The sequence below is a fragment of the Pseudomonas linyingensis genome, assembly GCF_900109175.1.
Taxonomy (GTDB): domain Bacteria; phylum Pseudomonadota; class Gammaproteobacteria; order Pseudomonadales; family Pseudomonadaceae; genus Geopseudomonas; species Geopseudomonas linyingensis.
This window is the reverse complement of sequence record NZ_FNZE01000004.1, coordinates 1-207,807: the sequence shown is the minus strand read 5'-3', so window position 1 is coordinate 207,807 and position 207,807 is coordinate 1. Positions and strand designations below refer to the sequence as shown.

Sequence of the window (207,807 nt, the reverse complement as noted above, 5' to 3'; positions counted from 1 at the left end):
GAAGCCGAAGCCGAAGCCGAAGCCGAAGCCGAAGCCGAAGCCGAAGCCGCGCCCGAGACTGCCGCAAACGCTTGGCCGGAGTTGTTGCTCGACGCGCCGGATGCACCGTTGCAGGTCCCGTCGGCACCAGTCGCCGCTGCCACATTCAACACGCCGACCCCAGCGCCGCAGGCCCAGGGTTACGCGCCCCAGGCGGCGATGGCGGACAGCCTAGTGGCCGAGCGCGATCCCGAGCTGGTGGAGATCTTCCTCGAGGAAGGCTTCGACATCCTCGAGTCGGCAGGCGAGGCCCTGCAGCGCTGGCTCGAGGCCGGTGCCAAGGGGCCGGGCCTAGATGCCCTGCAGCGCGATCTGCACACCCTCAAGGGGGGCGCGCGGATGGCCGAGATCGGCGAAATCGGCGATCTGGCCCATGAACTGGAATATCTCTACGAAGGTCTTGGCGACGGCCGGCTACAGGCTGAAAACTCACTGTTCGGTGTGCTGCACGACTGCCACGATCGTCTGGCAATGATGCTCGAGGCCCTGCGCAGCGGTGACGCGCTGCCTGACGGTGCGCAGCAGATCGAGTTGATCCGTCGTTTCCGCCAGCAGGCTCAGCTCGGCACTGATGCCCGCCAGATTGAGGCCTTCGCTGCCACCGAGCCCGCCGCAGAGGCCGAGCCGGTTGCAGACATTGCAGAACAAGCACCGGCACCCACCGCGCCGTCGCAGGCTCCAGCGGCCGATCTGGAGCATCAGGGCGCCTACATGACCCCTGCGCTCAGCGATAGCGAAGTGCTGTCGATCTTCCTCGACGAGGCCGGCGACCAGCTGGAGGCCCTGGAAGGGGCGCTGGGGCGCTGGGAAAGCAGTGCTGCGGTACCGCTGGATGATCTGCGCAGTCTGCTGTACACCCTCAAGGGCGGAGCCCAGCTGGCGCGCCAGCAGCCGCTGGTGGAGTTGAGCCAGAGCCTGGAAGAGAGCCTGCTGGAAGCCGGCGACGAGAGTGCACGCAATGCCCTGCTGCCGGTGCTGCAGGCCGGCTACGAAGGACTGATGGCGGGCGTCGAGCAACTGCGCGCGCTGTTGCCGGCAACCGCGGCGCCCGCCGATGCCGGCCCGCTCAGCCTGGCGTCGACTCCGCGGGTGCAGGTCGAGCCGCTGGTGCAGCGCATCCTGCCGCTCTCGGCCGTGGCGCCGCACAAGGTGCTGCCGTTCGTCCAGCGTGCCCAGCAGATGGCCGCCGAGGCTGCCGCACAGCGTGCTCCGCAGGAGCTGGTCAAGGTGCCGGCCGAACTGCTCGAGGCGCTGGTCAACCTCGCCGGTGAGACCTCGATCTTCCGCGGCCGCATCGAGCAGCAGGTCAACGATACCGCGTTCACCCTCGGCGAGATGGAAGCGACCATCGAGCGGGTGCGCGACCAGCTGCGCCGTCTGGATATCGAGACCCAGGCGCAGATCCTCTCGCGCTACCAGGCGGTGAACGAACGCGCCGGCTACGAAGACTTCGACCTGCTGGAAATGGATCGCTACTCGCAGCTGCAGCAACTGTCGCGCGCGCTGTTCGAGTCTGCCTCCGACCTGCTCGACCTCAAGGAAACCCTGACCGCGCGCAACCGTGACGCGGAAACCCTGCTGCTGCAGCAGGCGCGGGTCAACACCGAGCTGCAGGAAGGTCTGATGCGCACCCGCATGGTGCCGTTCGACCGCCTGGTGCCGCGCCTGCGCCGCATCGTGCGCCAGGTCGCCGGTGAGCTGGGCAAGCAGGTCGAGCTGGTGGTGCAGAACGCCGAAGGCGAGATGGACCGCAGCGTGCTGGAAGGCATGGTGGCGCCGCTGGAGCACATGCTGCGCAATGCCGTCGACCACGGTATCGAAGCCATCGAGGCGCGGCGTGCCGCCGGCAAGCCGGATCTCGGCACCATCCGCCTGAGCCTGAGCCGCGAGGGCGGCGACATCCTGCTGACCCTGGCCGACGACGGTGCCGGGGTGAACATCGCGGCGGTGCGCAGGAAGGCCGTCGAGCGCGGCCTGATGGCTGCCGATGCCGGGTTGTCGGACTACGAGGTGCTGCAGTTCATCCTCGAGGCCGGCTTCTCCACGGCGGCCCAGGTCACCCAGATCTCCGGGCGTGGCGTCGGCATGGACGTGGTGGCCTCCGGGGTCAAGCAGTTGGGCGGCAGCGTCAGCATCGATTCGGTCAGCGGGCAGGGGACGCGCTTCCTGGTGCGTCTGCCGTTCACCGTGTCGGTCAACCGCGCGCTGATGGTGCTATCCGGCGAGGACCTCTACGCCATTCCGCTGAACACCGTCGAAGGTATCGTGCGCATCTCGCCGTTCGAGCTGGAAGGCTACTACCAGCCGGATGCGCCGCGCTTCGAGTATGCCGGTCAGCAGTACGAGGTGAAGTACCTTGGCGAGCTGCTCAACAACGGCCAGCGGCCCAAACTGACCGGGCAGAGCTTGCCGCTGCCGGTGGTGCTGGTGCGCTCCGCCGAATACGCCACGGCAGTGCAGGTGGACAGCCTGGCCGGTTCGCGCGAGATCGTAGTGAAGAGCCTCGGCGCGCAGTTCTCGGCGGTGCATGGCATCTCCGGCGCGACCATCCTCGGCGATGGCCGGGTGGTGGTGATTCTCGACCTGCTGGCCACTCTGCGTGCGCGCCAGGCCCAGCAGCTGCCGCGGCATGCCGGCTCCGCCCGTCCGGGTGCCGAGAGCGTCGACAAGCAGCGCCCGCCGCTGGTCATGGTGGTCGACGATTCGGTCACCGTGCGCAAGGTGACCACGCGCCTGCTGGAACGCAACGGCATGGACGTGGTGACCGCCAAGGACGGCATCGACGCCATCGCCCAGCTGCAGGAGGTGCTGCCGGACGTGATGCTGCTGGACATCGAGATGCCGCGCATGGACGGCTTCGAGGTGGCCACCCTGGTGCGTCACGACGAGCGCCTCAAGGATCTGCCGATCATCATGATCACTTCGCGAACCGGTGAGAAACACCGTGAACGTGCGCTGGCCATCGGCGTCAACCAGTACCTCGGCAAGCCCTATCAGGAAGCGTTGCTGCTGGAGCACATCAACCAGCAACTGGTGCAACGTCATGACTGAGCGCAGCAGCGGCCGCGTTGCGGTCATCGCCGATACTTCGCTGCAGCGCCATGTGCTGCAGCAGGCCCTGCTCGCCAACGGCTATCAGGTGCTGCTCAACAGTGACCCACAGCGCCTGGATGAGGAGCAGTTGCGGGCCTGCACGCCGGACCTGTGGCTGGTCGACCTGGCCCAGCTGGAGGACTCGCCGCTGATCGACCTGCTGCTCGATCAAGCCACGGCGCCGGTGCTGTTCGGCGAGGGGCAGGCCCCCGAGCGCAGCTCCGAACACTACCCGCGCTGGGAGCGGCGTCTGGTCGGCAAGCTCAAACGTCTGGTCGGCGATCCGGCCCGGGCGGTCGGCCCGAGCCTGGAGATGCTGCTCAACCAGGCCCAGCGTCCGGCCCGCCTCAATCTGCCGGACTCGCTGAGCAGTTCCGGGCTGGCGATTGGCCAGCCGGCCCGCGAGGTCTGGCTGCTGGCCGCTTCGCTGGGTGGTCCGGAGGCGGTCAAGGAGTTTCTCGATGCCCTGCCCGGCGGCCTGCCGCTGGGCCTGGTCTATGCCCAGCACATCGATGCCTCGTTCGAGCAGCGCCTGCCGCAGGCCGTCGGGCGCCACAGCCAGTGGCCGGTGAACCTGGCCCGCGATGGCGACTGGGTGCGTTGCGGCGAAGTGGTGGTGGCGCCGATCAGCCAGGAACTGGCGTTTGCCGAGGATGGGCGCATGCAGCTGCATGCCCGTCCCTGGCCGGAGCCCTACAGTCCGTCGATCGACCAGATGATGCTCAACCTCGCCCAGCAGTTCCCGTCCTGCTGCGGGGTCATCGCCTTCAGCGGCATGGGCAGCGACGGCAGTGCCGCCGCCGCCTACGTGCGTCGCCAGGGGGGGCTGATCTGGACCCAGCAGGCCGACAGTTGCGCCTGCCCGAGCATGCCCGACAGCCTGCGCGAGGGTGGCTACAGCAGTTTCAGCGCGTCGCCGCGCGAGCTGGCCGAAGCGCTGGTGGCGCGGTTGGCCGAGCAGTACGACCAGTGATCCGCGCCGCCGTTATCAGGAGTCAGCCATGAGCCAAGCCCCCGTTGCCGGCCAATCGCCGCAAACCCTCAACAGCCTGTTGCTGCCGCTGACCGACCGCAGCCTGCTGCTGCCCAGTGTGGCATTGGCCGAGCTGATCAACCAGCGCCCGGTCGAGCCGCGGCCCGGCACGCCCGACTGGTATCTGGGCGACATCGTCTGGCGCGACCTGCGTCTGCCGCTGCTGTCCTTTGAGACTGCCTCGAATGGCGCCGTGCCAGCGGCTCCCAGCGCGGGCGCCCGCGTCGCGGTGATCAACGCCATCGGTGGTCGGCCGCACCTGAAGTTCTACGCCCTGCTGGTGCAGGGCATCCCGCGCCCGCAGAAGCTCGACACTGGCCTGGCGCCGGCCGGTGCGCCGCTGGCGGCGCTCGAGCTGGACTCGGCGCTGGTCGAGGGTACTGTGGCGCGGATTCCCGACCTGGTGGCGCTGGAGCAGAAGCTGGCGGACATCGGCCTGATCTGAGCTGTGCCTACCGTCAACGAACAGGCCCGTGCAAGCGGGCCTGTTCGTTTGTGCGGACAGCGATCAGAAGTCGCCCCACAGCTGCTGGGCCACGCTGAGCGCCACCACCGGAGCGGTTTCGGTGCGTAGCACGCGCGGGCCGAGGCGGGCGGGGTGATAGCCGGCTTGCTGCGCCAGCTGCACCTCCGCATCGCTCAGTCCGCCTTCCGGGCCGATCAGGAAGGCCAGCGAGGCCGGGCGGGCATGGCTGGCTAGCGGTTCGGCGACCGGGTGCAGCACCAGCTTCAGGTCGGCGGCGGTCTGCGCCAGCCAGTCATCCAGGCCGAGCGATGGGTTGATCGTCGGCACCCGCGAGCGGCCGCACTGCTCGCAGGCGCTGATGGCGATCTGCCGCCAGTGGGCCAGGCGCTTGTCGGCGCGCTCGTCCTTCAGGCGCACTTCGCAGCGCTCGCTGACCAGCGGGGTGATCTCGGCCACGCCCAGTTCGGTGGCCTTCTGGATCGCCCAGTCCATGCGCTCGCCCCGCGACAGGCCCTGGCCCAGGTGGATGCGCAGCGGCGATTCGGTCTGGCCGGCGAACTGCTCGCGCAGCTCCACCTGCACACTTTTCTTGCCCACCTCGACCAGCTCGCCGACGAACTCCTGGCCGCTGCCGTCGAACAGCTGCACGGCATCGCCGACGGCGAGGCGCAGGACGCGGCCGATGTAGTGGGCCTGGGCTTCCGGCAGCGGGTGCTGGCCGAGGGAGAGGGGGAGGTCGACAAAGAAACGGGATAGGCGCATGGGACGTGTGTGGCAGGCAGCAAGGGGAAGGCGGCAAGCTTAACCGCTGATTGCGCACAGCAGTAGGGGGCCGGCGCATTGCGGCTGCGCAGCGGGCAGGCGGGTTGCGGATGAGGCCGAGACCCCCGCCACCCGCCCAGCCGCTGTGCGCTCAGCTGGGTAGCTATCCCGGATCGCGGAACTCGGCCGGCGCGCCGGCCGGCACCGCCACGCTGACCCGCGCGCGGGTGGCCAGGTCGATACCCTCGGTGGCCACCTCGGCGAGGAAGTCGATCTGCTCGGGGGTGATCACGTAGGGCGGCAGGAAATACACCACGCTGCCCAGCGGGCGCAGCAGGGCGCCGCGGCCCAGGGCATGCTGGTATACCGCCAGGCCGCGGCGCTGCTGCCACGGGTAGGCGGTCTTGCTGGCCTTGTCTTCGACCATCTCGATGGCCACGGCCATGCCGGTCTGGCGAACCTCGGCGACGTGCGGGTGGTCCTGCAGATGCGCGGTGGCGCTGGCCATGCGCGCGCTGAGGGCCTTGTTCCGCTCGATGACGTTGTCCTCGGCGAAGATGTCGAGGGTCGCCAGGGCGGCGGCGCAGGCCAGCGGGTTGCCGGTGTAGGTGTGCGAGTGGAGGAAGGCGCGCAGGGTTGCATAGTCGGCGTAGAACGCCTGGTAGACGGTGTCGGTAGTCAGCACCGCGGCCATCGGCAGGTAGCCGCCGGTCAGCGCTTTGGACAGGCAGAGGAAGTCCGGGGTGATACCGGCCTGCTCGCAGGCGAACAGCGTGCCGGTGCGGCCGAAGCCGACGGCGATCTCGTCGGCGATCAGATGCACGCCATGGCGGTCGCAGGCCTCGCGCAGCAAAGTGAGGTAGATGGGATGGTACATGCGCATGCCGCCGGCCCCCTGGATCAGCGGCTCGACGATCACCGCGGCGATCTCGCCGTGATGCTCGGCCAGGGTCTGCTCCATGTGGGCGAACATGGTCTGCGAATGCTCCTCCCAGCTGACCCCTTCGGGGCGGTGGTAGCAGTCCGGGCTGGGCACCTTGAAGGTGTCCAGCAGCAGCGGCTTGTAGGTGTCGGTGAACAGCGCCACGTCGCCCACCGACATGGCCGCGACGGTTTCGCCGTGATAGCTGTTGGTCAGGGTGACGAAGCGCTTCTTGCCCTCGTGGCCGCAGTTGCGCCAGTAGTGGAAGCTCATCTTCAGCGCCACCTCGATGCCCGAGGAGCCGTTGTCGGCGTAGAACACCCGGTCGAGCCCCGGCGGGGTGATCGCCACCAGGCGCTCGGACAGCTCGATCACCGGCTGATGGCTGAAGCCGGCGAGCATCACGTGCTCGAGCTGGTCGACCTGGGCCTTGATGCGGGCGCCGATGCGCGGATTGGCGTGGCCGAACACGTTGACCCACCAGGAGCTGACCGCATCGAGGTAGCGCTTGCCGTCGAAGTCCTCCAGCCAGACGCCTTCGCCGCGGCGGATCGGGATCAGTGGCAGCTGCTCGTGATCCTTCATCTGCGTGCAGGGGTGCCAGAGCACGGCAAGGTCGCGCTCCATCCATTGCTGGTTGCGGCTCATCGGCGGCGCTCCTCGGCTGGGTTGGGCAGGGCGCACAGTGTAGCCGCTGGCGCCCTGCGCTGGGCAGTCCGGGTCGTGTGCCGACGCTCCGAGGCCGGCTGGTGAGCCTGCTTAACAATCAACATTTTGAATTCTTATCACCGAGAATTTCCGCTTTAAATCGATGGGTTTGTTGTTAGTCTTGCCTCCACGGTTTTAACGGGAACTCTTCTCATGCACTGGCGCAATTCCGCCCGGCGTTACGGGCTGTTCAGCATTCTCCTGCACTGGGGCTCGGCCCTGGCAGTGTTCGGTCTGTTCGGCCTCGGCCTGTGGATGGTCGGCTTGGACTACTACAGCAGCTGGTATCGCCGCGCTCCCGACCTGCACAAGAGCATCGGTATCCTGCTGCTGCTCGCCACGCTGCTGCGCCTGCTCTGGCGCTTCGCCAGCCCGCCGCCGCCGGCGCTGTCCAGCTACAGCGCGCTGACCCGCAAGGGTGCCGCACTGATGCACGGCCTGCTGTACCTCGGCCTGTTCGCCCTGATGTTCTCCGGCTACCTGATCTCCACCGCCGACGGCCGTGGCATCGAGGTATTCGGCTGGTTCACGGTGCCGGCGACGCTGAGCGGCATCGATGGCCAGGAAGACATCGCCGGCGTCGTCCACCTGTGGCTGGCCTGGGGGCTGATCGGCATGGCTGCGCTGCACGCGCTGGCCGCGCTCAAACACCATTTCATCGACCGCGACGCGACCCTGAGCCAGATGCTCGGCCGCGAGCGCGACTGACCCTGCAACTGAAACGGAGTCCAAACATGCTGAAAAAATCCCTGCTGGTGCTGAGCCTCGGTTCCCTGCTGTTCGGTGCCCAGGCCATGGCCGCCGAATACAAGATCGACAAGGAAGGCCAGCATGCCTTCGTCAACTTCAAGATCAGCCACCTCGGCTACAGCTGGCTGTACGGCACCTTCAAGGACTTCGACGGTGCCTTCAGCTTCGACGCCGCCAAGCCGGAGGAGAGCAAGGTGCAGGTCGAGCTGAAGACCACCAGCGTCGACTCCAACCATGCCGAGCGCGACAAGCACCTGCGCAGCGCCGATTTCCTCAACGTCGCCAAGCACCCGACCGCGACCTTCGCCTCCACCGGCGTGAAGTCCACCGGCGAGGGCACCGCCGACATCAGCGGCAACCTGACCCTCAACGGCGTGACCAAGCCGGTGGTGATCGCCGCCAAGTTCATCGGCGAAGGCCAGGACCCGTGGGGCGGCTACCGCGCCGGCTTCGAGGGTAGCACCAAGCTCAAGCTGAAGGACTTCGCCATCCAGAAGGACCTCGGCCCGGCCTCCTCGGAAGTCGAGCTGATCATCTCGGTGGAAGGCGTGCGTCAGTAAGCTTCGCTGCGCCAGCCGAACGCCGCCTCTCGGGGCGGCGTTCGCGTTTCTGCTGGCTGGACGCCGCAGGGCGCCTTCTGCAGACTCGGTACCTGTCCTTGCCTGGATTGCCCGTGTGAACGACATCCTGCTCCGCTACCGCTTCCGCCTGCTGCTGGTCGCCAGTGTCCTGCTGACCCTGGTGATGGGCTGGCCCGCACCGCCGCTGTGGCTGGAGTGGGGCTGCCTGCTCGGCCTGGTGCTGGCCGGGATCAACACCCTGCGCCACAAGCGCCTGTTCCAGCAGCTGGCGTTGTGGATCGGAGGGGTCAACCTGCTGCTGCTTGGCCTCGACCAACTGATCGTGCTGCCGCAGGCGCTGAGCGATGGTCTGGGTCTGATCGCCTTCTATCTGCTGCTCTGCGCCACCCTGTTCCACCGGGTCACCGGCGAGCGGCCGGTGACCAAGGAGCTGCTCTACGGTCTGTGCGCGCTGTACCTGCAGCTGGGCATGGCCTTTGCTTTCGCCTTTCAGGTGGTCAGTGGTCTGGTGCCGGGAGCGTTCAACAGCGTCGACAAGCTGCTGCTGGATGATTTCGTCTACTACAGCCTGGCGACCCTGACCACGGTCGGCTATGGCGACATCCACGCCATTGCGCCGGCGGCACGCCTGCTGGCCGGCGCCGAGGCGGTGATGGGGGTGATGTTCATCGCCCTGCTGGTGGCGCGCAGCCTGGCGTTGATGCACGAGGAGGACGAGGAGGAGCTGTAGCCCTCGGCCACGCAGACAGCAAAACGCCGACCCTGGGGTCGGCGTTTTGCGTTGCGGCTGCTGCTTACTTGTTGCGGGTGAGCAGGGCCGGCTTCTCGCTGCGTGCGCGGTTTTCCTGCTCGAGCTGCTCGAGCTGCTCGGCGGTCGGCAGGCGGTCGCTGCGCGACGGCTTGTGGACGATTACCGGCTGGGTGTCGCGAGGGCTGCGCACGGCTGCCGGTTCGCGCAGGGCCGGCTCGCGCAGCAGGCTGTCGCGCGAGCGCTGGCCGATGTCACGTGGTGCACGGCTCTTGCCGCCGGTGTTGTTCTGCCGTCCGCCGCCCGGCTTGCCGGTATTGCTGCGCGGGGCTGCCGCGGCCGGGCGTGCGCCTCCTGCGGTGGCCGGCTTGCCGGCGCTGGCGCCAGTACCCGTAGCGGCGCCTGCCGGACGGCGGCCGCGGCTCTGGTTCTTGCCCTGGTAGGGGCTGACGTACTCGACGCTGTTGCCGAAGTTGTCGTACTCGTCGTCGAGGAAGGCTTCCGGGTCGCGGTCGGGACGGGTCGGCAGCGGCAGCTCACCGGGGGCCAGCTGGATGGCCGCCGGCTTGGGGCCGCGGCGCTCGCTGCGGCCCTGCTCCTGACCCTGGCCGCCACGACGATTGCGTGACTTGTCGCCAGTCTGCTCGGCGGCGCCGGCGCTGCGCGCGGGGCGCTCGCCGCGGGGCTTGCTGGCGCTCTGCTCGCTGCGTGCGGGCTGGGCGGCCTTGTCGCCCTTGGGCTTGTCGCTGCGTTCGGCGCGCGGACGCTCCTTGCGCTCGTTGGGCAGGTCCTTGCGACCACGGCCGTGGGCCGGGCGCGGCGGACGATCGTCGCTCTCGCTCGGGCCGCTGTCGACCACCTGGCTGGGGTCGAAGCCCAGCATGTCGCCTTCGGGAATGCGCTGCTTGGTCAGGCGCTCGATGGCCTTGAGCAGCTTGTCCTCGTCCGGGGAGACCAGCGAGACCGCCTCGCCGCTGCGCCCGGCACGGCCGGTACGACCGATGCGGTGGACGTAGTCTTCCTCGACGTTGGGCAGCTCGTAGTTGACCACGTGGGGCAGCTGGTCGATGTCCAGGCCACGGGCGGCGATGTCAGTCGCCACCAGGATGCGCACTTCATTGGCCTTGAAGTCGGCCAGTGCCTTGGTGCGCGCGTTCTGGCTCTTGTTGCCATGGATCGCGGCGGCCGGCAGGCCCTGCTTGCACAGGTACTCGGCCAGGCGGTTGGCGCCGTGCTTGGTGCGGGTGAACACCAGCACCTGCTCCCAGGCGCCGACGGTCACCAGGTGGGCGAGCAGGGCGCGCTTCTGGGTAGCGCCGATGCGGAACATGCGCTGCTCGATGCGCTCCACCGTGGTGTTCGGCGGGGTGACCTCGATGCGCTCGGGGTTGTGCAGCAGCTTGCCGGCCAGGTCGGTGATGTCCTTGGAGAAGGTCGCCGAGAACAGCAGGTTCTGCCGCTTGTTCGGCAGCTTGGCGAGCACCTTCTTCACGTCATGGATGAAACCCATGTCGAGCATGCGGTCGGCTTCGTCGAGGACGAGGATTTCCACGTGACCGAGGTCGATGGCCTTCTGGTTGGCCAGGTCGAGCAGACGGCCGGGGCAGGCGACCAGCACGTCGACGCCCTTGGATAGCGCCTGGACCTGCGGGTTCATGCCGACGCCACCGAAGATGCAGGCGCTTTTCAGCGGTACATCGCGGGCGTACAGCTTGAAGCTGTCGTGCACCTGGGCGGCCAGCTCGCGGGTCGGAGTCAGTACCAGTACGCGCGGCTGGCGCGGGGCATGGCGGTGTTCGCGGTCGGGATGGCCGCCCGGAAACAGCAGTTCGAGCACCGGCAGGGCGAAGCCGCCGGTCTTGCCGGTGCCAGTCTGCGCGGCGACCATCAGGTCGCGGCCCTGCAGGACGGCGGGAATGGCGCGTTGCTGCACCGGGGTCGGCTGGGTGTAGCCGGCGGCCTCGACGGCGCGAGCCAGGGCCTCGGAGAGACCGAGGGAAGTAAAGGACATGCGGGGTTCCTGTTTCATGTCGGCAACCCGCCGACTCGGGGGGGATCGGCCCGGCAGTTGGCCGGTGGATCCCGCGCGCATCATCATCGGCTGCGAACAGGGCGCAGGTCAGACCTGCGCCCCCGCCCGACGGCCACCGCCCTGCGCTGGGTGGTGGTCTGGACGGAGGTCCGTAGCATTGTGAGCCGTAAGGCTCGACCTCAGCGTGGCAGCTTGAGGTTGTTCCAGATCGCCAGGCTTGGTTCGGCCTGGTTCAGGGTGTAGAAGTGCAGGCCCGGGGCACCGCCGGCGAGGAGCTTCTCGCACATCTCGGTCACCACCTGTTCGCCGAAGGCCTGGATGCTCTCCAGGTCGTCGCCGTAGGCTTCCAGCTGCTTGCGAATCCAGCGCGGCAGCTCGGCGCCGCAGGCGTCGGAGAAGCGGGCCAGCTTGCTGTAGTTGGTGATCGGCATGATACCCGGGACGATCGGGATTTTGACACCCAGTTTGCGTACGCGTTCCACAAAATAGAAGTAGCAGTCGGCGTTGAAGAAGTACTGGGTGATCGCGCTGTCGGCACCGGCTTGGGCCTTGCGCACGAAGTTGAGCACATCATCCTCGAAACTGCGCGCCTGCGGGTGCACTTCCGGATAGGCGGCGACCTCGATGTGGAAGTGGTCGCCGGTTTCGCTGCGGATGAACTCCACCAGCTCGTTGGCGTAGCGCAGCTCGCCGCTGGCCATGCCCATGCCCGAAGGCAGGTCGCCGCGCAGGGCGACGATGCGCTTGATGCCGGCGTCCTTGTAGGTGTCGAGCAGCTGGCGCAGTTCGGTCTTGCTGTCGCCGACGCAGGACAGGTGCGGTGCGGTGGGCACCTTCACCACGCCGTCCAGCTGCAGCACGGTGTGCAGGGTGCGGTCGCGGGTCGAGCCACCGGCGCCGTAGGTGCAGGAGAAGAAGTCGGGGTTGTAGCCGGCCAACTGGCGGGCCACGGTCATGAGTTTTTCGTGCCCGGCTTCGGTCTTGGTGGGGAAGAACTCGAAGCTGTAGCGGCGTTCCTGGGACATAGATGAGGTCCTTGAGCGTAGGGTGGGCTGGCCGCAGCGCGGCGCAACCCGCCAGGGATGCCGGTGGCATCCCCATTGCCGGCCGGACGGCCGGTCGGTGGGTTGCGGCCTGCGGCCGAACCCACCCTACGGAGTCGTATCAGTAACGATAGCTGTCCGGCTTGAACGGGCCGGAGGCAGCGACGCCGATGTACTCGGCCTGCTTGGCGGTCAGGCGGGTGACCACGCCACCGAAGCCCTTGACCATTTCCAGCGCCACTTCCTCGTCGAGCTTCTTGGGCAGCAGTTCGACGCTGATGCGCGCGGCCTTGTCGGCGGCCGGCAGATCGGCGAAGCGCGCGCCGTACAGGTGGATCTGCGCCAGCACCTGATTGGCGAAGGAGCCGTCCATGATCCGGCTCGGGTGGCCGGTGGCGTTGCCCAGGTTCACCAGGCGGCCTTCGGACAGCAGGATCAGGTAGTCGTCGTTGTGCGGATCGAAACCGTCCTTGCCGGTGCGGTGGATCTTGTGCACCTGCGGCTTGACCTCTTCCCAGGCCCAGTTGGCGCGCATGAAGGCAGTGTCGATCTCGTTGTCGAAGTGGCCGATGTTGCACACCACGGCGCGCTTCTTCAGTGCCTTGAGCATGCCGGCGTCGCAGACGTTGACGTTGCCGGTGGTGGTGACGATCAGGTCGATCTTGCCCAGCAGCGCCTTGTCGATGCTCGCTTCGCTGCCGTCGTTGTCACCGTTCAGGTACGGGGAAACCAGCTCGAAGCCGTCCATGCACGCCTGCATGGCGCAGATCGGGTCGATCTCGCTGACCTTGACGATCATGCCTTCCTGGCGCAGCGACTGCGCCGAGCCCTTGCCCACGTCGCCGTAGCCGATCACCAGCGCCTGCTTGCCGGACAGCAGGTGGTCGGTGCCGCGCTTGATGGCGTCGTTGAGGCTGTGACGGCAGCCATACTTGTTGTCGTTCTTGCTCTTGGTCACCGCGTCGTTGACGTTGATCGCCGGGACTTTCAGGCTGCCGGCCTTGAGCATGTCGAGCAGGCGGTGCACGCCGGTGGTGGTTTCCTCGGTCACGCCGTGGATCTTGTCCAGCATCGCCGGGTAGCGCTCGTGGAGGATCTGGGTCAGGTCACCGCCGTCGTCCAGCACCATGTTGGCTTCCCACGGCTGGCCGTCCTTGAGGATGGTCTGCTCGATGCACCATTCGTACTCTTCCTCGGTCTCGCCCTTCCAGGCGAATACCGGGATGCCGGCGGCGGCGATGGCCGCGGCAGCCTGATCCTGGGTGGAGAAGATGTTGCAGGACGACCAGCGCACTTCGGCGCCGAGGGCGACCAGGGTCTCGATCAGCACCGCGGTCTGGATGGTCATGTGGATGCAGCCGAGGATCTTGGCGCCGGCCAGCGGCTGTTCGCTGGCGTACTTGCGGCGCAGGCCCATCAGGGCCGGCATCTCGGATTCGGCGATGATGATCTCGCGGCGGCCCCAGTCCGCCAGGGCAATGTCGGCAACCTTGTAATCGGCAAAAGCAGCGCTCATGCGTATCTCCATTCGTGATTGGCGAATGGGCGCCGTTGAAGTCAGGAACGGCTGCGTAGTGCATGCCGTGGCGACAGCCCGTCCGAGCCTGACAGGTGGCCGGTGCGACGACCGGCAATGACCTGCTGCAGCGCCCCTCGGACGGGAGGCGGGTGCGGCCGTGGGCCGCAAAGCCCGACGATTATAGCGGTGCGTGGCGCGGCGCCCAAGTTTTCCGTGCGCGCCGCGCCCGGCTGTGGCTGCGAGCGGCGTGCGGCAACCCGTCCCGCCCGGCGGACTTGGCCCGCGTCGGCGATGCGCGGATACTGTCGCGCGTTTCCGCCCCCGACCCGCGAGTTGCCATGATTGCCCGAACCCTGTTGTTGCTGACCCTGTGCGGCCTGACCCTGACTGCCTGCGACCGCGTCGACCCCAACTCGCCGCTGGGCCAGCGCAAGGCCCTGTTCAAGCAGATGCTCAATACCAGCGAGGATCTGGGCGGCATGCTGCGCGGGCGCATCGGCTTCGACGAGCAGCGCTTTGCCGAGGGCGCGGTCAAGCTCGACCAGCTGTCGCGCCAGCCCTGGCAGCACTTCCCGCAGGTGCGCGAGGAGAACAGCAGCGCCCGCGACGAGGTCTGGCAGCGTCAGGAGCGCTTCGACCAACTGGCCCGCGACCTCGAGGCGAGCACCGCCGCGCTGGTCGCCGCCAGCGCCCAGACGCCGCTCAAGACCGCCGCCCTGGCCGCGCCGGTCGACCGCGTGGAGAAGGCCTGCAAGGCCTGCCACGAGGAATTCCGCGTCTACTAAAATCCCGCCACGCCGGTGCTCTGCAGCTGGCGGCGCAGCGCACCCACCTCGGGGTGGGCGAAGAACGCCTGCAGCTGCCGGGCCTGACGCACGCTGGCGCCGGCGGCCTGCCAGTCCGCCTCGCTGCGCATCGCCAGGCTCTGCCAGTCGACGGCCAGCCGGGCATTGCCGCTGGACGGCAGGCCGAGCGCCCTGAGCCAGCGCTCGAACGGTCTCTGCCGGGCCGCCTGCAGGCTGCGCCACACCGTCGCCGCGCGCTGCGCGCCGAAGCCGGGCAGCGCGCCCAGCTGCGCCTCGTCCAGGCTCAGCCAGTCGAGCAGGCCGCGCAGCTGGCCGCTGTCCTGCAGCGTCTGCCAGGTGCCCGGGCCGATGCCGTCCAGCGCCAGTCCCTGGCGGCCGCTGAGCCAGACCAGGCGGGCATGGAACTGCCCGGCGCAACCGGCTTCCTGCGCCTGCCAGCAGCTCAGCGGGTGATGGCGCGCCGGGTCCGGTACGGCCAGCGCCGCACGTTCGTCCGTCTGCCAGACCACGCCATCCAGGCGCGGGATGGTGAGGCCGGCCAGGCGCACCGCGACCTGGTCGCCGGGGCGGATGTCCAGCGCCCGCCAGCGCGCCAGCGAGCCGACGCTGACCCGGGCGATGCGCCGGCCCTCCAGCCGCTGCGGCTCGAGATGCAGCAGCGGGGTGATCCGCCCGCGGCGGCCGATGCGGAACTCCACGGCGCGCACCGCAGCCAGCGCCTGCTCGGCCGGATACTTCCAGGCCACCGCCCAGTGCGGCGGCACCGCCTGCCAGCGCTCGGCCGGCGGCCGCTGACCGTGGCGGATGACCAGGCCGTCGCTGGCGAACGGCAACGGCTGGCGATACCAGTGCTCGCGCCAGCGGGCGATGTCGTCGGCATGGGCGACCGCATGGGTGAACTCCGGGCTGTCGAAACCCAGCCGGCGCAGACCGCCCAGGCGCTCGGCCATCTCCGCCGGGCCGTCCGGCCAGTCCCAGACGAACAGGCCGATGCGTCTGCCTTCCTCCGCGCTCAGCGTCTGACGGGCCAGCAGGCCTGCGACCTTGCCGCGCGCCCCAACGCCGCCGGCCTCGGCCTGCACGTGGCCGTGCAGGCGCCAGTACAGCTCGCCCTGCAGCACCTGGCGGCCGGGGCCGCTGGCCAGCGTGGCGGGAATGGCGGCGATCCGCCGGGCGTTGGCCGTCCAGTCCTGGCCGTGGCGGCCGTCGCCGCGGCTAATCGCCTGCGCCAGCACGCCATCCTGATAGACCAGGCTGACCGCCACGCCGTCGACCTTGGGCTGCACCCACAGGTCGCCTTGTCCGGCGATCCAGGCCTCCATGGCGGCGACATCGTCGAGCTTGGCCAGGCCGGTGTGCGCCACCGGATGTTCGACGGGACCGGCGGCCGCCGCCAGGGCATCCGGCACGCGGGCGGCGGTCGGAAAGCAGCGGCTCCACGCGGCGAGACGGGCGCGCGCCTGATCGTAGAGCGCGTCGTCGACCAGCGACTGGCCGTCGCGGTGATAGGCGCTGTCCCACCGGGTGATTTGGGTGGCGAGGGTGTGCAGTTCGCGCTCGGCACGCTCGGGCGACCAGTCCGGGCAGGCGTCGGCCAGGCAGGCGGTGCAGTGCAGCAGAAGGGGCAGGGCCAGGGCGGCGCCGTGCAGCGCGCGCAGGAGGCGGCGAGGCATTAGGTGAGCGTCCTTGCTCGAGGGAGACCGGAGCTTAGGGGGATTGCCGCGCTGGGCGCGTGATGGCCGTCACAGGCGTGGCAATTGCGCCGGCTGCCGGGATGCTTCGCGCAGGCAAAAAAAGACCCGGCAGAGCCGGGTCAAACGCCTTTCAAGCCAAAACGCACGCTGGAATCAGCTCATCCCCAGCCAGTTGGGCAGCGCCAGCGAGACCGCCGGGATGTAGGTGATGATCACCAGGAAACCGATCAGCATCATCAGCCACGGCATGGCGGCGCGGATCACCGCGCTGACCGGCATGCCAGTGACCGCCGAGGTGACGAACAGGTTGAGGCCGACCGGCGGGGTGATCAGGCCGATCTCCATGTTCACCACCATGATGATGCCGAGGTGGATCGGATCGATGCCCAGCTGCACGGCGATCGGGAACAGGATCGGCGCGAGGATCAGGATGATCGCCGAGGGCTCCATGAAGGCGCCGGCGACCAGCAGCACGATGTTCACCACCAGCAGGAACATCCACGGCGACAGGCCCATGTCGATCACCCAGGAGGTGATGGTCTGCGGGATCTGCTCGGTGGTCAGCACGTGGGCGAACAGCATGGCGTTGGCGATGATGAACATCAGCATGATGCTCAGCTTGCCCGACTCGAGGATCACCTTCGGGCACTCGCGCAGGCTCATGTCCTTGTAGACGAACAGGGCGACGAAGCCGGAGTACACCGCCGCCACGGCGGCCGCCTCGGTGGGGGTGAACATGCCCGAGTAGATGCCGCCGAGGATGATCACCATCAGCAGCAGGCCCCAGATCGCCTTGCGCGCGGCGGACAGCCACTCGCGCACGGAGGCGCGTGGCAGGGCCGGCAAGTTCTTCTTCACCGCGATGATGTAGATCGCCGTCATCAGCACCACGCCGAGCAGGATGCCCGGCACCACGCCGGCCATGAACAGCTTGCCGACCGAGGTCTCGGTGGCCGCGGCGTACACCACCATCACCACCGAGGGCGGGATGAGGATGCCCAGGGTGCCGGCGTTGCAGACGATGCCGGCGCCGAACGCCTGCGGGTAGCCGGAGCGCACCATCCCGGCGATGGCGATCGAGCCGACCGCGGCCACGGTGGCCGGCGAGGAGCCGGACAGGGCGGCGAACAGCATGCAGGCGAACACCGCGCCGATCGCCAGGCCGCCACGGATGTGGCCGACGCAGGCGTTGGCGAAGTCGATCAGCCGGCGCGCCACGCCGCCGGTGGTCATGAAGGCGCCGGCGAGCAGGAAGAACGGGATGGCCAGCAGGGTGTAGTGCTCGGAGGTCTCGAACAGCTTGATCGCCAGCGAGCGCACCGAGTCCGGGCTGAACAGCATGATGGTGACCGAGCCGGCCAGGCCGAGCGACACGGCGATCGGCACGCCGATGAACATCAGCACGAACAGGGCGAGGAACAGGAACAGGATGGTCATTTGTTCAGCTCCTCATGGTCGGTCAGCTTCATGACCTCGGCGGCCTCGTCGGCCAGGCCCAGGCCGGTCTGCTGGTTCTTGAGGATGCGCACGAAGATCTCCAGGAAGCGGATAAACACCATGGCGAAGCCGACCGGCACGATCAGGCCGATGTGCCACTGCTGGACGCCGAAGTGGCCGAGATCCTCGGCGCCGATGGCGGCGGTGAACAGGGTCTGCATCCACTCGAAGCTGCCCACCGCGAGCAGGCCGGCGTAGGCCAGGCAGGCGGTGCAGGCGATCAGGCCGATGACGCGCTGCACCGGCTTGCTGGCCAGCTTGACCAGTGCGTCGACGCCGATGTGGCCGGCGGTGCGCACGCCGTAGGCCAGGCCGAAGAAGATCAGCCAGGCGAACAGCGCCTTGGTCAGCGCGTTGCTCCAGGTCATCGCCTGGGCCAGATCGAGAATGGCGTCGCCGATGGCGAAGAAGAAGTCGCTGGCGCCCTCGAAGCGGTCGCCCAGGCTGTAGAACAGCGTGTACAGGTTGTTGAGGATGACGTAGACGAACGTCACCAGGGTCATGGCCGTCAGCAGAAAGACGATGAAGCCTTCCTCGAAACGATCCCAGACCAGGCGCAAGGCGTTCATGGCAGGTATCTCCGCTGGAAAGAGCGTCGGGGCGGGCGGCGGGCAGCTCTGTGGCTGTCGGCGGCGCCCGCCCCGCGGGCGAACCAATCGCTTGGCTGAAGCTTAGTCGGCAGCGTTGGCGGCTTCGGCGGCCTTGATCAGATCGGCGCCGATCTCGCCTTCGAACTTCTTCCACACCGGCTTCATCGCGTCACGCCACTTGGCGCGTTGCTCGTCGGTCAGGGTGATGATCTCGGTGGTCTTGGCGTCGAGGATGCGCTGCTTGTCGCCCTGGTTGAGGGCCTCGGCCTGCTTGTTCACCTCGACACTGACCTCGTCCATGATCTTGCGCAGCTCGCTACGCACGTCTTCCGGCAGGCCGTTCCAGAACTTGGAGTTGGTGATCACCATGTAGTCGAGCAGACCGTGGTTGGACTCGGTGATGTACTTCTGCACCTCGTGCATCTTCTGCGAGTAGATGTTCGAGTAGGGGTTCTCGGCGCCGTTGACCACGCCGGTCTGCAGGCCCTGGTAGACCTCGGCGAAGCTCATCTTGCGCGGGTTGGCGCGCACCGCCTTGAACTGCTCCTCGAGCACCTGCGAGGCCTGCACGCGGAACTTCAGGCCGCGGGCGTCCTTGGGCTCGTACAGCGGCTTGTTGGCCGACAGTTGCTTGAGGCCGTTGTGCCAGTAGCCCAGGCCGGTGATGCCCTTGTCTTCCATCGAGGTCAGCAGACCCTGGCCGGCGGGGCTGGCCTGGAAGCGGTCGACCGCGGCCATGTCGTCGAACAGGAACGGCAGGTCGAAGATCTGCACGCCCTTGGAGTAGTGCTCGAACTTGGCCAGCGACGGGGCAATGATGTGTACGTCGCCGAGCAGCAGCGCTTCCATTTCCTTGCCGTCACCGAACAGCGAGGAGTTCGGGTAGACCTCGACCTTGACCTTGCCGGCCAGGCGCTCCTCCGCGAGCTGCTTGAACAGCAGGGCACCCTGGCCCTTGGGGGTGTGCTCGGCCACCACGTGGGAGAACTTGATCACGATCGGCTCGGCGGCCTGGGCCAGGCCGGCGATGGTGAGCGAGAGGGCACAGGCGAGTGCCTTGGCAGTCAGCTTGAACATGCGGGTACATCCTCGTTGTTGTGATTGCGCTGCTTGAACGGCGTCACCCGGGCGTCGACCTGTCCGCAGCGGACGACCGGCGGAGGGGGGAAGCCGGCCTTGCGCTGCGGACAGGTCGAGCGCGGGATACCTTGAGCTTAGCAACCGCTATGCCAGCAGCCGGGAATGTGATGCGCCGCGCACCCGCAGGCGACCGCCAAGGCCTCTGGCGCGGGCCTTGCAGGGGTGGCTGCGACTTTGGTCTAGGGGCTGGTCGAGGTGGCATGGCGAACGCCGGAGAGGCGTTCGCGGCAGGCGGGCTGGCGGAATTCCGCCAGGTCAGTCGAGGTCGTCGTGCGGATTTCCGCCAGCCTCGCCGAGGCTCAGGCCGTGCTTGCGCAGCTTGTCGTGCAGGGTCTTGCGCGGCACGCCGAGCGCCTCGGCCAGGCTGCGCAACGAGCCGTGACCGCGGGCCAGCTCGGCGGCGATCAGGCTGCGCTCGAAGGCCTCGACCCGCGCCGCCAGGTTGTCGTCGCTCGGCAGCGCGATCATCGCTTCGCCAAGGCCCAGGTCGAGGCCCAGCGCGAAGCGTTCGGCGGCGTTCTGCAGTTCGCGCACGTTGCCCGGCCAGGCGTGGGTGAGCAGGGCGGCGCGCTGGCTGGCGTCCGCCTCGCGCAGCGGCAGGCCGTGCCGGCCGGCCGCCGCCTCGCTGAAGTGGCGGAACAGCAGCAGCACGTCGTCGCCGCGCTCGCGCAGCGGAGGGATGCGCAGCGGCGCGACGTTGAGCCGGTAGTACAGGTCGGCGCGGAAGCGGCCCTGGTCGGCGGCCAGGCGCAGGTCCTCCTTGGTCGCCGCGATCACCCGGATGTCCAGCGGGATCAGCTGGTTGGAGCCGAGGCGCTCGACCGCGCGTTCCTGCAACAGGCGCAGCAGCTTGACCTGCACGTCGAGGCTCATGCTCTCGATCTCGTCGAGGAACAGGGTGCCGCCGTTGGCGAACTCGAACTTGCCAATGCGCCGCTTGCTGGCGCCGGTGAAGGCGCCGGCCTCATGGCCGAACAGCTCGCTCTCCACCACCGACTCGGCCAGCGCGCCGGCGTTGATCGCCACGAACGGGCCGTCGCGGCGCGCCGACAGGTCGTGCAGGGCGCGCGCCACCACCTCCTTGCCGCTGCCGGTCTCGCCGAGGATCAGCACGTCGGCATTGGTGCGCGCCAGCGCGGCGACCTGCTGGCGCAGGCGCGCGATGCCCGGCGACAGGCCGATCAGGCGACCCTCCAGGGCGTCGCGGCCGGACAGGGTCTGGCGCAGCTGGCGGTTCTCCAGCACCAGGCGTCGCATGGCCAGGGCGCGACGCACGCCGTCGAGCAGGGTGTCGCTGGGGAAGGGCTTTTCCAGGAAATCCCAGGCGCCGGCGCGCATCGCCTGCACCGCCAGCGGCACGTCGCCGTGGCCGGTGATCAGGATCACCGGCAGCTCGCCATCGCGGTCGTGCACTTGGCCGAGCAGCTGCAGGCCGTCGAGGCCGGGCATGCGGATGTCGCTGACCACCACCCCCGGCCAGTCCGCCGGCAGGGCCACGGCCACGCCGCGGGCGTCGCCCAGCGCCTGCACGCGCAGACCGGCCAGATCGAGGGTCTGGCTCAGCGCCTGGCGCAGGTGCGGGTCGTCGTCGATCAGCAGCACTTCGGTTTCGGCGGCGACGATGGTCATGGGCAATCCTCCGGGGACTGGGTGCCGATGCCGGTGGCGGCCGGCAGCAGGTTGAGGGTGACCAGCGCGCCGCCTTGCGGGTGGTTGGCCAGCAGCAGCTCGCCGCCGAGGGCGTGGGTCAGCGTGTCGCAGATGGCCAGGCCGAGGCCGAGGCCGCGGGCGGTGGTCTTGGTGGTGAAGAACGGCTCGCGGGCGCGCGCCAGCGCCTCGGCGGTGAAGCCCGGGCCGTTGTCGCGCAGGCTCAGGCTGATGCGCCCGTCGGCGAGGGGCTGTGCGCTGATCCACAGGCGCCGCGGCGGCGCCTTCTCGCTCAGGGCGTCGAAGGCGTTGGCCAGCAGGTTGCCGAGCACTTGGCGCAGGCGCGTCTCGCCGGCCTGCACCCACAGGGTGGCCTCCGGCAGGTCGCGCAGCAGCTCCACCTGCAGGGCCCGGCGCTGGCTGGCCAGCAGGGCCAGGGCATCGTCCAGCGCCGGCTGCAGGGCCACGCTTTCCGGCGCCTTGCGGTCGCGGCGGGCGAAGGCCTTGAGATGACTGATGATCGAGGCCATGCGCGCGGTCAGCTCGCTGATCAGCCTGAGGTTGCCGCGGGCGTCGTCGACGCGGCCGTGGTCGAGCAGCACGCCGGCGTTGTCGGCGTAGCTGCGGATCGCCGCCAGCGGCTGGTTGAGTTCGTGGCTGATGCTCGCGCTCATGGTGCCCAGTGCGGAGAGCTTGCCGGCCTGGACCACTTCGTCCTGGGCGCGCACCAGCTCCTGCTGGGCCTGCTCGCGTTCGAGTACCTCCCGCTTGAGACGCTCGGTCAGCGCGACCAGGTCCTCGGTGCGCTCGGCGACGCGCTGCTCCAGCTCCTGGCGGGCGCGGGCGTCGAGGGCCAGGCGTTCGAGCAGGTGGCGGCGGCGCTGCAGCAGCACGGCGAGCAGCAGCAGGATCGCCAGCAGGGTCGCCGCGGCGATCGCCATCACGCTCTGCACCGGGCGCTCGACCAGGCTGCGCGGGGCGAGGATGCTCGCCGTCCAGCCGGTTTCGGCGAGCAGTTGGCTCTGCCGCAGCCAGTCCTGGTCGCTGAGTGCCAGCGGCTGCGGCTGCTGGGTCGGGTAGGGCAGGTTGGCGGCGATCTCGGCGCGCTCGGCGCCGCTCAGTTCGCGGGTGGCGCGAAAGCGCCACTCCGGGCGCGAGGTGAGGATCACCACGCCCTGGGCGTCGGTCACCAGCAGCTGCTCGGGGGTCGAGCCGAGCAGGGTCTCGGTGTGGTCGAGGTCGACCTTGACCACCAGCACGCCGAGTACTTCGTGGCCGTCGCGCACCGCGGTGGCGAAGTAGTAGCCGCGCTTGCCGGAGGTGGTGCCGAGGCCGAAGAACTGCGCGGGACGCCCGGCCAGCGCCTCGCGGAAGTACGGGCGGAAGGCGAAGTTGCGCCCGACGAAGGCGTCGTATTCGCTCCAGTTGGATGCCGCCAGGGTCAGGCCGGCCGGGTTCATCAGGTAGATCACGTCGGCGCCGCTCTGCCGGCGAACCCGCTCGAGCAGTTGGTTGGCGGCGTTGACGCTGTCGGCGTCCTCCGCCGCGCGCAGGGCGCCGCGCAGCGCCGGTAGGTCGCCCATGATGTGCGGCAGCGCCTCGTAGCGGCGCAGGGTGCCGCGCAGGTTGGCGACGTACAGCTCGAGGGTCTGCGCGCTCTGCTCGGCGACCCGTTCGCGGTAGTAACGCGTGGCCAGGTGCTCGATCGGCCACAGCAGCGAGGCCAGCAGCAGGGCGAGCAGGACCAGGGTGCGCCAGCGCGGGCGGCGGAACGGGTTGAGCGAGAAGGTCATGACGGCGGTCGGCAGGGAGTCTGCCGGCATTATGGGGCGCTCAGGCCGGGCCGGCCAGACAGGCCGCCAGCGCGCTGCGCCAGTCCGGCATCGCCACCCCCCAGTCGCGGGCCAGCGCGCTGCAGTCCAGGCGTGAGTCGGTCGGCCGCGCCACCGCGCTCGGATAGTCGGCGGCGGCGACCGGCAGCAGGCGCGCGCAGGTCTCGCCGTGGCCGCGCAGGTCGGCGGCGATCGCCTGGGCGAGGTCGTACCAGCTGGCGCCGCCGCTGCAGCTGGCGTGGTACAGCCCGGCCGGGCCGGGATTGCCGGCGGCGATGCGCGCCACCAGCGCCGTCGAGGCCGCGGCGAGGGCCGCACAGCTGGTCGGATTGCCGAGCTGGTCGGCGACCACGCGCACCTCGGCGCGCTCGCGCAGCAGGCGCTGCATGGTGAGCAGGAAGTTGTGGCCGTGGCGGCTGTACAGCCAGCTGCTACGCAGGATCAGGTGCGGCCCGCCGGCCGCAGCGATGGCCTGTTCGCCGCTCAGCTTGCTGTGCCCGTAGACATTCAGCGGTGCGCAGGCGTCGGTTTCCCGGTATGGCCGACCGAGGCGGCCGTCGAAGACGTAGTCGGTGGAGTAGTGCAGCAGCCAGGCGCCCAGCGCGGCGGCCTCCTCGGCCATCACGGCGGGAGCCTCGGCGTTGAGGGCGAAGGCTGCCGCCGGCTCGCGCTCGGCCTGCTCCACCGCGGTGTACGCCGCGGCGTTGACCACCAACTGCGGCCGCTCGCGACGCAGGCACTGGCGCAGCGCGGCCCGGTCGTGCAGGTCCAGCTCGGCGCGGGTCAGCGCCTGCAGATCGCCGCAACTGGCCAGCAGCGGGGCGAGGCTGTGGCCGAGCTGGCCGTGGGCGCCGAGCAGCAGGATCTTCATCAGTCGAATACCTCGGCGTCGTCCAGGTCCGCGCCCTGGGCGTCGCGGGGGGAGAGCAGCTGATGCCCGCGGTGGCGCACCAGCGCCGAGCCGATGAAACCGGCACCGCCGGTGAGCAGGATGCGCATGGAGTTGCTCCGCAGGTCATTTCCGGTAACGGCGCCGGGCTGGCCCCGCTACGCGCTGCGGGCGAAGATGGCCGCCCGAATCGCTCCGACAAGGATATCCGATGCCGCCGATCTCCGCCGTGGAGGCCCGATGCTGACCCTCGATCTCGGCCCGCTGGCGCTGCCGGTGCGCTCCTTGCTGTTGCTGCTGGCCTTCGCGCTCGCCTGGGGCTGCGGCTGGTGGGTGGGGCGGCGGCGCGCGACCGATCCCGAACCGGCGCTGTTCGCCATGCTGCTCGGCGGTCTCGTGCTGGCGCGGCTGGCCTTTGTCGCTCACTACGCCGGCGACTACGCGGCCGCGCCCTGGCAGACGCTGGACATCCGCGACGGCGGCTTCCTGCCGTTGCCCGGTCTGCTCGGCGCGCTGCTGGTCGGCCTCGGCTACGCCTGGCGTCGCCCGCTGCTGCGTCGTCCGCTGGCGCTCGGCCTGCTGGCCGGTGGCCTGCTCTGGGGCCTCGGCAGCTTTGCCCTGCAGCAGTTCGAGCGCGGCAGCCGCCTGCCCGAGCTGGTCCTCCACGACCTCGCCGGCCGCCCGGTGCAACTGGCCGGCCTGGTCGGCCAGCCGCTGGTGGTCAACCTGTGGGCCACGTGGTGCCCGCCGTGCCGGCGCGAGATGCCGGTGCTGCTGGCTGCTCGGCAGAGCGAGCCGGAGATGCGCTTCCTGTTGGTCAACCAGGGCGAAGGCGCCGCCGAGGTGGTGCGCTTTCTTGCCCACCAGGGCATGGACACTCACGACGTGCTGCTCGACGGCGCCAGCCGCCTCGGCCAGCACACCGGCTCGCGCACCCTGCCGACCACCCTGTTCTACGCCGCCGACGGCCAGTTGCGCCACCGCCACCTGGGCGAGCTGTCCACGGCGAGCCTGAAACATGCCCTGGAATTTGTGCGGGCCGAGCCGCGGAGTGATGCAAATCCCTGAGGATTCAGGCATTTCCGGGTTTACTCCGGCGCGCCAATCGCTATAATCCCGAGCCATTGCCGGTATAGCTCAGCTGGTAGAGCAACTGACTTGTAATCAGTAGGTCCCGGGTTCGACTCCTGGTGCCGGCACCATCAGACTTCAGACAAAGGCTCACCTTCGGGTGGGCCTTTGTCGTTTCTGGCCTCCCGCTTTCGGCCCAAGTACGAGCGGGTTTCGCCGCAGGAACGCACAAGGAGGTTGGATGTTCGCGGTAACGATCGTTCTGGTACTGCTGCTGGCGCTGGTGGCCAGCACCTTCGTCGCCCGGCTGCTGCCGTGGAAACTTCCCCTGCCGCTGCTGCAGATCCTCATCGGCGCCGGGCTGTCGGAGGTGATCGGCTTCGATATCGAGTTCGAGCCGCATCTGTTCCTGCTGCTGTTCATCCCGCCGCTGCTGTTCCTCGATGGCTGGCGCATCCCCAAGGGCGCGTTGTTCCAGAACTGGCGCCCGATCCTGACCATGGCCATCGGCCTGGTGGTGTTCACCGTGGCGGCGATGGGCTACTTCATCCACTGGCTGCTGCCGGCGGTGCCGCTGGCGGTGGCCTTCGCCCTGGCGGCGATCCTGTCGCCGACCGACCCGGTGGCGGTGGGGGCGATGACCGCCGACTCGCCGCTGCCCTCGCGACTGATGCACATCCTCGAAGGCGAGTCGCTGCTCAACGACGCCACCGGCCTGGTCTGCTTCAGCTTCGCCGTGGCCGCGGTGCTGACCGGCTCCTTCTCGCTGGCGCAGGCCTCGCTGAGCTTCGTGGTGGTCGCCGGCGGCGGTGTGCTCACCGGCCTGGGGGTGACCTGGGCGATCGGCCGGCTCAACCGGGTGCTGGTCGCGCGCGCCGGCGAGGAGCCGGGTATCCAGATCCTGATCAGCCTGCTGATCCCGTTCGCCGCCTACCTGGCCGGCGAGCACCTGCACGTGTCGGGCATCCTCGCCGCGGCGGTCGCCGGCGTCGCCATGCACTACGTCGAGCTGTCCGGCCCGGCGCTGGCGGTGACCCGCACCCAGCGCAGCGCGGTCTGGGACACCGTGCAGATCGCCCTCAACGGCGGCATCTTCCTGCTGCTGGGCGCCCAGTTGCCGACCATGATCGACGCGCTGCCGGCGGTGGCTGGCGGGATCGGCGCGGCGAGCCCGTGGCACCTGCTCGGCTACGCCGGCGCGCTGACCCTGGCGCTGGGTGCGCTGCGGTTCACCTGGGTATGGCTGTACCATTTCGTCGCCTCCGTCCCGGCCCGCCTGCGCGGCGAGCGTCACGTCATGCCGCACGTCCGCCTGCTGGCGATCAAGGCCACCGCGGGGGTGCGCGGGGCGATCACCCTGGCCGGCATCCTCACCCTGCCGCTGGCGCTGCAGGACAGCACGCCGTTCCCGGCGCGGGAGGCGGTGATCCTGCTGGCGATGGGGGTGATCATCTTCTCCCTGCTGATCGCCAGCGTCGGCCTGCCGCTGCTCACCCGCGGCCTGAAGGTGGATCTGCAGCACGCCGCCCACGAGGATGGCGAGGCGGTGGCGCGGATTTCCGCCACCGAGGCGGCGATGCGCCGGATCGAGGAGATCGTGGCGGAGGCCGCGGCCGCGAGCGGTGGTGCCTCCGCCTACGACGAGGCCGGCCTGCAGGTGCTCGACCTGTACCGCCGGCGGCTCGACTACGGCGATCACGGTGGCGAGGACCTGGACAGCCTGCTGGCGCTGATGCAGGCCGAGCGCGATCTGCGCCTGCAGGCGCTGGCGGCGGAGCGCGAGCAACTGTTCCGCCTGCGGCGCAGTCGCAGCATCGACTGCAATGTACTGCGCAAGCTGGTGCACGAGATCGACCTGCTGGAGATCAGCCTGAGCGATGCACCGGGGCACGGCTAGCTGTATTCCAGAGGGGGGCTGCACGTGCGGGCGGACTTTTCCCCGGATCTTCCGAGGGGCGCGCGACCAGGTGCCCCGTCCCTTTCCCGTTTCGTCAGCGGCCTTTTCGTCTCGGCGAGGCGAACTCAGGCTCCCGCCGTCATTGCCTGGTAGCGCGCCACCGCTTCCTCGAGATTGTTGAACACCCGCTCGGCACCCAGTGCCTGCCCCAGCGGTGAGTTCATCAGCATCGCCTGCACGACCGGATTCGGTCCGACTATCCAGAGCATCACGCCCTTCTCGCGCGGCCGCTGCTCCGCCTCGATGGGCATCTTGAGGGCGGTGTACTCCAGATCGAAGGCCGCGCAGAGGTCGAGCGCCACCACGCGTGCGCCGGTTTCGGCGACCAGCGGGCGGAACACGTTGCTGCCGGGCTTGCGGCCGAGCACGTGCACCGGGGATCGGAAACCTGGTGGGCGAGGGCCAGCTGCGAGACGATGATTGCCACCAGGAGGATGCCTCGTCTGCATGCCGCGTCGCCGTGCCGGGCGGCGTGGCGTGAATGTCCCGGCGATAAGGCGGAAAGGATGGCATTGCCTGGAGCCGCCGTCCGTCGCTGGGGCCCCCTGCCGATAGCTGGTTTATGCCTCGTCAGTCGCCACACAACGCCTATGCTTTTCAAACCGCGACAGTTCACGGTGGCGATGGGCCAGGCCCTGCGTTTCGCCCTGCTTTGCGCGCTCAGGAGAAGCGACATGTGTATCGATCGCCGTTTCAGCGCCGTCCTGCTCGCGGTGCTGGCCATGCTCGGCAGCCCCGACCAGGGCGCCCCTTTCGCCCAGGAGGCGCCGGGCACCCCGGCCGCCGCTCCGCCCGCAGCGCCGGCGCCGGCCGAGGCCGTGTTCCGCGACGAGGAACTCGACCAGATGATGGCGCCGATCGCCTTGTATCCCGACTCTCTGTTGGCCCAGGTACTGATGGCGGCGACCTACCCGGGCAACGTCGCCGACGCCGTGGCCTGGTCCAAGGCCCATCCGGACGCCAGCGGCGACGACGCCGTGCGCCAGGTGGCCGACCAGCCCTGGGATCCCAGCGTGCAGTCGTTGGTCGCCTTCCCGGCGCTGCTGGTCACCCTCGGCCAGGACCCGGCCTGGGTGCAGCGGGTCGGCGATGCCTTCCTCGCCCAGCCGAGCGACGTGATGGACTCGGTGCAGCGCCTGCGGCGCCAGGCGCAGGCCGCCGGCAACCTCGAGTCCAACGAGCAGCAGACGGTCACCGTGCAGAGTGCGGCAGAGGGGGGGGCCACCACCGTGGTGCAGGCGCCGCCGGCCGAGCAGACCATCATCATCGAGCCGGCCGACCCGCAGGTGATCTACGTGCCAAGCTACAACCCCAGCGTGGTCTACGGCAGCTGGCCGTATCCGTCCTACCCGCCGGCGTACTACCCGCCGCCGCCCGGCTACTACTTCGGCTCAGCGCTGGTCGCCGGCTTGGGCTTCGCCGCTGGCGTGGCGATCATCGACTCGATCTGGGGCGACTGCGACTGGGGGGGCGGCGACATCGACATCGACGTCAACAAGTACAACAACATCAACAGCAACCGGAAGATCGACGCCAGCCAGAGAAACTGGCAGCACAACGCGGTGAACCGCGACGGCGTGCCCTATCGGGACAGCGCCAGCCGCGAGCGCTACAGCCAGCGCCTGCCCGGCAGCGAGCAGCGCGAGGCCCTGCGTGGCCGCGAGCCAGCGCGCATGGCCGAGCGCGAGCGGGCCAGCCAGACCCTGAGCCAGCGCGGCATCCAGGCGCCGGCCACCAGCAACCGCGAGGCGCGCGAGCGGGCCCAGGTCGCCGACCGCGAGATGCGCAGCCAGGCCCAGCAGCGCGAGCGCGGGCAGGCCGCCGATCGGGGGGGGCGCAGCCAGCCGGAGCGGATCGGCCAGCGCAGCCAGGCCGGCGCCCAGCCGCGCCAGCGCACGCAGAACAGCACGCAGGCCCGCCAGCAGGCGCGCCAGCAGTACGCCAGTAGCCCAAGCACGCGTAACAACGCCTTCGCCGGCGCGCGCGAGCCGTCGCGCTCCAGCGCCGTCGCCAGCCGTGGCGAGACCAGCCGGGCCTCGGCCAGCCGGCCGCGGGCGGAGCGCGCCAGCCGCCCGGTGCAGCGCTCGGCACCCAGCAGACCTTCCCGCGGTGGCGGTGGCGGCGGCTTCCGGCGTTGAGACAAGGAGACTTCCCATGCATCCGCTCTTGCGTATCTGCCTGCCGGCGCTGCTGGCACTGTTGACCTGGGAGGCGCGCGCCCAGCAAGCCTTCGCTACCCCCACCGTTGCCGTCGATGCGCTGATCGCCGCGCTGGGCACCGAGCATGCCGATCCCCAGCGCATGGCCGCGCTGCTCGGCGACGACTGGCAAACCTACATCCCCACCGATGACATCGAGCGCAAGGATGTCGATGCCTTCCTCGCTCTCTACCGGGAGAAGCATGCGGTCCAGTCCGTCGGGCAGGGCCGGTCGCGCCTGGTGGTCGGCAACACGCCCTGGACCTTCCCCCTGCCGCTGGTCCAGGGCCAGGACGGCTGGAGTTTTGATGCCAAGGCCGGTGGCGAGGAGATCCGTGCGCGGCGCATCGGCCGCAACGAGCTGGCCACCATAGAGGCGGTGCGCGCCTACCACGACGCACAGATGGACTACGCCGAGGTCGACCACGACGGCGACGGGGTGCTCGAGTACGCGCAGAAGTTCATGAGCAGCGACGGCCAGTACGACGGGTTGTACTGGCCCGACGAGCCGGGCATCGAGGCGAGCCCGCTCGGCCCGCTGTTCGGCGACGAGCTGCCGGACGGCGAGTGGCACGGCTACCGCTACCGCATCCTCGACGCCCAGGGCCCATCGGCGCCGGGCGGCGCCTACGGCTACAAGCTCGGCGACAACATGAGCCGCGGCTTCGCCCTGATCGCCTGGCCGGCCGAGTACGCCGACAGCGGGGTAATGAGCTTCATGATCAGCCACGATGGCCAGGTGTTCGAGAAGGACATGGGGCCGGACAGCGAACAGCAGGCCGTGGCGATGCCCCGTTTCGACCCGGACAGCAGCTGGCGTGAGGTCGAGGAACCGGCGACGCCGTGAGCGCCGTGATCCCCGTGGTCGGCTAGAATCTCCGCCCCTCATTCCGACTCGCGCCTAGCCGTCCGCCGCCGGTTGTCGTTTCCGCCGAGATAACGCATGCCTGACCACGACCACGACCACGCGGCGCCGAACACCTCCCGCGCCGACTACCATCGCACCCACCAGGCCCGTGCGCAGGCCGAGGCCGAACGCCTGCTGGCCGCGCGCGGGCGCCTCGGCGTGCGCTGGCTGGCTTGGGTGGCGGGTGAGCTGTACGCGCTCAGCCCGCCGCAGTTCGCCAGCATGGTGCGCCGCGAGTTGCAGCGGTTGCAGGAGGGCGGCTAGTCGCCGCAGCCCTCGCACAGGTCGCGCAGCAGGCGCGCGTCGAGCAGGGCGTGGTGGGGGATGTCCTCGCTGGGCAGCTGGCCGAGCGGGTCGTCGACCTGGCGGCAGCCCCGCACGTTGGCCGGCAGGCCGAGCGGTTCGAGCAGGCCGAGCAGCAGCGGCCAGTCCCAGGCCAGCGCATCACCGACGACTTCCACCGCGCCGAGGCCGGCGAGGAAGGCATGCAGCGCCTGGCGAGCCTCGCGGCTGGGCAGGCCATGGCGCGCAAGGTCGAGCTGCGGCAGGACGTGCTCGTGGACGAACTCCGAGCAGTCGTCTGCGCACCAGCCGTCGCTGAGTTCGACATAGAACTCGGCGCCGCCGGCATCGACCAGGGCCAGGGAGATCAGCTGCCGGTCGAGGCTGAGCTGGGTGAATTCGGTGTCGAGGTAGATCGCGCGCATGGGGCTCCTCGTGGCGTCCGTGCAGAAAGGGGGAGAGCGGGGCGCTGCCCCTCATTCTGGATCGCGTCCGGCGCGCCCGCCACCCTCAGCGCATCAGCTCATCCACCAGCAGCCACAGCGCGGTGGCGGCCAGCAGGCCGGCCATGCCCAGGTTGAACAGGCGCAGCGCCCAGTCCTGCTGCAGCCAGTGGCGCAGGCGCTCGCCGCCCCATGCCCACACCGCGATGCACGGCAGGTTGACCAGCAGCGCCAGCAGCGCCATGGCCGCGGCGGCCGGCAGCTGGCCGCCCTGCGGCATGAACAGCACGCAGGCGTTGAGCACCATCACCCAGGCCTTGGGATTGATCCACTGGAACAGCGCGGCGGCGACGAAGCCCATCGGTCGTGCCGTCTCGCTGCGGCCCGGCGCGGCGGCGCGGGCCAGCTTCAGCGACAGCCACAGCAGGTAGGCGCAGCCGGCGGCGGCCAGCAGCGGGCGCACCTCGCCGAGCCAGTCGGCCACCGAAGCGAACAGCGCGGCGCACAGCAGCAGCTGCAGGGAGCAGCCGAAGGCGATGCCGAGCATGTGCGGCAGGGTGCGGCGGAAGCCGAAGTTCACCCCCGAGGTGGTGAGCATGATGTTGTTGGGGCCGGGGGTGATCGACATCACTCCCATGTAGCTGGCCAGGGCGAGGGCTTCGAACATGGCAGGCTCCTGCAGTTGATCCATGGCAGTCCATGCTAGGCAGTGGCGGCAAATGGTGACAGACTCACAAAACCACTTTTGTCATGGTTACAGATTGAATGGTTAGTCAACTGTCACCATCGCATGTCCATCCCGCTGTCACCGGTGAACCGCCATGAATGCACCCGTCCGCTACCGCCTGCTGGCCGACGAACTGGCCGCGGCCATCGACCGCGGCAGTCTGCCGGCCGGCGTCCGCCTGCCGTCGGTGCGGGCCTGTGCCGCCCAGCATGAGCTGAGCCTCAACACCGTCACCGCTGCCTACCGCCTGCTCGAGGATCGCGGCCTGATAGAGGCGCGCCCACAGTCCGGCTACTACGTGCGCAGCAGCCTGCCACCGCTGCAGCGGCCGCTGCGCGAGCGGCCGTCCGGGGTGCGCCCGGCGGGGGCGATGGACGACCTGATGGCGATGGTGCTGCAGAGCCAGCAGCGTGCCGACCATGTCGACCTGGCGCTGGCCTGCCCGCGCGGCGAGGCGTTCTATCCGGGCGCCAAGCTGGCGCGGCTGACCGCCAGCCTGCTGCGCCGCCAGCCGCAGCTGGTCGGTCGCTACGCCCTGCCGCCGGGCTCGCTGCGCCTGCGCGAGCAGATCGCCCGGCGCGCCGCGCTGCTCGGCATGACCCTGGCGGCCGACGACATCCTGCTCACCCACGGCGCCATGGAGGCGCTGCAGCTGGCGCTGCGCGCGGTGACCCGCGCCGGCGACACCGTGGGCGTGGAGTCGCCGAGCTACTTCAACCTCTACCCGCTCTTGGCCAGCCTCGGCCTCAAGGTGCTGGAGATCCCCACCCACCCGCAGCACGGCCTGGCGCTGGACGCGCTGGAGCTGCTGCTGGAGGAGAAGCGCCTGGCGGCCATCGTCGCCATGCCCACGGTGCACAACCCGCTGGGCTGCAGCATGCCGCTGGCGGCCAAGCAGCGCCTGGCCGAGCTGGTCAACCAGCACCGGGTGCCGCTCATCGAGGATGCCCTGTACGCCGAGCTGCAGTTCGCCGAACCGCTGCAGCCGACGGTCAAGGCCTTCGACCGCGACGGTTGGGTGATGACCTGCGCCAGCTACACCAAGACCCTGGCGCCGGACTACCGCATCGGCTGGCTGGAGGCCGGGCGCTTTCGCGACGCGGTGCGTCAGCTGAAGTTCAGCTCCAGCGTCGCCGAGTCGGTGCTGTTGGCCGAGACGGTCGGCCTGTTCCTCGAGAGCGGCGGCTACGATCACCACCTGCGTGCCCTGCGCCGGCGCTACGCGGCGCAGGTGGATGCGATGCGCGGGCTGATCGCCCGCCACTTCCCGGCCGGCACCCGCGCCACCCAGCCGGTGGGTGGTTTCCTGCTGTGGCTGGAGTTGCCGGAAACGGTGGACAGCCTCGAGCTGTTCCACGCCGCGCTGGCCGAGCGCATCGTCATCATTCCTGGCCAGCTGTATTCCAACGGCGCGCGGTTTCGCCACTGCCTGCGCCTGTCCTGCTGCCAGGAGCTGGACGAGCGGGTCAGCGCTGCGCTGCGCCGCCTCGGCGAGTTGGCCACGGCGCTGGCCGACACTGCGCCGCCACCCGCGGCCGGGGATTGAGCGGCGGGCGTGCGGGCGAGGGGGTTAGAGGCTGCCCTCGATGTCGCTGCAGACGCTACTCATCCTGAGGTATTCGAGGGTGCGCAGCTGGCCGGTGGAATCCTCGTAGCTCATCTGTGCCGACACCACGCGGCAGGGCGCGTACAGCTCGTCCGGTTCGGTGATGGCCACCACCTTGTCGATGTCCAGGGGCATGCCGTAGACGTATTCCTCCACCGGGGGCTCGGCCGCCAGGGCGATGCTCGAGCAGGCGGCCAGGGTCAGCAGGACGTATTTGATGTTCATGGGTACCTCAACGATCCGACAGAAAACCTCCCTACCCAGGCGAGCCAGCGGTCCCGTGCAGCTTACAGCGTCACGCCTTGGTCAAATTCTAGTCAGTTTGCGGATACGGAAAGGCCGCCGGCGTGGTCGGTGGCCAATCGATAGGAAGTAGCGGCAGGGCTACTGATTGCCGGATTTTCTGAGGGAGAGGCGTCAGCGCCTCAACTCGGCGGCGTCGCCCGCTTCGTCGGGGGCGGTGCGCCGTCCGGCGTGCCGAAGCGGCAGCGGGCCACTCGGTTGTCGAGCAGGTTGCTGCCGCGCGGCAGGCAGCGCTCGAGGTCCTTGGGCGCGGACGCTCTGGCCGGCGCTGTGGCTTTCTGGGCGGCTGTCGCTGGCGGTGCGCCGTCTGCGGTGCCGAAGCGGCAGCGCGCCACCCGGTTGTCGAGCAGGTTGCTGCCGCGCGGCAGACAGCTCGCCAGCTCTTTCGGGGCCGCGGCCTTGGCCGTTGGTGGCGCCGCCTTCGGCTTGGCGACCGGCGGAGGTGGTGGCGGGGCGGGCTCCGGCTCCGCCGCGCTGCCGGCCTGGGTTACCGGCGGCGCTTCGACGGTCGCTGGCGGCGGGCTCGGGCGCTCGCGCTGTAGGATCAGCGCCAGGGCCAGACCGAGGCCGAGCAACAGGGCGGGCAGGATGATCAGCTGTCGGGCGCGGCGAGGCGAGCCGGCGTGCAGCCGGTCGTCCTCGCGGTTCATGGCCGCACCTCGACGCTCGGAGGGAGAAGGGGGCGGGCCAGCCACGCTGGCCGGTCGGGGACGATGGACATGCAAACCTCGGCAAGCCGACAGGAAATATCCTTACCGGGCCCAGCCGACGATCCCCTGTACCGCCCAAGGCGCAAGGCCTCCTTGCAAGTCTAGCCAGTGCTCCTGAACACACGGCGCAGGTGGTCAACTCATGGGAAGTAGCGGCGGCGCTGCTGATAACCGTTGTTGCTGAGGCGTCAGGCAGCCTGGCTGACCCCCGGGAAGCGCGCGCGGAACTCCTCCGGCATCGGCGCCACCTTGCCTGCCTGGTAGTCGAAGAACACGAAGCCGTTCTTGGCCAGCGCCACCAGGGTGCCGTCGGCCGGACGGCTGACGCGGAAGGTGATGTCGCCGCCGTACTTGTTGAAGTCCATCACGCCGATCTCGAATAGCAGAACGTCGCGCTCGTGGGCCTCGGCCTTGTACAGGGTGGCGAGGTCGGTGACCACGATGCCGAAACCCTCGGCATTGCCGCCGCCGTCGATGCCGTGCTCAAACAGGAAGCGCGAGCGCGCCTCGGAGAGCATGGAGATCAGCGCGTCGTTGCCCAGATGCTGGCCGGCGTTGATGTCGGTGCTGCGCACGGTCATGCGCGTGGTGAAGCGGAAGGCATCTTCGGGCAGTTCGAGCTGCAGGCGGGCCATGGGCGATCCTCGCAGGAATGGGCGTGCGCCGAGTCTAATCGGCGCCGCCCGTCGCCGTCATGTCGGCACCCGCCACAGGTACCAGGCCGCCACCGTGCGCCACGGGCTGTACGCCGTGCCGATGCGCGCCAGCTCGCGCGGCGTCGGCAGCTGGTCCAGGCCCTTGAGGCGGCGATAGCCGCTGCGCACGCCGAAGTCGTCGACCGGCAGCACGTCGAGGCGCTCGAGGGTGAAGATCAGCAGCATCTCCACCGTCCAGCGGCCGATGCCGCGCAGGCTGACCAGACGCTCGATCAACGCCTCGTCGTCCAGCGCCGCGGCCTCCTCGCGATCCGGCACCAGGCCGCTCAGCGCGCCGGCGGCGATGCCCTGAAGGGTCTCCACCTTGCGCGCCGACAGGCCGGTGCCGCGCAGGGCGTCGAAGTCGCTGGCCAGCAGCTGCGCGGGGCTGGGGAAGGGCGTGTCCGGGTACAGGGCGAGCATCCGGGCGAGGATGCTCTCGGCCGCACGGGCGTGCAGCTGCTGGTAGGCCACCGCACGCACCAGCGCCTCGTACGGCTCGCGCGCCGGCCGGGGCTCCAGGGTGCAGGGGCCGACCTGGGCGACCAGGCGCGCCCAGTCGGCATCGAGCGCCGCCAGGTGGGCGCTGGCGGCGCGGTAGTCGGGGGTGGTGCTGCTCGGCATGGGCAAGTCATCCAGGAGGTGGGCAGCGGCGGCCGACGGCTGGCGGGATGCGGCCGCGGCCTGTCGCAGGTACAGTCATCTTTACCCAGAGATCCCGCGAAAGGAACGTCCGATGAGCAGCGCCCGCAAGATGCCCCCACCTGGCCGGCCGACCATGCCGATCCGCTTTGCCCTCGGCCAGTGTGCGCTGGGTGCGCTGCTGGTGGCGCACAGCGGGAGCGGGCTGTGCGCCATCCTCCTCGGCGACCGGCCCGAGGCGCTGCGCGACGAGCTCCGCCAGCGCTTCCCGCAGGCCGAGCTGATCGACGGCGCTGCCGACGCCGAACGCCTGTTGGCGCAGGTGGCCGGCTTCGTCGAGGCGCCGTGGATCGGTCTCGACCTGCCGCTGGACCTGCACGGCACCGCCTTCCAGCAGCGCGTCTGGCAGGCCCTGCGCGCCATCCCGGCCGGCAGCACGCTCAGCTACGCCGAACTGGCCGCACGCATCGGCGCGCCGAAAGCGGTGCGCGCGGTGGCCGGTGCCTGCGCGGCCAATGCCCTGGCGGTGGCGATCCCCTGCCACCGCGTGCTGCGCAGCGACGGTGGCCTGTCCGGCTACCGCTGGGGCGTGGCGCGCAAGCGCGCGCTGCTGGAGCGCGAGGGGCGGGAGTAACCGTTCACTCGCCCGCCGCCACGCTGCGCCGCCAGGTCGCCGGCGGCAGGCCGACCAGGCGCTTGAAGGCGCGCGAGAAGGCGGCTTCCGACTCGTAGCCGACCTCCTGGGCGATGGCGGCGACGGTGCGGTTGCTCTCGCGCAGCAGGCGCGAGCCGACCTGGATGCGCCACTGGGTGAGGTAGTGCATCGGCGGCTGGGCTAGGAACTGCAGGAAACGCTCGTGCAGCGCCGAGCGCGACAGGCCGACGGCATGGCTGAGTTCGTCCATGCTCCACGGGTGCGCGGGCGACTCGTGCAGCAGGGCCAGGGCGTGGCCGACGTAACGGTCGCGCAGGCCGGCCAGCCAGCCGGTGGCGTCCTCGGGCAGGCTGTCGAGGTAGCGCCGCGCGGTGTCGACGAACATCATCTCCGCCAGCCGCTCCAGCACCGCCTCGGCACCGGGGCCACGCTCTTCCGACTCGCGTGCCGCCTGGTCGATGACCCGGGTGATCCAGCCGCCGGCGCGCGCGGCCGGCAGGTGCAGCAGGCGCGGCAGGGCGGTGATCAGCGGGTTGAAGGGGCGCAGGTCGCAGCCGAGGAAGCCGCACACCAGCACGGTATCGGCCTCCTCGACGGGTAGCGGCGAGCCGGGCTCGCGCACGCCGTGGTGGAAGGCGATGGGCATCGGCTTGGGCAGGTGGCGGGTGGCGAACACCCATTCGGCGCCGATGCGCTGCGGCGCGAGGCCCGGGGCGCTGGAGATCACGTGGGCATCGCCGTGGGGGAACATCACGATGTCGCCGGTTTCCAGGCGTACCGGCGGCAGCCCGCTGACCGCTGCCCAGCCGCTGCCGCGGGCGACCAGGTGGAACTCCATGACGTGCTCGGCGCCGGGCAGCACAGCCGCGGCGATCTCCCGCGCCGGCGGGGCTTCGGCCGCCCAGTCATCCCAGTTGCTCACGTAGTAGAACACCGCGCCGCGCAGGCGCACGGCGCGCAGCAGATCCGACAGCGTATCCCGACTCATGGCCTGGCTCCCGGCCGGCGGCGCCGGCGTGCAGGGGGCAGCGTCCCTTCAAGGGCGCGCGCAATCGCGGACGCGCGGACAAGTTTCCCGGACGCCCAGTGAAGCACCGATCCGGCCGCGGCGGAACAATGGACTCGTCGGGATGCCCTCATCCCGCCCAGTCCACAGAGGAGAACGACCATGAACACAGCCACCGCAGGCTGCCCGGCCAGCGTCGTCGCAGTCAGCCCGCAAGCCGACCTCGCCGCCATCAAGGCCCGCCAGCAGGCCACCTGGGCCAGCGGCGACTTCGCCGTCATCGGCACCACCCTGCAGATCGTCGGCGAGTTGCTGGCCGAGGCCGTCGACCTGCGTGCCGGCGAGCGCGTGCTCGACGTGGCCGCCGGCAATGGCAACGCCACCCTGGCCGCGGCGCGCCGCTTCGCCGAGGTGACCTCGACCGACTACGTGCCGCACCTGCTCGACAAGGCCGCCGCCCGCGCCCGCGCCGAAGGCCTGGCGGTGGAGTTCCAGGTTGCCGATGCCGAGAACCTGCCGTTTGCCGATGGCAGCTTCGACGTGGCGCTGTCCACCTTCGGCGTGATGTTCGCCCCCGACCAGCCGCGCACAGCCGCCGAGCTGCTGCGCGTGGTGCGCCATGGCGGGCGCATCGGCCTGGCCAACTGGACCCCGGAGGGTTTCATCGGCGAGCTGTTCCGAGTGATCGGCGCCCATGTGCCGCCGCCGGCCGGCCTGCGCTCGCCGCTGCGCTGGGGCGACGAGGCCGCCCTGGTCGAACTGTTCGGCCCGCAGGCTGCGGACATTCGCTGCACGCGCAAGCTGTTCAACTTCCGCTATCGCTCCGCGGCGCACTGGATCGAGATCTTTCGAACCTACTACGGCCCCACCCACAAGGCCTTCGCCGCCCTCGACGCGGCCGGCCAGGCGGCGCTGCATGCCGACCTCGAGCGCCTGCTGGCGGCGCGCAACGTCGGCGGCGCCGACTCGCTGGTGGTGCCGGGGGAATATCTGGAGGTGGTGATTACCCGGAGGTAGGGGCAGAGCTGAGTGGCTTTGGGCTAGACCCGGAAGCCACTCACCGCCAGCGGCTCAGCCGTCCCGCCTACCAGCGCCGGTCGCTGTAGTAGTAATGGTCGCGGTGATGGCGGCGGTGGTGGTGGTCATGGCGATGGGCGCGGCGATAGCGCTCGTGGCGGTAGCGGGGGGCGTCGCGGTAGATCGGCGCGGGCCGGTAGTGGCGGTCGCGGTAGACCGGGCGCGGTTCGTAGTAGTACGCCGGCGCCCGATGGACTTCGACGTAGCGGTCGTGGCGGTAGTAGCCATCGCGGTCGGAGGCGTGCGCCGGGGACTGGATGAACAGCGCCACTCCGGCGAGCAGGGCGATGACGAGGACAAGACGCGAAAGCATGATCGGGGCTCCTAGGGTGCCGGTAGTGCCGGCCACTTCCTAGGACCACCGCGGCGGCGGAAATTTCAGTCCGGCGCTGTAAAACTTTGTGTCGGCGCGATCGCCGCGGTTGAGAGAGGACCGTGGCGTTGCGCCGGCGCCGATGGCTGGTCGCTGCTGCTTTCAGCCGACGATCACTGCCCCGGCGGCGCGCTGCACGCCAGCAGCTGCTGTTCGTCGGCCGCCAGGCGCGCCGGCAGGCGCTCGCGGAGGAACTCGACCCAGGTGCGGATTTTGGCGTCCAGGTACTGGCGCGACGGGTAGAGCGCGAAGACCCCCAGCGGATACAGGGTGTGCCCGGGCAGTACGCGCACCAGGCTGCCATCCAGCAGGCTGGGCAGCGCCGAGTACACCGGTAGCGCGCCGATGCCCATGCCGGCCCGCAGCGCCACGGCCATGGCGTCGACGGTGTTGACCTGGAAGTGGGTGTGCTCGACGGTGACCAGCTCCTCGCCGGCGGGGCCGTCGAGCAGCCACTGGTCGAGGCTCATCACCGGATAGACCAGGCGCAGGCAGCGGTGCTGGAGCAGGTCGCCGGGCCGGGCGGGGACGCCGTGCCTGGCGAGGTAGCCGGGCGCGGCGCACAGCACGCTGTAGGTGGTGCCCAACTGCTTGGAGATGAAGCCGGAGTCGGGCAGTTCGCGGGCGGTGATCACCGAGACGTCGTAGCCCTCGTCGAGGATGTCGGTAGTGCGGTTGGCCAGGGTCAGGTCGAAGCTGACCTCGGGGTAGGTCTCGCTGTAGTCGGCGGCCGCCTGGATCAGGTAGTGGTGGCCGATGCCGGTCATGGCGTGGACCTTGAGGTTGCCGGCCGGGCGCGCGTGGGCGTCGCTGGCCTCGGCCTCGGCTTCCTCGATGTAGCCGAGGATCTGCTGGCAGCGCAGCAGGTAGCGCTGGCCAGCCTCGGTCAGGGCGATGCGTCTTGTGGTGCGGTGCAGCAGGCGCGCGCGCAGGTGGGTTTCCAGGGTGGCGACGGCGCGCGAGATGTAGGAGGTGGTCAGATCCAGGCGCGCGGCGGCGGCGGTGAAGCTGCCGGTCTCCGCCACGCAGACGAAGGCACGCATGTTGAAGAGAATGTCCATGGGTCGCCTTTCGGGAGGGATGGGGGCGGGGCTGCGGGGACATCCTTGGTCGTGCGGCGGGGCCGACTGCATGGCGGCTCCCGGCGGCGCCGATTCTGTCACGAAGCCTGCCAGGGATTATGACCTGTCAGTACACAATCCATCATCCAATCGTGCGCTTATCCTCGCTTGCGGCGGGTCCTAGAATCGCCACTCCTCTCGGCCTCCCGCCGCCCTTCCAGGATCCGCTGCAGTGCCCGCCATCGTTCGGCCCGGTCTGTTTCTCGCCAGTCTGCTGGTTACCCTCTGTTCTTCCCTGTCCGGCTGCATCGCCAGCGGTGGCCTCGACCCGCAGGCGGAGCTGGCCGACAACGGCGAATTGCCCACCGACGCGGCCATTCGCCACGCCGCCCAGAGCGCCGAGTGGCCGCGCGCACAGTGGTGGCAGGCCTACGGAGATGCGCAGCTGAACGCCTGGGTCGAGCGCGCGCTGGCCGGCAGTCCCGGCCTGGCCATGGCGGCGGCGCGGGTGCGCCGGGCCCAGGCGCTGGCCGGGGTGGCCGCCGCGGCGCAGGCGCCGCAACTCGGCCTGCAGGCCAGCGTGCAGCGCAAGCGCTGGCCGGACGACAACTTCTACGGCCCCGGCCCGCTGGCGCGCACCAGCAGCTGGAACAACAGCGCCGCCTTCGGCCTGAGCTACGACCTCGACCTGTGGGGCCGCCTGCACAGCCAGCGTGAGCGCGCCTTGAGCCTGGCGCGGGTCGCCGCCACCGAGGAGCGCGCCGCGGCGCTGGAGCTGCAGGGCAGCGTGGTGCGCGTCTATATCCAGCTGGCCCGCCAGTACGCCGAGCGGGACATCGCCCGAGCCGAGCTCGAGCAGCGCGAGGAACTGCTGGCGCTGGCCCGCGAACGCCGGCGCATTGGCCTGGGCACCGAACTGGAGGTCGCCGCGGCCGAAGCGCCGCTGCCCGAGGCGCAGCGCCAGCTCGACCTGGCCGACGAGGCCATCGCCCTGACCGGCAACCAGCTGGCGGCGCTGGCCGGTGCCGGGCCGGGCGCCGCTGCTGAACTGCAGCGCCCGCAGCTGAGGCTGCACGCTGCGCCGCGCCTGCCCAGCCGCTTGCCGCTGGAGCTGCTCGGCCGGCGCCCGGACGTGGTCGCCAGCCGCTGGCAGGTGGCGGCTGCGGCGCGCGGCATCGAGGTGGCCAGGGCCGACTTCTATCCCAACATCGACCTGCTCGGCAGCCTCGGTTCGGCGGCGACCCAGGGTGGCGGGCTGGACTGGCTGCGCCACGACAAGCTGACCTGGGGGATCGGCCCGGCGCTCAGCCTGCCGATCTTCGACGGCGGCGCGCGGCGCAGCCGGCTGGGCGCCGAGGCGGCCGGCTACGACCTGGCGGTCGAGCAGTACAGGCAGACCCTGGTGCAGGCGCTGCAGGGCGTCTCCGACCTGCTGATTCGCCTGCATTCGCTGCACGAGCAGCAGGCTTTTGCCGCCAGTGCCTTGGCCACCGCCGAGCGGCGCGTGGCGCTGGCGCAGGAGGCCCACCAGCGCGGGCTGAGCGATGCCCGCGAGCTGCTCGTTGCGCAGGGCCGGGTGTTCGCCGCGCAGCGCCTGCAGCAACAGGTGCTCGCCGAGCAGCTGGCCGCCCAGGCCGGGCTGTGGGTGGCCCTCGGCGGCGGCGTGCTGGCGGCGGACAGCGCGCCGGCGGACGCCGAGCTGCAGGCGCGCGAGGTCCGCCTGCAGTTGCCGGGCCGGCCGTGAGGAGCGCGCCATGACCACTTCGAGCGTGCCCGCGCTGCCCGGCGCCTTGCGCCGCGGTCTGGACGAGTGGGCGCAGAGCGAGGGACCGATCTGGGCGTTCATCTTCAAGGCCCTGCTCGGCGCCTGCGTCGCCCTGTGGCTGGCCTACCGCCTGGAGCTGCCGCAGGCCGGCACGGTGCTGGCCACGGTGTTCATCGTCATGCAGCCGGAGAGCGGCCAGGTGCTGGCCAAGAGCTTCTACCGCATCCTCGGCACCCTGCTGGGCCTGGCGGTGACGGTGCCGCTGCTCGCCCTGTTCGCCCAGGAGCGGGTGCTGTTCTTGCTCTGCCTGGCGCTGTGGATCGGCCTGTGCACCGCCGGCGCGGCGCGCTACCGCGACTTTCGCGGCTACGGCTGCGTGCTGGCCGGCTACACCGCGGCGCTGATCGGCCTGCCGGCCATCGCCGACCCCGAAAGCGCCTTCATGCAGGCGCTGTGGCGGGTGCTGGAGATCAGCCTGGGCATCCTCTGCTCGGGGCTGGTCAGCGCGCTGATCCTGCCGCAGAACAGCAGCGCCAGCCTGCGTCGTCTGCTGGCCACGCGCTTTCGCGACTTCGCCGGGTTTGCCGCCGCGGCGCTGGGCGGCCAGCTCGACGTGGCGCGTCTGGAGCAGCTCAACGCGCGCTTCGCCGGCGAGGCGGTGGCGCTCGACAACTTGCGCAACGCCAGCGCCTTCGAGGACCCGTATTTCCGCATGCGCAGCGGCCGCCTGGGCCGCCTCAACCACGAGTTCATGGTGCTTTCCACCCGCTTCCACGGCCTGCACCAGCTGCTGCAGCGCCTGCAGGGCGAGGCCGGCGCGCAGGTGCGCGCGGCGCTGGAACCGTGCCTGGCCGGCGTCGGCGCGCTGCTGGCGCCGCTCGGCCAGCACCTGTGCAGCGAGGCCGACGCCGAGGTGCTGGCGCAGCGCCTGGAGGGCAGCCGGTGCGAGCTGATGGAGCAGATCCGCGCGGCCCGCCGGCAGCTGGTCGCGCTGCATCCGGGCGACCAGCAGCTGCTCGATTTCAACACCGCCGCCGAGCAGCTGTATCGCTTCACCGGCGACCTGCACGACTACGCGCTGACCCACGCCTCGCTGCTGGTCCACCGGCATGCCCGCGAGCAGTGGCAGGACAGCTTCACCCCGCGCGCCAACGGCCTGGCCGCGGCGGTGACCGGGATGCGCAGCGCGCTGCTGGTGCTCGGCCTCGGCGCCTTCTGGATCGCCACCGCCTGGCCCAGCGGCGGCACCTGCGTGCTCACCGCGGCGATGGTCGCCGGGCTGGTGGCCGGTGCGCCCAGCCCCCGCCAGCAGGCGCTCAAGCTGCTGATTGGCGCGCTGGGCAGCGCCGTGCTTGGCGGCCTGCTGCAGTTCTGGGTGCTGCCCTGGTTGGAAGGCTTCGCCCTGCTGTGCTGCGCCCTGGCGCCGGTGTTCGCCCTCGGCGCCTGGCTGCTGGCGCGCAGCGCCACCGCCGGCTACGGCACCGGCCTGATGCTGTGGTTCTGCATCATCGCCCTGCCGGCCAACCTGCCGCCCTACGACTTCCAGCGCCTGCTCAACGAATACCTGGCGGCGCTGCTGGCGATCGGCCTGACCACCCTGAGCCTGGCGCTGATCCTGCCGCCCGACCGGCCCTGGCTGTGGCGCCGGCTGGAACACGACCTGCGCATGCGCGTGGTGTTCGCCGTCAGCGGCCGGCTCAAGGGCCTGGTCGCCGGCTTCGAGAGCGGCACCCGCGACCTGCTGACCCAGGCCCAGGTCAGCGCAGTCGGCCGCCCTGAGGTGCAGCGCCGCCTGCTGCGCTGGATGTTCGCGGTGCTGGAGATCGGCCAGGCGGTGATCGAGCTGCGCCAGGAGCAGGCGCGCCTGCCGGCCGAGCCCTGCTACGCCGCGGGCATGCCCTGGCAGGCCGATATCCGCGCCCTCGGCCGCGCGCTGGTGCGCCTGTTCATCCAGCCCGACGCGGGCAACCGCCAGCGCGCCCTGGCCGCGGTCGAGCAGGCCATCGCCACCGTGCGGCAGACCCCGGAGAACCGCCCGCCGCAGTTCGACCGCTCGCCGCTGCGCCGGGTGCTCAGCCAGCTGCACTTCATCCGCAGCTCGCTGCTCGACCCCCATTCGCCGCTGGCCGCCGGGAGCGCCACTGATGCCCCGTGAGATCGCCCTGTTCGGCGTCTACCTGCCGAACCTGACCCTGCTGTTCGTCATCACCCTGGCCGTCGGCTGGGGCATCGACCGCCTGGTGGCGTGGAGCGGCCTGTACCGCCACGCCTGGCACCCGACCCTGCTGCGCGCCAGCCTGTTCACCTGCCTGTACGGCGTCCTGATGCTGTACGTCTACCACTGATTCCGCCGCGAACGAGCCTGGATATGCCCTGGAAAAGAGTCATCAGCGTCGTCTTCACCCTGCTGGTCTTCGCCGCCGCCGTGTTGCTGGTGCGCACCCTCTGGCTGCACTACATGGACTCGGCGTGGACCCGCGACGGCCGGGTGCGCGCCGAGGTGGTCAACATCGCGGCCGACGTCGCCGGCCTGGTGGTCGAGGTGGCGGTGCACGACAACCAGACGGTGAGCAAGGGCGACCTGCTGCTGCGCATCGACCCCGCGCACTACCGCACCGCCGTGCGCCAGGCCGAGGCGCGGGTGGCAGCGCGCCAGGCCGAACTGAAGATGCGCGAGGACAATGCGGCGCGGCGCGCCGACATCAGCGAGCGGGTGGTGTCGCGGGAGAGCCGCAGCGACGCCGGCCAGCTGGCCGCCGCCGCGCGCGCCGACCTGCTCGAGGCGCAGGCGCAGCTCGACGAGGCGCGCCTCAGGCTCAGGCGCACCGAGGTGCGCGCGCCGGTGGACGGCTACGTCACCAACCTCAACCTGTTCGTGGGCGACTTCGCCGAGCGCGGCGAGCCGGCGCTGGCGCTGGTCGACCGCCATTCCTTCTACGTCTACGGCTACTTCGAGGAAACCCGTCTGCCGCTGATCCGCGTCGGCGACAAGGCCGAGATGCGCCTGATGAGCGGCGAGCGGCTGAGCGGGCGGGTCGACAGCCTGGCGCGCGGCATCTACGACCGCGACAACCCGGAAAGCCGCGAGCTGACCGCCGACGTCAACCCGACCTTCAACTGGGTGCGCCTGGCCCAGCGCGTGCCGGTGCGCATCCACCTCGACGCACTGCCCGAGGGGCTGGAGCTGGCGGCGGGGATGACCTGCACGGTGATCATCACCCCGCCGAGCGGCGCGGCGCGGGCGGTGCCGCTGCGCTGGTAGGGCGCGCGGCCGGGCTCAGCGGCGGTGGTCGTGACGGTAGTAGTCGCGGTGGTAGGGGCGGCCGTAGGGGCGGTGGTGGTAATGGCGCGGGTAGTAGCGCGGCCCGTAGTAGTAGCGTGGGGCCGGGTAGTAATAGCGCGGTGGCGGGTAGTAGTAATGGGGCGGGTAGTACGCCGGCGGGCCGATCTGGATGCTCAGCGGCGGCGCGTCGATATGGACGCCGGGGACGCCGATGATGACTCGGGTATCGCCGGCCCTGGCTGGCATCGGCTCGAACAGGGCTAGACAGGTCAGCAGGCCGCTGGCGAGGACAAGGCGCGCGAACATGGTCGAAGCTCCTCAAGTGTCCGGGATTGCCGGTCACCTGATTCGACCGCGGCGCAGAGGGAAAGTCCTGCCGCGCCGATGGATGGTGCCGCGCCGGCGGGGGCCTCAGCCATCGGCCGGCGGGCCGGCCAGCGGCGCCGGGGTCGGCTCGATCCCCTGCTCGCGGGCGGCGTTCTCCTGGGCTGCCAGCGCGCGCTGGAAGCCGGCGCGGCTCTGCAGGCGCTGCCAGTAGGCGCGCACCGCTGGCGGGAACTGCGCCTCCAGCCCCTGGTAGGCGGCGAGCATCAGCGCGTAGCCGACCGAGATGTCGGCGGCGGTGAAGCGCCCGGCGCACAGGTGCTCGCCGTGCTGCAGGGCGGCGTCGACACCGCGCAGGCGGCCGAGGAACCAGCGGGTGTAGTCCTCGACCACCTGCGGCTGGCGGCGCTCCTGCGGCTCGAAGCGTCCGTAGCGCAGCAGTAGGGTCTGCGGGAAGGTCAGGGTGGCCTCGCCGAAGTGCAGCCAGTTCAGCCAGGCGCCGAAGTCCGCCTCGTCGACCGCGACGTTCAGCGGCGTCGGCCCGTGGCGGCGCGCCAGGTATTCGCAGATGGCAGCCGACTCGGTCATCAGCAGCTCGCCGTCGCGGAACGCCGGCACGGTGCCGAGCGGATTGATCTCCAGGTATTCGCGCGCCAGCGCCCGCGGCGGGAAGGGCAGCATCTTCAGCTGGTAGGCCAGGCCCAGCTCCTCCAGCATCCACAGCGGGCGGAAGGAGCGGGCGCTCAGGCAGTGATAGAGGGTGATCATCGTGGGCCTTCCGTGTACGGGGTGGGTTTTCCGTTCAGCCTTCCTGCTGGTAGCTGTCGATCACTTCCTGGGCGGCGCGGAAGGCCTCCATGGCCGCCGGCACGCCGGCGTACACCGCGCAGTGCAGCAGCGCCTCGCGGATTTCCTCCACAGTGCAGCCGTTGTTCAGCGCGCCGCGTACGTGGCCCTTGAGTTCCTGCGGGCATTTCAGCGCGGTGAGGGCGGCGAGGGTGATCAGGCTGCGGGTCTTGCGCGGCAGGCCCTCGCGGGTCCACACCCCGCCCCAGGCGTGGGCGTTGACGAACTCCTGCAGCGGCGCGGTGAACTCGGTGGCGTTGCCCAGGGCGCGGTCGACGAAGGCGTCGCCCATCACCTCGCGGCGGACCTTGAGGCCCTGCTCGTGGCTGTCGGTCATCGGGGATTTCCTGAAGAGAGAGTGCGCCTGCAGGCAGGCGCCGGGGAGGGTTACTCGGCGGCCGTTTTCTTGCTGGCGCTATCCGCGAGGGCCGTGCGGCAGCGCTCCTCGGCGGTATCCAGCTCCAGCTGCATCTGCTGGATGTCGAGGAGCTGCTGTTCCAGCTGCGCGCGGCGCTCGGCGATCATGCCGAGCATGATGTTGAGCTGCTTCTGGTTGCCGGTCTGCGGGTCGTACAGTTCGATCAGGGTCTTGCACTCGGCCAGCGACAGGCCGAGGCGCTTGCCGCGCAGGATCAGCTTGAGCGCCACCCGGTCCTTGGGGCTGTAGATGCGTTCCTGGCCGCGGCGCTGCGGCGTGAGCATGCCCTGCTCCTCGTAGAAGCGGATGGTGCGGGTGGTCACGTCCAGTTCCTGGGCGAGGTCGGAGATGCTGTAGGTCTGCTTCGCCATGGGGGATTCCAGATTCGTCGGCGTGCGCGCCCGGCGTCGTGTGGGCGCCGGGATCGGTGCGTTCATGAGTGTTCGATGGACAAGGCTACACCCTGGCCATCGCCGATGCACCGGGTCGCGCGGAACGACCGGAAGGAGGAAGGCGTGTGCGGCGCGGCTCGGGCGCCTGCGCCGCGAGCAGCAGGGAGGACGACGTCGGGCATATTGTTGTTCTCGTTGGGCGTCGTGGAGGGAGTAGAGGCAGTGGGGTAGGGTGGGAAACTCGCGCAGCGATTTCCCACCATCGCCAGGCGGACACGGCGGCGCCGTTGTCCACCCTGCCCGGGTTCAGCGCTGGATCGGGCAGCCGGTGGCGGCCTGCAGTTCGTCGAAGCTGACGCCTTCGGCCAGCTCGACCAGCTTCAGGCCCTGCTCGCTGACGTCCAGCACGGCGAGATCGGTGATGATCCGGTCGACCACGCCGACGCCGGTCAGCGGCAGCTCGCAGCGTTCGAGGATCTTGTGCGCGCCGCCCTTGGCGGTGTGCTCCATCAGCACCACCACGCGCTTGACGCCGGCGACCAGGTCCATGGCGCCGCCCATGCCCTTGACCATCTTGCCGGGGATCATCCAGTTGGCCAGGTCGCCCTGGGCCGACACCTGCATGGCGCCGAGGATCGACAGGTTGATGTGGCCGCCGCGGATCATCGCGAAGCTCGCCGCGCTGTCGAAGAAGCTGCTGCCGGGCAGGGTGGTGATGGTCTGCTTGCCGGCGTTGATCAGGTCCGGGTCGACCTCGTCCTCTCTCGGGAACGGGCCGATGCCGAGCAGGCCGTTCTCGCTCTGCAGCCAGACGTCCATGCCGTCTGGGATGTAGTTGGCCACCAGGGTCGGCAGGCCGATGCCGAGGTTGACGTAGAAGCCGTCCTGCAGCTCCTGGGCGGCGCGCTGCGCCATCTGTTCACGGGTCCAGGCCATGGTCAGGCGCTCCCTGTTTTTGAGTTGGAAAGCGTGCGTTGTTCGATGCGTTTCTCGGGGTTCGGGTTGACCACGATGCGTTGCACGTAGATGCCCGGCAGGTGGATCTGGTCGGCGTCCAGCGCACCGGTCTCGACCAGTTCCTCGACCTCGACCACGCAGACCTTGCCGGCCATCGCCGCCAGCGGGTTGAAGTTGCGCGCGGTCTTGTTGAACACGAGGTTGCCGGCCTGGTCGGCCTTCCAGGCCTTGACCAGCGCCACGTCGGCGCGCAGCGAGCGCTCCATCACGTACCACTCGCCGTCGAACTGGCGGGTTTCCTTGCCTTCGGCGACCAGGGTGCCGTAGCCGGTCTTGGTGAAGAACGCCGGGATGCCGGCACCGCCGGCGCGCAGCTTCTCGGCCAGGGTGCCCTGCGGGGTGAATTCCAGCTCCAGCTCGCCGGCCAGGTACTGGCGCTCGAACTCCTTGTTCTCGCCGACGTAGGAAGAAATCATCTTCCTGATCTGTCGGGTCTCCAGCAGCAGGCCGAGGCCGAAACCGTCGACGCCGGCGTTGTTGCTGATGGCAGTGAGGTTCTGGCGGCCGGAATCGCGCAGGGCGGCGATCAGCGCCTCGGGGATGCCGCACAGGCCGAAGCCGCCGACGGCGATGGTCATGCCGTCCTGCACCAGCCCGTCGAGGGCGGCGTGGGCGTTGGGGTAGAGCTTGTTCATGGGTGTGCCTCTCTTGTTGTTCCGTTCGTGGCGCCGGGTGTTGCTGCCGCTCTCTGTGGGAGGCCCGACCTCGGGGCGAAGCTCTGGTTGCCTGTGGCGGACCTGTGGTCCGCATCGCCGCGAGGTCGCGCCTCCTACAAAAAAGTGCGCTGCTAGGCGCTGCGCCAGGCGCGGGCCACGCGCGAGCCGTTGTCGCGGCCGAGCACGCTGCAGATGCGCTCGCCGGCCTGGATCAGCGCCTCCAGCTCGATGCCGGTGTGGATGCCCAGGCCGTCGAGCAGATACAGCACGTCCTCGCTGGCCACGTTGCCGCTGGCGCCCTTGGCGTAGGGGCAACCGCCGAGGCCGGCGACCGAGCTGTCGAACACGTGGATGCCTTCCAAGAGGCTGGCGTAGATGTTCGCCAGCGCCTGGCCGTAGGTGTCGTGGAAGTGCCCGGCCAGCTTGTCGCGCGGGATGTCGCGGCCGACCGTCTCGAACAGGGCGCGGGTCTTGCCGGCGGTGCCGGTGCCGATGGTGTCGCCCAGCGAGATCTCGTAGCAGCCCATGTCGAACAGCTGGTTGGCCACATGGGCCACCTGCTGTGCCGGGACCTCGCCCTCGTAGGGGCAGCCGAGCACGCAGGACACGTAGCCGCGCACGCGGACGCCCTGCTCGCGGGCGGCGTCCATCAGCGGCACGAAGCGCTGCAGGCTCTCGGCGATCGAGCAGTTGATGTTCTTCTGCGAGAAGGCCTCGCTGGCGGCGGCGAACACCGCCACCTCCTGCACGCCGGCGAGCATCGCCGCCTCGAAGCCCTGCAGGTTGGGGGTCAGCGCGGCGTAGGTGACGCCGGGCTTCTGCTGGATCTGCGCGAACACCTCGGCGGAGCCGGCCATCTGCGGCACCCACTTCGGCGACACGAAGCTGCCGACCTCGATGTATTCCAGGCCGGCGGCGGTCAGGTCGTCAACCAGGCGCACCTTGTCGGCCACGCTGATCGGCTGTTTCTCGTTCTGCAGTCCGTCGCGCGGGCCGACTTCGACCAGGCGGACGTGCTGGGGCAGGGGCATGATGTGTCCTCGAGGCATGTGCGTGGTGCTCCTGTGCGTGAATGGCAGGTCTCTACTGTAGGGGCGAATTCATTCGTCTTTGCACCATACATGGCGAATGAATTCTCCCCTACAGGGCTGGTTCCTGGATTCAGGCCTCCTCCAGCTCCACCAGTGCGGTGCCTTCGCTGACCATCTCGCCCTCGCTGCAGTACAGGCCCTTGACCACCCCGGCCTGCGGCGCGCGGATGCTGTGTTCCATCTTCATCGCCTCCAGCACCACCAGCGCGGTGCCGGCCTCGACGTGCTGGCCGGCTTCGACCAGCACGCGGACGATGCTGCCGTTCATCGGCGCGGTCAGCCCGCCGTGGTGGGCGTGGCTGGCCTCGGCCTCGGCGATCGGATCGACGCGCTGCACGCTGCGCAGTTCGCCGGCCCACTGCAGGTACAGGCTGTCGCCGCGGCGGATCGCCAGGTGCTGGCGGCGCAGGCCGTCCTGCTCGACCACCAGTTGCTCGTCGACCAGCTGCGCCCTGGGTGAGCTGCCCGCACGCAGCCGCACGCTCTGCTGGGCGTCGCCGCAACGCAGGGTCAGGTCGGTTTCCCCGGGCAGGCCGGCGCGCCAGCCGCTGCGCGCGCTCCACGGCGAGTGCGGGTCGTCGCCGCGCACGCGTTCGGCCTCGCTGTGCACGAAGGCCTCGCCGGCCAGTTGCCAGAACACCTCCGGCAGGGCGCCGACCGGTGGCAGCAGCTGCGCCTGGTGGCGCGGGATGAAGCCGGTATCCAGTTCGGCGGCGGCGAAGGCCGGGTGGGCCAGCACGCGGTGCAGGAAGGCCAGGTTGGTCTTCACCCCGCCCACGGCGGTCTCGGCGAGCATGGCCAGCAGGCGCTGGCGCGCCTCCTCGCGGTTCTCGCCCCAGGCGATCAGCTTGCCGAGCATCGGGTCGTAGAACGGCGACACCGTGTCGCCCTCGGCCACCCCACTGTCGACCCGGCGGCCCGGGCCGGCGGCCGGTTCGCGGTACAGCGCCAGGGTGCCGGTGGCCGGCAGGAAGTCGTTGTCCGGGTCCTCGGCGTACAGGCGCACCTCGATGGCGTGGCCGATCAGCGGCACCTCGTCCTGGCTGATCGGCAGCGCCTCGCCGCGGGCGACGCGGATCTGCCAGGCGACCAAGTCGAGGCCGGTGATCGCCTCGGTGACTGGATGTTCCACCTGCAGGCGGGTGTTCATCTCCATGAAGAAGAATTCGCCGCGCGCATCGAGGAGGAATTCCACGGTGCCGGCGCCGACGTAGCCGATGGCCTTGGCCGCCTTCACCGCTGCCTCGCCCATGGCGCGGCGCAATTCGGGGGACAGGCCGGGGGCCGGGGCTTCCTCGACCACCTTCTGGTGGCGGCGCTGGATCGAGCAGTCGCGTTCGTTGAGGTACAGGCAGTTGCCGTGGCTGTCGGCGAACACCTGGATCTCCACATGGCGCGGCTTGAGCACGTACTTCTCGACCAGCATGCGCGAGTCGCCGAACGAGGATTTCGCCTCGCGCTGCGCCGAGGCCAGCGCCTCGGCCAGCTCGCTTTCGCGCTCGACCACCTTCATGCCCTTGCCGCCGCCGCCGGCGGTGGCCTTGAGCAGCACCGGATAGCCAATCACCTCGGCGGCGGTGCGGAAAGTCTCGTAGTCCTGGGCCTCGCCGTGGTAGCCGGGCACCAGTGGCACGCCGGCGGTTTCCATCAGCGCTTTGGCCGCCGACTTGCTGCCCATGGCGTCGATGGCGCTGGCCGGCGGGCCGAGGAAGATCAGCCCGGCCGCCTCGATGGCGCGGGCGAAGCCGGCGTTCTCGGAGAGGAAGCCGTAGCCGGGGTGGATGGCCTGGGCGCCGCTGGCCTTGGCCGCGGCGATCAGCTTGTCGACCAGCAGGTAGCTGTCGGCCGGCTTGGCGCCGCCCAGATCGACGCGGATGTCGGCCTCGCGGGCGTGGCGGGCGTCGGCGTCGATGGCGCTGTGCACGGCCACGGTGGTCAGGCCGAGGGCCTTGGCGGTGCGCATCACCCGGCAGGCGATCTCGCCGCGGTTGGCCACCAGCAGGGTGTCGATGTGTCGGCTCATGGTTGGCTCTCCTGCCAGGCGGGGGTGCGTTTGTCGAGGAAGGCGTTGAGCCCTTCCTGGCCTTCGGCGCTGACGCGCAGGGTGGCGATGGCCTGTTCGGTGAACTGGCGCAGCTCGTCGTCGAGCTGCGCCGGGCCGACCTCGACCAGCAGGTGCTTGCAGGCCTTGAGCGCCTGCGGACTGTTCAGGCGCAGGTTGGCGACCCACTGCTCGAGCGCGGCGTCCAGCTCGCTGGCCGGATAGCACTCGGCGAGCAGGCCCAGTTCGCGGGCGCGCTGGCCGTCGAAGCGCTCGGCGGTGAGGGCGTAGCGGCGGGTGGCGCGCTCGCCGATGGCCTTGACCACGAACGGGCTGATCACCGCCGGGGCCAGGCCGATGCGCACTTCCGACAGGCAGAACAGCGCGTCGGTCGCGCCGATGGCCATGTCGCAGCAGGCGATCAGGCCCAGCGCGCCGCCGAAGGCCGCGCCCTGCACCACGGCCAGGGTCGGCTGCGGCAGGTGGTAGAGACGGTGCATCAGCTCGCCCAGTTCGTGAGCGTCATTGAGGTTGGCGGCGTAGTCGAGCTTGGCCGACTGCTGCATCCAGGCGAGATCCGCGCCGGCGGAGAAGTGCTTGCCGCGCCCGCGCAGGACCAGCAGGCGGATCGCCGGGTCGGCCTGCACCGCGGCCAGCGCGGCGTTCAGCTCGCGGATCACCTCGGCGTTGAAGGCGTTGTTCTTGTCGGCACGGTTCAGCCACAGGGTGGCGACGCCGTGCGGATCGCGTTCGAGTTGTACGGTGGTGAAGTCGGTCATGTCGGCTCCAGGGCATCTGTTGGCGCTCCCTCTCCCCGTGGGGAGAGGGTTGGGGTGAGGGGCGGCGGTGCCGGCTGCCCTCACCCCCGGCCCCTCTCCCGCTGGCGGGAGAGGGGAGCAGGGCTTACATGCGGAACACGCCGAAGCTGGTCGGCTCGATGGGCGCGTTGAGCGTGGCGGACAGCGCCAGGGCGAGCACCTCGCGGGTCTGCGCCGGGTCGATCACGCCGTCGTCCCACAGCCGCGCGCTGGAGTAGTACGGATGCCCCTGGCGCTCGTACTGCTCGAGGATCGGCTGGCGGATCGCCTCCTCTTCCTCGGCGGAGAACTGCTGGCCGCTGCGCTCGACCTGCTCGCGCTTGACCTGGGTGAGCACGCCGGCGGCCTGGGCGGCGCCCATCACGCCGATCCGCGCGTTCGGCCACATCCACAGGAAGCGCGGGTCGTAGGCGCGCCCGCACATGCCGTAGTTGCCGGCGCCGAAGCTGCCGCCGATGATCACGGTGAACTTCGGCACCTTGGCGCAGGCCACCGCGGTGACCAGCTTGGCGCCGTGCTTGGCGATGCCGCCGGCCTCGTACTTCTGGCCGACCATGAAGCCGGTGATGTTCTGCAGGAACAGCAGCGGGATGCCGCGCTGGCAGGCCAGCTCGATGAAGTGTGCGCCCTTCTGCGCCGCCTCGGCGAACAGGATGCCGTTGTTGGCGAGGATGGCGATCGGGTAGCCGTGCAGGCGGGCGAAGCCGCACACCAGTGTGGTGCCGAACAGCGCCTTGAACTCGTCGAATTCGCTGCCGTCGACCAGCCGGGAGATCACCTCGCGCACGTCGAACGGCTGCTTGGCGTCGGCCGGGATCACCCCGTACAGCTCATCAGCGGCGTACAGCGGCGCGCGTGGCGCGCTGGCCTGCACCTCGCCGAGCTTGCGCCAGTTGAGGTTGGCCACGCAGCGGCGGGCGATGGCCAGCGCGTGGGCGTCGTTCTCGGCGTAGTGGTCGGCAACCCCGGAGGTCTTGCAGTGCACGTCGGCGCCGCCCAGCTCCTCGGCGGTGACCACCTCGCCGGTGGCGGCCTTCACCAGCGGCGGGCCGGCGAGGAAGATGGTCGCCTGGTTGCGCACCATGATGGTCTCGTCGGCCATCGCCGGCACGTAGGCGCCGCCGGCGGTGCACGAGCCCATCACCACGGCGATCTGCGGGATGCCCTGGGCGCTCATGTTGGCCTGGTTGAAGAAGATCCGCCCGAAGTGCTCGCGGTCGGGGAACACCTCGTCCTGGCGCGGCAGGTTGGCGCCGCCGGAGTCGACCAGGTAGATGCACGGCAGGCGGTTCTGCTGGGCGATGCTCTGCGCGCGGAGGTGCTTTTTCACCGTCAGCGGGTAGTAGCTGCCGCCCTTCACGGTGGCGTCGTTGGCGACGATCATGCACTCGACGCCCTCGACCCGGCCGATGCCGGCGACCACGCCGGCGGCCGGCACGTCCTCGCCGTACACCTCGAAGGCGGCCAGCGCGGAGAGTTCGAGGAAGGCCGAGCCGGGGTCGAGCAGGGCATTGATGCGCTCGCGCACCAGCAGCTTGCCGCGGGCGGTGTGGCGCTGCTGGGCGGCGACGCCGCCGCCCTCGCTGATGCGGCCGAGCAGGGCGCGCAGGTTGTTGACCTGCTCGCGCATCGCCGCGCTGTTGGCGGCGAACTCCGGCGAACGGGTGTTGATCTGGGTGTGCAGGATGGCCATCGGGCGCTCCTCGGGCTGTTCGCTATCCCCCCTCTCCCGCGTGCGGGAGAGGGGCCGGGGGAGAGGGGGGCGTTGACTCAGCACCTCTCCCTGACCCTCTCCCCGGAGGGGAGAGGGGATGGTCCGCGCGGCTTCAGCGCGTCTCGTTGAACAGCTCGCGGCCGATCAGCATGCGGCGGATCTCGCTGGTGCCGGCGCCGATCTCGTAGAGCTTGGCGTCGCGCAGCAGACGCCCGGTGGGGAACTCGTTGATGTAGCCGTTGCCGCCGAGGATCTGGATCGCCTGCAGGGCCATCTGGGTGGCGTTCTCGGCCGTATAGAGGATCACCCCGGCGGCGTCCTTGCGGGTGGTCTCGCCGCGGTCGCAGGCCTGCGCCACGGTGTACAGGTAGGCCCGGCTAGCGTTGAGCTGGGTGTACATGTCGGCGACCTTGCCCTGGATGAACTGGAACTCGCCGATGCTCTGGCCGAACTGCTTGCGGTCGTGGATGTAGGGCACCACCACGTCCAGGCAGGACTGCATGATGCCGACCGGGCCACCGGCGAGCACCACGCGCTCGTAGTCGAGGCCGCTCATCAGCACCTTCACGCCGCCGTTGAGCTGGCCGAGGATGTTTTCCTCCGGCACCTCGACGTCGTCGAAGAACAGCTCGCAGGTGTTGGAGCCGCGCATGCCCAGCTTGTCGAACTTGTTGCCGCGGCTGAAGCCCTTCCAGTCGCGCTCGACGATGAACGCGGTGATGCCGTGCGCGCCCTTGTCGATGTCGGTCTTGGCGTAGATCACGTAGGTGTTGGCGTCCGGACCGTTGGTGATCCAGGTCTTGCTGCCGTTGAGGACGAAGCGGTCGCCCTTCTTGTCGGCGCGCAGCTTCATGGAGACCACGTCGGAACCGGCATTCGGCTCGCTCATCGCCAAGGCGCCGACGTGCTCGCCGCTGATCAGCTTGGGCAGGTATTTGGCCTTCTGCGCGGCAGTGCCGTTGCGGTTGATCTGGTTGACGCACAGGTTGGAGTGGGCGCCGTAGGACAGGCCGACCGACGCCGAGGCGCGGCTGATTTCCTCGATGGCCACCACGTGGGCCAGGTAGCCCATGCCGGCGCCGCCGTACTCCTCGGAAACGGTGATGCCCAGCAGGCCCATCTCACCGAATTTCTTCCACATGTCGGCGGGGAACAGGTTGTCGTGGTCGATGGCGGCGGCGCGCGGCGCCAGCTCGCTGGTCACGAAGGCACGCACCTGGTCGCGCAGCATGTCGACGGTTTCACCAAGGGCGAAGTTGAGGCTGGAGTACGTCATGGAACCACCTTTGTCTGTCTTGTAGTTGTGCGGTTTGCGGAGTAGTACGGTAGGTCGCTGCGCGAGTCCGGCCCCTGGAGCGCTGCTCCCGGAGCCCCCATTCCAGCTTAGCGTTCGGCTCTGCGGAGTGGGTTGTCAGTCGATCACCTTTACGTTAACGTAAACAAACCCTGCAGCAACGTCAACTCCTGACGGTTGCTGTGGAACAGCAAGACTCAGAAGCAGCAAACCTCATAACAAACATAAGACTGAGGCATTCCATGAATCTTCCGAGCTACACCTGCGGACCGCAGGAGAAACCGCTGCTGGCCATGACCATCGGTGCAGCCTTCGATCAGACGGTATCCCGCTTTGCCGAACGCGAAGCGCTGGTGGTGCGCGAGCAGGGCCTGCGTTACACCTGGGCCGAGCTGGCCGAAGCGGTCGACCGCTGCGCGCGGGCCTTCATCGCCATCGGCCTGCAGCCGGGCGAGCGTCTGGGCATCTGGTCGCCGAACCGCGCCGAGTGGTGCATCGCCCAGTTCGCCAGCGCCAAGGTCGGCGTGATCCTGGTCAACATCAATCCAGCCTACCGCCTCAACGAACTCGAGTACGCGCTCAAGCAGTCCGGCTGTCGCTGGCTGATCTGCGCCGACACCTTCAAGACCTCCGACTACCACGCCATGCTCGGCGAGCTGCTGCCGGAGCTGGCCACCAGCGCCACCGGCGCCCTGCACAGCCACATGCTGCCGGAGCTGCGCGGGGTGATCAGCCTCGGTCGACAGCCGGCCGACGGCATGCTCGGCTGGCAGCAGCTGCAGGCGCTGGCCGAGCAGGTCGGCCCCGAGCAGCTGCGCCAGTGCGGCGAGCAGCTGCAGTTCGACGAGCCGATCAACATCCAGTACACCTCCGGCACCACCGGCTTCCCCAAGGGCGCCACCCTCAGCCACTACAACATCCTCAACAACGGCTACATGGTCGGCGAGAGCCTCGGCCTCACCGAGCACGACCGCCTGGTCATCCCGGTGCCGCTGTACCACTGCTTCGGCATGGTGATGGGCAACCTCGGCTGCCTGACCCACGGCAGCACGATGATCTACCCGAGCGCCGCCTTCGAGCCGCTGGCCGCCCTGCAGGCGGTGGCCGAGGAGCGCGCCACCGCACTGTACGGCGTGCCGACCATGTTCATCGCCATGCTCGACCACCCCGAGCGCGCCGGCATGGACCTGTCCAGCCTGCGCACCGGGATCATGGCCGGCGCCACCTGCCCGATCGAGGTGATGAAGCGGGTGATCGCCGAGATGCACATGAGCGAGGTGCAGATCGCCTACGGGATGACCGAGACCAGCCCGGTGTCGACCCAGACCGGCCCTTCCGATGACCTGGAGCGCCGCGTCACCAGCGTCGGCCGCACCCAGCCGCACCTGGAGAGCAAGATCGTCGACGAGCACGGCCATGTCGTGCCACGCGGGCAGATCGGCGAGCTGTGCACCCGCGGCTACAGCGTGATGCTCGGCTACTGGAACAACCCGGAAGCGACCCGCGAGGCCATCGACGGCGCGCGCTGGATGCACACCGGCGACCTGGCGACCATGGACGAGGAGGGCTACGTCAAGATCGTCGGGCGCAACAAAGACATGATCATCCGCGGCGGCGAGAACGTGTATCCGCGCGAGATCGAGGAATTCCTCTTCACCCACGAGGCGGTGGCCGACGTGCAGGTGATCGGCGTGCCGGACAGCAAGTACGGCGAGGAGGTCGTCGCCTGGGTCAAGCTGCATCCTGGGCACACGGTCGAGGCCGAGGCGCTGCGCGAGTTCTGCAAGGGGCGCATCGCCCACTTCAAGATTCCGCGGCACATCAAGTTCGTCAACGAGTTCCCGATGACCATCAGCGGCAAGGTGCAGAAGTTCCGCATGCGCGAGGTCAGCGTGGCGGAGCTGGGGATTGGCCAGCACTGAAGCGGCGCGCAACGAGCGTTCCCGCACTGGGTGGGAACGCCGCACGGTGCCCGCGCAGGAGCGTGGGTGCCTTCAGGCATAAAATGAGGAGTCGTTCATGACCGCCCCGATCAGCCGTTTCCCCGTACCCGAATCGCTCGACGCCCTGCCGGCCGACCTGCGCGAGCGCATCCTTGCCGTGCAGGACCGCGCCGGCTTCATTCCCAACGTGTTCCTCATGCTGGCGCACCGCCCCGAGGAGTTCCGCCCCTTCTTCGCCTGGCACGACGCGCTGATGGAGCGTGAATCCGACAGCCTGACCCTGGCCGAGAAGGAAATGATCGTGGTCGCCACCAGCGCGCGCCACGGCTGCCTGTACTGCGTGGTGGCGCACGGTGCGGTGCTGCGCATCTACAGCAAGCAGCCGCACCTGGCCGACCAGCTGGCGATCAACCACCGCAGCGCCGCCATCGGCGAGCGCCAGCGGCTGATGATCGACTTCGCCATGCACCTCAGCTTCGACCACGGCGTGCTCGACGACGCCTGGCAGGCGCGCCTGGAAAGCGTCGGTTTCAGCCTCAACGACATCTGGGACATCGGCGCCGTGGCTGCCTTTTTCAGCCTGTCCAACCGCCTGGTGTCGCTGGCCGGCACCCCGCCGAACGACGAGTTCTACCTGATGGGCCGCGTTCCACGCGAACCGCGTACCTGATCACAATGCACTGCACTAAAGACGTACGAACGGTGCTTGCCGCGCGCGTCGGGATGCTGTTAACGTTTACGTAAAGGCCAGTGACGGCCAGCGCCATAACCAACAAAAACAATCAAGGTTAGAGGGCACCCCATGGCACCAGAGTTTGTGCTGGAAACACGCGGCCTGACCAAGGAGTTCCGCGGTTTCACCGCGGTCGATTCGGTCGACCTGCGCGTGCAGCAAGGTCACATCCACGCGCTGATCGGTCCCAACGGGGCCGGCAAGACCACCGTGTTCAACCTGCTCACCAAGTTCCTCACCCCGACCCGCGGGGAGATCCTCTACTTCGGCAAGCCGATCACCGCGATGAAGTCCAACGAGATCGCCCGTCTCGGCCTGGTGCGCTCGTTTCAGATATCCGCAGTGTTCGGCCACATGAGCGTGCGCGACAACGTGCGCGTGGCGCTGCAGCGCCAGCAGGGCAACTCCTTCCACTTCTGGAAATCGGCACGCTGCCTGGACGAGCTGAACGAGCGCGCCGACCAGCTGCTCGCCGAAGTCGACCTGCTTGGGTTCGCCGACACCTTGACCATCGAGCTGCCCTACGGCCGCAAGCGCGCCCTCGAACTGGCCACCACCCTGGCCCTGGATCCCAAGGTGCTGCTGCTCGACGAGCCGACCCAGGGCATGGGCCACGAGGACGTCGACATGGTGGTCGGCCTGGTGCGTCGCGCCGCGGTCGGTCGCACCGTGGTCATGGTCGAGCACAACCTCAGCGTGGTCAGCCGCCTGTGCGACCGCATCACCGTGCTGGCGCGCGGCGCGATCCTCGCCGAGGGCGATTACGCCGCGATGTCGGCCCACCCGCAGGTGCGCGAGGCCTATCTGGGCAGCGAAGCTGCCGCACTCGAGGAGGCCCACGCATGACCGGCCTGCACACCACCCCGGACTTCGAACAGCTGCGCATCAGCGACCTGCACGCCTTCTACGGCGAGTCGCACATCCTCCACGGCATCGACCTGCTGGTGCGCCGCGGCGAGCTGGTGACCCTGCTCGGTCGCAACGGCGCCGGGCGCACCACCACCCTGCGCGCGATCATGAACCTGGTCGGCCGGCGCACCGGTTCGATCATGATCAACGGCAACGAGACCATCGGCGTCGCCGCCCACCTGATCCCGCGCCTGGGCGTTGGCTATTGCCCGGAGGAGCGCGGCATCTTCGCCAGCCTCAACGTCGAGGAAAACCTGCTGCTGCCGCCCACCGTGCGCAGCGGCGGCATGGACCTCGACGAGATCTACGAGATGTTCCCCAACCTCTACGAGCGCCGCTTCAGCCAGGGCACCCGGCTGTCCGGTGGCGAGCAGCAGATGCTGGCCATGGCGCGCATCCTGCGTACCGGCGCCAACCTGCTGCTGCTCGACGAGATCACCGAGGGCCTCGCCCCGGTGATCGTGCAGAAGCTCGGCCAGGTGTTGCTCAAGCTCAAGGAAAAAGGCCTGACCATCGTCCTGGTCGAACAGAACTTCCGCTTCGCTGCGCCGCTGGCCGACCGTCACTACCTGATGGAGCACGGCCAGATCGTCGAGGAGATCGCCGCCGGCGAGCTGTCGGCGAAGCAGGAGCTGCTCAACACCGCTCTCGGCGTCTGAACCCCGTAATACCCCTCGCGATCCGCCTGGCGCCTTGGCGCCGGGGGCTCCCGTCGGTCTGCACGTCTGCATCTCTGTTCAACAAAAAACAATAACCATGCACAGTGGGTGAATAAATGAAAGCGTTCCAGAAGACTGCAAGTGCCATCCTCGCCTCCACCCTGATCGCCAGCGCCGCCCAGGCCGCGCAGATCAGCGACGACGAAATCCGCATCGGCTATCTCGCCGACATGTCCGGCACCTACCGCGACCTCGCCGGCCCGGGCGGCCTGGAGGCGCTGAAGATGGCGGCGGAGGATTTCGGCGGCACGGTCGACGGCAAGAAGATCGTCATCTTCAACGCCGACGACCTCAACAAGCCGGACGTCGGCGCCAACACCGTGCGTCAGTGGGTCGACGAGCGCAACGTCGACATGGTGACCGGTCTGGTCGCCTCCTCGGTGGTGCTGGCCGCTACCAAGGTGGTCGAGCAGGCCGACAAGCTGGCGCTGATCTCCGGCGCGGCGTCCTCGGGGATCACCAACGAGTTCTGCTCGCCCAACCACATCCACTGGACCTACGACACCTACGCGCTGGCCAACGGCACCGCCAAGGCCGTGCTCGGTGCGGGTGGCAAGAGCTGGTACATGCTGACCGCCGACTACGCCTTCGGCCATGCCATGGAAGCCGACATCACCAAGGTGGTGGAAGGCGGCGGCGGCAGCGTGGTCGGCAAGGTTCGCCACCCGTTCCCGAGCAGCGACTTCTCCTCCTACGTGCTGCAGGCCCAGGGTTCCGGTGCCGAGGTGATCGCCCTGGCCAACGCCGGTGCCGACACCGTCAACGCGCTGAAGACCGCCAGCCAGTTCGGCGTCACCCAGTCCGGGCAGAAGCTGGCCGGCATGGTGGTGTTCCTCAACGATATCCACGCCATGGGCCTGGATGTGACCCAGGGCCTGATGCTGACCACCGGCTGGTACTGGGACATGAACGACGAGACCCGTGCCTGGGCCAAGCGCTACCACGAGCGCGTCGGCAGCATGCCGACCATGGCTCAGGCGGGGGTGTACTCGGCCACCATGCACTACCTGAACGCGGTCAAGGCCACCGGCAGCGACGACACCACCACCGTGCGCGCCAAGATGGCGGCCACCCCGATCAACGACATGTTCGCCAAGGGCGGCCAGATTCGCGAGGACGGCCGCATGGTCCACGACATGTACCTGGTGCAGGTGAAGACCCCGGCCGAGTCCAAGGGCGAGTGGGACCTGTACAAGATCGTCAGCACCATCCCCGGCGAGCAGGCCTTCCGCCCGCTGGCCGAGAGCCAGTGCAAGCTGGTCAAGGATCAGGTGGCCAAGCACTGATCGACCGCCGGCTCCCGCGCGCCTGAGCGCGCGGGAGCGAGCCATCCACCCGGCCCGCGCGGCCGGGTGTCGCGGACTTCCTCTGGGTGGTGACTCATGACTCTCCTGTTCGGTATTCCCCTGAGCGTACTGCTCGGCCAGCTGCTGCTCGGCCTGATCAACGGCGCCTTCTATGCACTGCTCAGCCTGGGCCTGGCGATCATCTTCGGCCTGCTGCGCATCATCAACTTCGCCCATGGTGCCCAGTACATGCTCGGTGCCTTCGCCGCCTGGCTCGGCTTGAGCTATCTGGGCGTCAACTACTGGGTCGCGCTGCTGCTGGCGCCGCTGCTGGTCGGTGCCATCGGCATGGCCATCGAGCGCCACCTGCTGCGGCGCATCGCCGGCGAGGACCACCTCTACGGCCTGCTGCTGACCTTCGGCCTGGCGCTGATCGTCGAGGGCAGCTTCGTCAAGCTGTTCGGCGTGTCCGGCGCCTCCTACCCGATGCCCGAGCTGCTCAAGGGCGGCTACAACCTCGGCTTCATGTTCCTGCCCACCTACCGCGCCTGGGTGGTGGTGGCCGCGCTGGTGGTGTGCATCGCCACCTGGTACATGATCGAGCGCACCCGTCTGGGTTCCTACCTGCGCGCCGGCACCGAGAACCCCAAGCTGATGCAGGCCTTCGGCATCAACGTGCCGCTGCTGATCACCCTGACCTACGGCTACGGCGCCGCCCTGGCGGCCTTCGCCGGCGTGCTCGCCGCGCCGATCTATCCGGTCAGCCCGACCATGGGCGCCAACCTGCTGATCGTGGTGTTCGCCGTGGTGGTGATCGGCGGCATGGGTTCGATCATGGGCGCCATCGTCACCGGTCTGGCCATGGGCCTGATCGAGGGCCTGACCAAGGTGTTCTATCCGGAAGCGGCCAACACCGTGGTGTTCCTGGTGATGGTAATCGTGCTGCTGGTTCGTCCTGCGGGACTGTTCGGGAAGGAGGCATGAGCATGTCGAGTCTGGAAAACATTCAGGCGGCTGCGGCCGTGCACCCCAAGGTCGAACAGCAACGCCAGCGCGCGGCGCTGCTGCGCAAGCGCGGCTTCTACCTGGCGCTGCTCGGCGTCGCGCTGGTCGCCCCGCTGGCGGTGTACCCGGTGTTCCTGATGAAGCTGCTGTGCTTCGCGCTATTCGCCTGCGCCTTCAACCTGCTGCTGGGCTTCGCCGGACTGCTGTCGTTCGGCCACGCGGCGTTCCTCGCCAGCGGTGGCTACGTCACCGGCTACCTGCTCAGCCAGTACTCGGGGCTGTCCACCGAGCTGGGCATCCTCGCCGGCACGACGGCCTCCGGGCTGCTCGGGCTGGGCTTCGGCCTCTTGGCGATCCGCCGCCAGGGCATCTACTTCGCGATGATCACCCTGGCGCTGGCCCAGCTGGTGTTCTTCATGTTCGTGCAGGCGCCGTTCACCGGCGGCGAGAACGGTCTGCAGGGCGTGCCGCGCGGCCACCTGTTCGGTCTGTTCGACCTGTCGAGCAACCTGGCGATGTACTACTTCGTGCTGGCGGTGTTCGTGTTCGGCTTCGCGGTGATCCAGCGCACCATCCACTCGCCCTACGGCCAGGTGCTCAAGGCGATCCGCGACAACGAGCCGCGGGCCATCTCGCTGGGCTACAACGTCGACGCCCACAAGCTGCTGGCCTTCGTCATCTCGGCGACCCTCACCGGCCTGGCCGGGGCGACCAAGACCGTGGTGTTCCAGCTGGCCTCGCTGACCGACGCCCACTGGCACATGTCCGGCGAGGTGATCCTGATGACCCTGCTCGGCGGCGTCGGCACCGTGCTCGGCCCGCTGGTCGGTGCCGGGGTGGTGGTGACCCTGCAGAGCTACCTGTCCAACGGCCCGCTGGGCGACTGGGTGCATGTGATTCTCGGCGTGATCTTCGTGCTCTGCGTGCTGCTGTTCCGCGCCGGCATCGTCGGCTGGCTGCAGAAGCTGATCAGCCGCAACTTCAAGTGAGAAGAGGTAACCGATGAAGATCCTCGTGGCTGTGAAACGCGTGGTCGACTACAACGTCAAGGTCCGGGTCAAGGCCGACCAGAGCGGCGTCGAGCTGGCCAACGTCAAGATGGCGCTCAATCCGTTCTGCGAGATCGCCGTGGAAGAGGCGGTGCGCCTCAAGGAAAAGGGCATCGCCAGCGAGATCGTGGTGGTCTCGGTCGGCCCGGCGACCGCCCAGGAGCAGCTGCGCACCGCGCTGGCCCTCGGCGCCGACCGCGCCATCCTGGTCGAGTCCAGTGATGAGCTGAGTTCCCTGGCGGTGGCCAGGCTGCTCAAGGCGGTGGTCGACCGCGAGCAGCCGCAGCTGGTGATCCTCGGCAAGCAGGCCATCGACAGCGACAACAACCAGACCGGGCAGATGCTCGCCGCGCTCTGCGGCTTCGCCCAGGGCACCTTCGCCTCCAAGGTGGAAGTGGCCGGCGACAGCGTCAACGTCACCCGCGAGATCGACGGCGGCCTGCAGACCGTGGCCCTCAAGCTGCCGGCCATCGTCACCACCGACCTGCGCCTCAACGAGCCGCGCTACGCCTCCCTGCCCAACATCATGAAGGCCAAGAAGAAGCCGCTCGACCTGCTCACTCCCGCGGCGCTGGGTGTGTCCACCGCCTCGACGCTGAAGACCCTCAAGGTCGAGGCGCCGGCCGCGCGCAGCGCCGGGATCAAGGTCAAGTCGGTGGCCGAACTGGTCGAGAAACTGAAGAACGAAGCGAAGGTGATCTGATGGCCATTCTCGTCATTGCCGAACACGACAACGCCGCCCTGGCGGCGGCCACCCTGAATACCGTGGCGGCCGCTGCGCAGATCGGCGGCGACATCCACCTGCTGGTCGCCGGCGCCAACTGCGCCGCGGTGGCCGAGGCCGCCGCCCAGGTCGCCGGGGTGAGCACGGTGCTGGTCGCCGATCACCCCGCGCTGGCCCACCAGCTGGCGGAGAACCTCGCGCCGCTGGTCAGCGCGCTGGGCAGGAGTTACAGCCACGTGCTGGCGCCGGCCACCACCGCCGGCAAGAACCTGCTGCCGCGCGTCGCTGCCCTGCTCGACGTCGAGCAGATCTCCGAGATCGTCAAGGTCATCGACGCCGACACCTTCCAGCGGCCGATCTACGCCGGCAACGCCATCGCCACCGTGCAGTCCAGCGCGGCGATCAAGGTGATCAGCGTGCGCGGCACCGGCTTCGACGCCGTGGCCGCCGAGGGCGGCAACGCCGCCATCGAGACGCTGACGGGTGCCGAGGATTTGGGCCTGTCGGCCTTCGTCGGCGAGGAGCTGGCCAAGTCCGAGCGTCCGGAACTGACCGCGGCGAAGGTCATCGTCTCCGGCGGCCGCGGCATGCAGAACGGCGACAACTTCGCGCTGCTCTACGGCGTGGCCGACCAGCTCGGCGCCGCGGTGGGCGCTTCGCGCGCGGCGGTGGACGCCGGCTTCGTACCCAACGACATGCAGGTCGGCCAGACCGGCAAGATAGTCGCACCGCAGCTGTACATCGCCGTCGGCATCTCCGGCGCTATCCAGCACCTGGCCGGCATGAAGGATTCCAAGGTGATCGTGGCGATCAACAAGGACGAGGAGGCGCCGATCTTCCAGGTCGCCGACTACGGCCTGGTCGCCGACCTGTTCGAGGCGGTGCCCGAACTGGGGCGCGCGCTCTGACCCCGGCCGTGCCGGCCGCCAGGCGGCGGCCGGCAACGCGCCAGCGCCCTCCCGCGAGAGGCTTCCTATACTGAGGTCCGTCACAGGAAGTCAGCGAGGGGGGAAGGCCATTGGATATTCCGCACCAGCGCCAGGCCTACACCGGGCACATCGTCCTGCTCGGCTTCGGCTGCATCGGCCAGGGCGTGCTGCCGCTGCTGCTGCGCCACCTCGACCTCAAGCCTGCGCAGATCGAGATCCTCGCCGCCGACGCCGCGGGCCTCGACCAGGCCGCACAGGCCGGCATCCGTCATCGGACGGTGTGCCTCACCGCCAGCAACTACCGCGCGGAGCTTGCGCCGCGGCTCGGGCCGGGCGACTTCCTGCTCAACCTGTCGGTCGACGTCAGCAGCATCGCCCTGGTCGAGCTGTGCCGCGAGCGCGGCGCGCTGTACCTGGACGCCTGCATCGAGCCCTGGGCCGGTGGCTACGTGGATCGCCACCTGCCGGCGGCGCAGCGGAGCAACTACGCCCTGCGCGAGGCGGCACTGGCGCTGCGCCGCCCGGACGACCCCGGGCCGACCGCGGTGCTGGCCCATGGCGCCAACCCGGGGCTGGTCTCGCACCTGCTGAAGATGGCGCTGCTCGAACTGGCAGCCGGCCATGGCGCGCCGCAGCCGGTGCCAGCCAGCCGTGGCGAGTGGGCGCGCCTGGCGCAGCGCCTCGGCGTGCGCGTCATCCACATCGCCGAGCGCGACTGGCAGGTGGATCGCCAGCGCAAGGTGCCGGACGAGTTCGTCAACACCTGGTCGGTGCCGGGCTTCGTCAGCGAGGCGCTGCAGCCGGTCGAGCTGGGCTGGGGCAGCCACGAGCGGCACTTCCCGGCCGACGGTCGCGGCCACGGCTACGGCAGTCGCGCGGCGATCTATCTGGAGCGGCCGGGGGCGGCCACCCGGGTGCGCAGCTGGACGCCGCTGGCCGGCCCGCAGCACGCCTTCCTGATCACTCATGGCGAGGCGATCTCCATCGCCGACTACTTCACCCTGGGCGCGAGCGAACAGCCCGAGTACCGACCGACCGTGTTGTATGCCTACCACCCCTGCGACGACACCGTGCTGTCGCTGGACGAGCTGGCCGGCCGCAACTGGCGGCTGCAGCCGCGCTGCCGCCTGCTGCGCGACGGTCTGCTCAGCGGCGTCGACGAACTGGGCGTGCTGCTGATGGGCCACGACGGCGGTGCCTACTGGTACGGCTCGCGGCTGTCGGTCGAGCAGGCGCGGGCGCTGTGCCCGGCCAACAGCCCGACCAGCCTGCAGGTGACGGCGGCGGTGCTTGCCGGGATGCTCTGGACGATGCGCAATCCGGCGTGCGGGGTGGTCGAGCCGGACGAGCTGCCCTTCGCCGAGATCCTCGACTTCTGCCGGCCCTACCTCGGCGAGCTGCTCGGCGTGTACAGCGACTGGACCCCGCTCGAGGGCCGCGGCCGGCTGTTCGACGAGGATCTCGACGCCGACGATCCCTGGCAGTTCAAGAATTTCCGCGTGCTGTAGGGCCTTGCCAACTCGCAGGGAGGTCAACGGCGCAGCCTTGGCCATCGTCGGTGCTGGGCAATCGCCGCGCGAGTTGCCCTACGGATTCATCTGATCGCTGACGATGCTGCCGTCCACCAGCTGGATGGTGCGCGCGCAGCTGGCCGACAGACGCGGGTCGTGGGTGACCACCAGCACCGCGCAGCCGAACTCGCGGTTGAAGCGGCGGAACAGTTCGAACACGCCTTCCGCAGTCTTGGTATCCAGGTTGCCGGTGGGTTCGTCGGCCAGCAGCAGCGCCGGCTGGGTGACCAGGGCGCGGGCGATGGCCACTCGCTGCTGCTGGCCGCCGGAAATCTGGTTGGCCTTCTTCTGCGCGAAATCGGCGAGGCCGACCGCGTCCAGCAGCTCCCGGGCGCGCTCGATGTCGGTCGGCGTCGGCTTGCCGTGGCGGATCATCAGCGGCATCAGCACGTTGTCCAGCACGCTGAACGCCGGAATCAGGTGGTGGAACTGGAACACGAAGCCGATCACCTGGTTGCGCAGATGGGTGCGCTGTTCGTCGTCCATCGCCCGGGTCGGCTGGCCGAGCAGGTACAGCTCGCCGGCGCTGGGCGAGTCGAGCAGGCCGATGACGTTGAGCAGGGTGCTCTTGCCCGAGCCGGACGGGCCGATCAGCGCCGCCAGTTCGCCGCGCACCAGACGCAGGTCGAGCGCGTGCAGCACCTCCAGCTCCAGCGGCGTGCCGGGGTTGTAGGTCTTGCGCAGGCGCTCCAGACGAAGCACTTCCTCGCCATCGGTGAAGCCATGGGTCAACTCAGACATAACGGATCGCCACCGCCGGATCGAGACGGGCCGCGCGCCGCGCCGGCGCCGCGGCGGCCAGCACGCCGGTGACGGTCGCCACCGCCATGGCCACGGGAATCAGCGTCGGGTCGGTGGGGATGAAGAACAGCCCCGGGCCGAAGATGTTGAACACCTGGACCAGCGACCAGCCGACCAGTCCGCCGAGGCCCGAGCCGGCCAGGCCGAGCAGGCCGCCCTGGAGCAGGAACACGCGCAGGATCTGCCCGCGCGGGCTGCCCATGGCGCGCAGGATGCCGATCTCGCGGGTGCGCTGGACCACGCTCACCGCCAGCACGCTGGCGATGCCGAAGGCCACTGACAGGCCGACGAACAGGCGGATCATCTGCGTGGTCATGGTCTGCGAGCGCAGCGCGTTGAGCAGCTGGCCGTTGGTGGCCATCCAGCTTTCCGCCTGCAGGCCGGTGAGGCGCGCCAGGCGGGCGGCGATGGTTTCGGCCTCGAAGATGTCGCGCACCGTGGTGTCGATCACCGTCACCCCGCCGGGCAGGTCGAGCAGGGTCTGGGTCTGCTTGAGGTCGAGGTAGACGTAGCGCGAATCCAGCTCGCGCACGCCCAGCTCGAAGATGCCGGCGATATCGACGATCGTCTCGCGGCCCTCGCCGGCGTCCAGGCGCAGCTTGTCACCGATGCCGAGGCCCAGGTCGTCGGCCAGCTCCTTGCCGATCACCGCGTGCCCGGCGCCGACCGTGAAGTGCCCGGCGATCAGGTCCTCGGCGATCGGGATGATGCGCTGGTAGCGCACGGGGTCGATGCCCATCAGCGCCACCGAGGCGCGCGCCACGCCGCGGCGGGCAATGGCCGGGCCGCTGATCAGCGGCGACACGGCGAGCAGCTGAGTTTGGCCGTCGAGGGCGTCGCGCACGTCCTGCCAGTTGCTGATCGAGCGCAGGCGCTGGGCGCGCGGGTTTTCCAGGATCAGCGCCAGCGCGCCGTCGGCCGCCGGCAGCACGCGGTTGACCTCGTCCAGTGGCAGGATGCGGATGTGCGCCTGGGTGCCGAGGGTGCGCTCGATGACGTTGGCCTGCAGGCCGGTGATCAGTGCGGTAATGAAGACGATCACCGCCGAACCGACGCCGATGCCGACGATGATCAGCAGGGTCTGCATGCGGTTGTCGGCGAGAAAGCGCAGGGCGATCTTCCACTCGGTCCACAGCGAGTCGAGCAGGTGCACCGGCTTACTCCGTCACGCCGGCGGGCAGCGCCTGCAGGGCGAGGCGCACGCGCTGGCCGGGCTCGGCGTCGGCGACCAGCACCTGGTCGCCCTCGCTCAGACCGTCGAGCACCTCGCTGAGCGCGGTGCTGCGCAGACCGAGCCGCACGCTCACCGCCTCCACGCGGTTGTCCTGCACGCGCAGCACCTCGGCGCGTTCGCCGGCGATCCGCCGCAGGGCATCGTTGGCGATCACCAGGGCGCGCTCGCGGCGTGCGGTGTCGATGTTCACCGATACGGTCATGCCCTGGCGCAGGAAATCGGCCGGCTCGATGAGGTCCAGGTGCACGTCCACGGTGCCGCGGGCGGTATCCACCGCCGGGGCGATATAGCTGACGCGGGCCGCCAGCACCCGCCCGGGCCAGGCGTCGGCGACGATGCGCGCGCTCTGCCCGAGGGCCACCGGGGCGAGGTTCTTCTCGTCAAGCGGCAGGAGAATCTCGCGGCTGCCGGCGCGGGCGATCTCCAGCAGGGTGTCGCCGGGACGCACCAGATCGCCCGGCTCGACATTGCGCGTCTGCACGGTGCCGGCGACCTGGGCATGAATGCGGGTCTTGGCCAGGGTGGCGCGGGCCTGCTCCAGGCGCTGGCGCAGCACCTGTTCCTCGCTGCCGTCGCTGGCCAGCGCGGCGGCGGCCAGTTCGGCGCGCGCGCGGGCCTCGCGGGCGCTCACTTCGGCGCGGCGCGCCTGCTCGCGGGCCTCGGCGGAGAGCAGCTGGCGGGCGAACAGCGCCTCTCGGCGCTGGCGTTCGCGGCTGGCCTGGTCGAGATTGCTCTGCGCTTCACGCAGCGCCGCCAGCGCCTGCGGCCGGCTGGAGTCGGTCAGCTGGCGCAGCGCCGCCTCGGCTTCGCGCAGGCGGGCCTGTTGTTCGTCGTCGTGCAGCTCCAGCAGCAGGTCGCCCGGCTGGACTAGATCGCCCTCGCGCACACGGCGGGTCTTGATCACCCCGGTCAGCTCGCTGCCGATGCGCGCCAGCGACTGGCTGCTCACCTCGCCGCTGGCCACCACGCGCTGCACCAGCGGACGCAGCTCCAGCTGATAGGCGGGCAGCAGCGGGCCTTGCCAGTGGCGCCAGGCGAACCACGCCAGCAGCATCAGCGGCAGGAGGACAAGGAAGAGGGCAGGGCGAAGACGCAAGGCGGCAGGCGACACGAATCACTCCCTGACAGGGTCGGTGTGGAGGGCCGCCAGTGTGCGAGAAAAGCGCGTGCCAGGCTACCGGCCGAGCGTCGCAGGGGCGGCGGCGCCCGGCGCCCGGCGCTGCGGGTCGGCGCCGGGGCAGCGGTCGTGCAGGTCGAGACCGCGCGGGTCTCAGTCCTTCTGCAGCCAGGTGCTGACGAACTTCTCGCCGTGTTCGGCTTTCCAGGCCTTGAGCGTCTTGTTGTTGCCGCTCTTGGTTTGCAGCACTTCGCCGGTGATCGGGTTGGTCCAGATCTGCGTCTTGCGCACGCGCCGGCCAACTTCGAGTTCGGCAATCTGGATCGGCTGCGGGTCGAGAATGTCGACGATGTTCTGCAGCTTGAAGCCGTATTCCTTCAGCAGCGATTTGAGCTTGTCTTCAAACTCGATTTCGCGCTCGAGTTCTTTGTCATGCTTGAGCGATTCCAGGCGCGCCAGTTGTTCCCTGAGGGCCTGTTCGGCCTTGCGGAATTCCAACAGTTTGGACATCAAATTTCTCCGGGTGGATAGGGGAGGTCTGCAATAAGAAGAATATCCGGGTACGCGAAATCCGCGCACTCCTTGCGCCTATTTTCGCCACGGATTAAGGGGAAGTCTGAAAAACCACTTGTCGTCGCTCCCGCACAGGCGGAAGCCCAGCTGCCACGGGCCTTCTGGATTCCCGCCTGGGCGGGAATGACTACTTCCTCAGAGTTTCCTGAGGTGATGCTTTTTATAGAGACTGTTGCCGGCCGTCAATAGAAGGAGCGGGTAGCGGCCAACACCTATTCCCCTTCTCGCCGCAATGGGCGAGGGAGAATAGGCGCATTCAGCGAAATGTCAGTGCGACATCAGTGCAGGCAGCACTGCTTGAACTTCTTGCCGCTGCCGCACGGGCACGGATCGTTGCGGCCGGTCTTCGGTGCCTTGGGCTTTTCCGCCTCGGTCATCCAGAAATCGCGAATGGCGAAGACCAGATCCGGCAGGCTTTCACGCATCTCTTCGCGCTCCTCCTCGGTGACTTCCTCTTCGCCTTCCAGCGAATAGGCTCCGCTGAGCAGCATGAACGGCAGCAGCAGTTCCGGCTGCGCCTCCTGCAGGGTTGCCCAGTCCTTCTCGCGCAGCTCGACGCCGCGCATGTAGCCGTAGCACCACTCGTCGACCACCACTTCCTCGCTGCCGTCCTCCTCGCTGATCTCGTAGATCGGCGCGAAGCTTTCCGGGTCCTCGAACAGGCTGTTGGCCAGCGCGTTCATGTGGCGCATCAGCAGGTCGGTTAGCTTCTGCAGTTCGGCTTCCGACTCGAACTTCGGCAGCTTGCCGCGCCACAGCGCCGGCAGCCATTCCGACGGCGAAATCGGGTTGAGCCCGGTCAGCACCGCGGTGAGAAAGCCGTCCAGCTCGGAAATGCTGAACACGCAGTCCACTTCCTGGCTGTCCTTGGCATGGTCCTGCTCGACCTTTTCCGAGTAGCTGAACAGCAGCTCGTTCAGTTCATCGATTTCCGCTTCGTCGAGCGGCTTTTCGTGCTCTTGCATGGAATTGTTCCTGGTCATTCTGGTTGGCGCGCATGTTAACAGGAGCGCCGCTGGCCCAGCGGGAAAACCAGCTGGGTGGCGAGGGGTTTCAGTGCCACTGGTCGACACCGCGGCCGGGGGCGGCGGTCGCTCGGCGAGTTACTTCTTTTCGTCGATCAGCGACTTCAGATTGGCGAACGGATTGTGCTTCACCTGCGGCGACTTCTCGCCGGGAATCACCGCGCTGCCGTTTTCGCCGTTGTAGATCGAATACTTGGAATGCTCGTGGTCATGGCAGTACAGGCACAACAACTCCCAGTTACTGCCATCGGCCGGATTGTTGTCGTGATTGTGGTCGATATGGTGGACCGTCAGCTGGCTCAGGTTGGAATAGGCGAATTCCCGCGCGCAGCGTCCGCAGACCCACGGATACATCTTCAGGGCCTTGTCCCGATACCCCGACTCGCGCTGCCTGTAGCTGGCGCTGCTACCTGTTCTGTCCGACATGGTGATACTCGCACTTTCGATCATTGGATAAGGCCGCGCCAAACTGCGCCGCCGCTGGTGGCGAGTGTTGGCCATGTTCGCCGGCCAGGCAAGAGGGACGCGCCGGACTGCAGTTGTGCATGGCTTCCAGGTTGGCCGTCTGCATCCGCTGGAGCGCGGTGCTGAGGGCGCTGCTGGTGGGGATCAGGGGGCTGGCGGAGTGATAGCATGGCCGCTCGATGGGAGTGCAGCAGGGCAAGGACGTGACGCGTGAACGATAAGTGGGACCCTTCCGAGCACCGCAGCGCCAGCGCCGTCAGCGCGCCGGCACGCCTGGTCACTGGCGGCGAAGCCGATCATTTCCTGCCGCACCTGTGCGCAGCGATCAACGCCGCCAGCGAAATCGACATGGCGGTGGCCTTCGTCAAAAGCACCGGTCTGCGCCTGCTGTTGCCGGACTTGCTGGGCGCGTTGACGCGCAGCGACGAGATCTCTGCGGCACTGGGGCCGGCGCGGTTGCGCATCATCACCAGCGATTATCTCGACATCACCGATCCCGACGCGCTGCGCCGCTTGATGCTGCTGCAAGAGCAGGGCGCCGAGGTGCGCGTCTATGAAAGCGCCGGCAGCAGCTTCCATATCAAGGCTTACCTGTTCGCCGCTGTGGATCAGCACGGCCCGTTACGCGGCCAGGCCTTTATCGGCTCCAGCAATATCAGCCGTCAGGCGCTGCAGGATGGCCTGGAGTGGAACTACCGCATCGACTATCCGGGCGATGCGGGTTTTCTCGAGGCGCGCCGGCGTTTCGACGAGTTGTTCGCCCACCCGCGGGCCAGGCCGCTGTCCGATGCCTGGATCGACGCCTACGAAGCGCGGCGCATCCCGCCGCCACGGGCGATTGCGCCGGGGAGTCAGGAGCAAGAGCCGACACCGCAGCCGAGCGCCATCCAGGTCGAGGCGCTGCAGGCCCTGCTGCGCAGTCGTGCCGAGGGCTACCGCCGCGGCCTGGTGGTACTCGCCACCGGTCTGGGCAAGACCTGGCTGGCCGCCTTCGATGCCGAGCAGTTCGGCGCGCGGCGGGTGCTGTTCGTCGCTCATCGCGAGGAGATCCTCAATCAGGCGGCGGAAACCTTCCTGCGCATTCGGCCGACCGCGCGGGTTGGTTTTTATCGGGGCCAGCAGCGCGATAGCCAGGTGGATGTGCTGTGCGCTTCGGTGCAGACCCTGGGCCGCGTCGCCCATCTCGAACGCTTCGTACCGCAGCACTTCGATTACGTGGTGATCGATGAATTTCACCATGCCGCCGCGCCGACCTATCACCGCCTGCTCAACCACTTTGCGCCGAGCTTCCTGCTCGGCCTGACCGCCACGCCGGATCGTACCGACCAGTCGGATATTCTTTCCCTGTGCGACGGCAACCTGGTATTCACTCGCGACTTGTTCACCGGCATCCACAGCCAGTTGCTCGCGCCGTTCCACTATTACGGGGTGTTCGACGATAGCGTGGATTACGCGGAAATCCCCTGGCGCAACGGCCGTTTCGACCCCGCGCAGCTGAGCAGCAAATTGGCGACCCTGAGTCGTGCCCGCCATGCTTTGAAAATCTGGCGCAGCCACGCGCAGAGCAAGACGCTGGCGTTCTGTGTATCGATTCGGCATGCCGAGTTCATGGCCGAGTATTTCCAGCAGCAGGGGGTCCGGGCCGCTGCGGTATATGCCGCGTCGCCCTTGTCGCGTGGCGAAGCGCTGGAGCAATTGGCTGACGGTCGGCTACAAACGATCTTTTCGGTGGACCTGTTCAACGAAGGCGTCGACCTGCCGGCCATCGATACGGTGATGATGCTGCGCCCGACCGAATCGAAAATCCTCTTTTTGCAGCAACTGGGTCGAGGCTTGCGTAAGGCCCAGGGTAAAGAGCAGTTGGTGGTGCTCGACTTTATCGGCAACCACCAGAGCTTCCTGCACAAGCCGCAGGCGTTGATGGGTCGCAGCATGAATCATCGGCAATTGGCCGACTATGCGCGTGCGGCCGAAGATCATCGCCTGGAATTGCCGGACGGCTGTTTCATCTATTACGACCTGCAGTTGATCGACTTCCTCAAGGCCCTGGATGGTGAGGGCGTGCAGAAGGATTACCAGGCGCTGCGTGAAGGGCTGGGGCGGCGGCCGAGCCTGACCGAGTTCTATCGCTTCGGCGCCAGCTTGCCCGAGATGCGCAAGCAGTTCGGTTCCTGGTTCGCGCTGGTCGAGGCGATGGGCGATCTGACTGCAAGCGAATGCGAGGTGCTGAGCGCCCAGCACGTGCTCCTGGCGGAAGTTGAGGTGCGCAAAGTCGCCGGCAGCCTTGAGATCCTCTTGCTGGAGGCTTTCCAGGAGCTGGACGGCTGGCGCGTGGCGCCGTCCTTGAGCGCCTTGGCCGCGCGCGGCTGGCAGACGCTGCAGCGCCGCCGCTCGTTGCTGGCGGATCTGCCAGCAGTGTTGCGTCAGGGGAATAGCGGTGTGGATGCGCCATGGCAGCGTCACTGGCTAGACCATCCCGTCGCCGCCTGGACGGGCGGTCCGCGCAAACCCGGCGAGCGGGTATTTTTCCGTATCGACGGCGAAGCGCTGCGCCCCACGCGGGCGGTGGCCGAGGCGCAGGCGCCCGTATTGGCCGAGTTACTGCAGGAGCTGCTGGACTACCGCCTGGCAGCCTACGTGGTGCCTGAGAAACCCGGGGATCCGCCAGTCCCAATTGAGCGCCCTGGCACCGAATTGCCGTTCTTCCCCAACCTGAAAATTGCCTGCGGCCACTTCAAGACCGGCACGGCCGATTGCGAGGAGTACCGATTCCTCGGCGAAGGGCATGGCCGTCTCGATCCCGCCCGCCACTTCATCGCCCGCGCCTCGGGCAACTCGATGAATGGCGGCAAAAATCCCATCAATGATGGCGACTACCTGCTGCTGGAGCAGATCAACCCGAGCAGTGCGGGCTCCATCACCGGCTCGATCATGGCCATAGAGCGCCAGGACGGTGCCGGTGACAACCAATACCTGCTACGGGTCATCCTCAAGGAGCGCGACGGCAGCTACGTGCTGCGCGCCAACAACCCCGACTACGCCGATATGCCGGTGACCGAAGAGTTGCGCGAGCAACTGCGCACTTTTGCCCGCCTCAGGGCAGTGCTCGATCCGCTGGAAATGGCGGTGGGGCAACGGCTGATGCGCGAGGAGATTCCGCCGTTGTTCGGCGTGGAGTTCAATACTGGCAGTTGGAATGTCGGGCACGTGTTCCTGGCCGAGGCTAAGTCCCACGTATTGCTGGTGACCCTGAACAAGCAGGGCAAGGCCGAAGAGCACCGTTATCTGGATCACTGGATCGACGAGCGCACCTTTCACTGGCAAAGCCAAAATTCGACTACGCCCGATAATAAGCGTGGCCGGGAAATCATCGAGCATGAAAAGCGCGGGCTGAGCGTGCACTTGTTTGTCCGTGAGGATCGCAAGCAAGCAGGCAAGGCCGCACCTTTCACCTATCACGGCCCGGTTCGTTACCGCTGCCATAGCGGCAGTGCGCCGATGAGCGTGGAGTTTGAGTTGCTCAACTGAACTATGTGAGTCGTTGTAATCAGCAGGGAGGCGGCAATATGCGCAAGAATTTATGGCCGGCAGATCACGTCAAGCTGGCGTTGCATCTGTATTGCCAACTGCCCTTCGGCCGTCTGGATCAGCGAACTCCGGAAGTGATCGAGCTGGCCGGGCTGATTGGTCGCTCACCGGGGGCGGTGGCGTACAAGCTGAGCAATTTGGCCAGCCTCGATCCGGTGATTACCGCCAGCGGGCGCAAGGGGCTGACAGGGGCTTCCAACCTGGATAAAGCCATCTGGGCGCAGTTCCATGCCGACTGGGAAGGTCTGGCGCTGGAGTGCTCCGGCCTGCTCGCCGCCTTGCGCAGTGAACACAACATGCCGGCTGACGACCTGGAGCGGGACGAGGCCGGCGACGGGTTGGCGCTTGCCGACTTCACCGGCGCCACCCGCCAGGTGCTGGTCGAACAGCGCATCAAGCAGCAGTTCTTCCGCCGCGCGGTGCTCGGTAGTTATCGCGGGCGCTGCTGCATGTCCGGTTTGAGCGAGCCGCGGCTGCTGCTGGCCAGCCATATCGTGCCCTGGAGTGCGGACCAGGCGAATCGCCTGAACCCGGCCAATGGCCTGTGTCTGTCGGCCTTGCACGACCGGGCGTTCGATCAGGGGCTGATTACCCTTGAGGACGACTTCACCATCACGCTCTCCGAGCAGTTGCGCCAGCGCGGCGAGCCCTTCGCCCGCGAGGTGTTCTGGCCGCTGGCCGGCCGGCAGATCGAGTTGCCCGAGCGCTTCATGCCCAGCGTCGAGTTCCTCGCCTGGCATCGGCAGCAGGTGTTTGTCGGTTGAATCTATGGCTTATGGCGCAACGCCGGGCTGAACCGGAGCATGTCGAGCAGGGCATCCACCAGGGCTCCGGCTTCGCGGTCGAGGGGGTAGCTGTCGGGACGCAGCAGCCAGTTGTTGATCAGGCCGTGGATGTAGGCGTGCACGGCGATGGCTGCGCGGCGAAGGTCGAGGTCGGCGGGCAGCTGGCCACGCTGCACGGCATGGCGCAGGGACAGGGCGATGTCCTGGTCGATATCGTCGCCGGTGGCCTGCAGATGCTGGCGCAGGTCGGCCTGCTCGCCGGCCAGTTCGCACTTGTGGTGGAGGATTTCGCTGACCCGGCGCTGCTGTGGGTCTTCCACCACCTTGCACAGGAAGTGGCTGAGGATGCTGCGCATCTGGCCCAGCGGGTCGGGTTCCTCGGGATCGCGGGCGGCGGCGCAGACGACCTTGTTGGCGTCATGCTGGCGGTTGAACATTGCATGGAAAATGTCGGTCTTGCTGGTGAAGTGCCAGTACAGGGCGCCGCGCGACACGCCGGCATCGGCGGCGATGTCGGCCATGGTGGTGTGGGCCACGCCCTTGGCGGCGAACACGCGTTCGGCGCTGTCGAGGATCTGCTGGCGGGTGATTTCGGCTTCTTCTTTTGTTCTGCGGGCCATCGGGATTCTCATGCGCCGGTCGGGGCGGTTTGGTAATGCTGAGCGAAAATTGTAACAGTCGCGCGCTTGCAAACAGTCGCGAATGTAAGTATATTGGCAAGTCTTGGAGATTCAACCTCTCCCCCACTCATTCCCTTGCTTGTGCACACGAATTCGAGGCTTTCCGATGAATAGCGCATCCGCACGCGCGGCGCTGGGTCTTGTCGCCCTGTCGTCGCTCCTGTTGCTGGCCGGCTGTGGCAAAGAGGACGCGGCCGGGCCGCAGGCTCGCCCCGCCCCGCAGGTGGGGGTGGTGACCCTCGAGGCCCAGCCGTTCACCCTGACCACCGAGCTGCCGGGCCGTACCGCGGCCTATCGGGTGGCCGAGGTGCGTCCGCAGGTCGACGGCATCGTGCAGAAGCGTCTGTTCAAGGAAGGCAGCGAGGTCAAGGCTGGCCAGCAGCTGTACCAGATCGATCCGGCGATCTATCAGGCGACCCTGAAGAGTGCCGAGGCCAGCGTGCTGTCCAGCCGTTCGCTGGCCGAGCGCTACAAGGTGCTGGTCGCCGACCAGGCGGTCAGCCGTCAGCAGTACGACGAGGCGCGCGCGGCACAGCTGCAGGCCGAGGCGGCGCTGGAGAAGGCGCGCATCGACGTGCGCTACACCAAGGTGCTGGCGCCGATCAGCGGGCGCGTCGGTCGCTCGGCGGTGACCGAGGGCGCGCTGGTGAACAACGGGCAGAGCCAGGCGCTGGCGCAGATCCAGCAGCTCGATCCGATCTATGTGGACGTGACCCAGTCGGCCAGCGAGCTGCTGCGCCTGCGTCGCGAACTGGCCAGCGGCCAGCTGGAGCAGATCGGCGGCGCGGCGAAGGTGAACCTGACCCTGGCCGATGGCAGCACCTACGCCCATGCCGGGCGTCTGGAGTTCTCCGAGGTGTCGGTGGACCAGGGCACCGGCTCGGTGGTGCTGCGCGCGGTGTTCCCCAACCCGGAGCAGGTGCTGCTGCCGGGGATGTTCGTCCAGGCGCAGCTGCAGACCGGCGGCAAGGCGGCGGCGATCCTCGCTCCGCAGCAGGGCGTGGCACGCAACGCCAAGGGCGAGGCCACCGCGATGGTGGTCAACGCCGACAACAAGGTGGAGCCGCGGGTCCTCAAGGCCGAGCGTACTGCCGGCAGCTTCTGGCTGGTCAGCGAGGGCCTGCAGCCGGGTGACCGGCTGATCACCGAGGGCCTGCAGTTCATCAAGCCGGGCGTCGAGGTACAGGTCAAGCCGGCGAGCAATGTGCCGGCACTGTCGGGTGCCACCGTGGCCCAGCCGACTGAACAGAAGCCTGCCCAGCAGCCGGCTCAGAGCCGTTAAGGGAGCGCTGTCATGTCGAGATTCTTTATCGACCGGCCCATCTTCGCCTGGGTGATCGCCCTGGTGATCATGCTGGCCGGTGGTCTGTCGATCCTCAAGTTGCCGATCAACCAGTACCCGAGCATCGCCCCGCCCGCGGTGGGCATTTCCGTGCGCTATCCGGGCGCCTCGGCGCAGACGGTGCAGGACACCGTGGTGCAGGTGATCGAACAGCAGCTCAACGGGATCGACGGCCTGCGCTACATCGCCTCGGAGAGCAACTCCGACGGCAGCATGACCATCACCGCCACCTTCAACCAGGGCACCGATCCGGACATCGCCCAGGTGCAGGTGCAGAACAAGCTGCAGCTGGCCACCCCGCTGCTGCCGCAGGAAGTGCAGCAGCAGGGCATCCGGGTGACCAAGGCGGTGCGCAACTTCCTGCTGGTGATCGGCCTGGTTTCCGAAGACGGCAGCATGGACCGCAACGACCTGGCCGACTACATCGTTTCCAACATCCAGGATCCGCTGTCGCGGACCCCGGGAGTGGGCGACTTCCAGGTGTTCGGCGCCCAGTACGCCATGCGCATCTGGCTGGATCCGGCGAAGCTGAACAACTACGCGCTGACCCCGGTGGATGTGAAGAGCGCCATCCAGGCGCAGAACGTGCAGATCTCCTCCGGCCAGCTCGGCGGCCTGCCGGCCTCGCCGGGCCAGCAGCTGACCGCCACCATCATCGGCAAGACCCGCCTGCAGACCCCCGAGCAGTTCCGCGACATCCTCCTCAAGGTCAATGCCGACGGCTCGCAGGTGCGCCTCAAGGACGTCGCCCGCGTCGAGCTGGGCGGCGAGAACTACAGCATCAGCGCCGAGTACAACGGCCTGCCGGCCACCGGCATCGCGGTCAAGCTGGCCACCGGCGCCAACGCGCTGGATACCGTGGCGGCGGTGCGCCAGACCCTGGCCGATCTGGAGCCGTTCTTCCCGCCGGGGATGAAGGCGGTCTATCCGTACGACACCACGCCGGTGATCTCGGCGTCGATCATGGGCGTGGTGATGACCCTGTTCGAGGCCATCGCCCTGGTGTTCCTGGTGATGTACCTGTTCCTGCAGAACTTCCGCGCCACGCTGATCCCGACCCTGGCGGTGCCGGTGGTGCTGCTCGGCACCTTCGGCATCCTCGCGGCCTTCGGCTTCAGCATCAACACCCTGACCATGTTCGCCATGATCCTGGCCATCGGCCTGCTGGTGGACGACGCCATCGTGGTGGTGGAGAACGTCGAGCGGGTGATGAGCGAGGAGGGGCTGTCGCCACTGGAGGCCACCCGCAAGTCGATGGGGCAGATCCAGGGCGCGCTGGTCGGCATCGGCCTGGTGCTGTCGGCGGTGTTCGTGCCGATGGCATTCTTCCCCGGCTCCACCGGGGTGATCTACCAGCAGTTCTCGATCACCATCGTCTCGGCCATGGTGCTGTCGGTGTTGGTGGCGCTGATCTTCACCCCGGCACTGTGCGCGACCCTGCTCAAGCCGATCGCCAAGGGCGAGCATCACCACAAGGGCGGCTTCTTCGGCTGGTTCAACCGCAACTTCCAGCGCGGCGTCGACGGCTACGAGCGCGGCGTCAAGGCGGTGCTCAAGCGCAAGGCACCCTACCTGCTGATGTACCTGGTGATCGTCGCCATCATGGCGTGGATGTTCACCAAGATCCCCACCACCTTCCTTCCCGAGGAAGACCAGGGCGTGCTGTTCACCCAGGTGCAGACCCCGGCCGGCTCCAGCGCCGAGCGTACCTACGAGGTGGTTCGCCAGATGCGCGAGTACCTGCTCGAGGAGGAGGGCGACGTGGTCAGCTCGGTGTTCACCGTCAACGGCTTCAACTTCGCCGGTCGCGGGCAGAGTTCGGCCATGGCGTTCATCAACCTCAAGCCGTGGAGCGAGCGCAGCGAGCCGGGACAGGGTGTGTTCGAGCTGGCGCAGCGTGCCCAGCAGCGCTTCTTCGGCTTCCGCGATGCGCTGGTGTTCGCCTTCGCCCCGCCGGCGGTGATGGAACTGGGCAACGCCACCGGCTTCAACGTGTTCATCCAGGACCGTGCCGGCGTCGGCCACCAGGTGCTGACCGCAGCGCGCGACCAGTTCCTCCAGCTGGCCGGGCAGAATCCCAAGCTGGCCGGGGTGCGCGCCAACGGATTGCGTGACGAGGCGCAGTACCAGCTGCTGATCGACGACGAGAAGGCGCGCGCCCAAGGCGTGGCGCTGTCCGAGATCGACCAGACCCTGTCGATTGCCTGGGGTGGCAGCTACGTCAACGACTTCATCGACCGCGGTCGGGTGAAGAAGGTCTACCTGCAGGGAGATGCCGACGCGCGGATGGACCCCGAGGATCTCGACAAGTGGTTCGTGCGCAACGCCGAGGGCCAGATGGTGCCGTTCAGCGCCTTCGCCAGTGGCCAGTGGATTTATGGTCCGCCCAAGCTGTCGCGCTACAACGGCGTGCCGGCGATGGAGGTGCTGGGCGCCGCGGCGCCGGGCTACAGCTCGGGTGAGGCGATGATCGAGGTCGAGAAACTCGCCGCCGAGCTGCCGCCGGGGGTGGGCATTGCCTGGACCGGGCTGTCCTACGAGGAGCGTCTGGCCGGCGGCCAGGCGCCGGCGCTGTATGCGCTGTCGCTGCTGGTGGTGTTTCTCTGCCTGGCGGCGCTGTACGAGAGCTGGTCGATTCCGTTCTCGGTGATGCTGGTGGTGCCGCTGGGGATCATCGGCGCGCTGCTGGCCACCTACGGGCGCGGGCTGTCCAACGACGTGTACTTCCAGATCGGCCTGCTCACCACCATCGGCCTGTCGGCGCGCAACGCGATCCTCATCGTCGAGTTCGCCAAGTCGCTGCATGCGCAGGGCATGAGCCTGGTCGACGCCGCGGCACAGGCCTGCCGCATGCGTCTGCGACCAATCGTGATGACCTCGCTGGCGTTCATCCTCGGCGTGGTGCCGCTGGCCATTTCCAGCGGCGCCGGCGCCGGCAGCAAGCACGCCATCGGCACCGGGGTGATCGGCGGCATGCTCTCCGCGCTGGTGCTGGCGATCTTCTGGATCCCGCTGTTCTACGTGCTGGTCTGCTCGCTGACCGAACGCAAACGCAAGCCGGCAGTGCAGGCCGAGAAGGAGTCCGCGCAGTGAACAAGTCGATCCTGACCCTGAGCATCGTCCTGGCGCTGGGCGGCTGCTCGCTGATCCCCGACTACCAGCGCCCGCAAGCACCGGTGGCTGATGCCTGGCCGGTGGGCGCGGCCTACCGCGAGGCCGGCACGCCGGCGGCGGCGCTGCCCGAGTGGCGCAGCTTCTTCCGCGATCCGGCGCTGCAGCGGCTGATCGAGCAGGCGCTGGACAACAATCGCGACCTGCGCGTGGCCGCGCTCAACGTCGAGGCCTACCAGGCGCTGTACCGCATCCAGCGCGCCGAGCTGTTCCCGCAGGTCGACGCCAATGCCAGCGGCACCCGCCAGCGTCTGCCGGCCGACCTGACGCGTACCGGCCAGGCCGAAACCAATGGCGAATACGGCGCCAGCCTCGGCGTCAGCGCCTGGGAGCTGGACCTGTTCGGCCGCCTGCGCAGCCTGAACCAGGCGGCCATGGAGCAGTACTTCGCCACCGCGCAGGCGCAGCGCGCCACGCAGATCAGCCTGGTGGCCAGCGTAGCCAACGCCTGGCTGACCCTGCAGGCCGACCGCGAGCTGCTCACGCTGAGCGAGGAAACCCTCAAGACCTACGCGCAGAGCCATGCGCTGACCCAGCGCAGCTTCGACGTCGGCGTGGCTTCGGCGCTGGAGCTGCAGCAGTCACGCACCGCGGTGGAGGGCGCGCGGGTCAGCGTCGCCCAGTACACCCGCCTGGTCGCCCAGGACGGCAACGCCCTGCAGCTGCTGCTCGGCAGCGGCGTGCCGGCCGACCTGCCGGCAGCGCAGGCGCTGGATCAGGCCGTGCTCGCCGAGCTGCCGGTGGGGTTGCCCTCCGAGCTGCTGCAGCGCCGCCCGGACATCCTCCAGGCCGAGCATGCGCTCAAGGCGGCCAACGCCGATATCGGCGCGGCGCGCGCGGCGTTCTTCCCCAGCATCAGCCTGACCGCCAAGGCCGGCACCACCAGCACCGAGCTGTCCGGGTTGTTCAAGGGCGGCAGCGGTACCTGGCTGTTCCAGCCGCAGATCAACCTGCCGATCTTCACCGCCGGCAGCCTCAAGGCCAATCTCGACTACGCCAAGCTGCAGAAGGACATCCAGGTGGCGCAGTACGAGCAGGCCATCCAGATCGCGTTCAGCGAGGTCGCCGACGGGCTGGCCGCGCGCGGCACCTACCACCAGCAGCTCGCGGCGCAGCGCGATCTGGTCGAGGCCAGCTCCGAGTACTACCGCCTGGCCGAGACCCGCTACCGCACCGGCGTCGACAGCCAGCTGACCCTGCTCGACGCCCAGCGCCAGCTGTTCGTCAGCCGCCAGCGGCTGATCGATACCCGCCTGGCCCAGCTGGGCGGCGAGATCAGCCTGTTCAAGGCGCTGGGTGGCGGGGTGGAGTGACGCCGAACGGTGATGGCGGCCACACCTTGCGTGGCCGCCTGATCGGCAGGCGCGTGGCGCCGCTGGAGTAGCGAAGGCGCCCCTTGCGGGCGCCTTTTGCGTTTCTGACGGTTAGTCGCGCTCGGCCAGCAGCAACAGGTTGCGCGGGGTCAGGCGGTAGTCGCAGAAGGTGCCGAGGCGCACCGCATAGCCCTGTTCTTCGAGATACAGGGCGCGATCGAGCAGCAGCCACACTTCCAGCGGGCGGCGGAACAGGCCGCGCACCAGTTCCAGATTGCGCACCTCGGCCAGGCGCTGCCAGCCGGCGGCTTCCAGCGCGGCCCAGTTCCGTTCGCCCGGCTCGGGCAATCCCTTCAGCGCGGCCAGATCGCGGCACCAGTCGGCGAACGGCTTGTGCAGCCAGGCCGGCGGCAGCGAGGGAGTCGGCAGGTAGGCGTCCACCCCGCGCAGCTCCCGCTGCAGGCTGTCGAAGGCCAAGCGGCGGGCCATCGAGTGGTCGCGCTGGCGGCGCACCCGGTTGCCGGCGGTGACGGTTTCCTGCAGCGGCAGGCCGAGGTCATCGCGGCCCAGGTGCAGCGTCGAGGCCTGGGCGGCCTGCGACAGCGGGGCATAGCGTTCTGCGTCGATGCGGTTGTAGCAGCACGGCGCCACCGCCAGCTGGCGGCAGCCGCTGCGGCTGGCCAGCTGCAGGAGGCGCATGTGCAGCGCGCCGCAGGCGTGCAGGGCCACCGGGGTGTGCTCGCCGAGCAGGCAGCCTTCGGCGCTGGCGTCCAGCACGTCCTGCTCGAGGTGCCGGGCGTCCAGCGCCAGGCGCCGGCTCAGGCGCTGGCCGTCGGCGACCAGCGCGGCATCGTATTCCAGGCAGGTCAGCGGCGTACCGGCATGGGCCAGGCGGCGGCCGAGGTGGCCCTTGCCGGCGCACCAGTCGAGCCAGTGGCGGACCGGCTGGCGGAAGTCCAGGCTGGCGGCGAAGGCGTCGATCTGCTGCCACTTGCGCCCCGGCACGTCGACGCTGAACGACGCCGGCAGGCTGGCCAGCGCGCTGGCCGGCAGCGGGCCGACCGCGGCCAGCTCGGCGCTGCGGGCGGCCAGCTCGGCAAAGGGCGCCGGAGCGTCCCGCAGCTGTTCGGGATGGTTGTGCACCGCCTCGGCCTGCTCCAGGCTGCGGCCGCGCAGCCAGCCGGCCAGTGCGGGGTGAGCGGCCTCCCAGCCCAACGTGCGCTGGACGAACGGCTTTTCGCGCCACAGCGCCTGGTGCGCGAGCAGGAAGGCATCCAGCACGGCAAAGCGCTGGCCCAGCAGGGGGCCATGGAGAATGTCGGGCACGGCCAGCCTCAGCGCGCCCGCGCCGCGTCCACCCGCAGCCAGCGCTCGATGCCGCGGAAGATCCAGGTCAGGGCGATGGTGATGATCAGGTAGAGCACCCCGGCGAAGACGAAGAAGAACATCTGCTCGTAGGTGCGCGCGCTGATGGTCTTGGCCATGCCCATGATGTCGTAGAGGGTCACGGTGTAGACCACCGCGCTGGCCTTGAGCATCAGGATCACTTCGTTGGTGTAGGCCGGCAGGCCGATGCGCGCGGCGCGCGGCAGGATGATGTGCCACAGCGCCTGGCGTCTGGACATGCCCAGCGCGCGGGCCGCCTCCACCTCGCCGACCGGCACGGCGTGGATCGCCCCGCGCATGATCTCGGCGATGTAGGCCGCGGTGTGCAGAGTCATGGTCAGCAGTGCGCACCAGTACGGGTCGCGCAGGAACGGCCATAGCACGCTCTGACGCACTGCCGGGAACTGGGCCAGGCCGTAGTAGACGATGAACAGCTGCAGCAGCAGCGGCGTGCCGCGGAAGAAGAAGATGTACGCCGAGGGCAGCGCGCGCACGTACCAGTGCCGCGAGGCGCGACTGATGCCCAGGGGCAGGGCGACGATCAGCCCGGCGACCACGGCGATCGCCACCAGCTCGAGGGTCAGGGCGACGCCGTCGAGCATCTTCGGGGTCCATTTGACCAGCAGTTCCCAGCCGCTCATAGCTCATTCCTCGCGATGCCGCGGCCGGCGCGCTTTTCCAGCTGATGCAGGACCAGCATGACGATCACGGTAAGGCCGAGGTAGATGGCCGCGGCGCTCATGTAGAAGGTGAAGGGCGCCTTGGTGGCGTTGGAGGCGACGCTCGCCTTGCGCATGATTTCCTCCAGCGAGATCAGCGACACCAGCGCGGTGTCCTTGAGCAGGATCATGTACAGGTTGCCAAGGCCGGGCAGGGCGGTGCGCCACAGCTGCGGCAGGGTGATGCGCCAGAAGATCCACAGGCCCGACAGGCCGAGCGCCTGGCCCGCCTCGTGCTGGCCCTTGGGAATGGCCAGCAGCGCGCCGCGGAACACCTCGCTGGCGTAGGCGCCGAAGCATAGGCCCAGCGCCAGGGTGCCGGCGGCGAACGGATTGAGGGCCAGTTCGGGGTAGCCCAACAGCGCGCCGAAGGCATTGAGGCCGCTCACCGTGCCGTAGTAGATCATCAGCACCCAGAGGGTTTCCGGCACGCCGCGCACCAAGGTGGTATAGCCACCACCGAGCAGGCGCAATGCCAGGTGCCCCGAGGTCTTGGCGAGGGCGCCGAGCAGGCCGAGGACAAGCCCGACGCTGACGGCAGCGACGGACAGTTTGATGGTCATCCAGGTGCCGGCGGCCAGCGCCGGCCCGAAGCCTTGAAGGTCAGGAATCATGGTTTGTCGGCAGCGCGCCGCCGGGACGACGCGCCGCTACCGGCTCAGTAGATGCTGAAGGGGAAGTACTTGTCGTTGATCTGCTGGTAGGTGCCGTCCTCGACGATCGCCTTGAGGGCGCCGTTGAGCTTCTCGCGCAGGGCGTCGTCGCCTTTGCGTACGGCGATGCCGATCTTGTCGTCGTCGTACACCGGCTCGCCCTTGAATTCGAAGTCCTTGCCGGCGTCGCTCTTCAGCCACTCCCAGTTGACCAGCTTATCGGCCAGCACGCCGTCCACCCGACCGGAGGCGAGGTCGAGGTAGGCGTTCTCCTGGGTGTCGTAGAGCTTCACCTCGACCACGTCGCCGAGGTTGTCCTCCAGCCAGGTGCCGGCGATGGTGGCGCGCTGGGCGCCGATCACCTTGCCCTCCAGGCTGACCTCGTCGGTCTTGAAGTCGACCGACTTGGGCGCGATGAACTGCAGCTTGTTGGTGTAGTAGGGATCGGTGAAGTCCACCGCCTGCTTGCGCTCGTCGGTGATCGACATGGAGGCGGCGATGAAGTCGAACTTCTTGGCATTCAGTGCGGGGATGATGCCGTCCCAGTCGGAGGTGACGATCTCGCACTCGGCCTGCATCTTCACGCACAGGGCCTTGGCGATCTCGACGTCGAAGCCGACCACGTTGCCGCTGGCGTCGATCTGGTTGAAGGGCGGGTAGGCGCCTTCGGTGCCGATGCGCAGCTTGTCGGCGGCCAGCGCCGGGGTGGCGAAGACCAGGGCTGCGGCAAAGGCCAGCAGCGAGTTGCGGATTTTCATGGGTAGGGCTCCTTGAGTGGCTTTCCGTCGCCCGGCCGCGGCGCAGGCGCGTCGGCCGAGTTGTTATTTGAGGCTAGACATGAACTGACGGCAGCGCTCCGAGGCCGGGTTGCCGAACACCTGGTCCGGCGGCCCCTGCTCCTCGACCAGGCCCTGGTGGAGGAACACCACTTCGCTGGACACCTGGCGGGCGAAATTCATCTCGTGGGTGACCAGCAGCATGGTGCGGCCCTCTTCGGCCAGCGCGCGGATCACGTTGAGCACTTCCTGGACCATCTCCGGGTCGAGGGCCGAGGTCGGCTCGTCGAACAGGATGACCTTGGGCTCCATGCACAGGGTGCGGGCGATGGCCGCGCGCTGCTGCTGGCCGCCGGACAGCTGGGTCGGATAGCTGTGGCGCTTGTCGGCGATGCCGACCTTGGCCAGCAACGCCTCGGCGCGCTCGGTGGCCTCTACCTTGCTCAGGCCCAGCACGCGGCGCGGCGCCTCGATGATGTTGTCGAGGATGCTCATGTGCGGCCACAGGTTGAAGTTCTGGAACACGAAGCCCAGCTGGCTGCGCAGGCGGTTGATCTGTCGGTTGTCGGCGGCGACCAGCGCGCCGTCCTTGCCCGGCTTGAGCTTGAGCTCCTCGCCGGCGACGAAGATCTGCCCCTGGTACGGGCTCTCCAGCAGGTTGATGCAGCGCAGGAAGGTCGACTTGCCGGAACCGGAGGAACCGAGGATGGAAATGACGTCGCCGTCGCGGGCGGTCAGCGAGATGCCCTTGAGTACCTCGAGATCGCCGTAGCGCTTGTGCAGGTTGCGGATTTCCAGCGCCGGAGTGGCTGCGGCCATGGGGGTATTCCTGATGTTGTTATCCGGATCAAGCTAGCACAGCGGCCCTCGGCATCGCCATGGGGCGCCGGGGCCGGCTGCTGCGGTTTGTTGTGGCGTCTGTCGCGGGCTCAGCGCCGCTCCAGCAGCACGCCGCTTTCCATGTGGTGGGTCCAGGGGAACTGGTCGAACAGGGCGCAGCGCACGATCTTGTGGGTGTCGTTGAGCTGGGCGAGGTTGGCGGCCAGGGTCTCCGGGTTGCAGGAGATGTACAGAATGCGCTCGAAGCGGCGGGTCAGCTCGCAGGTGTCCGGGTCCATGCCGGCGCGCGGCGGGTCGACGAACACGCTGCCGAACTGGTAGCCCTTGAGGTCGATGCCGGCCAGGCGGCGGAACGGGCGCACCTCGTTGAGCGCCTGGGTCAGCTCCTCGGCGGACAGGCGCACCAGCTCGATATTGTCGATGCCGTTGCCTTCCAGGTTGGCCAGCGCGGCGTTGACCGAGCTCTTGCTGATCTCGGTGGCCAGCACCTTGCGCACGCGGGTGGACAGCGGCAGGGTGAAGTTGCCGTTGCCGCAGTACAGCTCGAGCAGGTCGTCGTCGCGCTCGCCGAGCACCTCGACGGCCCAGTTGAGCATCTTCTGGCAGATGATGCCGTTGGGCTGGGTGAAGGCGCCCTCCGGCTGGCGGTAGCGGAAGCGGCGTCCGGCCACCAGCAGCTCTTCCTCGGCATAGTCCTTGCCGATGACGATGCGTTTGCCGCGTGAACGGCCGATCAGGCTGACGCCCAGCGCGGCGGCAACGCGCTCGGCGGCCACCCGCCAGGCGTCGTCGAGCGGACGGTGGTAGCACAGGGTGATCAGCGCATCGCCGGCCAGGGTGGTGAGGAATTCGACCTGGAACAGCTTGAAGCCGATCACCGGGTCGGCCCAGGCGGCCTTGAGGCGGGGCATCAGCTCATTGATGCGCTGGCTGGCGACCGGGAAGTCCTCGAGCAGGATCGGCGTGTGCTTGTCGCCGGCGGCGAACATGGCGTAGTGGCGATCCTCGCCTTCGCGCCACAGGCGGAACTCGGCGCGCAGGCGGTAGTGCTCGCCGGGCGAGTCGAACACCTCCGGCTCGGGGGCGTCGAACGGCGCCAGCAGGGTCTGCAGGCGGGCCTTCTTCTCGGCAAGCTGGGCGGCGTACGGGGTCGGATCAAGCTGGGGCATCGGTCGCTCGTGGGAGTGCAGGGCGAACGCGGTCGCCATCAATCGGAATAGCCGGGCGGGGGCCCGGAACAGCAGGCGCGCATCATACCAGCGGCGGCCGGCTGATGAAATTTTGCCCAGTGGCGGAGCTGTCGCTGCGCTCTTGTGGGAGGCCCGACCTCGGGGCGATGTGTTTGACCTTGGGGCGGGCCTGCGATCCGCATCGCCGCGAGGGCGCGCCTCCCACAGGGAGCGGGAGACGCTGCGGTTCGTTCGGCGCGCTCAGCCCTTGCGCGCCTTGAGAATGACGAACTTGGGCGTCGCCGCCACCTGCTCGACCTCGCGGAACAGGCGCTTGAGCTTGGCGTGGTAGCCGAGGTGGCGGTTGCCGACGATCCACAGTTCGCCGCCGTGGCGCAGGGCGGCATGCGCCTGCTTGAACATGCGCCAGGCGAGGAAGTCGCCGACCACCTGCTGCTGGTGGAACGGCGGGTTGCACAGCACCACGTCCAGCGAGTCGGCCGGCTGGCCGGCCAGGCCGTCGGCGGCGCGCAGCTCCACCGGGCGCTCGCCCAGCGCCGCGCGCCAGTTCGCTTCCGCAGACTGGATGGCCATGAACGACTCGTCGAGCAGCAGGTACTGCGCGTGGGGGTTGTCCAGTGCGCTGACGATGGCCAGCACGCCGTTGCCGCAGCCCAGGTCCGCCACCCGCGCCTCGCCCAGGCCCACCGGCAGGTGCGGCAGGAAGGCGCGGGTGCCGATGTCCAGGCCCTCGCGGCAGAACACGTTGGCGTGGTTGACCAGCTGCAGCGGCGGGCTGTCCAGCTGGTAGCGGGTCGGGTAGGGCGACTGCGGGGCCGGCTTGTCCTCGGGGGGGGCGCTGAGCAGGCGCGCCTTCTTCACCGCCAGCGAGGCCTGCACCGGACCGACGTACCGCTCGAGCAGCTCGCCGGCGGCGCGCGGCAGGTGCTTGACCATGCCGGCGGCGATCACCCGCGCGCCGGGGGCGAGCTGGCCGTGCAGGCGGATCAGCTGTTCCTCGAGCAGTGCCAGGGTCTTCGGCACGCGGATCAGCACCACGTCGAACGGCCCTTCTGCGCACGCATTGGCCGGCACGAACCGCACGGCGTCCGCCGCCAGGCCGTTGCGCGCCAGGTTCTTGTGCAGCGCCAGGGCGCCGAGGAACGAGTCGCCGCTGCTGACCACCGTGGCATGGGGCGCCAGGGCGCAGGCCAGGGCGCCGAAGCCGTCGTTGAGCAGCAGCACGCGGCTGCCCGCGGCGAGGCCCTGCTGGTGCAGGTGCTCGAGCAGGTATTCGTCGGCGGCGTCGAAGGCCTGCAGCGGGTCGTGGCGCTGCTCGGGCTGGCGCAGCAGGTCGAGGCTGGCGAAGGGGGTGACGAACTGGGGCATGGGTGGGCGATTTGCGCTATATGAAGGAGGCCCTGCCGCAGCACCGGCCGCGGCAGCAGAGGGAGGCCAGTATGACGGTCAGCGAGGAGAAGTTCACCCGCCAGCGCCTGCTCGAGGTGTGGCGCTGGTCGCCGAGCCTGTTCAGCCTGCGTTGCACGCGCGATCCGGGTTTTCGTTTCCGTGCCGGCCAGTTCGCCCGCCTCGGCGTGCGCAAGGCCAGCGGCTGCATCGCCTGGCGCGCCTATTCGATGGTCTCTGCACCCCACGACGAGTTCCTCGAGTTCTTCTCCATCGTGGTACCGGACGGCGAGTTCACCAGCGAGCTGAAGCAGCTGGCGGTGGGCGACGAGCTGCTGGTGGAGCGCCAGGCCTACGGCTATCTCACCGTCGAGCGCTTCCCCGACGGCCGCGACCTGTGGCTGCTGGCCAGCGGTACCGGCGTCGCGCCCTTCCTGTCGATCCTCCAGGATCTCGAGGTGTGGCAGCGTTTCGAGCGCGTCGTGCTGGCCTACAGCGTGCGCACGGCCGCCGAGTTGGCCTATCAGCCGTTGATCGTCGAGCTGGGCCGGCGCGAGTGGCTGGAGGGGGTGGCAGACAAGCTCGTCTACCTGCCGGTGGTGACCCGCGAACAGGTGCCCGGTTGCCTGCATGCGCGCATCACCGCGCTGCTCGACAGCGGCGAGCTGGAGCGCGCTGCCGGGCTGACGCTCGATCCCGAGCATTCGCGGCTGATGCTCTGCGGCAACCCGGCGATGGTCGAGGAGCTGCACGAGCGCCTGAAACTGCGCGGCATGCAGCTCAGTCTGAGCCGGCGGCCGGGGCAGCTAGCGGTGGAGAACTACTGGTGATGCGTCGTCCCGTCATAAAACTGGTTACGTTTTTTCATGAAACCGATACACGACAGGCCTTATCATCGCCGGCCTGTTCCCTGTTGATGGTTGTCGATGGACAGCGATAGTTGTCAGCCGCCCGTGGCCTTTGCCCCGCGTGCGGCCTTCCCCCCTGCCTTGCCTGCTGCGCGGCGCGCTTCCTGCGTGGCTGCCTTCCCTGTATCCGCCCGTCTTCGGCACGCCGGCCATCTGGCCGTTGGCGTGCGGCTGCGCGTGCGTTGCATCCCTGAGAGAGTCTGACTGTTATGGAATGGATCGCCGATCCGACGGCCTGGATGGGGTTGCTGACCCTGATCGTCCTGGAAATCGTGCTGGGCATCGACAACCTGGTGTTCATCGCCATCCTTGCCGACAAGCTGCCGCCCGAGCAGCGCGACCGCGCGCGGCTGATCGGTCTGGGGCTGGCGCTGCTGATGCGCCTGGGCCTGCTGGCCAGCATGGCCTGGCTGGTGACCCTGACCAGCCCGCTGTTCGAGGTGCTCGGCCAGAGTTTCTCCGGACGCGACCTGATCATGCTGTTCGGCGGCGTGTTCCTGCTGTTCAAGGCCACCATGGAGCTGCACGAGCGCCTCGAGGGCCACGCTCAGCACAGCGCTGGCAGCCGCACCTACGCGCAGTTCTGGCCGGTGGTGGCGCAGATCGTGGTGCTCGATGCGGTGTTCTCGCTGGATGCGGTGATCACCGCGGTGGGCATGGTCGAGCAGCTGTCGGTGATGATGATCGCGGTGATGATCTCCATCGGCCTGATGATGGTGGCGAGCAAGCCGCTGACCGCCTTCGTCAACGCGCGGCCGACGGTGATCATGCTGTGTCTGGGCTTCTTGATGATGATCGGTTTCAGCCTGACCGCCGAGGGCTTTGGCTTCCACATTCCCAAGGGCTACCTGTACGCGGCCATCGGCTTCTCGATCCTCATCGAGGTGTTCAACCAGCTGGCGCGCTTTCGCCGCAAGCGCAGCCTGCAGGGCGAGCGCAGCCACCGCGAGCGCACCGCCCATGCGGTGCTGCGCCTGCTCGGTGGCAAGGTGCAGCCCGACGAGGTCGGCGAGGAGATCGCCGACATGCTCGACGGTGCCGCCGCCGGCGAGAGCGAGCTGTTCGACCGTCGCGAACGGGTGATGATCAGCGGCGTGCTGCACCTGGCCGAGCGCTCGATCCGCACGGCGATGACCGAGCGCCACGAGGTCGACCATGTCGATCTGGACGCTGCGCCGGAGCAGATCCAGCGGGTCCTGCTCGAGTCGCCGCACTCGCGGCTGCTGGTGCTGCGCGGCGGCGCGGTGGACGAGCCGCTGGGCTACGTGCACAAGAAGGAGCTGTTCAAGGAGCTGCTGCGCGGCGCGCAGCCGCACATCGAGGATCTGCTGCGCGCGCCGCTCAACCTGCCGGACAGCTGCTCGGTGCTCAACGCCCTCGAGCAGATGCGCCAGGCCTCGACCCACGTGGCCTTCGTGGTCAACGAGTTTGGCGAGTTCCAGGGCCTGCTGACCCTCACCGACATCCTCGAGGCGATCGCCGGCGAATTGCCGGATGCCAGCGAGGTGGAAGGGCCGGACATCGAGTCCTGCGCCGAGGGCTACAAGGTCAGCGGCGCGCTCAACCTCAGCCTGCTGCGCGAGCGGCTGGGCTTCCAGGCGCGGCCGACCGACGACTACCAGACCCTCGCCGGCCTGACCCTGAGCCTGCTCGACCGCCTGCCGGTGATCGGCGATGCCCTGGAGTTCGCCGGCTGGCAGCTGCGGGTGATCGAGGTCAAGGAGCGCAGGGTGAGCCGCCTGCTGCTCAAGCCGCCGGCCCAGATGGCGTGAAAACTGCTGCGCTTGCTCATGCTGCGTTGCAACGGAGCGAAGCGGAGTAACAGCCGGAGGCTGGCCCGCAGGGCGAGCGCAGCGAGTCAATCGGCTTCGGAATGCTCATTTGCAGCCAGCAAACTCCGCTTCCTCAGCCGATTTCGCGGGGCCGCCGAGGCCTTGCCTGACCTGCGCTCGCGACGTTTTCACACCATCTGGGGGTATGGCTCAACAAGGCCGGAAACGACAACGGCGCCCGAGGGGCGCCGTTGTGCGTTGTGCTGCTGGCCTACTTGTTCTGCTGCGCCCTGAGCAGGTCGCGGATTTCGCTGAGCAGCTCCTGATCTTTGGTGGGCGCCGGTGGTGCGGCCGGGGCGGCTTCCTCCTCGCGCTTGAGCTTGTTGATCACCTTGATGCCCATGAAGATGGCGAAGGCGATGATCACGAAGTCGATGATGGTCTGGATGAACTTGCCGTAGGCCAGCAGCACCGCCGGCGCTTCGCCTTCGGCGGCCTTGAGGGTGACGGCCAGGTCGGAGAAGTCCACCCCGCCGATGATGATGCCCAGTGGCGGCATGATCACGTCGCCGACCAGCGACGAGACGATCTTACCGAAGGCCGCGCCGATGATGATGCCGACGGCCATGTCGATCATGTTGCCCTTGACGGCGAAGGTCTTGAATTCCTGCAGAATGCTCATGGGACGCTCCCTGTGGTTGCGACTGGCCGGTCAGTGTAACCGGCCCGGGCGATTGGACAGATGCGCGGCGTGGCGGTTCAGCCGCCATTGGCCTTGCGCAGGCGCTCGGCAATCTGGTCCTTGAGCTGGACCCGTTCGTTCTTCAGGGCTTGCAGGGTGAGGTCGTCGAGGGCCTCGCGGCCGTCCTCCACCGCGTAGATGCGCTTGTCCAAGGTCTCGTAATGCAGGGCCATCTGGGCGAACTGGCCGTCACTGGCGTGCAGCTCGCGCAAGGCCTGGTGGTATTCCGGAAATTCGCGGTTCAGCGGATGGTGTTCGAGGGGCATGGCGATCACTCCCGAGAGGACTGTCCCAATCATCCTAGCTCACCGGGCGCCGGCGTCACGGCGAGCGACGGGCGGGGCGGGGCGCTATCATCGGGGCTTTTCCGCCCGAGGAGTTCTCCATGGCCAAGGCCAAGCGCATCTACGGCTGCACCGAGTGCGGCGCGACCTTCCCCAAATGGGCCGGCCAGTGCGGCGAGTGCGGCGCCTGGAACACCTTGGTGGAAACCGTGCTGGAGAGTTCGGCGACGCCCGCCGGACGCGGTGGCTGGGCCGGGCAGCAGGCCAACGTCAAGACCCTGGCCGAGGTCAGCGTCGAGGAGACGCCGCGCTTCTCCACCGCCTCCAGCGAGCTGGACCGCGTGCTCGGCGGCGGCCTGGTCGACGGCTCGGTAGTGCTGATCGGCGGCGACCCGGGCATCGGCAAGTCGACCATCCTGCTGCAGACCCTGTGCAGCCTGGCCCAGCGCATGCCGGCGCTGTACGTCACCGGCGAGGAGTCGCAGCAGCAGGTGGCCATGCGCGCGCGGCGCCTGGGTCTGCCGGAGGACAAGCTCAAGGTGATGACCGAGACCTGCATCGAAACCATCATCGCCACCGCCCGCCACGAGCAGCCGCGGGTGATGGTGATCGACTCGATCCAGACCATCTTCACCGAGCAGCTGCAGTCGGCGCCCGGAGGCGTCGCCCAAGTGCGCGAGAGCGCGGCGCTGCTGGTGCGCTTCGCCAAGCAGAGCGGCACGGCGATCTTCCTGGTCGGCCATGTCACCAAGGAGGGCGCGCTGGCAGGTCCCCGGGTGCTCGAGCACATGGTCGACACCGTGCTGTATTTCGAGGGTGAGTCGGACGGCCGCCTGCGCCTGCTGCGCGCGGTGAAGAACCGCTTCGGTGCGATCAACGAGCTGGGCGTGTTCGCCATGACCGACCGCGGCCTCAAGGAAGTCAGCAACCCTTCGGCGATCTTCCTCACCCGCGCCCAGGAGGAGGTGCCGGGCAGCGTGGTGATGGCCACCTGGGAGGGCTCGCGGCCGATGCTGGTGGAGGTGCAGGCGCTGGTCGACACCAGCCACATGGCCAACCCGCGTCGCGTCACCTTAGGGCTAGACCCCAACCGCCTGGCCATGCTGCTGGCCGTGCTGCACCGCCACGGCAGCATCCCCACCTACGACCAGGACGTGTTCCTCAACGTGGTCGGCGGGGTCAAGGTGCTGGAGACCGCTTCGGATCTGGCGTTGCTCGCCGCAGTGATGTCCAGCCTGCGCAACAAGCCGCTGCCCCACGACCTGCTGGTGTTCGGCGAGATCGGCCTGTCCGGCGAGATCCGCCCGGTGCCCAGCGGCCAGGAGCGCCTCAAGGAGGCCGCCAAGCACGGCTTCAAGCGCGCCATCGTGCCCAAGGGCAACGCGCCCAAGGAGGCACCGCCGGGTCTGAGCGTGGTCGCAGTAACTCGCCTGGAGCAGGCGCTGGATGCGTTGTTCGAGTAGCGACTGTGTCTTAGCCGTGCACCAAGGCGCTGAGTTCGCGCTCCAGGAGGTCGCTGCTGCCCAGGTTCAGCTCGATGAGTCGGCGCAGGTGGGTGATCGAATCGAGATCGATTTCTCGGCAGTAGAAGCCGAGCATGTCGTCATTCTCGTGGGCCAGCGCCACCGTCATAAGCACCTCGACATTCGGGCCGAGCTGGAGGCTGGCGTGGATCGCAGTATTGGCCTGCGTTTCCCAGCCGGCTGGGCGGTTGACCAGCAGGCCCTTGAGGGACAGGTCGTGCAGTTTGACCGTCCAGCGCTGCAGGCCCTGCAACAACTCGATGTCGGCATCGAAGGGTATGCGCTGGAAGCGGCGGCGCTCGCGGGACTGGTCAGGCATGGAGATACTCCGTTGTTATTTTGGGAACTGTAAACCAAGCCGGGCACGACTCGTTGCCGAAGGTCATCCTGCGCGTCGGGCAACTGATCGTGGCGGAAGGAATGCGGGTTGGCCTCGGCGCTGATCCGGGGAGGGACAATAAAGAAACCCGGCCGAGGCCGGGTTTCTTCAGTGCAGCGCGTGAGCCTTAGTTGCCGTACACCGGCAGCTTGGCGCAGACGGCCTTGACCTTCTCGCGCACGGCGTCGATCACCGACTCGTCGCCCATGTTCTGCAGGATGTCGCAGATCCAGCCGGCCAGCTCGCGGCACTCGGTCTCGCCGAAGCCGCGGGTGGTCACGGCCGGGGTGCCGATGCGCAGGCCGGAGGTGACGAACGGCGAGCGCGGGTCGTTCGGCACGGCGTTCTTGTTGACGGTGATGAAGGCGCGGCCCAGGGCGGCGTCCGCGTCCTTGCCGGTGATGTCCTGCTTGATCAGCGAGAGCAGGAACAGGTGGTTCTGGGTGCCGCCGGAAACCACGTCGAAGCCGCGCTCGACGAACACTTCGGCCATGGCCTGGGCGTTCTTCACCACCTGCTGCTGGTAGGCCTTGAATTCGGGGCTCAGCGCTTCCTTGAAGCACACCGCCTTGGCGGCGATCACGTGCATCAGCGGGCCGCCCTGGCCGCCCGGGAACACGGCGGAGTTCAGCTTCTTCTCGATCTCTTCGTTGGCCTTGGCGAGGATCAGGCCGCCGCGCGGACCGCGCAGGGTCTTGTGGGTGGTGGTGGTGACCACGTCGGCGAACGGTACCGGGTTCGGGTAGACGCCGGCGGCGACCAGACCGGCCACGTGGGCCATGTCGACGAACAGGTAGGCACCGACCTTGTCGGCGATCTCGCGGAAGCGTGGGAAGTCCAGCACCTGCGAGTAGGCGGAGAAGCCGGCGATGATCATCTTCGGCTGGTGCTCGACGGCCAGGCGCTCGACCTCGTCGTAGTCGATCAGGCCGGTCTCCGGATTGAGGCCGTACTGCACGGCGTTGTAGATCTTGCCGGAGAAGTTGACGCTGGCGCCGTGGGTCAGGTGACCGCCGTGGGCCAGGCTCATGCCCAGCACGGTGTCGCCCGGCTTGACCAGCGCCTGGAATACCGCGCTGTTGGCCTGGCTGCCGGCGTGCGGCTGGACGTTGGCGTAGTCGGCGCCGAACAGCTCCTTGGCGCGGTCGATGGCCAGCTGCTCGACGATGTCGACGTACTCGCAGCCGCCGTAGTAGCGCTTGTGCGGGTAGCCTTCGGCGTACTTGTTGGTCAGCACGCTGCCCTGGGCTTCCATCACCGCCGGGCTGGTGTAGTTCTCCGAGGCGATCAGCTCGATGTGCTCTTCCTGGCGCTGGGCTTCTTGCTCCATGGCGGCAAACAGGTCGGCGTCATAACGGGCGAGGGTCAAATCACGGCTGAACATGGCGGTCCTCTGGGGAGCAGGGCGAATAAGGGGGGAATCAAGCGCGATATTCTACCCGAATGCTGCGGCACTGGCACATGAATGGCGATCAAGCGGCGGACAAGCGGCCCTCATCTGCTGCGTCGCGCGACAGGCGCTCCGCCAGTCCCCGCGGTTTGCCCTGCATGGCGCATTTCGGGTAGCTTTGCGCCACGCGCGCGAGGCGCCGGCAGGCCAAGCCATTGGCCGCCGCAGTCGCCGCCTCGCCCATCCGTATCGTCAACCACTCAGGTTCGTCATGGCTCAATACGTTTTCACCATGCATCGGCTCGGCAAGGTCGTGCCGCCGAAGCGCCAGATTCTCAAGGACATCTCCCTGTCGTTCTTCCCCGGCGCGAAGATCGGCGTGCTCGGCCTGAACGGCTCGGGCAAGTCGACCCTGCTGCGCATCATGGCCGGCGTGGACACCGAGTTCGAGGGTGAAGCCCGGCCGATGCCGGGGATCAAGATCGGCTACCTGCCCCAGGAGCCGCAGCTCGATCCGGAAAAGACCGTGCGTGACATCGTCGAGGAGGCGGTGGGCGAGGTGAAGGACGCCCAGGCCCGCCTGGACGCCGTGTACGCCGCCTACGCCGAGCCGGACGCCGACTTCGACGCCTTGGCCGCCGAGCAGGCCAAGCTGGAGGCGATCCTGCAGGCTTCCGACGGCCACAACCTCGAGCGCCAGCTGGAAGTCGCCGCCGACGCCCTGCGCCTGCCGGCCTGGGACGCCAGGATCGAGCACCTCTCCGGTGGCGAGAAGCGCCGCGTGGCGCTGTGCCGCCTGCTGTTGTCGGCTCCCGACATGCTGCTGCTGGACGAACCGACCAACCACCTGGACGCCGACTCGGTGGCCTGGCTGGAGCGCTTCCTCCACGACTTCCCCGGCACCGTGGTGGCGATCACCCACGACCGCTACTTCCTCGACAACGTCGCCGGCTGGATTCTCGAGCTCGACCGCGGCCAGGGCATCCCCTTCGAGGGCAACTACTCGCAGTGGCTGGAATCCAAGGCCGCCCGTCTGGCCCAGGAGTCCAAGCAGGAAGCCTCCCACGCCAAGGCCATGAAGGCCGAGCTGGAATGGGTGCGCCAGGGCGCCAAGGCCCGCCAGGCCAAGTCCAAGGCGCGTCTGCAGCGCTTCGAGGAAATGCAGTCGCAGGAATTCCAGAAGCGCAGCGAGACCAACGAGATCTACATCCCGGCCGGTCCGCGCCTGGGCGACAAGGTCATCGAGTTCAACGGCGTGTGCAAGGGCTACGGCGACCGCCAGCTGATCGACGATCTGAGCTTCAGCCTGCCCAAGGGCGCCATCGTCGGGGTGATCGGCGGCAACGGCGCGGGCAAGTCGACCCTGTTCCGCATGATCCTCGGTCGTGAACAGCCGGATTCCGGGACCATCGACATCGGCGAGAGCGTGCAGATCGCCAGCGTCGACCAGAGCCGCGAAAACCTCGACGGCAGCAAGACCGTGTGGGAGCAGGTCTCCGACGGCTTCGACATGATCAAGGTGGGCAACTACGAGGTGCCCTCGCGTGGCTACGTCGGCCGCTTCAACTTCAAGGGTGGCGACCAGCAGAAGTTCGTCAAGGACCTCTCCGGCGGTGAGCGCGGTCGCCTGCACCTGGCGCTGACCCTCAAGCAGGGCGGCAACGTGCTGCTGCTCGACGAACCGTCCAACGACCTCGACGTGGAAACCCTGCGTGCCCTGGAAGAGGCGCTGCTCGACTTCCCCGGCGCGGCCATCGTGATCTCCCACGATCGCTGGTTCCTCGACCGCATCGCCACCCACATCCTCTCCTACGAGGACGACGCCAAGGTGTACTTCTTCGAAGGCAACTACACCGAGTTCGAGGCCGACCGCAAGAAGCGCCTCGGCGACGCGGCCGCCCAGCCGCACCGGGTGCGCTACAAGAAGCTGGCCTGATCGGTTGGCGGCATGAAAGAACGGAGCCCTCGGGCTCCGTTTTTTTATCGCCGCGTGTTCGGGGCTGCGAGTGGCTCAGGCCAGCGCCTCGTGCAGGTGGCGCAGCGAGCTGGTGAAGGTCTCCACCCGGTTGCGGCCGGCATGCTTGGCGCGGTACAGCGCCTCGTCGGCATGGCTGGCCAGCGCCTTGGCCTCCTGTTCGCCGTGCAGTTCGGCGATGCCGCAGCTGAACGAGCAGCTCAGGTCCTGCGGCTGGGCCGGGAAGTGGATCTCGGCAAAGCGCCGGCGGATGTCGTCGAGCACCCGTGCGGCGGTGGCGGCGTCGGTGTCCGGCAGGACCACGGCGAACTCCTCGCCGCCGTAGCGACCGATATGGTCGCTCTTGCGCAGGCGCTGCTTGAGGAACAGCGCCAGGCTCTTGATCACCCGGTCGCCCATCGGATGGCCGTAGCGGTCGTTGACCTGCTTGAAGTGGTCGATGTCGAGCATGGCGAAGGACAGCGGCTGCTGGTCGCGGCGCGCCCGCACGCGGGCATCCTCGAGCAGCTGGAGGATGTGGGTGTGGTTGTACAGCCCGGTGAGGCTGTCGCGCACCATGCGCGCCTTGAGGTTGCGCGCGCGTGCCGCGCGGTTGCGCACGGTGGCGATCAGGTGGCGCGCCTGGATCGGCTTGGTCAGGAAGTCGTCGCCGCCCTCGCCCATGGCGTCGAGCTGCTTGTCTATGTCGTCCTCGGCGGACAGGTAGATGATCGGCACGCTGACGTAGCGCTCGTGGTGGCGGATCACCTTGGCCAGCTCGGTGCCCAGGCACTCGGGCATGTACATGTCGAGGATGATCAGGTCGGGCTGGAAGTCGCCGAGCGCGGCCATCACCTGGATCGGGTCGGTGAGGCTGCGAGTGATGATCCCGGCGCTGTTGAGCATGCGTTCGGTGAAGGTGGTCTGCGCCCGCGAGTCGTCGACGATCAGCACCTTGTAGGGTTCGGTCTGGGTGAGGCGGGTCAGGTCCTCGAGACGCTCGAGCAGGGTCGAGGCATCCAGGCTGCCGCTGAAGAAGTCCTCGCCGCCGGCGCGCACCGCGGCCAGGCGCGTGCGGGTATCGGCCTCCTGCTCGCTGAAGAACAGCACTGGCAGCTTGTGCTCGAGGCCCTGCTGGGCCTCTTCGGCCAGTTGCAGGCCGCCGCCGTTGCCGGCGAAGTCGACTTCCATGACGATGGCGGCGGGGTGGCGCTGGCGCAGCGCCTTGCGGAAGGCTTCGGCGCTGTCCAGCGGCAGCGCGGTGAAGCCGAAGAACTCCAGCTGACGGGCCAGGCGCTCGCTGCGCTCGCCATCCAGCAGGGCCAGGTAGATCGGCTTGCGCAGCAGGCTGAGGATGCCCGGGTCGCTGCCATCGCCCTGGCGCAGGCCGCTGCGCGCCAGACGCTGCATCAGGCTGTCGAGCTCGCCGATCAGCGCGCTGTTGAGGCGCCCGCGGTTGGCCTCGACGGCCTGCAGACATTGCTCGATGGCACTGGCCAACTGGGCGTGGAGCGGTTGCTGGAAGCGCTCGGCGCACTGGCCGAGGCGCTGGTTGGCTGCCAGCAGTTCGTCCCGGTAGACGCTGCTCCAGGCGCTGTGCTGCAGGCGCTGCCAGAGTTCCAGCACCTGGCGGGCTTGGTGGAGCACCCGCTGGGCGAAATGCTGCTTGAGGCGATCACTGCTGAGCTCTGCATGCTCGGTCATGTTGCCGGTTCCCTGGCTTGTTTGCGGCAGAGGGACGTACTGGCTGCAAGCTGTCGCCCATCCCTAGTGAGTAAACGCATGAGTATAGCTGCCGTTTGTTGCGTCTGTGCGCCTAACGGCAACGGTCGATTCTGCGCCTCGGCTGCCGACGATTAGTTGATCGACGTCACTGCAAAGCGGTCAGAAGCAACCAGACTGTAAAGCACTATCGACTGCCGGAGTGCTCGAGATGACCGCCATTGCCGATCCCCGTACCGTCCTCGACGCCCTGGCGGCCGAGTACACCCAGCGCGCCGAGGCGATTCGCCGCAATCTGCTCAGCCCGCATTCGTCGAGCTTCCCGGAGCAGGCCGTGGAGCGGCAGAACGATGATGTGCTGCGCTCCCTGCTGGCCGAGGCCGAGCGCGGTCTGCAGGAAGTGGCGCATGCCCGCGCGCGTCTGGCCGAGGGGCGCTACGGCATCTGCACCGCTTGTGGCGCGACCATTGCGCCGGCGCGCCTGGCCGCGCTGCCGGCGGCCGAGCTGTGCGTGGACTGCGCCGCGCACTCCTGACGCGGCGGTCGGCCGCTACGGGCGTTGCGGGATGATTTCGAGAATATCGATCAGGCAATCGCCCGCCGGGCGCCGCCAGACCACCTCGTCGCCGGGGGCGGCGCCGAGCAGCGCGCGGCCCAGTGGCGAGTTCCAGTTGATCTTGCCCGCGGCGGCATCGGCTTCATCCTCGCCGACCAGCTGCACCTCGTGCTCGTGGCCGCGGGCATCGGCGAAGGCCACCCGGCTGCCGATCTGTACTTGGTCGCGCGAGGTCGCCGGCGGCACCAGCTGCGCACTGCGGACCCGCTGGCGCAGGTAGCGCAGGTCGCGCTCGAGTTCCGCCAGGCGCTGCTTGTCCGCCTGTTCGCCGCGCGCCTGTTCCGCGCCCAGCGCCTGGGTGCTCGCCGCCAGCCGCTCCTGCAGCTGCTGCAGGCCATGGGCGGTGACATAGTTGGGCTGGGTGTCGATGCGCCGCTCGATCGGCGGGTCGGTCTGGTCGGCAGCCCGATCCTCATTGACGAATGCTCGGCTCATGGCGGCGGCTCCTGCGGCGGCGTGCACACACTCTCGAGTGTCGCGCGCCGGGCGACGGCGGCCAACCACCGCGCGACGAATGCGTCGTTGTGGCGCGGGGCGGCTGGGCGTCGCCGGTGTTTGCGGCGGCGCATCACGCCGCCCCCGGCCGATCCTTGTCAATCGGGGGCGATGGGTCAACAATCGGCTGCAGTCCGGCCCGGGCGCGCCACTGTCGACAGTGGCGTGCCCGGGCCGCAGCAGCGCGGCGCCCAGCCTGCCGCGCACGCCTGTCACCTTTGCGGAACCCCTTGATGGCCGACTTCCAACAATCCCTTCGCCTGCAGCCCGAACAGCTCGGCAGCCAGTTCAGCCCCGAACTCCTGACTTTCGCCAGTACCGACGAGCTGGAGCCGTTTCGCGGCGTGCTCGGCCAGGAGCGCGCGGTCGCCGCCCTGCAGTTCGGCGTGGCCATGCCGCGCCCCGGTTACAACGTGTTCGTCATGGGCGAGCCGGGCACCGGGCGCTTCTCCTTCGTGCGCCGCTATCTCAAGGCCGAGGCCAAGCGCCAGGCCACCCCGAGCGACTGGCTGTACGTCAACAATTTCGACGAGCCGCGCGAGCCGCGCGCCCTGGAGCTGACTTCCGGCAGTGCGCAGACGCTGATGGCCGACGTCGATCAGCTGATCGACAACCTGCTGGCGACCTTTCCGGCGGTATTCGAGACGCCGACCTTCCAGCAGAAGAAGAGTGCCATCGACCGCGCTTTCAACCAGCGTTACGACCGTGCCCTGGACGTGATCGAGAAGCTGGCGCTGGAGAAGGACGTCGCCCTGTATCGCGACAGCACCAACATCGCCTTCACGCCGATGAAGGACGGCAAGGCGCTGGACGAGGCGGACTTCGCCCAGCTGCCGGAGGCCGAACGCGAGCGCTTCCACGACGACATCGCCAGCCTCGAGGAGAGCCTCAACGAGGAGCTGGTCGGCCTGCCGCAGTGGAAGCGCGAGTCGAGCAACCAGCTGCGCCAGCTCAACGAGGAAACCATCACCCTGGCTCTGGAGCCGTTGCTGGCGCCGCTGTCGCAGAAGTACGCGGAAAATGCCGGAGTCTGTGCCTGGCTGCAGGGCATGCAGGTCAACCTGCTGAAGACCGTGGTCGACCAACTGGTCGAGGACACCCGCCCGGATGCGCAGAAACGCCAGGGCCTGGTGGAGTATTACAGCCCCAGTCTGGTGGTCGGCCATGCCCACGATGGCGGTGCGCCAGTGGTGTTCGAGTCGCACCCGACCTACGACAACCTGTTCGGCCGCATCGAGTACAGCTCCGACCAGGGCGCGCTGTACACCAGCTACCGCCAGCTGCGCCCGGGCGCGCTGCACCGCGCCAACGGCGGCTTCCTGATTCTCGAGGCGGAGAAGCTGCTGTCCGAGCCGTTCGTCTGGGATGCGCTCAAGCGCGCCCTGCACTCGCGCCAGCTGAAGATGGAGTCGCCGCTGGCCGAACTGGGCCGCCTGGCCACCGTCACCCTGACCCCGCAGGTGCTGCCGCTGCAGGTCAAGGTGGTGATCGTCGGCGCGCGACAGATCTACTACGCGCTGCAGGAGCTGGACCCGGACTTCCAGGAGATGTTCCGCGTGCTGGCCGACTTCGAGGAGGACATCGCCCTTAGCGAGGACAGCCTCGAGCAGTTCGCCCAGCTGCTGAAGACGCGCACCTCCGAGGAGGGCATGGCGCCGCTGACCAACGACGCCGTGGCGCGTCTGGCGACCTACAGCGCCCGTCTAGCCGAGCACCAGGGGCGTCTGTCGGCACGCATCGGCGACCTGTTCCAGCTGGTCAGCGAGGCCGACTTCATGCGCCAGCTGGCCGGCGCCGCGCTGACCGACATCGGCCACATCGAGCGTGCGCTGAAGGCCAAGGCCACCCGCACCGGCCGGGTGTCGGCGCGCATCCTCGACGACATGCTGGCCGGGGTGATCCTCATCGATACCGCCGGCGCGGCGATGGGCAAGTGCAACGGCCTGACCGTGCTGGAGGTCGGCGACTCGGCGTTCGGCGTGCCGGCGCGGATTTCCGCCACCGTCTATCCGGGCAGCTCGGGGATCGTCGACATCGAGCGCGAGGTCAGCCTCGGCCAGCCGATCCACTCCAAGGGGGTGATGATCCTCACCGGCTACCTGGGCAGCCGCTATGCCCAGGAGTTCCCACTGGAGATCTCGGCGAGCATCGCCCTCGAGCAGTCCTACGGCTACGTCGACGGCGACAGCGCCTCGCTCGGCGAGGTGTGCACGCTGATCTCGGCGCTGTCGCGCACCCCGCTCAAGCAGTGCTTCGCCATCACCGGCTCGATCAACCAGTTCGGCGAGGTACAGGCGGTCGGTGGGGTCAACGAGAAGATCGAGGGCTTCTTCCGCCTCTGCGAGGCGCGCGGTCTGTCCGGCGAGCAGGGGGTGATCATCCCCCACGCCAATATCTGCAACCTGATGCTCGACGAGCGGGTGATCCAGGCGGTACGTACCGGGTTGTTCAACGTCTACGCCGTGCGCACGGTGGACGAGGCGCTGAGCCTGCTGGTTGGCGAGCCGGCCGGCGCCGCCGACGAGTGCGGCGTGTTCCCCGAGGGAAGCGTGAATGCGCGGGTGGTCGAGCGCCTGCGCGAGATTGCCGAGATCGACAGCGACGACGAGGACGACGAGGAGGAGGGCGCGGACAAGGCGGACAAGGCCGCGGCCACCGCGGCTGCTGTCGAGTCGGACCGGCCAGCCCGCAAGGCCCGCCGCCTGCGGCGCTGAGCCCGGCGTCGGGCGGTTCGACGGAGGGGAGGGCATGCCGTGTGCGGCTGGCGATTTTTTGTCCAGTCAGCCGCGGGCGGCATGCCATGGCCGTCCGGTTGATCTGCCCCCGCGCCATGCACAAGGTTATCCACAGAACGCGGGGATAACCGGCGCCTTTCCAGATGGCCGCCACAGGACTAGGATCAATACAGGTCCCTGCGAGGAGCGTGGCCATGTTGCGTCAATTCTGTCTGACCCGGCAGAGTCCGGGAATCGTCACTCGCATCGAGTGTGCCATCCGCCCGCTGGCTGGTGAGCAGGGCTTGTGGACACTGCTGTGTGCCGCCGGTCTGAGCGCCACCCAGCCTTCGGCGATCAAGGCGCAAGGCCCGTTCCACGGGCCTGCCGAGGCCGAAGGAGTGCTCGAGGAGATCATCGAGAACCTGCAGTGCCAGGGCTACCGGCCGGTCGACGAACCGTCGATCTGGTGTCTGCATCTGCAGGCGGAGCTGCGCCGGCAGAACGCCGGGCGTGGTCATCCACCGCGGGGCTTCAGTCTGCTGTCATGACCCTGCATCGGCGCCGCCATCGTCTGCATGGCTGCGCCTGTGCCAGGAGTGCAGCGTTCTGGCGCCATTCATTCAGGTTTCGTCCACACAGTTATCCACAGGTTGTCCGGCAGCTGCAGCTGCCGGAGTAGAGGTGTGCCCGCTATACTGGGTGCCCCCTTGTTCACTGCTGTGCCTCTCTCATGGAACGATTCATCGAAAACACCATGTATGCCTCGCGCTGGCTGCTGGCGCCGATCTATCTCGGGCTGTCGCTGGCCCTGCTGGCGTTGGCCCTAAAGTTCTTCCAGGAAATCTTCCATGTCCTGCCCCATGTGTTCGAACTGGCCGAGGCCGAGCTGATCCTGGTGCTGCTGTCCCTGATCGACATGGCGCTGGTCGGCGGCCTGCTGGTGATGGTGATGATTTCCGGCTACGAGAACTTCGTCTCCCAGCTCGACATCGACGAGGGCAAGGAGAAGCTCGACTGGCTGGGCAAGATGGATTCCGGCTCGCTGAAGATGAAGGTGGCCGCCTCGATCGTGGCGATCTCCTCGATCCACCTACTGCGCATGTTCATGGACGCGCAGAAGATCCCCAACGACAAATTGATGTGGTACGTGATCATCCACATGACCTTCGTTGCCTCGGCCTTTGCCATGGCCTATGTGGACAAGCTGACCAAGCACTGATCCCGCACCCCGCGTTGTCTTGCACCGCCCGTCTTGCCTCCGGCAGACGGGCGGTGGCGTTTTCGCCTTGCGGAGGATTGATATTGTACAAATACTGTACCTGCTGCATTGTTTGTATAGATTGGCGGCCGAGGTGATTGCCATGAACCTGCACGACCTTTCCTCCCACGCCCTTGCCGGTCGCATCGACGGCCTCGACCTGATCTCCCTGGAGGGCGGCATCTACGTCCTCGAGGCGCAGATGGACGGCCGCCCGCACAGCCTGGTCGACGAGCACGGGCGCGTCTGGCACCTGCGCTCGGTGGAGCACGCCCGCGATCTGCTGCAGGAGGTGCCACTGCTGCCGTTCCACCTGGTCCACCACTCGCCCTACGACGAGATGTGCGGCCTGGCCGAGGGGCGTCGCGAACCGTTGCGCGTGCCGATCGGCATGCGTTCGCAGTGGTGACGGAGGCTGTGTCGGCGCCTGCACCTGCGCCGGCATCCCGAGACGGAGAGCGTCGAGCTGTGAGTGACGGATCATGAGTATTGGCGCCCTGCGCCTGGTCCTCGGCGATCAGTTGTGCTTCGACCTGGCCGCGCTGGACGGCCTCGACCCGCTGCGCGACCGCGTGCTGCTCGCCGAGGTGGCCGAGGAGGCCGGTCATGTGCCGCACCATCCGCAGAAGCTCGCCTTCCTGTTCAGCGCCATGCGCCACTTCGCCCAGGCGCTGCGCGAGCGCGGCGTGGCGGTGGACTACGTGACCCTCGACGATCCGGACAACAGCGGCTCGCTGGCCGGCGAGCTGGCGCGTTGCGCCGCCCGGCATCGGCCCGAGAGCATCCATGTCACCGAGGCCGGCGACTGGCGGGTCGAGCAGGCGCTCAAGGCCAGCGGCCTGCCGATTGTCTGGCACGCCGACCGACGCTTTCTCTGCTCGCGGGCCGAGTTCGCCCGCTGGGCGCGCGGCAGGAAGCAGCTGCGCATGGAGTTCTTCTATCGCGAGATGCGCCGCCAGAGCGGCCTGCTGCTGCACCCGGACGGCACGCCCGAGGGCGGCGCCTGGAACTTCGACGCCGACAACCGCAAGGCGCTGCCCAAGGGGCTGCGCGGCCCGCTGGCGGTGCGCTTCGCCCCGGACGCCATCACCCACGAGGTGCTGGCGCTGGTGGCCGAGCGCTTCGCCCACCACTACGGGCGCCTCGACGGCTTCGACTACCCGGTGACCCATGCCGAGGCGCAGGCGCTGTGGCAGCACTTCCTCGATTTCGGTCTGGCCGCCTTCGGCGACTACCAGGACGCCATGGCCAGCGGCGAGCCGTTCCTGTTCCATGCGCGGATCAGCGCCGCACTCAACGTCGGCCTGCTCGACGTGCGCCGGTTGTGCGCCGACGTGGAGACGGCCTACCGCGAGGGGCGGGTGGCGCTGAACTCCGCCGAGGGCTTCATCCGCCAGCTGATCGGCTGGCGCGAGTACGTGCGTGGCATCTACTGGCTGCAGATGCCCGACTACGCGCAACGCAACGCCTTCGGCAACACGCGGGCGCTGCCGGCGTTCTACTGGAGCGGGCAGACGCGGATGAACTGCATGCGTCAGGCCATCGGCCAGACCCTCGAGCATGCCTACGCCCACCACATCCAGCGGCTGATGGTCACCGGCAACTTCGCCCTGCTCGCCGGAATCGCGCCGCCGGCGCTGTGCGACTGGTATCTGGCGGTATACATGGACGCCTTCGACTGGGTGGAACTGCCCAACGTGCTGGGCATGGTGCTACACGCCGACGGCGGCTACCTGGGCTCCAAGCCCTACTGTGCCAGCGGCCAGTACATCAAGCGCATGTCGGACTACTGCCAGGGCTGCGCGTACAAGGTGAGCGAAAGCGCCACGGAGGACGCCTGCCCGTTCAACGCGCTGTACTGGCACTTCCTGCTTCGCCACCGCGAGCGGCTGAAGGGCAATCCGCGGATGGGCATGGTCTACAAGAACCTGGCGCGCATGGACGAGGCGAAACGCCAGGCGCTGTGGCGGCGCGGCGAGGCGCTGCTGGCGCGGCTGGATGCCGGGGAGGCGTTGTGAGGAAGAAGGCCGATCTGCCGGTGAAACACTGCGCGGTGTGCGGCCTGCCGTTCGCCTGGCGCAGGAAGTGGGCGCGCTGCTGGGACGAGGTGCGCTACTGCTCGGAGCGCTGCCGGCGCGGGCGGGCCGGCGCACGCTGACTGCAGGGGCGAGCTTGCTCGCGATGCTCCGCTTTAAACCTGCCGCCTGATCGCCAGCAGGCTGGATCCTGCAGAGGCCGGCCTTGGCGGCCCCGGCCGGGCGGTGCCTGTGCTAGTCTGGCCGGCCATTTTTTCCGCCTCAGTGGAGTTCCCATGTCCCAACTCGACCTTTCCACCGACGAAGCCCGCGTCAGCTACGGCATCGGCCGCCAGCTCGGTGGTCAGCTGCGTGACAACCCGCCGCCCGGCGCCAGCCTGGAAGCCATCCTCGCCGGTCTGTCTGACGCCTACAACAACGCCGACAGCCGCGTGCCGGACGAGGCGATGAACGCCAGCTTCCAAGTGATCCGCGAGCGCATGCAGGCGGAGCAGGCCGCCAAGGCCGAGCAGGCTGCCCAGGCCGGGCGCGACTACCTGGTCGAAAACGCCAAGCGCGAAGGCGTCACCGTGCTGGCCTCCGGCCTGCAGTTCGAAGTGCTGGTGGCGGGCGAAGGCGCCAAGCCGAGCGCCGAGGACCAGGTGCGCACCCACTACCACGGCACCCTGATCGACGGCACCGTGTTCGACAGCTCCTACGAGCGTGGCCAGCCGGCGGAGTTCCCGGTCGGCGGCGTGATCCCGGGCTGGGTCGAGGCCCTGCAGCTGATGAACGCCGGCAGCAAGTGGCGCCTGCACGTGCCGAGCGAGCTGGCCTACGGTGCCCAGTCCGTCGGCAGCATCCCGGCGCACAGCGTGCTGGTATTCGACGTCGAGCTGCTGGACATCCTGTAATACGCGTTTTCCCGCGCCCTGGGGGCGCGGGAAACGAAAACGCCCGTCGCGGCCAGGCCGGACGGGCGTTTTGCTGTTCGGGAAAAACTTAGTGGGTGCGGGCGACGGCGAACTCGGTCAGCTCCACCAGCGCATCGCGGTACTCGCTGGCCGGCAGGGCGTCCAGGCAGGCGATGGCGCGGGCGGCGTGCTCGCGAGCCTGGCGGGCTGTGTAGTCGAGGGCGCCGGAGGCTTCCACGGCGGCGAGGATGGCGTCGAGATTCTCGATGCCGCCCTGCTGGATGGCCTGGCGCACCAGCGCGGCTTGTTCCGGGGTACCTTCGCGCATGGCGTAGATCAGCGGCAGGGTGGGCTTGCCCTCGGCCAGGTCGTCGCCGACGTTCTTGCCCAGGGTGGCGGCGTCGCCGCGGTAGTCGAGCAGGTCGTCGACCAGCTGGAAGGCGATGCCCAGGGCGTCGCCGAAGCTGCGCAGGGCTTCGGCCTGGGCGGCGCTGGCGCCGGCCAGCAGGGCGGCGCTGTGGGTGGAGGCCTCGAACAGCATCGCGGTCTTGCCGCGGATGACCTCCATATAGATCTCTTCGGTGGTGCTGGCGTCGCGGATCTTCGACAGCTGCAGCACCTCGCCCTCGGCGATCACCCGGGTGGCGTTGGCCAGCACCTGCATCACCGGCAGCTCACCGAGTTCGACCAGCATCTCGAAGGAGCGTGCATAGAGGAAGTCGCCGACCAGCACGCTGGGCGCGTTGCCCCACAGGGCGTTGGCGGTGGAGCGGCCGCGGCGCATGCCGGACTTGTCGACCACGTCGTCATGCAGCAGGGTGGCGGTGTGCAGGAACTCGATGGTGGCAGCCAGCAGGTTGAGGCGCTCGCCGCGGGCAGCGAGGGCATTGCCAGCGAGGAGGACCAGCAGCGGGCGCAGGCGCTTGCCGCCGGCGGAGGTGATGTAGTCGCCGATCTTCTCCACCAGGGGAACGCGCGAGGCGAGTTGGCGGCGGATGATGCCGTCGACGGCGGTGAAATCGTCCGCCACCACGCGGTAAAAGGCCTGGGGTTGCATCAGCTGTCACGGCTCCTCTGAGGTTGCGCGGCATGCTAGGTGGCGGGTCTGGCACTGTCAAGGCGAGCCGGGGGCGCACTTGCCTGCTCGCGCGGCTTTGCGTACAATCCTCGGCCCGAACTTCCCTGGCACTCCCTGCCTTACGCAATTGCATCGACGACCTTGTTCCAGCGTCATGCAGCCATGCTGGCCAATAACTCCTTCACTAAAGCGCCAGGTGAGCAGGTCTAACGGAGACATTCCATGTACGCAGTAATTGTTACCGGCGGCAAGCAGTACAAAGTCGCTGAAGGCGAATACCTCAAGATTGAAAAGCTCGACGTAGCCACCGGCGAAAGCGTTGCTTTCGACAAGGTTCTGCTGGTCGCCAATGGCGATGACGTGCAGATCGGCGCGCCGGTTGTGGCTGGTGCCAAAGTCACCGCCGAAGTGATCGCCCAAGGCCGTCACGACAAGGTGACCATCATCAAGTTCCGTCGCCGCAAGCACCACATGAAGCGTCAGGGCCACCGTCAGTGGTTCACTGAAATCAAGATCACCGGCATTCAGGCCTGATCCCTTTTTCTGGAGATATTGACTCATGGCACACAAAAAAGCTGGCGGTTCTACCCGCAACGGCCGCGACTCAGAAGCTAAACGCCTTGGCGTGAAGATGTACGGCAGCCAGGCTGCAGTAGCCGGCAACATCCTCGTGCGTCAGCGCGGCACCAAGTTCCACGCCGGTGTCGGCGTCGGCATGGGCAAGGACCACACCCTGTTCGCCAAGGTGAACGGCGTGGTGAAGTTCGAGACCAAGGGTGCCTTCGGTCGCAAATACGTGAGCATCGTGGCCAACTGATCACGTGCTTGCTGAAAGAGCCCTGTCTGCTGACAGGGCTTTTTTGTTTGTACATCCCTTGCTCTAATAACCCGCCCAGGGCGGGAGGCGTTACCCATGAAATTCGTCGATGAAGTGTCCATCCATGTGCAGGCCGGTGACGGTGGCAACGGCTGCATGAGTTTTCGCCGCGAAAAATTCGTGCCCAATGGTGGTCCGGATGGCGGCGACGGCGGTGACGGCGGCTCGATCTGGCTCGAAGCCGACAGCAACCTCAACACCCTGGTGGATTACCGCTACACCCGCCGTTTCAATGCCCAGCGCGGGCAGAACGGTGGCAGCAAGGATTGCACCGGGAGCAAGGGTGAAGACATGACCCTGCCGGTGCCGGTCGGCACCACGGTGATCGATGCCGGCACCCAGGAAATCATCGGCGACCTGACCAAGTCCGGGCAGCGTCTGCTGGTGGCCCATGGCGGCTGGCACGGCCTGGGCAACACCCGCTTCAAGTCGAGCACCAACCGCGCACCGCGGCAGACCAGCCACGGCAAGCCGGGCGAGGCGCGCGATCTCAAGCTGGAGCTCAAGGTGCTGGCCGACGTCGGCCTGCTGGGCATGCCCAATGCCGGCAAGAGCACCCTGATCCGCGCGGTGTCCGCCGCTAAACCGAAGGTCGCCGACTACCCGTTCACCACCCTGGTGCCGAATCTCGGCGTGGTCAGCGTAGGCCGCCTGAAGAGCTTCGTGATCGCCGACATTCCCGGCCTGATCGAAGGCGCTGCCGAAGGCGCTGGCTTGGGCATCCGCTTCCTCAAGCACCTGGCGCGTACCCGCCTGCTGCTGCACCTCGTCGACATGGCGCCGCTGGACGAGTCCGATCCGGCCGAAGCCGCCGCGGCGATCATCAACGAACTGGGCCGCTTCAGCCCGGCGTTGACCCAGCGCGACCGCTGGCTGGTGCTCAACAAGGCCGACCAGCTGCTCGACGACGAGCGCGAAGAGCGCATGCGCGAGGTGATCGCGCGCCTGGACTGGAAGGGCCCGGTCTACGTGATCTCCGCGCTGGAGCGCGAAGGTACCGACAAGCTGTGCGGCGACATCATGAACTACATCGACGAGCGCACCCAGCGGATTGCCGAGGAACCGGCGTTCGCGGAGGCCGTCGCCGCGCTGGACCAGCAGATCGAGGACGAGGCGCGTGCCCGCCTGCAGGAGCTCGACGATGCCCGCGCGCTGCGCCGTGCCGGGGTCAAGAGCGCCGAGGCGGTGGAAGACGATGAGGATGACTTCGACGACGAGGACGACGGCGACGGGCCGGAAATCTTCTACGTCCGCTGACGTCCGTGTGAGGCGGGGCCGCCCGGCGGCCCCGGATCAAGCCTGATTGCAAGGTTGCAGAACATGCGTGAGAAGGTGAGCAAGGCCCGTCGCTGGGTGGTGAAGATTGGCAGTGCGCTGCTGACCGCCGACGGCCGTGGCCTCGACCGCGACGCCATGGCGGTGTGGGTCGAACAGATGGTGGCGCTGCGCCGGGCCGGCGTGGAGCTGGTGCTGGTGTCCTCCGGGGCGGTGGCGGCAGGGATGAGCCGGCTGGGCTGGAATGCCCGGCCGAGTACAATTCACCAGCTGCAGGCCGCTGCCGCGGTGGGCCAGATGGGCCTGATCCAGGCTTGGGAGTCGAGCTTCGCCGAGCACCAGCTGCAGACCGCCCAGGTGCTGCTGACCCACGACGATCTCTCCGACCGCAAGCGTTACCTCAATGCCCGTAGCACCCTGCGTACCCTGGTCGATCTCGGCGTGATTCCGGTGATCAACGAGAACGACACGGTGGTCACCGACGAGATCCGCTTCGGCGACAACGACACCCTGGCCGCGCTGGTGGCCAACCTGGTGGAAGCCGACCTGCTGGTGATCCTCACCGACCGCGACGGCATGTTCGACGCCGACCCGCGGCACAATCCCGATGCCCAGCTGATCTTCGAAGCGCGTGCCGACGATCCGGCGCTCGACGCCGTGGCCGGCGGCACCGGCGGCGCGCTGGGCCGCGGCGGCATGCAGACCAAGCTGCGCGCGGCGCGTCTGGCCGCCCGTTCCGGGGCCAACACCATCATCATTGGCGGGCGCATCGAGCGCGTGCTCGATCGCCTCAAGGGCGGCGAGCGCCTCGGCACCCTGCTGACCCCCGAGCGCGGCCGGCATGCCGCGCGCAAGCAGTGGCTGGCCGGCCACCTGCAGACCCGCGGCAGCCTGGAGCTGGATGCCGGCGCCGTGCGCGCCCTGCTCGAGCAGCGCAAGAGCCTGCTGCCGGTCGGCGTCACCGCGGTGGACGGCAACTTCCGCCGAGGCGAGATGGTGGTCTGCCTCGGCCCGGACGGCCGCGAGGTGGCTCGCGGCCTGGTCAACTACAGCGCCGCCGATGCCCAGCGGATCATCGGCCTGAGTACCGAAGCTATCGAGCAGGAGCTCGGCTACATCGACGAGCCGGAGCTGGTGCACCGCGACAACCTGGTACTGGTATGAGGATGACCATGCGCAAGCTGCTCAAGCCGCTGGCTGCCGCCCTGGCGCTGGTCGCCGGCGCTGCCCAGGCCGAGACCATCGGCGAAGTGTCCACCGTGTTCAAGCTGCTCGGCCCCAACCACAAGATCGTCGTCGAGGCGTTCGACGATCCCAAGGTAGACGGGGTGACCTGCTACTTGTCACGGGCCAAGACCGGCGGCATCAAGGGCGGCCTGGGCCTGGCCGAGGACCGCGCCGAGGCGTCGATCGCCTGCCGCCAGGTCGGCCCGATCCGCTTCCGCGAGCAGCTGGAAGACGGCGAGGAGGTGTTCAAGGAACGCACCTCGCTGGTGTTCAAGAGCATGCAGGTGGTGCGGTTCTTCGACCAGAAGCGCAACACGCTGGTGTACATGGTCTACAGCGACCGCATCATCGAAGGCAGCCCGCAGAACTCGGTCACCGCCATTCCGATCCTGGCCTGGCCGCAGGCAGCGAACTGACTGCGAGAGCCGCAGGGTAGGTTAGCCGCGTAGCGGCATAACACGCGCTACAGAGACAGCAGAACAAAAAGCCGGTCGGGTTGCCCCGACCGGCTTTTTGTTTGCCTGAGTTATGCCTCAGAAGCCGACGTTCTGCGCCACCGCCAGCAGCGGCTGCGGATACACGCCGAGCAGCAGGGTCAGGCCGGCCACCACCAGCAGCATGATGCCGCCGGCACGCTGGGCCCAGTGCAGCGGCGCGTCGCGGCGCTGCAGGCTGGGTTCGACGAGGAACAGGGTGACCATCACCCGCAGGTAGTAGAACACCGCGATGGCGCTGCCGAGGATCAGTGCGCCGAGCAGCCACCACTGCTGGCTTTCGACGCCGGCGGCGACCACGTAGAACTTGCCGATGAAGCCGGCGGTCAGCGGAATGCCGGCCAGCGACAGCATCATGGTGGCCAGCACCGCGGTCAGGTACGGACGGCGCCAGAACAGGCCGCGATACTCGAACAGCGCGTCGCAGTCGCGGCCCTGGTAGGGCGTCGACATCAGGGTGATCACCCCGAAGGCGCCCAGGCTGGTCAGCACGTAGGTGAACAGGTAGACGCCGATGGCCTCGCTGGCGATGCCCTTGCTGGCGATCAGCGCAATCAGCAGGTAGCCGAAGTGGGCGATCGACGAGTAGCCGAGCAGGCGCTTGAGGTTGTTCTGCAGCAGCGCCAGCAGGTTGCCGACCAGGATCGAGGCGACCGCCAGCAGGCTCAGCAGATGCCCCGGCCAGCCGTCGGCGAAGGCCGGCGAGATCTGGTACAGGCGCAGCAGCACGGCGAACACGGCGACCTTGCTGGCGGTGGCAAGGAACGCCGCCACCGGCGCCGGGGCGCCTTCGTAGACGTCAGGGGTCCACAGGTGGAAGGGCACCAGCGACAGCTTGAAGGCCAGGCCGACCAGCATCATGCCGACGCCGATCTGCACCAGCTGGGCCGGCGCGCCGGCGGCCAGCGAGGCGCCGATGGCGGCGAAGCTCAGGCTGCCGGACTCGGCGTACAGCAGGGCCATGCCGAACAACAGGAAGGCGCTGCCTGCGGCGGAGAGCACCATGTACTTGATGCCGGCTTCCAGCGAGCGGCGGTTGAAGAAGGCGTAGGCGATCAGTCCGTAGGTCGGCACCGACAGCAGTTCCAGGCCGATGAACAGGCCGGCCAGGTGCTGGGCGCTGACCAGCACGATGCCGCCGGCACAGGCCAGCAGCATCAGCAGGTACAGCTCCTCGCGGTTGCCCGGATAGCCCTTGCCCGACGCGCCGCCCAGATAGGCGTGGGTCAGGGTCAGGCAGGCCAGGGTCGCGGCGATGATCAGCGCGCTGTAGTAGGCGGCGAAGCTGTCGATGCGCAGCAGCGGGGTGACTTCCAGCGGCGTCACGCCGAGGGCCGGGATGATCGCCAGCAGGGCCAGATTGAGGCCGAGCACCGAGAGCAGGAAGGTCTGCCCGTGGTGGCGCTTCCAGGCGATCGCCAGCATGACGACCACCGCGGTGGCGCCGGTGACCAGCAGCGGCAGCAGGGCGGTCAGGTGTTGAGTGGTGAATTCCATAGCGCTACTTACCGGGCCGATTCAAGTTGGGAGAGGGCAGCGCCCAGCCATTGCTGCACGCCCTGCATGCTGGCGGCCGAGGTGTCGAGCACCGGCTGCGGATAGACGCCGAGCAGGATTAGCAGCACCGCCAAGCCCAGCACCATGGCCAGCTCGCGGGAGTCCAGGCCGGTCAGGGCGCTGTCGGCCTTGGCCGGGCCGAAGTAGGCGCGGTGGATCATGCACAGGGCGTACACCGAGCCCAGCACCAGGCCGCTGGTGGCCAGCACGGCGATCCACGGCTGGCTCTGGAAGGTGCCGAGCAGGACGAGGATCTCGCCGACGAAGTTGCCGGTGCCGGGCAGGCCCAGCGCCGCGGCGGCGAAGAACAGGCTGATCGCCGGCAGCCACGGCATGCGCCCCCACAGGCCGCCCATGGCACGGAAGTCACGGGTGTGCAGGCGCTCGTAGAGCTGGCCGCTGAGGATGAACAGCGCGGCGGCGGACAGGCCGTGGGCGAGCATCTGCACCACCGCGCCCTGCAGCGCCAGCAGGCTGCCGGAGTAGATGGCGATCAGGATGAAGCCCATGTGCGACACGCTGGAGTAGGCGATCAGGCGCTTGATGTCGGTCTGCGCGAAGGCCGCCAGGGCGCCGTAGACGATGGCGAACACGCCGAGGCCCATGGCGATCGGCGCGAACTCCGCCGAGGCGTTGGGGAACAGCGGCAGGCAGAAGCGAATCATGCCGTACGCGGCGGTCTTCAGCAGGATGCCGGCCAGGTCCACGGAGCCGGCGGTCGGCGCTTGGGCGTGGGCGTCCGGCAGCCAGGAGTGCACCGGCACCACCGGGAACTTCACCGCGAAGGCGATGAAGAAGCCGAGCATCAGCAGGTACTCGGTGCCCGGCGCCAGTTCGGTCTGCAGCAGGTCGGCGTAGTTGAAGGTCAGCACGCCGCTCTGTTCGAAGTGGACGAACACCAGGGCGAGGATCGCCACCAGCATGATCAGGCCGCTGGCCTGGGTGTAGATGAAGAACTTGGTGGCCGCGTTGATGCGGCTCTTGCCGGTGCTGCCGCTGTGACCCCAGAGCGCGATGAGGAAGTACATCGGCACCAGCATCACTTCCCAGAAGAAGAAGAACAGGAACAGGTCGACGGCGAGGAACACGCCGACCACGCCACTGAGGATCCACAGCAGGTTGAGGTGGAAGAAGCCGACGCGCTTCTGGATCTCGTTCCACGAGCAGACCACCGAGAGCACGCCGAGCAGGCCGGTGAGCACCACCATCAGCACCGACAGGCCGTCCAGGGCCAGATGGATGCTGATGCCGAAGCGCGCGATCCACGGGGTCTGGAACTCGTAGGCCCAGGCCGGTGCGGCGCCCGGCGCGGGCGCCAGGCTGAAGTCGGCGGAGCCCCACAGCCACAGGCCGAGGCCGAGCAGCAGGGTCATGCTCAGCAGGGCGATCCAGCGGGTCAGGACGGCGCCGAAGCGCTCGCCCTGCCAGCAGAGCAGGCCGCCGATGAAGGGAATCAGGATTAGCCAGGGCAGAATCATGACGGGCCGTTTTCCTTAATTCAGAAGCAGGAGGGTGGCGAGCACGAGCACGGCCCCGCCGACGATGGAGGTGGCGTACCAGCGCAGGTTGCCGGTCTGGCTCTGGCGCAGGGCGAGATGGCCGCCGCGGGCGAGCAGCGGCAGCAGGCCGATACTGATGTCGATGGGGTCGTGGCCGAGCAGGCGGCAGATCAGCAGGTAGGGGCGCACGAACAGCTTGTCGTACAGCCAGTCGAAGCCCCAGGCGGCGAACCACCAGGCCGACAGGAAACGCCCCGGCGCGCTCTGCGCCACCGCGGTTGCGAAGCGGCGCTGGCCGAGGAACAGCAGCGCGGCCAGTACGATGCCGGCGATGGCGATGACCCCGGAGGCCAGCTCCAGGCTGTGCTTGGCATCGCCGCCGGCATGGCCGACGCTTTCCGGCAGCACACCGGCCAGCGGCGGGGTGATCAGTGCGCCGACCACGGTGGACAGCACGATCAGCACGCCCAGCGGCAGGTTGTGGGCGAGGCCGTGGCCGGCATGCGCCGCAGTCTTCGCCTCGCCGTGGAAGGCGATGAAGATCAGCCGGAAGGTGTAGATCGAGGTCAGGAAGGCACCCGCCAGGCCGGCGTAGAGCAGGCCGCTGTGACCGCTGGCAAAGGCTTCCCAGAGGATCTCGTCCTTGGAGTAGAAGCCGGCGGTGATCAGCGGCAGGGCGGCCAGCGCCGCGCCGCCGACGATGAAGCTGGCGTAGGCCAGCGGCAGCTTCTTCCACAGGCCGCCCATCCTGAAGATGTTCTGCTCGTGGTGGCAGGCGTGGATCACGCTGCCGGAGGCGAGGAACAGCAGGGCCTTGAAGAAGGCATGGGTCATCAGGTGGAAGATCGCCGCGTCCCAGGCGCCCACGCCGAGGGCGAGGAACATGTAGCCGATCTGGCTCATGGTCGAGTAGGCGAGGATGCGCTTGATGTCGGTCTGCACCAGCGCGGCGAAGCCGGCCAGCACCAGGGTCACGCCGCCGACGATGCCGACCAGCTCGAGGATTTCCGGGGTCAGCAGGAACAGGCCGTGGGTGCGGGCGATCAGGTACACGCCGGCGGTGACCATGGTCGCCGCGTGGATCAGCGCCGAGACCGGGGTCGGGCCGGCCATGGCGTCGGCCAGCCAGGTCTGCAGCGGCAGCTGGGCGGACTTGCCGACCGCGCCACCGAGCAGCATCAGGGTGGCCAGCCACAGCCAGGTGTCGCCGGCGACGTACTTCTGCGGCGCCAGCACCAGCAGCTCCTGGATGTTCAGCGTGCCCAGATTCAGCAGCAGGATGAACAGGCCGATGGCCATGAATACGTCGCCGATGCGGGTGACGATGAAGGCCTTGAGCGCGGCGTTGCCGTTGGGCACGTGCTTGAAGTAGAAGCCGATCAGCAGGTACGAGCACAGACCCACGCCTTCCCAACCGAAGTAGAGGAACAGCAGGTTGTCGCCCAGCACCAGGAACAGCATGCTGGCGATGAACAGGTTGGTGTAGGCGAAGAAGCGCGAGTAGCCCTCCTCGCCGCGCATGTACCAGCTGGCGAACAGGTGGATCAGAAAGCCCACGCCGGTGACCACGCCGAGCATGGTCAGCGACAGGCCGTCCAGATACAGGGTGAAGCTCGGCGCGAAGCCGGCGACGTTCATCCACTGCCACAGCAGCTGGGTGTACACGCCGCCCTCCGGCGGCGCGACGTTGAACTGCCAGATGATCCAGGCGGCGGTCAGCGCCGACAGGCCCACCGAGCCGACGCCGATCAGCGCGGCCAGGTTCTCGGACAGACGGCCGCGGGAGAAGGCCAGCAGCAGCCAGCCGAGCAGCGGAAACAGACAGGTGAGAAATAGTAGGTTCATCCGCGCATCTCGCTGGCAGCGTCGATATCGAGGGTATTGAAGCGGCGATACAGCTGCAGCAGGATCGCCAGGCCGATACTGGCCTCGGCGGCGGCCAGGGTGATCACCAGAATGAACAGGATCTGGCCGTCAGCCTGGATCCAGCGGCTGCCGGCGACCACGAAGGCCAGCGCGCAGGCGTTCATCATCACTTCCAGGCTCATCAGCACGAACAGGATGTTGCGCCGCACCATCAGGCCGACCAGGCCGAGGCTGAACAGCACGGCGGCCAGAGCCAGGCCGTGCTCCATGGGAATCGCATTCATGCGGTGGGCTCCTTGGCTTCGTGGCGGCCGAGGTGGTAGGCGGCGACCAGCGCTGCCAGCAGCAGCATGGAGGCCAGCTCCACCGCCAGCAGGTAGGGACCGTACAGCTGGGTGCCGACGGCCTTGGCGTCGACGGTCTGCAGGCCGATGCCCGCGTCGCCGGGGTTGCCCAGCAGCACGTACAGCAGCAGGGCCAGCAGCGCGCCCGAGAGCAGGCCGGGGCCGATCCACACGCCGGGTTTCAGCCACTGGCGTTCCTGGTCGGCGGTGGCCGGGCCGAGGTTGAGCATCATCACCACGAACACGAACAGCACCATGATGGCGCCGGCGTAGACAATGATCTCCAGCACGCCGGCGAAGGGCGCGCCGAGGGCGAAGAAGGTCATCGACACGGCGAGCAGCGAGACCACCAGGTAGAGCAGGGCATGCACCGGGTTGGTGTGGGTGATCACCCGCAGGGTGGCTGCCACGGCCACTCCGGCGGCGAAATAGAAGGCGAATTCCATTTTTTCCGTCCTTTAAGGCAGCAGGCCTTTCACGTTGATCGGCTCGGCCTCGTCCTGCGCGGCGCCTTTCGGCTTGCCGGCGATGGCCATGCCGGCGACGCGGTAGAAGTTGTAGTCCGGGTTCTTGCCCGGCCCCGAGATCAACAGGTCTTCCTTCTCGTAGACCAGGTCCTGGCGCTTGTACTCGGCCATCTCGAAGTCCGGGGTGAGCTGGATCGCGGTGGTCGGGCAGGCTTCCTCGCACATGCCGCAGAAGATGCAGCGCGAGAAGTTGATGCGGAAGAACTCCGGATACCAGCGGCCGTCGTCCTTCTCGGCCTTCTGCAGCGAAATGCAGCCGACCGGGCAGGCCACCGCGCACAGGTTGCAGGCCACGCAGCGCTCCTCGCCGTCGGGGTCGCGGGTCAGTACGATGCGTCCGCGGTAGCGCGGCGGCAGGTATACGGGTTCCTCGGGGTACTGCAGGGTGTCGCGCTTGCGGAAGGCGTGGGAGAACACCATCACCAGGCTGCGCAGCTGGGTCCAGGTGCCGTGCAGCACCTCGCCGATGTATTTGAACATGGGTGTTTCTCCTTACTGGGCAGCCAGCACCAGGGCGCCGGTCACCAGCAGGTTGAGCAGGGTCAGCGGCAGGCAGAACTTCCAGCCGAAGGACATCATCTGGTCATAGCGCGGGCGCGGGATGGAGGCGCGCAGCAGGATGAACAGCATGATGAAGAAGCAGGTCTTCAGGGCGAACCAGACGAACGACAGCTGCGGCAGGATGCCGAACGGGCCGTGCCAGCCGCCGAAGAACAGGGTCACCAGCAGCGCCGAGATCAGCACGATGCCGATGTACTCGCCGACGAAGAACATGCCCCACTTCATCCCCGCGTACTCGATGTGATAGCCGTCGGCCAGCTCCTGCTCGGCCTCCGGCTGGTCGAACGGGTGGCGGTGGGTCACCGCCACACCGGCGATGAAGAAGGTGCAGAAGCCGAGGAACTGCGGAATGATGAACCACAGGTTCTGCGCCTGGTAGTCGACGATGTCGCGCATGTTGAACGAGCCGACCTGGGCGACGATGCCCATCAGCGACAGGCCGAGGAACACCTCGTAGGACAGCGTCTGCGCCGAGGCGCGCAGGGCGCCGAGCAGGGCGAACTTGTTGTTGCTCGACCAGCCGGCGAACAGCACCGCGTAGACGGTCAGGCCGGCCATGGCGAAGAAGAACAGCAGGCCGATGTTGAGGTCGGCGACGCCCCAGGTCTCGGTGATCGGGATCACCGCGAAGGCGATCAGCAGCGCACTCATGGCCACGACCGGCGCCAGGGTGAAGATCAGCCGGTCGGCGAACGGCGGCGTCCAGTCCTCCTTGAAGAACATCTTCAGCATGTCGGCGGCGATCTGGAACATGCCGAACGGGCCGACCCGGTTGGGACCGTAGCGGTCCTGCCAGAGGGCGAGCAGGCGGCGCTCGACGAAGCTGAGCAGGGCGCCGCAGACCACCACGGCGAGGAGGATGACGATGGCCTTGAGCACGCCGACGATCACGGCGATCACTTCCGGTGTGAACCAGCTCATTGCGCCACCTCCTGCAGGGCTTCGGCGAACAGGTCGCCGACCAGCGGCGGGATGCCGTCGAAGCCGGCGGGCAGGCCGAGCAGGCCGTCGGCCAGCTCGTCGATCACCTTGAGCGGCAGGCGCAGCTCGCGACCGCCGACCTTCAGGCTGAGCAGGGCGCCGTCCTTGAGATTCAGGCGCGCGGCGGCGTCGCTGCCGAGGGCTGCGTAGGCGGCCTGGATGCGTTTCTGCAGCGGCGCGGCGCGCGACGAGGTCTCGTCGCTGCCGAACAGGTGGTGCAGGGCGACCACCTGCCAGCGGCCGACGGCGCCGAGCGTGGCGGCCGGCACGGCGAACCAGTCGAGGCGATCGGCCGGGGCGTCGAACAGGCGCACGCCCGGGTCGCCGGCGCGCAGGTGGCCGCCGACCTCGTCCTGGAACTTGTTCCAGGCTTGCGGCGAGTTCCAGCCCGGCGACCAGGCGAAGGGGATCTGCTGCCGGTCTTCGACGCTGCCGGAGTAGCCTTCCATGGAGAAGGCGAAGGCGCTGTCCGGGTCCTGCGGCTGGCGCGGCTCGTGCACGCTGAGGTTGGCGCGCATCGAGGTGCGGCCGCTGTAGCGCAGCGGTTCGCGGGCCAGCTTGAGGCCCTTGATGCGGAAGGCGGCGGTCGGCGCGGCGTCGACGATGCCGGCTAGCTCCGGCTGCACGGCGGCGCAGGCGGCGGTGACCTGATCGAGCTGGGTCCAGTCGACTTGCTGGCCCTGCAGGGTGCTGTGCAGCGCGTGCAGCCAGCGCCAGCCCTCGCGCACCAGGATCTCGGCGTCGTAGTAGCTCGGCTCGAACACCTGGAAGAAGCGCTGGGCGCGGCCTTCCTGGCTGACCAGGGTGCCGTCGCCTTCGGCGAAGCTGGCGGCCGGCAGCACCAGATCGGCGCGGGCGCTGGTGGCGGTGTGCTGGTGATCGGCGACGATCAGCACCTTGGCCTTCGCCAGTGCGGCGTCCACCTTGTCGGCGGCGGCGCGGCGGTAGAGATCGTTCTCCAGCACCAGCACGGCATCGGCCTGACCGGAAATCAGGGCGTCCAGCGCGGCGTCCATCGACTCGCCACCCAGCAGGGCCAGGCCCAGGCTGTTGGCTTCGGCGACGACCAGACTGATGCCGGCATTCTTCTCGCGGTTCTTCAGCGCCTTGGCGATGTTGCCGGCCGCCTCGATCAGTGCCTGGGAGCCCAGCGAGGCGCCGGCGACGATCAGCGGACGCTGGCCGGCCAGCAGGGCGGCGGCGATGCGCGCGGCGAGGGCGGCGGCTTCGGCGTCGAGGCCGGCCACTGCCGGGGCGCTCGGGTCGATGGCGTGGGCCACGGCGCAGCCGAGGCGGGCCAGGTCGTCCGGGGCGGCGTGCACGCATTCCTCGGCGACGTCATCGAGGCGGGTGGCGGTGACGCTGGCGATGAACAGCGGATTCAGCGCCTTCTGGGCGACGTTCTGCACCGCCAGCTGGTGCCACTCGGGGATCTTCGCCGCGGCGGCGATCTCGGTGGCCTTGCCCTTGGTCGCCTGGCGCAGGGCCAGGGCGATGCGCGGCGCGGTCTGGGTGAGGTCCTCGCCGAGCACGAACACCGCGTCGAACTCTTCCAGCTCGCGCAGCGACGGGGTCGGCAGCGGGCCGTTGTCCAGCAGCTGGCGGATCAGGCGCAGGTTTTCCAGCTCGCTCGCGGCGATGCCGCTGTAGAAGTTCGCGGCGCCGACCAGTTCGCGCAGGGCGAAGTTGCTTTCCAGGCTGGCGCGCGGCGAGCCGATGCCGATCACCTGGCGACCCTTGAGCAGTTCGGCGGCCTTATCCAGCGCGGCGTCGATGCCGAGCTTGGCGCTGCCCTGCTGGCCATTGGCGAGCAGCGGCTGGCGCGGACGGTCGGTGCGGTTGACGTAGCCGTAGCCGAAGCGGCCGCGGTCGCAGAGGAAGTAGTGGTTCACCGAGCCGTTGAAGCGGTTCTCGATGCGCCGCAGCTCGCCGTAGCGCTCGCCGGGGCTGGTGTTGCAGCCGACGCTGCACTGCTGGCAGATGCTCGGGGCGAACTGCATGTCCCACTTGCGGTTGTAGCGCTCGGAGTGGGTCTTGTCGGTGAACACGCCGGTCGGGCAGACCTCGACCAGGTTGCCGGAGAACTCGCTCTCCAGCACGCCATCCTCGACGCGGCCGAAGTAGACGTTGTCGTGGGCACCGTAGACGCCCAGATCTTCGCCGCCGGCGTAGTCCTTGTAGTAGCGCACGCAGCGGTAGCAGGCGATGCAGCGGTTCATCTCGTGGGCGATGAACGGGCCGAGATCCTGGTTCTGGTGGGTACGCTTGGTGAAGCGGTAGCGGCGCTTGTTGTGGCCGGTCATCACCGTCATGTCCTGCAGGTGGCAGTGACCGCCTTCCTCGCACACCGGGCAGTCGTGCGGATGGTTGGTCATCAGCCATTCGACGACGCTTTCGCGAAAGCGCCTGGCTTCCTCGTCGTCGATGGAGATCCAGGACTTGTCGGTGGCGGGCGTCATGCAGGACATGACGATGCGCCCGCGGGTGTCGTTCTCGTCGTTGTACTGCTTCACCGCACACTGGCGGCAGGCGCCGACGCTGCCCAGCGCCGGGTGCCAGCAGAAGTAGGGAATGTCGAGGCCGAGGGACAGACAGGCCTGCAACAGGTTGTCTGCGCCATCGACTTCGAACGACTTGCCGTCTACGTGGATAGTGGCCATGGTTCAGGTTTCTTCTTTGCCCGCTCGCGCGGACTGGCTAATGGAATTCCGTGGTGCCGCGCGCCTTCTGGCGCGCGATGCCGGGGCGGGGAAATGCGCTGGCGCACATTGCGCGTCGCAACGTCCCGCCTGCCGGCTTGCATTCTTTGCCGGCGCCTCAGGCGCCGGCCATCTGTACCGCGTCGCTGCGCGGCGCACTGCCCGGCGCCACGCCGGCCTCGAACTCGGCGCGAAAGTACTTGATCGCACTGCCCAGCGGCTCCACCGCACCCGGTGCGTGGGCGCAGAAGGTCTTGCCCGGGCCGAGGAAGTCGACCAGGCCGAGGAGGATCTCGATGTCCTCTGCGCTGCCCTGGCCGCGCTCCAGCGCACGCAGGGTCTTCACGCTCCACGGCAGGCCGTCGCGGCACGGGGTGCACCAGCCGCACGACTCGCGGGCGAAGAACTCCTCCATGTTGCGCAGCAGCGACACCATGTTGACGGTGTGGTCGATGGCCAGGGCCAGGCCGGTGCCCATGCGGGTGCCGACGTGTGCGATGCCGGCGCTGTGCATCTGCGCCGACAGGTGCTCGGGGAGCAGGAAGCCGGTGCCGGCCCCGCCGGGCTGCCAGCACTTGAGTTGGTAGCCGTCCTGCATGCCGCCGGCATAGTCCTCGAACAGCTCGGCGGCGCTGATGCCGAACGGCAGCTCCCACAGGCCGGGATTCTTCACCTTGCCGGAGAAGCCCATCAGCTTGGTGCCGTGGTCGGTGCTGCCGGCGCGGGCCAGCGAGTGGTACCACTTGACGCCGTTGTTGATGATCGCCGGCACGTTGCACAGCGACTCGACGTTGTTGACGCAGGTCGGCTTGCCCCACACGCCGACCGCGGCGGGGAACGGCGGCTTGGCCCGCGGGTTGGCGCGGCGACCTTCCAGCGAGTTGATCAGCGCGGTTTCCTCGCCGCAGATGTAGCGCCCGGCGCCGGTATGCACGAACAGCTCGAAGTCGAAGCCCGAGCCGAGGATGTTCTTGCCGAGCAGGCCGGCGGCCTTGGCTTCCTCGATGGCGCGGTTGAGGTTGGCGGCGGCGTCGACGTACTCGCCGCGCAGGAAGATGTAGCCGCGGTAGGCCTTGAGCGCCCGCGCGCTGATCAGCATGCCCTCGATCAGCAGGTGCGGCTGCTGCTCCATCAGCATGCGGTCCTTCCAGGTGTTGGGCTCCATCTCGTCCGCGTTGCACAGCAGGTAGCGGGTCTTGATCGACTCGTCGGCCGGCATCAGGCTCCACTTCACCCCGGTGGGGAAGCCGGCGCCGCCGCGGCCCTTGAGCCCGGATTCCTTGACCTCGTGGACGATCTCGGCCTCGGCCATGTCCCTGAGCGCCTTGCGCGCGGCGCTGTAGCCGTCCTTGCGCTGGTACTCGTCGAGCCACACCGGCTGGGCGTCGTCGCGCAGGCGCCAGGTCAGCGGGTGGCTTTCCGGCGTGCGGGCGATGCGGTTGGCCGGGCCGACGGAGGTGAGGGTCTTGGCGGTCATGGGTACGCCTCCAGCAGTTGGCCGACGGCAGCGGCGCTGACGTTGCCGAAGGTGTCGTCGTCGATCATCAGCGCCGGGGCCTTGTCGCAGTTGCCCAGACAGCACACCGGCAGCAGGGTGAAGCGGCCATCGCTGCTGGTCTGGCCGGGAGCGATACTGAGCTGCTGCTGGATGGCGCCGAGCACCGACTCGTGGCCGCCGATGAAGCAGGTCATGCTGTCGCAGACGCGGATGATGTGGCGACCGACCGGCTGGCGGAAGATCTGGCTATAGAAGGTGGCCACGCCCTCGACGTCGCTGGCCGGGATGCCGAGCACCGCGGCGATGGCGTGGATGGCGCCGTCCGGCACCCAGCCGCGCTGCTTCTGGACGATCTTCAGCGCTTCGATACTTGCGGCGCGCGGGTCCTCGTAGTGGTGCATCTCGTGCTCGATGGCCGAGCGCTCGGTCTCGCTGAGGGCGAAACGGTCGGTCTGGATCAGGTTCTGCGAAGAAACAGGGGTCTGGCTCATATCAGCGGTCCACGTCAGCCATCACGAAGTCGATACTGCCCAGATAGGCAATCAGGTCCGGCACCATGCTGCCGCGGATCACCGCGGGGATCTGCTGCAGGTGGGCGAAGCTGGGGGTGCGGATCCGCGTGCGGTAGCTCATGGTGCTGCCGTCGCTGGTCAGGTAGTAGCTGTTGATGCCCTTGGTCGCCTCGATCATCTGGAAGCTCTCGTTGGCCGGCATCACCGGGCCCCAGGACACCTGCAGGAAGTGGGTGATCAGGGTCTCGATGTGCTGCAGCGTGCGTTCCTTCGGCGGCGGCGTGGTCAGCGGGTGGTCGGCCTTGTACGGGCCTTCCGGCATGTTGCGCAGGCACTGGTCGATGATGCGGATGCTCTGACGCATCTCCTCCACGCGCACCAGGCAGCGGTCGTAGGCGTCGCCGCTGTGGGCCAGCGGCACCTCGAACTCGAAGTTCTCGTAGCCGGAGTACGGCCGCGCCTTGCGCAGGTCGAAGTCGAGACCGGTGGCGCGCAGGCCGGCGCCGGTGACGCCCCACTCCAGCGCTTCCTTGGTGTTGTATTGGGCCACGCCCTTGGTGCGGCCGATCAGGATGCTGTTCTTCAGCGCGGCCTTCTCGTACTCGTCGAGGCGCTTGGGCAGCCAGTCGACGAACTCCTTGACCAGGCGGTCCCAGCCGCGCGGCAGGTCGTGGGCGACGCCGCCGATGCGGTACCAGGCCGGGTGCAGGCGGAAGCCGGTGATCGCCTCGATAACCTGGTAGGCGCGCTGGCGGTCGGTGAAGGTGAAGAACACCGGCGTCATGGCACCGACGTCCTGGATGTAGGTGCCGAGGAACAGCAGGTGGCTGGTGATGCGGAAGAACTCGGCGAGCATCACGCGGATGAAATCGACCCGGTCGGGCACCTTGATGCCGGCGAGCTTCTCGACCGCCAGCACGTAGGGCAGGTTGTTCATCACCCCGCCGAGGTAGTCGATGCGGTCGGTGTAGGGGATGAAACTGTGCCAGCTCTGCCGCTCGGCCATCTTCTCGGCGCCGCGGTGGTGGTAGCCGATCTCCGGCACGCAGTCGACGATCTCCTCGCCGTCCAGCTGCAGGATGATGCGGAAGGCGCCGTGGGCGGACGGGTGGTTGGGGCCGAGGTTGAGGAACATGTAGTCCTCGTGCTCGCTGCCGCGCTTCATGCCCCAGTCCTCCGGCTTGAAGCGCAGGGCTTCCTGCTCGAGGTCCTGCTTGGCGGCGGACAGGCTGAACGGATCGAACTCGGTGGCGCGCGCCGGGTAGTCCTTGCGCAGCGGATGACCTTCCCAGGTCGGCGGCATCAGCAGGCGAGTCAGGTGCGGGTGGCCGGCGAAGGTGATGCCGTAGAGGTCCCAGACCTCGCGCTCGTACCAGTTGGCGTTGGGCCAGATGCCGGTGGCGGTCGGCACATTGAGGTCGCCTTCGCGCAGGGCGACCTTGATCATCACGTCGCTGTTCCGCTCGATCGACAGCAGGTGGTAGAACACGCTGAAATCGGCGGCGGGCAGGCCGCGGCGCTGGGTGCGCAGGCGCTCGTCGACGCCGTGCAGGTCGTAGAGCATCACGTAGGGCTTGCTCACCTGGCGCAGGAAGCTCAGCACCTCGATCAGGCGCGCGCGCGGCACCCACAGCACGGGCATGCCGGTGCGGGTGGGCTGGAGAGTAAAGGTGTCGGCGCCAAAGCGCGCCTGGAGTTCAACGACGATATCCTGGTCATCGGCCTGGTACGGCGGGATGGCCAGAGCGGTGTCTGCAGTCATGATTCTCGATCGCTCGGTCAACGGATGGGCGCGCCCGCGTCTGGCGGGCAGGGGCTCACACTTCGTCGGGGCTGCGCAGGTTGGTCACCTGGATGCGCTGTTCACGGCGTACGTCGCGCTGCGCCGGCATGTCGGCACGGTAGACGCCCTGGTCGCCAACCACCCAGGACAGCGGACGACGCTCCTCGCCGATGGAGTCCTGGAGGAGCATCAGCGCCTGCAGGAACGCCTCGGGGCGGGGCGGACAACCGGGAACATAGACGTCGACGGGAAGGAACTTGTCCACCCCCTGGACGACCGAGTAGATGTCGTACATGCCGCCAGAGTTGGCGCATGCACCCATGGAAATCACCCACTTGGGCTCCAGCATCTGCTCGTACAGGCGCTGGATGACCGGGGCCATCTTGATGAAGCAGGTGCCGGCCACCACCATGAAGTCGGCCTGGCGCGGTGAGGCGCGGATCACCTCGGCGCCGAAGCGGGCGATGTCATGGGGTGCGGTGAACGCGGTGGTCATCTCCACGTAGCAGCAGGACAGGCCGAAGTTGTACGGCCACAGAGAGTTCTTGCGCCCCCAGTTGACGGCCTTGTGCAGGACGTCTTCCAGCTTGCCCATGAAGATGTTCTTGTGGATCTCGTCCGCTAGCAGGGGATCGGAAACGGTCTCCCGCTGGCCGATCGGATACTGGTCATTGACCGCATCCGGATCGATCCGGGTAAGTTCATATCGCATTGCCAAAGCCTCATTGTTTCAGCTTCGCCTGCCGCTTGCGGCGTGCTTCGGGCGCCCAGTCGAGCGCGCCGATACGCCAAAGGTAGACAAGACCCGCCAACAGAATTGCTATGAATACGGTAGCTTCGATGAGGCCCGCCCAGCCGCTTTCGCGGATGGAGACGGCCCAGGCAAAGAGGAAGAGGGCTTCGACGTCGAAGATCACGAAGAGCATCGCGACCAGATAGAATTTGGCGGAGAGGCGCAGGCGGGCGCTGCCGGTGGGCACCACGCCGGCTTCGAACGGCTCGTTCTTGCTGCGCCCCCAGGCGCGGCTGCCGAGCAGACTGGAGACGCCGAGCATGAAGGCGATCAGACCGAAGACGCCGAGCAGGAAGACGGCGAAACTCCAGTTGTGGGCAAGCAGGGCGCTTGATTCGGTCATGCCGGAAACTCTCCAAAAGCGGGAGGTGCGTGCTGCAGGCTGCTGTTGTGCGGGTGACGTCCGGTTGATTGCGTCACTTTGTCGCGGCCTGAAACAAAGTGACGCAATTCTATGCTTGTGCACTGCGGAAGTAAATTTGTCCATTGGGATTATCTTTTTCATCAGGGGGAACAATCACGCGCGGGCGGGCAACCGCCGGAGGACGAGGGTTTGCGCTTTCCCCTGGGCAAAAAAAGACCCCGCCGAGGCGGGGTCGAATGTGCCGTAGCACGACCTTGATGGGGCAGCGAGGCGCGGCCTCGCTGGTTTCTGGCACGCAGCGTGCTCAGAGGGTTTTCGCGCGGGTGACCCGGTCGACCAGATAGACCAGGCCGTGGTAGTCGATGCCGCCGTGCTGCGACAGGCCGATCTCGCAGGTGCGGCTGGTGGAGATGCCTTCGCCGCACTGCTGCACCGCTTCCTGCAGCGAGCGCAGCGCGTGGGCGTTGAGTTCCGGAACGTTGAAGCCCTTGTCGCCGGCGAAGCCGCAGCAGTGGATGCCTTCCGGTATGACCACGGTCTGCGTGCAACGTTGCACGACGTCGATCAGTCCCTGCGCCTCGCCCAGGTGCTGGGTGCTGCAGGTGACATGCACCGCCACCGGCTCGGCCTGCGGGCTGAACTCCAGGCGCTCGAGCAGATGCTCGCGGATGAACTTCACCGGGTCGTAGACCTCGAGCCGCTCATCCTGCAGGTCCTGCACCAGACGCAGGGTGCACGGGCTGGTGTCGCAGTAGATCGGGTCGAGCCCACCGCGGCTGGCCTTGACCAGCGCGGCGATCAGCTCGCGGCGCTTGGTCTCGGCCTGCTCGGGATAGCCCTTGGAGGCGAACGGCTGGCCGCAGCACAGGTTGTCCAGCTCGGCGGGGAACACCACCTGATAGCCGGCCTTCTCCAGCAGCGCACGGGTCTTGTCGATCAGCGGCACCTGCTCGGCATCGGCGAACGCCGGGCCCATGGCGCGCGATACGCAGGCGGCCAGGTAGACCACCCGCGGCTTATCCGTTTGCTGCGGCGCGGCCGGCAAGTGCAGGCGCACCGGCTGCGGCATCACCGCCGTCCACTGCGGCAGGCGTTCGCCGGACAGGCGGCGCAGCCCGGCGCTGAGCGCGGCCAGGCGCGGTGCGCCGAGCAGCTTGCGCGCGGTGTCGGCGGCGGCCAGGGTCAGGCGGGTGCCCTTCAGCGCGGCGGCGAAGTGGCCGGCCAGCCAGTCGGCGGCGCCGGCATGCCCGGCTTCCCGGGCGCGCAGCTTGCGCACCAGATCCCCGGTGTTGATCCCCACCGGACAGCGCTGGGCGCACAGGCCGGTGGCGGCGCAGGTGTCGAGGCCGTGGTAGTGGTAGGCCTGCTCCAGCTCCGTGGTGTCGATGCCGGCGCGCTTCTTCGCCTGGATGTCGCGCCAGATGACGATGCGCTGGCGCGGGGTAAGGGTCAGGCCGTTCGACGGGCACACCGGCTCGCAGAAGCCGCACTCGATGCACTTGTCGACGATCTCGTCGGCGGCCGGCAGCGGCTTGAGGTTCTTCAGGTGGATCTCGGGGTCTGCGGAGAGCACCACGTCGGGGTTGAGGATGCCGCGCGGGTCGAGCAGGCGCTTGATCTTCCACATCAGCTGGTAGGCTTCCGTGCCCCACTCCAGCTCGACGAACGGCGCCATGTTGCGCCCGGTGCCGTGCTCGGCCTTCAGCGCGCCGCCGAACTCCACCGCCACCAGCTGCGCCACCTCGCCCATGAACGCCTCGTAGCGGGCCACCTGGGCCGGGTCGTCGAAGCCCTGGGTGAACACGAAGTGCAGGTTGCCCTCCAGCGCGTGGCCGAACAGGATTGCCTCGTCGTAGTGGTGACGATCGAGCAGCTCGAGCAGGCGGTTGACGCCCTCGGCCAGACGCTCGACCGGGAAGGTGACGTCCTCGATGATCACCGTGGTGCCGGTGTGGCGCACCGCGCCGACCGCCGGGAAGGTGTCCTTGCGGATCTTCCACAGCTGGTTGTAGACCGCCGGGTCCTCGCTGAAGTCGACCTGCTTCTCCACCGGGAACTCGGCGATGGAGGCCATGATCCGCTCGATCTGCTCGTGCAGCAAGCTCTGGCTGGCCGCGCGCGACTCGATCAGCAGCGCACAGGCGCCGGCGGACAGCTCCCGTACCCAGCACGGCATGCCCTGCATGTTCTCCACCGAGCGCAGGCTGCGGCGGTCGAGCAACTCGACAGCGGACACCGGCTGCTGCTTGAGCAGCGGCACGGCGCGGCAGCAGTTCTCCACGTCGGGGAAGACGATCAGCGCGCTGGCCTTGTGCGGGTAGTCGGGCACGGTGTCGTAGGTCACCGCGCTGATGAAGCCCAACGTGCCTTCCGAGCCGACCATCAGGTGGTTGAGTATATCCAGCGGCTGATCGAAGTCGACCAGCGCGTTGAGCGAGAAACCGGTGGTGTTCTTCAGCCGGTACTTGTGGCGGATCTTGTCGGCCAGCGCGCTGTTGGCGCGGGTCTGCCGGCCCAGCTCGGCCAGCTCGGCGAGCAGTGCGCCGTGGCTTTGCCGGAAGGCGGCGACGCTCATCGGGTCCTCGCTGTCGACCACGCTGCCGTCGGCCAGCACCAGGCGCAGGCCGGCCAGGGTCTTGTAGCTGTTCTGCGCGGTGCCGCAGCACATGCCGCTGGAGTTGTTGGCGACGATGCCGCCGATCTTCGCCGCGTTGATCGACGCCGGGTCGGGGCCGATCTTGCGCTGGAACGGCGCCAGCACGGCGTTGGCCTGGGCACCGATCACCCCCGGTTGCAGACGGATCTGCGCGCCGTTGGCGCGGATGTCGCGACCGTTCCAGTGGTCGCCGAGGACGATCAGCACCGAGTCGCTGATCGCCTGGCCGGACAGGCTGGTGCCGGCGGCGCGGAAGGTCACCGCCACCTGCTGGGCGTGGGCCAGCTTGAGCAGTTCGACCACCTCGGCTTCCGACTCGACGCGCAGCACCAGCTTCGGTATCAGTCGGTAGAAGCTGGCGTCGGTGCCGAAGGCCAGGGTCGACAGCGGGTCGTCGAAGCGCCGCTCGCGGGGGATCAGGCGCTCGACGGCGGCGAGGAAGGCAGCGGGCAGGCTCATGGAAGGCTCCGGCAATCACGGTTCTTGCAGGAGCCAACGGGCTCCTGCAGTGGAGGCAGTGGCGTCAGGCGCCCAGTTCGCGCACCAGCGAGTCGCGGCTGATCTCGCCGATCGTGCGGGCACCGGTCAGGGTCATGGCCACGCGCATTTCCTTGTCGATCAGTTCCAGCAGGTTGCGTACTCCGGCGCCGCCCGCGGCCGCCAGCGCGTAGACGAAGGCGCGACCGAGCATCACGCTGTCGGCGCCGAGGGCGAGCATGCGCACCACGTCCAGACCCGTACGGATGCCCGAGTCGGCGAGGATCTTCAGCTCACCCTTCACCGCGTCGGCGATCGCCGGCAGGGCGCGGGCGCTGGACAGCACGCCGTCGAGCTGGCGGCCGCCGTGGTTGGAGACGACGATGCCGTCGGCGCCGAACTTCACAGCATCCTTGGCGTCTTCCGGATCGAGGATGCCCTTGATGACCATCGGGCCGTCCCAGAAGTCGCGGATCCACTCGAGATCCTTCCAGGAGATCGACGGGTCGAAGTTGTTGGCCAGCCAGCCGATGTAGTCCTCAAGGCCGGTGGGGTTGCCACGGTAGGCGGAGATGTTGCCCAGGTCGTGGGGCTTGCCGAGCAGGCCGACATCCAGCGCCCAGTGCGGGTGGGTGACCGCCTGCAGGTAGCGGCGCATGGCGGCGTTGGGGCCGCTCATGCCGGAATGGGCGTCGCGGTAGCGGGCGCCGGGCACCGGCATGTCGACGGTGAACACCAGGGTGGTGACGCCGGCGGCCTTGGCGCGCTCCAGGGCGTTCTTCATGAAGCCGCGGTCCTTGAGCACGTAGAGCTGGAACCACATCGGCCGGTCGATGGCCGGCGCCACTTCCTCGATCGGGCAGACCGAGACGGTGGACAGGGTGAAGGGGATGCCCTTGGCCGCCGCCGCCCGGGCCGCCTGTACTTCGCCGCGGCGCGCGTACATGCCGGTCAGGCCGACCGGGGCGAGGACCACCGGCAGGGCCAGCTTCTCGCCGAACAGCTCGGTTTCCAGACTCAGCTCGGACATGTCCCTCAGCACCCGCTGGCGCAGGGCGATGTCGGCCAGATCCTCGGTATTGCGTCTGAGGGTGTGCTCGGCATAGGCGCCGCCGTCGATGTAGTGGAACAGGAACGGCGGCAGGCGGCGCTGGGCGGCGGCGCGGTAGTCGGTAGAGGCGGAGATGATCATGCGACGGCTCCCAATAGGTTCGCAGGGACATCGCCCCGGCCGGGCCGGGGCGATGTCGGGCTTTGGCTTAGCCGGCCACCAGCGGGTCGCTGACGCCGAAAACGTAGATTGCCAGCATGGCGATCACGCCAGTGAGCAGGATGTAGTAGAAGGTCGGCCACACGGTCTTGCGCAGGGTGGTGCCCTCGCGGCCGAGCAGGCCGACGGTGGCGGAGGCCGCCACCACGTTGTGGATCGCCACCATGTTGCCGGCGGCGGCACCGATGGCCTGCACGGCGACGATCAGCGCGCCGGAGATGCCCAGGCTCTCGGCCACGCCGAACTGGAACTGACTGAGCATCATGTTGCTCACCGTGTTGGAGCCGGCGATGAAGGCACCGAGGGCGCCGACGCTGGGCGCCAGCAGCGGGTAGATGCTGCCGACGCTGTCTGCCACCCACTGCGCCATGGCGATCGGCATGCTCGGCAGCGCGCTGGCATTGACCCCGGAGTTGATCAGGATGCGCACCATCGGCACGGTGAACAGCAGTACGAAGCCGGCGCCGAGCAGTACCTTGCTCGACTCGCCGACCGCGGTGCCCAGGTCACGCAGCTTCATGCCATGCAGGAAGAAGGTGGCGATGACCACGGCGACCAGGATGCCGCCGGGCAGGTACAGCGGCATGAAGTCGGCCTTGATGCCGGTTTCGCCGAGCAGGTCGGGGAACACCAGAACCACCGACTTGAGGGCGGCGCCGACCTCCGGGAACACCCGGCTGATCACCAGCAGCAGGCCGACCAGCACGTAGGGCAGCCAGGCGCGCAGGGTGCCCATCGGTTTGGCGGTCAGCTGGTCGAGCTTCATTTCCACACTGCCCAGCCACTCGCTCGGCCACTCCTTGGCATCAGCGAAGTCCCAGGTGCTCTTGGGTATCAGGAAGCCGAAATGGGCGGCGGTGGTGACAATGGCCAGACCAATCAGTCCGCCGGCCAGCGAGGGGAACTCGGGGCCGAGGAACACGCCGGTGGCGGCGTAGGGCAGGGTGAAGGCCAGGCCAGCGAAGATGGCGAACGGCAGCACTTCGAAGCCGGCCTTCCAGCTCTTCTCCTTGCCGAAGAAGCGGGTCAGCATCAGCACCATGATCAGCGGCATCACGGTGCCGACGGTGGCGTGGATGATCGCCACGTTGCTGGTGATCAGCTGCAGGAATGCGTCCCAGCTGGAGCCCTGCTCGACCAGGCGGGCGCCGAGCGTGGCGGTGTCCAGGCCGCTGTTGACGCCGATGATGATCGGCGTGCCGACCGCACCGAAGGAGACCGGGGTGCTCTGCACCAGCATGCCGAGCATCACCGCGGCCAGCGCCGGGAAGCCGATGGCCACCAGCAGCGGTGCGGCGATGGCGGCCGGGGTGCCGAAGCCGGAGGCCCCCTCGATGAAGCAGCCGAACAGCCAGGCGATGATGATCGCCTGGATGCGCCGGTCGGGACTGATGGTGGCGAAACCGGCGCGGATCGCGGTGATGCCGCCGGAGTGCTTGAGGGTGTTGAGCAGCAGGATGGCGCCGAAGATGATCCACAGCACGCCGATGGTGATGATCAGGCCCTGCACGGTGGAGGCGAGCACCCGATTGAGGCTCATCTCCCACACGTACAGGCCGATGCCGGCGGTGAGCAGGTAGACCAGCGGCATGGCGCGCTTGGCGGGCCAGCGCAGGCCGACCAGCAGGATGGCGGCGAGCAGGATCGGGGAAAACGCGAGTAGCGCGAGAATGCCGGGTTGCATGACGATGACCTCGGGATCAGTGGCGCGCGACGCGCGGGCAGGAAGGATGGCTACGGCGGGTGGGACGGGGGAGCGGAGCGGGCATAGCGAGACCTCGTCGGCCGGTTATTGGATTTGTTGCTGTCAATTGGTAATACCAATTTACAGTCGGCGCAGGAAAGGGTAAAAGTCGGCCGTGGGGCTGTCAATCCGTCCCCCTACGACTTTCGTCGTGAGGTGCTGCGCTGTAAGGTTCCCGGTCGCGGCGTTAGGCTTGCTGGCCGCGCGCCCTGGCAAGGGCTGCAGTGGTCAAACCAGTGGAGAGATGAACAATGGGATTCGGTCCGGTTCGGCAGCGCCGTCTGTCGGATGACATCGTCGAGCGCCTCGAGGCGATGATCCTCGAGGGTTCGCTCAAGGCCGGCGAGCGCCTGCCGGCCGAGCGCGTGCTGGCCGAGCAGTTCGGCGTGTCGCGCCCCTCGCTGCGCGAGGCGATCCAGAAACTGGCGGCGCGCGGTCTGCTGGTCAGCCGCCAGGGGGGCGGCACCTTTGTCGCCGAGACGCTGGGCTCGACCTTCAGCGATCCGTTGCTGCACCTGCTGGAAAACAGCGTCGAGGCGCAGCGCGACCTGCTCGAGTTCCGCCACACCCTGGAGGGCGCCTGCGCGTTCTATGCCGCCCAGCGCGCCACGCCGGTGGATCACACGCGCCTGCGTGAGGCGTTCGAGGAGCTGCAGCGCTGCTATGCGGCGTCAGTGCCGGGCGGTGGCGCCGAGGAGGGGCTGGCCGATGCGCGCTTCCATCTGGCGATTGCCGAGGCCAGTCACAACGCGGTGCTGCTGCACACCATCAAGGGGCTGTTCGACCTGCTCAAACGCAACGTGGTGACCAACATCGGCGGCATGTACGCGCAGCGCACAGAAACCCGCGACATGCTGATGCGCCAGCATCAGGAGCTGTTCGAGGCGATCGTCGCGGGGCGCGCCGAGGAGGCGCGGGCAATTTCCAACCGGCACATCCACTACGTGCAGGAGGTGTTGTCCGAGGTGCAGCAGGAGGCGCGCCGCGAGGCGCGTTCGCGGCGGCGGCAGAGCGTGCAGGAGGGGTGAGCTGAAGGGCGCGCCGGCAACGGGTGCCGGCCCCAGGGGCTGGTGGCTTACTCGTCCTTGCCCTTGCTGCGCACGGCGCGCTGGATCTCGCGGTTGGAGTCGCGCTCCTTCTCCACGGCGCGCTTGTCGTACTCCTTCTTGCCCTTGCCCAGGGCAATTTCGCACTTGACCAGGTGCTTCTTCCAGTACAGCGCCAGGGCCACGCAGGCGAAGCCCTTCTGCTGGACCGCGCTGTGCAGCTTGTCCAGTTCCTTGGCGTGCAGCAGCAGCTTGCGAGTGCGCGTCGGGTCGGCGATGACGTGGGTGCTGGCGGCGTTCAGCGGGGTGATGTGGCTGCCGAGCAGCCAGGCCTCGCCATCCTTGAGCAGCACGTAGCTGTCGGTGAGCTGGCCCTTGCCGGCGCGCAGACTCTTGATTTCCCAGCCGGCCAGGGCGATGCCGGCCTCGAGGCGCTGCTCGATGTAGTAATCGTGCAGCGCCTTCTTGTTCAGCGCGATGGTTCCGGCGGGATGTTTTTTCTGTTTAGCCATAGGCTGCGCATTATAGGGATTTGCCCTGCGCCGCGCCATGCGTGTCGGTGCTCGGTGTGGCGCTTGAGCGGTTGCGGCGAATTTCGGACAATGTGCGGACATTTTCCGGCGAGCCTCCTGCATGAGCACGCGAATTCAACGCTCGGCCCTGTTGCCGTATCCGGCGCAGGCGCTCTACGACCTGGTCAACGATGTGGCCAGCTACCCGCAGTTCCTGCCCTGGTGTTCGGCCGCCGAGGTGCTGGAGAGCAGCCCCGCGCAGATGCGCGCGACCCTCAAGGTGGGCAAGGCGGGGATCAGCCAGCAGTTCACCACCTGCAACACCTTGGTGCCGGGCGAGAAGATCGAGATGAAGCTGGAGCAGGGGCCGTTCCGCTCCCTGCACGGCGTCTGGACTTTCCAGGCGTTGAACGAGACTGCCTGCAAGATCACCCTCGACCTGTCCTTCGAGTATTCCGGTGCGCTGGTCAAGGCGACCCTCGGGCCGTTGTTCAACCAGGCGGCGACCACCATGGTCGACGCCTTCTGCCAAAGGGCCAAGCAACTGTATGGATAAGCCGGACACCATCGCCGTCGAGGTGGTCTACGCCCTCGCCGACAAGCAGAAACTGCTGCGCCTGAGCGTGCCCTACGGTACCAGCATGCGCGAGGCGGCCGAGCGCTCGGGGATCGCCGGGCTGTTTCCCGATCTGGATCTGGCCACGGCGCCGATGGGCATCTTCGGCAAGGCGGTGGCCAAGCCCGAGGAGCGGGTGCTGGAGGAGGGCGAGCGGGTGGAGATTTACCGGCCGCTGATCGCCGATCCCAAGGAGGCGCGCAAGCAGCGCGCGGCCAAGGTCGCCAAGGTCAAGGCGGAAGGCGAGGAGTAGACGCGGCGGCGCTCTGTCTTGCGCAGCGTGCCGGCGCGAAAATGACAAAGCCCGAGTCGATGCTCGGGCTTTGTCCTATACGACGGCGGATGCTTACTCGGCGGTTTCGGACTCGAGCTCCAGCGATTCCGGCGTAGGCACCGGGGCGGTTTCGGCCTCGTCGACGTCCTGCTGGATCTGTTCCAGCAGCGAGCCGGGGGCGGGCGCGGGTTCCGCGACGGCCGGGGCCGGGGTGCTGGCTGCTTTCGCGGGGCTGGCTTCTTCCAGCTGGGTGGCGGCGCTGCTGCCGCGGATGGCTTCGTCGCGGCTCTGGCCGGGGATGAAGTCGCCGGACAGGCCGACCAGCTGGTCGTTGCCGTCGAACACCAGGCTGATGCGCTCCTGCTGGCGCGCACCGCCGCCGGGCTGCAGGCTGTACAGGTAATCCCAGCGATTGGCGTGGAAGGTGTCGGTGATCAGCGGATTGCCCATGATAAACCGTACCTGACGTCGGGTCATTCCGGGACGCAACTGGTCTATCATGTCCTGAGAAACCACGTTGCCCTGCTGGATGTCGATCTTGTAGACCCCCGGAAACGAACAGCCGGCGAGTGCTACGAGTCCCATAAAGGTGAGGCCGGTCAGCATGAGCTTGGCTTTTTGCATCGGTGGGTCTCTTCCACTATCTTGGCAGGCAACAGAACCGGGATCATACCCGCATTGAGGGAGGCTGCGAAGCGCTCCCCCACGAGAAAGCTGAACATGGTTGAAAACAACGAGTTGCGCAAAGTCGGGCTGAAGGTCACGTTGCCCCGGGTAAAGATTCTGCAGATGCTGGATTCTGCCGAGCAGCGGCACATGAGCGCCGAGGATGTCTACAAGGCGCTGATGGACGCCGGCGAGGATGTCGGGCTGGCGACCGTGTACCGGGTGCTGACCCAGTTCGAGGCGGCCGGTCTGGTGGAGCGGCACAACTTCGATGGCGGCCACGCGGTCTTCGAGCTGTCCGATGGTGCGCACCACGACCACATGATCAATGTCGATAGCGGCGAGGTGATCGAGTTCATCGATCCGCAAATCGAGAAGCTGCAGCGCGAGATCGCCGCCCAGCACGGCTACGATCTGGTCGACCACAACCTGGTGCTCTACGTGCGTCCGAAGTCCTGAGCGGGACTGTAGGTCAAACAAAAAGGCGACCTTGCGGTCGCCTTTTTTCGTGGTGCGGCGGTTGGCTGGGGGTCAGGCTGGGGTGCTGCCGATCATCTGCCGGGCATGCGCCAGGGAGACCTCGGTGAGGTCGAGGCCGCCGAGCATGCGGGCGACCTCCTCGATGCGCTGAGCGTGGCTGAGGCGGGCCACCGCGGTGCGGGTTTCGTCGCTGCCGCGCTGCTTGTGCACGAACAGGTGCTGGTGGCCCTGAGCGGCGACCTGCGGCAGGTGGGTAACGGTGATCACTTGGCCGCGTTCGCCGAGGCAGCGCAACAGCTGGCCGACCACCTCGGCGGTGGGGCCGCCGATGCCGACGTCGACCTCGTCGAACACCAGGGTCGGGACGCGCGAGGTCTGTGCGGTGATCACCTGGATCGCCAGGCTGATGCGTGACAGCTCGCCGCCAGAGGCGACCCTGGCCAGGCCCTTGAGCGGCTGGCCGGGGTTGGCGCTGACCTGGAACTCCACCTGCTCCTGTCCCTGGGGTTGCGGCTCCTCGCCGGCGACCGGCTGCAGGTCGATGGCGAAGCGCCCGCCGGGCATGCCCAGGCGCTGCATCTCGGTCTCCACCGCCGCGGCCAGGCGTGCGGCGGCGGCGCGGCGCAGCTGGGTCAGTTCGTCGGCCTTGTCGCGGTAGTGGCGGGCATAGGCTTCCAGCTCCTCGCCCAGGCGCTCGACGGCGCTGTCGTCGGCGTGCAGCGCCTGCAGCTCCTGGCGCAGCTGCTCCTGCAGGGCACCCAGCTCCCCCGGCTGGATGCGGTGCTTGCGCGCCAGGCTGTAGATGCTGTCCAGACGCTCCTCGATCTGCTGCTGGCGCTGCGGGTCGGCTTCGAAGTGGTCGATGAAGCGGTTGAGGCCGCTCACCGCCTCCTCGACCTGGATCTGTGCGCTGGCCAGCAGGCCGACGGCCTCGTCGAGGGCGGCCGGCTGGCCGCTGCCGGCGCTCAGGCGGTGGATGCTGCTGCCCAGGGCGGCGAGCACGTTGCCGCTGTCGCTTTCGCTGCACAGCTCGAGTACCTGGCGGCAGGCGTCGAGCAGGGCGCCGGCGTTGCTCAGGGTCTTGTGCTGTTGTTCCAGTTCGTCCAGCTCGCTGGCGCCGAGGGCCAGATTGTCCAGTTCCTCGAGCTGGTAGCTGAGCAGCTGCTGGCGGGCGCGCTGCTCGTCGCCGTTCTGCGCCAGGCGCTGCAGCTCGCTGCGGGTCTGCCGCCAGCGCTGGGCGGCCAGCTGCACCTGGCGGGCCAGCTCGCTGGCGCCGGCATAGGCGTCGAGCAGGCGGCGGTGGGTGTCGGGCTTGAGCAGCGACTGGTGCTCGTGCTGGCTGTGGATGTCGATCAGCCGCTCGCCGAGGCTCTTCAGGTCGCCGAGCGGGCAGGGGGTGCCGTTGATGTAGGCGCGCGAGCGCCCCTCGCGGGTGATCACCCGGCGCAGGATGCATGGGCCGTCGCCCTCCAGGTCGCGCTCGGCCAGCCACTGCTGGGCTTCGGGGATGTCGGCGAGGTCGAAGCTGGCGAGGATGTCGGCCTTGTCGGCGCCGGGACGCACCACGCCGCTGTCGGCGCGATCGCCGAGGGCCAGGCCGAGGGCGTCGAGCATGATCGACTTGCCGGCGCCGGTTTCGCCGGTGATGACGCTCATGCCGGCGCACAGCTCGAGATCGAGCTGCTCGACGATGGCGTAGTTGCGGATCGACAGGTGCACGAGCATGGCGTGGCCCTCGCGGTTCGTTGGTCTGTGTATTTGTACAGTATGTGTGAATTTATACAGTAGTCCATCCGGCGTCGGCAATCCCCCCTTGAAGCTGGCGCATGCGCCCCCATATAGGCGGCTGAATCAAGGGCCGCTGCGCCCGACCGTTGTTTTCAAGGAGACATCCATGGCTGACGAACACAAGCTTGATCCGCAGAATCCCGAAGCCGAGGCACCGGGCGCGGCGGAAGCCGCCGCCGGCGACGATCTGGCGCAGCGCGTGCAGGCGCTCGAGGAGCAGCTGGCGGAAGCCCGGGATCAGGCCCTGCGTGCGGCTGCCGAACTGCACAACGTGCGCCGTCGCGCCGAGCAGGACGTGGAGAAGGCGCACAAGTTCGCCCTGGAAAAATTCGCCGCCGACCTGCTGATGGTGGTTGACAGTCTGGAGCGCGGTCTCGAGCTGTCCGATCCGGCCGACGAGGCGATCCGCCCGATGCGTGAAGGCATGGAGCTGACCCTCAAGGCGTTCCACGATACCCTCAAGCGCTACCAGGTCGAGGCGCTCGATCCTCACGGCGAGCCGTTCAACCCCGAGCAGCACCAGGCCATGGCCATGCAGGCCAGCCCCGGCGTGGAGCCGGGCAGCGTGCTCAAGGTGTTCCAGAAGGGCTACCTGCTCAACGGTCGCCTGCTGCGCCCCGCCATGGTGGTGGTGAGCAAGGCCGAGTGAAGTGAATTGCCGGGAATGCCCTTGAAAGCTGTCGGGGCATCCCCATCTGTAGTGCCAAGTATCCAGTCATCCGGGCGGCAGCCAGAAGCGTCGCCCCGAGTCAAAGTTTCCGGAGAGTGAAATGGGCAAAATCATCGGTATCGACCTGGGCACCACCAACTCCTGCGTGTCCGTTCTGGAGAACGGCGTGGCCAAGGTCATCGAGAACGCCGAAGGCGGTCGTACCACCCCGTCGATCATCGCCTACAGCAACGATGGCGAGATCCTGGTCGGCCAGTCGGCCAAGCGCCAGGCGGTGACCAACCCGCACAACACCCTGTACGCGGTGAAGCGTCTGATCGGTCGTCGCTTCGAAGAAGACGTGGTGCAGAAAGATATCCAGATGGTGCCGTACAAGATCGCCAAGGCCGACAACGGTGACGCCTGGGTCGAGGTCAACGGCCAGAAGATGGCGCCGCCGCAGATCTCCGCGGAAATCCTCAAGAAGATGAAGAAGACCGCCGAAGACTATCTCGGCGAGACGGTCACCGAAGCGGTGATCACCGTGCCGGCCTACTTCAACGACAGCCAGCGCCAGGCCACCAAGGACGCCGGCCGCATCGCCGGTCTCGACGTCAAGCGCATCATCAACGAGCCGACCGCCGCGGCGCTGGCCTACGGCATGGACAAGGCCAAGGGCGACCACACCATCATCGTCTATGACCTGGGCGGCGGCACCTTCGACGTGTCGGTGATCGAGATCGCCGAAGTCGACGGCGAGCACCAGTTCGAGGTGCTGGCCACCAACGGCGACACCTTCCTGGGTGGCGAGGACTTCGACATCCGCCTGATCGACTACCTCGTCGACGAGTTCAAGAAAGAAAGCGGCATGAACCTCAAGGGCGACCCGCTGGCCATGCAGCGCCTGAAGGAAGCGGCGGAGAAGGCCAAGATCGAGCTGTCCTCCAGCCAGCAGACTGACGTCAACCTGCCGTACATCACCGCCGACGCCACCGGGCCGAAGCACCTCAACGTGAAGATTTCCCGCGCCAAGCTGGAAGCGCTGGTCGAGGATCTGGTGCAGCGCACCATCGAGCCGTGCCGCATCGCCCTCAAGGACGCCGGCATCGACGTGGCCAAGATCGACGACGTGATCCTGGTCGGCGGCCAGACCCGCATGCCGCTGGTGCAGCAGAAGGTCGCCGAATTCTTCGGCAAGGAAGCGCGCAAGGACGTCAACCCGGACGAAGCCGTGGCCATGGGTGCCGCCATCCAGGGCGCCGTACTGGCCGGCGACGTCAAGGACGTGCTGCTGCTCGACGTCTCCCCGCTGACCTTGGGCATCGAGACCCTGGGTGGCGTGATGACCGCGCTGATCGAGAAGAACACCACCATCCCGACCAAGAAGTCGCAGGTGTTCTCCACCGCGGACGACAACCAGAACGCGGTGACCATCCACGTGCTGCAGGGCGAGCGCAAGCAGGCCGGGCAGAACAAGTCGCTGGGCCGCTTCGACCTGGCCGACATTCCGCCGGCGCCGCGCGGCGTGCCGCAGATCGAGGTCACCTTCGACATCGACGCCAACGGCATCCTGCACGTGTCCGCCAAGGACAAGGCCACCGGCAAGCAGCAGTCCATCGTGATCAAGGCCAACTCCGGCCTGTCCGAGGAAGAGATCCAGCAGATGGTCCGCGACGCCGAGGCCAACGCCGAGGAAGACCGCAAGTTCGAGGAGCTGGTGGTTGCACGCAACCAGGGTGACCAGCTGGTGCACGCCACCCGCAAGATGGTCACCGAGGCCGGCGACAAGGCCGCCGCCGAGGAGAAGGCTGCCATCGAGACCGCGCTGGGCGAGCTGGAAGCGGCCGTCAAGGGCGACGACAAGGCGGCCATCGAGGCCAAGATCGAGGCCCTGTCCCAGGTGACCGCGCCGCTGGCGCAGAAGATGTACGCCGAGCAGGCGCAGGACGCCACCCAGGCCGGCGGCCAGCAGGACAAGGCGGCCGGCGACGACGTGGTCGATGCCGAGTTCGAGGAAGTCAAGGAAGGCAAGGACAACAAGTAAGCGTCACGCTTGCTTCCGCCCTGACCCGCTGCAGTCCGTCTGTAGCGGGTCCTGACCGCCGCGCGGGAGCTTGCTCCCGCGTCGGCGTGTCTGGGGAAGACGAAATCGGAGTGCATGAGATCCATGGCAAAACGTGACTATTACGAGGTGCTCGGTGTCGAGCGCGGCGCCAGCGAGGCGGAGCTGAAGAAGGCCTACCGTCGCCTGGCCATGAAGTACCACCCGGACCGCAATCCCGACGACAAGGCGGCCGAGGAGAAATTCAAGGAGGCCAACGAGGCCTACGAGGTGCTCTCCGACGCCAGCAAGCGCTCGGCCTACGACCAGTACGGGCATGCCGGGGTCGACCCGAGCATGGGCGGTGGCGGCGGTTTCGGTGCCGGCAACGCCAACTTCTCCGACATCTTCGGCGACGTGTTCAGCGACTTCTTCGGCGGTGGCGGTCGCGGCGGCCAGCGTGGCGGTCCGCAGCGCGGCAGCGATCTGCGCTACACCCTCGAGCTGGATCTGGAAGAGGCGGTGCGCGGCACCACGGTGACCATTCGAGTGCCGACCCTGGTGGCGTGCAAGCCCTGCGAGGGCAGTGGCGCCAAGAAGGGCAGTGCGCCGGTCGCCTGTACCACCTGCGGCGGCATCGGCCAGGTGCGCATGCAGCAGGGCTTCTTCTCGGTGCAGCAGACCTGCCCGCGCTGCCATGGCAGCGGCAAGATGATCTCCGACCCGTGCGGCAGCTGCCACGGTCAGGGCCGCGTGGAAGAGCACAAGACCCTGTCGGTCAAGGTGCCGGCTGGCGTCGATACCGGCGATCGCATCCGTCTGACCGGCGAGGGCGAGGCGGGCACCCAGGGTGGTCCGGCCGGTGACCTGTACGTCGTGGTCAATGTGCGCGAACATGCGATCTTCCAGCGCGACGGCAAGCACCTGTACTGCGAGGTGCCGATCAGCTTCGCCGACGCGGCGCTGGGCGGCGAGCTGGAAGTGCCGACCCTCGACGGTCGGGTCAAGCTGAAGATCCCCGAGGCGACCCAGACCGGCAAGCTGTTCCGTCTGCGCGGCAAGGGCGTGGCGCCGGTGCGCGGCGGCGGTGCGGGCGACCTGATGTGCCGGGTGGTGGTGGAGACGCCGGTCAATCTCGACAAGCGCCAGCGCGAGCTGCTCGAGGAGTTTCGCAGCAGCCTGCAGGGCGACAGTTCGCATTCGCCCAAGGCCAGCGGCTGGTTCGAAGGCGTGAAGCGCTTCTTCGACGATCTTTAACCGAACAGGGCGGCGGGTCGGCGTGTGCCGCCCGCACCCCGGAGCAGAGTTATGCGACGTATTGCAGTGATGGGCGCCGCCGGGCGCATGGGCAAGACCCTCATCGAAGCGGTCCAGCAGGCGCCGGGCGCCACGCTGAGCGCTGCGGTGGATCGCCCGGACAGCAGTCTGGTCGGCGCCGATGCTGGCGAACTGGCCGGGGTGGGGCGTCTCGGCGTGGTCCTGGCCGGTGAGCTGGCCCAGGTGCTCGACGACTTCGACGTGCTGATCGACTTCACCCATCCGAGCGTGACCCTGAACAACCTGGCCGTCTGCCGCGCGGCCGGCAAGGCCATGGTCATCGGCACCACCGGCTTCACCGCCGAGGAGAAGCAGCTGCTGGCCGAGGCGGCCCGGGAAATCCCCATCGTGTTCGCCGCCAACTTCAGCGTTGGCGTCAACCTGTGCCTCAAGCTGCTGGATACCGCGGCGCGGGTGTTGGGCGACGAGGTCGACATCGAGATCATCGAGGCCCACCATCGTCACAAGGTCGATGCGCCGTCCGGCACCGCCCTGCGCATGGGCGAGGTGGTGGCCAATGCCCTGGGGCGCGACCTGCACAAGGTGGCGGTCTACGGTCGCGAAGGCCAGACCGGCGCGCGGGCGCGGGAAACCATCGGTTTCGCCACCGTGCGCGCCGGCGACGTGGTTGGCGACCATACCGTGCTGTTCGCCGCCGACGGCGAGCGGGTGGAGATCACCCACAAGGCTTCCAGCCGGATGACCTTCGCCAAGGGTGCGGTGCGTTCCGCGTTGTGGCTGCAAGGCCGTGCGCCGGCGCTGTACGACATGCAGGATGTGCTGGAGCTGCGCTGAGGCGTGCCGGCGGAAAGGTCCGGTCTGCACTGGAAGAGTGCGGTCGCTGTCGCCGGTGGGCGGTAGACCTTTCCGCTGGACGATTTTTGCTCTAAAATTCAGCTTTAGTGCGTCCACTACGAGCATGCAGACAACATGGAAAAAAGCGGGGTGATGTGGTTCTCACGTCATTCCGCTTTTTTGCAACCTGAATTTGCATGAAACGGCTCTATTTACGGGAGGTCTTCTTGACTAAGCCAGCCATACTCGCGCTTGCCGACGGCAGCATTTTCCGCGGTGAAGCCATCGGTGCCGACGGGCAGAGCGTCGGCGAGGTGGTATTCAATACCGCCATGACCGGCTATCAGGAAATTCTCACCGATCCTTCCTACTGCCAGCAGATCGTCACCCTGACCTATCCGCATATCGGCAACACCGGCACCACGCCGGAAGACGCCGAGTCCAACCGCGTGTGGGCTGCCGGTCTGGTGATCCGCGACCTGCCGCTGGTCTCCAGCAGCTGGCGCGACAAGCAGCCACTGGACGAATACCTGAAGGCCAACAACGTGGTGGCCATCGCCGGTATCGACACCCGCCGCCTGACCCGCATCCTGCGCGAAAAGGGTTCGCAGAACGGCTGCATCCTCGCCGGCGACGACGCCAGCGAAGAAAAGGCCCTGGAACTGGCGCGCAGCTTCCCCGGCCTCAAGGGCATGGACCTGGCCAAGGTGGTCAGCTGCAGCGAGTCCTACGAGTGGAACTCCAGTGTGTGGAGCCTCGAGACCGACAGCCATGTCGACATTCCGGCCGGCGAGCAGCCCTACCACGTGGTGGCCTACGACTTCGGCGTCAAGCTGAACATCCTGCGCATGCTGGTGGCGCGTGGCTGCCGGGTGACCGTGGTGCCGGCGCAGACCCCGGCCAGCGAAGCGCTGGCGCTGAAGCCGGACGGCGTGTTCCTGTCCAACGGTCCGGGCGATCCCGAGCCGTGCGACTACGCCATCCAGGCGATCAAGGACGTGCTGGAGACCGAGATTCCGGTATTCGGCATCTGCCTCGGCCACCAGCTGCTGGCCCTGGCCTCCGGCGCCAGGACCATGAAGATGGGCCACGGCCACCACGGCGCCAACCACCCGGTACAGGACCTCGACACCGGCGTGGTGATGATCACCAGCCAGAACCACGGCTTCTGCGCGGACGAGACCAGCCTGCCGGGCAACCTGCGCGCCACCCACAAATCGCTGTTCGACGGCACTCTGCAGGGCATCGAGCGCACCGACAAGGTCGCCTTCAGCTTCCAGGGTCACCCGGAAGCCAGCCCGGGCCCGCACGACGTGGCCCCGCTGTTCGATCGCTTCATCGCCGAGATGGCCAAGCGTCGCTAAGCCTGCCGACAGATCAACGGATTCGTGTGAGAGACCATGCCAAAACGTACAGACATTAAAAGCATCCTGATCCTCGGTGCCGGCCCCATCGTCATCGGCCAGGCGTGCGAGTTCGACTATTCCGGCGCCCAGGCCTGCAAGGCCCTGCGCGAGGAAGGCTTCCGCGTCATCCTGGTGAACTCCAACCCGGCCACCATCATGACCGACCCGGCCATGGCCGACGCCACCTACATCGAGCCGATCAAGTGGCAGACCGTGGCCAAGATCATCGAGAAGGAGCGTCCCGACGCCCTGCTGCCGACCATGGGCGGCCAGACCGCGCTGAACTGCGCGCTGGACCTGGAAAAGCACGGCGTGCTGGCCAAGTTCGGCGTCGAGATGATCGGTGCCAACGCCGACACCATCGACAAGGCCGAGGACCGCTCGCGCTTCGACAAGGCCATGCGCGACATCGGCCTGGCCTGCCCGCGCTCCGGCATCGCCCACAACATGGACGAAGCCTACGGCGTGCTCGACAAGGTCGGCTTCCCGTGCATCATTCGCCCGTCGTTCACCATGGGCGGCACCGGCGGCGGCATCGCCTACAACCGTGAAGAGTTCGAGGAAATCTGCACCCGCGGTCTCGACCTGTCGCCGACCAGCGAGCTGCTGATCGACGAGTCGCTGATCGGCTGGAAGGAATACGAGATGGAGGTGGTCCGCGACAAGAAGGACAACTGCATCATCGTCTGCGCCATCGAGAACTTCGATCCGATGGGTGTGCACACCGGCGACTCGATCACCGTCGCTCCGGCACAGACCCTGACCGACAAGGAATACCAGATCATGCGCAACGCCTCCCTGGCGGTGCTGCGCGAGATCGGCGTGGAAACCGGCGGCTCCAACGTGCAGTTCGGCATCAACCCGGCCGACGGGCGCATGGTGGTGATCGAGATGAACCCGCGCGTGTCGCGTTCCTCGGCACTGGCCTCCAAGGCCACCGGTTTCCCGATCGCCAAGATCGCCGCCAAGCTGGCGGTCGGTTACACCCTCGACGAGCTGTCCAACGACATCACCGGCGGCCGCACCCCGGCGTCCTTCGAGCCGGCGATCGACTACGTGGTCACCAAGATCCCGCGCTTCGCCTTCGAGAAGTTCCCCAAGGCCGACGCTCGCCTGACCACCCAGATGAAGTCGGTCGGCGAAGTGATGGCGATCGGCCGCACCTTCCAGGAATCGGTACAGAAGGCCCTGCGCGGTCTGGAAGTCGGTGTCGCCGGCTTCGATCCCAAGCTCGACCTGGCCAGCCCCGAGGCGCAGAGCATCCTGCGCCGCGAGCTGACCGTGCCGGGCGCCGATCGCATCTGGTACGTGGCCGACGCCTTCCGCGCCGGCATGAGCTGCGACGACATCTACGCGCTGACCAAGATCGACCACTGGTTCCTGGTGCAGATCGAGGACCTGATCAAGGACGAGGAGTACGTCAAGACCCTCGGCCTGTCCAGCATCGACCGCGACCTGATGTGGAAACTCAAGCGCAAGGGCTTCTCCGATGCGCGCCTGGCCAAGCTGCTCGGCATCACCGAGAAGAACCTGCGCAGCCATCGCCACAAGCTGAAAGTGCTGCCGGTGTACAAGCGCGTCGACACCTGCGCCGCCGAGTTCGCCACCGACACCGCCTACATGTACTCGACCTACGAGGAAGAGTGCGAGGCCAACCCGTCGACCCGCGACAAGATCATGGTTCTCGGCGGTGGCCCGAACCGCATCGGCCAGGGCATCGAGTTCGACTACTGCTGCGTGCACGCCGCGCTGGCCATGCGTGAAGACGGCTACGAGACCATCATGGTCAACTGCAACCCGGAAACCGTCTCCACCGACTACGACACTTCCGACCGCCTGTACTTCGAGCCGGTGACCCTGGAGGACGTGCTGGAGATCGTCCGCGTCGAGCAGCCCAAGGGCGTGATCGTCCAGTACGGCGGCCAGACCCCGCTGAAGATCTGCCGCGCCCTCGAAGAGGCTGGCGTGCCGATCATCGGCACCAGCCCGGACGCCATCGACCGCGCCGAAGACCGCGAGCGCTTCCAGCAGATGGTCCAGCGCCTCAACCTGCGCCAGCCGCAGAACGCCACCGCGCGCAGCGAGGACGAGGCCCTGGCCGCGTCCAAGGTCATCGGCTATCCGCTGGTGGTGCGTCCGTCCTACGTGCTCGGCGGCCGGGCGATGGAAATCGTCTACGAAGAGGAAGAACTCAAGCGCTACATGCGCGAAGCGGTGAAGGTGTCCAACGACAGCCCGGTACTGCTCGACCACTTCCTCAACTGCGCCATCGAGGTCGACATCGACGCGGTGTGCGACGGCGAGACCGTGGTGATCGGTGCGATCATGCAGCACATCGAGCAGGCCGGCGTGCACTCCGGTGACTCCGCCTGTTCGCTGCCGCCGTACTCGCTGCCGGCGCACATCCAGGACGAGATTCGCGAGCAGGTCAAGAAGATGGCCCTGGAGCTCGGCGTGGTCGGTCTGATGAACGTGCAGATGGCCGTGCAGGGCGAGGACATCTACGTCATCGAGGTCAACCCGCGCGCCTCGCGTACCGTGCCGTTCGTCTCCAAGTGCATCGGCACCTCGCTGGCCAAGATCGCCGCCCGCGTGATGGCCGGCAAGACCCTGGCGGAAGTCGGTCTCACCAAGGAAATCATCCCACCGTTCTTCAGCGTCAAGGAAGCGGTGTTCCCGTTCGCCAAGTTCCCCGGTGTCGACCCGATCCTCGGCCCGGAGATGAAGTCCACCGGCGAGGTGATGGGTGTGGGTGACAGCTTCGCCGAGGCCTTCGCCAAGGCCCAGTTGGGCGCCAGCGAGATCCTGCCGACCGGTGGCACCGCGTTCATCAGCGTGCGCGAGGACGACAAGCGTTTCGTCGCCCAGGTCGCCCGCGACCTGATCGACCTCGGTTTCGATGTGGTGGCCACCGCCGGTACCGCCAAGCTGATCGAGGCCGCCGGTCTGCCGGTGCGTCGCGTCAACAAGGTCACCGAGGGTCGCCCGCACGTGGTCGACATGATCAAGAACGACGAAGTCAGCCTGATCATCAACACCACCGAAGGCCGTCAGTCGATCGCCGACTCCTTCTCGATCCGCCGCAACGCCCTGCAGCACAAGATCTGCATCACCACCACCATCGCCGGTGGTCAGGCAATCTGTGAAGCGCTGAAGTTCGGCCCCGAGAAGACCGTGCGCCGTCTGCAGGATCTGCATGCAGGTATCAAGGCATGACCAAGTACCCGATGACTGTCCAGGGCGCTCGCGCCCTGGAGGAAGAACTGGCCCATCTGACCAAGGTCGTGCGTCCGAAGCTCAGTCAGGACATCGGTACCGCACGGGAGCTGGGCGATCTCAAGGAGAATGCCGAGTATCACGCTGCCCGCGAGCAGCAGGGCATGGTCGAGGCGCGTATCCGTGACATCGAGGGTCGCCTGCAGCACGCGGTGATCATCGACGTCACCACCATCGCGCATACCGGCAAGGTGATCTTCGGCACCACCGTGGAAATCGCCAACTGCGAGACCGACGAGAGCGTGACCTACCAGATCGTCGGCGAGGACGAAGCCGACATCAAGGCCGGCAAGATCTCCGTCGGCTCGCCGATCGCCCGCGCCCTGGTGGGCAAGGAAGAGGGTGATGTGGTCGTGGTGCAGACCCCGAGCGGCAAGGTCGAATACGAGATTGTCGAGGTTCGCCATCTCTGAGTCGGCCCCCCCTCGTCCGCCGCTGCGTGCCGGCGCCATCAGCTGGCGCCTGGCCCAGACCTTCTGGGTGGGTGGTCTGTGGCTGCTGTACTTCGTGCTGCTGCCGGCGCTGGAGCATTACGGCCTGGCGCCGCTGCTGCTCGAGGATATTTCCGCCAGCCTGATCCCGCTGCTGCTGGGCTTCGCCGGCTTCTGCGTGTTGCTGCAGAAGCTGGTGCTCATGCAGTTGCGGGGTCTGCGCAGCCTGTGGGCGGATTTCCGCGGTCAGCTGCTGCTGGCCGTCCTGCTGCTGGTGGTGGGATTCTTTGCCGGCCCCTGGCTGGGGTTCGCGGGTGCCAGCTGGCAGCTGTTCTGCTACATGGCCGTGGCGGCCTGCGGGTTGGTGCTGGTGCTGCAGCCGGTACCCGGCGAGCACTGAAGAGGCGGGCGATGCCGCGAGGCCATCGCCCGTGTCTGCCGCCTCAGATCTGGTGGCGGACGATGTTCGACAGCTGACGGTTCTGCTTGGCGGCCTTGCGATAGACCAGCGCCATCTTGCCGATGATCTGCACCAGCTCGCTGCGCGACTGCTGGCACAGCTCGTCGATCAGGGCGCGGCGGTCGTCGCGTTCGGTGATGGCGAACTTGACCTTGATCAGCTCGTGATCGTTGAGGGCGCGGTCCAGTTCGGCCAGCACGCCTTCGGTCAAACCGTTTTCCGCCACGATCAATACCGGATTCAGATGGTGGCCGATAGATTTGTATTGTTTCTTCTGCTCGTTGTTGAGCGGCATAATCCGACCTCTGCGTCTGATCCTGTTAAAAGCGGCGGCTAGTGTACCCGAGTGACCGGGAGCCGCACAGATGAGGTATCCCGTGGCCCGTTCCAAGACCAGCCAGCGTTGGCTGAAAGAGCATTTCGACGATCCCTACGTGAAGATGGCGCAGAAGGACGGCTACCGTTCGCGCGCCAGCTACAAACTGCTGGAAATCCAGGAGAAGGACCGCATCCTGCGGCCGGGCATGACCGTGGTCGACCTCGGCGCGGCGCCGGGCGGCTGGTCGCAGGTCACCAGTCGGGTGATCGGCGACAAGGGGCGCCTGATCGCCTCGGACATCCTGGCGATGGACAGCATTGCCGATGTCACCTTCATCCAGGGCGACTTCACCGACGATGTGGTGTTCGCGCAGATCCTCGAGGCGATCGGCGAGCATCCGGTCGACCTTGTGATTTCCGACATGGCCCCCAATATGAGTGGCGTACGCTCGGCCGACCAGCCGCGCGCCATGTACCTGTGCGAGCTGGCCCTGGATCTGGCCACTCGCGTGCTGCGTCCGGGCGGCGACTTCCTGATCAAGATCTTCCAGGGCGAAGGCTTCGACGCCTACCACAAGCAGGTGCGCGAGCTGTTCGACAAGGTGCAGATGCGCAAGCCGCTGTCCTCGCGGGACCGCTCGCGCGAGCAGTATCTGCTCGCACGCGGATTCCGTGGCGCCTAGACTGCAGCTTGACCGACCCGGGCCGGTACGGCCGGGTCAAATGACGTTACAACCCGATCTGCCAGCAATCGGGTGGCTGTAGTAAGTTAGGTCGGTAAAGATCCGGCCGTCATGTGAAGCGGTTTCCAGGCGAGGCCGGTCAGCGAGGGTAGTCAATTGAACGACATGGCAAAGAACCTGATCCTGTGGCTGATCATCGCAGCCGTGCTGGTAACGGTGATGAACAACTTCTCCACTCCGAACGAGCCGCAGTCGCTCAACTATTCGGAGTTCATCCAGGAGGTCAAGGACGGCAAGGTCGAGCGTGTGACCGTTGACGGTTACATCATCACCGGCCGCCGTGTCGACGGCGAACCCTTCCGTACCGTGCGCCCGGCGATCCAGGACAACGGTCTGATCGGCGACCTGATCGACAGCAAGGTGGTGATCGAGGGCAAGCAGCCCGAGCAGCAGAGCATCTGGAGCCAGTTGCTGGTGGCGAGCTTCCCGATCCTGGTGATCATCGCGGTGTTCATGTTCTTCATGCGCCAGATGCAGGGCGGTGGCGGTGGTCGCGGCGGGCCGATGAGCTTCGGCAAGAGCAAGGCGCGTCTGCTCTCCGAGGATCAGGTGAAGACCACCCTGGCTGACGTCGCCGGCTGCGACGAGGCCAAGGAAGAGGTCGGTGAACTGGTCGACTTCCTGCGCGATCCGGGCAAATTCCAGCGCCTCGGCGGGCATATCCCGCGCGGCGTGCTGATGGTCGGCCCGCCCGGCACCGGCAAGACCTTGCTGGCCAAGGCCATCGCCGGCGAGGCCAAGGTGCCGTTCTTCACCATTTCCGGCTCCGACTTCGTCGAGATGTTCGTCGGCGTCGGTGCCTCGCGCGTGCGCGACATGTTCGAGCAGGCCAAGAAGCATGCGCCGTGCATCATCTTCATCGACGAGATCGACGCGGTCGGTCGTCATCGTGGCGCCGGTCTCGGCGGCGGGCATGACGAGCGCGAGCAGACCCTCAACCAGTTGCTGGTGGAGATGGACGGCTTCGAGATGAATGACGGCATCATCGTCATCGCTGCTACCAACCGCCCGGACGTGCTCGACCCGGCGCTGCTGCGCCCGGGGCGCTTCGATCGCCAGGTGGTAGTCGGCCTGCCGGACGTGCGTGGTCGCGAGCAGATCCTCAAGGTGCACATGCGCAAGGTGCCGCTGGGCGACGACGTCGAGCCTTCGGTAATCGCTCGCGGCACCCCCGGTTTCTCCGGTGCCGACCTGGCCAACCTGGTCAACGAGGCCTCGCTGTTCGCCGCGCGCAACGGCAAACGCATCGTCGAGATGAAGGAGTTCGAGCTGGCCAAGGACAAGATCATGATGGGCGCCGAGCGCCGCTCCATGGTCATGACCGAGGACGAGAAGCTGATGACCGCCTACCACGAGTCCGGTCACGCCATCCTCGGCTGCCTGTTCCCCTCCGACCCGGTACACAAAGTCACCATCATCCCGCGCGGCCGTGCGCTGGGCGTGACCATCTCCCTGCCGGAGCGCGATCACCACGGTTACAGCCGCATCTGGCTGCACAACAAGCTGAAGATGATCTTCGGTGGGCGGATCGCCGAGGAAGTCATCTTCGGTCACGACAAGGTCACCAACGGCGCCACCGGCGACATCGGCCAGGCCACCCGCATCGCGCGCACCATGGTCACCCAGTGGGGCATGTCGGACAAGCTGGGCTTCCTGTCCTACGCCGATGAAGAGGAAGAGGTATTCCTCGGTCGCTCGTCCGGGCGTGGCAGCAGCGTGTCGGCGGAAACCGCCCGACTGATCGATGACGAAGTGCGTGCGGTGATCGACGGCAACTACGAGCAGGCCGAACAGGCCTTGCGCGACAACCTCGACAAGCTGCATGCCATGGCCCAAGCCCTGATGAAGTTCGAGACCATCGACGCCGAGCAGGTCGCCGACATCATGGATGGTCGCGAGCCGCGCGAGCCCAAGGGCTGGAACGACACCGGCAGCGGTTCCTCGGGCAGCAGTGCCCGGCCGCAGGCGGATGCCGAGCCGCGTGCCGACAAGCCGCTTGGCGGTCCGGCCGGAGAGCATTGATTTCCCGATGACTACGCGTGCCTTTCGCGACCGGCTGCCCTGTGGCAGTCGGTCGCTCGACTTGTCCCGTCCGCAGGTGATGGGGATTCTCAACGTCACCCCTGATTCCTTCTCCGACGGCGGCTGCTTCAATCACCTGGATGCCGCGCTGCGCCATGCCGAGGCGATGGTGCGTGCCGGCGCGACGCTGATCGACATCGGTGGTGAATCGACCCGCCCCGGCGCGCCGTCGGTCTCCGCGCAGGAGGAACTGGAGCGGGTCGCCCCGGCCGTCGAGGCGATTGCCCGCGAGCTGGACGTTATCATCTCGGTGGATACCTCCACCGCTGCGGTGATGCGCGAGTCGGCACGACTCGGTGCCGGGCTGATCAACGATGTTCGCTCCCTGCAGCGGCCCGGCGCCCTGCAGGCGGCAGCGGAAAGCGGCCTGCCGGTGTGCCTGATGCACATGCGCGGCGAGCCGGGCAACATGCAGGATGACCCGCAGTACCCGGACATCTACGCCGAGGTGCACGATTTCCTTGCCGAGCGCATGTCCGCCTGCGCACAGGCGGGCATACCCCGCGAGCGCATCGTGCTGGATCCGGGCTTCGGCTTTGCCAAGACCCAGGCGCATAACCTGCGGCTGTTTCGGCAGTTGGAACGACTGCACGAGTTCGGCTTGCCGCTGCTGGTTGGGGTATCGCGCAAGAGCATGATCGGTCGGGCACTGGATCGCCCGGTCGGTGAGCGGCTGTACGGCAGCCTGGCGCTGGCTGCGCTGGCGGTGGCCAAGGGCGCACAGATCGTGCGGGTGCACGACGTGGCCGAGACGGTGGATGTGGTTCGCATGATTGCCGCCGTGGAATGGGCGGATTGACAGCAGGATGATGGAATGAGCAGAAAATATTTTGGTACCGACGGTATTCGCGGACGGGTCGGCGAATTTCCGATCACCCCCGAGTTCATGCTCAGGCTGGGCTGGGCCGCCGGCATGGCGTTCCGTCGCCAGGGGCACTGCAAGGTACTGATCGGCAAGGACACGCGGATCTCCGGCTACATGTTCGAGTCGGCCCTGCAGGCCGGGCTGATTGCCGCGGGCGCTGACGTGATGCTGCTCGGTCCGATGCCTACCCCGGCGGTGGCCTACCTGACCCGCACCTTCCATGCCGATGCCGGGATCGTCATCAGTGCCTCGCACAATCCGCACGACGACAACGGCATCAAGTTCTTCTCCGGCAAGGGAACCAAGCTGCCGGACGAGGTCGAGCTGATGATCGAGGAGCTGCTCGATGCGCCGATGGGCGTGGTCGAGTCGGCGCAGCTGGGCAAGGCGGCGCGGATCAACGACGCGGCCGGCCGCTACATCGAGTTCTGCAAGAGCAGCGTGCCGACCAGCACCGATTTCGCCGGCCTCAAGCTGGTGCTCGACTGCGCCCATGGCGCCACCTACAAGGTGGCGCCCAGCGTATTCCGCGAGCTGGGCGCCGAGGTGGCGGTGATCGCCGCGCAGCCGGACGGTCTCAACATCAACGCCGGGGTCGGCTCCACCCACGTGGAGGCGCTGCAGAAAGCGGTGCTCGAGCAGGGTGCCGACATGGGTATCGCCTTCGACGGCGACGGCGACCGGGTGCTGATGGTCGACCATACCGGCGCCGTGGTCGATGGCGACGAGCTGCTTTACATCATTGCCACCGATCTCCAGGAGCGCGATCGTCTGCCCGAAGGGACCGGCGTGGTCGGCACCCTGATGAGCAATCTGGGCCTGGAGTTGGCCCTGGCGGCGCGCAACATCCCCTTCGTGCGCGCCAAGGTCGGCGACCGCTACGTGATGGCCGAGATGCTCGAACGTGGCTGGGTGCTGGGTGGCGAGAATTCCGGGCACATCGTCTGCAAGCAGCATGTCACCACCGGCGATGCGATCATCGCCGCGCTGCAGGTGCTACTGGCCCTGCGCCGTCGCGAGCAGAGTCTGGCCGAGGCGCGCCACGGCCTGCACAAGTGCCCGCAGGTGCTGATCAACGTGCGCTTCGGTGGTGGTCAGGATCCGGTGGCGCACCCGCAGGTGCAGGAGGCCTGCGCGCGGGTGACCGAGCAGATGGCCGGGCGTGGTCGCGTGCTGCTGCGCAAGTCGGGTACCGAGCCGCTGGTGCGGGTGATGGTCGAAGGCGATGAGGAAGCCGTCGTGCGTGCGCACGCGGAAACCCTGGCTGCGCTGGTGAAAGAGCTATGTGCTTGATTTCGCTTGCCAGTTCCTCGGCGCTTGAGTAACATCTGCGCCCACTTTGCACGACGAGGTTTAGCATGCGCCGCCCCCTGGTCGCTGGTAACTGGAAGATGCATGGCACCACTGCCAGCGTCTCCGAGCTGATCAAAGGTTTGCGTTTGCTGGCTCTGCCGGGCGGCGTGGATGTGGCGGTAATGCCGCCATGCCTCTACATCAGTCAGGCGATTGCCGGACTGGCAGGTAAGAATGTTGCGGTTGGTGCACAGGACTGTGCGGTCGAGCCGATGCAGGGTGCGCTGACTGGCGAGATTGCCGCCAGTCAGCTGGCTGATGCCGGTTGCCGCTATGTGCTGGTTGGTCATTCCGAGCGTCGGCTGTTGCTGGGCGAGGGTGATGGCGTGATCAGTCGCAAGTTTGCTGCTGCACAGTCCTGCGGGTTGATTCCGGTGCTGTGTGTGGGTGAAACCCGTGAGCAGTACGAAGCCGGCGAGACAGTCGCGGTGGTCATGCGGCAGATCGGTGCGGTGATCGAGGCGCTCGGTGTGGGGGCTTTCGCGAAAGCGGTGATTGCCTATGAGCCGGTCTGGGCCATCGGTACCGGGCTCACGGCGACGCCGAAGCAGGCTCAGCAGGTGCATGGCGCGATTCGTGCCCAGCTGGCGGCAGAGAATGCCGTGGTGGCTGAGGGTGTAAGAATTCTTTATGGCGGCAGTGTCAAGGCCGCCAGTGCGGCCGAGTTGTTCGGCATGCCGGATATCGATGGGGGGCTGATAGGTGGTGCCTCCCTCAATGCGGACGAGTTCGGTGCGATCTGTCGTGCCGCAGGAAGCTGAAGATGCTCGAGACTGTGATCATTGTGGTGCATCTGCTGGTGGCGCTGGGCCTGGTTGCCTTGGTGTTGCTGCAGCAGGGCAAGGGTGCTGATGCCGGTGCGTCCTTCGGTGCTGGTGCTTCGGGTACCGTGTTCGGTAGTCAGGGTTCTGCTACGTTCCTGAGTCGTTTTACTGCTACACTTGCTGCCGTTTTTTTTGCTACCAGCCTCGGTTTGGCCTTTTTTGCCAAAGACAAAGCTGATATGCTTAAACAAGATGGATTGCCGGATCCGGCAGTACTAGAAGTTCCAAGCAAGCCCGCTACAGAAGATGTGCCGGTGCTTGAAGCGCAAAAGCCGGCTTCTTCGGATGTGCCGTCAGGTACTGAGCAGAAGCAGTAACAGGCGGTTTGCGTTAAAGAGTTTGCCGAGGTGGTGGAATTGGTAGACACGCTACCTTGAGGTGGTAGTGGCCATAGGCTGTAGGGGTTCGAGTCCCCTCCTCGGTACCATACAAGAAGGCCCGCGCAATGCGGGCCTTGTTGTTTCTGGAAGGTCATGGTTGACCATTCGGGAGCAAGTCTGTATAGTTTTCCAACTCAGACGCGGGGTGGAGCAGTCTGGTAGCTCGTCGGGCTCATAACCCGAAGGTCGTAGGTTCAAATCCTGCCCCCGCAACCAGTTTTACAAAAAAAGCCCCTTTTTAGGGGCTTTTTGCTAGTTGGAAGATTTGTGCCACTTTTAAATGTCAGGAGTGGTTACCTACGGGATGGGCGTTTCGCCCATTTTTTGTTTGTACAGCATGCGGAGGCGACCAGGTGTCGAGCAAGCTAGAACAGTTGCAGGCCTTGCTGGCCCCGGTGGTCGAGGCTCTCGGCTACCAGTGCTGGGGCGTCGAATTCATTTCTCAAGGCCGGCATTCCCTGCTGCGGGTCTATATCGATCTTCCCGACGGCGTTCTGATCGAAGACTGCGAAAAAGTCAGTCGGCAGATCAGTGGCGTGCTGGATGTCGAGGATCCGATCAGCGGTGAGTACACCCTGGAGGTTTCTTCTCCCGGGATGGATCGCCCGCTGTTTACCCTCGAGCAGTTCGCTGCCCACGTGGGCGAGCAGGTGAAGATCCGGCTGCGCTCGCCCTACGAGGGACGACGCAATTTCCAGGGCTTGCTGCGTGGCGTGGAAGAGCAGGATGTGGTCGTTCAGGTAGACGAGCATGAATACCTGCTGCCGGTCGATTCGATCGACAAAGCCAACATCATTCCCCGTTTTGACTGAGGCGCGGATCCGGCGGGTCCCAATGGATTGCGAAAGGCGAGGCGTACGATGAGCAAAGAAGTACTGCTGGTAGTAGAGTCGGTGTCCAATGAAAAGGGCGTACCGGCCAGCGTGATTTTCGAAGCGCTGGAGTTGGCTCTGGCCACTGCCACCAAAAAGCGTTTCGAGGACGAGGTCGAACTGCGTGTTTCGATCAATCGTCAGACTGGTAATTATGAAACCTTCCGCTGCTGGACCGTGGTCGACGAAGACGACCTGGAGAATCCGGCGGCCGAGCTGACCCTCGCCGAGGCGCAGGAGAAGCAGGCTGACGCCAAGCTGGGTGACGTGGTCGAGGAAAAGATCGACTCCATCGAATTCGGTCGCATCGCGGCGCAGACCGCCAAACAGGTGATCGTGCAGAAGGTCCGCGAGGCCGAGCGCGCCCAGGTGGTCGATGCCTATCGCGAGCGCGTCGGCGAGATCATCTCCGGCACGGTGAAGAAGGCTACCCGAGACAGCGTGATCGTCGATCTGGGCAACAACGCCGAGGCGCTGCTGGCCCGCGAGCACATCATTCCCCGCGAGTCCTTCCGCGTCGGTGCGCGCATGCGCGCCCTGCTCAAGGAGATCCGCAGCGAGAACCGTGGTCCGCAGCTGATTCTGTCGCGCACCGCGCCGGAAATGATCATCGAGCTGTTTCGCATCGAGGTTCCGGAGATCGCCGAGGGGCTGATCGAGATCATGGCCGCTGCCCGCGATCCGGGCTCGCGCGCCAAGATCGCCGTACGTTCCAAGGACAAGCGCATCGACCCGCAGGGCGCCTGCATCGGCATGCGCGGTTCGCGCGTGCAGGCCGTGTCCGGCGAACTCGGTGGCGAGCGCGTGGATATCGTGCTGTGGGACGACAATCCTGCGCAGTTCGTGATCAACGCGATGTCCCCTGCCGAGGTGGCGGCGATCATCGTCGATGAAGACACTCACACCATGGACATCGCCGTGGCTGCCGACAACCTGGCTCAGGCCATCGGCCGCAGCGGGCAGAACGTGCGTCTGGCCAGCCAGCTGACCGGCTGGACCCTCAACGTGATGACCGAGGCCGATATCCAAGCCAAGCAGCAAGCCGAGACCGGCGACATCCTGCAGCGGTTCGTCGACGAGCTGGGGGTGGACGAGGAGCTGGCCGAGGTGTTGGTGGAAGAAGGCTTCACCACCCTGGAAGAGATTGCCTACGTGCCCATGGAGGAGATGCTCAGCATCGAGGGCTTTGATGAAGAGATCGTCAATGAGCTGCGTGCCCGGGCCAAGGACCGTCTCCTGACCAAGGCGATCGCCACTGAAGAGAAGCTCGCGGACATCCATCCGGCAGACGATCTGCTGGAACTGGACGGCATGACCAAGGAGCTGGCTGTCGAGCTGGCCCTGCGTGGCGTGCCGACCCGCGAAGACCTGGCCGAGCAGTCGATTGACGACCTGCTCGAGATCGACGGCATGACTGAAGAACGTGCCGGCAAGCTGATCATGGCCGCCCGAGCCCATTGGTTCGAGTAAGTGGTCGCGGCCTGAGGAGAGAAGTGCATGACGCAAGTCACGGTGAAAGAACTGGCCCTGGTGGTCGATACACCGGTAGAGCGCCTGCTGCAGCAAATGCGTGAGGCAGGTCTGCCGCACAACCGCGCCGAGCAAGTAGTGACCGATGAAGAGAAGCAGAAACTATTGGCGCATTTGAAGAGCAGCCACGGTGAGAAGCTGGAAGAACCCAGCAAGATCACCCTGAAGCGCAAGACCACCAGCACCCTGCGGGTTGCTGGCAGCAAGACCATCAGCGTCGAAGTACGCAAGAAGAAAACCTTCGTCAAGCAGGAGCCGGCGGAAGTCGCCGCCGAGCAGAAGCGCGAGCAGGACGAGAAGCGCGCGGCCGAAGCGGCGGCGCGTCCGGCGCCTGAAGCCAAGCCCGAAGCCCGGCCCGAGGCGGCAGCACCGGCACCGCGCCGTGGCGCCGATGCCGAAGAGGCGCGGATTCGCGCCGTGGCTGCCCGTCAGGCCAGCGCCGCCCAGGTGGCCGCTGCCGTCGCCGCTCCGGTGGCTGTGGAAGCGGGTCAGCCGGGTGCCGCCGAGCGTGCCCGTGACGAAGCCCGTCGTGCGGCACCCAAGCGCAACGAGGATGACGAGCGCCGCGAGCGCAAGCAGGCCCAGCCGCGTCCGTCGCTGAAGGAAAAGGCGCCGACGCCGCGTGTCGCTCCGCGCAGCACCGAGGAAGAGAGCGATCGCTTCCGTCGTGGCGGCCGTGGCGGCAAGAGCAAGCTGAAGAAGCGCAACCAGCACGGCTTCCAGAGCCCGAGCGGTCCGATCATCCGCGAAGTGAACATCGGCGAGACCATCACCGTGGCCGAGCTGGCCGCGCAGATGTCGGTGAAAGGCGCCGAGGTGGTCAAGTTCATGTTCAAGATGGGCACCCCGGTGACCATCAACCAGGTGCTCGACCAGGAAACCGCGCAACTGGTGGCCGAAGAGCTGGGCCACAAGGTCACGCTGGTCAGCGAGAACGCCCTGGAAGAGCAACTGGCCGAATCCCTCAAGTTCGAGGGCGAGGCCGAGTCGCGCGCGCCGGTGGTCACCGTCATGGGGCACGTCGACCATGGCAAGACCTCGCTGCTCGACTACATTCGCCGCACCAAGGTGGCGACCGGTGAAGCGGGTGGCATCACCCAGCACATCGGCGCCTACCACGTGGAAACCGACCGCGGCATGGTCACCTTCCTCGACACCCCCGGCCACGCCGCGTTCACCGCGATGCGTGCCCGTGGTGCCAAGGCGACCGACATCGTCATCCTGGTGGTGGCGGCCGACGACGGCGTGATGCCGCAGACCGAGGAAGCCATCCAGCACGCCAAGGCGGCGGGTGTGCCGATCGTCGTGGCGGTCAACAAGATCGACAAGCCGGGCGCCGATCTCGACCGGATCAAGCATGATCTGGCTGCGCGTGAAGTGATCCCGGAAGAGTGGGGCGGTACCACCCAGTTCATCCCGGTTTCGGCCAAGGTCGGCACCGGTATCGACGAACTGCTGGAGGCCGTGCTGCTGCAGGCCGAAGTCCTCGAGCTGACGGCCACGCCGAGCGCTCCGGGCCGTGGCGTGGTGATCGAATCGCGTCTGGACAAGGGCCGCGGCCCGGTGGCTACCGTGCTGGTGCAGAACGGTACCCTGCGTCAGGGCGACATCGTCCTCGCCGGCGTCAACTATGGCCGCGTGCGCGCCATGCTTGACGAGAACGGCCAGCCGATCAAGGAAGCCGGTCCGTCGATTCCGGTCGAGATCCTCGGCCTGGACGGCACTCCGGATGCGGGTGACGACCTGACCGTGCTCGCCGACGAGAAGAAGGCGCGCGAAGTCGCCCTGTTCCGTCAGGGCAAGTTCCGCGAGGTCAAGCTGGCCCGCGCGCATGCCGGCAAGCTGGAAAACATCTTCGAGACCATGGGTCAGGAAGAGAAGAAGACCCTCAACATCGTCCTCAAGTCCGACGTGCGTGGTTCGCTGGAAGCCCTGCAGGGCTCGCTGGCCGGTCTGGGCAACGAGGAAGTGCAGGTGCGTGTGGTCGGCGGCGGTGTCGGTGGCATCACCGAAAGCGACGCCAACCTGGCGCTGGCCTCCAATGCGGTGATCTTCGGCTTCAACGTGCGTGCCGACGCCGGCGCGCGCAAGATCGTCGAGCAGGAAGGTCTGGACCTGCGCTACTACAACGTCATCTACGACATCATCGAGGACGTCAAGAAGGCGCTCACCGGTATGCTCGGCAGCGACGTGCGGGAGAACATCCTCGGTATCGCTGAAGTGCGTGACGTCTTCCGTTCGCCGAAGTTCGGCGCGGTTGCCGGCTGCATGGTGGTGGAAGGCAACGTCCATCGCAACCGTCCGATCCGTGTGCTGCGTGACGACGTGGTGGTCTTCGAAGGCGAGCTGGAATCCCTGCGCCGCTTCAAGGACGACGTCGCCGAAGTCCGCGCCGGCATGGAATGCGGCATCGCGGTGAAGAGCTACAACGACGTACGCGTCGGCGACAAGATCGAAGTGTTCGAGAAGGTCCAGGTGGCTCGCAGCCTCTAAGCGTCAGCGAGTGCTGCAAACACAAGCCGGAGGCTCCGCTAGGAGGCTTCCGGCTTGCGCTTTTCAGCTTCAGGCTTTTTTTCCACGGATAACTGTCATGGCCAAAGAATACAGCCGTACCCAGCGTATCGGTGACCAGATGCAGCGCGAGCTGGCTCAGCTGATCCAGCGCGAGATCAAGGATCCGCGCCTGGGTCTGGTGACCCTGACCGGCACCGAAGTCAGCCGCGATCTGTCCCATGCCAAGGTGTTCTTCACCATCATGGGGCAGGACGACGACGATCAGAAGATCGCCCTCAACCAGAGCATTCTCAAGGATGCCGCCGGTTACCTGCGCATGCTGCTCGGACGCTCGCTCAAGCTGCGTACCGTGCCGCAACTGCATTTCCTCTACGACGAGAGCGTGCGCCGCGGCGCCCATCTGTCGGCGCTGATCGAGCGTGCGGTGGCCGAGGATCGTCACCAGCACGACGACCCGGAAGCAGGCAAGGAGTAAGGCGTGGCCCAGGTGAAACGAATCCGCCGCGCGGTCAGCGGCATCCTGATCCTCGACAAGCCGCACGGCTTCAGTTCCAACGCCGCGCTGCAGAAGGTGCGCTGGCTGCTCAATGCCGAGAAGGCCGGGCATACCGGCAGCCTCGACCCGCTGGCGACCGGCGTGCTGCCGCTGTGCTTCGGCGAGGCGACCAAGTTCTCCCAGTACCTGCTGGATGCCGAGAAGGGCTACGCCACGGTCATGCACCTGGGCGTCACCACCAGCACCGGCGATGCCGAGGGCGAGGTGCTCGAGCGTCGCGAGGTGACCGTCGGTCGGGAACAGCTGGAAGCCCTGCTGCCGCGTTTCCGCGGTCCGATCCAGCAGGTGCCGCCGATGTACTCGGCGCTCAAGCGCGATGGCCAGCCGCTGTACAAGCTGGCGCGTGCCGGCGAGGTGGTGGAGCGCGAGGCGCGTTCTGTTACTATTGAGCGCCTTGAGCTGACCCGTTTCGAGCCGCCGTTTGCCGATCTGTCGGTAACCTGCAGCAAGGGCACCTACATTCGTACCCTGGTCGAGGATCTCGGTCAGGCGCTGGGCTGCGGGGCGCATGTCGCCGAACTGCGCCGCACCCAGGCCGGGCCGTTCAGCCTGGAGCAGGCGGTTAGCCTGGACACGCTGTTACAGGCGCACGAGGAAGGTGGGGCCGAGGCCCTCGACCGCTTCCTGCTGCCGGTGGACAGCGGCCTGGAGCACTGGCCGGTGCTGCAGCTGTCGGAGCACAGTGCCTATTACTGGCTGCACGGGCAGCCGGTGCGAGCCCCCGAGGCGCCGAAGTTCGGCATGCTGCGGGTGCAGGATCACGAGGGTCGTTTCATCGGTATCGGTGAAGCGACCGACGACGGGCGCATTGCGCCGCGTCGACTGATTCGGTCCTGAGGACCGAACGAGGGTGGCTGTCAGCAGGCACGGTCATACCTCCATTATGAAAACGGGGAAATTCCCCGGCCTGTTACCTCAGAGGAAAGCCCACCATGGCACTGAGCGTTCAAGATAAAGCCCAGATCGTTAGCGAGTACCAGCAAGCTGAAGGCGATACCGGTTCTCCGGAAGTGCAGGTTGCCCTGCTGACCGCCAACATCAACAAGCTGCAGGGTCACTTCAAGGCCAACGCCAAGGACCACCACAGCCGTCGTGGTCTGATCCGCATGGTCAACCAGCGCCGCAAGCTGCTGGACTACCTGAAGGGCAAGGACGCAACTCGTTACAGCGCGCTGATCGCGCGTCTGGGTCTGCGTCGCTAAGACGTAGCTGAGCTGGAAGCCGGGAGCTGGGAGTTCGAAGTTGAAAGTAAGGGCGATGCCCTCTTGCAGCTTCGGGCTTCCAGCTTTTGACTTTCCGAAGGGGTGATCCGGGTCCGACTCCCGCCATCCCACCGATTTCCCCAAAGGCAACACAGAGAAGGAAAACACCGTGAATCCGGTTATCAAGAAATTCCAGTTCGGTCAGACGACCTTCACCCTCGAAACGGGCCGCATCGCCCGTCAGGCCAGCGGCGCCGTGCTGGTAAGCACCGACGACGTCAGCGTGCTGGTCACCGTGGTCGGCGCCAAGCAGGCCGATCCGGGCAAGGGCTTCTTCCCGCTGTCCGTGCACTACCAGGAAAAGACCTACGCCGCCGGCCGCATCCCGGGTGGCTTCTTCAAGCGTGAAGGCCGTCCGAGCGAGAAGGAAACCCTGACCTCGCGCCTGATCGACCGCCCGATCCGCCCGCTGTTCCCCGAAGGCTTCATGAACGAAGTGCAGGTCGTCTGCACCGTCGTGTCGACCAACAAGAAGTCCGATCCGGACGTCGCCGCGATGATCGGCACCTCGGCCGCCCTGGCCGTTTCCGGCATTCCGTTCGACGGCCCGATCGGCGCCGCTCGCGTCGGCTACCACGACGAGCTGGGCTACATCCTCAACCCGACCTACGAGCAGCTGCAGAACTCGCGTCTGGACATGGTGGTGGCCGGTACCGAAGACGCCGTGCTGATGGTCGAATCGCAGGCCGAAGAGCTGACCGAAGACCAGATGCTGGGCGCCGTGCTGTTCGCCCACGAGGAATTCCAGAGCGCCGTCCGCGCGATCAAGGAATTCGCTGCCGAAGCCGGCAAGCCGCGCTGGGACTGGCAGGCTCCGCAGGCCAACACCGCGCTGATCGAAGTGGTCAAGGCCGAGTTCGGCGAGGCGATCTCCAACGCCTACACCATCACCATCAAGCAGCAGCGCTACGCCGCCCTCGATGCCCTGCGCGAGCAGGTAATCGCCAAGTTCGTCGGTGAAGGCGAAGGCCAGTTCCCGGCCGGCGCGGTCAAGGAAGTCTTCGGTCTGCTCGAATACCGCATCGTGCGCGAGAATATCGTCAACGGCAAACCGCGCATCGACGGTCGCGACACCCGCACCGTGCGCCCGCTGGCCATCGAAGTCGGCGTGCTGGGCAAGACCCACGGCTCGGCGCTGTTCACCCGCGGCGAAACCCAGGCCCTGGTCGTGGCCACCCTCGGCACCGCCCGTGACGCCCAGCTGCTGGACACCCTGGAAGGCGAGCGCAAGGACGCCTTCATGCTGCACTACAACTTCCCGCCCTTCTCGGTCGGCGAGTGCGGCCGCATGGGCAGCCCGGGCCGTCGCGAAATCGGTCACGGCCGTCTGGCCCGTCGTGGCGTCGCCGCCATGCTGCCGACCCAGGCCGAATTCCCCTACACCATCCGCGTGGTGTCGGAGATCACCGAGTCCAACGGTTCCAGCTCGATGGCTTCCGTCTGTGGCGCCTCGCTGGCGCTGATGGACGCCGGTGTACCGGTCAAGGCGCCGGTGGCCGGTATCGCCATGGGTCTGGTCAAGGAAGGCGACAAGTTCGCCGTACTGACCGACATCCTCGGTGACGAAGACCACCTCGGTGACATGGACTTCAAGGTGGCCGGTACCGACAAGGGCGTCACCGCCCTGCAGATGGACATCAAGATCCAGGGCATCACCGAAGAGATCATGGAGATCGCGCTGAACCAGGCTTTGGAAGCGCGTCTGAACATCCTCGGTCAGATGAACCAGATCATCGCCAAGCCGCGCGCCGAACTGTCGGAAAACGCGCCGACCATGATCCAGATGAAGATCGACTCGGACAAGATCCGCGACGTGATCGGCAAGGGTGGCGCCACCATCCGCGGCATCTGCGAAGAGACCAAGGCCTCGATCGACATCGAAGACGACGGCAGCGTGAAGATCTACGGCGAGACCAAGGAAGCCGCCGAGGCTGCCCGTCAGCGCGTGCTGGGCATCACTGCCGAAGCCGAGATCGGCAAGATCTACGTCGGCAAGGTCGAGCGCATCGTCGACTTCGGTGCCTTCGTCAACATCCTGCCGGGCAAGGACGGCCTGGTGCACATCTCGCAGCTCAGCGACAAGCGCATCGAGAAGGTCACCGACGTGCTCAAGGAAGGCGAAGAGGTCAAGGTGCTGGTGCTGGACGTGGACAACCGCGGCCGCATCAAGCTGTCGATCAAGGACGTGGCGGCGGCGGAAGCCTCCGGCGTCTGATCGCCCCTGATCGCGTGACAAAAAAGGCCCTTCGGGGCCTTTTTTGTTGTTCGCGATTCGGCTCGGTATTGGTGTTAACGCTGGCGCTGGCTGTCGATCTCGGTCAGGCGGTTGCCTTCGAAGCGCAGGAAGTAGTACATGCCGCTGCGCGGGCCGTAGACCCACTCGTCGATGCGCACTTCCTCGTAGTTGCCCCAATAGTCGCCGCGCTGACGGTAGCCGATGACTTCGCGGCTATTCGGTTCGCCGCACTTGTCCAGCACTTCGCTGGCGTGGTCGCCGGTGCTGATCAACGCGCTGGAGCAGCGCAGGGTGGCCGCGCTGAGCGGGGCACTCAGGGCCACCAGCAGCAGGCAGAGGAACGCTTTCACGACAGAACCCTCTCGGCGGGGAAGGTGCCGGCGCGCGGGTGGCCGGCAGGGGTAATGATTGGACCCGCGTGACGGTCAGTCTACTCGCTGTCCAGATGCAGGGGCACGGCGATGCGCTGCTCGTCTGCGCCGGCGGGGGCACTGCCGACTTCCAGCAGATAGATGCGCTCGTCGGCCAGCTGGCCCTGTTCGACCAGCCAAGCCTTGATCGCCCGGGCGCGGTCCTGGGCCAGCTGGCGCAGCAGCGGCTGACTCTGCGCCCAGGAGTCGAGCACCGCCTGCTGCAGGCGCGCAGCCCGCTCGGGCTTCTTCAGTTCGCGCCATTCGCCTGGCGGCTGCTGCTTGAGGCGGGCGCGGTAGATGCCTTCGAGCAGGGTCGCCTGCATGTCCTCCGGCACCTCGAGCGCACTCGCGTCGGCCGGCACCTTATCGCCGCGACGCTGCAGGATGCGGTACCAGATCTCCCGATATTCGCGCTGCAGGCGCTGTTCGGCCAACAGCGGGCCGTCGGCCGTTTGCTGGCTCATGCCCTCCACCTCCAGGCGCAGCGCCGGGCGCTGCTGCAGGGCCTTGGCCAGTGTGGCCAGGTTGCCACGGGCCCGTTCGTCCAGTGCGCTGGAGCCGGCGGCGAAGGACACGCTGTCGAGGGATTCCTCGCCGCCGTCGACCAGCCCGGCGATCAGCTTGAACGGTGCCTGCACCGCGCGCAGGATCAGGTTGCGTAAGGTCTGCCAGACGATCGGCACGACGCTGAACTCGGGGTTGTTCAGATCGCCCTGCACCGGCAAGGCGATGTCGATATTACCCTGGGTGTCCTTGAGCAGCGCAACCGCCAGGCGCACTGGCAGGTCGGTGGCGCTGGGGCTGTCGACTCGCTCGCCGAGTTGCAGGTCTTCCAGCAGCACCTTGTTGTCGGCGTTCAGCTGGCCCTTCTCGATGCGGTAGTGCAGGTCGAGGTTGAGACGCCCCTTGCGGATCTTGTAGCCGGCGAACTTGCCAGCGTACGGCGTCAGGGTGGTCAGTTCCACGCGTTTGAAGCTGGTGGCGATGTCGAGCTGCTCCAGGGGCGAGAAGGGGGTCAGACGGCCCTTGATGGTCACCGGTGCGTAGCGGTCGACCTTGCCGCGGACATCCACGCTGGCTGGCTTGGCGGACTGGTTGTCGAGGGTGCCGATGCTGCCGTTGAGTTGCTGCAGGGCGGTGGCGAAGTCGGGGGTCAGCGAGAAGTCGGCGAAGTGGGCCGAGCCGTCGTTGATCTCCACGCCGCCAACCCGCACATGCAGCGGCTTGCCCGGCGGCGCAGGCTGGGCCTGGGGCGGCTGGGCGATCAGCAGCTCCTTGACGTTGGTGCTGAGGTCCTCGTTGATGATGAAGCGGGCGTAGGGCTGTTGCAGGCGCACCTTGCCGATCTGCAGCTGTTCGCCATGGCGGTAGTCGAGCTCGTCGAGGTGGATTTTCTGCCAGCGCACGAAGTCGCGTCCCTTGAGGGTATCGAGGGTGTGCAACTGGCTGACCTCGACGTGACCGTTGACCGTGAAGGCCAGCGGGGCGAGGCTCTGCAGGTCGACGGCCAGCTCGCTGCCGAGCAAGCCGCTGCGCAGCTCCAGGTGGATGAACGGGCTGACATAGGACTGCGCCAGGCGCAGGTCGATGTCGCGGGCGACTACCTTGAGCTGGCTGCCCAGCGGTTTGAGGCGCACCTCGCCACTGGTCTCGAGGCGGCCCTGCTGGCCGATGCCGCTGGCCAGCTTGAGGCTGAAGGGCTGCTCGCCAGCGTTGCTGAAGCCCTGCAGGTCGAGATCCAGCGGGCCGACGTCCAGCGCAACCAGCGGCCGGGGGACGCGATCCTCGAGATGGGCACGGTAGCCGCGCAGTTGCACAGCATGGACTAGCACCTGCCAGGGGCGGATGCTGGAGGAGGTGGCCATCTGGACGGATGACGCCGCTGGTGCGCCGGCGGCGGGCGTGGTGGCCGGTTCCTGGGGCGTGCTGTCCTGCGCTGCCGGGGCGCTGCGGACGGTCTGGGCCAGGTGCTCAGCCGCCTGTGCGGGACCAGCGGGGGTGGCTGCTTTCCTCTCGCCACCGTCAGACGGCGGTTTTGCGGCCTCGGCGCTGGCTGCGCGATGTTGCTGCAGCGCGGCCAACTGGCGATTGAGCAGCGCCTGCCAGTCGAGGCGACCATCGGCCTCGCGCGCGGCCCGGGTTTCCAGGCCCTGACTGTGCAGTTGACCGATGACCAGCCGGCGCTCCGCCAGGTTCAGCGAGCTGTCGGCGATCGCCAGGCTGGCCAGGGAGAGCTGCGGTTGCTCGCTGAGTCCGTGCAGTTTCACGGCGCTCAGCTGCAGCTGGCCGCCGTCCAGTTCGAGCTGCGGGCCCGGGGTGAGTTCCAGGCGCTTGGTGGCGACCTGCAGGCGGTCCAGGTCGAGCAGCGGCCTGCCGTCGGCCTCGAGCAGTTGCAGGCTGTTCAGCTGCAACTGGCTGTTGCTCAGCTGCAGGTGCAGGCCCTCCGCCAACTCCAGGCGGTAGTCGCTGGCCAGGCTGGCCATGCCCTGCGCCAGCTGCAGCGGCAGCAGTCGGCGCAGGTAGGGCCACCAGGTGGTGAGATTGATGGCGGTGATGCTCAGCTGGCCTTCGGCGCGCAGCGGCTGCACGCCCAGGCGGCCTTGCAGGTCGATGTCCGCCCCGCTCGAGCCGCTGGCCTTGAGGATGAACTCGCCGTTGTCCTGTGCGCGGGTGCCGAAGTGCTGCAGTTCGAGGTCGAGGGCTTGGTAACGGAGTTCGACCGGCGGCTGCGGGCGCTCGTCGAGCAGATGCAGGCTGCCGCCGCTCAGCGTGAGGCGATCAACATGGAGGGGGAAGGGTTCGCCGGCGGGCTGTGCCGGTTCCTCGCGCGCGGCCGGCAACTTGAACAGTTGCAGCAGGTTGAACGGTCGGTCCACGGCGAACAGCAATTGGACATGGGGCCGCTCCAGCTGCAGCTCTAGCAGGTGCAGCGCTCCCTGCCACAGGCTGTCGATCTGCAGGTTGGCATGCAGACGGACAAAGGCCAGCTGTTCGGCGCCGGGTTCGCCGAGGCGCAGGTTGTGCAGGGTCAGTTCGAGGCTGAACGGATTGAGTTCGATGTGCTCGAGGCTGGCCGGTACGGTGGCGTATTCGGCCAGCTTCTGGTTGGCCAGCTTGAGGCCTGCCCACGGCAGCAGATAGAAACCGAACAAGGCATACAGCAGCGGAATGATTACCAGAGCGGCGAGGCCGCGTTTCAATCCTTTGGACATGGTAAGCCGCTTCGGTCAATGCGTGAAGTGTCTTGGAGTATGGCATGTCCCGCCGGTTCCGAATGTGGCGGGCTCCGCCAGTTCGACAGGGGCGAGCGTGACTGGGGGATGGCGTGCCGGTGCGGGCGGGAGATATCCCGCCCGCACCGGGATCAGAGGTGCAGGATCAGGGTCTTGAGCGGGTGGCGGCCATCGCTGGAGGGGAAGTCGGCGGCCGGTGGCAGCACCTCGACCTCGCGCACCGGCCGCCCGCTCTTGCTGGCGCAGCGCAGCACCTGGTCGCGCCATTCGTCCAGCTCGACCCTGGCCAGGTTGTTGCAACACACCAGCGTGCCGCCCTCGGCGGTGGCCAGCAGGGCCGGCTTGAGCAGGCTCTGGTAGTCGCGCAGCAGGTCGACGGTGCCGAAGGCGCTGCGCGCCCAGGCCGGCGGATCGAGGAACACCAAGTCGAACTGCTCGGCGGCCAGGCGTGGATAGTCCGGCAGGCGCTGGCCGTGGCGCCGGGCGACCGGCAGGCCGGCGAGCTGGCGGATGGCCGGGAAGTAGTCGGAGGCGATGAAGCGCATGGCCGGCAATTCGGGGTTGAGGCTGGCGTTCTCGCGGCCGACTGCCAGATTGCCCTCGGCGAAGTCGAGGTTGGTGACCGCGCGGGCCCCGCCGGCTGCGGCGCAAAGACCGACGCCGCAGGTGTAGGCGAACAGGTTGAGCACCGACTTGCCGGCGCTATGGCGCTTGACCCAGCCACGGGCGTTGCGCAGGTCGAGGAACAGCAGCGGATCCTGGCCGGCATGGCGCGCGCGCACCCGGTAGTTGAGCCCCCATTCGTGACCGACCAGGTCGGCCAGCGCCTCGGCTCCGGCCTGGAACACCGGGTCGCTGCGGTCGATGCGCGAGTTGCCCTGCGAGCGGTCGTTGTACACCGGCAGCAGCGGGGTGGCGAAGGCCTGCTGGCAGGTCTCCAGCAGTTCCAGCAGGGCGTCGCGCTCGAGCGGTTGATGGAAGCTCTGCACCAGCAACTGCGCGCCGTAGCGGTCGATGGTCAGGCCGGGGGCACCTTCCTGGCTGCCGTGGAACAGTCGGTAGCAGTCGGTGCCCTGCGTGTGCAGTTCGGCGAGCAGGGTCTGGCGGGCGTCGAGGGCGGCGCGCAGCGCCTGGTTCAAGGCGGACATGCGCGTCTCCTCTGAGTATCGGGTGCCTATTCTAGCAGCGGCCCGCACGCCCGCCTGCGGGTTTTTCCGTGGCCTGGCTTCACTGGTTCAGGCGGGCGGCGATCAGCTGCTCGACCACCGACGGGTCGGCCAGGGTCGAGAGGTCGCCGAGGTTGTCCAGTTCGTTGCAGGCGATCTTGCGCAGGATGCGCCGCATGATCTTGCCCGAGCGGGTCTTCGGCAGGCCGGGTGCCCACTGGATCAGTTCGGGACGGGCGAAGCTGCCGATTTCCCGGGCCACCAGTTCGGACAGCTCCTGTCTGAGCGCCTCGCTGGGCTGGGCGTCGTGCATCAGGCTGACGAACGCGTACACGCCCTGACCCTTGAGGTCGTGGGGATAGCCGACCACCGCGGCTTCGGCCACCGCGTCGTGCAGCACCAGGGCACTTTCCACCTCGGCGCTGCCCAGGCGGTGGCCGGAGACGTTGAGCACGTCGTCGACCCGGCCGGTGATCCAGTAGTAGCCGTCCTCGTCGCGGCGTGCGCCGTCGCCGGTGAAGTAGTAGCCGGGGTAGGGTTTGAAGTAGGTGTCGAGCATGCGCTGGTGGTCGCCGTAGACGCTGCGGATCTGGCTCGGCCAGCTGGCCTTGATCGCCAGCAGGCCGGCGCCGGGGCCGTCGATCTCGTGGCCCTGTTCGTCGAGCAGCACCGGCTGCACGCCGAAGAACGGCAGGGTCGCCGAGCCGGGCTTGAGCAGGGTGGCGCCGGGCAGCGGGCTGATCATGATCGCCCCGGTTTCGGTCTGCCACCAGGTGTCGACGATCGGGCAGCGGCTGTCACCGACCACATGGTAGTACCACTCCCAGGCTTCCGGGTTGATCGGCTCGCCGACCGAGCCGAGCAGACGCAGGCTGGCCCGCGAGGTGCGCTGTACCGGCGCGTCGCCTTCGCGCATCAGCGCGCGGAGGGCGGTCGGCGCGGTGTAGAAGATGTTCACCTGGTGCTTGTCGACCACCTGCCAGGGTCGCGAGGCATCGGGGTAGCTGGGCACGCCCTCGAACATCAGGGTGATCGCGCCATTGGCCAGCGGGCCGTAGACGCCGTAGCTGTGGCCGGTGATCCAGCCGATGTCGGCGGTGCACCAGAAGACTTCGCCATCCTGGTAGTCGAACACGTACTTGTGGCTCATGGCGGCGGCGAGCAGGTAGCCGCCGCTGCAGTGCAGCACGCCCTTGGGCTTGCCGGTGCTGCCCGAAGTGTAGAGGATGAACAGCGGGTCTTCGGCGTCCATCGGTTCGGCGGGGCAGTCGGCGTCGACCTGACCGACGAGTTCATGGTACCAGTGGTCGCGGCCCGCCTCCCAGAGGATGCCGTCGTGGCTGCGGGCGACCACGATCACCTGGGCGACCCGCGGGCATTCGCGCAGCGCCTGGTCGACGTTGGCCTTCAGCGCGATGTGCTTGCCGCCGCGCACGCCGGCATCGGCGGTGATCACCAGGCGACAGTCGGCGTCGAGGATGCGGTCGCGCAGGGCATCCGGGGCGAAGCCGCCGAATACCACCGAGTGCACGGCGCCGATGCGTGCGCAGGCGAGCATGGCACAGGCGGCTTCGGGGATCATCGGCAGGTAGATGCACACCCGGTCGCCCTTGTTCACGCCCAGCTGCTTGAGCGCATTGGCCAGGCGGCAGACCTGCTCGTGCAGCTCGCGGTAGCTGAGGTGCCGGGACTCGGCGGGATCGTCGCCCTCCCAGATGATCGCGGTCTGTTCGCCGCGCCGGGCCAGGTGGCGGTCGAGGCAGTTGTAGGCGACGTTCAGCTGGCCGCCCTTGAACCAACTGGCCTGCCCCTGGCTCAGGTCGCCATGGTGCACGCTGCGCCAGGGTTTGAACCAGTCGAGGAACAGGCGCGCCTGTTCGGCCCAGAACAGCTCCGGTTGCTCGATGGATTGCCGGTACAGCCGCTGGTAGTCGTCGGCATGCACGGCGGCATGCCGGTAGGCGGCTGCCGCGACAGGGTGGGGACGGATCTCGAACATGGCGGCGATCCTGCGTGGTCGTGCGCGATGTTCTTTAGCGTGGACCCGGATGAGGGGGCTTTCAAGTGACGGCCCGCCACCGGTCGGGCGGGCCGCAGGCGCGGGGGTCAGCCGCGATGACGGGCGCGGAAGAACTCGATCAGGCCCTGGGTCGAACCATCCTTGGCCGGTCCCGGCTCCTGGCCGGTGAGGTGGCCGTAGACGTTCTTGCCCAGTTCCTTGCCCAGTTCGACGCCCCACTGATCGAAGGCATTGATGCCCCAGATCACGCTCTGCACGAACACCTTGTGCTCGTAGAGGGCGATCAGCGCGCCGAGGCGCTGCGGGCTGACGCGCTCGAGCACCAGGGTGTTGCTCGGCCGGTTGCCGGGGATCGCCTTGTGCGGCGCCAGGCGCTGCACCTCCTCTTCGGCCAGACCCTGGGCGCGCAGCTCGGCCTCGGCCTCGGCACGGGTCTTGCCGCACATCAGCGCCTGGCTCTGCGACAGGCAGTTGGCGTACAGCCACTGGTGGTGGTCGGCCAGCGGGTTGTAGCTGGTCACAGGGACGATGAAGTCGGCGGGAATCAGCTGGGTGCCCTGGTGCAGCAGCTGGTGGTAGGCGTGCTGGCCGTTGCAGCCGACGCCGCCCCAGATCACCGGTCCGGTGCCGCAGCTGACCGGGCTGCCGTCCTGGCGCACGCGCTTGCCGTTGGATTCCATGTCCAGCTGCTGCAGGTGCTGGTTGAAATTGCGCAGGTGGTGGTCGTAGGGCAGGATCGCGTGGCTGTGGGAGTCCCAGAAGTCGCCGTACCAAACGCCCAGCAGGCCGAGCAGCACCGGCATGTTCTCCGCGAACGGTGCGCTGAGGAAGTGCTGGTCCATCTCGTAGGCGCCGGACAGCAGTTCCTTGAAGTTGCCCATGCCGATGGCCAGGGCGATCGGCAGGCCGATGGCCGACCACAGCGAGTAGCGCCCACCCACCCAGTCCCACATCGGGAAGATGTTTTCTTCGGCGATGCCGAACGCCACGGCAGCCTGGCGATTGCTCGACACGGCGATGAAGTGGCGGTGCAGGTCGCTCTCGCGGGCCCCCTGGGCGAGCACCCAGCGGCGCGCGGCCTGGGCGTTCTTCAGCGTCTCGAGGGTGCCGAATGACTTCGAGGAGACGATGAACAGGGTGGTTTCCGCGCACAGCTCGGCGGTCAGCTCGTGGAACTCGCTGCCGTCGATATTGGCCAGGTAGTGGCAGCGTACGCCGCGCTGGGCGAACGGCAGCAGCGCCTCGGAAACCAGCTGCGGGCCGAGGAAGGAGCCACCGATGCCGATGTTGACCACGTCGGTGATCGGCTTCTCGGAGAAGCCGCGCCACAGGCCATTGTGGATGCGCTGCACCAGTTCGGTCATCTGAGCGAGCACGCGGTGCACCTGGGGCATCACGTCGACGCCATCGACCAGGACCCGATCGCCGATCGGCCGGCGCAGAGCGGTATGCAGCGCCGGCCGATTTTCCGAGGCATTCAGCGGGGCGCCGGCGAACAGCTGCTCGATGGCCTGGCGCAGGTTCATCTGTTCGGCCAGCTCGACCAGCAGCTGCTGGCTGCGCGCGTCGATCAGGTTCTTCGAATAGTCGAGAAACAGCCCGCCGCTGTTCAGCGAGTAGCGCTGGAAGCGTTGCGGGTCGGCGGCGAAGGCCTCGCGCAGGCTGAACGCCTGCATCTGTTCGCGCTGGGTGCGCAGCGCCTGCCAGGCCGGTTGTTGGGTGGCATCCAGCGGCTTGAGGTAGTGGTGCATCGACTGATCCGGTGTCTGGGCGTGGGAGGTGGAAACCGACAAGCCCGGAACGGGTCCGGGCTTGTCGGTGCTGCACGTCGGGCGGTCAGGCGACCTGTACGGGGATCGCGTGACTGGTGTGGCTGAGCGCGTTGCCTGGGGTGAAATACAGCATGTGCGGCTTGTGCTGGGCCAACTCGGCTTCGCTGTAGTGGGCGAACGCGCAGACGATCACCCGATGGCCGACGTCCGCCTTGTGCGCAGCGGCGCCGTTCACCGAGATCATCTTCGAGCCTTCCTCGGCGCGAATGGCGTAGGTGGTGAAGCGCTCGCCGTTGTCGATGTTGTAGATCTGGATCTGCTCGTATTCGCGGATGCCGGCCAGATCCAGCCATTCGCCATCGATGGCACAGGAGCCTTCGTAGTCCAGTACGGAATGGGTCACTTCGGCGCGGTGCAGCTTGGCTTTGAGCATGATGCTATGCATGGCGGGTTCCTCGTCAGGCCGTGGCGTCGAGATCCACGAACAGGTTGTCGATCAGCCGGGGAGCACCGAGGCGGGCTGCGGCCAGAATCACCAGCTGGCGATCGGCCGGTGTGGCCGGGCGCAGGGTGAGCGGATTGCGGATTTCCAGGTAGTCCGGCACGAAACCGGCGGCACTCAGCCGGGTCCGGGCGTCGTCGAGCAGCGTGGCATGGTCGCTCTCGCCGTGTTGCAGGGCGGCAGCGATGTCGCTGAGGGTCTGGTACAGCTGCGGCGCGATGGCGCGCTGTTCCTCGTTGAGGTAGCCGTTGCGCGAGGACAGCGCGAGGCCGTCGGCGGCACGCACGGTGGGCTCGCCGATGATCTGGATCGGCAGGTTGAGATCGCGCACCAGCTTGCGGATCACCGCCAGCTGCTGGAAGTCCTTCTCGCCGAAGATTGCCAGGTCGGGCTGAACCATGTGGAACAGCTTGGTCACCACCGTGGCCACGCCGTCGAAATGGCCGGGACGGCTGCCGCCGCACAGCCCCTCGGAGACGCCCGGGACGCTGACCAGGGTCTGCCCGGCCATACCGTCGGGGTACATTTCCTCGACGGTCGGCGCGAACAGCAGCTGGCAGCCGGCTTCGAGGAGTTTTTCCTGGTCGGCGGCGAGGGTGCGCGGGTAGCTGTCGAGGTCTTCGCCGGCGCCGAACTGCAGCGGGTTGACGAAGATGCTGGCAACCACGAAGTCGCAGCGCTGGGTGGCCTTGGTCACCAGGGCGGCATGCCCGGCATGCAGGTTGCCCATGGTCGGCACCAGGCCGATACGTTTGCCTTCGCTGCGCGCACGGGCGACGGCGGCGCGCAGTTCGCGAACGGTCTTGACGGTGATCATGCGGAGAAACCGTGTTCTGGGGCGGGGAATTGGGCGTTCTTGACGGCCTGGGTATAGGCGCTCAAGGCATCCTGGATGCTGGCCTGGCCAGTCATGAAATTGCGCACGAATTTCGCCGGACGCGGGTTGAGGCCGAGCATGTCGTGCAGCACCAGTACCTGGCCGTCGGTGTCGACGCCGGCACCGATGCCGATCACCGGAATGCGTACTGAACGGCTGATCTCGGCGGCCAGGGCGCTGGGCACGCATTCGAGCAGGAGCATGGCTGCTCCGGCCTGCTCGAGGGCGAGCGCGGCCTCGCGCATCTCGCGGGCGCGGGCCTCGTCGCGGCCCTGCACCTTGTAGCCGCCGAAGACATTGACCGACTGCGGGGTGAGGCCCAGGTGCACGCAGGCCGGGATGCCGTTCTCGGCCAGGCGACGCACGGTCTCGCCCAGCCAGGCACCGCCTTCGAGCTTGACCATGTGCGCGCCGGTGCGCATCAGCGCGGCGCTGCTGTCCAGCGCCTGTTCGAGGGTGGCGTAGCTCATGAACGGCAGGTCGGTGAGGATCAGCGCGCCCTGGTTGCCGCGCTTGACGCAGGCGGTGTGGTAGGCCATGTCGGCCACGCTGACCGGCAGGGTGCTGTCGTGGCCCTGCAGGACATTGCCGAGCGAATCGCCGATCAGCAGCACCTCGACGCCGGCCGCGCAGGCGGCGGCGGCGAAGGTCGCGTCGTAGCAGGTCAACATGACGATCTTCTCGCCGTTCTGCTTGAGACCGCGCAGAGTGGTGAGGGTGACATCAGCCATCAAGAAATCCTCGTTGGCGCACCGAAAGCGGGCGCGGGCAAACGGTGCCTATAGTCCCGATGGGGGGCGGTGAAGTCAATGCGCGCTGTTACCCGTTCACCCGACCGTTACCGCCGGCCTGTCACCGCCGTCAAGGCGCTCGAGGCCTTCGAACGGGCAGTTGGCCAACAGCGTCTGTAGCGGTTGGCCGTCGGGCAGCACGAGATCCGCGGCGATCTCAGCCAGCGGATAGAGCACGAAGGCCCGCGCATGCATATGGTAGTGCGGCAGGGTCAGGCGCTCCTCGTCCAGTTGCAGGTCGCCGAACAGCAGGATGTCCAGGTCGAGGGTGCGCGGCCCCCAGCGCTCGGCCTTGCGCTCGCGACCTTGCTCGCGTTCGATGGCCTGCAGCGCGTCGAGCAGTTCGAGCGGGGTCAGCGCGCAGTCGAGTGCCGCCACGGCGTTGACATAGCGCGGCTGGTCGGGCGGGCCGAGCGGGTCGCTGGCGTACAGCGAGGACACCGCGACCAGCTGGCAGCGCGGCAGCTTGCCGATGGCGGCCAGGGCCGCCTGCAACTGCTGCACCGGCTCGGCCAGGTTGCTGCCCAGGCCGATATAGACGCGTGGCATGGCGCGGTTATTCCTGTGACTGGCCGGTCGGCGCGCGCTTGCGCGGGTTGCGCCGGCGCTTGCGCGGCGCCTTGGCGCCGTCGGGGCTGCTGCTCAGCTCGCGGATCATGTTGCGCCGCTCGCTGTCGCTGACTTCCTGGTAGCGGGTCCACCAGTCGCCGAGGTCGCCGGTTTCTTCGCCGGCGCTTTCGCGCAGCAGCAGGAAGTCGTAGCCGGCGCGGAAGCGCGGGTTCTCCAGCAGCAGGTCGGCGCGGCGGCCCTGGCGGCGCGGCAGACGTTCCTGCATGTCCCAGATCTCGCGCAGCGGCAGGGAGAAGCGCTTGGGTATCGCGGTGCGTCGGCACTGCTCGCCGATCACCTCGTGGGCGGCTTCCTGCAGGGCCGGAATGGCCGGCATGCCGCTGGCCTGCAGAGCGGCGGCGCGGGCGGGCAGCGCCGGCCAGAGCAGCGCCGCGAACAGGAACGCCGGGGTGACTGGCTTGCCGAGGCGGATACGCTCGTCGGTATTGGCCAGCGCCTGGCGGATCAGGCTGCCGACGTACTCGGGCTCGCGCTTGAGGGCGGCGGCGCTGGCCGGGAACAGCGGCGCGAACAGGCCATACTCGCAGAGCAGGTCGAAGGTGCGCTCGCCCTGGCCGGCAAGAAACAGCTTAAGAACCTCGTCGAACAGGCGCGAGGCGGGTATGTCGTTGAGCAGGTGGGCCAGCTGGCGGATCGGTGCGGCGCTGTGCTTCTCGATGTCGAAGCCGAGCTTGGCGGCGAAACGCACCGCGCGCAGCATGCGCACCGGGTCTTCCTGATAGCGCTGGGTGGGATCGCCGATCAGGCGCACCAGACGGTTGCGGATGTCGTGCATGCCGTGGGCGTAGTCGAGGATGCGCTCGCTGGCCGGATCGTAGTACAGCGCGTTGATGGTGAAGTCGCGGCGCTGGGCGTCGTCTTCCTGGCTGCCATAGACGTTGTCGCGCAGGATGCGTCCGCTTTCGTTGCGCGCCGCCAGGTGGCTGTCCTCGTCGTCCTCGCCCTGCGGGTGATTGGTACGGAAGGTGGCGACCTCGATGATCTCGCGGCCGAAGTGGACATGCACCAGCTTGAAGCGCCGGCCGATCACCCGGGCGTTGCGGAATTCGTTGCGCACCTGTTCGGGCGTGGCGCTGGTGGCCACGTCGAAGTCCTTGGGCTCGACCCCCAGCAGCAGGTCGCGCACGCAGCCGCCGACCAGGTAGGCCTGGTAGCCGGCCCTCTGCAGGCGGTCGACCACGCCGACGGCATTGCGGCTGATCTGTTCGTGGTGCAGCGGGTGCTGGCTGCTGCCGAGAACTTCCGGCGTCGTGCGGACGCCGCGCGCGCGGCGCAGAGGGGAGCGGATGGACTGGAACAGCTTTTTCAGCATGGGCTACTGGTTACCGGATAGGGAGGGAGCAGGATCGGCCCCGCGTAATGGAGGCGAATTCTAGCACTGGCCGGCAGCGATGGTGAACGCGGGAGGGGCAAACGGGAAGGTGGTCGCGCATGGGCAGGGCTGGCTGGTGCGCAAAGCACAAGGGGGAGCCTAGGCTCCCCCTTCAAGTCAGGTCGTGCTTTGTTCTTCTTGTGGCCACAGGCTTGTTGTTTTTGTTGGTTGCCCGCCCGGACTGCTTGGTCCGGTCATAGTCCCAAGCTGGGACTCAAGAACAAACGGATTACTTTGGACGCTGATGTTGCCACTCCCCTTGCGGGGTCAACCGGTTTCGGACTCTGCCTCGGGGCAGTTTTATTGTTCTCGTTCCGGTCGATGGAAAACCCGTCGGGCACTTCCTCTCCAAAAGAATCAGTTTGCTGCGCCTCCACCCTGTTGTTCTTGTTGTGTTGGAGCCGTTACGTCTTGTTTTTGTTGTGTTGGATCAGCGTTGTTGTTTTTGTTGTGCGATTACTAAAGCAGGTGCCATGCCAACTTTTGAAAATCCTTTAGAATCAATGGCTTGTGTTTTTGTTGAGCTGCCGGCAGGGTGAAAAAAAACCGGGTTCCCGTTACCGATGAACCCGGTTGCTGTTACGTGCTGGAGGCGGGGTAACACCTCAGGAGTCGGCCGAGGCCCCCGACTTGCGCCGCGGGATGCCCAGGCGCTGACGGCGCTCCCACAGGCATTTGCGACTGATGCCGAGCTTGCGGGCCAGCTCGGTTTCGGTCATGTGGTCCTGGTGCTCGAGAACGAAGTGCTGGAAGTAGTCCTCCAGCGACAGGTTCTCCGCCGGTTCGCTGGCGCTGCTGGCGGAGGGCAGGGGATGCAGTTCGTCGACGAAGTTGTCCAGCAGGTCGTCCAGCTCGACATCGATGCCCAGCAGGTCGAGCGGGATGCTCGGGCTCTCGCAGAGGATCACCGCCCGCTCGATGGCGTTCTCCAGCTCGCGCACGTTGCCCGGCCAGTTGTAGTGGCGGATCGCCTTGAGCGCCTCGGTGGAGAACTGCAGCGGCTCGCGGCCCATGCGCGCACACTGGCGGGCCAGGAACACCCGGGCGATCTCCAGCACGTCGTCCTCGCGCTCGCGCAACGCCGGCAGGCGCAGCGAGATGACGTGCAGGCGGTAGTAGAGGTCCTCGCGGAACTGGCCGTTCTTGGCCAGGTTCTTCAGGTCTCGGTGGGTCGCGGCGATCAGGCGCACGTCGACCTTCTGCGACTGCACCGCGCCGACCCGGCGGATCTCGCCTTCCTGGAGGACGCGCAGCAGGCGCGCTTGGGCCTCCAGCGGCAGCTCGCCGATCTCGTCGAGGAACAGGGTGCCGCCGTCGGCGGCCTCGACCAGGCCGGCCCGTCCGGCGGTGGCGCCGGTGAAGGCGCCCTTCTCGTGGCCGAACAGCTCCGACTCGATCAGGGTTTCCGGGATCGCCGCGCAGTTCACCGAGATCAACGGCGCCTTGGCGCGCTTCGACAGGTTGTGCAGGGCGCGCGCCACCAGCTCCTTGCCGGTGCCGGACTCGCCCTGGATCAGTACGGTGGAATCGGTCGGCGCGACCTTGCGGATCTTGCCGTAGAGGTCCTGCATGGCCGCACAGTTGCCGATGATGCCAATCTCGCCACCCGCGTCGGCCGGCGCCTCGCCGCGCTCGGCCGCCGAACTGGCGCTCGCCGGCTCGGCGCTGCGGGCCTGCTGACGCTCGCGCAGGATGCGTGCCACGGCCTGGAGCATCTCGTCGTGGTCGAAGGGCTTGGCGATGTAGTCGATCGCGCCGAGCTTCATCGAGTCGACCGCCGAGCGCAGGCTGGCGTAGCTGGTCATGATCAGCACCGGCGTGCCGCCGGCCAGGCCGATCAGCTCGGTACCCGGGGCGCCGGGCAGGCGCAGGTCGCTGAGCACCAGGTCGAAGCTGGGGATGCTGTAGCGTTCCTGGGCCTCCTGCACCGAACCGGCTTCGCTGACCTGGTACTGGTTGCGCTCGAGCAGGCGGCGCAATGCGGAGCGGATGATGGTTTCGTCTTCGACGATAAGAATATGTGGCATGTCTGTTCAGCTCTCGCGGCGTGCTCGGAAGCGGCTGGAAACTGTCTGCGCCGGTCTCTGCGGACGGCTTCGCGGGGGCGCCTGGCGGGGGCGGCGGGCTGACCGCCCGGTTGCACCTCGCCGGAGCGGTACGCTTGCAGTATCCATCGGCTTCACGGGTTTTCGGGGGCCGTCGGGCCGCCATAGCGCGGCAGGGTGATCCGAATGCGCGTGCCAAGCTGGCGCTGTGGATCTGCCGGGCTGTCGATGGTTATCAGTCCATAATGCTCCTCGACGATCGAATAGACCAGTGCGAGGCCCAGGCCGGTCCCTTTGCCGGGGTCTTTGGTGGTGAAGAAGGGTTCGAACAGGCGGTCGACGATCGACTTGGGAATCCCCGAGCCCTCGTCCTCGACCATCAGTTCGATGGTCTGCTCGCTGGCCTCGGTGCGCACGCGGATGGCGCCGCCGGCGGGCGAGGCGTCGCGGGCGTTGGACAGCAGGTTGATCAGCACCTGGGCCAGGCGCTGCGGGTCGCCCTCGACCCAATGCTGCGGGTCGCAGAGGTTGAAGTACTGCACGTCGTAGTCGCGATTGAGCGACAGCAGGCTGATCGCCTCGCGAGCCACTTCGGCCAGGCACACCGGCTCGCTGGCCTGCTGGCGGCCGCCGGCGTGGGCGAAGCTCATCAGCGACTGGACGATGCGGGTGATGCGTTTGGTCTGTTCGATGATCTGCTGGCTGGTCTCGATGATCTCGGCATCGCCCTCGCGCTCCTCGCGCAGGTTCTGCGCCAGACAGGCGATGCCGGTGACCGGGTTGCCGATTTCGTGGGCGACCCCGGCGGCCAGGCGGCCGATCGAGGCCAGGCGCTCGGAGTGGATTAGGCGGTCCTCGAGCAACTGGGTTTCGGTGAGATCCTCGACCAGCAGTACCAGGCCGCTGTTGCCGGGGGCCAGCGGCTCGTCGATGGCCGCCTTGTGCAGGTTGAGCCAGCGGATCTGGCCATCGAGGGCCAGACGCTGCTTGTGCAGGTGCTCGTCGGGGGCGTCGATGAAGGTGCTCAGCAGCTCGCGCCACGGCTCGGACAGCGTGTCCAGGCGCGAACCGACCACGCGCTGCGCCTCGATGCCGGTGAGCTCCTCCATGGCCCGGTTCCACTTGAGGATTTCCCGGTCCTTGGCCAGCGAGCAGACGCCCATCGGCAGCTCCTGCAGGGTCTGCCGGTGGTAGCGGCGCAGGGCGTCGAGCTCGGCGGCCAGGCCGGTCAGGCGCGACTGGTAATCCTCCAGGCGGCTCTCGATGAAGTGGATGTCCTCGGTGACGTAGCTTTCGCTGGCCGACTTGTAGGGCAGGAAGTTCTCGACGATGTCCTGGGCCACGCTCGGCCCCATCAGTCCGGACAGGTTGGCCTCGAGGCGGTCGCGCAGGCGGCGCAGGGCGTAGGGGCGCTGTTCGTCGAAGGGCAGCTGCAGGTCGCGCAGCGCCTGCTCCACCTCGCGCTGCGCAGTGCGCGCGCCGAGCGGCTTGGCCAGTTCGGCGGCGAACTCCTGCGGCGAGGTGGCGACCAGGTCGCGGCGCTGCGGACGGCGCACGTTGTCCACCGCGCAGGCCTCGGCGGCGCTCTGCTCCTCGCTGCTGGGCTCGGTGAACAGCGACACCAGGGTGAACGCCAGCACGTTGGCGGCCAGCGAGGCGATCGCGGCCAGGTGCCAGCTGGTGTCGTCGAGCACGTAGACCAGGTCCAGCAACGGCAGATAGAAGCCCGGTACCTCGCCGATCAGCGGCAGCAGCATGGTCAGCAGCCAGACGCTGGCGCCGGCGATCAGGCCGGCGATGAAGCCGCGGCGGTTGGCGGTCGGCCAGTACAGCACCGACAGCGCGCCGGGGAGGAACTGCAGGGTGGCGACGAAGGACACGGTGCCCAGGTGCGAGAGGTTCTGGCCCGAGGTGATCAACTGGTAGAAGCCGTAGCTGGCGGCGATGATCGCGACGATCAGGCCGCGGCGGGTCCACTTCAGCCAGCGGTAGATGTTGCCCTCGGCCGGCGGCTGGTACAGCGGCAGCACCAGGTGGTTGAGCACCATGCCCGACAGGGCGAGGGTGACCACGATGACCAGGCCGCTGGCGGCGGACAGGCCGCCGACATAGGCGGCGAGCACCAGCCAGGGATTCTCCACGGCCAGGCCGATGCCGAGGGTGAAGTATTGCGGCTCGGTGGCGACGCCGAGGCGCAGGCCGGCCCACAGGATCGGCGGCACCGCCAGGCTCATCAGCAGCAGGAACAGTGGCAGCGCCCAGCTGGCGGTGATCAGTCCGCGCGGGTTGAGGTTCTCGGTGAAGGCCATGTGGTACATGTGCGGCATGACGATGGCCGAGGCGAAGAACACCAGCAACAGGGTGCGCCAGGGACCTTCCTGCAGCGGCGTGTGCAGGGTGGTCAGCGCGGTCTGGTTCTGCAGCAGCCACTGCTCGAGGCCGTCCAGGCCGCCGAACACGGCGAACAGTGCATACAGGCCGATGGCGGCCATGGCGCACAGCTTGACCAGCGACTCGAAGGCGATGGCCAGCACCAGCCCCTCGTGCCGCTCGCGGGTGGCGATATGGCGGGCGCCGAACAGGATGGTGAACAGGGTGAGCAGCGTGCAGAAACCCAGCGCCACCAGCTCGCGGATCGGCTCGCCGGTGATGATGCCGACGGTATCGGCCATCGACTGGATCTGCAGGGCGAGCAGCGGCAGCACGGCGATCAGCATGAACACCGTGGTCAGGGTGCCGGCCCAGGTGCTGCGAAAGCGAAAGGCGAACAGGTCGGCCAGCGAGGCCAGCTGGTAGGTGCGGGTCAGGCGCAGGATCGGGTGCAGCAGCACCGGGGCCAGCAGGAAGGCGCCGGAAAGGCCCAGGTAGATGGCCAGGAAGCCGTAGCCATACTGGTAGGCGAGGTCCACGGCGCCGTAGAACGCCCAGGCGCTGGCATACACGCCCAGCGACAGGGTGTAGATCAGCGGGTGGCGCACCAGCGAGCGAAGCACTCCGCCGCGCTCGGTCAGCCAGGCGATGCCGAACAGCACCAGCAGGTAGATGGCGCTGATCAGCAGCAGGTGGGTCAGGTTAAAGCTCGTCGGCATCGCGCTGGCTCTGGAGGATGAAGGTAACGACGATCAGGATCAGCCAGAGCAGGTAGGGTCGGTACCAGGCGCCGTTGGGGTCGATCCACCAGTCCATGATGGCCGGGGAGAACAGGTAGATCCCCACCACCAGGAGCAGGACCAGCCGGTAGATATACATGGGATGCCTCGTCGTTGAATGACCGGATGGTAACGGAGGCGGCGGCGAAGCAGAAGCATGCGGTAACACAGCGCCGTTTGCGCTGTTACCGCACCTCGGCTTCGGCCAGGCTCGGCTGGCGCAGGATGGCGGCGGGGTTCCAGTGGCGCACGCCCCAGCTGAGCACCTCGCGAGCGTTACCTTGTGCCAGCTCGGCGGGCGGCTGCTGGCCGAGGGCGCGCAGCGCACGGGTCAGCAGGGCGGGTGCCTGGTCGGCCGGCAGCGGCGGCGAGCGGTAGGACTTGCCCAGCTTGTGGCCGTCCGGCTGCAGCAGCAGGGGGATGTGCAGGTAGCGCGGCTGCGGCAGGCCGAACAGCTCCTGCAGGTACAGCTGGCGCGGGGTGGAGTCGAGCAGGTCGGCGCCGCGCACGATGTCGGTGACGCCCTGCCAGGCGTCGTCGAGCACCACCGCCAGCTGGTAGGCGTACAGGCCGTCGCGGCGGCGGATGATGAAGTCGCCGACCTCGCGGGCCAGGTTCTGGGCGAACTCGCCCTGCACGCGGTCGGCGAAGCGGTACTCGGCGTCCGGCACGCGCAGGCGGATGGCGGCATCCGTCAGCGCTCGCCGGGCGTCACGGCAGGTGCCGGGGTAGATCGGCTGGCCTTCGAGCTGCTTGCGCGAGCAGGTGCAGGCGTAGGCTAGGTCGCGGGCCAGCAACTGGTCCAGCGCGGCGGCGTAGGCATCGTGACGGGCGCTCTGCCGTTCCACCGCGCCGTCCCACTCGAAGCCGTAGGTTTCCAAGGTGCGCAGGATGGCGTCCTGGGCGCCGGGGACTTCCCGCGGGGGGTCGAGGTCCTCCATGCGCAGCAGCCAGCGACCGCCGACAGCGCGGGCGTCGAGATAGGAGGCGAGGGCGGCGACCAGCGAGCCGAAGTGCAGGTAGCCGCTTGGCGTGGGGGCGAAGCGGCCGGTGTAGGCGGGGGATGTGCTCATCGGCAGGCGTTCGGCAGGCGAGGCGTGACTGGGGATGTGCGTGGGCAGCGCCTGCCGTGCCGGCGGGTCGCAGAAACAGCACGGGGCGCCGTGGCGCCCCGTCGCGGGTCAGGAACCCAGCTGCTTTTCCTTGATTTCGGCAAGGGTCTTGCAGTCGATGCACAGGGTAGCGGTCGGCCGCGCCTCGAGGCGGCGGATGCCGATCTCGACGCCGCAGGAGTCGCACCAGCCGTACTCGTTGTCCTCGATCAGCTGCAGGGTTTCGTCGATCTTCTTGATCAGCTTGCGCTCGCGATCGCGGGTGCGCAGTTCCAGGCTGAACTCCTCTTCCTGGCTGGCGCGGTCGGCCGGATCGGGGAAGTTGGCGGCCTCGTCCTGCATGTGGTGCACGGTGCGGTCGACTTCCTCCATCAATTCCAGCTTCCACTGGTTGAGGATACCGGTGAAGTGGGCGCGCATCTTGTCGCCCATGTACTCCTCGCCCTTGGTTTCCTGGTAGGGCTCGAAGGCGCGGATCTTTGTGCTTTTGTCTTGGGTCTTGGTCGGCATGATATGTCCGCCTCTCACGTTCGCTAATCCCGTACGCAGGTTGTGTCCATCTACGGCAGTCTAGCCGGGTCTGCGTTTGCAAGCGGGCGAACCTACCAGAATCCCCAGGCGGACGCCAGCCCGGCGCTCGCGGTGTCTGCCATGCTGGGCGACAGTTGGCTAGAATCCCCCTTTGCCCGATCCCGGAGGGCCGCATGGCTCCGCTCTTCAGCGCGCGCAGTCGCGCCATCGAACCCTTTCACGTCATGGCCCTGCTGGGCCGTGCCCACGAGCTGCAGGCCGCCGGCCACGACGTCATCCACCTGGAAATCGGCGAGCCGGATTTCGCCACCGCCGAGCCCATCGTGCGTGCCGGTCAGGCCGCCCTGGCGGCCGGGCACACCCGCTATACCGCCGCGCGCGGCTTGCCGGCGCTGCGCGAGGCGCTGGCCGGCTTTTATGCCCAGCGCTACGGCGTGAGCATAGACCCCGAGCGCATCCTCATCACCCCCGGCGGCAGTGGCGCCTTGCTGCTGGCCAGCGCCCTGTTGGTGGATCCGGGCAAGCACTGGCTGCTCGCCGATCCCGGCTACCCGTGCAACCGCCACTTCCTGCGCCTGGTCGAGGGCGATGCGCAGCTGGTGCCGGTAGGGCCGGAGTCGAACTACCAGCTGACTCCCGAACTGGTCGAGCGCCACTGGAACCCGGACAGCGTCGGCGCGTTGCTGGCCTCGCCGGCCAATCCCACCGGCAGCGTGCTCAGCCGCGAGCAGCTGGCGGGGTTGTCCGGCGCTCTTCGCGCGCGCGGCGGCCAGCTGCTGGTGGACGAGATCTACCACGGGCTGACCTATGGGCTGGATGCGCCCAGCGTGCTGGAGGTGGACGACGAGGCCTATGTGCTCAACAGCTTCTCCAAGTATTTCGGCATGACCGGCTGGCGGCTGGGCTGGCTGGTGGCGCCGGAGAACGCCGTGCCGTCGCTGGAAAAGCTGGCGCAGAACCTCTACATCAGTGCGCCGACCATGGCCCAGCATGCCGCGCTGGCCTGCTTCCAGCCGGACACCCTGGCGATACTTGAGGCGCGCCGCGCCGAGTTCGCCCGCCGCCGTGACTACCTGCTGCCGGCCCTGCGCGAGCTGGGCTTCCGCATCGCCGTCGAGCCGCAGGGCGCCTTCTATCTGTACGCCGACATCTCGGCCTTTGGCGGCGATGCCTACGCCTTCTGCCGGCATTTCCTCGAGACCGAGCACGTCGCCATCACCCCGGGGCTGGACTTCGGTCGCTTCCAGGCCAACTGCCATGTGCGCTTCGCCTATACCCAGAGCCTGCCGCGCTTGGAGCAGGCGGTCGAGCGCATCGCCCGCGGCCTGAAGAGCTGGAATCCCGATGCAGTTTGATCCGCCGCTGGAGGAGGGCCGCCTGCTGCGCCGCTACAAGCGCTTTCTGGCCGACATCGAGACCCTGCAGGGCGAGGCGCTGACCATCCACTGCCCGAATACCGGTTCGATGCACAACTGCATGGCCGAGGGCGGGCGCGTCTGGTTCAGTCGCTCGAGCGACCCGAAGCGCAAGCTGCCGGGGACCTGGGAGCTCAGCGAGACGCCGCAGGGGCGCCTGGCCTGCGTCAACACCGCACGGGCCAATGCCCTGGTGGAGGAGGCATTGCGCGCCGGGACGATCGCCGAGCTGGCCGGATTCGACGGGCTCCGGCGTGAGGTGCGCTACGGCGAGGAAAACAGCCGGGTGGACTTCTGTCTCGACTTTGCCGGCGCAGCGGCCTTTGTCGAGGTCAAGAGCGTCACCCTGGGTTTCGACGCCACGCCGGTGGCAGCCTTCCCCGACGCGCGCACCGAGCGCGGCAGCAAGCACCTGCGCGAGCTGGCCATACTGGCGCGGCAGGGCATTCGCGCGGTACAGCTGTACTGCGTGAACCTGGCTGGCATCGAGGCGGTGCGCCCGGCGGCGGAGATCGACCCGCGCTACGCCGCAGCCCTGCGCGAGGCGGTGGCCGCTGGGGTGGAAGTGCTGGCCTACGGCGCCGAGCTGTCGCCCGCGGGAATCCGCTTGAAGCGCCGCCTGGAGGTCATCCTGTAGGGCGCGCGTTGCGCAGCGTTGCTCATGGGGTCTCCAGCGCTGCGCGCCGAGCGCCTACACCGCGATCCAGATGCCGTCGTCCTGCTCGCGGCAGGGCAGGGCCTCGAGGCTTTCCCCGGCGCAGGGGCCCGCCACGCATTCGCCGGATTCGATGAGGAACAGCGCGCCGTGGGTGGCGCACTGGATCAGGCTGGCGCTGTCGTCGAGGAACTGGTCGGGCTGCCATTCCAGCGGGATGCCGCGATGCGGGCAGCGGTTGCGGTAGGCGTAGACGCGCCCTTCGCGGCGCACCAGCAGCAGGCTGCTGCCGGCGATGACGAAGCCGCGACTGCTGCCCTCGGCCAGATGGTTGCTGTTGCACAGGCGCTGCATGCGGGTCTCCCGGAAATCGACCGATTATCCGCGCGGCTCGGCGCGCCTGCCAAGCCGGCGGGCTGGCCGTGGCCGCCATGGCCTCTTATGCTGCTGCGCTGTTGCCCCTGGAAGAGCCACTCCCGTGACGAGTACTCCCGCTTCTGGCCGTGCGCTGATCCCGGCACTGCTGCTCCTGCTGGCGCTGGCCTTCTGGCTGGCCCTGGCGCTCGGTCCGCTCAGCCTGCCGCTGGGCGACAGCCTGCGCGCGCTGCTGCGTCTGGCCGGTCTGCCGCTGGAGGGCGGCGATCTGGCGCAGGCCGAGCTGATCATCGGCCAGATCCGCCTGCCGCGGGCGCTGCTCGCCCTGGTGGTGGGCGCGGTGCTGGCGCTGTGCGGGGTGGCCATGCAGGGGCTGTTCCGCAACCCGCTGGCCGATCCGGGGCTGGTGGGGGTGTCCAGCGGTGCGGCGCTGGGCGCGGCGCTGGCGATTGTCGGCGGCGCCCTGCTCGGCGGCCCGCCGGCCTGGCTGGTGCCCTGGCTGCTGTCGGCCTGCGCCTTCGCCGGCGGTCTCGGGGTGACCGCGCTGGTCTACCGGCTGGGCCGGCGCGACGGCCAGACCAGCGTGGCGACCATGTTGCTGGCCGGCATCGCCCTGAGTGCGCTGGCCGGCGCCGGCATCGGTCTGTTCAGCTACCTGGCCGACGATGCCACCCTGCGCACCCTGACCTTCTGGAACCTCGGCAGCCTCAACGGCGCCAGTTATGCGCGGCTGTGGCCGCTGCTGCTGGTCGGCTGTGGCGTGGCGCTGTGGTTGCCGCGGCGGGCCACGGCCCTGAATGCGCTGCTGCTCGGCGAGTCGGAGGCGCGCCATCTCGGCTTCGAGGTCGAACGGCTGAAGCGCGAGTTGGTACTGTGCACCGCGCTGGGAGTCGGCGCTGCGGTGGCGGCGGCCGGGATGATCGGCTTCGTCGGTCTGGTGGTGCCGCACCTGGTACGCCTGCTCACCGGGCCGGATCACCGCCGGCTGCTGCCGGCCGCCGCGCTGGCCGGGGCGAGCCTGCTGTTGCTCGCCGACCTGGCTGCGCGCCTGCTGCTGGCGCCGGCGGAGCTGCCGATCGGCACGCTGACCGCGTTGCTCGGTGCGCCCTTCTTTCTCTACCTGTTGCTGCGGGAGCGCTTCTGATGCTGCGTGCCGAGCAACTGGCGGTCCGCCGTGGTTCCTGCACGGTGCTGGCGGATATCGACCTGACCCTGCAACCCGGCGAGGTATTCGGCGTGCTCGGCCCCAACGGGGCCGGCAAGAGCACCCTGCTCGGCGCGCTCAGCGGCGAACTGCTGCCGGCGCACGGGCGGGTGTTGCTGGACGGCCGTGACCTGGCCGCCTGGCCGGGGCGCGAGCGGGCGTGTCGCCTGGCGGTGCTGCCGCAGAGTTCGACCCTGGGTTTCGCCTTTCGCGTCGAGCAGGTGGTGGCCATGGGCCGCCTGCCGCATGCCAGCGGCCAGCAGCACGATGGGGAGATCGTCGCCGAGGCGCTGGCCGCGGCGGATGCCAGCCATCTGGCCGGGCGCAGTTATCTGGCGCTGTCCGGTGGCGAACGCCAGCGCGTGCACCTGGCGCGCATCCTTGCCCAGTTGTGGCCGGGGGCTGCGGGCCAGGTATTGCTGCTGGACGAGCCGACCTCGATGCTCGATCCGCTGCACCAGCACAGCATCCTGCAGGTCGTGGAGGCACTGGCGGCGCGCGGCGTGGCGGTGCTGGTGATCCTCCACGACCTCAACCTGGCGGCGCGCTATTGCGATCGCCTGCTGCTGCTCCAGCGCGGGCGGGTGCATGCGCTCGGCTCTCCCGAGCAGGTGTTGCAGTGCGCGCCGCTGCGGGCAGTATTCGGTCTCGAGGTGCTGGTGCAACGTCACCCCGAACGTGGCCATCCCCTGATCATCGCGCGCTGAGGAGAACCGTCGATGCGCATCCTGCTGTTCTGTTGTCTGGCCCTGCTGGCCGCCTGCCACAGCCTGCCGCCATTGCCGGCCTGGCAGAGTCCCGAGGGCCGCACCCATGCCGACCTCGGCGTGATCCGTGACCTGCGCACGGACGAGCGGCTGACCCCGGCGCAGTTGGTCGAACGCCTGGCGGGCGCCGAGCGGCTGCTGATCGGCGAGCAGCATGACAATCCGGATCATCACGCCCTGCAGTTGTGGCTGCTGCAGGCACTGGGGCAGCAGCGCGCGCCGGGAAGTCTGCTGCTGGAGATGCTCGAGCCCGGCCAGCAGGCGCGGGTCGACGCGGTGCGCGGGGCGGCCATGCGCGGAGACTGGCCAGCCGACCTGCCGCAGGCGTTGGCCTGGCAGCGGGGTTGGGACTGGCAGCAGTACGCCGGCCTGGTCCGTTACTCTCTGGCGCAGCCGGAGCCACTGCTGGCGGCCAACCTCGACCGCGCCGAAGTAGTCCAGATCTACCGCTCCCTGCCGGTATTGCGCGGGGAGGCCGCCACGGCGCCTGCCGTGCGCGCGCAGCTGCTCGAGCAGATCCGCGAAGCGCACTGCGGCCAGCTGCCGGAAAGCCAACTGCCGGCGATGCTCTCCGTGCAGCAGCAGCGCGACCGGCGCATGGCCGAACGTTTGCTGGCAGCGCCGATGCCGGCGATCTTGCTGGCCGGGGCCTTTCATGTGCGCCGCGATCTGGGTGTGCCGTTGCATCTGGCCGACCTGGGGGCTGCCGGGGGACTGCAGGTGCTGCAGTTGGCCGAGGTAGGCAGGCCGGTCGCGGCGACCCAGGCCGACTTCGTCTGGTACACGCCGGCCCAGCCGGTGCGAGACTATTGTGCCGGTCTGGGTGGCTGAGTCGGCCGCACCGCGCGTCAAGAAAGCGTGGTCGCAGGCGGGGGCTTCGCCGATATTTCGGGCCGCAATTAATGCGCGAGCGGCCAGTGCGGGACATGAGTAATCGGCCACACTTAGCCTAGGAGGTGAAGCCCATGGCCAATCACACGCTGCGGGCGCAGCGCCTGGTGGCGCTGTTCATGCTGGGCTGCCTGCTGTTCAGCTATCCCTTGCTGGCACTGTTCGACAGTGACGACCGGGTGTTCGGCATTCCGTTGCTGTTCGCCTACCTGTTCGCCGCCTGGGCGCTGCTGATCGTCCTGATGATGCTGGTCATCGAGCGCTCGAACCGATGAGGGAGCACTGTGCATGCAGCTCGGTGGACTGATCCTGCTGACCTCCTGCGCCTACCTGGGCATCCTCTTCGCCATCGCCTACTGGGGCGACAAGCGCGCCGACGCCGGCCGTTCGATCATCGCCAACCCCTACATCTACGCGCTGTCGATGGCGGTGTATGCCACCTCATGGACCTTCTACGGCAGCGTCGGCCGGGCGGCGGCCAGCGGCGTCGGCTTCCTGCCGATCTACCTCGGCCCGACCCTGATGGCGGCGCTGTTCTGGCTGGTGCTGCGCAAGATGATCCGCATCAGCAAGGCCAACCGCATCACCTCGATCGCCGACTTTATCGCCGCCCGCTACGGCAAGAGCGCGCTGCTCGGCGGCCTGGTGACGCTGATCGCGGTGATCGGGGTGATCCCCTATATCGCCCTGCAACTGAAGGCGGTCTCCAGCAGTTTCCTGATCCTCTGGCAGTACCCGGAAATCCTCATGCCCAACCAGGGCCAGGCGCTCGGCCCGTTGCAGGACACCGCGCTGTATGTGGCGCTGTTGCTGGCGCTGTTCACCATCGTCTTCGGCACCCGCCACCTGGATGCCACCGAGCGTCACGAAGGCATGGTGGCGGCCATCGCCTTCGAATCGCTGGTCAAGCTGCTGGCCTTCCTGGCGGTGGGCATCTTCGTCACCTTCGGCCTCTACCACGGCTTCGCCGACCTGTTCGCCCAGGCCGCGCGGCTGCCCGACATCGATCGCCTGCTGACCCTCGGCGGCCCCGCCGGCACCTACGGCTCCTGGGCTTCGCTGATCTTCCTGTCGATGCTGTCGATCCTCTTCCTGCCGCGCCAGTTCCAGATCAGCGTGGTGGAGAACGTCAACGAGAACCACCTGGCCAAGGCCATCTGGCTGTTCCCGCTGTACCTGCTGGCGATCAACGTATTCGTTCTGCCGATCACCTTCGCCGGGCTGATGCAGTTTCCCGCCGGCACGGTGGACGCCGACGCCTTCGTCCTCACCCTGCCGATGGCCCACAGCCAGGAGGCGCTGGCGCTGCTGGTGTTCGTCGGTGGGCTGTCGGCCGCCACCGGCATGGTCATCGTCGAGACCATCGCGCTGTCGACGATGATCTGCAACGACCTGGTGATGCCCCTGCTGTTGCGCTGGAAGGCCTTCGGCCTGGCCCAGCGCCACGATCTTTCGGGGCTGCTGCTGGGCATTCGTCGCGGCGCCATCCTGCTGCTGATGCTGCTCGGCTACCTGTACTACCGCGCGGCCGGCGAGGCCTATGCGCTGGTGTCGATCGGCCTGGTGTCGTTCGCCGCGGTGGCGCAGTTCGCCCCGGCCATGCTCGGTGGCATGTACTGGAAGCAGGGCACCCGCGCCGGCGCCCTGAGTGGCCTGTCGCTGGGCTTCCTGCTGTGGGCCTACACCCTGTTGCTGCCGGCGTTCGCCAAGTCCGGCTGGCTGCCGTTGAGCTTCATCGAGCAGGGGCCGCTGGCGATCGCCTGGCTCAAGCCGCTAGCGCTGTTCGGCCTGACCGGGCTGGACGAGATCGGCCACTCGCTGTTCTGGAGCCTGCTGGGCAACCTCGGCGCCTATGTCGGGGTGTCGCTGTTCGGCCGCCAGAGCAGCCGCGAACATGCCCAGGCGCTGCTGTTCGTCGATGCCTTCAAGGTTGCCGGGCGCGGCTCCAGCCTGTGGCGCGGCAGCGCCTCGGTCAGCGAGGTGATCGCCCTGGTCGGCCGCTTCCTCGGCCCGGCGCGCGCCGCCGAGGCCTTCGCCGGCTACGCCGCGCAACTTGGCCTGGCCTCCAGTGCCGAGCTGGTGCCGGATGCCGACCTGGTGCACTTCGCCGAGCAGCAACTGGCCGGCGCCATCGGCACCGCCTCGGCGCGGGTGATGCTGGCCTCGGTGGTGCAGGAGGAGCCGCTGGGCATGGACGAGGTGCTCGGCATCCTCGACGAAGCCTCGCAGGTGCTGGCCTACAGCCGGCGCCTGGAGCAGCAGTCGCACGAACTGGAGGCGGCCACCGGCGAACTGCGTGCGGCCAACGCGCGGCTGCAGGAGCTCGACCGCTTGAAGGACGACTTCATCTCCACCGTGACCCACGAGCTGCGCACGCCGCTGACCTCGATCCGCGCCTTCTCCGAGATCCTCAACGACAATCCGGAGCTGGAGCCGGCGCAGCGCGCACGTTTCATCGCCATCATCGTCAAGGAGAGCGAGCGCCTGACGCGGATGATCAACCAGGTGCTGGACCTGGCCAAGCTCGAGTCGGGCCGCGCCGAGTGGCACAGCGCCGCGCTCGACCTGACGGAGGTGATCGAGGACGCGGTGGCCACCACCAGCCAGCTGCTGCAGGAGCAGGGCGTGCAGCTCAGCCTCGACCTGCCGGCTCAGGTGCCGCCGGTGCTGGCCGATCGCGACCGTCTGCTGCAGGTGCTGCTCAACCTGATTTCCAACGCGGCGAAGTTCTGCGCCCGCCAGGCCGGACGCATCGACATTGCCGTGCAGGTGCTGCCCGAGGCGCTGCAGGTGGCGGTACGCGATAACGGTGACGGCATCGATCTGGCCGACCAGCAGACCATCTTCGAGAAATTCCGCCAGGTCGGCGACAATCTCACCGAGAAACCCCAGGGCACCGGCCTCGGCCTGCCGATCAGCCGGCAGATCATCGAGCATTTCGGCGGCCGACTGTGGGTGCAGAGCGCCCGTGGGCAGGGCGCGACCTTTTCCTTTACCCTGCCCTTAGGGGCGCCGACACCTGCCGCCGAACGCTTCTCGGGCCGCGAAACGGAGAACAGAGCATGAGCAAGAGCGTATTGATCGCCGACGACGAGCCGAACATCGTCATTTCCCTGGAGTTTCTGCTCGAACAGGCCGGCTACCGGATCCGCGTCGCCCACGATGGCCAGGAAGCGCTGGAGGCGATCCAGCGCCAGCCGCCCGACCTGGTCCTGCTCGACGTGATGATGCCGAACCTGAGCGGCTACGACCTGTGCCAGAAGATCCGCGAGAACCCGGCCTGGCAGCACATGCGCATCGTGATGCTGACTGCCAAGGGCCGCGAGGTGGAGGTCAGCAAGGGCCTGGCGTTGGGCGCCGATGCCTACATCACCAAGCCCTTCTCGACCCAAGAGCTGCTGGCGCAGGTGCGCGACCTGCTGGCGGATCGCTAGCCGATGCGCCCCTGGCTCGCTTTTGCGTTGCGACTCGCTGGCCTCTGCGCGCTGGCCGGTGGGCTGCTGGGCTTGGTCGGGCTGCTGCTCTGGCTCGACCTGACGGTGGTCGAGCGCGACCTGTTGCAGGCCATGCTGGTCGGCCGCGGCGCGCTGCTGGTCTTGCTCGGCCTGCTGCTCCTGGCCGTACTCGGCGCGCTGCTGCAGCTCTGGCACTCGGCCTACCCGGCGGCGGCCAAACGCCTGGAAGAGGAGGTCGGGATCATTCACCGGGTCAATCCGCAGCATCGGGTGGCCATCGGCGGTGCCAAGCCGATGCGCCGCCTGGGGCACGCGCTGAATGACTTCGCCGCGGCCTACGACGCGCAGCGCCAGGACGTCGAGGGGCGCATCGCGCAGACCAACGCGCGCCTGGAGCAGGAGAAGAACCGCCTCGCCGCGCTGATGTCCGAACTCGCCCAGAGCGTGCTGGTGTGCAATGTCGAGGGCCGCATCCTGCTCTACAACCCGCAGGCCAGCCAGTTGCTGGAAGGCCGGGAGGCCGGTGCAGTGGGCCTGGGTCGTTCGCTGTTCGGCATCCTCGACCAGCGCCTGATCAGCCATGGCCTGGAGACGTTGCGCCAGGGCCTGGAACAGGGCGCCAGCCCGGTGGCGCATTTCGTTACCGCGCACGCGACTCAGCTGCTGCGCGCACGCATGGTCCCGGTGCTGGGGCAGCCGGGCGAATTGATCGGCTTCGTGCTGATTCTCGAAGACGTCACCCAGAGCGTGGAGTTGGCCAGCCGCCGCGAGCACCTGCTGCGCCAGCTCACCGAAGGCAGTCGCGCGGCCCTGGGGAATATCCGCGCGGCGGCAGAGACCCTGCAGCAATACCCGGAAATGGATGCCACGCACCGCCAACGCTTCGGCGAGGTCATCCGCGACGAGGCCGAGCGCCTGTCCCTGAGCCTGGAACAGGGCCTGGCGCGCCACGGCGACCAACCCGGCGGCCAATGGCCGTTGGAGGAGATGCTGGCCACCGATCTGCTCTGCGCCCTGCAACGCAACTTCAGCACCACCCTGGGCCTGAGCGTGCGCTGCCAGGACAGTGGCGAGCCGCTCTGGTTGAGCCTGGACAGCTATTCCCTGGTGCAGGCGCTGACCCAGGTGATGGATGCCCTGGCCGTCGCCTGCGCCATCCATGCGGTCGACCTGAAGCTTTCCACCGTCGGGCGCTTCGCCCGCCTGGCGCTGTGCTGGGCCGGCGAGCCGCTCGAGCCGGGCCTGCTGCACCAGTGGGAGGAGCGAGCGTTGAGCTTGGGGGGCACCGACCCGGCGGGCTGCACCCTCAAGGATCTGCTCGAGCGCCACGGCGGCGAACTCTGGAGTCAGGCCGACCGCGGCAGCGGGCACAACTGCCTCTGCCTGCAATTGCCGATCACCTTGCCGCACCCCGCCGCTCCGGCGCCGGTCCTGCAGGGACGGCCGGTGTATTACGACTTCGACCTGTTCAGCCAGCCGGGGCAGACCCCCGAACTCGACGAGCGGCCGCTGCGCGAGTTGGCTTACACGGTGTTCGACACCGAGACCACCGGTCTGGCGCCCTCCGAGGGCGACGAGATCATCTCGATCGGCGCGGTGCGCATCGTCAACGCGCGCCTGCTCAAGCAGGAGTGCTTCGAGCAGTTGGTCGATCCGCGCCGGTCGATACCGCGCGCCTCGCAGCAGGTGCACGGGCTGTCGCCGCAGATGCTCGCCGGGCAGCCGACTATCGAGCGGGTGTTGCCACTGTTCCAGCGCTTCGCCGAGGATACGGTGCTGGTCGCGCACAACGCCGCCTTCGACATGCGTTTCCTCCAGCTCAAGGAGGCGCAGACCGGGATCCGCTTCATCCAACCGGTGCTCGACACCCTGCTGCTGTCGGCCCTGGTGCATCCCGGGCATGCGCCCGATGAGCATCGCCTGGAGCAGATCGCCGCCCGCCTCGGGGTGAGCGTGATCGGCCGGCACACCGCGCTGGGCGATGCCATGGTCACCGGCGAGGTGTTCCTCAAGCTGATCCCCCTGCTCGCCGAGCGTGGCATCCACACCCTCAGGCAGGCCCGCGAGGCTTCACGAAAGACCTGCTACTCGAAGCTGGAGTATTAGCGGGCGGTAGCAGGACGAAGCGCACTGCAGTTCGGACAGGCAAAAAAAGACCCGGCAAGAGCCGGGTCAAAACCGTGATTAGCCTGATGAGGAGATAAACCGAGGAAACGACAACCCCGTTTATCGACCAGTCTCGCGACCAGTTGTGCTTATGATAATCAATCTCATTTAAGAGTCAAGTGCATTTATCGCGCCCGATGTAATGCGTTGCGATTTCCATGGGCATGAAAAAAGGCGACGGGAACGCGTCCGGTCGCCTTGGGATTAGTCGCGGCTGGCTCAGGCGTCGCGGTCGCTGCGCAGTTGGGTGACTTCCTGGTTGAGCAGATGGATGCGCCGGGCCAGGCTTTCGATCAGGCTGTGGGCGATGCGCGGGTTGCTGTGCATCAGGCTGATGAACTGCTCCTTGGGGATCACCATCACGGTGCAGGGCTCGCTGGCGATCACCGTGGCGCTACGCTGCTCGCCGGTGAACACCGCCATGGCGCCGAAGATCTCGTCCTTCTGCACGTCGCCGACGCGGTGGCCGTCGACGAAGGCTTCGGCATGGCCCTCGACGATGATGAACACGTTGTCCGCCTCGTCGCCCTGGTGGATCAGTTCCTCGCCGGCGGCGTAGTGCTGGAAGCCGGTGCTGGGGCGCAGGTCGGGCTGGCGCAGGCGGGCAAGCGCATCGGAGAGCAGAGCGATCTGGCCGACCAGGTACTGGGTGAACAGCTCCTGGCGCCGGCTATCGGCGTGGATGTAGGCGAGCACTGCATTGCGCGAATAGGGGCGCAGGCGCACCGGGTCTTCGCAGCTGTAGCGGCGGGCGGGCAGGTCGAGCCCCTGGCGCAGGCCGAGCAGGTCGCCCTCGCAGAGGAGGAATACCGGACGCTCATCCACCCAGGCCTGCAGCAGGCCGCTTTCGATGACATACAGCTGGTTGTCCGCCAGCTCGATCTCGACATCCTGCTGGTTGGCGATCTCCAGCGTCGGTCCCGCCGGCTCTAGCCCCTCCAGCAATTGATTGGGCAGGCTCTGCAGGTGGTTGATCAGTTGATCGGCATAGGCCGGTTGCTCGCCGGTCAGGTACATGGGCGCGATTCCTTGAGGGGGGCAGGTCGAACGGTGGCGCCAGGCGCTCGCAGACAATAGGGCTTTTGCCGTGTCAGGTAAATTGACCGCTGCGGAGGTTGTGAGCTAGCTCTTGTTGCGTGGTTCCTGGGGAGGGAGCTGGGCCAGCAGGCTGGCCTTGTGTTCGTGGCTCAGCTCGCTCCAGTGCTGGTCGAGCAGGGCGCCTTCGATCGAGTAGAGCAGTACCCGTGAGGCATTGAAGCCGCGGGCCAGGACCGCCCGGTAGGCCGCGACCGCGCCACGCCGGCGCAGCTCGCTGGCACTGTGGATGCCGACGGCATGCAGCCAGAGGGTGGAAGTCTTGCCGAGGTTCTTCAGCTGCAGCAGTTCATCGTTCATCCCGCTCCCCCTTGCCCTTGCGCCGGAGTCTGTCCGGCGCGCGGATACGCTTGCCGATCACGCCTAGCAAGCAAGTCTAGTTGGCGCCGGGAAGCCCGCGACTACCGTCAGTCGTGGGCTGCAGGGGAGGGGAAGCGTCAGAAACCAGGCAGGTGACTGCGGATGCGTTCGATCAGGCTGTCGAGGCTGGCTGCTTCGTGGGTGGCGATGCGACCGCTGTGGCTCTGCTCGACGTCGCTCAGCGGCTCGCGGCCGGCCTCTTGGGCGCGGATGACTTCCAGGGTGGCGTCGGACGGATCGCGCCCCTCGGCCTGGCGCTCGGCCAGCCAGGCGACGATGACGGCTTCCGGGGCTTGGCAGTCGAGGATCAGGAAGGGCACGCCGGTCTGCTCGGCCACGGCATGCGCGGCCTGGCGCTGGGCCTGCTTGAGGTAGGTGGCGTCCAGCACCACCGGGAAGCCGGCCAGGAGGATGGCGGCAGCCTGCTGGTGCAGGTGGCTGTAGGTGGCCTGGGTCGCGGCACTGGAGTACAGCTCGGCCTCGTCGGCGGTCGGGAACAGGCGCTTGCGCTCGACGTCCGAGCGCAAGCGGATGGCGCCGAAGGCTTCCACCAGGCGCATGGCGACATGGCTCTTGCCGACCGCGGAAACACCGTGGGTGATGGCCAGGAAGCGTGTCGGGATGGCGCTGTAGCTTTCCGCCAGCGCGGCATAGTTGCGGTACTGGCGCAGGATCACCACGCGCTCGACCGGGTCCTGCTCCTGGGCCAGGCGGAACAGGCTTATCTTGGCGCGGACCATGGCGCGGTAGGCCTTGTAGAACGGCAGCAGGGTCAGCCCCTGGTAGTCGCCGGTCAGCTCCAGGTAGGCATTGATGAAGCGCCGCGACAGCGACTTGAGGCCGCGATCCTCGAGATCCATGGCGAGGAAGGCGGCGTCGCTGACTACGTCGATCAGGCGGAAAGGTTCGTTGAACTCGATGCAGTCGAACAGTAGGACATGGTCGTCCAGCAGGGTGACGTTGGCCAGGTGGATGTCGCCGTGGCACTCGCGGATGAAGCCATCGCCCTTGCGTTGGTCGAGCAGCGGCTGCAGGCGGGTGAAGGTATCCTCGGCCCAGGCCTCGAGGTGCTCGAGCTGGGTCAGGTCGGCGGCATCTTCGAGCAGCGGACGGATCTGCTCGAAGTTCTGGCGCACCGGAGCCATCACCGCCTCGGCGCTGCCCAGTACGTGTTCGATGGGGACGCGCTTGGCCTCGGCGTGCAGGTCGGCGATTTCCCGGGCCAGCGCGTCGATGTGCGCGGGCATCAGCTCGCCTCGGGCCAGCACGTTGGACAGCAGGCCGCTCTGTGGAAATTGGCGCATCTTCAGTACGTGGTCGAGGACCGGTCCGTTGCCGCCGAGCTGCGGAGCCTCGAGGCTGCCGGTCACCGGCAGGACCTCCAGGTAGATATCCGGGGCGGTGCGCTGGTTGAGGCGCAGTTCCTCGTGGCAGAAGTGCTCGCGGGCCTCGCGGCTGCTGAAGTCGAGAAAGCCGAAGTTCACCGGCTTCTTCAGCTTGTAGGCGTACTGGCCGGTGAGCAGGACCCAGGAGATATGCGTCTCGATGACTTCGAAGCCCTCCACCGGGTGGGGGTACAGGGCGGGGTTCTGCAGGGCTTCGATCAGGGACTGAGTCACAGGCGATCCTTTTCATCGGGAACTTGTCTAAGGCCTCATTATGGCGACTGCGTTCCGCCATGCAAACCGTCGGGCGTGCCGTCCGCCTTGTGCTAACTGCGTATAATGCCGAACATGACAAGATCCCGTACCCCCGCTCCCCGCAATTCCCGTTCACGCAAAAAGTCGGCACGCGCTTCCCGGCCCTGGTTGGGCTGGCTGGTCAAACTGGGCCTGGTCGGCCTGGTGCTGTTCGCCGGCCTGATGGTCTATCTCGATGCCGTGGTCCAAGAGAAGTTCTCCGGCAAGCGCTGGACGGTGCCGGCCAAGGTCTACGCCCGTCCACTGGAGTTGTTCGCCGGTCTCAAGCTGACGCGCGAGGACTTTCTCACCGAGCTGCAGGCGCTCGGCTATCGGCGTACGCCGAAGGTCCAGGGCCCCGGCGAGCTGCTGGTGAGTGGCAATCAGGTTGAGCTGCACACCCGTGGTTTCCAGTTCTATGACGGTGCGGAACAGGCGCAGCGGTTGCGCGTGCGCTTCTCCGGCAACCAGGTGGCGGGACTCAGCCAGGCGGGTGGTGGCGCGCTGGCGGTGGCGCGGCTGGAGCCGCTGCTGATCGGCGGGCTGTATCCGGCGCACAACGAGGATCGCATCCTGATCCAGCTGGATCAGGTGCCGCCGTACCTGCTGGAGACCCTGGTCGCGGTCGAGGATCGCGAGTTCTACAACCATTTCGGGGTGTCGCCCAAGTCGATCGCCCGTGCCATGTGGGTCAACACCACTTCCGGTGCGCTGGTGCAGGGTGGTAGCACCCTGACCCAGCAGCTGGTGAAGAACTTCTTCCTGACCAACGAGCGCAGCCTGACCCGCAAGGGCACCGAGGCGCTGATGGCGGTGCTGCTGGAACTGCACTATGACAAGCCGCAGATTCTCGAAGCCTACCTCAATGAGGTGTTCCTCGGTCAGGATGGCCAGCGCGCGATCCACGGCTTCGGTCTGGCCAGCCAGTACTTCTTCGGGCAGCCGCTGGGCGAGCTGCGCCTGCATCAGGTCGCGCTGCTGGTGGGGATGGTCAAGGGACCGTCCTACTACAACCCGCGGCGCTACCCGGAGCGTGCGCTGGAGCGGCGCAACCTGGTGCTGGATCTGCTCGCCGAGCTGGGCGTGGCGAGTGCCGAGGAGGTGGCGCGGGCCAAGCAGGCACCGCTGGAGGTCAGCAGCCGCGGCAGTCTGGCCAATACCTCGTACCCGGCCTTCCTCGACATGGTCAAGCGTCAGCTGCGTCAGGACTACCGCGACGAAGACCTGACCGAGGAGGGGCTGCGGGTCTTCACCAGCCTCGATCCGATCCTGCAGCGCAAGGCCGAAACGGCCATGGCCGACACCCTCAAACGCCTGGGCGGGCGCAAGGGCGTCGACGAGGTCGAAGCGGCGATGGTGGTGACTAACCCGCAGACCGGCGAGGTGCAGGCGCTGCTCGGCAGTCGCCAGCCGCGCTTTGCCGGCTTCAACCGAGCATTGGATGCGCAGCGGCCGATCGGCTCGCTGATCAAGCCGGCGATCTACCTGACCGCGCTGGAGCGGCCGAGTCAATACACCCTGACCAGCTGGCTGGAGGACGAGCCGTTCTCGATCAAGGGCGCCGACGGTCAGATATGGCAGCCGAAGAACTACGATCGCCAGGCCCATGGCACGATCTTCCTCTATCAGGGGCTGGCGCAGTCCTACAACCTGTCGACCGCCAAGCTCGGCCTCGAACTGGGCGTGCCCGATGTGCTAAAGACCGTCGCGCGGCTGGGCGTCGAACAGGACTGGCCGGCCTACCCGTCGATGCTGCTGGGGGCCGGCGCGCTCAGCCCGATGCAGGTGGCGACCATGTACCAGACCCTGGCCAACGGCGGATTCAGCACGCCGTTGCGGGGAATCCGCAGTGTACTGACCGCCATCGGCGAGCCGCTCAAGGGCTATCCCTACGAGGTGCAGCAGCGCTTTGATCCGGGTGCCATTCATCTGGTCCAGGAGGCCATGCGCCGGGTGATGCGCGAGGGTACGGCGCGTTCGGTATACAACCAGTTGCCGTCCTCGCTGACCCTGGCCGGCAAGACCGGCACCAGCAACGATTCGCGTGACAGCTGGTTCGCCGGTTTCGGCCAGGATCTGCTGGCGGTGGTATGGATGGGCCGCGACGACAATGGCAAGACCCCGCTGACCGGGGCGAGCGGCGCGCTGCAGGTGTGGACCGGCTTCATGCGCACGGCCGCGCCCGCTCCGCTGGACAGGACCCCGCCGGACAACGTGACCCTGGCCTGGATCGATCCCTACAGTGGGCGGGGGGCCGATCAGAGCTGCGTGGGTGCGCTACAGATGCCGTATATTCGAGGCAGCGAGCCGCCGCCCGGCACGCCCTGTGGAGTTCCGCAGCAGTTGCAGGAGCCCGTCGAGCAGGTCATGGACTGGGTGCGCGGCTGGCTGGAGCAGTGATGGCACTCAGGCACATAACTGTTAGTCGAACAGTGGTGGGTGTGGCTTGTCGCGGGATGGTTATGGGTAATTCATGGCAAGGGGGCTGGATGTGAACAAGGGTTGGTTGGTGCCGATGGCACTGTTGCTGCTGGCAGGCTGTGCGACGCCGGTTCAGCGTGGATCGATTCCGGTGGTGGAGGCGGGCCGGCCGGTGGGTGCCGGAGGCGTAGCGGTGACTCGCGCGCCCGCGACACAGCCGCAGGCGGCGCCACGGCCGCAGCCGCAGGACTCCGGGGTGGTGGTCATGGTCCCGCAGGGCGCGGCCTCGGCGCCTATCCAGACGTTCCCGGCAGCCACCTCGGGCGCGCCGATCAGCACCGGGAGTACCTTCGGCAGCGCGCCGCCGGCAGGCTCCAGCTCGGTCACCCTGGCAGCCGATGAGCGGCTCGATGGGCCGGTGCTGGCGCTGTTGACCTCGGCGCAGCAGATGGAGCGCAGCGGCAATCTCGCCGGGGCATCGGCCAGCCTGGAGCGAGCGCAGCGCATTGCCCCACGTGAGCCGCAGGTGCTCTACCGTCTGGCCGAGGTGCGTCTGGCGCAGGGCGATCCGGTCCAGGCCGAACAACTGGCTCGCCGCGGACTGACCTACGCCGGCGGGCGGCCGGCGCTGCAGGCCAGCCTGTGGGAGCTGATTGCTCGGTCGCGCGAGCAGCAGGGCGATGCCGCGGGCGCCGCACAGGCACGCCAGCGTGCCAAGGTTCAGCTCTGATGGATGCGCGCCTGCCGGCCCTGGCTGATCAGCTGCTGCTGATCGAGCGCGAGTTGCGCCTGCTTGGCTGGTGGGCGGGGGTTGCGCCCACGGTGGAGCGCTTGGCCAGCGCCGAGCCGTTCTGCGTCGACACCCTAGCCTTCGAGGAGTGGCTGCAGTGGGTGTTTCTGCCGCGCATGAAGGAGATCATCGAGCGGGGAGAGGGCTTGCCGCTGGCCTGCTCAATCCGGCCGATGGCTGAGATGGCCTGGGCCGTGGAGGGCGCCAGGGTGGCGGTCTTGCTGGAGTTGCTGGAAGAATTCGATCGCCTGATCAATACGGCCGCCTGAGGGCGGCCGTGGGTTCATCAGTCGGCTAGCTGGGCTATGGGCTATTGGCAGTGCTCGCCGATGGCCTTTTCCGCCTCGGCGATCTTGGCCTGGCGCTCGTCTTCGCTGACGCGGCGCATCTCGCCATTCACCTCCATGCGCAGGCGCGGGTTGTTGCGCAGTTGGGCCAGGGTGGTGCGCACGTTCACGCAGTAGTCGGCACGCTCCTTTTCCTTCGCGGCGACTTCCTTGCGCACGCGGGCGTCGATATCCGCCTGGGTCGGATCGCTGTCCTGTGCTGGCGTAGCCGGCGTCGCAACCGCGGGCGGGCTGGGGGGCTGCTGGGCGGGTGGGACCAGGGCGGCCTGGCCGGCCTGTGGCGGCTGCGCGGTGAAGTGGGTGATGCCCTGCGCGTCGACCCACTTGTAGATCTGTCCGGCGCAGGCCGCACTGGCGCAACCAAGCAGCAGGCTGGCGAGGAGGAGGGTGCGACGCATGCTGAATCCTTGTCGTGAAGGGAAAAGTCCGCGCAACTATACCCAAAAGTGCTGCTCGGGCATTCTGCGCTGGGTCACAGCTGGGCAGGCTCCAGCAGTCAACTTCGGCTTGACTTGCCAGCGGCTAATCCGAACAATCTGCGATCCGCTGTGGTGAGTCTGACTGTTTCCGGCTCCTCGGCAGACCATGAGGTGCACACCCGCGCCGCCCAAGCCAGGCCCTGTCACGCGTTACCTCGCGCCGGGGTGGGAGTTTTCCGTAACAGCAGGAGTGCTCCCGATACTCGCTAAGTCAGCAGCTGACGTCGCCGGCGACTACCATCGCCCATGCTCTGCCTGGCAGTTAACCGAACTTCGGTCGCCCCTCCGAGGGTGTTTCTCAGGCGTTCTAGAGGTGAAACGTGGAGCTTTTATCAGGCGCTGAAATGGTCGTCCGCTTCCTGCGCGACGAAGGCGTGAAGTACATCTACGGGTACCCGGGTGGTGCCCTTCTGCATATCTACGATGCCCTGTTCAAGGAAAAGGCGATCGAGCACATCCTCGTCCGCCACGAACAGGCCGCGACCCATATGGCCGATGGCTACGCGCGTGCGACCGGCAAGGCCGGTGTGGTGCTGGTGACTTCGGGGCCGGGTGCGACCAATGCCATCACCGGCATTGCCACCGCCTATATGGATTCGATCCCCATGGTGGTGCTGTCCGGCCAGGTGCCGAGCACCATGGTCGGTACCGATGCCTTCCAGGAAACCGACATGGTCGGCATTTCCCGGCCGATCGTGAAGCACAGCTTCATCATCAAGCATCCGTCGGAAATCCCCGAAGTACTGAAGAAGGCTTTCTATATCGCCGAGTCCGGCCGCCCCGGTCCGGTGGTGGTGGACATCCCCAAGGACATGACCAACCCGGGCGACAAGTTCGAGTACGTCTATCCGAAGAAGGTCAAGCTGCGCTCCTACGGCCCGGCCGTGCGTGGCCACTCCGGGCAGATCCGCAAGGCGGCGGAAATGCTGTTGGCCGCCAAGCGCCCGATCGTCTACTCCGGCGGCGGCGTGATCATGGGCAATGCGGCTGCGCCGCTGACCGAGCTGGCGCGCCTGCTCAACCTGCCAGTGACCAATACCCTGATGGGGCTCGGTGGCTATCCGGGCAGCGACCGGCAATTCCTCGGCATGCTCGGCATGCACGGCAGCTACACCGCCAACCTGACCATGCACCATGCCGATGTGATTCTGGCCGTGGGTGCGCGCTTCGATGACCGGGTGATCAACGGTGCGCCGAAGTTCTGCCCGAACGCGAAGATCATCCACATCGACATCGACCCGGCCTCGATCTCCAAGACCATCAAGGCCGACGTGCCGATCGTTGGTCCGGTGGACAGCGTGCTGACCGAGATGGTGGCGATCCTCAAGGAAATCGGCGAGAAGCCGAGCCCGGAAGCGCTGGCCAGTTGGTGGAAGCAGATCGAGGAGTGGCGCGGCCATCGCGGTCTGTTCCCCTACGAGAAGGGCGACGGCAGCATCATCAAGCCGCAGACCGTGATCGAGACGCTGTGCGAGGTCACCCGTGGCGATGCCTTCGTCAGTTCCGACGTCGGCCAGCATCAGATGTTCGCGGCGCAGTACTACAAGTTCGACAAGCCCAACCGCTGGCTCAACTCCGGCGGTCTCGGCACGATGGGCTTCGGTCTGCCGGGCGCCATGGGCGCCAAGCTGAACTTCCCGGAGGCCGACGTGGCCTGCGTCACCGGCGAGGGCAGCATCCAGATGAACATCCAGGAGCTGTCGACCTGCCTGCAGTACGACCTGCCGGTGAAGATCGTCAATCTGAACAATGGCTCGCTGGGCATGGTGCGCCAGTGGCAGGATATGGTGTACAGCGGCCGTCACTCGCACTCCTACATGGAGTCGCTGCCTGACTTCATCAAGCTGGCGGAAGCCTATGGTCACGTCGGGATGCGTATCACCGAGCTCAAGGACCTCAAGCCGATGATGGAAGAGGCCTTCGCGCTGAAGGATCGCCTGGTGTTCCTGGATATCCAGGTGGATGCCACCGAGCACGTATACCCGATGCAGATCAAAGATGGCTCCATGCGCGACATGTGGCTGAGCAAGACGGAGCGCACCTGATCATGCGGCACATCATTTCCCTGCTCCTGGAAAACGAGCCCGGCGCGCTGTCGCGTGTGGTGGGTCTGTTCTCCCAGCGCAACTACAACATCGAAAGCCTGACCGTGGCCCCGACCGAGGATCCGACCCTGTCGCGTCTGACGCTGACCACCATCGGTCAGGACGAGGTGATCGAGCAGATCACCAAGAACCTCAACAAGCTGATCGAAGTGGTCAAGCTGGTGAACCTGTCGGAAAGCGCGCACATCGAACGCGAGCTGATGCTGGTCAAGGTCAAGGCCACCGGCGCGCAGCGTGCCGAGATCAAGCGTACCGCCGACATCTTCCGCGGCCAGATCGTGGATGTCACCAGCAGCGTGTATACCGTACAGCTGGCCGGCACCAGCGACAAACTCGACAGTTTCATCCAGGCCATCGGCACAGCCTCGGTCCTGGAAGTGGTTCGCAGCGGTGTCACCGGCATCGCTCGTGGCGACAAGACACTAAGCATCTGATTTTGAACAGGCCCGCTGGGCCGCACTGCACTGAGGGTTTTCCATGCACGTTTCCTACGACAAAGACTGCGATCTGTCGATCATCCAGGGCAAGAAGGTTGCCATCATCGGTTACGGCTCCCAGGGTCATGCCCATGCCTGCAACCTGAAGGATTCCGGCGTTGACGTGACCGTTGGTCTGCGCGCTGGCTCGGCCAGCGTGGCCAAGGCTCAGGCCCACGGCCTGAAGGTGGCTGAGGTTGCCGAAGCCGTTGCCGCGGCTGACCTGGTGATGATCCTGACTCCGGACGAGTTCCAGGGTCGCCTGTACAAGGACGAGATCGAGCCGAACCTGAAGAAGGGTGCGACCCTGGCCTTCGCTCACGGCTTCTCGATCCATTACAACCAGGTAGTGCCGCGCGCCGACCTCGACGTGATCATGATCGCGCCGAAGGCCCCGGGCCACACCGTGCGCTCCGAGTTCGTGCGTGGCGGCGGCATCCCCGACCTGATCGCCATCTATCAGGACGCCTCCGGCAATGCCAAGAATGTTGCCCTGTCCTACGCCAGCGGCGTGGGCGGCGGCCGTACCGGCATCATCGAAACCACCTTCAAGGACGAGACTGAAACCGACCTGTTCGGCGAGCAGGCCGTGCTGTGCGGTGGTTGCGTCGAGCTGGTCAAGGCCGGTTTCGAAACCCTGGTCGAGGCTGGCTATGCGCCGGAAATGGCCTACTTCGAGTGCCTGCACGAGCTGAAGCTGATCGTCGATCTGATGTTCGAAGGCGGCATCGCCAACATGAACTACTCGATCTCCAACAACGCCGAGTACGGTGAGTACGTCACCGGTCCGGAAGTGATCAACGCCGAGTCCCGTGCTGCCATGCGCAATGCCCTGAAGCGCATCCAGAATGGCGAGTACGCCAAGATGTTCATCAGCGAGGGTGCCACCAACTACCCGTCGATGACCGCCTACCGTCGCAACAACGCTGCCCATGGCATCGAAGTGGTCGGCGAGAAGCTGCGCGCCATGATGCCGTGGATCGCTGCGAACAAGATCGTCGACAAGACCAAGAACTAAGGTCTTCGGCGATGAAGAGACGCGGCTACGGCCGCGTTTTTTCTGCCTGTCATTCTGCTATAAAGCCCTAGGTGGCCGGCCTGTGGCGAGAGTGGTTCCGGTCAATCGAAACGTCATTGCGAACAAGGTGTGTACCCATGAGCGAACAACCCGGTGAGCCTAACAAGGCGCCCGAAAGCGACAGCCTGCTGCCGATCGATGAGCATGTCGAGGAAGGGCAGGACGCCGAGGGGCGCAAAGTCAGGCATCGTGGTGTCTATCTGCTGCCCAACCTGTTCACCACGGCCAATCTGTTTGCCGGCTTCTTTTCAATCGTCAGTGCCATGAATGGCAAGTACGAGATTGCCGCGATCACCATCTTCGTGGCCATGGTGCTGGACGGTCTCGACGGGCGTGTGGCGCGCATGACCAATACCCAGAGCGCTTTTGGTGCCGAGTACGACTCGTTGTCGGACATGGTTGCCTTCGGCCTGGCGCCCGCGCTGCTGGCCTACAAGTGGGCACTGTCCGGCCTGGGCAATGTCGGTCTGACCGTTGCCTTCATCTATGCGGCCTGCGCCGCCTTGCGTCTGGCCCGATTCAATACCCAGATCGGCAAGGTCGACAAGCGCTACTTCATCGGTCTGGCCAGTCCGGCCGCTGCCGGTGTGGTGGCCGGTACGGTGTGGGCGCTGAAGGATTTCGGTGTCGATGGTGTGGACATGCCTGTGCTGGTGGTGCTGCTGTTCGCCCTGTTGGTTGCCGCAGCTGGCGCCCTGATGGTCAGCAACATCAAGTACCACAGCTTCAAGGACTTCGACATGAAGGGGCGAGTGCCCTTCGTAGCCATTCTGGTGGTGGTCCTGGTGTTTGCGGTGATTTTCAGCGACCCGCCGCGGATCTTGCTGCTGATCTTCCTCGCATATGCCGCTTCCGGGCCGATCCAGCGCCTGCTGCAGGTGCGTCGCCGCAAGCAGGTCGAGTGATTGCGAAGTTTGTTGCGAGGAGGTGTTGACAGCGTTTTTTAAGGCTGTATTATTCGCCTCCTCGCTGCAGCGGCCTCCGGGTTACGGCAGCGAGAGAGTTACGCAAGTGGTTGAGTAGAAAAGAAAATTTCGAAAAACGCTTGACAGAATGCAAGGCTGCTGTAGAATTCGCGGCCTCGGTTGAGACGAAAGACTTGATCGAAACGCTCTTTAACAAGTTGAATCAAGCAATTCGTGTGGGTGCTTGTGAGATAAGACTGACAGTCGCAAGATTATCAGCATCACAAGTAGTCTCGTGAATTCATGAGTTTATTTGCGATTGCTGAGCCAAGTTTAGGGTTTTCTCAAAACCCGCAATGATGTGAACTGAAGAGTTTGATCATGGCTCAGATT

Annotated in this window: 186 protein-coding genes, 3 tRNA genes, 1 pseudogene and 1 riboswitch; of the genes and pseudogenes, 95 read left to right on the top strand and 95 right to left on the bottom strand. The window is 67.6% G+C overall.

All coding sequences use genetic code 11. The features are described from left to right. The 3 genes from BMZ19_RS22515 to BMZ19_RS06850 all read left to right on the top strand — a co-directional run. Nucleotides 1-3,090: hybrid sensor histidine kinase/response regulator (locus BMZ19_RS22515; RefSeq protein WP_139214643.1), on the top strand; the 3,090-nt coding region annotated here is incomplete at its 5' end. Continuing rightward, a complete protein-coding gene (locus tag BMZ19_RS06855) occupies nt 3,083-4,105 on the top strand; it encodes a chemotaxis protein CheB (protein WP_090308828.1) in 1,023 nt (340 codons plus the stop codon). The genes BMZ19_RS22515 and BMZ19_RS06855, both read left to right, overlap by 8 nt. 28 nt (nt 4,106-4,133) lie before the next feature. Then, complete coding sequence (locus BMZ19_RS06850; RefSeq protein ID WP_090308825.1) at nt 4,134-4,610, top strand: chemotaxis protein CheW; 477 nt, start codon at nt 4,134-4,136, stop codon at nt 4,608-4,610. Between the two features lie 63 nt (nt 4,611-4,673). Here the strand turns inward: BMZ19_RS06850 and BMZ19_RS06845 are convergent, their stop codons facing one another. Next, nucleotides 4,674-5,393, bottom strand: coding sequence for a 16S rRNA (uracil(1498)-N(3))-methyltransferase (locus BMZ19_RS06845; RefSeq protein ID WP_090308823.1), 720 nt, complete (start codon nt 5,391-5,393; stop codon nt 4,674-4,676). 163 nt (nt 5,394-5,556) lie between these two features. Next, nucleotides 5,557-6,963, bottom strand: coding sequence for an adenosylmethionine--8-amino-7-oxononanoate transaminase (locus BMZ19_RS06840; RefSeq protein WP_090308820.1), 1,407 nt, complete (start codon nt 6,961-6,963; stop codon nt 5,557-5,559). Nucleotides 6,964-7,176: 213 nt separating this feature from the next. Between BMZ19_RS06840 and BMZ19_RS06835 the strand changes: the two genes are divergently transcribed. From BMZ19_RS06835 to BMZ19_RS22335, 3 genes are all read left to right on the top strand, one after another. Continuing rightward, entirely contained in the window at nt 7,177-7,731 is a 555-nt protein-coding gene (locus tag BMZ19_RS06835; RefSeq protein WP_090308818.1) for a cytochrome b, read from the top strand. 26 nt (nt 7,732-7,757) lie between these two features. Continuing rightward, the gene (locus tag BMZ19_RS06830; RefSeq protein WP_090308815.1) at nt 7,758-8,333 is read left to right on the top strand and encodes a YceI family protein; all 576 of its coding nucleotides are present in this window, start codon (nt 7,758-7,760) and stop codon (nt 8,331-8,333) included. A 115-nt stretch (nt 8,334-8,448) separates the two neighbouring features. After that, nucleotides 8,449-9,084, top strand: a complete 636-nt coding sequence (locus BMZ19_RS22335; RefSeq protein WP_170847714.1) for a potassium channel family protein — start codon at nt 8,449-8,451, stop codon at nt 9,082-9,084. A gap of 64 nt (nt 9,085-9,148) precedes the next feature. On the opposite strand, the gene rhlE2 is transcribed toward BMZ19_RS22335, so the two are convergent. The 3 genes from rhlE2 to ahcY form a co-directional block, all read right to left on the bottom strand. Next, entirely contained in the window at nt 9,149-11,113 is a 1,965-nt protein-coding gene (rhlE2, locus tag BMZ19_RS06820) for an RNA helicase RhlE2 (RefSeq protein WP_090308811.1), read from the bottom strand. A 200-nt stretch (nt 11,114-11,313) separates the two neighbouring features. After that, nucleotides 11,314-12,159: a methylenetetrahydrofolate reductase [NAD(P)H] gene (gene metF, locus BMZ19_RS06815; RefSeq protein ID WP_090308808.1), complete on the bottom strand. Its 846-nt coding sequence runs from the start codon at nt 12,157-12,159 to the stop codon at nt 11,314-11,316. Nucleotides 12,160-12,298: 139 nt separating this feature from the next. Beyond that, nucleotides 12,299-13,705, bottom strand: a complete 1,407-nt coding sequence (gene ahcY / locus BMZ19_RS06810) for an adenosylhomocysteinase (RefSeq protein WP_090308806.1) — start codon at nt 13,703-13,705, stop codon at nt 12,299-12,301. 8 nt (nt 13,706-13,713) lie between these two features. Then, a riboswitch (S-adenosyl-L-homocysteine riboswitch) is annotated at nt 13,714-13,838 on the bottom strand. A gap of 196 nt (nt 13,839-14,034) precedes the next feature. Between ahcY and BMZ19_RS06805 the strand changes: the two genes are divergently transcribed. Further along, nucleotides 14,035-14,481, top strand: coding sequence for a c-type cytochrome (locus BMZ19_RS06805; protein WP_090308802.1), 447 nt, complete (start codon nt 14,035-14,037; stop codon nt 14,479-14,481). Here the strand turns inward: BMZ19_RS06805 and ligB are convergent. From ligB to BMZ19_RS22780, 8 genes are all read right to left on the bottom strand, one after another. Continuing rightward, nucleotides 14,478-16,175 carry an NAD-dependent DNA ligase LigB gene (ligB, locus tag BMZ19_RS06800; protein ID WP_090308800.1) on the bottom strand — a complete coding sequence of 566 codons (1,698 nt, stop codon included), beginning with the start codon at nt 16,173-16,175 and terminating at the stop codon, nt 14,478-14,480. The genes BMZ19_RS06805 and ligB overlap by 4 nt on opposite strands. A 174-nt stretch (nt 16,176-16,349) precedes the next feature. Beyond that, nucleotides 16,350-17,633, bottom strand: a complete 1,284-nt coding sequence (gene dctM / locus BMZ19_RS06795; protein WP_090308796.1) for a C4-dicarboxylate TRAP transporter large permease protein DctM — start codon at nt 17,631-17,633, stop codon at nt 16,350-16,352. Further along, nucleotides 17,630-18,262, bottom strand: coding sequence for a TRAP transporter small permease (locus BMZ19_RS06790; RefSeq protein ID WP_090308794.1), 633 nt, complete (start codon nt 18,260-18,262; stop codon nt 17,630-17,632). The genes dctM and BMZ19_RS06790 overlap by 4 nt, the downstream gene beginning before the upstream one ends. A gap of 102 nt (nt 18,263-18,364) precedes the next feature. Beyond that, entirely contained in the window at nt 18,365-19,360 is a 996-nt protein-coding gene (gene dctP / locus BMZ19_RS06785; protein ID WP_090308791.1) for a C4-dicarboxylate TRAP substrate-binding protein DctP, read from the bottom strand. 318 nt (nt 19,361-19,678) lie between these two features. Then, a complete protein-coding gene (locus BMZ19_RS06780; RefSeq protein WP_090308788.1) occupies nt 19,679-21,052 on the bottom strand; it encodes a sigma-54-dependent transcriptional regulator in 1,374 nt (457 codons plus the stop codon). Next, nucleotides 21,049-22,863: a sensor histidine kinase gene (locus BMZ19_RS06775; protein ID WP_090309185.1), complete on the bottom strand. Its 1,815-nt coding sequence runs from the start codon at nt 22,861-22,863 to the stop codon at nt 21,049-21,051. The genes BMZ19_RS06780 and BMZ19_RS06775 overlap by 4 nt, the downstream gene beginning before the upstream one ends. Before the next feature lie 40 nt (nt 22,864-22,903). Further along, a complete protein-coding gene (gene rfbD / locus BMZ19_RS06770) occupies nt 22,904-23,773 on the bottom strand; it encodes a dTDP-4-dehydrorhamnose reductase (protein ID WP_090308785.1) in 870 nt (289 codons plus the stop codon). Beyond that, nucleotides 23,773-23,901, bottom strand: coding sequence for a hypothetical protein (locus BMZ19_RS22780; RefSeq protein ID WP_280142145.1), 129 nt, complete (start codon nt 23,899-23,901; stop codon nt 23,773-23,775). Before BMZ19_RS22780 ends, rfbD begins: the two co-directional genes overlap by 1 nt. A 130-nt stretch (nt 23,902-24,031) precedes the next feature. On the opposite strand from BMZ19_RS22780, the gene BMZ19_RS06765 reads away from it, so the two are divergent. From BMZ19_RS06765 to BMZ19_RS06755, 3 genes are all read left to right on the top strand, one after another. After that, nucleotides 24,032-24,859, top strand: coding sequence for a TlpA disulfide reductase family protein (locus BMZ19_RS06765; protein WP_090308783.1), 828 nt, complete (start codon nt 24,032-24,034; stop codon nt 24,857-24,859). 58 nt (nt 24,860-24,917) lie between these two features. Continuing rightward, nucleotides 24,918-24,993: transfer RNA gene (locus BMZ19_RS06760), tRNA-Thr, on the top strand. Nucleotides 24,994-25,103: 110 nt separating this feature from the next. Then, a complete protein-coding gene (locus tag BMZ19_RS06755) occupies nt 25,104-26,759 on the top strand; it encodes a Na+/H+ antiporter (protein WP_090308780.1) in 1,656 nt (551 codons plus the stop codon). Nucleotides 26,760-26,884: 125 nt separating this feature from the next. Here the strand turns inward: BMZ19_RS06755 and BMZ19_RS06750 are convergent, their stop codons facing one another. Next, complete coding sequence (locus tag BMZ19_RS06750; RefSeq protein ID WP_090308777.1) at nt 26,885-27,193, bottom strand: hypothetical protein; 309 nt, start codon at nt 27,191-27,193, stop codon at nt 26,885-26,887. A gap of 300 nt (nt 27,194-27,493) precedes the next feature. On the opposite strand from BMZ19_RS06750, the gene BMZ19_RS06745 reads away from it, so the two are divergent. The 3 genes from BMZ19_RS06745 (at nt 27,494) to BMZ19_RS06735 (ending at nt 30,188) form a co-directional block, all read left to right on the top strand. Beyond that, the gene (locus BMZ19_RS06745; RefSeq protein WP_090308775.1) at nt 27,494-28,957 is read left to right on the top strand and encodes a DUF3300 domain-containing protein; all 1,464 of its coding nucleotides are present in this window, start codon (nt 27,494-27,496) and stop codon (nt 28,955-28,957) included. Between the two features lie 16 nt (nt 28,958-28,973). Next, entirely contained in the window at nt 28,974-29,864 is an 891-nt protein-coding gene (locus BMZ19_RS06740; RefSeq protein ID WP_090308772.1) for a DUF2950 domain-containing protein, read from the top strand. Nucleotides 29,865-29,960: 96 nt separating this feature from the next. Next, nucleotides 29,961-30,188, top strand: a complete 228-nt coding sequence (locus BMZ19_RS06735) for a hypothetical protein (RefSeq protein WP_090308768.1) — start codon at nt 29,961-29,963, stop codon at nt 30,186-30,188. Here BMZ19_RS06735 and BMZ19_RS06730 read toward each other — a convergent pair. Together BMZ19_RS06730 and BMZ19_RS06725 are read right to left on the bottom strand one after the other, a co-directional pair. Continuing rightward, entirely contained in the window at nt 30,185-30,631 is a 447-nt protein-coding gene (locus tag BMZ19_RS06730) for a 3'-5' exoribonuclease (protein ID WP_090308765.1), read from the bottom strand. The genes BMZ19_RS06735 and BMZ19_RS06730 overlap by 4 nt on opposite strands. Nucleotides 30,632-30,716: 85 nt before the next feature. Further along, nucleotides 30,717-31,316 (bottom strand): LysE family translocator, encoded by a 600-nt coding sequence (locus BMZ19_RS06725; protein ID WP_090308762.1) that lies wholly within the window; start codon nt 31,314-31,316, stop codon nt 30,717-30,719. A gap of 154 nt (nt 31,317-31,470) precedes the next feature. Between BMZ19_RS06725 and BMZ19_RS06720 the strand changes: the two genes are divergently transcribed. Beyond that, nucleotides 31,471-32,922, top strand: coding sequence for an aminotransferase-like domain-containing protein (locus tag BMZ19_RS06720; protein WP_090308759.1), 1,452 nt, complete (start codon nt 31,471-31,473; stop codon nt 32,920-32,922). A 24-nt stretch (nt 32,923-32,946) separates the two neighbouring features. Here the strand turns inward: BMZ19_RS06720 and BMZ19_RS06715 are convergent, their stop codons facing one another. The 4 genes from BMZ19_RS06715 to BMZ19_RS06700 all read right to left on the bottom strand — a co-directional run bounded on the left by BMZ19_RS06715 (nt 32,947) and on the right by BMZ19_RS06700 (nt 35,314). Continuing rightward, entirely contained in the window at nt 32,947-33,207 is a 261-nt protein-coding gene (locus BMZ19_RS06715; protein WP_090308756.1) for a DUF2790 domain-containing protein, read from the bottom strand. A 200-nt stretch (nt 33,208-33,407) separates the two neighbouring features. Further along, on the bottom strand, nt 33,408-33,935 hold the full coding sequence (locus BMZ19_RS06710; protein WP_090308753.1) for a hypothetical protein: 528 nt from the start codon (nt 33,933-33,935) through the stop codon (nt 33,408-33,410). Nucleotides 33,936-34,183: 248 nt separating this feature from the next. Then, nucleotides 34,184-34,630 carry an acyl-CoA thioesterase gene (locus tag BMZ19_RS06705; protein WP_090308751.1) on the bottom strand — a complete coding sequence of 149 codons (447 nt, stop codon included), beginning with the start codon at nt 34,628-34,630 and terminating at the stop codon, nt 34,184-34,186. Nucleotides 34,631-34,687: 57 nt separating this feature from the next. Continuing rightward, nucleotides 34,688-35,314, bottom strand: a complete 627-nt coding sequence (locus BMZ19_RS06700; RefSeq protein ID WP_090308746.1) for a DNA-3-methyladenine glycosylase family protein — start codon at nt 35,312-35,314, stop codon at nt 34,688-34,690. A gap of 160 nt (nt 35,315-35,474) precedes the next feature. Here BMZ19_RS06700 and BMZ19_RS06695 point away from each other — a divergent pair. Then, a pseudogene (locus BMZ19_RS06695) lies at nt 35,475-35,966 on the top strand (methylated-DNA--[protein]-cysteine S-methyltransferase); the annotation flags it as partial. Between the two features lie 4 nt (nt 35,967-35,970). On the opposite strand, the gene BMZ19_RS06690 reads toward BMZ19_RS06695, so the two are convergent. Then, nucleotides 35,971-36,975: an AraC family transcriptional regulator gene (locus BMZ19_RS06690; protein WP_090308743.1), complete on the bottom strand. Its 1,005-nt coding sequence runs from the start codon at nt 36,973-36,975 to the stop codon at nt 35,971-35,973. Between the two features lie 180 nt (nt 36,976-37,155). Between BMZ19_RS06690 and BMZ19_RS06685 the strand changes: the two genes are divergently transcribed. Continuing rightward, nucleotides 37,156-38,010 (top strand): class I SAM-dependent methyltransferase, encoded by an 855-nt coding sequence (locus BMZ19_RS06685; protein ID WP_090308740.1) that lies wholly within the window; start codon nt 37,156-37,158, stop codon nt 38,008-38,010. A gap of 67 nt (nt 38,011-38,077) precedes the next feature. On the opposite strand, the gene BMZ19_RS06680 is transcribed toward BMZ19_RS06685, so the two are convergent. Continuing rightward, the gene (locus BMZ19_RS06680) at nt 38,078-38,383 is read right to left on the bottom strand and encodes a hypothetical protein (RefSeq protein ID WP_090308737.1); all 306 of its coding nucleotides are present in this window, start codon (nt 38,381-38,383) and stop codon (nt 38,078-38,080) included. A gap of 173 nt (nt 38,384-38,556) precedes the next feature. After that, the gene (locus tag BMZ19_RS06675; RefSeq protein WP_090308733.1) at nt 38,557-39,504 is read right to left on the bottom strand and encodes a LysR family transcriptional regulator; all 948 of its coding nucleotides are present in this window, start codon (nt 39,502-39,504) and stop codon (nt 38,557-38,559) included. Between the two features lie 232 nt (nt 39,505-39,736). Between BMZ19_RS06675 and BMZ19_RS06670 the strand changes: the two genes are divergently transcribed. Genes BMZ19_RS06670 through BMZ19_RS06655 form a run of 4 tightly spaced genes read left to right on the top strand, consistent with a single transcriptional unit; the run spans nt 39,737 to nt 44,531 of the window. Continuing rightward, nucleotides 39,737-41,248, top strand: coding sequence for an efflux transporter outer membrane subunit (locus tag BMZ19_RS06670; RefSeq protein WP_244517117.1), 1,512 nt, complete (start codon nt 39,737-39,739; stop codon nt 41,246-41,248). 10 nt (nt 41,249-41,258) lie between these two features. Then, a complete protein-coding gene (locus BMZ19_RS06665) occupies nt 41,259-43,424 on the top strand; it encodes an FUSC family protein (RefSeq protein WP_090308730.1) in 2,166 nt (721 codons plus the stop codon). Then, nucleotides 43,414-43,614 (top strand): DUF1656 domain-containing protein, encoded by a 201-nt coding sequence (locus BMZ19_RS06660; protein WP_090308726.1) that lies wholly within the window; start codon nt 43,414-43,416, stop codon nt 43,612-43,614. Before BMZ19_RS06665 ends, BMZ19_RS06660 begins: the two co-directional genes overlap by 11 nt. A gap of 23 nt (nt 43,615-43,637) precedes the next feature. Beyond that, the gene (locus BMZ19_RS06655) at nt 43,638-44,531 is read left to right on the top strand and encodes an efflux RND transporter periplasmic adaptor subunit (protein WP_090308723.1); all 894 of its coding nucleotides are present in this window, start codon (nt 43,638-43,640) and stop codon (nt 44,529-44,531) included. Nucleotides 44,532-44,546: 15 nt separating this feature from the next. Here BMZ19_RS06655 and BMZ19_RS06650 read toward each other — a convergent pair whose 3' ends face one another. From BMZ19_RS06650 to BMZ19_RS06600, 11 genes are all read right to left on the bottom strand, one after another. Beyond that, nucleotides 44,547-44,858, bottom strand: a complete 312-nt coding sequence (locus BMZ19_RS06650) for a hypothetical protein (protein ID WP_090308721.1) — start codon at nt 44,856-44,858, stop codon at nt 44,547-44,549. A 105-nt stretch (nt 44,859-44,963) separates the two neighbouring features. Beyond that, complete coding sequence (locus BMZ19_RS06645; RefSeq protein ID WP_090308719.1) at nt 44,964-45,644, bottom strand: glutathione S-transferase family protein; 681 nt, start codon at nt 45,642-45,644, stop codon at nt 44,964-44,966. 34 nt (nt 45,645-45,678) lie between these two features. Continuing rightward, a complete protein-coding gene (locus BMZ19_RS06640) occupies nt 45,679-46,059 on the bottom strand; it encodes a carboxymuconolactone decarboxylase family protein (RefSeq protein WP_090308716.1) in 381 nt (126 codons plus the stop codon). Between the two features lie 50 nt (nt 46,060-46,109). After that, entirely contained in the window at nt 46,110-46,511 is a 402-nt protein-coding gene (locus BMZ19_RS06635) for a MerR family transcriptional regulator (protein ID WP_090308712.1), read from the bottom strand. A gap of 327 nt (nt 46,512-46,838) precedes the next feature. After that, nucleotides 46,839-47,468: a CoA transferase subunit B gene (locus BMZ19_RS06630; protein WP_090308709.1), complete on the bottom strand. Its 630-nt coding sequence runs from the start codon at nt 47,466-47,468 to the stop codon at nt 46,839-46,841. A gap of 2 nt (nt 47,469-47,470) precedes the next feature. Further along, complete coding sequence (locus BMZ19_RS06625) at nt 47,471-48,184, bottom strand: CoA transferase subunit A (protein WP_090308706.1); 714 nt, start codon at nt 48,182-48,184, stop codon at nt 47,471-47,473. Nucleotides 48,185-48,336: 152 nt separating this feature from the next. After that, a complete protein-coding gene (locus tag BMZ19_RS06620) occupies nt 48,337-49,236 on the bottom strand; it encodes a hydroxymethylglutaryl-CoA lyase (RefSeq protein ID WP_090308703.1) in 900 nt (299 codons plus the stop codon). 130 nt (nt 49,237-49,366) lie between these two features. Continuing rightward, nucleotides 49,367-51,319 (bottom strand): acetyl/propionyl/methylcrotonyl-CoA carboxylase subunit alpha, encoded by a 1,953-nt coding sequence (locus BMZ19_RS06615; protein ID WP_090308700.1) that lies wholly within the window; start codon nt 51,317-51,319, stop codon nt 49,367-49,369. Next, nucleotides 51,316-52,116, bottom strand: coding sequence for a gamma-carboxygeranoyl-CoA hydratase (locus tag BMZ19_RS06610; protein ID WP_090308698.1), 801 nt, complete (start codon nt 52,114-52,116; stop codon nt 51,316-51,318). Before BMZ19_RS06610 ends, BMZ19_RS06615 begins: the two co-directional genes overlap by 4 nt. Before the next feature lie 124 nt (nt 52,117-52,240). Then, nucleotides 52,241-53,848 (bottom strand): carboxyl transferase domain-containing protein, encoded by a 1,608-nt coding sequence (locus tag BMZ19_RS06605; protein ID WP_090308695.1) that lies wholly within the window; start codon nt 53,846-53,848, stop codon nt 52,241-52,243. A gap of 133 nt (nt 53,849-53,981) precedes the next feature. Then, nucleotides 53,982-55,145 (bottom strand): isovaleryl-CoA dehydrogenase, encoded by a 1,164-nt coding sequence (locus tag BMZ19_RS06600; protein ID WP_090308692.1) that lies wholly within the window; start codon nt 55,143-55,145, stop codon nt 53,982-53,984. 260 nt (nt 55,146-55,405) lie between these two features. Here BMZ19_RS06600 and BMZ19_RS06595 point away from each other — a divergent pair, with 260 nt between their 5' ends. From BMZ19_RS06595 to BMZ19_RS06550, 10 genes are all read left to right on the top strand, one after another. Further along, nucleotides 55,406-57,085, top strand: coding sequence for an AMP-binding protein (locus BMZ19_RS06595; protein WP_090308688.1), 1,680 nt, complete (start codon nt 55,406-55,408; stop codon nt 57,083-57,085). Nucleotides 57,086-57,182: 97 nt separating this feature from the next. After that, nucleotides 57,183-57,776 (top strand): peroxidase-related enzyme, encoded by a 594-nt coding sequence (locus tag BMZ19_RS06590; protein ID WP_090308685.1) that lies wholly within the window; start codon nt 57,183-57,185, stop codon nt 57,774-57,776. Between the two features lie 132 nt (nt 57,777-57,908). Beyond that, on the top strand, nt 57,909-58,685 hold the full coding sequence (locus tag BMZ19_RS06585; RefSeq protein ID WP_090308682.1) for an ABC transporter ATP-binding protein: 777 nt from the start codon (nt 57,909-57,911) through the stop codon (nt 58,683-58,685). Beyond that, the gene (locus tag BMZ19_RS06580; protein WP_090308679.1) at nt 58,682-59,407 is read left to right on the top strand and encodes an ABC transporter ATP-binding protein; all 726 of its coding nucleotides are present in this window, start codon (nt 58,682-58,684) and stop codon (nt 59,405-59,407) included. The genes BMZ19_RS06585 and BMZ19_RS06580 overlap by 4 nt, the downstream gene beginning before the upstream one ends. Before the next feature lie 116 nt (nt 59,408-59,523). Then, entirely contained in the window at nt 59,524-60,753 is a 1,230-nt protein-coding gene (locus BMZ19_RS06575; RefSeq protein WP_090308676.1) for an ABC transporter substrate-binding protein, read from the top strand. A gap of 96 nt (nt 60,754-60,849) precedes the next feature. After that, nucleotides 60,850-61,737, top strand: coding sequence for a branched-chain amino acid ABC transporter permease (locus BMZ19_RS06570; protein ID WP_090308672.1), 888 nt, complete (start codon nt 60,850-60,852; stop codon nt 61,735-61,737). A gap of 2 nt (nt 61,738-61,739) precedes the next feature. Beyond that, a complete protein-coding gene (locus tag BMZ19_RS06565; RefSeq protein ID WP_090308669.1) occupies nt 61,740-62,747 on the top strand; it encodes a branched-chain amino acid ABC transporter permease in 1,008 nt (335 codons plus the stop codon). Nucleotides 62,748-62,760: 13 nt separating this feature from the next. After that, a complete protein-coding gene (locus BMZ19_RS06560; RefSeq protein WP_090308666.1) occupies nt 62,761-63,510 on the top strand; it encodes an electron transfer flavoprotein subunit beta/FixA family protein in 750 nt (249 codons plus the stop codon). Further along, nucleotides 63,510-64,439, top strand: a complete 930-nt coding sequence (locus tag BMZ19_RS06555; protein WP_090308663.1) for an FAD-binding protein — start codon at nt 63,510-63,512, stop codon at nt 64,437-64,439. Before BMZ19_RS06560 ends, BMZ19_RS06555 begins: the two co-directional genes overlap by 1 nt. A 110-nt stretch (nt 64,440-64,549) precedes the next feature. Next, the gene (locus BMZ19_RS06550) at nt 64,550-65,968 is read left to right on the top strand and encodes a homospermidine synthase (RefSeq protein WP_170847713.1); all 1,419 of its coding nucleotides are present in this window, start codon (nt 64,550-64,552) and stop codon (nt 65,966-65,968) included. Between the two features lie 78 nt (nt 65,969-66,046). Here the strand turns inward: BMZ19_RS06550 and BMZ19_RS06545 are convergent, their stop codons facing one another. The 6 genes from BMZ19_RS06545 to BMZ19_RS06520 all read right to left on the bottom strand — a co-directional run bounded on the left by BMZ19_RS06545 (nt 66,047) and on the right by BMZ19_RS06520 (nt 71,207). After that, nucleotides 66,047-66,772, bottom strand: coding sequence for an ABC transporter ATP-binding protein (locus BMZ19_RS06545; RefSeq protein WP_090308660.1), 726 nt, complete (start codon nt 66,770-66,772; stop codon nt 66,047-66,049). Further along, the gene (locus BMZ19_RS06540) at nt 66,765-67,985 is read right to left on the bottom strand and encodes an ABC transporter permease (RefSeq protein ID WP_090308657.1); all 1,221 of its coding nucleotides are present in this window, start codon (nt 67,983-67,985) and stop codon (nt 66,765-66,767) included. Before BMZ19_RS06540 ends, BMZ19_RS06545 begins: the two co-directional genes overlap by 8 nt. Nucleotides 67,986-67,989: 4 nt before the next feature. After that, complete coding sequence (locus BMZ19_RS06535) at nt 67,990-69,120, bottom strand: efflux RND transporter periplasmic adaptor subunit (protein WP_090309174.1); 1,131 nt, start codon at nt 69,118-69,120, stop codon at nt 67,990-67,992. Between the two features lie 216 nt (nt 69,121-69,336). Then, nucleotides 69,337-69,693 carry a histone-like nucleoid-structuring protein, MvaT/MvaU family gene (locus BMZ19_RS06530; RefSeq protein ID WP_090308655.1) on the bottom strand — a complete coding sequence of 119 codons (357 nt, stop codon included), beginning with the start codon at nt 69,691-69,693 and terminating at the stop codon, nt 69,337-69,339. Between the two features lie 341 nt (nt 69,694-70,034). After that, the gene (locus BMZ19_RS06525) at nt 70,035-70,721 is read right to left on the bottom strand and encodes a UPF0149 family protein (RefSeq protein ID WP_170847712.1); all 687 of its coding nucleotides are present in this window, start codon (nt 70,719-70,721) and stop codon (nt 70,035-70,037) included. Nucleotides 70,722-70,859: 138 nt separating this feature from the next. Continuing rightward, nucleotides 70,860-71,207, bottom strand: a complete 348-nt coding sequence (locus tag BMZ19_RS06520; protein ID WP_090309170.1) for a YajD family HNH nuclease — start codon at nt 71,205-71,207, stop codon at nt 70,860-70,862. Nucleotides 71,208-71,594: 387 nt separating this feature from the next. Here BMZ19_RS06520 and BMZ19_RS06515 point away from each other — a divergent pair, with 387 nt between their 5' ends. Both BMZ19_RS06515 and BMZ19_RS06510 read left to right on the top strand, forming a co-directional pair. Continuing rightward, complete coding sequence (locus BMZ19_RS06515) at nt 71,595-74,774, top strand: DUF3427 domain-containing protein (protein ID WP_212633202.1); 3,180 nt, start codon at nt 71,595-71,597, stop codon at nt 74,772-74,774. Between the two features lie 38 nt (nt 74,775-74,812). After that, nucleotides 74,813-75,598, top strand: coding sequence for an HNH endonuclease (locus tag BMZ19_RS06510; protein WP_090308648.1), 786 nt, complete (start codon nt 74,813-74,815; stop codon nt 75,596-75,598). A 2-nt stretch (nt 75,599-75,600) separates the two neighbouring features. Here the strand turns inward: BMZ19_RS06510 and BMZ19_RS06505 are convergent, their stop codons facing one another. Further along, the gene (locus BMZ19_RS06505) at nt 75,601-76,239 is read right to left on the bottom strand and encodes a TetR family transcriptional regulator (protein WP_090308646.1); all 639 of its coding nucleotides are present in this window, start codon (nt 76,237-76,239) and stop codon (nt 75,601-75,603) included. 166 nt (nt 76,240-76,405) lie between these two features. Between BMZ19_RS06505 and BMZ19_RS06500 the strand changes: the two genes are divergently transcribed. The 3 genes from BMZ19_RS06500 to adeC are packed head-to-tail and all read left to right on the top strand — an operon-like array spanning nt 76,406 to nt 82,125. Then, complete coding sequence (locus BMZ19_RS06500; protein WP_090308643.1) at nt 76,406-77,581, top strand: efflux RND transporter periplasmic adaptor subunit; 1,176 nt, start codon at nt 76,406-76,408, stop codon at nt 77,579-77,581. Nucleotides 77,582-77,593: 12 nt separating this feature from the next. After that, complete coding sequence (locus BMZ19_RS06495; protein ID WP_090308639.1) at nt 77,594-80,734, top strand: efflux RND transporter permease subunit; 3,141 nt, start codon at nt 77,594-77,596, stop codon at nt 80,732-80,734. Continuing rightward, nucleotides 80,731-82,125 carry an AdeC/AdeK/OprM family multidrug efflux complex outer membrane factor gene (gene adeC, locus BMZ19_RS06490; protein WP_090308636.1) on the top strand — a complete coding sequence of 465 codons (1,395 nt, stop codon included), beginning with the start codon at nt 80,731-80,733 and terminating at the stop codon, nt 82,123-82,125. The genes BMZ19_RS06495 and adeC overlap by 4 nt, the downstream gene beginning before the upstream one ends. 111 nt (nt 82,126-82,236) lie before the next feature. Here the strand turns inward: adeC and BMZ19_RS06485 are convergent, their stop codons facing one another. The 7 genes from BMZ19_RS06485 to BMZ19_RS06455 form a co-directional block, all read right to left on the bottom strand. Next, nucleotides 82,237-83,457: a methyltransferase gene (locus BMZ19_RS06485; protein ID WP_090309165.1), complete on the bottom strand. Its 1,221-nt coding sequence runs from the start codon at nt 83,455-83,457 to the stop codon at nt 82,237-82,239. A gap of 2 nt (nt 83,458-83,459) precedes the next feature. Continuing rightward, nucleotides 83,460-84,152 carry an ABC transporter permease gene (locus tag BMZ19_RS06480; protein ID WP_090308634.1) on the bottom strand — a complete coding sequence of 231 codons (693 nt, stop codon included), beginning with the start codon at nt 84,150-84,152 and terminating at the stop codon, nt 83,460-83,462. Further along, a complete protein-coding gene (locus BMZ19_RS06475) occupies nt 84,149-84,844 on the bottom strand; it encodes an ABC transporter permease (protein ID WP_090308630.1) in 696 nt (231 codons plus the stop codon). Before BMZ19_RS06475 ends, BMZ19_RS06480 begins: the two co-directional genes overlap by 4 nt. A gap of 44 nt (nt 84,845-84,888) precedes the next feature. Beyond that, entirely contained in the window at nt 84,889-85,641 is a 753-nt protein-coding gene (locus BMZ19_RS06470) for an ABC transporter substrate-binding protein (RefSeq protein ID WP_090308627.1), read from the bottom strand. Nucleotides 85,642-85,704: 63 nt separating this feature from the next. After that, the gene (locus tag BMZ19_RS06465; protein WP_090308624.1) at nt 85,705-86,478 is read right to left on the bottom strand and encodes an ABC transporter ATP-binding protein; all 774 of its coding nucleotides are present in this window, start codon (nt 86,476-86,478) and stop codon (nt 85,705-85,707) included. A 110-nt stretch (nt 86,479-86,588) separates the two neighbouring features. Beyond that, nucleotides 86,589-87,668 (bottom strand): tRNA (uridine(54)-C5)-methyltransferase TrmA, encoded by a 1,080-nt coding sequence (trmA, locus tag BMZ19_RS06460; protein WP_090308623.1) that lies wholly within the window; start codon nt 87,666-87,668, stop codon nt 86,589-86,591. Nucleotides 87,669-87,929: 261 nt separating this feature from the next. Beyond that, on the bottom strand, nt 87,930-89,057 hold the full coding sequence (locus BMZ19_RS06455; RefSeq protein ID WP_090308620.1) for a methyltransferase: 1,128 nt from the start codon (nt 89,055-89,057) through the stop codon (nt 87,930-87,932). 71 nt (nt 89,058-89,128) lie between these two features. Here BMZ19_RS06455 and BMZ19_RS06450 point away from each other — a divergent pair, with 71 nt between their 5' ends. After that, entirely contained in the window at nt 89,129-89,905 is a 777-nt protein-coding gene (locus BMZ19_RS06450; protein WP_090308617.1) for a ferredoxin--NADP reductase, read from the top strand. 287 nt (nt 89,906-90,192) lie between these two features. After that, the gene (locus BMZ19_RS06445; RefSeq protein ID WP_090308615.1) at nt 90,193-91,755 is read left to right on the top strand and encodes a TerC family protein; all 1,563 of its coding nucleotides are present in this window, start codon (nt 90,193-90,195) and stop codon (nt 91,753-91,755) included. 271 nt (nt 91,756-92,026) lie between these two features. On the opposite strand, the gene mscL is transcribed toward BMZ19_RS06445, so the two are convergent. Continuing rightward, nucleotides 92,027-92,437, bottom strand: a complete 411-nt coding sequence (gene mscL / locus BMZ19_RS06440; RefSeq protein WP_090308612.1) for a large-conductance mechanosensitive channel protein MscL — start codon at nt 92,435-92,437, stop codon at nt 92,027-92,029. Nucleotides 92,438-92,514: 77 nt separating this feature from the next. Next, a complete protein-coding gene (locus BMZ19_RS06435; RefSeq protein WP_090308609.1) occupies nt 92,515-92,763 on the bottom strand; it encodes an HP1242/YdcH family protein in 249 nt (82 codons plus the stop codon). A 119-nt stretch (nt 92,764-92,882) separates the two neighbouring features. Here BMZ19_RS06435 and radA point away from each other — a divergent pair, with 119 nt between their 5' ends. Further along, nucleotides 92,883-94,244 carry a DNA repair protein RadA gene (gene radA, locus BMZ19_RS06430; RefSeq protein WP_090308606.1) on the top strand — a complete coding sequence of 454 codons (1,362 nt, stop codon included), beginning with the start codon at nt 92,883-92,885 and terminating at the stop codon, nt 94,242-94,244. Nucleotides 94,245-94,254: 10 nt separating this feature from the next. On the opposite strand, the gene BMZ19_RS06425 is transcribed toward radA, so the two are convergent. Together BMZ19_RS06425 and glyA are read right to left on the bottom strand one after the other, a co-directional pair. After that, nucleotides 94,255-94,623 carry a PilZ domain-containing protein gene (locus tag BMZ19_RS06425; RefSeq protein ID WP_090308604.1) on the bottom strand — a complete coding sequence of 123 codons (369 nt, stop codon included), beginning with the start codon at nt 94,621-94,623 and terminating at the stop codon, nt 94,255-94,257. Between the two features lie 187 nt (nt 94,624-94,810). After that, entirely contained in the window at nt 94,811-96,067 is a 1,257-nt protein-coding gene (glyA, locus tag BMZ19_RS06420; protein ID WP_090308601.1) for a serine hydroxymethyltransferase, read from the bottom strand. Between the two features lie 277 nt (nt 96,068-96,344). Here glyA and ettA point away from each other — a divergent pair, with 277 nt between their 5' ends. Next, nucleotides 96,345-98,009, top strand: coding sequence for an energy-dependent translational throttle protein EttA (ettA, locus tag BMZ19_RS06415; RefSeq protein ID WP_090308598.1), 1,665 nt, complete (start codon nt 96,345-96,347; stop codon nt 98,007-98,009). A gap of 75 nt (nt 98,010-98,084) precedes the next feature. Here the strand turns inward: ettA and BMZ19_RS06410 are convergent, their stop codons facing one another. Next, nucleotides 98,085-99,731: a response regulator gene (locus BMZ19_RS06410; protein ID WP_090308594.1), complete on the bottom strand. Its 1,647-nt coding sequence runs from the start codon at nt 99,729-99,731 to the stop codon at nt 98,085-98,087. Between the two features lie 229 nt (nt 99,732-99,960). Between BMZ19_RS06410 and BMZ19_RS06405 the strand changes: the two genes are divergently transcribed. Next, complete coding sequence (locus BMZ19_RS06405) at nt 99,961-100,284, top strand: TraR/DksA C4-type zinc finger protein (protein WP_090308591.1); 324 nt, start codon at nt 99,961-99,963, stop codon at nt 100,282-100,284. A gap of 15 nt (nt 100,285-100,299) precedes the next feature. On the opposite strand, the gene BMZ19_RS06400 is transcribed toward BMZ19_RS06405, so the two are convergent. Further along, entirely contained in the window at nt 100,300-100,800 is a 501-nt protein-coding gene (locus BMZ19_RS06400) for a GreA/GreB family elongation factor (protein ID WP_090308588.1), read from the bottom strand. A gap of 293 nt (nt 100,801-101,093) precedes the next feature. On the opposite strand from BMZ19_RS06400, the gene BMZ19_RS06395 reads away from it, so the two are divergent. From BMZ19_RS06395 to bamJ, 7 genes are all read left to right on the top strand, one after another. After that, the gene (locus BMZ19_RS06395; RefSeq protein ID WP_090308584.1) at nt 101,094-103,574 is read left to right on the top strand and encodes a Lon protease family protein; all 2,481 of its coding nucleotides are present in this window, start codon (nt 101,094-101,096) and stop codon (nt 103,572-103,574) included. 215 nt (nt 103,575-103,789) lie between these two features. Further along, the gene (locus BMZ19_RS06390) at nt 103,790-104,125 is read left to right on the top strand and encodes a PA4575 family protein (protein WP_090308582.1); all 336 of its coding nucleotides are present in this window, start codon (nt 103,790-103,792) and stop codon (nt 104,123-104,125) included. Between the two features lie 182 nt (nt 104,126-104,307). Then, entirely contained in the window at nt 104,308-104,796 is a 489-nt protein-coding gene (locus tag BMZ19_RS06385) for a TIGR00645 family protein (RefSeq protein ID WP_090308579.1), read from the top strand. Nucleotides 104,797-104,938: 142 nt separating this feature from the next. Further along, a complete protein-coding gene (locus tag BMZ19_RS06380) occupies nt 104,939-105,244 on the top strand; it encodes a DUF6482 family protein (RefSeq protein ID WP_090308576.1) in 306 nt (101 codons plus the stop codon). A 73-nt stretch (nt 105,245-105,317) separates the two neighbouring features. Continuing rightward, a complete protein-coding gene (locus tag BMZ19_RS06375) occupies nt 105,318-106,853 on the top strand; it encodes a cryptochrome/photolyase family protein (RefSeq protein WP_090308573.1) in 1,536 nt (511 codons plus the stop codon). Continuing rightward, the gene (locus tag BMZ19_RS06370) at nt 106,850-106,993 is read left to right on the top strand and encodes a DUF2256 domain-containing protein (protein WP_090308570.1); all 144 of its coding nucleotides are present in this window, start codon (nt 106,850-106,852) and stop codon (nt 106,991-106,993) included. The genes BMZ19_RS06375 and BMZ19_RS06370 overlap by 4 nt, the downstream gene beginning before the upstream one ends. Nucleotides 106,994-107,146: 153 nt before the next feature. Beyond that, nucleotides 107,147-107,764 (top strand): BamJ family beta-barrel-assembly machinery protein, encoded by a 618-nt coding sequence (bamJ, locus tag BMZ19_RS06365; protein WP_090308568.1) that lies wholly within the window; start codon nt 107,147-107,149, stop codon nt 107,762-107,764. An 88-nt stretch (nt 107,765-107,852) separates the two neighbouring features. On the opposite strand, the gene BMZ19_RS06360 is transcribed toward bamJ, so the two are convergent. Then, entirely contained in the window at nt 107,853-108,821 is a 969-nt protein-coding gene (locus BMZ19_RS06360; RefSeq protein ID WP_090308566.1) for a polyprenyl synthetase family protein, read from the bottom strand. 243 nt (nt 108,822-109,064) lie between these two features. Here BMZ19_RS06360 and rplU point away from each other — a divergent pair, with 243 nt between their 5' ends. From rplU to BMZ19_RS06335, 5 genes are all read left to right on the top strand, one after another. Continuing rightward, a complete protein-coding gene (gene rplU, locus BMZ19_RS06355) occupies nt 109,065-109,376 on the top strand; it encodes a 50S ribosomal protein L21 (protein ID WP_090308563.1) in 312 nt (103 codons plus the stop codon). Nucleotides 109,377-109,401: 25 nt separating this feature from the next. Continuing rightward, the gene (gene rpmA, locus BMZ19_RS06350; protein ID WP_090308561.1) at nt 109,402-109,659 is read left to right on the top strand and encodes a 50S ribosomal protein L27; all 258 of its coding nucleotides are present in this window, start codon (nt 109,402-109,404) and stop codon (nt 109,657-109,659) included. 96 nt (nt 109,660-109,755) lie between these two features. Then, complete coding sequence (cgtA, locus tag BMZ19_RS06345; RefSeq protein ID WP_090308558.1) at nt 109,756-110,976, top strand: Obg family GTPase CgtA; 1,221 nt, start codon at nt 109,756-109,758, stop codon at nt 110,974-110,976. Nucleotides 110,977-111,039: 63 nt separating this feature from the next. Then, complete coding sequence (proB, locus tag BMZ19_RS06340) at nt 111,040-112,158, top strand: glutamate 5-kinase (RefSeq protein WP_090308555.1); 1,119 nt, start codon at nt 111,040-111,042, stop codon at nt 112,156-112,158. A gap of 8 nt (nt 112,159-112,166) precedes the next feature. Beyond that, entirely contained in the window at nt 112,167-112,637 is a 471-nt protein-coding gene (locus BMZ19_RS06335) for a CreA family protein (protein WP_090309162.1), read from the top strand. 117 nt (nt 112,638-112,754) lie between these two features. Here the strand turns inward: BMZ19_RS06335 and nuoN are convergent, their stop codons facing one another. The 16 genes from nuoN to BMZ19_RS06255 form a co-directional block, all read right to left on the bottom strand. Next, nucleotides 112,755-114,212 (bottom strand): NADH-quinone oxidoreductase subunit NuoN, encoded by a 1,458-nt coding sequence (nuoN, locus tag BMZ19_RS06330; RefSeq protein WP_090308552.1) that lies wholly within the window; start codon nt 114,210-114,212, stop codon nt 112,755-112,757. Between the two features lie 8 nt (nt 114,213-114,220). Next, nucleotides 114,221-115,750, bottom strand: a complete 1,530-nt coding sequence (nuoM, locus tag BMZ19_RS06325; protein WP_090308549.1) for an NADH-quinone oxidoreductase subunit M — start codon at nt 115,748-115,750, stop codon at nt 114,221-114,223. Between the two features lie 15 nt (nt 115,751-115,765). Next, nucleotides 115,766-117,616, bottom strand: coding sequence for an NADH-quinone oxidoreductase subunit L (gene nuoL, locus BMZ19_RS06320; protein WP_090308546.1), 1,851 nt, complete (start codon nt 117,614-117,616; stop codon nt 115,766-115,768). After that, complete coding sequence (nuoK, locus tag BMZ19_RS06315) at nt 117,613-117,921, bottom strand: NADH-quinone oxidoreductase subunit NuoK (RefSeq protein WP_090308544.1); 309 nt, start codon at nt 117,919-117,921, stop codon at nt 117,613-117,615. The genes nuoL and nuoK overlap by 4 nt, the downstream gene beginning before the upstream one ends. Further along, entirely contained in the window at nt 117,918-118,427 is a 510-nt protein-coding gene (nuoJ, locus tag BMZ19_RS06310) for an NADH-quinone oxidoreductase subunit J (RefSeq protein ID WP_090308541.1), read from the bottom strand. The genes nuoK and nuoJ overlap by 4 nt, the downstream gene beginning before the upstream one ends. A 12-nt stretch (nt 118,428-118,439) precedes the next feature. Next, complete coding sequence (gene nuoI, locus BMZ19_RS06305) at nt 118,440-118,988, bottom strand: NADH-quinone oxidoreductase subunit NuoI (RefSeq protein WP_090308538.1); 549 nt, start codon at nt 118,986-118,988, stop codon at nt 118,440-118,442. A 12-nt stretch (nt 118,989-119,000) separates the two neighbouring features. Continuing rightward, on the bottom strand, nt 119,001-119,990 hold the full coding sequence (gene nuoH / locus BMZ19_RS06300) for an NADH-quinone oxidoreductase subunit NuoH (RefSeq protein WP_090308536.1): 990 nt from the start codon (nt 119,988-119,990) through the stop codon (nt 119,001-119,003). Next, nucleotides 119,987-122,710 (bottom strand): NADH-quinone oxidoreductase subunit NuoG, encoded by a 2,724-nt coding sequence (nuoG, locus tag BMZ19_RS06295; protein ID WP_090308533.1) that lies wholly within the window; start codon nt 122,708-122,710, stop codon nt 119,987-119,989. The genes nuoH and nuoG overlap by 4 nt, the downstream gene beginning before the upstream one ends. A gap of 157 nt (nt 122,711-122,867) precedes the next feature. Continuing rightward, nucleotides 122,868-124,226, bottom strand: a complete 1,359-nt coding sequence (gene nuoF, locus BMZ19_RS06290) for an NADH-quinone oxidoreductase subunit NuoF (RefSeq protein ID WP_090308530.1) — start codon at nt 124,224-124,226, stop codon at nt 122,868-122,870. Further along, nucleotides 124,223-124,738, bottom strand: a complete 516-nt coding sequence (nuoE, locus tag BMZ19_RS06285; RefSeq protein WP_090308528.1) for an NADH-quinone oxidoreductase subunit NuoE — start codon at nt 124,736-124,738, stop codon at nt 124,223-124,225. The genes nuoF and nuoE overlap by 4 nt, the downstream gene beginning before the upstream one ends. 1 nt (nt 124,739) lies before the next feature. Beyond that, on the bottom strand, nt 124,740-126,521 hold the full coding sequence (nuoC, locus tag BMZ19_RS06280) for an NADH-quinone oxidoreductase subunit C/D (RefSeq protein WP_090308525.1): 1,782 nt from the start codon (nt 126,519-126,521) through the stop codon (nt 124,740-124,742). A gap of 55 nt (nt 126,522-126,576) precedes the next feature. Further along, nucleotides 126,577-127,254, bottom strand: coding sequence for a NuoB/complex I 20 kDa subunit family protein (locus BMZ19_RS06275; protein ID WP_090308522.1), 678 nt, complete (start codon nt 127,252-127,254; stop codon nt 126,577-126,579). 10 nt (nt 127,255-127,264) lie between these two features. After that, nucleotides 127,265-127,678 carry an NADH-quinone oxidoreductase subunit A gene (locus BMZ19_RS06270; protein ID WP_090308520.1) on the bottom strand — a complete coding sequence of 138 codons (414 nt, stop codon included), beginning with the start codon at nt 127,676-127,678 and terminating at the stop codon, nt 127,265-127,267. 325 nt (nt 127,679-128,003) lie between these two features. Beyond that, on the bottom strand, nt 128,004-130,814 hold the full coding sequence (locus tag BMZ19_RS06265) for an FAD-binding and (Fe-S)-binding domain-containing protein (RefSeq protein WP_090308517.1): 2,811 nt from the start codon (nt 130,812-130,814) through the stop codon (nt 128,004-128,006). A 64-nt stretch (nt 130,815-130,878) separates the two neighbouring features. Beyond that, complete coding sequence (lldD, locus tag BMZ19_RS06260; RefSeq protein WP_090308514.1) at nt 130,879-132,024, bottom strand: FMN-dependent L-lactate dehydrogenase LldD; 1,146 nt, start codon at nt 132,022-132,024, stop codon at nt 130,879-130,881. A gap of 67 nt (nt 132,025-132,091) precedes the next feature. Continuing rightward, nucleotides 132,092-133,786 (bottom strand): L-lactate permease, encoded by a 1,695-nt coding sequence (locus BMZ19_RS06255; RefSeq protein WP_090308511.1) that lies wholly within the window; start codon nt 133,784-133,786, stop codon nt 132,092-132,094. Nucleotides 133,787-134,097: 311 nt separating this feature from the next. Between BMZ19_RS06255 and BMZ19_RS06250 the strand changes: the two genes are divergently transcribed. Next, nucleotides 134,098-134,874: a GntR family transcriptional regulator gene (locus tag BMZ19_RS06250; RefSeq protein WP_090308509.1), complete on the top strand. Its 777-nt coding sequence runs from the start codon at nt 134,098-134,100 to the stop codon at nt 134,872-134,874. A gap of 47 nt (nt 134,875-134,921) precedes the next feature. Here the strand turns inward: BMZ19_RS06250 and smpB are convergent, their stop codons facing one another. Continuing rightward, nucleotides 134,922-135,404 carry an SsrA-binding protein SmpB gene (gene smpB, locus BMZ19_RS06245; RefSeq protein WP_090308506.1) on the bottom strand — a complete coding sequence of 161 codons (483 nt, stop codon included), beginning with the start codon at nt 135,402-135,404 and terminating at the stop codon, nt 134,922-134,924. A gap of 121 nt (nt 135,405-135,525) precedes the next feature. Between smpB and BMZ19_RS06240 the strand changes: the two genes are divergently transcribed. After that, nucleotides 135,526-135,960 carry a type II toxin-antitoxin system RatA family toxin gene (locus BMZ19_RS06240; RefSeq protein WP_090308503.1) on the top strand — a complete coding sequence of 145 codons (435 nt, stop codon included), beginning with the start codon at nt 135,526-135,528 and terminating at the stop codon, nt 135,958-135,960. Then, nucleotides 135,953-136,273 (top strand): RnfH family protein, encoded by a 321-nt coding sequence (locus BMZ19_RS06235; protein ID WP_090308500.1) that lies wholly within the window; start codon nt 135,953-135,955, stop codon nt 136,271-136,273. The genes BMZ19_RS06240 and BMZ19_RS06235 overlap by 8 nt, the downstream gene beginning before the upstream one ends. Nucleotides 136,274-136,366: 93 nt before the next feature. Here the strand turns inward: BMZ19_RS06235 and BMZ19_RS06230 are convergent, their stop codons facing one another. Next, nucleotides 136,367-136,918, bottom strand: coding sequence for an outer membrane protein assembly factor BamE (locus BMZ19_RS06230; protein WP_090308497.1), 552 nt, complete (start codon nt 136,916-136,918; stop codon nt 136,367-136,369). Nucleotides 136,919-137,014: 96 nt separating this feature from the next. Between BMZ19_RS06230 and fur the strand changes: the two genes are divergently transcribed. Then, a complete protein-coding gene (gene fur / locus BMZ19_RS06225) occupies nt 137,015-137,419 on the top strand; it encodes a ferric iron uptake transcriptional regulator (RefSeq protein WP_090308494.1) in 405 nt (134 codons plus the stop codon). Nucleotides 137,420-137,491: 72 nt separating this feature from the next. Here fur and recN read toward each other — a convergent pair whose 3' ends face one another. Continuing rightward, nucleotides 137,492-139,165 carry a DNA repair protein RecN gene (recN, locus tag BMZ19_RS06220; RefSeq protein WP_090308490.1) on the bottom strand — a complete coding sequence of 558 codons (1,674 nt, stop codon included), beginning with the start codon at nt 139,163-139,165 and terminating at the stop codon, nt 137,492-137,494. Between the two features lie 169 nt (nt 139,166-139,334). Here recN and grpE point away from each other — a divergent pair, with 169 nt between their 5' ends. The 8 genes from grpE to BMZ19_RS06180 all read left to right on the top strand — a co-directional run bounded on the left by grpE (nt 139,335) and on the right by BMZ19_RS06180 (nt 149,543). Further along, entirely contained in the window at nt 139,335-139,877 is a 543-nt protein-coding gene (gene grpE, locus BMZ19_RS06215; RefSeq protein ID WP_090308487.1) for a nucleotide exchange factor GrpE, read from the top strand. Nucleotides 139,878-139,998: 121 nt separating this feature from the next. Continuing rightward, a complete protein-coding gene (gene dnaK, locus BMZ19_RS06210; RefSeq protein ID WP_090308484.1) occupies nt 139,999-141,921 on the top strand; it encodes a molecular chaperone DnaK in 1,923 nt (640 codons plus the stop codon). A gap of 123 nt (nt 141,922-142,044) precedes the next feature. Continuing rightward, nucleotides 142,045-143,175: a molecular chaperone DnaJ gene (gene dnaJ, locus BMZ19_RS06205; RefSeq protein WP_090308480.1), complete on the top strand. Its 1,131-nt coding sequence runs from the start codon at nt 142,045-142,047 to the stop codon at nt 143,173-143,175. Nucleotides 143,176-143,226: 51 nt separating this feature from the next. Further along, nucleotides 143,227-144,030, top strand: a complete 804-nt coding sequence (gene dapB, locus BMZ19_RS06200) for a 4-hydroxy-tetrahydrodipicolinate reductase (protein WP_090308476.1) — start codon at nt 143,227-143,229, stop codon at nt 144,028-144,030. Between the two features lie 227 nt (nt 144,031-144,257). After that, nucleotides 144,258-145,394, top strand: a complete 1,137-nt coding sequence (gene carA, locus BMZ19_RS06195) for a glutamine-hydrolyzing carbamoyl-phosphate synthase small subunit (RefSeq protein WP_090308472.1) — start codon at nt 144,258-144,260, stop codon at nt 145,392-145,394. A gap of 36 nt (nt 145,395-145,430) precedes the next feature. Further along, nucleotides 145,431-148,652, top strand: coding sequence for a carbamoyl-phosphate synthase large subunit (gene carB / locus BMZ19_RS06190; protein ID WP_090308469.1), 3,222 nt, complete (start codon nt 145,431-145,433; stop codon nt 148,650-148,652). Continuing rightward, entirely contained in the window at nt 148,649-149,125 is a 477-nt protein-coding gene (gene greA / locus BMZ19_RS06185; protein ID WP_090308466.1) for a transcription elongation factor GreA, read from the top strand. Before carB ends, greA begins: the two co-directional genes overlap by 4 nt. 22 nt (nt 149,126-149,147) lie before the next feature. Beyond that, nucleotides 149,148-149,543: a DUF4149 domain-containing protein gene (locus tag BMZ19_RS06180; protein WP_090309158.1), complete on the top strand. Its 396-nt coding sequence runs from the start codon at nt 149,148-149,150 to the stop codon at nt 149,541-149,543. Between the two features lie 43 nt (nt 149,544-149,586). On the opposite strand, the gene yhbY is transcribed toward BMZ19_RS06180, so the two are convergent. Beyond that, nucleotides 149,587-149,898 (bottom strand): ribosome assembly RNA-binding protein YhbY, encoded by a 312-nt coding sequence (yhbY, locus tag BMZ19_RS06175; RefSeq protein ID WP_090308463.1) that lies wholly within the window; start codon nt 149,896-149,898, stop codon nt 149,587-149,589. Nucleotides 149,899-149,980: 82 nt separating this feature from the next. Here yhbY and rlmE point away from each other — a divergent pair, with 82 nt between their 5' ends. From rlmE to pnp, 15 genes are all read left to right on the top strand, one after another. Then, nucleotides 149,981-150,604, top strand: coding sequence for a 23S rRNA (uridine(2552)-2'-O)-methyltransferase RlmE (rlmE, locus tag BMZ19_RS06170; protein WP_090308459.1), 624 nt, complete (start codon nt 149,981-149,983; stop codon nt 150,602-150,604). Between the two features lie 165 nt (nt 150,605-150,769). Then, complete coding sequence (gene ftsH, locus BMZ19_RS06165; RefSeq protein WP_090308457.1) at nt 150,770-152,686, top strand: ATP-dependent zinc metalloprotease FtsH; 1,917 nt, start codon at nt 150,770-150,772, stop codon at nt 152,684-152,686. Between the two features lie 7 nt (nt 152,687-152,693). Then, nucleotides 152,694-153,545, top strand: a complete 852-nt coding sequence (gene folP, locus BMZ19_RS06160) for a dihydropteroate synthase (RefSeq protein WP_090308454.1) — start codon at nt 152,694-152,696, stop codon at nt 153,543-153,545. 15 nt (nt 153,546-153,560) lie between these two features. After that, entirely contained in the window at nt 153,561-154,904 is a 1,344-nt protein-coding gene (glmM, locus tag BMZ19_RS06155) for a phosphoglucosamine mutase (protein WP_090308452.1), read from the top strand. Between the two features lie 65 nt (nt 154,905-154,969). Beyond that, nucleotides 154,970-155,725: a triose-phosphate isomerase gene (gene tpiA, locus BMZ19_RS06150; RefSeq protein WP_090308448.1), complete on the top strand. Its 756-nt coding sequence runs from the start codon at nt 154,970-154,972 to the stop codon at nt 155,723-155,725. 2 nt (nt 155,726-155,727) lie between these two features. Then, nucleotides 155,728-156,105, top strand: coding sequence for a preprotein translocase subunit SecG (gene secG / locus BMZ19_RS06145; protein WP_090308443.1), 378 nt, complete (start codon nt 155,728-155,730; stop codon nt 156,103-156,105). A gap of 24 nt (nt 156,106-156,129) precedes the next feature. After that, nucleotides 156,130-156,215: transfer RNA gene (locus BMZ19_RS06140), tRNA-Leu, on the top strand. A gap of 92 nt (nt 156,216-156,307) precedes the next feature. Next, nucleotides 156,308-156,384: transfer RNA gene (locus BMZ19_RS06135), tRNA-Met, on the top strand. A gap of 137 nt (nt 156,385-156,521) precedes the next feature. After that, entirely contained in the window at nt 156,522-156,980 is a 459-nt protein-coding gene (gene rimP / locus BMZ19_RS06130; RefSeq protein ID WP_090308440.1) for a ribosome maturation factor RimP, read from the top strand. A 48-nt stretch (nt 156,981-157,028) separates the two neighbouring features. After that, a complete protein-coding gene (nusA, locus tag BMZ19_RS06125; RefSeq protein ID WP_090308437.1) occupies nt 157,029-158,510 on the top strand; it encodes a transcription termination factor NusA in 1,482 nt (493 codons plus the stop codon). 27 nt (nt 158,511-158,537) lie between these two features. Next, a complete protein-coding gene (gene infB / locus BMZ19_RS06120; protein WP_090308434.1) occupies nt 158,538-161,063 on the top strand; it encodes a translation initiation factor IF-2 in 2,526 nt (841 codons plus the stop codon). Between the two features lie 97 nt (nt 161,064-161,160). After that, the gene (gene rbfA / locus BMZ19_RS06115; RefSeq protein WP_090308429.1) at nt 161,161-161,559 is read left to right on the top strand and encodes a 30S ribosome-binding factor RbfA; all 399 of its coding nucleotides are present in this window, start codon (nt 161,161-161,163) and stop codon (nt 161,557-161,559) included. 3 nt (nt 161,560-161,562) lie between these two features. Then, a complete protein-coding gene (gene truB / locus BMZ19_RS06110; protein WP_090308425.1) occupies nt 161,563-162,477 on the top strand; it encodes a tRNA pseudouridine(55) synthase TruB in 915 nt (304 codons plus the stop codon). A 95-nt stretch (nt 162,478-162,572) separates the two neighbouring features. After that, nucleotides 162,573-162,842 carry a 30S ribosomal protein S15 gene (gene rpsO / locus BMZ19_RS06105; RefSeq protein WP_090308420.1) on the top strand — a complete coding sequence of 90 codons (270 nt, stop codon included), beginning with the start codon at nt 162,573-162,575 and terminating at the stop codon, nt 162,840-162,842. 169 nt (nt 162,843-163,011) lie between these two features. After that, on the top strand, nt 163,012-165,117 hold the full coding sequence (gene pnp, locus BMZ19_RS06100) for a polyribonucleotide nucleotidyltransferase (protein ID WP_090308417.1): 2,106 nt from the start codon (nt 163,012-163,014) through the stop codon (nt 165,115-165,117). Nucleotides 165,118-165,191: 74 nt separating this feature from the next. Here pnp and BMZ19_RS06095 read toward each other — a convergent pair whose 3' ends face one another. The 15 genes from BMZ19_RS06095 to dksA all read right to left on the bottom strand — a co-directional run bounded on the left by BMZ19_RS06095 (nt 165,192) and on the right by dksA (nt 184,730). Beyond that, on the bottom strand, nt 165,192-165,488 hold the full coding sequence (locus tag BMZ19_RS06095) for a DUF2845 domain-containing protein (RefSeq protein ID WP_090308414.1): 297 nt from the start codon (nt 165,486-165,488) through the stop codon (nt 165,192-165,194). A gap of 80 nt (nt 165,489-165,568) precedes the next feature. Further along, nucleotides 165,569-168,763 (bottom strand): DUF748 domain-containing protein, encoded by a 3,195-nt coding sequence (locus tag BMZ19_RS06090; RefSeq protein WP_090308411.1) that lies wholly within the window; start codon nt 168,761-168,763, stop codon nt 165,569-165,571. A 152-nt stretch (nt 168,764-168,915) separates the two neighbouring features. After that, complete coding sequence (locus BMZ19_RS06085) at nt 168,916-169,932, bottom strand: class I SAM-dependent rRNA methyltransferase (RefSeq protein ID WP_090308408.1); 1,017 nt, start codon at nt 169,930-169,932, stop codon at nt 168,916-168,918. Nucleotides 169,933-170,011: 79 nt separating this feature from the next. After that, a complete protein-coding gene (gene acs, locus BMZ19_RS06080) occupies nt 170,012-171,949 on the bottom strand; it encodes an acetate--CoA ligase (protein ID WP_090308405.1) in 1,938 nt (645 codons plus the stop codon). 107 nt (nt 171,950-172,056) lie between these two features. Next, entirely contained in the window at nt 172,057-173,721 is a 1,665-nt protein-coding gene (pgi, locus tag BMZ19_RS06075) for a glucose-6-phosphate isomerase (protein ID WP_090308402.1), read from the bottom strand. A gap of 85 nt (nt 173,722-173,806) precedes the next feature. Next, nucleotides 173,807-174,187, bottom strand: coding sequence for an aspartate 1-decarboxylase (gene panD, locus BMZ19_RS06070; RefSeq protein WP_090308399.1), 381 nt, complete (start codon nt 174,185-174,187; stop codon nt 173,807-173,809). A gap of 13 nt (nt 174,188-174,200) precedes the next feature. Further along, entirely contained in the window at nt 174,201-175,061 is an 861-nt protein-coding gene (gene panC, locus BMZ19_RS06065) for a pantoate--beta-alanine ligase (protein ID WP_090308396.1), read from the bottom strand. Next, nucleotides 175,058-175,852, bottom strand: coding sequence for a 3-methyl-2-oxobutanoate hydroxymethyltransferase (panB, locus tag BMZ19_RS06060; protein WP_090308393.1), 795 nt, complete (start codon nt 175,850-175,852; stop codon nt 175,058-175,060). The genes panC and panB overlap by 4 nt, the downstream gene beginning before the upstream one ends. 96 nt (nt 175,853-175,948) lie before the next feature. After that, nucleotides 175,949-176,461, bottom strand: a complete 513-nt coding sequence (gene folK / locus BMZ19_RS06055) for a 2-amino-4-hydroxy-6-hydroxymethyldihydropteridine diphosphokinase (RefSeq protein ID WP_090308390.1) — start codon at nt 176,459-176,461, stop codon at nt 175,949-175,951. Between the two features lie 7 nt (nt 176,462-176,468). Then, nucleotides 176,469-177,854 (bottom strand): polynucleotide adenylyltransferase PcnB, encoded by a 1,386-nt coding sequence (locus BMZ19_RS06050; RefSeq protein WP_090308387.1) that lies wholly within the window; start codon nt 177,852-177,854, stop codon nt 176,469-176,471. Between the two features lie 665 nt (nt 177,855-178,519). Next, nucleotides 178,520-179,941: a sigma-54-dependent transcriptional regulator gene (locus tag BMZ19_RS06045; RefSeq protein WP_090308384.1), complete on the bottom strand. Its 1,422-nt coding sequence runs from the start codon at nt 179,939-179,941 to the stop codon at nt 178,520-178,522. Between the two features lie 152 nt (nt 179,942-180,093). Further along, nucleotides 180,094-183,048 carry a sensor histidine kinase gene (locus tag BMZ19_RS06040; RefSeq protein ID WP_090308381.1) on the bottom strand — a complete coding sequence of 985 codons (2,955 nt, stop codon included), beginning with the start codon at nt 183,046-183,048 and terminating at the stop codon, nt 180,094-180,096. Next, nucleotides 183,032-183,208, bottom strand: a complete 177-nt coding sequence (locus BMZ19_RS06035; RefSeq protein WP_003095129.1) for a hypothetical protein — start codon at nt 183,206-183,208, stop codon at nt 183,032-183,034. Before BMZ19_RS06035 ends, BMZ19_RS06040 begins: the two co-directional genes overlap by 17 nt. A gap of 85 nt (nt 183,209-183,293) precedes the next feature. After that, nucleotides 183,294-184,181 (bottom strand): tRNA glutamyl-Q(34) synthetase GluQRS, encoded by an 888-nt coding sequence (gene gluQRS, locus BMZ19_RS06030; RefSeq protein WP_090308378.1) that lies wholly within the window; start codon nt 184,179-184,181, stop codon nt 183,294-183,296. 108 nt (nt 184,182-184,289) lie between these two features. Then, entirely contained in the window at nt 184,290-184,730 is a 441-nt protein-coding gene (gene dksA, locus BMZ19_RS06025) for an RNA polymerase-binding protein DksA (RefSeq protein WP_090308375.1), read from the bottom strand. A gap of 194 nt (nt 184,731-184,924) precedes the next feature. On the opposite strand from dksA, the gene BMZ19_RS06020 reads away from it, so the two are divergent. Then, nucleotides 184,925-186,106 carry a pyridoxal phosphate-dependent aminotransferase gene (locus BMZ19_RS06020; RefSeq protein ID WP_090308372.1) on the top strand — a complete coding sequence of 394 codons (1,182 nt, stop codon included), beginning with the start codon at nt 184,925-184,927 and terminating at the stop codon, nt 186,104-186,106. Beyond that, nucleotides 186,096-186,803, top strand: coding sequence for a DNA/RNA nuclease SfsA (sfsA, locus tag BMZ19_RS06015; RefSeq protein WP_090308369.1), 708 nt, complete (start codon nt 186,096-186,098; stop codon nt 186,801-186,803). Before BMZ19_RS06020 ends, sfsA begins: the two co-directional genes overlap by 11 nt. 54 nt (nt 186,804-186,857) lie before the next feature. Here sfsA and BMZ19_RS06010 read toward each other — a convergent pair whose 3' ends face one another. Then, a complete protein-coding gene (locus BMZ19_RS06010; RefSeq protein ID WP_090308366.1) occupies nt 186,858-187,175 on the bottom strand; it encodes a Rieske (2Fe-2S) protein in 318 nt (105 codons plus the stop codon). Between the two features lie 184 nt (nt 187,176-187,359). On the opposite strand from BMZ19_RS06010, the gene BMZ19_RS06005 reads away from it, so the two are divergent. From BMZ19_RS06005 to BMZ19_RS05975, 7 genes are all read left to right on the top strand, one after another. Further along, the gene (locus BMZ19_RS06005; protein WP_090309155.1) at nt 187,360-188,340 is read left to right on the top strand and encodes a FecCD family ABC transporter permease; all 981 of its coding nucleotides are present in this window, start codon (nt 187,360-187,362) and stop codon (nt 188,338-188,340) included. After that, entirely contained in the window at nt 188,340-189,107 is a 768-nt protein-coding gene (locus BMZ19_RS06000) for a heme ABC transporter ATP-binding protein (RefSeq protein WP_090308362.1), read from the top strand. The genes BMZ19_RS06005 and BMZ19_RS06000 overlap by 1 nt, the downstream gene beginning before the upstream one ends. Nucleotides 189,108-189,119: 12 nt before the next feature. Next, on the top strand, nt 189,120-189,998 hold the full coding sequence (locus tag BMZ19_RS05995; protein ID WP_090308358.1) for a ChaN family lipoprotein: 879 nt from the start codon (nt 189,120-189,122) through the stop codon (nt 189,996-189,998). 134 nt (nt 189,999-190,132) lie between these two features. Beyond that, nucleotides 190,133-190,333: a hypothetical protein gene (locus BMZ19_RS05990; protein ID WP_090308355.1), complete on the top strand. Its 201-nt coding sequence runs from the start codon at nt 190,133-190,135 to the stop codon at nt 190,331-190,333. 13 nt (nt 190,334-190,346) lie between these two features. After that, nucleotides 190,347-193,124: a sensor histidine kinase gene (locus BMZ19_RS05985; protein WP_090308352.1), complete on the top strand. Its 2,778-nt coding sequence runs from the start codon at nt 190,347-190,349 to the stop codon at nt 193,122-193,124. Next, nucleotides 193,121-193,492 (top strand): response regulator transcription factor, encoded by a 372-nt coding sequence (locus tag BMZ19_RS05980; protein ID WP_090308349.1) that lies wholly within the window; start codon nt 193,121-193,123, stop codon nt 193,490-193,492. Before BMZ19_RS05985 ends, BMZ19_RS05980 begins: the two co-directional genes overlap by 4 nt. A gap of 3 nt (nt 193,493-193,495) precedes the next feature. Then, nucleotides 193,496-195,619 (top strand): exonuclease domain-containing protein, encoded by a 2,124-nt coding sequence (locus BMZ19_RS05975; protein ID WP_090308345.1) that lies wholly within the window; start codon nt 193,496-193,498, stop codon nt 195,617-195,619. A gap of 279 nt (nt 195,620-195,898) precedes the next feature. Here the strand turns inward: BMZ19_RS05975 and BMZ19_RS05970 are convergent, their stop codons facing one another. The 3 genes from BMZ19_RS05970 to BMZ19_RS05960 form a co-directional block, all read right to left on the bottom strand. Then, nucleotides 195,899-196,696, bottom strand: a complete 798-nt coding sequence (locus tag BMZ19_RS05970; RefSeq protein ID WP_090308343.1) for a Crp/Fnr family transcriptional regulator — start codon at nt 196,694-196,696, stop codon at nt 195,899-195,901. A 105-nt stretch (nt 196,697-196,801) separates the two neighbouring features. Beyond that, complete coding sequence (locus BMZ19_RS05965; RefSeq protein ID WP_090308340.1) at nt 196,802-197,074, bottom strand: TfoX/Sxy family protein; 273 nt, start codon at nt 197,072-197,074, stop codon at nt 196,802-196,804. Nucleotides 197,075-197,211: 137 nt separating this feature from the next. Further along, nucleotides 197,212-198,753: a bifunctional aminoglycoside phosphotransferase/ATP-binding protein gene (locus BMZ19_RS05960; RefSeq protein ID WP_090308337.1), complete on the bottom strand. Its 1,542-nt coding sequence runs from the start codon at nt 198,751-198,753 to the stop codon at nt 197,212-197,214. Nucleotides 198,754-198,867: 114 nt separating this feature from the next. Between BMZ19_RS05960 and mrcB the strand changes: the two genes are divergently transcribed. The 3 genes from mrcB (at nt 198,868) to BMZ19_RS05945 (ending at nt 202,293) form a co-directional block, all read left to right on the top strand. Next, on the top strand, nt 198,868-201,213 hold the full coding sequence (gene mrcB / locus BMZ19_RS05955) for a penicillin-binding protein 1B (RefSeq protein WP_090309153.1): 2,346 nt from the start codon (nt 198,868-198,870) through the stop codon (nt 201,211-201,213). 73 nt (nt 201,214-201,286) lie between these two features. After that, nucleotides 201,287-201,964 carry a tetratricopeptide repeat protein gene (locus BMZ19_RS05950; RefSeq protein WP_170847711.1) on the top strand — a complete coding sequence of 226 codons (678 nt, stop codon included), beginning with the start codon at nt 201,287-201,289 and terminating at the stop codon, nt 201,962-201,964. Continuing rightward, entirely contained in the window at nt 201,964-202,293 is a 330-nt protein-coding gene (locus BMZ19_RS05945; protein ID WP_090308332.1) for a YqcC family protein, read from the top strand. The genes BMZ19_RS05950 and BMZ19_RS05945 overlap by 1 nt, the downstream gene beginning before the upstream one ends. Nucleotides 202,294-202,334: 41 nt before the next feature. Here BMZ19_RS05945 and BMZ19_RS05940 read toward each other — a convergent pair whose 3' ends face one another. After that, entirely contained in the window at nt 202,335-202,769 is a 435-nt protein-coding gene (locus BMZ19_RS05940) for a DUF4124 domain-containing protein (RefSeq protein ID WP_090308329.1), read from the bottom strand. Between the two features lie 401 nt (nt 202,770-203,170). Between BMZ19_RS05940 and BMZ19_RS05935 the strand changes: the two genes are divergently transcribed. The 4 genes from BMZ19_RS05935 to pssA all read left to right on the top strand — a co-directional run bounded on the left by BMZ19_RS05935 (nt 203,171) and on the right by pssA (nt 207,414). Next, a complete protein-coding gene (locus BMZ19_RS05935; protein ID WP_090308327.1) occupies nt 203,171-204,895 on the top strand; it encodes an acetolactate synthase 3 large subunit in 1,725 nt (574 codons plus the stop codon). 2 nt (nt 204,896-204,897) lie between these two features. Further along, on the top strand, nt 204,898-205,389 hold the full coding sequence (gene ilvN / locus BMZ19_RS05930; RefSeq protein ID WP_090308324.1) for an acetolactate synthase small subunit: 492 nt from the start codon (nt 204,898-204,900) through the stop codon (nt 205,387-205,389). A gap of 43 nt (nt 205,390-205,432) precedes the next feature. Continuing rightward, complete coding sequence (gene ilvC, locus BMZ19_RS05925) at nt 205,433-206,449, top strand: ketol-acid reductoisomerase (RefSeq protein WP_090308321.1); 1,017 nt, start codon at nt 205,433-205,435, stop codon at nt 206,447-206,449. A 137-nt stretch (nt 206,450-206,586) separates the two neighbouring features. After that, a complete protein-coding gene (gene pssA, locus BMZ19_RS05920; RefSeq protein WP_090308319.1) occupies nt 206,587-207,414 on the top strand; it encodes a CDP-diacylglycerol--serine O-phosphatidyltransferase in 828 nt (275 codons plus the stop codon). Nucleotides 207,415-207,807: the final 393 nt, after the last annotated feature.

Excerpts from the sequence above, each read along its gene's own strand:
- BMZ19_RS06855 (WP_090308828.1), top strand. The coding sequence starts at position 3,083 with ATGACTGAGCGCAGCAGCGGCCGCGTTGCGGTCATCGCCGATACTTCG.
- BMZ19_RS06850 (WP_090308825.1), top strand. The coding sequence starts at position 4,134 with ATGAGCCAAGCCCCCGTTGCCGGCCAATCGCCGCAAACCCTCAACAGC.
- BMZ19_RS06845 (WP_090308823.1), bottom strand. The coding sequence starts at position 5,393 with ATGCGCCTATCCCGTTTCTTTGTCGACCTCCCCCTCTCCCTCGGCCAG.
- BMZ19_RS06840 (WP_090308820.1), bottom strand. The coding sequence starts at position 6,963 with ATGAGCCGCAACCAGCAATGGATGGAGCGCGACCTTGCCGTGCTCTGG.
- BMZ19_RS06835 (WP_090308818.1), top strand. The coding sequence starts at position 7,177 with ATGCACTGGCGCAATTCCGCCCGGCGTTACGGGCTGTTCAGCATTCTC.
- BMZ19_RS06830 (WP_090308815.1), top strand. The coding sequence starts at position 7,758 with ATGCTGAAAAAATCCCTGCTGGTGCTGAGCCTCGGTTCCCTGCTGTTC.
- rhlE2 (WP_090308811.1), bottom strand. The coding sequence starts at position 11,113 with ATGTCCTTTACTTCCCTCGGTCTCTCCGAGGCCCTGGCTCGCGCCGTC.
- metF (WP_090308808.1), bottom strand. The coding sequence starts at position 12,159 with ATGTCCCAGGAACGCCGCTACAGCTTCGAGTTCTTCCCCACCAAGACC.
- ahcY (WP_090308806.1), bottom strand. The coding sequence starts at position 13,705 with ATGGAGATACGCATGAGCGCTGCTTTTGCCGATTACAAGGTTGCCGAC.
- BMZ19_RS06805 (WP_090308802.1), top strand. The coding sequence starts at position 14,035 with ATGATTGCCCGAACCCTGTTGTTGCTGACCCTGTGCGGCCTGACCCTG.
- ligB (WP_090308800.1), bottom strand. The coding sequence starts at position 16,175 with ATGCCTCGCCGCCTCCTGCGCGCGCTGCACGGCGCCGCCCTGGCCCTG.
- dctM (WP_090308796.1), bottom strand. The coding sequence starts at position 17,633 with ATGACCATCCTGTTCCTGTTCCTCGCCCTGTTCGTGCTGATGTTCATC.
- BMZ19_RS06790 (WP_090308794.1), bottom strand. The coding sequence starts at position 18,262 with ATGAACGCCTTGCGCCTGGTCTGGGATCGTTTCGAGGAAGGCTTCATC.
- dctP (WP_090308791.1), bottom strand. The coding sequence starts at position 19,360 with ATGTTCAAGCTGACTGCCAAGGCACTCGCCTGTGCCCTCTCGCTCACC.
- BMZ19_RS06780 (WP_090308788.1), bottom strand. The coding sequence starts at position 21,052 with ATGACCATCGTCGCCGCCGAAACCGAAGTGCTGCTGATCGACGACGAC.
- BMZ19_RS06775 (WP_090309185.1), bottom strand. The coding sequence starts at position 22,863 with ATGACCTTCTCGCTCAACCCGTTCCGCCGCCCGCGCTGGCGCACCCTG.
- rfbD (WP_090308785.1), bottom strand. The coding sequence starts at position 23,773 with ATGAAGATCCTGCTGCTCGGCGCCCACGGCCAGCTCGGCCACAGCCTC.
- BMZ19_RS22780 (WP_280142145.1), bottom strand. The coding sequence starts at position 23,901 with ATGCGCATCCTGCTCACCGGCGGTGCCGGTTTCATCGGCTCGGCGCTG.
- BMZ19_RS06765 (WP_090308783.1), top strand. The coding sequence starts at position 24,032 with ATGCTGACCCTCGATCTCGGCCCGCTGGCGCTGCCGGTGCGCTCCTTG.
- BMZ19_RS06755 (WP_090308780.1), top strand. The coding sequence starts at position 25,104 with ATGTTCGCGGTAACGATCGTTCTGGTACTGCTGCTGGCGCTGGTGGCC.
- BMZ19_RS06745 (WP_090308775.1), top strand. The coding sequence starts at position 27,494 with ATGTGTATCGATCGCCGTTTCAGCGCCGTCCTGCTCGCGGTGCTGGCC.
- BMZ19_RS06740 (WP_090308772.1), top strand. The coding sequence starts at position 28,974 with ATGCATCCGCTCTTGCGTATCTGCCTGCCGGCGCTGCTGGCACTGTTG.
- BMZ19_RS06735 (WP_090308768.1), top strand. The coding sequence starts at position 29,961 with ATGCCTGACCACGACCACGACCACGCGGCGCCGAACACCTCCCGCGCC.
- BMZ19_RS06730 (WP_090308765.1), bottom strand. The coding sequence starts at position 30,631 with ATGCGCGCGATCTACCTCGACACCGAATTCACCCAGCTCAGCCTCGAC.
- BMZ19_RS06725 (WP_090308762.1), bottom strand. The coding sequence starts at position 31,316 with ATGTTCGAAGCCCTCGCCCTGGCCAGCTACATGGGAGTGATGTCGATC.
- BMZ19_RS06720 (WP_090308759.1), top strand. The coding sequence starts at position 31,471 with ATGAATGCACCCGTCCGCTACCGCCTGCTGGCCGACGAACTGGCCGCG.
- BMZ19_RS06715 (WP_090308756.1), bottom strand. The coding sequence starts at position 33,207 with ATGAACATCAAATACGTCCTGCTGACCCTGGCCGCCTGCTCGAGCATC.
- BMZ19_RS06710 (WP_090308753.1), bottom strand. The coding sequence starts at position 33,935 with ATGAACCGCGAGGACGACCGGCTGCACGCCGGCTCGCCTCGCCGCGCC.
- BMZ19_RS06705 (WP_090308751.1), bottom strand. The coding sequence starts at position 34,630 with ATGGCCCGCCTGCAGCTCGAACTGCCCGAAGATGCCTTCCGCTTCACC.
- BMZ19_RS06700 (WP_090308746.1), bottom strand. The coding sequence starts at position 35,314 with ATGCCGAGCAGCACCACCCCCGACTACCGCGCCGCCAGCGCCCACCTG.
- BMZ19_RS06690 (WP_090308743.1), bottom strand. The coding sequence starts at position 36,975 with ATGAGTCGGGATACGCTGTCGGATCTGCTGCGCGCCGTGCGCCTGCGC.
- BMZ19_RS06685 (WP_090308740.1), top strand. The coding sequence starts at position 37,156 with ATGAACACAGCCACCGCAGGCTGCCCGGCCAGCGTCGTCGCAGTCAGC.
- BMZ19_RS06680 (WP_090308737.1), bottom strand. The coding sequence starts at position 38,383 with ATGCTTTCGCGTCTTGTCCTCGTCATCGCCCTGCTCGCCGGAGTGGCG.
- BMZ19_RS06675 (WP_090308733.1), bottom strand. The coding sequence starts at position 39,504 with ATGGACATTCTCTTCAACATGCGTGCCTTCGTCTGCGTGGCGGAGACC.
- BMZ19_RS06665 (WP_090308730.1), top strand. The coding sequence starts at position 41,259 with ATGACCACTTCGAGCGTGCCCGCGCTGCCCGGCGCCTTGCGCCGCGGT.
- BMZ19_RS06660 (WP_090308726.1), top strand. The coding sequence starts at position 43,414 with ATGCCCCGTGAGATCGCCCTGTTCGGCGTCTACCTGCCGAACCTGACC.
- BMZ19_RS06655 (WP_090308723.1), top strand. The coding sequence starts at position 43,638 with ATGCCCTGGAAAAGAGTCATCAGCGTCGTCTTCACCCTGCTGGTCTTC.
- BMZ19_RS06650 (WP_090308721.1), bottom strand. The coding sequence starts at position 44,858 with ATGTTCGCGCGCCTTGTCCTCGCCAGCGGCCTGCTGACCTGTCTAGCC.
- BMZ19_RS06645 (WP_090308719.1), bottom strand. The coding sequence starts at position 45,644 with ATGATCACCCTCTATCACTGCCTGAGCGCCCGCTCCTTCCGCCCGCTG.
- BMZ19_RS06640 (WP_090308716.1), bottom strand. The coding sequence starts at position 46,059 with ATGACCGACAGCCACGAGCAGGGCCTCAAGGTCCGCCGCGAGGTGATG.
- BMZ19_RS06635 (WP_090308712.1), bottom strand. The coding sequence starts at position 46,511 with ATGGCGAAGCAGACCTACAGCATCTCCGACCTCGCCCAGGAACTGGAC.
- BMZ19_RS06630 (WP_090308709.1), bottom strand. The coding sequence starts at position 47,468 with ATGGCCTGGACCCGTGAACAGATGGCGCAGCGCGCCGCCCAGGAGCTG.
- BMZ19_RS06625 (WP_090308706.1), bottom strand. The coding sequence starts at position 48,184 with ATGAACAAGCTCTACCCCAACGCCCACGCCGCCCTCGACGGGCTGGTG.
- BMZ19_RS06620 (WP_090308703.1), bottom strand. The coding sequence starts at position 49,236 with ATGCCCCTGCCCCAGCACGTCCGCCTGGTCGAAGTCGGCCCGCGCGAC.
- BMZ19_RS06615 (WP_090308700.1), bottom strand. The coding sequence starts at position 51,319 with ATGAGCCGACACATCGACACCCTGCTGGTGGCCAACCGCGGCGAGATC.
- BMZ19_RS06610 (WP_090308698.1), bottom strand. The coding sequence starts at position 52,116 with ATGACCGACTTCACCACCGTACAACTCGAACGCGATCCGCACGGCGTC.
- BMZ19_RS06605 (WP_090308695.1), bottom strand. The coding sequence starts at position 53,848 with ATGGCCATCCTGCACACCCAGATCAACACCCGTTCGCCGGAGTTCGCC.
- BMZ19_RS06600 (WP_090308692.1), bottom strand. The coding sequence starts at position 55,145 with ATGACGTACTCCAGCCTCAACTTCGCCCTTGGTGAAACCGTCGACATG.
- BMZ19_RS06595 (WP_090308688.1), top strand. The coding sequence starts at position 55,406 with ATGAATCTTCCGAGCTACACCTGCGGACCGCAGGAGAAACCGCTGCTG.
- BMZ19_RS06590 (WP_090308685.1), top strand. The coding sequence starts at position 57,183 with ATGACCGCCCCGATCAGCCGTTTCCCCGTACCCGAATCGCTCGACGCC.
- BMZ19_RS06585 (WP_090308682.1), top strand. The coding sequence starts at position 57,909 with ATGGCACCAGAGTTTGTGCTGGAAACACGCGGCCTGACCAAGGAGTTC.
- BMZ19_RS06580 (WP_090308679.1), top strand. The coding sequence starts at position 58,682 with ATGACCGGCCTGCACACCACCCCGGACTTCGAACAGCTGCGCATCAGC.
- BMZ19_RS06575 (WP_090308676.1), top strand. The coding sequence starts at position 59,524 with ATGAAAGCGTTCCAGAAGACTGCAAGTGCCATCCTCGCCTCCACCCTG.
- BMZ19_RS06570 (WP_090308672.1), top strand. The coding sequence starts at position 60,850 with ATGACTCTCCTGTTCGGTATTCCCCTGAGCGTACTGCTCGGCCAGCTG.
- BMZ19_RS06565 (WP_090308669.1), top strand. The coding sequence starts at position 61,740 with ATGTCGAGTCTGGAAAACATTCAGGCGGCTGCGGCCGTGCACCCCAAG.
- BMZ19_RS06560 (WP_090308666.1), top strand. The coding sequence starts at position 62,761 with ATGAAGATCCTCGTGGCTGTGAAACGCGTGGTCGACTACAACGTCAAG.
- BMZ19_RS06555 (WP_090308663.1), top strand. The coding sequence starts at position 63,510 with ATGGCCATTCTCGTCATTGCCGAACACGACAACGCCGCCCTGGCGGCG.
- BMZ19_RS06545 (WP_090308660.1), bottom strand. The coding sequence starts at position 66,772 with ATGTCTGAGTTGACCCATGGCTTCACCGATGGCGAGGAAGTGCTTCGT.
- BMZ19_RS06535 (WP_090309174.1), bottom strand. The coding sequence starts at position 69,120 with ATGCTGCTGGCGTGGTTCGCCTGGCGCCACTGGCAAGGCCCGCTGCTG.
- BMZ19_RS06530 (WP_090308655.1), bottom strand. The coding sequence starts at position 69,693 with ATGTCCAAACTGTTGGAATTCCGCAAGGCCGAACAGGCCCTCAGGGAA.
- BMZ19_RS06525 (WP_170847712.1), bottom strand. The coding sequence starts at position 70,721 with ATGCAAGAGCACGAAAAGCCGCTCGACGAAGCGGAAATCGATGAACTG.
- BMZ19_RS06520 (WP_090309170.1), bottom strand. The coding sequence starts at position 71,207 with ATGTCGGACAGAACAGGTAGCAGCGCCAGCTACAGGCAGCGCGAGTCG.
- BMZ19_RS06515 (WP_212633202.1), top strand. The coding sequence starts at position 71,595 with ATGGCGGTGGCCTTCGTCAAAAGCACCGGTCTGCGCCTGCTGTTGCCG.
- BMZ19_RS06510 (WP_090308648.1), top strand. The coding sequence starts at position 74,813 with ATGCGCAAGAATTTATGGCCGGCAGATCACGTCAAGCTGGCGTTGCAT.
- BMZ19_RS06505 (WP_090308646.1), bottom strand. The coding sequence starts at position 76,239 with ATGGCCCGCAGAACAAAAGAAGAAGCCGAAATCACCCGCCAGCAGATC.
- BMZ19_RS06500 (WP_090308643.1), top strand. The coding sequence starts at position 76,406 with ATGAATAGCGCATCCGCACGCGCGGCGCTGGGTCTTGTCGCCCTGTCG.
- BMZ19_RS06495 (WP_090308639.1), top strand. The coding sequence starts at position 77,594 with ATGTCGAGATTCTTTATCGACCGGCCCATCTTCGCCTGGGTGATCGCC.
- BMZ19_RS06480 (WP_090308634.1), bottom strand. The coding sequence starts at position 84,152 with ATGAGCGGCTGGGAACTGCTGGTCAAATGGACCCCGAAGATGCTCGAC.
- BMZ19_RS06475 (WP_090308630.1), bottom strand. The coding sequence starts at position 84,844 with ATGATTCCTGACCTTCAAGGCTTCGGGCCGGCGCTGGCCGCCGGCACC.
- BMZ19_RS06470 (WP_090308627.1), bottom strand. The coding sequence starts at position 85,641 with ATGAAAATCCGCAACTCGCTGCTGGCCTTTGCCGCAGCCCTGGTCTTC.
- BMZ19_RS06465 (WP_090308624.1), bottom strand. The coding sequence starts at position 86,478 with ATGGCCGCAGCCACTCCGGCGCTGGAAATCCGCAACCTGCACAAGCGC.
- trmA (WP_090308623.1), bottom strand. The coding sequence starts at position 87,668 with ATGCCCCAGCTTGATCCGACCCCGTACGCCGCCCAGCTTGCCGAGAAG.
- BMZ19_RS06455 (WP_090308620.1), bottom strand. The coding sequence starts at position 89,057 with ATGCCCCAGTTCGTCACCCCCTTCGCCAGCCTCGACCTGCTGCGCCAG.
- BMZ19_RS06450 (WP_090308617.1), top strand. The coding sequence starts at position 89,129 with ATGACGGTCAGCGAGGAGAAGTTCACCCGCCAGCGCCTGCTCGAGGTG.
- BMZ19_RS06445 (WP_090308615.1), top strand. The coding sequence starts at position 90,193 with ATGGAATGGATCGCCGATCCGACGGCCTGGATGGGGTTGCTGACCCTG.
- mscL (WP_090308612.1), bottom strand. The coding sequence starts at position 92,437 with ATGAGCATTCTGCAGGAATTCAAGACCTTCGCCGTCAAGGGCAACATG.
- BMZ19_RS06435 (WP_090308609.1), bottom strand. The coding sequence starts at position 92,763 with ATGCCCCTCGAACACCATCCGCTGAACCGCGAATTTCCGGAATACCAC.
- radA (WP_090308606.1), top strand. The coding sequence starts at position 92,883 with ATGGCCAAGGCCAAGCGCATCTACGGCTGCACCGAGTGCGGCGCGACC.
- BMZ19_RS06425 (WP_090308604.1), bottom strand. The coding sequence starts at position 94,623 with ATGCCTGACCAGTCCCGCGAGCGCCGCCGCTTCCAGCGCATACCCTTC.
- glyA (WP_090308601.1), bottom strand. The coding sequence starts at position 96,067 with ATGTTCAGCCGTGATTTGACCCTCGCCCGTTATGACGCCGACCTGTTT.
- ettA (WP_090308598.1), top strand. The coding sequence starts at position 96,345 with ATGGCTCAATACGTTTTCACCATGCATCGGCTCGGCAAGGTCGTGCCG.
- BMZ19_RS06410 (WP_090308594.1), bottom strand. The coding sequence starts at position 99,731 with ATGACCGAGCATGCAGAGCTCAGCAGTGATCGCCTCAAGCAGCATTTC.
- BMZ19_RS06405 (WP_090308591.1), top strand. The coding sequence starts at position 99,961 with ATGACCGCCATTGCCGATCCCCGTACCGTCCTCGACGCCCTGGCGGCC.
- BMZ19_RS06400 (WP_090308588.1), bottom strand. The coding sequence starts at position 100,800 with ATGAGCCGAGCATTCGTCAATGAGGATCGGGCTGCCGACCAGACCGAC.
- BMZ19_RS06395 (WP_090308584.1), top strand. The coding sequence starts at position 101,094 with ATGGCCGACTTCCAACAATCCCTTCGCCTGCAGCCCGAACAGCTCGGC.
- BMZ19_RS06390 (WP_090308582.1), top strand. The coding sequence starts at position 103,790 with ATGTTGCGTCAATTCTGTCTGACCCGGCAGAGTCCGGGAATCGTCACT.
- BMZ19_RS06385 (WP_090308579.1), top strand. The coding sequence starts at position 104,308 with ATGGAACGATTCATCGAAAACACCATGTATGCCTCGCGCTGGCTGCTG.
- BMZ19_RS06380 (WP_090308576.1), top strand. The coding sequence starts at position 104,939 with ATGAACCTGCACGACCTTTCCTCCCACGCCCTTGCCGGTCGCATCGAC.
- BMZ19_RS06375 (WP_090308573.1), top strand. The coding sequence starts at position 105,318 with ATGAGTATTGGCGCCCTGCGCCTGGTCCTCGGCGATCAGTTGTGCTTC.
- bamJ (WP_090308568.1), top strand. The coding sequence starts at position 107,147 with ATGTCCCAACTCGACCTTTCCACCGACGAAGCCCGCGTCAGCTACGGC.
- BMZ19_RS06360 (WP_090308566.1), bottom strand. The coding sequence starts at position 108,821 with ATGCAACCCCAGGCCTTTTACCGCGTGGTGGCGGACGATTTCACCGCC.
- rplU (WP_090308563.1), top strand. The coding sequence starts at position 109,065 with ATGTACGCAGTAATTGTTACCGGCGGCAAGCAGTACAAAGTCGCTGAA.
- rpmA (WP_090308561.1), top strand. The coding sequence starts at position 109,402 with ATGGCACACAAAAAAGCTGGCGGTTCTACCCGCAACGGCCGCGACTCA.
- cgtA (WP_090308558.1), top strand. The coding sequence starts at position 109,756 with ATGAAATTCGTCGATGAAGTGTCCATCCATGTGCAGGCCGGTGACGGT.
- proB (WP_090308555.1), top strand. The coding sequence starts at position 111,040 with ATGCGTGAGAAGGTGAGCAAGGCCCGTCGCTGGGTGGTGAAGATTGGC.
- BMZ19_RS06335 (WP_090309162.1), top strand. The coding sequence starts at position 112,167 with ATGCGCAAGCTGCTCAAGCCGCTGGCTGCCGCCCTGGCGCTGGTCGCC.
- nuoN (WP_090308552.1), bottom strand. The coding sequence starts at position 114,212 with ATGGAATTCACCACTCAACACCTGACCGCCCTGCTGCCGCTGCTGGTC.
- nuoM (WP_090308549.1), bottom strand. The coding sequence starts at position 115,750 with ATGATTCTGCCCTGGCTAATCCTGATTCCCTTCATCGGCGGCCTGCTC.
- nuoL (WP_090308546.1), bottom strand. The coding sequence starts at position 117,616 with ATGAACCTACTATTTCTCACCTGTCTGTTTCCGCTGCTCGGCTGGCTG.
- nuoK (WP_090308544.1), bottom strand. The coding sequence starts at position 117,921 with ATGAATGCGATTCCCATGGAGCACGGCCTGGCTCTGGCCGCCGTGCTG.
- nuoJ (WP_090308541.1), bottom strand. The coding sequence starts at position 118,427 with ATGGAATTCGCCTTCTATTTCGCCGCCGGAGTGGCCGTGGCAGCCACC.
- nuoI (WP_090308538.1), bottom strand. The coding sequence starts at position 118,988 with ATGTTCAAATACATCGGCGAGGTGCTGCACGGCACCTGGACCCAGCTG.
- nuoH (WP_090308536.1), bottom strand. The coding sequence starts at position 119,990 with ATGAGCTGGTTCACACCGGAAGTGATCGCCGTGATCGTCGGCGTGCTC.
- nuoG (WP_090308533.1), bottom strand. The coding sequence starts at position 122,710 with ATGGCCACTATCCACGTAGACGGCAAGTCGTTCGAAGTCGATGGCGCA.
- nuoF (WP_090308530.1), bottom strand. The coding sequence starts at position 124,226 with ATGACCGCCAAGACCCTCACCTCCGTCGGCCCGGCCAACCGCATCGCC.
- nuoE (WP_090308528.1), bottom strand. The coding sequence starts at position 124,738 with ATGAGCCAGACCCCTGTTTCTTCGCAGAACCTGATCCAGACCGACCGT.
- nuoC (WP_090308525.1), bottom strand. The coding sequence starts at position 126,521 with ATGACTGCAGACACCGCTCTGGCCATCCCGCCGTACCAGGCCGATGAC.
- BMZ19_RS06275 (WP_090308522.1), bottom strand. The coding sequence starts at position 127,254 with ATGCGATATGAACTTACCCGGATCGATCCGGATGCGGTCAATGACCAG.
- BMZ19_RS06270 (WP_090308520.1), bottom strand. The coding sequence starts at position 127,678 with ATGACCGAATCAAGCGCCCTGCTTGCCCACAACTGGAGTTTCGCCGTC.
- BMZ19_RS06265 (WP_090308517.1), bottom strand. The coding sequence starts at position 130,814 with ATGAGCCTGCCCGCTGCCTTCCTCGCCGCCGTCGAGCGCCTGATCCCC.
- lldD (WP_090308514.1), bottom strand. The coding sequence starts at position 132,024 with ATGATCATCTCCGCCTCTACCGACTACCGCGCCGCCGCCCAGCGCCGC.
- BMZ19_RS06255 (WP_090308511.1), bottom strand. The coding sequence starts at position 133,786 with ATGCAACCCGGCATTCTCGCGCTACTCGCGTTTTCCCCGATCCTGCTC.
- BMZ19_RS06250 (WP_090308509.1), top strand. The coding sequence starts at position 134,098 with ATGGGATTCGGTCCGGTTCGGCAGCGCCGTCTGTCGGATGACATCGTC.
- smpB (WP_090308506.1), bottom strand. The coding sequence starts at position 135,404 with ATGGCTAAACAGAAAAAACATCCCGCCGGAACCATCGCGCTGAACAAG.
- BMZ19_RS06240 (WP_090308503.1), top strand. The coding sequence starts at position 135,526 with ATGAGCACGCGAATTCAACGCTCGGCCCTGTTGCCGTATCCGGCGCAG.
- BMZ19_RS06235 (WP_090308500.1), top strand. The coding sequence starts at position 135,953 with ATGGATAAGCCGGACACCATCGCCGTCGAGGTGGTCTACGCCCTCGCC.
- BMZ19_RS06230 (WP_090308497.1), bottom strand. The coding sequence starts at position 136,918 with ATGCAAAAAGCCAAGCTCATGCTGACCGGCCTCACCTTTATGGGACTC.
- fur (WP_090308494.1), top strand. The coding sequence starts at position 137,015 with ATGGTTGAAAACAACGAGTTGCGCAAAGTCGGGCTGAAGGTCACGTTG.
- recN (WP_090308490.1), bottom strand. The coding sequence starts at position 139,165 with ATGCTCGTGCACCTGTCGATCCGCAACTACGCCATCGTCGAGCAGCTC.
- grpE (WP_090308487.1), top strand. The coding sequence starts at position 139,335 with ATGGCTGACGAACACAAGCTTGATCCGCAGAATCCCGAAGCCGAGGCA.
- dnaK (WP_090308484.1), top strand. The coding sequence starts at position 139,999 with ATGGGCAAAATCATCGGTATCGACCTGGGCACCACCAACTCCTGCGTG.
- dnaJ (WP_090308480.1), top strand. The coding sequence starts at position 142,045 with ATGGCAAAACGTGACTATTACGAGGTGCTCGGTGTCGAGCGCGGCGCC.
- dapB (WP_090308476.1), top strand. The coding sequence starts at position 143,227 with ATGCGACGTATTGCAGTGATGGGCGCCGCCGGGCGCATGGGCAAGACC.
- carB (WP_090308469.1), top strand. The coding sequence starts at position 145,431 with ATGCCAAAACGTACAGACATTAAAAGCATCCTGATCCTCGGTGCCGGC.
- greA (WP_090308466.1), top strand. The coding sequence starts at position 148,649 with ATGACCAAGTACCCGATGACTGTCCAGGGCGCTCGCGCCCTGGAGGAA.
- yhbY (WP_090308463.1), bottom strand. The coding sequence starts at position 149,898 with ATGCCGCTCAACAACGAGCAGAAGAAACAATACAAATCTATCGGCCAC.
- ftsH (WP_090308457.1), top strand. The coding sequence starts at position 150,770 with ATGGCAAAGAACCTGATCCTGTGGCTGATCATCGCAGCCGTGCTGGTA.
- folP (WP_090308454.1), top strand. The coding sequence starts at position 152,694 with ATGACTACGCGTGCCTTTCGCGACCGGCTGCCCTGTGGCAGTCGGTCG.
- glmM (WP_090308452.1), top strand. The coding sequence starts at position 153,561 with ATGAGCAGAAAATATTTTGGTACCGACGGTATTCGCGGACGGGTCGGC.
- tpiA (WP_090308448.1), top strand. The coding sequence starts at position 154,970 with ATGCGCCGCCCCCTGGTCGCTGGTAACTGGAAGATGCATGGCACCACT.
- secG (WP_090308443.1), top strand. The coding sequence starts at position 155,728 with ATGCTCGAGACTGTGATCATTGTGGTGCATCTGCTGGTGGCGCTGGGC.
- nusA (WP_090308437.1), top strand. The coding sequence starts at position 157,029 with ATGAGCAAAGAAGTACTGCTGGTAGTAGAGTCGGTGTCCAATGAAAAG.
- infB (WP_090308434.1), top strand. The coding sequence starts at position 158,538 with ATGACGCAAGTCACGGTGAAAGAACTGGCCCTGGTGGTCGATACACCG.
- rbfA (WP_090308429.1), top strand. The coding sequence starts at position 161,161 with ATGGCCAAAGAATACAGCCGTACCCAGCGTATCGGTGACCAGATGCAG.
- rpsO (WP_090308420.1), top strand. The coding sequence starts at position 162,573 with ATGGCACTGAGCGTTCAAGATAAAGCCCAGATCGTTAGCGAGTACCAG.
- BMZ19_RS06090 (WP_090308411.1), bottom strand. The coding sequence starts at position 168,763 with ATGTCCAAAGGATTGAAACGCGGCCTCGCCGCTCTGGTAATCATTCCG.
- BMZ19_RS06085 (WP_090308408.1), bottom strand. The coding sequence starts at position 169,932 with ATGTCCGCCTTGAACCAGGCGCTGCGCGCCGCCCTCGACGCCCGCCAG.
- acs (WP_090308405.1), bottom strand. The coding sequence starts at position 171,949 with ATGTTCGAGATCCGTCCCCACCCTGTCGCGGCAGCCGCCTACCGGCAT.
- pgi (WP_090308402.1), bottom strand. The coding sequence starts at position 173,721 with ATGCACCACTACCTCAAGCCGCTGGATGCCACCCAACAACCGGCCTGG.
- panD (WP_090308399.1), bottom strand. The coding sequence starts at position 174,187 with ATGCATAGCATCATGCTCAAAGCCAAGCTGCACCGCGCCGAAGTGACC.
- panC (WP_090308396.1), bottom strand. The coding sequence starts at position 175,061 with ATGATCACCGTCAAGACCGTTCGCGAACTGCGCGCCGCCGTCGCCCGT.
- panB (WP_090308393.1), bottom strand. The coding sequence starts at position 175,852 with ATGGCTGATGTCACCCTCACCACTCTGCGCGGTCTCAAGCAGAACGGC.
- folK (WP_090308390.1), bottom strand. The coding sequence starts at position 176,461 with ATGCCACGCGTCTATATCGGCCTGGGCAGCAACCTGGCCGAGCCGGTG.
- BMZ19_RS06050 (WP_090308387.1), bottom strand. The coding sequence starts at position 177,854 with ATGCTGAAAAAGCTGTTCCAGTCCATCCGCTCCCCTCTGCGCCGCGCG.
- BMZ19_RS06045 (WP_090308384.1), bottom strand. The coding sequence starts at position 179,941 with ATGCCACATATTCTTATCGTCGAAGACGAAACCATCATCCGCTCCGCA.
- BMZ19_RS06040 (WP_090308381.1), bottom strand. The coding sequence starts at position 183,048 with ATGCCGACGAGCTTTAACCTGACCCACCTGCTGCTGATCAGCGCCATC.
- BMZ19_RS06035 (WP_003095129.1), bottom strand. The coding sequence starts at position 183,208 with ATGTATATCTACCGGCTGGTCCTGCTCCTGGTGGTGGGGATCTACCTG.
- gluQRS (WP_090308378.1), bottom strand. The coding sequence starts at position 184,181 with ATGAGCACATCCCCCGCCTACACCGGCCGCTTCGCCCCCACGCCAAGC.
- dksA (WP_090308375.1), bottom strand. The coding sequence starts at position 184,730 with ATGCCGACCAAGACCCAAGACAAAAGCACAAAGATCCGCGCCTTCGAG.
- BMZ19_RS06020 (WP_090308372.1), top strand. The coding sequence starts at position 184,925 with ATGGCTCCGCTCTTCAGCGCGCGCAGTCGCGCCATCGAACCCTTTCAC.
- sfsA (WP_090308369.1), top strand. The coding sequence starts at position 186,096 with ATGCAGTTTGATCCGCCGCTGGAGGAGGGCCGCCTGCTGCGCCGCTAC.
- BMZ19_RS06010 (WP_090308366.1), bottom strand. The coding sequence starts at position 187,175 with ATGCAGCGCCTGTGCAACAGCAACCATCTGGCCGAGGGCAGCAGTCGC.
- BMZ19_RS06000 (WP_090308362.1), top strand. The coding sequence starts at position 188,340 with ATGCTGCGTGCCGAGCAACTGGCGGTCCGCCGTGGTTCCTGCACGGTG.
- BMZ19_RS05995 (WP_090308358.1), top strand. The coding sequence starts at position 189,120 with ATGCGCATCCTGCTGTTCTGTTGTCTGGCCCTGCTGGCCGCCTGCCAC.
- BMZ19_RS05990 (WP_090308355.1), top strand. The coding sequence starts at position 190,133 with ATGGCCAATCACACGCTGCGGGCGCAGCGCCTGGTGGCGCTGTTCATG.
- BMZ19_RS05985 (WP_090308352.1), top strand. The coding sequence starts at position 190,347 with ATGCAGCTCGGTGGACTGATCCTGCTGACCTCCTGCGCCTACCTGGGC.
- BMZ19_RS05980 (WP_090308349.1), top strand. The coding sequence starts at position 193,121 with ATGAGCAAGAGCGTATTGATCGCCGACGACGAGCCGAACATCGTCATT.
- BMZ19_RS05975 (WP_090308345.1), top strand. The coding sequence starts at position 193,496 with ATGCGCCCCTGGCTCGCTTTTGCGTTGCGACTCGCTGGCCTCTGCGCG.
- BMZ19_RS05970 (WP_090308343.1), bottom strand. The coding sequence starts at position 196,696 with ATGTACCTGACCGGCGAGCAACCGGCCTATGCCGATCAACTGATCAAC.
- BMZ19_RS05965 (WP_090308340.1), bottom strand. The coding sequence starts at position 197,074 with ATGAACGATGAACTGCTGCAGCTGAAGAACCTCGGCAAGACTTCCACC.
- mrcB (WP_090309153.1), top strand. The coding sequence starts at position 198,868 with ATGACAAGATCCCGTACCCCCGCTCCCCGCAATTCCCGTTCACGCAAA.
- BMZ19_RS05950 (WP_170847711.1), top strand. The coding sequence starts at position 201,287 with ATGGCAAGGGGGCTGGATGTGAACAAGGGTTGGTTGGTGCCGATGGCA.
- BMZ19_RS05945 (WP_090308332.1), top strand. The coding sequence starts at position 201,964 with ATGGATGCGCGCCTGCCGGCCCTGGCTGATCAGCTGCTGCTGATCGAG.
- BMZ19_RS05940 (WP_090308329.1), bottom strand. The coding sequence starts at position 202,769 with ATGCGTCGCACCCTCCTCCTCGCCAGCCTGCTGCTTGGTTGCGCCAGT.
- ilvN (WP_090308324.1), top strand. The coding sequence starts at position 204,898 with ATGCGGCACATCATTTCCCTGCTCCTGGAAAACGAGCCCGGCGCGCTG.
- ilvC (WP_090308321.1), top strand. The coding sequence starts at position 205,433 with ATGCACGTTTCCTACGACAAAGACTGCGATCTGTCGATCATCCAGGGC.
- pssA (WP_090308319.1), top strand. The coding sequence starts at position 206,587 with ATGAGCGAACAACCCGGTGAGCCTAACAAGGCGCCCGAAAGCGACAGC.